This window comes from Sphingomonas sp. 35-24ZXX (genome assembly GCF_000786215.1).
Taxonomy (GTDB): domain Bacteria; phylum Pseudomonadota; class Alphaproteobacteria; order Sphingomonadales; family Sphingomonadaceae; genus Blastomonas.
Genome location: NZ_JROG01000009.1, coordinates 1 through 226,854, shown reverse-complemented (window position 1 = coordinate 226,854; position 226,854 = coordinate 1). Strand labels below are relative to the sequence as shown.

Sequence of the window (226,854 nt, the reverse complement as noted above, 5' to 3'; positions counted from 1 at the left end):
CCATACGGCAATCTTCCCAGGTGAAGTAATAGCTGTCGCCGTCGTAATCGACCTCGCGATTGTTGCTCATCGGTCGCCCGCCGATGGCCCCGCCCTCGGCATGGGTGCTCAGCATCGCGAAATCGATGTCCTGCATCGCCTTGGCGATCCGCGAAAGCGGCGTGTCGGGGTTCGTCTCGGTCATGCGATGGCTCCTGGCGGGGGTGTGCCAGGGATGCGCGCGACAGCGCAGTTGGTTCCGAGCCGCGCGATCGGGGGTCTGCCGTCTGGCGCCGGTGGCAGGTCGGCGACCGCCACCGTCCCCTTTTATCCCATCTTGTCCCACAGGATCGCCGCCCAGACCGCGAGCGTCATCGCGCCGCCGACGAACGTCGCCCGCACCGACTGGCGGAGAAGATGAGCCTGCGCGTCGATTGAGTGGATGAAGGTCGCAAACAGCCGGCGCTGGAGCTTTTCCGGGCTTTCAGCCTCCGCACCGGGGCGCAGGCTGTCCTCGAAACCGTCGGTATCGAACTCCTCCCCCAGCAGCAGCGCGCGCAGGCACAATATGCTGGAGACCACCAGGGGCGCGAGGCCGATCAGGCTAAGGATGGTCAGCACCGGCTGGCTGGCGGCATCGACGCTGAGCGGCGCGCCGGGGCTGGCGGAAATCGGGTGGGTGCCGATGGTCGTCATCAGCGCATTGAACGCCAGCATGCCGCCGATGCGGATCGACAGGTCGAGGTCGCGGTTCTCGAGGAACTCCAGCGTGGCGATGAACGCCGGGTCGGGCGCGTCGCCCAGCATCGCCTGAAACGCCCGGAGGCGGGAACGGAACAGGGGCCGGGCCATGCGCGCGCGGTCTACAGATAATATTTGATCTTCACCCGCTGACTGGTGCCTTCCCCCTGCGCGACGAACACCACCTGCGAAAAGCGCGGCGGGCCGAAGCTGAAGCTGGGGTTGCGGGAAAAGCCGATGCCTTCCTTGGGGATGCCGGCAAAGGTATCCAGCTTGTTGTTGCCGTTCTCGTCATGGACGATCGCCAGCGCATACTGGCCCGCAGGCAGGTTCTCGAAGCGGGCCATCCCGTCCTTGGCGCGGACGGTCAGCCGGTGGGCGTTCTTGTCCTTTTCGCAATCAGGAAAGCTCTTTTCGTTGGCGGTGAGGCACAGTTGCAGCAGCCCCTTGGCCGAGCGCAGATGATCGACCGTGATTTCCACCGTGCTGACCGGTGCAGCCCCGGGTAGGGCAAGCAGGCCCAGCAGCCCGAGCGTCATCGTCTTGTGCAATTTCACCCCTTCAACTCCCGGTTGTCGCCGAGCGGGTCGAATCGCCCAGCGGCGATGCTCCACGCGGTCTTGGCGTTGTGCCCTGAAAGCTACCCAGCCCCTTGTCCGTCCCGCATAGCCTGTCCCAGAACCGGAAATAAAGCCCGTAATTGCAGGTGTAGCGCGCATGGTGCAGCTGGTGATGGCTCGCGGTGATCAGCCCCTTGCCTAGCCGCCCCTGCACCAGCCAGCGCGGAAACAGCTCCCACCCCATATGGTTGGTCACGCCCATCAGCGTCATCGTCGCCAGCACCAGCCCCAGCATCGCGGCATGGATGGGGATGACGAACACCAGAACGGGGATGACGACCGCGCCGGTCAGCGCCTCGATCGGGTGAAAGCTCATCGCCGCCCAGGCGGTTGGCGGGCGGCTGTCGTGATGCACCGCATGCGCGATGCGGAACCACTTGGGCTGATGCATCCAGCGGTGGGTCCAGTAGAACCAGGTGTCGTGCGCGAACAGAAACGCGATCACCGATACCGGCAGATACCACAGCGGCCACGCGTTCCAGTCGGTGTAGATCTGCGTCCAGCCGCGATTCTGCCAGCCCCAGGCGACGATGCCGGTGGGGATGCCATAGATCGCCGCGCTGTACAGCGACCAGCGGATCTCCTGCCCGATCTGCGGCTTCAGCCCGGAATACAGGCCCGGCCGCACCTTGCTGGTCAGCCAGGCGAACAATCCGCTGGTCATCAGATAGCGCACCCCGACGATCAACGTCATGGCCAGCGCGGACAGCACGATATGGGAGGAACCCAGCATGGATGACGCCTTAGCGCGAATTTGGGGGGACTGCAAAATGTGACTGGCGCATCGCCATCCATCCGGAACGGACCATGTTCGAATTGACTCTCCCCAAACATACATGTGAGTTTCTCAAATAATAAAGGTCGCATTGCTTTATCGGGGGAAAAGCCATGGCCTATGCAAAATTTCATTTCATGTTGGTTGGCGCATTTCTTTTAAGTGGTTGCGAAAGCATATTGAATGAAGATTTGAGGCTGGCGAGTGCCGAGCCGCTTTTCGGGCGTGATCTGGACCACTGCATGGACGATCCGGAATTTGTGATCAGCCTTCTGTCTCGAAAAATTCATAACCCGGAACTGGCTGCGGCGGCCAACTCGACACTGGCCGCCGATACCGACCGCATAGGATGGAAGCGCGACAGGTCGGGAACACCCGGCCGCATCGATTGCAATCCCCTCAGAACCTTGCTGCATGACTATCTGTTTGCCAGCGAAGACAGGCAAGTGCTCAATGGCAGCCGAAGCCCTACTGAACAGAGAAACGAACTGATCCAGGCACTTGTCGGCATCTCGAACCGGAAATGCGGAAGGTATTCGGCACACATCAAGACATTCGACGGGCAAACCAATTCCTGGCTGAGCTTCCTGTCAATCGCAACCGGCGGCGTTGGCAGCATCGTTGAGGGCGCGCAGGCGGCGCGCATTCTGTCCGGCGCATCTGGCGTTGCAACGGGCACGCGCGTGGCGGTTAATGACGCTTGGTTTTCCAATCAGACTATTCAGGTGCTTGTCGCAGGTTACGAAAAGGAGCGGAATCACAAGCTGCGCGACATTCAGCTTCGTCAGAGCTGCCCGATTAATCTCTACCCGACGATGGCTGGCGTTGCCGATGCGCTGCAATATCATGCAAGCTGTTCGCTGACGACCGGTCTTGCTGCTGCAGCTCAGGCCATCGAGCGCTCGGATCAACCGGGGGTCGAGGTGATGCGGCGCCAACTCGCTGATTTGGCGGCAATCCGCACCGGGGCGAACCAGTTCGTGAACGCATCGGTGAATGGGCGACCGATTGCCGTGCAGAACCAGTTCGACAAGATTGCCTTCGCGCGACAAGAGTTGGCCAAGGCAGACGAGAGAGTCAGGGTCGCACTCAGAGACAAGCAAGAGGTCGAAGGGTCGATCAGGGCAACACTTGTAGCTGAAGCAATCGCAAAAAATTCGGTGGTGGACGATACGGCTCTGGCGGCCATCATTGCGGCCGACCCGCAGGTCCAGACCAAGGCCAAGATTCTGGAAGCTGAGCAGCGGCTGCAGGCCGAGGCGAAAACAAGTTTGACTACGGCTGATAACGCTTTGATCGAAATGGCGAAAAACCTGACCGATGAAGAAAGGCAAAGGTCACAGTTCGACGAACAATATGTCGGTCGAACATATTCGGAAGTTGTTTTCTGCCCGTTTTCAACCGATCGTCCTACTCCCGGCATATCTGCGGCTACCGCCCCAACGACCCAATAGCGATCTGCTCCGGACATATCTGCACAGGATGAATTTACTCGAAGGTCTTTCAACAGATTGATCTGCGCGCTGGTCCGCCCCCTTCCCCCCTTTCCCTAGCCGCTGCGCTCGGCTAGGGCGGAAGGAACATGAAATCCCCGCGCAATATCTCCAGCAAGACACTCAAGTGCGATGTCGCGATTCTCGGCGGGGGGCTCGCCGGTGGGCTGATCGCGCTCGCGCTGCGGCGCAAGCGGCCCGAGCTTGACGTGCTGCTGATCGAGGAAAGCGCGACGCTGGGCGGCAACCATATCTGGTCGTTCTTCGGCCCCGATGTCGCAAGCGAGCACCGCTGGCTGGTCGCTCCGCTCGTCTGCCATGGCTGGCGCGGCTATGACGTGAAATTCCCGGGGCACGAACGCGCGCTGGAAGAGAGTTATTATTCGATCCTGTCTGACCGGTTCGATGCCTATCTCCGCGAGGAACTGCCCGCGCACCACATCGTCACCGGCGTGCGCGCGCTGGCCGCCAGCCAGACCAATGTCGTGCTGGAAAACGGCGCGCGGATCGAGGCGGGCGGCGTCATCGATGCGCGCGGCGGCGGCAACGTGCGTCACCTGCGCTGCGGATGGCAGAAGTTCATGGGGCAGATGCTGCACCTGTCCGAACCGCATGGCCTGACCCGGCCGATCGTGATGGACGCGACGGTCGAACAGATGGACGGCTATCGCTTCGTCTATTGCCTGCCGATCAGCCCGATGGAGGTGTTCGTCGAGGACACCTATTACAGCGACACCTCGGACCTCGACACCCAGGCGTTGGCAGCCCGGATCAGCGCCTATGCCGATGCCAAGGGCTGGCAGGTCGAACGCGTCAGCCGCACCGAGACCGGCGCGCTGCCGGTGGTCTATGGCGGCGATTTCGGCGGATACTGGCAATCGACCGGCGGCGATGTCGCCAAGGCCGGTACGCGCGCGGCGCTGTTCCATGGCCTTACCGGCTATTCGCTGCCCGATGCGGTGCGGTTAGCCGCGCATATTGCCGAAATGCCCGACCTGTCGGGCGCAGCGCTCGCCGAGATGAGCCGCAAGACCAGCCTCGACCATTGGCAGGCAGACGGCTTCTACCGGATGCTCACCAAGATGCTGTTCAAGGCCGCCGGGCCTGATGAACGCTATCGCGTTCTCGAACGCTTCTACACGCTGCCCGATGCGCTGATCGCGCGCTTCTATGCAGGCAAATCGACCTTCATGGACAAGGCCCGCGTACTGGCCGGGCGCCCGCCGGTGCCGATCTGGCGCGCGATCCGGGGGCTGTTCAGCTAGCGCTGCAGCCTCGGGCGCATCGTCCTTCGCAACCCCCGATTGACGAGGCATCGGCCCGGTGGCCGTCATCCACACCTTGCCGCCCGTTAACCGTAAATTAGGGCGCGCGAGGGGAATGGTCAGACCATGACGGATTGTGGAGAAGATGACGTGGTCACCGATGCCGAACACGCGCGGCTTGCCACACTGGACAGGCTGCGCCTTCTCGACACGCCCCCCGAGCGCGAGTTCGATACCATCGTGCGGCTGGCCCAGCGCCTCACGGGCTACAAGATCGCGCTTGTCACCCTGGTCGACAAGGATCGCCAGTGGTTCAAGTCCAAGATTGGCCTGGATCTGCAAGAAACGCCGCGCGAGTTTGCATTCTGCGCGCATGCCATCGCGGCCGATGACGTCCTGATCGTTCCCGATGCGACCAGGGACGATCGGTTTGCCAGCAACCCGCTTGTCACCGGCGCACCCAATATCCGGTTCTACGCGGGCGTCCCGATCCATGCCGAGACGCAGCAGACCGCATCGAAGCGGGTCCCCTTGGGAACGCTGTGCGTGATCGACGACCAGCCGCGCGATGTCGATCCCGGCGACCTCGACATGCTGCTGGAGCTGGCACGGTTGGTGGAGACCCTGATCGCCGCAAGGGCTTCGGCTGCCGAGGCGGTCCGTTTCGCCGAAGAGCGCGAGCGAACCCTCCAGGCACTGGATCGCAAACACCGCCAGCTTCGTCAGGCCGAACGCATGGCGAAGATTGGATCGTGGCGCCTCACGCTCGCCGACAACAAGACCGAATGGTCCGAACAGACCTATGCGATCCATGGCGTTCCGCCGGGCGATGGCAAACCTCTCGATTCGGCATTGGATTTTTATCCCCCCAAGGCGCGCGCCATCGTCACCGAGGCGCTGGAACGCACCATGGCAACCGGCGAACCGTTCGACGTCGAGACCGATTTCACCACCGCGCAGGGTGAATTTCGGCGCGTCCGCAGCATGGGCGAGATCGAAATGGACAAGGGTCAGCCCGTTGCCCTAATCGGCGTCTTTCAGGACGTTACCGCGCGCTTCACGATGGAAGAGGCATTGCGCCAGGTTGCGCATACCGACGAGCTGACGCGTATCGCCAGCCGGGGTCGCTTCAACGAGGTCGTCGACGAAAAGATCAAGGCGACAATCGAGAACGAAGAGCGTTGCGCGCTGCTGCTGATCGATCTCGATCACTTCAAGGCGGTGAATGACCGATTTGGGCATCATGCCGGTGACGAGGTGCTTCGCGTCATGGCCGCCCGGCTCAATGCGGACTATCTGTCACACTGCTTTGCAGCCCGGCTGGGCGGCGACGAGTTTGTGCTGTTGATCTCCGACCAGGCGATCCTCAAGGATCTGACCAGCATGCTGCGCCGGCTGCTGTACGACCTGCAATACACGGTCAGCACCAACGGCGTGACGCTGAGCGTTTCCGCGACCATCGGCGCCTGCTGGCTGGGCGGTGCCGTCAAGGATCGCGGCCAGCTGCTGCGCAATGCCGATGCAGCGCTCTACGAGGCCAAGCGCAGACAGCGCGGGTCGGCGATGATTTCGGGCAGGAGCGAGCTTGTCCTTCCCGGTCAGGCCGAAACGGTGCCGCTCAAGCTGATCCAGAAATAGCCGCTGCGCGGGAGAGAGGGCGCCCCCCCGCCCGCTCAGCCTGAGCCTGTCGAAGGCCCCGCACTGACCGCCACCCCATGACGCAACCCCGGCCCGATTGCCTGCGAAGGCAGACATTCATCTCCTCCCCTCGCACCCGGCACTGCGGTCTGGAGATGCTCCCGGCCTACGCAGGGGACCGGCTACCGATGATGAATGCTGCACAGCCGCCGCCGACTTCCAGCGCCTTCCCCTTCGCGCATTCGCGTCTTCGCGTCTTCGCGTGAAATTCTACTGGTTCAGGCGAAGACGCGGAGACGCGAAGAAATGGCTCGCAGGCCGAAGTGCCCGACGACTCTTGGGGTCCGGCTTTCGCCGGAGAGCGTCCGGATATCAGGCCATGGCCAGCGCAGGGCCTTCGACAGGCTCAGGCTGAGCGGAGAGGGATTAAGCGCGGCTGGTTTTGGGATTGGCCGTTGGGGGGGCAAAGTCCGGAATTGGGTGGTTTCCTGCCATCGGCGAGTATATGTCCAGCGGCATGACCAACCAAGCCAACCTCACTGCTTTCGAAGTTGAAACGATGGGCGAAAGCAGCGGTCATTGTGATTGTTGTGGAAACGAAAGCCGCCGCGTTTGGGGTATGGTTCATCATCAAGGCGGCCCAAGCGTAGCCGCATACTGGATGAACTGGACAGCCGGACATCTCAGCGAACAGGGAGCCAATCTCGACCTTGTTATCGGTAAATGGGGCGATGGAACGGACGCACACGACCGGATTGGCGTCGCATTGGTGCATCGCCAACTGGAAGATGGCACTCCCTCCCTCATGGTCGTTGATGCGGACGGCAGGCTCAGCAATGTAGACTTGGCTGCTACGGCATTGAAGCGACGCGATGTGATAAACACGCCTTTAGCCGAGCAGGTGTTTTCAATCGTGGACGCGATCTACCTGCAGGACGCCCGCTTCTTTTGAATTGGCCGATGTCCGAAGTGGGGTCGTTTGCGGAACGGCAGCTATTTTTGCCATAGCGCGGATACCCGACGAGCGACCTGGGTGTCCGATCGGCCTCGAACAATTCGCCACATGCTTGCGCGGAGCTATGTGGCTCGGCACCCCTAGCCGATCGTCCCGATCACATCGCCGATCTTGTAGGCCTCGCCTTCCTCGCCGGTGACGCGCAATACGCCGGAATCCTGCGCCTCGATTTCGGTGGTGCTCTTGTCGGTCTCGACGGTGTAGAGCACGTCGCCCTTTTCCACCGTCTCCCCATCGCCGAACATCCATTCGACCAGAGTGACTTCGGTGACGCTCATGCCGAGCTTGGGGATGCGGATTTCTGCCGCCATCAGCGCTTCCATTCCATCGTCGTGCGGATCGCGTCGGCGATCTCTTCCTTCTTGGGGATCCAGGCCTGTTCGAGCACGCTGGCCATCGGCACCGCGGAGAATGCGCCGCCGATGCGCTGCACCGGGGCTTTCAGCTCGTTGAACAGCGCCTCATTCAGCCGCGAGGCGATTTCCGCGCCGGTGCCATAGCTGCGTACCGCTTCGTGCAGCACCACTGCGCGGCCGGTCTTGCGCACCGATGCGGTGACGGTCGCCTCATCGTACGGCGCGATGGTGCGCAGATCGATCACCTCGACAGATACGCCTTCGCCGGCCAGCGTTTCGGCCACCTCGAGCGCATCGAGCACGGTGCGGCCATAGGTGATCAGCGAGACGTCAGAGCCCTCGCGCGCCACCGCCGCCTTGCCCAAGGGCACGCGGTAGTCGGTGCCGGGGTCGTCGGACTTGAGGCCGTAGCAAAGGATGTTCTCGATGAAGATCACCGGATCGTTGCACTCGATCGCGCTGCGCATCAGCCCCTTGGCATCGGCGGCGTTCGACGGCGTGACGATCTTCAGCCCCGGCACATGCGCAAACCAGGCTTCGAGCATGTCCGAATGCTGGCCGCCAAAACCGACGCCGACGCCGGTGGTGGTGCGGATGACCATCGGCACATTGGTCTGCCCGCCGGACATGAATCGCAGTTTCGCCGCATGGTTGACGATCTGGTCCATCGCCACGGTGACGAAGTTCATCAGCATGATCTCGGCGATCGGGCGCATCCCCGCCAGCGCCGCGCCGACGCATGCGCCCATGATCGCCTGCTCCGAAATCGGCGTTGCGCGGATGCGGTGGTCGCCATATTTCTCGCTGAGCCCGGACGAAACCTTGAACACGCCGCCGCCTTGCTTGGCGCCGACATCCTCGCCGAGCAGGATGACGCCCTCGTCGGCGGCCATCGCCTCGTCGAGCGCGGCGTTCAGCGCCTGCACCATGGTGATCTGCTTCACCTTGGCCTTCTTTTCCGCCTTGGCGTCCAGCGTGGCTGCATCGCTCATGCCGCGATCTCCTCTTCGAATACGTCCTTGCGGATTTCGTCGGCGTCCGGATAGGCGCTGGCGAAGGCGAACTCGACCGCCGCTTCCAGCTCCGCCTCGAGCCCGGCGACGATCGCGTCGAGCTGGTCTTGCGGGAACTGGTGCTCGAGCATCAGCGCGTTAAGCTTGGGCAGCGGGTCTTCCGCCTTCATTTCCTCGATATGTTCGGGCGGCATGTACGAGAAGTCCGCGCCGAAGAAATGCCCCATCATCCGGTAGCACATCGCCTCGATCAGCGTCGGGCCGTCGCCGGCGCGGGCGCGATCGACCGCCTCTTTCGCCGCGGCGTACATCGCCAGCGCATCGTTGCCGTCGACCTTCACGCCCTTCATCCCGTAGGCGGCGGCGCGGGTGACGATGCTGTCGACCTTGGTGTGGTCGGCAAAGGCAGTGTGCTCGCCATAGCGGTTGTTCTGGCAGAAGAAGATCACCGGCAGCTTGTAGAGCTGCGCCATGTTCATCGCCTCGTGAAACGCGCCGATATTGGTCGCGCCATCGCCGAAGCAGGTGACGGTGACCTTGCCGTCCTTCCTGTTCTGGCTGGACAGCGCCAGGCCATTGGCGATCGGCAGGCCGGAGCCGACCACGCCGGTGGTGACCATCACCCCGGTGGCCGGATGGGTGATGTGCATCGACCCGCCCTTGCCCTTGCACGTGCCGGTGGCGCGGCCAGCAATCTCGGCGATCAGAAGGTCGAGCGGAACCCCCTTGGCGATCTGGTCATGCTGTCCGCGATAGGTGGTGACGAGATAGTCGTCCTGATTGAGTGCCGCCATCATCGCCGATGTCACCAATTCCTGCCCGCGCATCGTGTAATAGATGGTGGCCAGCTTGCCGCTCATCAGCAGCGAGCGCATCTTCTCGTCGAAGCGCGCCACCTTCATCGTGCGCGTGTAGATATCGAGCAGTTTTTCGCGATCGATCGGCGTGATGGCGGTCATGGTCAGGCGATCCCCGTCTTTTCGTTCAGGCTGGCAGCCGCGCTGGGCCGGGCGGCAACGCGCTCAGACCAGGCCTTGATATTGGACAGATCATCGGGCGTTGGCTGGCCGACCCGGTTGCCGAACTCGGTAAGGCAGTAGAGCATGATGTCCGCCAGCGTGAACCGGTCGCCCGCCAGCCAGGTCTTGCCCGCCAGCAGCGCGTCGAACGCGGCGAGACCATCGCGTGCACAGGCCTTGAGGCCATCGGCGGCCTCGGGCAGGCAGCGCAGGCGGTTCTGGAACATCGGCAGGCCTTCGGACCCCCGGAACGCGGTGGTCATGGGCGCAACGACGTCATAATCGAGGCGGCGCACCAGCATTTGGGTCACCGCGCGCTCTTCGGCGGTGCTGCCGATCAGTGCGGGCGTCGGGAACTTCTCTTCGATGTAACCGCAGATCGCGGTGCTTTCCGACAGATAGGTGCCATCGTCCATCTCGAGCAGCGGCAGCTGTCCGAAGGGGTTCTTGGCGAGGAAATCGGGGCCACGGTTTTCCCCTTTCATGATGTCGACAAAGGCGCGGTCGATGACGGCGCCCTTCTCTTCCAGGAACATCAGCACGACCCTCGGATTGGGGCCGATCGATTGGTAAAGCTTCATGGGAACAAACTCCGGATCAGAACTGGACACGCTGGGTGAAGCCGCCATCGATGACGACATTCGCCCCGGTCATATACGGGCATGCCGGGCTGGCGACGAAGACAATTGCCTTGGCCACCTCTTCGGGCTCGCCGAAGCGACCCATCGGCATCTTGGCCAGCGTGCCTTCGTACAGCGCGGGGACCACGCCCTTGATCATCTCCCAGTTGCCGCCGGGATATTCGATCGCACCCGGCGAGATGCAGTTGACGCGGATGCCCTGGCCCGCGAGCGCCTGGCTCAGCTGCGATCCATAAGTGATCAGCGCGGCCTTGAGCGCGTTGAACGCCTGCGGCGCGACGAAGGTTTCCAGCGCGGCGGTCGATGACATGAAGATGATCGATCCGGTGCCCGATTCGGTCAGCGCCGGGGTCAGCACCTCGACGCCGTGCACCGCGTTCATGATGTCCATGTCGAGACAGCGCTGCCAGTCACCGGTCGCGCCCTGGCCCGATGCGCTGGCGGTGTGGACGAAGATGTCGCAGCCGCCCAGCGCCTCGAGACAGTCGTGGAGCCAGGCCTTGTAGCCTTCCGCATCGCCGGTGATGTCGATCGCGGTGCCGTGCACCTTGCCGGGGCCGCAGGCATCGATGGCCGCGACCGCCGCCTCGACCTTGACCGGATCGCGCGACAGGAAGGCGACGTCCGCGCCTTCGGTCGCGAAGTGGCGCAGCGATGCGAGGCCGAGCCCGTGCGCGCCGCCGTTCATGATGACCTTCTTGCCTGCCAGACCCAGATCCATCGCCGCTCTCCTTGCCCGCGCTGTTGCGCCTGTTTGATGTCGCAGGCCACGCTATCGGAAAGGCCGACATGCGGTAACCAGCAAAAATGACAGCCCGGCAGCGACGGTCCTCTGAGCACGTTACGGCTCTTTACAGGCCGTTGCGGATCGAAACCGCCCGTCCCCCGTATCCCGGCCATGCTGGACAACCCCAGCACACCACCATAACACGGCTCGCAACAGCCTCTTGGGAAAGGATCGACCGCCATGACCTGGGTCATTCGCCTGCTCGTCGCCGGATTTGCCACGTTGTTCATCATCATCGGCGTGCGTGCGATGCTCGATCCGCAATCGATCATCTCCCAGTTCGAGCTGGGCCGCCAGCGCGCGACGGGGCTCAGCGCCATCCGCGCGGACATGGGCGGCTTCTTCATCAGCGGCGGGCTTGCAGCACTCGTCGGTCTGCTGCCCGGCCGCCGCGAATGGTTGCTGGGTGCGGCCGCGATGGTGGCGCTCGCCTTCACCGGGCGCGCATTCGGCCTGATGAGCGACCCGCTGACCGCCAACATCGCCCAGTCGATGATTATCGAGGCGATTGCGGTAGTGCTGCTGGTGGCCTCGTTCGCGATCCTCAATCCGCGCCGCCGCGAGGCTCTGGCAGCCGAACAGGCCGAAGCTGCCGAGCGCGAGCGGCTGGCAGCCGAGCAGAACGACATCGCACTGCAAAACGCGTCCGACGGTCAAAGGGACCGTGACTTGGCCCAGCCGATTGTCTAGGGCAATATCCATTCGATTCTGTCGCCGTTCGGGGGTTTTGCGATCTTGTCTTCGACCCGCTTCCAGCAGCTCCCCTCCCGGACTGCCTGACCCATGGCACTGCATGGCCTGATCGTTGCCTGTCCCGTGTCTGCCGATGCGGTGTTGCATTGGTGGCATGTCGAGGACAGTCATGTCGTCGCGCGCGGGCAGGATGTCTCTCCGCCCGCCCGCGCTGGCGATGCGCCCGTCATCGCGCTCGTTCCCGCCGCCGATACCGTCATTCGCACGCTCGACATGGGCGATATGAGCGCTGCGCAGGCTGAGGCTGCCGCGCGTTACCGGGCCGCGGACCTCAGCATCGGCGGTGATCTGTTCGTCGCGGTCCGTGCACTGGGCCGAACCGAGGCCGGCATGCGCGTCCGTTGCGCCACGATCGCGCGCGCAACTCTCGCCGATCACCTCGCCGAACTGGCGCTGCGCGGGCTGGACCCGGATATCATCGTCCCTGTGGGCCTGTTGCTGCCCGAAAGCGACCAGCCAGTGAGCGCCACCTTCGGCGACCTGGGAGCCGACAGGCTGGGCGATCTGGTGCTGCCGCCCGACGAGGCGCTCGGCGCGCTGCTGCTGGCTGGCGAGGCTCCGGTCGCGCTCGATCAGGACAGGCGCGACGCGGCCCTGGTGGCAGCACTGGCCGATCCGCCGCTCAACCTGCGTCAGGGCGATTTCGCCCGGCGCACGCCGCTGTTCGCGCTGGGCGCAGGTCAGGGGCGGACGCTTGCCTGGTTGCTGGGCGCCCTGGCGCTGGTCAGCCTGGCGGTCCCGCTGGCCGAAATCGGCAAGCATTATCTGGGCGCGGATCTTGCTGAACGGCGCGCGCTCGCCAGCGCGCAGAGGCTGGTGCCCGGTGCCACCGATGCGGCGCAGGCCGAGCAGCAGATTGATGCCAGGCTCGCCGCGCGGGGGGCCGGAAACATGGTCGCCAGCGTGCCGCTTGCCGGCCTGCTGTCTGCCATCCAGCCGGTACCCGGGGTCGTCATCCGCCAGGCGGACTATCGCCCCGGCGGCATCATCGCCGCGATGATCGCGGCGCCCCGCGTCGAGGACCTGAATACCGTGCTCATCGCGCTGCAGAACAATGGCTACAAGGTCACCGCCGCCAACCGCAGCGATGCGACTGGCCAGGCGGTCGCCGACATCACGGTGCTGGCGCCATGACCGAGGCGGCAAAGAACTGGTTCATCGCGCTGTCGCGCCGCGAGCAGATTCTCGTCGGCGTTGCCGGCGCGCTGGCAGCTGGCGTGATCGCCTTTTTCCTGATCTACCGGCCGATCTACGATCTGGCGACCGATGCCAAGCGCAGCTTCTATGAGGCGACGATGCAGTCCGGGCGGATCGAGGCCAAGGCGCAGGCGCTGTCGATGCCGGCAGACCGGCGGCCCGCAGCGGCGATCGCCGCACTCGATCTGCTGCTCGCCAGCGAGGCGGCCGAACGCGGCTTCACGCTCGACAGCAACACGGCGCAGGGACCAGGCCGCGCGGAAATCGCGATCGGATCGGCGCGCTCGACCGCGTTCCTCGGCTGGATTGCCGATCTCGAACGCCGCGGCGTCGTCCCGGAAACCCTGGTCATCCGGCGGATGGACAATGGCACCGTTTCGGTCTCCGCGCGGCTGATCAAGGTCGGCGGATGATCCTCCCGGTCGGAGTTGCCGCGTGAAGCGGGGCCTGCTGATCGCCTTGGCGCTGGTCGTGGCGCTGATCGTGCTGCTGCCGCTGCGCATCGTTTTCGACATGGCGGGCCTGGGCGAGCGCGGGGTCAGCGCCCGCAGCATCGAAGGCAGCATCTGGTCGGGCACGGTGCGTGATCTGAGGATCGGCAGGCTGAGCCTGGGCGATCTGGATGCAGGCCTGTCGCCCGGCGGCCTGCTGCGCGGCGAATGGGCGCTGGCGATGACCCGCGCCAGCGACGCGCCGGGGCAACCGCCCCTCGCCTTTGACCTCGCCAGCAGCGGCGACAGCATTGCGATGCGCGGCGCCAATGGCGACATCGCCACTGCCGACCTGTTCGCGCCGCTGCCGCTGCGCAGCATCAGCCTGGACGGCGTCGATATCGCGTTCACCGGCAAGCGCTGCGTCCAGGCTTCGGGGGCGGTGCGGGTCAATATCGAACAGAGCCTGTTCGGCCTGACGCTGCAGCGCGGGCTCAGCGGCAATTTGCGCTGTGACGGCAGCGACCTTCTGGTGCCGTTGAAGGGCCAGTCCGGGCTGGAGCAGATGGACATCCGCATCGCCGGCACCGGCCGCTATACCGCCGATTTCCGCCTGGGCGGGCTGGCAGCCAGCGCGGGTACCGCGCTCTCCGCCCTCGGGTTCCGCCAGCAGGGCGATGCGATGACGATCAGGATCAACGGACGATTTTGACAACGCCTCGGCGCGCGCGAAGACAACAGACAAAAACACGGAGAGAATGCCATGACCCTTGACCCCAACACCCCGGTGCTGATCGGCGTCGGTCAGGCGGTCGATCATTGGGACGGCAGCGATGCCGCCGCTGCGCCCAGCCCGCAATCACTAATGCAGCGCGCCAGCGAGGCTGCGCTCGCCGATACGGGGGCCACCGACGCCGTGCGCGCCGCGATCGACGTGATCGCGGTCGTCCGCCACTTCGCCGACAGCGCGCCGGGCATGGTGCCCGAAGGCACCGGCGGGTGCGACAAGCCGCCTCTGGGCCTTGCCCGGCGGATCGGCGCTCAGCCATCGCGCGCGATCTATTCGATAGTCGGCGGCCAGAGCCCGCAGTCGCTGGTCAACGAGTTTGCCGCTGCGATCCACGCGGGCGAGGCCAGATGCGTGCTGCTTTCGGGCTCGGAAGCCATTGCTGCGGCCAAGACTGCCGCGCGCAAGGGCGTGGCCATCGACTGGACCGAGGCGGTCGAGGGCGAGATGGAAGATCGCGGACTGGGGCCGATGCTGCTCGACCGGCATGAGCTCAGGAACGGCATCGGCGCGCCGATCCTCACCTACCCGCTGTTCGAGCACGCCTTGCGCGCGCGGCTGGGCCGCAGCCGCGCCGAGCATGTGGCGGCCATGTCCGAGCTCTGGGCCGGTTTCAGTGAGGTTGCTGCAGCCAATCCCTATGCGCAATTCCCCAAGGCGATGGACGCGCAGTATCTGGGCACGGCATCGGACAGCAACTACCCTGTCGCCGACCCCTATCTCAAATGGCACGTCGCGCAGGATGCGGTGAACCAGGGTGCAGCGCTGATCCTCACCAGCGTGGCCCAGGCCGAAGCGATGGGCGTGCCGCAATCGCAATGGGTGTTCTTGCACGGCAGCGGCGAGGCGATGGACAAGCCCGTCAGCCTGCGCGCCGACCTGTCGCGTTCGCGTGCGATCGAGGTATCGCTTGCAGGCGCGCTCGCCAGCGCAGGCAAGACCCCGGCGGACATCGCGCATTACGACATCTACAGCTGTTTTCCGGTCGCGGTGCTGCTGGCGGCCGAAGCCTTGGGCGTCGATCCGCGCACCACGCCGCTCACGCTCACCGGCGGGCTGCCTTTCTCGGGCGGTGCAGGCAACAATTACTCGATGCATGCCATCGCCGCGATGGCGCAGACTTTGCGCGCCGACCCCGGCGCGCTCGGCCTGGTGCTCGCCAATGGCGGTTTCCTGTCGAAAGAGGCGGTCGGTATCTACAGCACCGCCGCACCCGAGGGCTGGGCCCCGGTCGATCACGCCTCGATGCAGGCCGAGGTCGATGCGCAAGGCACGCCCGAGCGGCTGGAAGAGGATGCGACCGGCACGATCGAAAGCTATACCGTGGGCTATGCCAAGGGGCGGCCCGCGCGCGGTGTGGTGATCGCGCGGACGGACAAGGGCCGCATCGTCGCGCGCCCTGCGGATGCCGACAAAGAGGCTGCCCTTGCCGCGCTGATCGATCCGGCGCACGATCCCATCGGCCGCACCGTCACCATCCGCCATGCCGATGGCGTCAACGCCTTCACGGTGGACGCATGAGCCGCCCCGCTCGCCCGTCGCGCGCGCAATATCCCGCGTACACGCAGATCAGCACCCGCTGGTCGGACAATGACATCTACGGTCACGTCAACAACTCGGTCTATTATTTCTGGTTCGACACCGCGGTGAACGAATATCTGATCAAGGCGGGCGCGCTCGATATCCATGCCGGCGCGGTGATCGGATTGGTGGTGGAAACGGGCTGCGCCTATTTTGCGCCCACCGCCTTTCCCGACACGATCCATGCGGGCGTGCGCGTCGACCATATCGGCACCAGCTCGGTGCGCTATGCGGTCGGGTTGTTCGCGAATGACGAGGATGCAGCGGCGGCCGCCGGCCATTTCACCCATGTCTATGTCGACCGCGACACCCGCCGCCCGGTACCGCTGCCAGAAGACCTGCGGACCGCGCTCGAGGCGATCCGCAGCTGATCGTCAGCCGACGAACGCACGCTCCAGCACATAGGTGCCGGGGTTCGACTGCGCGCCTTCGACAAAGCCCAGGCTTTCCAGCAGCGCGCCGGTTTCCTTGATCATCGCCATGCTGCCGCACAGCATCACACGGTCGGTTTCCGGGTTCAGTGGATAGTCGCCACATTCGATGCGGGTGGTGATGCGGCGGTTCTCGCCGGTCCAGGTCGGGCACTTGGTCACCGACTGGTCATAGGTCAGCCGCGTCACTGCGAGCTCACCCACCAGAGGATCGTGCTCCATCCGCGCTTCGAGCTCTTCGCGATAGGCCAGGTCCTGGATATCGCGCACGGTGTGCTGCACCGTGATCTGTTCGTAGCGCTCATAGGCATCGGGATCGCGGATGATCGACATCCACGGCGCAAGACCAGTACCTGTGCCGATCAGGTGCAGGCGCTTGCCCGGTAGCAGCGCATCGAGCGTCAGCGTGCCGGTGGGCTTGGCGCCCAGCAGGATCTCGTCACCGGGCTTGATCTTGTACAGATGGCTGGTCAGCGGGCCATCGGGCACGATGATGCTCAAAAACTCGAGCGTTTCGTCCCATGCGGGCGAGACGATCGAATAGGCGCGCAGCAGCGGCTTGCCGTTGATCATCAGGCCCAGCATCACGAACTGGCCGCTGACGAACCGGAACGATGGCGGCCGCGACACGGTGAAGGAGAACAGGCCAGTGTTCCACTGGTGCGTCGTCAGAACCTCGACAGTCGTAATCGCCATTTTCGTCCAATCCGTAATCCGGGAATCGGCTGCCCCTAGCAGCATCCGCACGGCAGCGGGAAGTAGCATTTTTACGCCACCCCAAACCCTGGCTTGGCCCGCTCAAGACCGCGCAGGTCGGATCCGACAAGACCCGGGAACCACGCCCTGCGCGCACCGACCGCACAATCTCAGGGGAATTCTGGCGCGCCCTACAGGAGTCGAACCTGTGGCCTCAAGATTAGAAGTCTCGTGCTCTATCCAGCTGAGCTAAGGGCGCGCGGTGATTGGACGGCGGAAAGCCGTGGTTTTCGGGTAGTCTTGCCCGGTGGTGCTGTCAACGGAAACGGAACACAGCGGCAACGCGCGGCAGAGGGTGGCACAGGATTGACACAAAAGCTGACACACTGAGAACGGCCTGATCGGTTGACGCAACGAGAACACAGTGAGAACAAAGGCGCATGCCGCGCCGCCGATTCGCCATCATCACTTATGACCCAGACCGCATCGAGTAGATCAAGCCGAACGGCGACGGCCAGAGCTTTGCGTGGATCGTGCTGCGCGGGCTACAGGGGTACGATTATGCCAAGGAACGCGGCATCATCAACATTACCCTGATGGACCAGTTGCCCAAGCGGGTCAGCGCCGGAAACAATGGCATCCTAGGAAGCCAACCAGGAAAATCGCCACGTTCGCGCTGATCTTAATACATGGGAGGGTCATGACATATGGACTTTGGGTCAAATGTCGGGGACAAACTGTCCGACACCTAACCTACAACGCTTATGTAGCATAATGACAATGGCCAATCCGATTAAGATATCTTTGGTGGGCGGGCTGATAATCCTGTCACTCTTACTTTGGTTTTCATTTGTCCCCTCAGGTCCAACGCCGCTGCGAAATGATGCAGGCGCCACCTCCTCATCCGCCTATCGGGCAGGAGGCTCAAGTTGCCACCCTGAAAAATTATCCAAACTTGCTGACGATGCAGCACTTGCTGAGTTCGACCGCTGTGCAGACGCAGCAGAGGAACATCGTTTAAAAACCGAGGATCTGATCCAACAAATGCGATCCGCAGATGCAGCTGAAGCATCAGTATTGATCAGCTATGAAGTCGCCAAAATGACTTTGTTGGGATTAATAATCGGTGGCTTGACCTGCGCAGCTGCATTCGCAGCGGCTTTCTATGCAAGGCTAGCTTACAAAGAAGCAGAGAAGTCCAGAGTTCATCAAGGTACAGCGACGAAACTCCAGCTAGAACCCTTCGTTTACTGGAAAGAGACATCTATAAAAATCCACGAAATGAAGGGGAACGTTGCAATCGAAGCCGACGCTCATCTATTTAATGCTGGATCTACTCCAGCGTTTAATTTGTCATCTGATTTGAAGATATACCTCAGAAAAGGAAAAACTAAAGAACGCCTTTTAATCGAGCGGATCACCGATTGCGTGATTATACCGCCATCTGATCGACGCAGATTGCTAATATACTTTGATGTTACGGATTCCGAATGGGCTGATATCAAGGAATATAGACGCGATGTGTTGATTGAGCTGGATGCTACATTCAACTCCCAGTTCGAGGATGGCATGACGCTTTCTGAAAGGCGCGCTGGCGCCGGCACAGATCTAACTTCTGGCGAACTTTATATCGATGACCCAGATGATGGTGACCCCATGATACCAAACCTGATCGATGAGAATAGCTAGCCACCGATCAATACCCCAAATGTAGTCATTCAGATGGATGGCGCGACACTGCAAGACCACTAGTTCCTATGGCCCAAGCCTGCAGCGCGATCAGCTTGTCGATGCTGGCCTGGCCGTCGATCATTCGGGCAGCAAGGTCTTCACAATCGGCGGCACCAAAAGCTCGGCATGTGCCGTCGGGATCGCCGGGCACTGGCGCTGCTGTGCCACCACCGCCAGCGGCTTCAAGGGCGCGCGCCGTGTGGGGCGGGCAATAGCGGGCTTTGCATGGGGCTGTAAACCGCGATATGGCGAAGGACGATGCAGACGCCCTCTCCCGTGACCCCCGCCCCCGGCGCGGGCCCCTCGCCCGCCACCGGGTTCGACCCCGCCACCCACCAGTTCCGCTATTACGATTTCGTGATGGCGGCGTTCGTCACTGTGCTGCTGCTCTCGAACGTGATCGGCGCGGCCAAGCCGACGTTCATTACCATCGGCGCAGAGCAATGGGTCTATGGCGCGGGCATTCTGTTCTTCCCGCTGGGCTATGTCATCGGCGACGTGCTCACCGAGATCTACGGCTATGCCCGCGCGCGTCGGGTGATCTGGGCCGGGTTCGGCGCACTGCTGTTCATGGCATTCATGAGCTGGGTGGTGGTGAGCCTGCCGCCGGCGGAGGGTTGGGATGGCCAGGCCGCGTATGAATCGGTGTTCGGCCAGGTCCCGCGCATCGTTTTCGCGTCGATCGTCGCCTTCTGGGCGGGCGAGTTCGTCAACAGCTATGTGATGGCGCGGATGAAGCTGTGGACGCAAGGGCGGATGCTGTGGACCCGGACGATCGGCTCGACGGTGGTCGGCCAGGGCGTCGACAGCCTGATCTTCTATCCGCTCGCGTTTTACGGAGAGTGGGAGACGTCGCAGGTGATCACGGTGATGATCACCAACTGGCTGCTCAAGGTCAGCTGGGAGGTGGTGCTGACCCCGGTGACCTATGCGGTGGTCGGATGGCTGAAACGGCGCGAAGGTGTGGAGGTGTTCGATACCGCCACCGATTTCACGCCGTTCAGCACCCGGGTGTGATCAGGCATAGGCTGCATTCCCTTACCGGTCGGAGGCGACGAGGCCGATGACCAGATAGATCAGCACCGGTGCGCCAACGCCGAACAGGGCGGCGAGCACGAAGGCGATGCGGATGAAATTGGCATCCCAGTCGAAATAGTTGGCGATGCCCGAGCACACGCCCATCAGCTTGCCGTTCGACTTGTCGAGATGAAATGCGCGGTTCTTCATGATGGTTTCCCTTAAAACCCGTGGATATTCGATGCGGTGTGCGATCAGACGATCATCGCCGACATCGTGCCGATTTCTGCCGGGCCTACGCTCAGGCCGATGAAAAGTGCCGAGGTGGCAAAAGCGCAGATCGCAGCGATCAGGTTGCTGTTGAAGTTCGAGATCGAGAACATGGTTTGGGTCCTTTCAGTGTGTCTGGGTCCCTTCGGACTGTCCGTCGGGAGATGCCAGATACATTGCACGGGGCGTGCCAAACTGAAAAATGACTATATTTCAATACCCTATACACGATGACACAAATCTTGACGCTAGCTGAATGCGAAGTTTTGGGAATATTCACGATTCTTTGGCATCGCGGATTTTGCGCCTTGGCTGCGGTTTGCGATTTTGCGCGCGGCCCGTCGCGCAAGGCGCTATAGCCGCGCGCAGATGGCGCTCTCTTCCCTCTCTCTCACCCAGTTTCGCAACCACGCCGAAAGCCGCATCGTGGCGGGCGCGCGGTTCAACGTGATCTGGGGCGACAATGGCGCGGGCAAGACCAACATCCTCGAAGCGATCTCGCTGCTCGCGCCGGGCCGGGGCATGCGCCGCGCCGCGATCGAGCAGATGGCGCGCCAGCAGGGGCCCGGCGGCTTTGCCATAGCGGCGGCGCTTTGGCAAGAAGAGGTGCGGATCGGTACCGGGACCAATGCGGATGCGCCATCGCGGCGACAGGTGCGCGTCAACGGCGCTGCGGCTGCAGCAACGAGCCTCGCCGACTGGCTCGCGGTCGTCTGGCTGACCCCGGCGATGGATCGGCTGTTCCTGGAAAGCGCAGGCGGCAGGCGGCGGTTTCTCGACCGGCTGGTGCTGGCGCTCTATCCCGCGCACGCAAGCCATGCCGCGCGCTACGAGGGAGCGATGCGTGAACGCAACCGGCTGCTCAGCGCCGAGCGCCCGGTCGATCCGGGCTGGATCGACGCGCTGGAAATGCGGATGGCAGAGCATGGCGCGGCGCTCGCCGAAGCGCGCGGCGATACGCTGCTGGCGCTCGATGCGCAGATCGGCGCGCTTGATGCCGGGCCGTTCGCGCAGCCCGCGCTGGCGCTGGAACGCAAGGGGCCGACCGAGGCGGGCACGCTCGCGGGAGCGCTGAAGGCGGGCCGATCACGCGACCGGGCAGCGGGACGTGCGCTCGCAGGGCCGCACCGCGACGATCTCGTCGTGACAATGCGGCAGAAGGGCCAGGCAGCGGCTTTGTGCTCGACCGGCGAGCAGAAGGCGATGCTGATCGCGATCATCCTGGCGCATGCCGATCTGGTGGCACAGCGGCGCGGCAGCCGCCTGATTCTGCTGCTCGACGAGGTCGCAGCCCATCTAGACCCAGCGCGCCGCGCCGCGCTGTACGAGCAATTGGCCGAGCGCTCGGGCCAGGTGTGGATGACGGGGACCGATGCGAGCCTGTTCGACGCGGTGCCAACGCCGGGCCGCGCCGACTGGAGCGTGAGCGGTGGGGTGGTGAAGGCGGTTGGTGGGGAAACCTAAGGCGCGGCGCGTAGCTTCGCATCCCTCTGCAACGCCATACAGCCCTCCGCTCAGCCTGAGACTGTCGAAGGCTTCGCGCCCATGGGTCGCGATTGCCCGCCAGCGCTTTGCAGCAAAGCAGTGCTTGGTTGGATCTCGGTGGGCTTGATCGCGCCCAGGCGTGCTTGTGCTGATCTGGCCTTCTCTCAGGCCACGATCGCCAGACTGATCACTCTCGCCCCTCAGTGAATCGTCCCGATGCTCTGGTCGATCGACAGGATCACCAGCAGCCGTTCGATCTGGCGCCAGTGGCAGAAATGGATGTGGTTGCCGCGTGCCCGCGCCGCTTCTGCCCGGTCCGAGGCCTCGATGCCCGCAGTCTCGCCATAGCGCGACAGCAGCAGGCAGGCATCCTCATAGGCTTCGCGGCTTCCGATATAGGGCAGGTTCATGCGGATCGTCTGTCCTCTTGTTCTGGCCGCCATCGGAAAAGTGGCTGCTGGTCGAACCGGGATACAGGCGCGCTGTGGAGGAAGGCTCAACCGGCGTGGTAAATTTCGTGTTAGGGTTTCGCATTTGCCATGCCGCGCGATTGGCATTGGCAAAGGGCGGCCAGCCGTGGCAAGGGCCGACACATGGTCAACGACACATCTGACAGCTCTCGCCCCCCCGCCCGCGCGGGCGGCGTGTTCATGGCGCTGGGTACGCTCGGCGGCACGATCATCGGCGGATTCCTGGGCCAGCCCTCGATCGGTTTTCTGGCAGGCCTCGGCGGCGGCTTCGCGCTGCACGGCGCCTTGTGGTACATGGACCGCCGAAAACGCTGACCCGGCCTAGCGCGGTTTCTCGATCGAGCCGCAGGTAATCGCGTTCGCCGCGCTCTGACGGATGGTGCAGATCGACTGACCGCCGATCTCGATCTGCGCATCGCCCATCACCGAGATCCGCGCCGGACCATCCACGGTCATCCGCGCGCGCACCGGCCCCTCGCCGAACAGGTCGAGGCTGGCGAGGCTGAGGCCCGTCGCCTCGATCAACCCATCGCCCAGCATCACTGCGCGCGCGCTTGTCGCCATGCCGGCGGCCTTCAGGCTGCCGCTGCCACTGACGTTGAGCGCCAGCGCATCGGCCTGGACCGCGCCGATGTCGATCGAGCCGCTGCCATTCAGCGTGGCGTTGGGCTTTGCGCCGGTCAGCCGGTCGATCCGGACGCTGCCATGGCCCTGCAGCATCAGCGACTGCACCGCTCGCGCGCTCAACCGCACCAGCGGAAGCGCATCGGGCGTTGCGGACTGTTGGCGGCGCTCGGTCAGCTGGCTGGCGCGCGCACGGCGGATGGAGAGCGTGCCGCCCTGCACCCTCACCGTCAGTGCGTCGAGCGCACGCGGATCGCCGATCGCCAGCGCTGACGGCGCAGTGCCCGATACGATCTCCACCGCGACATCGCCTTCGATCCGCACCTTGTCGAAGGTCGAGAGGGTATAGCGTCGCTCGGCCGCCGATGCGCCCTGCACGCCGAGCACGGCCAGCATCAGGGCCGCAAGCGTTGCATATGTCCGGATCATGCCCGGGCCTCGCCCATTTCGATCCAGCCCAGGAAGCGCGGCGTCTTGGGGAGATAGCGGCTGTCTGTCCGGTCCACCCGGAAGCCCTGATCGGCAAAGGCCTGGGCAACCGGGCGGGTGAGATGGCAGCCCCCGGCGATCCGCTTCCACACCGGCTCGACCCGCTGCTGCCAGCGCGCCGGGGCGGCATCGGGCGCAGCGCCGTGTTCAAGGAACAGGATCGTCCCGCCCGGGACCAGCACGCGGCGCATCTCGCGCAGCACCGCCTGCGGATCGCGCACCGAACACAGGGTGAAGGTGGTCAGCACGGTATCGAACGCGGCATCGGCAAAAGGCAGGCTTTCGGCATAGCCGGCGCGGAAGTCCGCATCGAAGCCATGCGCCTGCGCCTTGCCGCGCGCGGTATCGAGCAATTGCGGCGAAGGATCGACGCCTGCCAGCGCGGTGACGCGGCTGCGATCATAATGATCGAGGTTGATGCCGCCGCCGCAGCCCAGTTCGAGCACGCGGCCATGCGCGCGCGGAACGATGCGGCTGCGCGCCTTGGCGATCGCAGGCTGGCCACAGCAGAAGGTGATCAGCCGCGGCATGATGTGCCGGTCCCAGAAATTCGGGTGGTCGGCCACAGGTTCGCCTGCCGCAAAATCGGTATCTGGCGCTGCGCTCACGTCAAACTCTCCCCCGCCCGGGCGTGGGCCGGGCGGGCTTAAGTCTCTAGCAAGGCTGGCAAAGGCGCAACCGCTTTTGCGCGGCGTGGCTTATCCGCAGGTAATGATGCCCGATCCCATCGCGCTGCTCTTGCACTTGGCGCTGCCCTTGATGGTGACGTCGCCAGAGCCCATCAGGCTGGCCTCCACCGAGCCATCGGATGCCATGGTGACATCGCCCGAACCGGCGATCGAAATGTCGACCACGGGGCTGGTAAAGCGCTCACCCATGACGCTGCCCGACCCTGCGATCGAGATATCGGCGCTGTCGGCCGAGCCCGCCAGCCGCAACGAACCACTGCCCGCGATCGCGCCGTCCAGCTTCTTCGCCGCAAGCTTCGCGACCTCGGCGTTGCCCGATCCGGCAATGCTTAGCTCGATCTCGTCGCCTTCCATCTGGTCAATCCTGGCAGAGCCAGATCCTGCCAGCGCCAGCGCGCGCAGTGCGGGGGCATTGACCGTGATCATCGCCTCGCCCTTGTCGCTGAAGCTCCAGTTCGAGGATTTGCGACGAATGCGAAGCTCGCCGTTGCGCACCTTGAACTGCAGCGCCTCGAGCGCCTTGGCATCACCGGTCGCGCTGACCGCATGCTTGCCTTCAGTGACAAAGGTCAGATTGTCGGGCCCTGCCAGCGTGATGCGGTCGAACGGCTCGCCCGACCAGCTGCTCGACCATTCGCCGGTGTCGGCGCTGTCCGAGTCGCCTTCGATCAGTCGCTCGGCGCTGTCCGCCATGCTGCAAGCACCCAGGGCGATGACGCCCGCCGAAACCACCAGTGCGCGCTTCCAAAACATCGCCATTACGACAACTCCTTCATGTGTGTTGCTGTATTAATACAGACCGGTAGCGAAAATGCAAGCACAACTAGACAAGATGCTCGACGCCACGCCGCAGACCGATTAGACCGGTGCGGGGGGCGGCGCAGTATCTGTGGGGAAAGGCGCGTACCATCAGCAAGATAGGGATGCAGGAGCTTGCAGAGCTTGCCGGGGTATCGGTGTCCACCGTATCGCGCGCGCTGGCCGGCAAGACGATCATCAACGCCAAGACCCGCGAGCGCGTGGTCGAACTGGCGCGGCTGCATGGGTTCAAACCCAATCAGGTGGCGCAGAACCTGCGTCTGCGCCGCGCGCAGGCGATCGGCGTGATCATGCCGATGGGCCACGAGGTCGATCAGCACCCCTCAGATCCATTCTTCATGACGATGCTGGGCTATCTTGCCGATGCGCTGACCGAACGCAATTTCGACCTGCTGCTTTCGCGCGTGATCCCTTCGGGCGATGCCTGGCTCGACGATCTGCTCGATTCCGGGCGGGTTGATGGCGCGATCGTCATCGGCCAGTCCGACCAGATGGCGGTGCTGGATGCTGCCGCGGCACGGCACCGCGCGCTGGTGGTGTGGGGCGCGAAGGTCGAGGGGCAGCAGCATGTCACCGTGGGATCGGACAATGTCCGCGGCGGCCTGATCGTCGGGCGGCATCTGATCGAACGCGGCAAGCGCAAGCTGCTGTTCCTGGGCAACCCGACCCCACCCGAATTCGGCAAGCGCCAGCAGGGATTTCTGCAGGCTTGCGCAGAAGCCGGGCTGTCGGACAGCGTCCACACCCTGCCGATCCACCTGACCTCGGAAGCGGCCTATAGTGCCGCGCGCGAGTTTCTGGACGCGAACCCCGGCATCGACGGAATCTTCGCCGCCTCTGACGTGGTCGCGATGAGCGCGCTGCGGGCGCTGGCCGAGCGCGGCCTGGCCGTACCGGGCGATGTCGCGGTGGTGGGATATGACGACATCATGCTCGCCGCGCATACCACGCCGCCGCTGACCACCATCCGCCAGGACCTGCAGGCGGGCGCTCGGCTGCTGGTGGACATCGTGTTTCGTCAGCTCGATGGCGAAATCTGCGAGCCGGTCCAGCTGGAGCCCGAACTGATCGTCCGCGCGAGCAGTTAGGTACGCGGCGCGTACCCGTCCTCCGCGGTCGGGTACGCGATCAGATCGTCGCGATCCGCTTTACGATGCCGTCGTGATCGCTGTCGTCACCGTCAGCGGCCTTGAGATCGGCGATATCCAGCCAGCACATGTCGTGATGGCCCAGCACCCTGCCGTCATGCGCGCGGATCGAGATGGCCTGGATCGGACGACGATCGCGCTCGTCGACCAGCACCGGATTGGAAGGCACGCCGCTTTCCCACTTTTCGCCCCATTGGCGCAGCGCGATCATGGTCGGCAGCAGGTCCATGCCCTTGTCGGTGAGCCGGTATTCGATCTTGCGGCGATCATCGACGCACGGCGCGCGCTTGAGGATGCCGCTTTCGACCAGCCGGGTCAGACGGTTCGAGAGGATGTTGCGGGCGATGCCCAGTTCCTCGAGAAATTCCTCGAAATGGTGGAGCCCGTTGAACGAGGCCCGCAGGATCATGAACGACCAACGCTCGCCCATCGTCTCCAGCGCCTGCGGCAGGCTGCAGCAGGCTGCGATCTCGGCCAGGGGTTCGCGCAATTTCGCGGGAGCGGTGTGGTTCATGGTCATCAATCCAGTTTCAGGCCGCCATCTTATCCAAAATTGCGGCCTTGCCAATGAAAATTCAGTTTCTAGTTGCAACTCGAAACCTAACTTAGTAGGTAGTGATTCGCAACCTAAATTGCACCCTCGATGTTTTGCCCCGAATGTCGTCAGAAAGGACCCGTCATGAGCCGCTTTGCCCACACCATCACCCAGATCGCCTTTGTCGCCGCCGCCTCGCTCTCCAGCCTGGTGATGATGCAGGCGAGCACCGCCAGCGCCCAGACGCCGGGCAGCAGCTATTTCACCGCGGAACTCGCCGCGCCGGTCGAAAAGACCACCAAGATTATCCAGGGCGTGGTCTGGCAGTGCGAAGGCACCGTCTGCAACGGATCGAAGGCGACCTCTCGCCCGGTCAACGCCTGCACCAGGCTCTCACGCAAGATGGGCGCGGTCACCGCCTTTTCAACCCGCAGCGAAGTGATGGCCAGCGATGACCTGGCTGCATGCAACGCCAAGGACTGACCCGCCGACCCCGCTTTTCGCCGGATGGCCGCAGCTGCGATACTCCCACATCGCCGCCCGCGACATCCGGCAAACCTCGCGCGCCTGTGCAGGCCCCTGCCCCCCGGCCCCTTGCCCCCAGGGAAACCGCGGCAAGGCCCTTCGCACAGGCGCGCTTTTTCTGTTGCTTTTGAGCGCAAAGCACCGACATTCAGCTTGTGCTGAGACAATATGAACTGGTCGAACGGGTCAAGGATTACGACCCCGATGCTGATGAGGCGCTGATCAACCGCGCCTATGTGTTTTCCGTGCAGAAGCATGGCAGCCAGAAGCGCGCGAGCGGCGACCCGTATTTCAGCCATCCCATCGAGGTCGCAGGTCTGATGACCGACCTGAAGATGGATGTCGAAACCATCATCACCGCCTTGCTGCACGACACCGTCGAGGACACGCTGACCACGATCGAGGAGATCGAGCGGATGTTCGGCCCCAAGGTGGCGCAGATGGTCGACGGTGTCACCAAGCTGTCCAAGATCGAGGCGCAGACCGAAAGCGAACGCGCCGCGGAGAACCTGCGCAAGTTCCTGCTGGCGATGTCCAACGACCTGCGCGTGCTGCTGGTCAAGCTCGCCGACCGGCTGCACAACATGCGCACGCTCCATTTCATCTCCAACCCGGTCAAGCGCAAGCGCATCGCGCGCGAGACGATGGACATTTTCGCGCCGCTGGCCGAGCGCGTCGGCATGTATGAATACATGCGCGAGATGCAGATGCTGGCGTTCCGCGAGCTGGAGCCGGAGGCCTATGCGACCATCGTCGGGCGGCTGGACCAGATCAAGGCAAGCGACGAGAACCAGGTCGATTCGATCGCGGATTCGCTGAAGAGCGAGCTTGCGACGCACGGGTTGGAAGCCGAGATCAGCGGCCGCGAAAAACACCCCTATTCGATCTGGCGCAAGATGGCCGAACGCCATGTGTCGTTCGAGCAGATGACCGACATCATCGCGTTTCGCGTGATCGTCGACAGCATCGAGGATTGCTATGCCGCGCTGGGGCATATCCACCGCAAGTGGAAGATGATCCCCGGCCGGTTCAAGGATTACATCTCCACGCCGAAGCGCAACGGCTATCGCTCGCTCCACACTGCGATCATCCATGGCCGCTCGATGCGGGTGGAGATCCAGATCCGCACGCACGAGATGCACCGGCAGAGCGAGTTCGGGCTGGCAGCGCACTGGGCCTACAAGCAGGGTGGCACCCGGCCCGACGGCCAGGCGGGATGGATCCGTGACCTCATCGAGATTCTCGACACCGCGCAGGATGCCGACGAGCTGCTCGAGCACACCCGCATGGCGATGTATCAGGACCGCATCTTCGCCTTCACCCCCAAGGGCGCGCTGCACCAGCTGCCCAAGGGCGCGACGGCGGTCGACTTTGCCTATGCGGTGCACACCAACCTGGGCAACAAGGCGGTGGGCGTGCTGATCAACGGACGCAACGTGCCGCTGCGCACCCCGCTCGCCAACGGCGACATTGTCGAAATCCTGAAATCCGAAGGGCAGGAGCCGCAGACCAGCTGGCTGGCCTTTGTCACCACCGGCAAGGCGCGCGCCGCGATCCGCCGCTATGTCCGCGACAAGGAGCGCGAGGAAACCGCCGCGATGGGCCGGGTGATCTTCGACGAGATTGCAGGACGCCTGCCGGTCAAGATCGGCAAGAAGGCGCTGAAACAGGCGATCGAGCGGCTGGATATCGCCGACGAGACCGATCTGATGATCGCCATCGGCAAGAACCAGATCACCGATGTCGCGCTGATGGACGCGCTCGTCCCCGGCAGCAGCACCGATCAGGCGGCATTGCGCGAGTTTCCGCGCCAGGACCGGGCGATCTCGATCCGCGGGCTGACCCCTGGCGTCGCCTTCCAGCTTGCCGATTGCTGCCACCCGGTGCCGGGCGACCGCATCGTCGGGCTGCGCCGCCAGGGCGAGAATATCGAAGTGCACACCATCGACTGCCTCAATCTGGTGAGCGGCGTCGATGCCGACTGGATCGACCTGTCATGGGATGGCGATTCGGAAGGCGCGACCGCGCGCATCCGCGCGATCCTCTACAACCGCCCCGGCACCCTGGCCGACATGGCGGGCATCTTCAGCCACCACAAGGCGAACATCGTCAACCTCAAGCTGACCAACCGCGACCAGCCGTTCCACACCTATGAATCCGATCTGGAGGTGCACGATGTCGCGCACCTGATGCAGATCATCATGGCGCTGCGCGCGTCGGAATCGGTGGCGCGAGTCGAGCGGATCTGAAGTCGTCGCTCCACGTCGGATAAGCCTCACGCAAGGGTGATGAAGCTGTCGATCACCCGCTTGCGGCCCGAATTCTCGAAGTCGATCTCCAGCTTGTTGCCTTCCTTCTGCGCGACCAGGCCATAGCCGAACTTCTGGTGGAAGACGCGGGTGCCGATATCGACATCGCTGCGCCCGGCATTGCCCATGCTGATCGCGCTGGTCCGCGCTTCGGCGACGCGTTGCGGCGTGGTGTTGAACCCGCCCGGGACCTGTGCCGCGCGCTGCCAGCCGGGGCCGCGCCGCGCCGCGCGCTCGGGATCGCGCGCCAGATGCGCAAACGGATCATCGCGCTCGGACAGGCCCGCCCGCCACAGCGAGGCACCACCGGTGAGCGAACTTTCCTCTTCGATATGCTCTGCCGGCAGTTCGCCGATGAAGCGAGACGGGATCGAGCTCGTCCACTGGCCGTAGATGCGCCGGTTGGCCGCGTGCATGATCGTGCAGCTGGCGCGTGCGCGGGTGATCGCGACATAGGCAAGCCGGCGCTCTTCCTCGAGGCTCGCCAGCCCGCCCTCGTCGAGCGAACGCTGCGAGGGGAACACCCCCTCCTCCCATCCGGCGAGGAAGACATGCTCGAACTCGAGCCCCTTGGCGCCGTGGATGGTCATCATCGTGACCTTGGCCTCGTCGGCGCTCGCCTCGTTGTCCATCACCAGGCTGACATGCTCGAGGAAATCGCCGAGGCTTTCGTATTCCTCCATCGCGCGCGCGAGTTCGGAAAGGTTCTCGAGCCGTCCCGAGGCCTCGACCGACTTTTCCGCCTGAAGCACGTGGGTATAGCCCGATTCATCCATGATCTGCCGCACGAGGTCCGCCGGGTTCATCGTGGTCAGAAGGTCACGCCACCGGGCGATGCCGCGCATCAGCCCGGTGAGCGCGGTGCGTGCACGCGCGGGCAGCTCATCGCTGTCGAGAATCTGGAACGCTGCGGCCGAGAGCGGCAGGCCGGTGGCGCGCGCGACGCGGTGCACCTTCTCCAGCGCCTTGTCGCCGAGGCCCCGCTTGGGGGTGTTGAAGATCCGCTCGAACGCCAGATCGTCCGCCGGCTGGTTGACGACGCGCAGATACGCCAGCGCATCGCGGATTTCGGCGCGCTCGTAGAAGCGGAAACCGCCGACGATGCGGTACGGCATGCCGATCGCGATGAACCGGTCCTCGAACTCGCGGGTCTGGAACGAGGCCCGCACCAGAATGGCGGTCTTGTCGAGACTGGTGCCCTCGCGCGTGATCCGCTCGAGCTCCTCGCCGATCCGCCGCGCCTCTTCGGGGCCGTCCCACACGCCCAGCACGCGGACCTTCTGTCCCGCATCGACCTCGGTCCAGAGCGTCTTGCCAAGGCGATCGCTGTTCGATGCGATCAGGCCCGATGCGGCGCCCAGAATGTGCGGGGTCGATCTGTAGTTCTGTTCGAGCCGGATGATCCGCGCGCCGGGAAAATCCTTCTCGAATCGCAGGATGTTCGCGACCTCCGCGCCGCGCCACGAATAGATCGACTGGTCGTCATCGCCGACGCAGCAGATGTTCTTGCGCGCCTGGGCGAGCAGCCGCAGCCACAGATACTGGCTCGAATTGGTGTCCTGATACTCGTCGACCAGGATGTACTTGAACCGCTGCTGATACTGTTCGAGCACCGCACGGTCGGTCTTGAGCAAAGTCAGCATGTGCAGCAGCAGATCGCCGAAATCGCAGGCGTTGAGCGCCTTCAGCCGGTCCTGATAGGCGGTGTAGAGCTCCTGCCCCCGCCCGTTGGCATACAGCTCGCTTTCGGCAGCGTCCAATTCGGGCGGATTGAGCCCCTTGTTCTTCCAGCGGTCGATACAGCCGGCGAGCTGGCGCGCGGGCCAGCGCTTGTCGTCGATATCGGCGGCCTGGATCAGCTGCTTGAGCAGCCGCAGCTGGTCGTCGGTGTCGATGATCGTGAAATTGCTCTGCAGCCCGACCAGCTCGGCATGGCGGCGCAGCATCTTCGCGCCGATCGAGTGGAAGGTGCCCAACCAGAGCATGCCCTCGACCGCATCGCCGATGATCCGCCCGACGCGCTCGCGCATCTCGCGCGCGGCCTTGTTGGTGAAGGTGACCGCGAGGATTTCGGACGGCCAGGCGCGCCGCGTCGCGATCAGATGCGCCAGCCGCGCGGTCAACGCCGCGGTCTTGCCGGTCCCTGCCCCTGCCAGCACCAGCACCGGACCTTCGGACGACAGCACCGCCTCGCGCTGCGGGGTGTTCAGCCCTTGCAGATAAGCGGGGTCACTGGCCGATGGCGGCGGGAATTCGGTAAGGGGGGCGAGCGTGTTCACCACGAACGTTTAGGGAACGAGGGCCGCCGGGGCAAGGGGTGAGGTGGAGCGACCCCACCCACCGCGTTTTCCATCAATTCAGGACAAACTTCTCCAGCATCTCGACATCTGCAGGCAACGCCAGCCCCGTCTTTGCGCGCGCGAACGCCTCGTGCGACATCGCGCGCGCCGCCGCGCCGAACAGCACGGGATCATGCGCCGCGAGCGACGCCAGCGCCTTTTGCAACCGGATCTGCACCTCGAGCTGCCCCGCCCCATCGCGTGCGATCCAGCGGAACGCGTCCACCACCATGTCCTCGACGCGGACCTGCGGCACGTGCAGCCGGGGGCAGGTCACGCGCGCCGCGGTCTCGCTGGCCGCGCTGCTCCACCCGGCGAGCACGCGCAGCGACGTGCCGAGCACATCGATCGCGGTCCCCGGATCATTGACCCCGGGCGACAGCGCCTTCGACGCGGTTTCGGACAGCACGATCAGGCAATAGCGGGGATCAGCCTCGAACGTGCGATCGCCGCCGATCACGAACGCCTGACGCACCGAGCGCGCGCTATCCTCGTCGAGCGGCTTCGATGTCCTGAGCAGCACGGTGGTCGAATCGACATAGGTTCCGGGGCGCACGGCCAGATAGACATCGACGTCCTGCTCGGCGCAGATCGTCGCGAACAGCGCGTCGTCGATCGCCTGGACAAAACCGAACCGCTCGGCGCGCAGCGGCACGCCATCGTCAGGCAGCGTAGTCAGCTCCACCCCGCCAAGCAGCGGCCGCCTGGCAAGCTCGGCAAAGGCCTTGTCGGCCGCATCCTCCAGCAGGTCGACCACCTCGGAGACATCGCCCAGATTGCTCAGCCGTCCGATCCAGCGGATCAGCGCATAGATGACCGAGACGATCACCAGGCACGTCGTGAGGAACAATATGACCCGCGCTGGCGCGCCGTAATAATTGGTCGACAGCCCGACGGTGCCGACAATCGCGAAGATGAAGCCGCCGATGAACACCGAGATCGCGTTCTGCGCGGTGCGATCCTGCATCAGCAGCGGCCGCGCGCGCGGCGTGGCAGCCGACGCGGCGGCCTGCAGCGACGAGACCATGATGCCCAGGGAGAAGATCGCGACCGCGAGCAGCGTGTTGGCGAGCACGCCGAGCAGGTCGTCGACGCCGTCGAGCCCGATCAGCTTGTTGAACTCGTCGGGCAGCAGCACCGCGGCTGCCGGCGCGAGCAGCAGAACCGTGACCGCCAGCACCGCATAAGCCGCAGGCGTGAACCACAAGGACCGCACCATCCGCCGGGCGAGCAGCCGCGCATAGGACAGGCTCATGACGGCCGCTCCCCGCCGAGCAGGCGCAGCGGTGGACGCTTACCCAAGCCGCGCCAGAGCCGCCGACAGCCGCTCCGCCTCGGCGGATTTCTCCGCATGATCGGCGCGCGCCTTTTCGACGGCTTCGGGCTTGGCTTTCTCGACAAACGCGGGATTGGACAGGCGACCTTCGAGCGACTTGGCTTCCTTCGAGACGGCTTCCAGCGCCTTGGCGAGCCGCGCCTTTTCGGCGGCGATGTCGATGATGCCTTCAAGCGGCAGCACGAACGTCGCCTCGTTGACCACGATCTGCAGGTTGGCGCCTTCGGGAGCGGACTCTTCCAGCGAGGCAAAGTCGATTCGTGCCAGCCTCTGCGCGCCGCTCCAAAAGCCGTTGATCCAGACCTGGGTCTGGTCATTGGCGTCCTGAACAAACGCCCTGAGCCGTGCGCCGGGCGCGATGCCGAGTTCGTTCTTGGCTGAGCGGATTTCGCGAACCAGCGCGATGCGCCATTCGGTCTCCGCCTTGGCGTCGGCATCGACGTTCGCTTCCGGCGCGGGCCAAGCTGCGAGGATCAGATCACCCGACCGGTCGCCAAGCGCGTGCCACAGCTCTTCGGTGATGAAGGGCATGAACGGGTGCAGCATCACCAGGATCTGGTCGAGCACCCATCCAGCGACCGCGCGGGTTTCCGCGGCTTCGCCCGCATTGCCCTCGGCGGAGAGGACCGGCTTGATCAGCTCCAGATACCAGTCGCAGAACTGATCCCAGACGAAGTGATAGATCGCGTTCGCCGCCGCATCGAAGCGCAGGTCCGCCAGCGCCTTGTCGAGCGCCGCGACGGTGTCCACGACTTCGCCGATGATCCAGCGGTTGACCGCCAGCGTCGCCTCAGGCGCGGCAACCGATGCACTCGCGCCGATGCCATTTGCCTGGCAGAAGCGCGAGGCGTTCCACAGCTTGGTGGCGAAGTTGCGATAGCCCTCGACCCGGCGCTCATCCATCTTGATGTCGCGGCCCTGGCTTTCCATCGCCGCCATGAAGAATCGCAGCGCGTCCGCGCCATATTGATCGATCAGGCCCAAAGGATCGACGGTATTGCCCTTGGACTTGGACATCTTCGCGCCATCGGCGGCGCGGACGAGGCCGTGCAGATACAGCTGCTTCCAGGGCGCTGCGCCCATGAAATGCGTCCCCATCATCGCCATCCGCGCATCCCAGAAGAACAGGATGTCGAAGCCCGAGATCAGCAGGTCGTTGGGATAATGCTTGGCGAGAAGCGAACCTCTCCCCTCCCGCAGGCGGGAGGGGTCGCCAAGCGGCTCTTGCCGATTGGCGGGGGTGGGCATGGCAGCCGGTGACGTCTCAGGCCCACCCCGGTTCAGCAATGCTGAACCTGCCCCTCCCGCAAGCGGGAGGGGAGAGGGCATTTCCGCATCCGGCCAACCCAGCGTCGCGAACGGCCAGAGCGCGGACGAGAACCAGGTGTCGAGCACGTCGGCATCACGTTCCAGCGTGACGCTCTCGCCTGCGAGCGCCTGCGCTTCTGCCTCGGTCTCGGCGACATAGCATTGGCCGTCAGACCCATACCAGGCCGGGATCCGGTGCCCCCACCACAATTGCCGCGACACGCACCACGGCTGGATATTGTCCATCCAGTGGAAGAACGTCTTCTCCCAGCTCTTGGGAACGATCTCGATCACGCCGGTCTTCACCGCCTCGATCGCGGGCTGCGCGAGTGTCTTGGCATCGACATACCATTGGTCGGTCAGCCAGGGTTCAATCACCACGCCGCCACGGTCGCCATAAGGCGTCTGGATGGTGCGCGGTTCGGCGTCGTGTTCGACGGTCTCGCCATCCTTGGTGGTGACGACATGCGGGACGAGACGGCCCAGCGCCTTCATCTGCTCGACGACTTGGCGACGCGCATCGAAACGGTCGACGCCGACGAACTCGGGCGGGATCAGACCATCGGCGGTCTGCACCACCTTCGCCTCGGCATCGAACATGTTGAGCATGTCCGCCGCCGCAATCCCGGCGCTGCGGCCAACCTCGAAGTCGTTGAAATCATGGCCGGGCGTGATCTTCACCGCGCCCGACCCCAGCTCGGGATCGGCATGGTCGTCAGCGACGATGGGGATGCGCCGTCCGGTGATCGGCAGCTCGACGAACTTGCCGATGACGCTGGCATAGCGCGGGTCGGCCCCGTTCACCGCGACCGCCATATCGGCAAGCATCGTCTCGGGCCGGGTGGTGGCGACCACGATATGGTCGCGGCCGTCGTCCAGCGTCACGCCGTCTGCCAGCGGATAGCGGAAGTGCCAGAAACTGCCCTGAACCTCGCGGGTTTCCACCTCGAGATCGCTGATCGCGGTCTTGAGCTTGGGGTCCCAGTTGACCAGCCGCTTGTCGCGATAGATCAGGCCCTGGTTGTACAGGTCGACGAACACCTTGAGCACCGCCTTGCTGAAATGCGGGTCCATCGTGAACTGCTCGCGCGACCAGTCCATCGAGCAACCCAGGCGGCGCAGCTGGCGGGTGATCTGCCCGCCGCTTTCTTCCTTCCACTCCCAGACCTTCTTGACGAAGTCCTCGCGGCTGTAATTGGTGCGCTTGTCCTGCTTGGCTTCAAGCTGGCGCTCGACCACCATCTGCGTCGCGATGCCGGCATGGTCGGTGCCGACCACCCACAAGGCATCCTTGCCGCGCAGCCGCTCGTAGCGGATCATGATGTCCTGCAGCGTGTTGTCGAGCGCATGCCCGATGTGCAGACTGCCCGTCACGTTTGGCGGCGGGTTGACGATAGTATAGGGCGCAGCATCGGGCCGCTCGGGGCGAAACGCGTTCGTCTCCTCCCAATGCGGATACCATTTGGCCTCGATCGCAGACGGATCGAATGTCTTCGGAAGTTCGGTCTTGTCGGTCATGGGCAGGCCATTAGCGGCAAACCGCTCTATATTCCAAGAGTTCAGTTGCGAGACATATCCAGCACCGGGATACCTGCAGCCTCAATGATCGGCGATAAATCGACAGGCAGCTTGCGCAATTTCGTCAAAGCGCCCGACGTTTTGGCTGCGGCAAGATCGGGCTCTCCGCCGGAGTTATCGAAGATATACAGGTCGTCCAGCTTCTCGTAGAATTTCGCCAGCATTTCGAAAGAGCGCTGACGCCTTGCAGCAATCTTGTCGCGCGGAACATCATGTCCGCCAGTTTGGACCCGGATAGCGACACGCTCGTACTGCGCCTCTACCGTATCCAGCACGACATAAAGCATGCGGACAATGAACCCCTTGGCGTGCGCCAGATCGACCAGCCGCAGATATTTGGGCGAAGACAGGACGGTCTCGACGCCGATGGTCTGGTAGGTGTTGATCGAGGCTTCCAACCAGGATTCGATCCGCTGAACAGCGGCGAGGTTGGCTAAGTCGATAGCCGAGCCTTCCTGCTCGACAATCTTGGCCGTCAGCAGGTCAGGGTTGATGATCCAGACCGAACCACCCCAGCCTTCGATATCGGTGCGATTGTAAAGCGAACTTTTGCCGCTGCCATTCGGCCCGGCTACTATCCACAGAACCGGACGGTCAGGCTTCCGGGGTGTCTTCACGCGCGCGCGCCTGAGCCTTTTGATCAGCCTTTATTCGCCGAACATTCGACCGGAACGCGGCAAGCAAGTCATAAGGCAGGCTGGGGCTTTCTGCTTGCACGACCTTCATCCGCACCTTGCTGCCATCGGGTGCAGTGACGGTCTTCGTTGGCAGATCGCTGGGGCGCACTCTCGGAGGCTGGCTGGCCATCATGTGACTCCTTAAGCAATCAAACTAGGCGGCCTAGCGACCGATGCCAAGCCCAACCGAGACTATTTAGCACCCTTCAGATGCCGCCCCAGCCAGTCGAACACGTTGCGATGCCATTGCACGGAGTTCTGCGCCTTCAACACCCAGTGGTTCTCGTCCGGGAAGATCAGCAGCTTCGATTCGATCCCCTGGCGCTGCAGCGCGGTGAACGCGGCGAGCGATTGCGAATAGGGGATGCGGAAGTCCTTTTCGCCATGGATCACCAACGTCGGCGTCTTCCAAGCGGTGACATGGTTGACCGGGTTCCACTTCTCCGCATCTTGGCGCTGCCACCACGGGCCGCCATGGTCCCATTCGTCGAACCACAGTTCCTCGGTCTCGAACGCCATCGCGCGCAGATCGAACACGCCCGCGTGCGTCACCAGGCACTTGAAGCCGTCGGGCCACTGACCTGCGATCCAGTTCATCATGTAACCGCCATAGCTGCCGCCGAGCGCGCAGGCGTTGCTGGTGTCGAGCGCGGCATCGATGCCGGGCAGCGCCGCCATGCCGAGCTTGAGGTCCTCGAGCGGCTTGCCGCCCCAGTCCTTGTTGATGCTGTCGGTGAATGCCTGCCCGTATCCGGTCGAGCCGTGGAAATCGATGGTGACCGCAGCATAGCCCTGCGCGGCCATCACCGCCGGGTTCCAGCGATAGGACCAGCTGTTGTTGAAGCTGCCCTGCGGCCCGCCATGCACCAGCAGAGCGACGGGAAGCTTCCCCTTGGCGCCCTGAGGCTTGACGATCTGGCCGTGGACGAGATCGCCATTCGCGCCCTGGAAGCTGAACTTTTCGTACTGCACCGGATCGAGCGCTGCGAGCTTGTCGGCATTGACGTTGGTCAGGCGGCGGGTCTGGCCGTTCTTCTCCATCAGCACCAGATCATCGGGCGCGGCGATCGAGTTGATCGTGTAGAGCATGGCGCCACCGGCGAGCGGAACGACATTGTTCACATTGCCACGCTCGGTCAGCCGGGTAACTTTGCCGCTGGGCACATCGATGCGGAACACGGGATGCTCAAGCACATCCTGCGCGGTCACCAGCAGGCTCTTCGAGTCCGCAGTCCAGGCCAGCGATCCTGCCGAGCGATCCCAGCCCTCGGTGAGCTTGGTCACCTGGCCGGTCTTCATGTCGCGCAGATGCACGACCATGCGATCGGCCTCATAGCTCGGGCGCGCCATCGCCGCCCAGGCCAGCCAGCGGCCATCAGGCGAGGCGGCAGGCAGCGAATCGGTCGCCTGGTTGGCCACTGTCAGGTTCACCGCCGCTGCACCTTCGGCGAGCGGCTGCCAGACGATATCGAGATTGGTCGATCGCGGCTCGTCGCCATCGGACTTGCGGATGGCAAAGGCGATGGCGCTGCTGTCCGCGGCCCAGGCGATTTCCTCACCGCCGCCGAACGGCTTGCTGGGTGCATCGCCCTCGATCAAACCGCTGATGCTGCGGGCGGGGCCGGCGACCTTGCCGTCGGTGCCCAAGGCATAGGCATAGATCCGCGAATAGGTGCCGGGCTCGCGCCAGCTGTCCCAGTGGCGAACGAACAGCCGGTCGTATTCGCGGCCCGTGCCCTGCGACTTGGCCTTGGCGGGGCAGGCATCGAGCGTGCAGCCTTCGGCCAGATCGGCCCAGACCGCGATGCTGTTGCCATCGGGCGAAAGGCTGAACCCGCTGATGTCGGTTGCCGCCATCGTCACCTGCATCGGCTCGCCCGTCGGCAGCGCGACGCGCCAGACCTGGGTGCTGCCCGAGCGGTTGGAGAGGAAGAACAGATGCTGGCCATCGCGCGCGAACACCGGCGCGCTTTCATTGTGCCCCGGCGAATCGGCGATCGCGATCGGCTGCGCGTCCTTGCGCGCGATATCGAGCAGATAAAGCCCGGTGCTGCGCTTGTTTGCCGCCAGATCGGTGCTGGTCAGCTGATACGCCACCCATTTGCCATCGGATGAGGCGGCGGGCGCACCGAGCCGGTTGAACGTCGCCAGATCGCTCTCGGTCATCGGCCGTGCGGCGGCGGGTGCGGTGAAGAGGAGGGGCGAGAGCGCGCTGGCCAGCAGCGCGGCGATGACGGTGGTTCTCATGGTTTCAGCTGTTACCAGCAAGCCGTGCGGCGCGCAAAGCCCTTGGCGCACCGTGCGCGCGGTTCAGCCGATCGTCAGGCGCTGGACCTCGGTGCCAATCGCGAACACATGGCGGCGCCGGCCATCGGCGACCATGCGGAACTTGTTGGCGGCGCGCGCGATCGGCACAGGCGCAAAGGTCTTGCCGCCGTCGCGCGTTTCGAACCCGCCCGCCATAGTGCCCACCCAGCCGCGCGCCTCGTCGACAAAGCCGATGCCGAACTGGCGTGCCTTGGCATTTTCCACCATCGGCAGCTCGGTCCAGCTTCTCCCGCCATCGGTCGTCTTGACGATCAGCTGCTGCGCGCGCGTCTCGTCATAGCTCTGCACCGTGGCATAGCCGACGGTGGCGCTGACGAACGAGGCCTTCCAGATCAGCTCCGCTGCCCGGCCGGAGCGATAGACGGGGGTCCAGCTGTCGCCGCCGTCGGTGGTGCGCAGGATCAGCCCTTCGGTGGTCGCAGGGTCGCGGCCGGTGGACGCGAACACGAGGCCGGTCTGTTCGTCGAAGAAGCGGATATCGAGGATCATGCCGGCATGCGCGGTCATGTCGATCACCTGCCAGCTGTGGCCACCATCGGTCGAGCGCAGCAGCCCTGCGGGACCGCCAACCCGGCCCGCTGCGTGCACCACGACGCGCGGCTGCAACTGCCCCTGATAGATGCGCCGCACGGTGAGGACATCGATCGCGCACACGCCCGCAATCGTCTTGTCGCCAAGGTCGGCGGGGGTCCAGCTCACCCCGCCATCATCGGTGCGGTAGAGCGGCACGGTATCGGCGACGCCGGGGTAGTAATCGGTGCCGACGTTGCCGATGAATCCGGTCTGCGCATCAGAAAAGCCCAGCGCGCGGATGAAGGTCCCGGGCTTGCTGGCGACCTTTGTCCAGCTTGCGCCACCGTCGGTGGTGCGGAACAGATCGCCCTTGCCGGTACCGTACCAGCCGTGCTGTGCATCGACAAAGACGATGTCATCGCGCTTGCCGGGATAGACCTCGGTCCGCAGCGTTTCCCATTGTGGTTCCGCTGGCGCCATGCCGATCAGCGGCGCAGCAACCATGGCCGCCCCTGCTGCCACGAATTCCCGGCGATTTGGCCCGGACATTCCATCCTCCCTCAGCGTGTCGCCGCGATCCGCACCGCCCGCATGGCAGCGACGAATGGACCAGGACCGCCGCGGGCGGGCGAGTCCCGATCAGCCGTGGCGGCCGGTGATCCGCCCGATTTCCTTGGCCACCAGAGCCTCGACCATGTCGGGCAGGTTCTTGTCGAGCCAGTCGGCCAGCATCGGGCGCAGCATCTCGCGCACCATGCCCTCGAGCGAGGTCTCGCCAGAGCGGACGATCTGCGGGCTGACGCCAGGCTCGGTGAGCGTTGCGAGCACCGCCAGCGATTCGCGCATCGAGCGTTCGCCCGCGCGGCTGACCAGCGGCGTTTCGTCCTGATAGGCGGGCGCTTCAGGCTCGACGCTCTCGGTGAGTTCCAGAATATCGTCGGCAGGTTTTTCCTGACGCAGCGGGGCGGACGAGCGCGCAGGCGGCGCGCGGCGCGGCTTGCGGCCATCCTCGGCGATCACTTTCTTGATAGACGCCAGGATTTCCTCAAGACTGGGCTCGCCAATGTCGCGTGTCATTCCCGTTTGCCCCTGATCCGATTCGAGCCCGTGCCCGCGTTACTGGTTGGGCGGGCCGATCAGTGCGGCATTTTGCGCCGGGCTGTCAACGGTGCGCGTCGATTGGGCGACCGGGTTCGGTTGCGAATCCCAGTCGTTGATCTTGTCGCGCACCCGCTCGTAGTTGAGCTCGGGATCGTACAGCAGGCCGCCGTCCAGGCCCAGGTCGCGCGCCTCGGCGCGGCCCATCGCGGCCAGCAGCGTGAAGCCTGCAACATAGGCATTGCGCCGCGCGGTCACCAACTGCACCTGAGCGTTCAGCAACTCGCGTTCGGCATCGAGGATGTCGAGGATGGTGCGATTGCCGACGCTGTTTTCGGCGCGCACGCCTTCCAGCGCCAGAGTGTTGGCCTCGACCGCCTTTTGCGACGAATCGATCACCTGCATCGAGGCGTTGAAGCTGGCATAGGCGGCGCGGACCTGCGCGATGATGCTGCGCTCGACCGCGATTTCCTGCTCCATCGCCTGGCCGGATACCGCCTGCGCCCGCCGGATCTGTGCGCCGGGGCGACCGCCCTGATAGACCGGCACGGTCAGCTGCACGCCGGCGGCAGCACTCGACTGCTGCTGGACGAAATTGCCCTGGATCAGCGCGCTGCCCAGGGTGCCGAGGAAGTTCTGATAGTTGCCCTGGCTGAACAGGCTGACCTGCGGCATGCGCGTGCCCCGCGCCGACCGGACGTCGAAATCAGCGGCCTTCACGCGCTCGCGCGCCGCTTCCAGATCGGGGTTGCTGTCGAGCGCGGTTGCCACCGCGACATCGGGTGCAGCGGGCAGGTTGGGCAGCGGCGGCGGCGGCTCGAGCGTGCCCGGCGCCTGACCGACCAGCTGAATATAGGTTTCCTTGCTGCGGATGAGGTTCGCCTCGGCCGTCTGCAGATCGGTCCGCGCGATTGCCAGCCGCGCTTCGGACTGGGCGACATCGGTGCGGGTCAGGTCACCGATCTCGAACCGGTCGGACGATGCCTGCAGGTTGACGTCGAGCACTTCGACATTCTGGCGCTGCAGGCCGACAATCGCCTCATCGCGAATCACGTCCATGTACGCCGCGACGACATTGCTGAACACCGTGGCTTCGGTGCCGCGCAGATCGGCCTGGCCAGCCTCGACCCGGACCTTCGAAGCGTTGATGGCATTGCGCACGCTGCCGCCGGAATAGATCGGCACCGTCAGGTTGATGGTGCCGCTGACCGACCGGTCGGGGGCGGTGAACGCGTTCGCCGGGTTGAGGAAGTTCTCCGAATATTGCGCCTGGACCTGGGAGCTGGGGCGGCCATCGGCCAGCGCAATCGGCACACCCTCGTCGGTCGCGCGCTGCTGGGCGCGCGCGGCGTTGAGCGTGGGGTTGGTCTGATAGGCGGCGATCAGCGCGTCGCGCAGCGTTTCCGCGTGCAACGGCGCACTCCCCAAAACCAGCGCCGCACCACAACCGGCCATCCAAAGCGAAGTCTTCATCAATCCGGTTCTCATCCTGTCCATCACCGATGTCGGCAGCAGTGCCGGCACCCGCAGTGGTGCGTCAGAAGCTATAGCTCTTGGGCCGGGCGAAGGCCGCGAGCGGGGCAATGTCGGTATCGGCGAACGGCACCAGGGCAAAGGCCTGACCCTGCCGCCGCCCCATGGCCAGCCGCGCCACACCCGAATCGTTCAATCCGGTCAGCAGACGTCCGCCATCGGCCAGCTGCGCCACGATCGCCTCGGGCACCTGCTCGGCTCCGCCATCGATGATAACAAGGTCATACGGCGCACCTGCGGCATGGCCCTGTGCCAGCGCCGATTCGACGATGGTGACATTGGCGACACCCGCGAGGTTGCCCTGCGCCAGTTCGACCAAGGCACGATCCTCTTCGACAGCGACCACATGCGCCACAATCCCGGCGAGCAGCGCCGCGACATAGCCGGTGCCTGCGCCGATCAGCAGGACCTTGTCGGTGCTCGACAGTTCGGCGCGTGTCAGCAGCAGGCCGGTCGACAGGGCGGGGTTCAGCACCCGGCCATTGGCGAACGGAACCGCACGGTCGATATAGGCGATCGCGCGCTGGCCTGTGGGCACGAAATCCTCGCGCGGGGTGACGGCCATCGCGGCAATCACCACGGGGTCGCTGACATCGGTGGGACGCAGCTGGCTTTCGATCATGTGCCTGCGAGCAGCGGCAAAATCTGGCGGAGCAAGAGTGTGTGTATCGGTCATGTTCAAGCGCCCTAGAATATGCAGGCAGCGATGCAAGCCCAAACGGAGCCTCAAGGCCCCGAGTTGATAGCCAGCCGGTTGCAAAACGCAATCGATATTGCTGCCGTTTTGGTTATGGCACGGCTGTATTATCATGGCAATACAGCATTTGCGCCATTATGACATCGTTCGCACGCACCGGCTGCGGGGCCTTGCCGCTTGAGGCTTGACTTTCACCCCAAAGCCGCACAATGCCGCCGTCTTCCACACCAGCGGCCCGATGGCGGAGTGGTTACGCAGAGGACTGCAAATCCTTGCACGCCGGTTCGATTCCGGCTCGGGCCTCCAGGTTTTTTCCCCCGACACCCCCTGACCGGCGCGGCAGCCGCCCGGTTGGCGCGATGCGGGCCCCATATTCCGCAACGCTGTGACTTCGCTTGATTTTCTGCAAGCGGGGCGTGATGATGACGTCCACAATGTCGGGCGCGGCCAGGCGCTGATTCAGGGATAATGGGGAAAACTATGAAGCGTGCGCCACGGCTGATCGGGCTTGCCTGCTGTTTGATGAGCGGCCACGCCGTCGTGGCGCAGGACGCCAACGAGCTGAAGACCGCTGAAGAGGCCAAGGACGCCCCGCTTCCCGAGGGGGAAGAGGCCTATTTCACATCGCTGACGTGGCGCAATATCGGCCCCGATCGCGGTGGCCGCTCGATCTCTGCCACCGGCAGCGCATCGCGCCCGAACGAATATTATTTCACGGCCGTGGGCGGCGGCCTGTGGAAGACCACTGACAGTGGCATCAGCTGGAAGCCGATGACCGACGGAAAGATCGATACCGGCGCCGTCGGCGGCGTCGCAGTGTGCGAGGCCAATCCGGACATCGTCTATCTGACCACCGGCGAAACCCAGCTGCGCGGCAACATCCTGCCCGGCAACGGCGTGTGGAAGTCGGTCGACGCCGCCAAGACCTGGACCAAGATCGGCCTCGCCGATGTGCAGAATTTCGCGCGGGTGCGGATCGATCCCAAGGATTGCGACACCGCCTATGTCGCGGGCTTCGGCCATTATGGCGAACCCAATGCCGAGCGGGGTGTGTTCAAGACCTCCGATGGCGGCAAGACGTGGCGCAAGGTGCTGTTCCGCAACGCGCAGACCGGCGCGGTCGACATCTCGATCGATCCGAAGAACCCGCGCACGCTCTATGCGGCGCTGTGGGAAGCCTGGCGCAAGCCCTGGGGGATGAGCTCGGGGGGAGCGGGCAGCGGCCTGTTCCGCAGCACCGACGGCGGCGAAAGCTGGAACGAGATCACCCGCGCGCCGGGCATGCCCAAGACCGGGCTGATCGGCAAGATCGGGGTCAGCGTCTCGCCCGTCGATGCATCGCGTGTCTATGCGATGATCGAACATGCCGAGGAAGGCGGGCTGTATGTCTCGGACGATGCCGGTGCCAGCTGGCGGCGGGCCAATGACAGCGGCGATCTGCGCCAGCGCTCTTTCTATTATTCGCGCGTGCTCGCCGATCCTGTGGTCAAGGACCGGGTCTATGTGATGAACGTCGAGTTCTTCCGCTCGGACGACGCCGGCAAGACGCTGACCAAGATCAAGACCCCGCATTCGGACAATCACGACCTGTGGATCGATCCTGCCAACAACCAGCGGATGATCGAGGCCAATGACGGCGGTGCCAATGTCAGCGTCAATGGCGGAGAGAGCTGGACGCGGCAGAATTTTGCGACCGCGCAGATGTACCGCGTGTCGATCAGCAAGCACTTCCCCTATTTCGTTTGCGGCGGTCAGCAGGACAATTCGACCATCTGCGTGCCCTCGCGCGACTGGAAGCATGTCAACGCGCTGGGCGGCGGCCAATATGGCTTTGCCGCGGGCGGCGGCGAGAGCGGCTATGTCACCAACGACCCGCTCAATCCCGAAATCTTCTACGCGGGCAGCTATGGCGGCACGCTCGATCGCTATGACCGGGCCACCGGCCAGGCGCGCGCGATCAATGTGCTGCCCGACAACCCGATGGGCTATTCGGCCAGCGAGGTTGCCGAGCGCTTCCAATGGACCTTCCCGATCGTGTTCGATCCGCACGATCCCAGGAGCCTGTACGTCACCTCGCAGCATGTCTGGCGCAGCCGCAACGAGGGACAGAGCTGGGAGAGGATCAGCCCCGACCTGACCCTGACCGATCCCAAGACGCTGGGCCCCTCGGGCGGTCCGATCACCCGCGACCAGACCGGGGTGGAAACCTATTCCACGGTCTTCGCGCTCGCCCCGTCGCGCCGCGAGCGCGGGCTGATCTGGGCGGGCTCGGACGATGGCCTGGTCCACCTCACCCGCGATGGCGGCGCAAACTGGAGCAACGTCACGACCAAGCGGCTGCCTGCCTATCTCAAGATCACCACGATCGAGGATTCACCGCATGCCGATGGCACCGCGTATCTCACCGGCCACCGGCACCTGCTCGGCGACTTTGCACCTTATGTGATGAAGACGACCGATTACGGCCGCAGCTGGACCGCGATTTCGACCGGCATTCCCGCCGACGAAATGGCACGCAGCATCCGCGAGGACCCCAAGCGTGCCGGATTGCTGTATCTGGGCACCGAACGCGGCGTGTGGGTCTCGTTCAATGCCGGCAAGAGCTGGAGCAAGCTGCAGCGCAACCTGCCCGCCGTCCAGGTGTCCGATCTGGCGGTCACCGACAACGATCTGGTGATCGCGACGCACGGCCGCTCTTTCTGGGTGCTCGACAATATCGGCGTGCTGCGCCAGCTGGGCAGCGGTGCCGATCGCAGCGAGCGGCTGTTCGCGCCCGCGCCTGCCGTCCGCGAAGTCGACGAGGGCGTCGCGATCGACTATTTCCTGCCCGCGCGTCCCCAAGCGCTTGCGCTCGATATCCTGGGCCCCGACGGCGCGTTGATCCAGAGCTTCGCCGGCAACCCTGTCGATCCCAAGAAGGACGATGACAAGAAGAAGGCAGACGAGGACGACGATGATCCGTCCAAGCACCGCCCCGTTCCGACCACGACGATGAAGCCCGGCCTCAACCGCTTCGTGTGGAAGATGCGCCATCCCGGCTTTACCGATTTCCCTGGCATGATCCTGTGGACCAGCCGCAACAACGGCATCACCGCGGTTCCGGGCCAGTATCAGGCGCGGCTGACCGTCGACGGCCAGGTCTTCACCCAGCCGTTCGAGATCCGGTCCGACCCGCGGCTGACCGGCGTCACTCAGGCCGATCTTGCCGCGCGATTCGCCTTTGCCAGCCAGGTGAGCAAGCGCGTCAGCGAGGCCAACGAGGCGGTGCTGCTGATCCGCGGGGTCAAGGAACAGACCGCTGCGGCCGCTGCCAATCCTGCCGCCGATGCCAGGGTGCGCGCCACGCTCACCGCGTTCGACACCAAGCTGAGCGCGATCGAGGGACAGCTGTATCAGGTGCGCAACCGCTCGCGTCAGGATCCGCTCAACTATCCGATCATGCTCAACGACAAGCTCGCAGGGCTGATCGGCGTGGCCGAAAGCGCCGAGGCGCGTCCGACCGACCAGAGCCTGGCGGTGTTCGCCACCCTGTCCGGCCAGCTCGATACGCAGCTGGCGGCGCTCGAATCGGCGCTGACCGACAGCCTGCCCAAGCTGAATGCCGGGCTTGCGGCAGCGGGAATCGCCGAGATCGTGCGTCGTCCGCTCAAGGTTCCGCCACCGGCCCCTGCTGCCGAGTGATACCAGGGGCGCAGGCGACTCCCTTCGCGCTGACTGGCGTCGCGCTGGCTTGCACCGCGCTGGCCAGCCCTGCGTTGGCAGCCGAGCGCAGGCCCGTGCCGATTACGGTGACCGCGCCGGCGGCACCGGACCGGGTGCTGCCGCCGCAGGAAATCATCGTGGCCGATTCGCTGGTCGACCGCCAGCCGCGCAGCCTGGCCGATGTGCTGCGCGGCCTGGCCGGCGTCACCGTGCGCGCCAATTCGCGCGGCGAGACTGTCGCGCGGATCCGCGGCGCGGAAGAACGCCAGACGCAGGTGTTTCTCGATGGTGCCCCGCTGGGCGTGCCATGGGACGGACGGGTGGACCTGGGTCTGCTGCCGGCCGGCCTGCTGGGCGAAGTGCGGGTGATCAAGGGTACCGCGCCGATCGAATATGGGGCCAATGCCGTCGCGGGTGTGGTCGATTTCCAGACTCGGCAGAGCGCGCAAGGCAGCTTTGCGCAGCTCGAAGCCGGCAGCCTGGGATCGGGAAGCGGCTCGCTGGTGCTGGCCGAACGGCTGGGCGGCATCGAGGCGACGCTGGCGGTCGGCGGGATCACCCGCGATGCCGAACCGCTGGCCGGCCCCCTGCCCTTCAGCCAGGCGCCGGGTAACCGGCGCACCAACAGCGACCTCAATGCTGGCAGCGTGTTCGGCGCGATCGGGGCCAGCATGGGCGACCTGCGCGTGCGAGCCTCGCTGCTGCATCTCGCCGCCGAACGCGGCATTGCTCCCGAATCCGATCGCCCGGCTGAAGCCGGTGCGCGCTTCTGGCGCTATCCCGACATCGCACTGACCCAGGCCACGCTGAACGCCGCGCTGACGCTGGGAGAGGATGCCGAACTGCGCGCGACGGGGTGGCGGCAGGTGTTCAGCCAGACGATCGCGCAGTATCGCAGCGTCGATTATGCCGCCTTGCGCGGCGTGCAGGACGATGCCGACAAGACCCTCGGCACACGGCTGGTGCTGGCCCATCGCGCCGGGCCGTTGCAGCTGCGCTGGGCGGCATCGGCGCAGTCGAGCACGCACCGGCAGCTGGAGACCGACTTTCCGTCTGGGACGGCTGGCCCGGCGCTCAGCTATCGACAGAATCTCTATAGGCTGGGGGTCGAGGCCGACGCGCCCTTGGCCCCGGGGCTGCGTGCGACCCTGGGCGCCGCCTATGACGCAGCGGATACGCCGCTGACCGGCGACAAGCCAGCACAGCCCTCGCGCGGGGCCGGTGCGGCGTCGGCAGCGCTCGGCATCGACATAAGCGCTTCCTCGGTGCTGACGCTGAGCGGCGGGCGGCGCACCCGCTTTGCCAGCGCGCGCGAACTGTTCGGCGAGGCGCTGGGCCGCTTTGCGATCAATCCCGATCTGCGTCCCGAACAGGCCTGGCTCGCAGATGCCGAGTGGCGCTGGGCGCGCCCGGGCTTTGCGCTGGTGCTCAATCCGTTCTTCATCCGCTCGCGCGATACGCTGGCGCAGCGCGTGCTGCCCGACGGCCGCCGCCAGCGTTTCAACCTTCCGGGTGCGACCAGCTTCGGGATAGACGCGCGGATCGCGCACGACCTTTCCGACACGCTGCGCGTCGAGCTATCGGGAACGTGGCTGCGCGCGCGCGCCGATGCGGCCAGCGCAGGCGTCCGGCAGCTGCCGCAACGGCCATCGTTCGAGACGCTCGCCGTGCTCGACTGGAATGTGCCGGGCAAGTTCGATCTGCGCGCCGAGCTGCGCGGGGTGGGCCAGGCGATCGATCTGGATGCGGCGGGCCGATCGGTGAAGCTTCCCGCTGCGGCCGAACTGGCGGCACGTGCCGCGGTGCCTGTGGCACAGCTGGGATCGCATCAGCTGCTGCTGACATTCGCCATCGACAATCTCACCGATGCGCAGATCTTTCCGCAGGCAGGGTTGCCGCTACCGGGGCGTGTCTGGCGGCTGGGTCTGCGGTTCGACTAGGACGATCCGGCAAGCGCCTTGGCGCGGCGCTTGCGCCGTTTCACCAGCATCGGCTTGACGAACATATAGGCCCCGGTGCCCCACAGCACGAGCAACGCGATCCCGGTCGGCAGCGACAGCAGATATTTGCCCCAATCGCCCAGCACGCTGAAATCGTGGAGCGTCTCTACGAAATCGGACGTGCGATAGCCGGTCTGGAGCACCTCGAGCGAGTGCAGATCGACCTGATATTCGGTGCGATCGTTGAGGATCAGCTTGGCGATTCCATCACCGGGGCGCACATCGATCCGATCCACATCTTGCCAGCGCAATGCACTGCGTCCGGGCTCGGCGGTCACCGCCGCGAGCAACCGATCGAGCCGGGTCGCAGGCAGGCCCGGGCTGGTCCCCTCAGCCGTCGGCGGCTGCAGGGCATCGAATTCCTTCTTCACCGACAGCAGCACGCCGGTGACCGCCACCATCGCCACGGTGAACAGGGTAAAGGCCGTGAGCCAGTAATGGATCAGGCGCAATGTGCGGCCCATCAGCAATCTCTCCAGGACAGGGCGATACCGGCAGCTTCGGTAGCGATCACGGACTATTCGCTGCGCAGCGCCTCGATCGGCGACAGGCGCGAGGCGCGAATGGCAGGGTAACCGCCGAATACCAGCCCGATCACGGCGGAAAAGGCAATGGCCAGCAGCGCGGTATCCCAGCCGATCGGTGCCGGAAAGTCGGCCACCTGCTGGAAGACCGCGGCCGCGACCATCGCCAGGGTCAGACCGATCGCCCCGCCGATGATGCACAGCACCGCCGCCTCGACCAGGAACTGGTTGCGAATATCGCGCCGCTTGGCCCCCAACGCCATGCGCAAGCCGATTTCGCGGGTCCGCTCGGTGACGCTGACCAGCATGATGTTCATGATGCCGATGCCGCCGACCAGCAGCGAGATCGAGGCGATGGCCACCAGCACCGCCTGGAAGATCTGCGTCACCTCCCCCGATGTCTCGGCAATCTCCTTGGTGGTGCGCACGGTAAAGGGCGTGATCTTGCCCTTCGATACCCGGTAGCGCGCGCGCAGCAGGGTCTTGATCTCGCGGTCGCCGGCGATCAGCGACTCCTCGTCTTCGAAGCCGACGAACAGCAAGGTCACATCATCGGGGCCCTGCGCGGTCGTGGTCGACAGCCGCTGGCGCAATGTCGAGATTGGCATCACGATCTGGTCGTCATTGTCGTTGCCCAGATTGCTGCCCTTGCTTTCGAGCAGGCCGATCACGGTGAACGGCACGCGGTTGATGCGCACCGTCTCGCCGATCGGGTTGATGTCGATGAACAGCTTGTCGGCGACCGTCTGGCCGATCACCACCACCCGGGTGGCAGCACCGACGTCGCTCTTGGTTAGGAAGCGGCCATCGGCGGTGTCGAGATTGGAAATGCTGGCAAAGGATTCGGTCGAACCGATCGCCTGGGTCGAGGCACTTCGGCCGCCGGTGACCATCTGCACGCTGGTGCGGATCTGCGGCGCGACCGCGATGACCCCGGGCACCTCGCGGGCGATAGCCTTGCCATCGCGTTCGGTCAGCCGCCCGCGGTCGCCGGGCCGGGGCGGGCCATTGGCGCGTTCGGGCTCGGGCACCACGATCGCCATGTTCGAGCCCAGGGTGGCGATCTGCTGCGTCACCGAAACCTGCGCACCATTGCCCACCGCGACGGCCAGGATCACCGAAAACACCCCGATCATCACGCCCAAAGTGGTCAGGATCGAGCGCAGCAGATTGGTGCGCAGCGCGGTGACCGCGATGGCGACGTTGACGCCCCATCCGGCGATGCCGCTCAGCAGATCGCTCATGCGACCACGGCCCGCCGGCGCGACTGCACCGGCGCATCCTCGATCACCTTGCCATCGCGAAACACGATGCGGCGTTCGGCATATTCGGCAATATCAGGCTCGTGGGTGACGATGACCAGGGTGATGCCATCGTCGTTGAGCTTCTGGAAGATACCCATGATGTCGAGCGAGGTCTGCGTATCAAGCGCGCCGGTCGGCTCGTCCGCCAGCAGGATCAGCGGATCGGTGACCAGTGCGCGGGCAATGGCGACACGCTGCTGCTGGCCGCCGGACAGCTTGGCCGGGGTGTTCTGCATTCGATTGGCCAGGCCCATCGCCTCGAGCTTGGCCTGGGCCTGCTCGCGCCGCTCGGCCGCGCGCACGCCGGCATAGATCAGCGGCACCGCCACATTGTCGAGCGCGCTGGTGCGGGCGAGCAGGTTGAACTGCTGGAAGACAAAGCCGATCTTGCGGTTGCGGATGTCCGCCAGCGCATCGCTGTCCAGCGTCTTGGTGTCGATGCCGTCGAGCAGCAACGTGCCCGAGGTCGGGACGTCGAGGCAGCCGATCATGTTCATGAAGGTGGACTTGCCCGAACCGCTCGCTCCCATGATCGCGACGAACTCGCCGCGCTGGATGCTCAAGGATACACGGTTGACGGCGTGCACCAGCTCGCCACCGATCACATAATTCTTGACCAGATCATGCGTTTCAAGAAGCGGCGCTGTCATCGTCTTCCGTGTCTTCGGTCTCTGCCTTGGGCTTGAGCGATTTGGTGCGGACCAGAACCGTATCCCCGGCTTTGATGCCCGACAGGATCTCGGTATATTCATCCCCCTGCAGGCCGATCCGTACCTGCTTGCGGACCGGCTTATAGGGGTCCGTGCCCGCGACATACAGGGTCTGGCGGGGCGCCTGCTGCTTGCCCGGCGCATCCTTGGGTGCCTCTTCCCGGTCCGCGACCTTCGGGCGGAAACGCAGCGCGTTGGTGGGCACGCGCAGCACATTGGGCTTCGCGCCGGTGATGATCTCGACATTGGCGGTCATGCCGGGCAGCAGCTTTCCGTCGAGATTGTCGACATCGATGATCACCAGATAGCTGACGACATTCTGCGTTTCGACCGGCGCCTTGCGGACCTGGCGCACCTTGGCGCGAAACACGTCGTCGGGATAGCTGTCGACCGTGAAGCGGACGTCCTGGCCTTCGTTGATCTGGCCGATATCGGCCTCGTCGACCGATGCCTCGACCTGCATCTTGGTGGTGTCTGCGGCGATTTCGAACAGGTTGGGCGTCTGGAAGCTGGCAGCGACCGTGGTCCCCGGTTCGACCAGCTTGTCGATGATAACCCCGCTCGCTGGCGCGATGATCACCGTGCGGTTGAGGTCCAGCCGCGCCGACGACAGTTCGGCGGTGGCCTGGCGGATCTGCGCGTTGCCGCTCTGCGTTTGCGCCAGCGCGACATCCAGCGCGTTGCGCGCGCTGTTCAGCCGGGTCTGGGCGGTATCGAGATTGGCCTTGGAGACGAAACCGCGCTCTGCCAGCGCGCGCTGCCGGGCAAAGTCGCGCTCCTGGATTTCCAGCTCGGACCGTGCCCGCGCGACATTGGCCGCGGTCTGCTGCAACCCGGCGCGCGCCAGCGCCACCTGCGCCTCGGTCTGCTGCACCCGGGCGCGCACCCGCGTCGGGTCGATCTCGGCGAGAATCTGTCCCGCCGTCACCGGCGAATTGAAATCGACATAGACCTTGGTGACCTGGCCCGACACTTCGGTGCCGACCTTGATCGTGTTGAGCGCGCGTACCTTGCCGCTGGCCGAAACGACCCGGACCACCTCGCCGCGCGCGGCGGTTTCCCCCATGTATTCATAGTCATGCGGAACAGGGCGGACGATGCGATAGACGACAAAAAGCACGACAAGGGCGATCAAAGCCGACCACAGCTTGTGGCGTTTCACCCAGGAACCCAATTTCGTCAGCATAAAGAGCCGCCCCACCTCCGACGTGTGTCGCCATGCTATATTGATCGGTTCGCAGGATAGCTAGCAGCTATGTGGTTGATTGGAGAAACAAACCCTTGAGTCCCACCATCGACGCCAGAACTGCAATGATTGATAAAAGGTCGCAATAGCGCTTTCTTTAGGAGACCGGCGATTGACGTTGCTGATGACCGCGACAGGGGTTTTTCTATCGCCGCAATACTGCGTTTCTCAGGATTTTTTGATTAGGTTGCGCGCATGTGCGGCATAGTTGGATTGATCAGCGCTGACCCTCCCCAACGGCTGGCGCGGCGCGTTGCGGCGATGAACGCGGCGATCGTGCATCGCGGGCCCGATGGCGCCGGGGTTCATCTGGCCCCTCGCCTGGCCCTCGCGATGCGCCGGCTGGCGATCATCGACCTTCACTTCGGCCAGCAGCCGATGAGTACGCCCGACGGCGTCACCATCGTCTTCAATGGCGAAATCTACAATTTCCGGGCCTTGCGCTCCGAGCTGGAGGCCAGGGGCTATGTCTTCCGGACACGGTCGGACACCGAGGTCATCCTCAACCTCTATCATGCAGAGGGTGTCGCAGCGTTCGCGCGGTTGCACGGCATGTTTGCGATCGCGATCCACGATCCGCGCAGCAACGAGCTGATCCTTGCGCGCGATCAGGTCGGCATCAAGCCGCTGTACATTGCCGAACTTGACGGCGAGCTTCTGTTTGCCAGCGAGATCAAGGCGATCCTTGCCGCGCTGCCGGGCCGCCCCGCGATCGATCCGCAGGCGCTCTGGCACTATCTCTCGATGCGCTTCATGCCGCCGGATCGCACCATCTGGGCGGGCATCGGCAAGCTTGGGCCCGGCCAGATGCTGCGGCGCACGCTTTCCGAAGACAGGCACACGGTCGAGACCTATTGGCGGGCCGATCTGACGCCCGGTCCGCACGATCCGGGGCGCGACTATGCCCGCGAATTTGCCGACCAGTTCATTGCCGCAGTCGACAGCCATATCATCGCCGCCGATGTCCCGGTGGGAGCCTTTCTTTCGGGCGGTCTCGATTCGGGGGCGATCGTGGCGGCGGCAAGCGAGCTGGGCCACCGTGATTTGCACACCTTCTCGATCAGCGGCGATGGCGCAGGGGGCGATGACGAACTGCCGCTGGCCCGCGCGGTCGCCCAACGTTTCGGCACCCGGCATCATGAAATCCGCATGGCCCGCGCCGACTATTTCGGCGCGCTGGACGATGTCGTCCACGCTTTCGACGAGCCTTATGGCGATGCGACCGGCGCGGCGCTCTACCTGTTGTCGCGCAAGGCCAGCGAACACGTCAAGGTTGCGATGTCCGGCGAGGGATCGGACGAGCTTCTGCTGGGCTATACCCGGCCCGCCGACCTTGCCACGCTCGCCAAGGTAGCGCGCCGCTATGGTCCTGTGCCAAGATCGCTGCTGGGGCTCGCTGCCAGGCTGGTCTCGCCCGAGCGGGCGTCGATCTTTCGCGCGATGGCTCAAGGCGGGCCGGGTGCGTATCGCCGGGGCATGGCCGCGCATATCGGCTGGACGATCAGCGACAGCGAAAAGGCCGCGTTCTGGCGGGGCCCGCAGATGGTGCCGACCTTTGATCTGGTGCAGGGCTGGTACAGCCTGGCCGATACCGTCCATCCGCTCGCACAGAGCCAGCAGGCCGATTTCGGAACCTGGCTGGTCGAGGATCTGCTGATGAAGGCCGACAAGATGGCAATGGCCGCATCGCTGGAGACGCGGGTCCCGTTCCTGCACCTGCCCCTGGTCGAATGGTGCCAGAGCACGCCGATGGAGGCGCGGATCGGGGCCGACGGGCAGTTCCGCACCAAGGCGGTGCTGCGCGACTTTGTCGCCACGCGGCTGCCCGATGCGGTGCTCGATGCCCCCAAAAGGGGCTTCCCCTTGCCGATCTTCCCCTGGTTTGCCGAGCGACTGCGCGAAGCGGGTGGATATGTCCCGGTGAGCCGCGAATTTCACAACTGGATTGCGCTGGATGGCCTGCAGCCCATCGTCGCGCGCGCCTGCCGCAACGAACGGCGCGCGCTCGAGCAGCTGTGGGGGATTGCCATGTTCGACCGCTGGTGCGCGGCCTATTGCGACTGAGCCAGGCGCTGTTCGAGCAGCTCTGCGATCTGCGGGTGCATCGTGAAATACTGCCGCCCATCCGCGCGCGCTTGCGGCGCAGCGGTCGGCGGCTGTCCGGATGCGACGATCGCTTCGACCACCTCCGCCAGCGCATCGATCTGCGCTGCATCCACCGCCGCGCGCAGGGATGCAACGCTGCCCAGACCCCGGCCTGCGACAGGGGCGATGCGGATGATCCGCCCGGTATCGATGCCGGGATCGATCCAGTGCACGGTGGCCCCCAGCGGACCACCCTCCCATGCCGCCCATTCGGCGACATTCATCCCGCGATAGCGCGGCAGCACCCCCATATGCGCGTTGAGCACCCCCAACCGTGGCACCGCCAGCAGCGGCGCGCGCAGGATGCCTGCGCCGGCATGGATCATCAGGTCGATCGCCTCGGCACGCAGGCGTTCGAGCGATGCCGAAGAGGTGAGGTCGGGCAGATCGAGCAGCGCAATGCCGTGCTGCGCGCCACAGCTTGCCGCATCCAGCGCGCGGTCGGATGGGGCGGATGCCTGGGGCGCCGCATCGCGCGGCAAGCCCAGCCGAGCCCGCAGCTTGTCCGCCAGCGCTCCGGGTCCGCGCTCCAGCATCAGCGCGCGCAGACGGGCCCCGGCGGGTGCGACCTGCGGCTGCTCGCAGATGATCAGCGCGATGCGGATCCCGCGCGCGGCCAGCGCCGATGCGACCGACGCGCATTTCAAGGATCGCCTGTGAGTGAGCAGCGCGATCTTCACGACCGCTGCGCGGCCACGTGCAGAAGGCTGCGCTTTTCGATCAGGCCGTCGATGAAGAACTTGGCCGCCCAGTTCGGCAGCGCCTTGGGGATATAGCTGCCCCAGACCGGATCGGACCCGCCGATGCCGCCGGCAAGCCCGGTGTTGGCATTGTCGCGCTGCTGCGCGTGCTTGACCAGATCCAGCGCCTTCAGCCCCGCATTGGCAAAGCGCCAGTCGCCTTCGTGCCGGGTCAGGTCGAACCAGATCAGCGCCATCTGGGCATTGCCGGTCAGGCATTGCGGATGTTCGACTGCGCGCCACCGCCAGTCGAGCACGCCGGGCAGCCGTCCGGACAGTTCAAGCCGGCGCATGATGCCTTCTGCCGCATGGCGCGCGGCGGCGATGCCATCGGTCCGCTGCAGCAACCGGCTGGTCGTCAGCACGCCCGCGACGGTATAGGCGATGGTGTGCGTATAGGCGGTTCGGTCGCTGTGCTGCCCGGTCGTAAATCCGGCGAGATCAAACCATCCGGTGGCCTTGTCCTGCTGCGCCAGCACCCAATCGAGATGTCGCCCGGCGCTGGCGAGCGCGGCGGTATCGCCGAACGCATCACCATATTCGGCGAGCCAGCAGCTCAGGAACGCGGAATAGGTCGCGGCGACGTCGAGATAGAAATGACGCCGGAACGCCCCGTCGGCATCCTGCATCGAGACCAGCCAGGCCGCACAGCGCGCTGCCGCCGCCCTGGCCTGCGGGTGATCGGTATGGCGGACCCAGTGGGTCAGTCCATGCAGAATCTGCGCGCTGTTGAAAGGCGAGGGCGCGGTGCGGTTTTCGAGCACCTCACCTCCGGGAAACGCGCCATCGGGCAGTTGCAGGCCGTGCAGGAAATCGACCGCCCGCGCCGCCCGCTCGTGCCATTCGGGCTCATCCCAGAGCTCTGCCAGCCTGAGCAGCGTCGGAATGAGATAGCCGGTGGTTTCGGGATAGCTCGACGACCATCCGCTGGCGAGCTTGTAGCGGCCCGAAAAGCCGCCATCGGATTGGCTGTCCTGCGCGGCAGCAAGCCAACGCGCCGCGGCCCGCATCGCCGCGTCATCCTGCGCGCCTGTGACGTCCATCGGCCCGCGTCCACTGACCTGGTGCAGCAGATAGGCGGCATGTCCGGCAGCCCATGGGCGGCAATCGAGGACATTGCGGGCAGCGGCTTTGGCGGCGGCGAGCATGCCCTCACCCATAGCTCTGGTGCCTTAAAACCATTCTAACGCACGGCAGCGGCAAGCGCGGCATCCACCGTCTGGAACTGGGTTTCGCGCAGATAGGCGTAGGTCGGCTCGTCGGGCAGATCGGGCAGACGGCCCCCATGAGCCTGTTTTTGCGCCAGCCACTGCTTCAGTTGCCGGGCGATATCGCCGGGATCGGTCAGCACCACACCGAAGCCACCCGACCGGACGATATCTGCCGCTTCTCCGGTGGCCGACCCGGTCGCCAGGATCGGGCGGCGGGCTCCGATATATTCGAACACCTTGCCCGGAATGATCGAATCTTCGGCCGGATTGTCCCAGCGGCACAGCAGCAGCGCATCAGCCTGCCGCTCGAGCTTCAGGATCTCGCGGCGCGGCACCGGGGGCAGCAGCTCGACACAATCGCTGACGCCGTATCGGGCAGCACTGGTCGCCAGCACCGATTGCTCGTCGTGAAAGAAGATCAGCCGGATGCGCGCACGCGTCTGGGCATCCAGCTTCGCCAGCGCGGCCAGCAGCATCGTCGGTTCGCGCTGGCCGGCATAGATGATCCCTGCGTGGATGATCGTCAGCCGCTCGGCATCCAGCGCGGGAACGGCTTCCAGCCCGACAAAATCATCCGCGCCAAAGCCGTTGTAGCTCAGCGTTACCGGGCGACCGAGCGCCTGGGATACCCGGCGGGCCGAGCCCCGGGTCAGCGCGACATGCCCGGTTGCATGCGCCAGGGTTCCCCAGGCATACCGCCGCAGGATCGGCTCGAACAGCGGGTGCCCCTCGTTATAGGGATTGTCCGCCCACAGATCGCGCAGCTCGGCAATCCAGGGCTGGCACAGCCGCGCCGCAAGCCGGCGCGCGACGACATGCCCCGAATGCGGCGGGCCGGTAGAATAGATGACATCGGGCTGCCAGTCCTGCGCCAGCGCCACGCCCTCGGCCACCGCCGGCCTGATCCAGCTGCGGTACCGATCCGGGAAATGCGCGACCTGGCGGTAGAGCGTGCGAAGGCTTTCCCAATGCGGCTTGAGCGGCCGCTCTGGCTTGACCAGCAGCTTCTTGACGCTGCCGGCCGCCTGATCGAGCGTGGGCGCCGCGCGCGTGAAGGGAACATAACGCACCATCTCGGGCGGAAGCACGGGTTCGAGCTGCCCGGCAACTCCCGGATTGTGCAGGGCGATGACTCGCACGTCATGGCCATGCGCACGCCACCAGCGCACGAGCATCGGCGCGCGCACCGCTCCCAGCGGGGAATAGGGTGGAAAAAATCCCGCAACGAACAAGATACGCAGCGTCATCGGCTCGCTATGGTCTCCATGATGCCCTTCCGCTCCCAGCCTGACGCCCGGGACGCGCCGAGCGCGCGGTGCGGCGCGAGATCCGGTGAGCCGCGGCAGCGGTGCCGGGCGCACCAGCTCCATCCCGCGCATCCCACTGTCGGCAAACCCCGGGTTGGTCATGTCCGCCAGCATGGCGGTTCGGCGTACTGATCGTGCATGATCAAGTCTCCCTGCTGGAAGTCCACCGTACTTCAAAGCTGGCATCAATGAATTAGAAAGCCATGCGCCGGTTCAATAGCAAATATCTATGATGAGCTGCGCCGAAGACAGCATAATTGCTCCATTGGATGCAATCAACATCGTGATGACTGAAGCAATTTATGCCAGGCGGCATTAACCATCCCGCTGACACGTATTCCGATATGGTACCCACATCGTCTATTTATTCAAATTCTGGAAGGTAACGAGGTTTGATTATTGCGCCCTCTGGTTTCGGGCGAGGGTACAGCGCGGACATTTCGTGTCGGTCAGATTTGCTGTAGGGCCGGACCCGCAGGCCCCCTGCCCCTGATGGAGTGCGACACACCGATGATGATCCTGGTCGATGCCGATGCCTGTCCGGTGAAGGACGAGATCTACCGGGTGGCCCTGCGCCATCAGGTGGCGGTGACGATCGTCAGCAACAGCCCGATCCGCGTGCCCGATCACCCGTTGATCGGGCGTATCGTGGTCGGCGATGGCTTCGATGCCGCCGACGACTGGATCGCCGAGCGCGCCGATACAAAAACCGTGGCGATCACCGCCGACATCCTGCTCGCCGACCGTTGCATCAAGCAGGGCGCGGTGGTGATATCGCCCACCGGCAAGCTGTTCACCGCCAACTCGATCGGCAGCGCGATCGCCACCCGCGCGATCATGGCCGACCTGCGCGCGGGCGGCGACATCATCGGCGGGCCCGCGCCGTTCAGCAAGGCCGACCGGTCGCGCTTCCTGCAGGCGCTCGACGAGACGCTGGTGCGGCTGGCGCGGTCGGGCTGATCAGCAGCCGATCAATGCTCGGTGCTGCCGATCGGCATGCCGGGCGGGATTGGCACCTGCGCTTGCTTGCCGGCCAGCGCTGCCTTGAGCGCATCGCGATCCTGGATCAGCCGCGCGGTGGACAAGGCCCAGGCGCGATCTGCCGGGTCGGCAAAGCGGCGCGACCGTTGCGCATCGGCCCAGTCGTGCAGCGCCTGGTCGATCCAGCTGGCGGCCTCGACCCCGCTGCCGCCATCGTGTGCGGCCATCGCGAGCGACAGGATCACCCGCGTGCCCAGCGCGCGGCGCACCGGCCCCAGCCGGGTATCGCCCGCCGAGGCATCGACCAGCGCGAGCAGCCGCTGCGCGATGACATGCGCGCCAGGGCTCGCGGGATCGGCGCGGTGCTGCTGCGTCATCCGCGCCAGCCGTTCGGGCGCGAGCAGGGCATTGAGCGTCACCTGCGCCGCGACCTCGGAAGCGGCGAGCGGATCGAACGCCGCTGCACCTGCCATCGGCATGATCTCGATCTCGGTCTGACGATCGGTATCGCCCGAGAAACCGGCGGACAGCTGCGGCACCAGCGGGGCGGGGACATCGAGGACGCCGGGCTGCAGCGTGGCGAGCAGCGAATCGAGCGCGCGCAGCTGGTCGGCGGGCGCCACGGCCTTGGCCGCAGCCTCGCCCTGCCCGGCCACGGCATAGTCCGAGTACATGCCGCCCAGCAGCTTGGCCGCCGCCTCGACCTGATAGCGATGCACCAGCCAGACCGGCACGAACTTGCGGCGCAGATGGGCGACCGGCTCGCCCGGTGCCAGCGCGGACGAGCCGAAGCGCGCCACGGCTGCCGCGCGGACCTGCATCATCCGGTCGAGCTCGGCCACCGGATCGGCGCCGTCATCCCACAGGCTGCCCCAGGGCTGGCTGGCCGAGACATTGCGCGCATTTTCGTCCGAGACGAAGCGCATCCCCTGACGCGCCGCCTCGTTCGCCTTCGCCATCGCCGCTGCATCGGGGTTGCCGCTGACCGGATCGCCATAGAGCCAGTCGATCGCGTGCACGTCCCAGCGGCCCAGACCGACGCCATAAGCATCGGACAGATCGGGCACGCCCTCCTTCAACCCGATGCGCGGGGCGGGATAATCCATCACCGAGGCGCGGTCCTGGGTGCTGCCCGCAAAATTGTGCAGCAGCCCCAGAGCATGGCCGATCTCGTGCGCGGACAGCTGGCGGATACGCGCCAGCGCCACCTGCGCAGGGTCGTTGGGTCCGCCGGTCCCGGTCTTGTCCGCGCCGACCAGCCCCTCGTAGATCAGCATATCCTGGCGCACGCGCAACGATCCCAGCAGCACCGCGCCTTTCAGGATTTCGCCGGTGCGCGGATCGGTGACCGCATAGCCATAGGACCAACCGCGCGTCGCACGGTTGACCCAGTTGACGACATTGTAGCGCATGTCGAGCGGATCGGCCCCTTCGGGCAGGATCTCGGCGCGATAGGCATCGATATAGCCTGCCGCCTCGAACGCGGTCTTCCACCACAAGGCCCCTTCGAGCAGCGCCGTACGGATCGGCTCGGGCGCGGCGTTGTCGATGTAGAACACGATCGGCTTGCGCACGCGCGAACGCGGCGCATCGGGGTCGATCCGCTCCAGCCGGAAACGGTTGGCAAGGTTCTGGACGATCTCGCCATCGAGCGGGGCGGAAAAATCGAGAATCTGCGTCGCAAAGCTGCCGCCGCGCGGATCGAAGGCGCGCGGCACATAGCCCGCCTCGGGCAGCGCGATCAGGCTGTGCCGCACGACCAGAGTCACCTGCCGGGCATCGGGCGCGATGTTGCGGACCTCGGGGCCCGGGGTATCGCTGGCATAGGTCTGGCGCGCCTCGAACTCGAGATTCATCGGGAAGGCGCGGGTCGCGGAGGGGTCGGCGGCGCTCAGCGCGTCGACCAGCTTCCAGCCCTTCTCGCCGCTGGAGTTGAGCTGACCGATGACATTGCGCGTATCGCGCGCCAGGAACGGCGCGATATCGACCAGCAGACGGCCATCGGGCGCATCGAGCGCATCGCCCATCCACAGCATCGACGTCGCAAAGGCATTGGCGGCGGCGGCCTGTTCGGAGGGCGACCCGGCGCTGGCGCGGAAGCGCGGGTTTTCGAGCTCGAACGAGACCTTCTTGCCCAGGCGGCGAACGAGCAGGATCTGCGCAGGCCCCGGCTGCGCGCGATCAAGCCCGATCGGCGCGGAGCCAAGCCCGGTGCGCAATGCCGTGGTGTAGAGCATCCGTGCAACCACGCCGTCCGCGCCTGCTGCGGGCAGCGAAAGCAGGATGCCCCCGGTCTTGCGATCGACATGCACCGGATACAGCCCGTCGAGCTTTTCCGTCCCCGCATAGGGGCCGGATGCCGCAGCGGCAGGCGGCGCGGCCCAGGCCTGCGGCGTGGAAAGAACAGCCGCAAGGCCCAGCGCAAGTGCAAGTGTTCGGTTCATCGGACCCCCAGTGTTTGATCCAAGACTAGGGGCCAATGATGCTAACGGGCAAGCGGCTTTTGGTGCCGACGTCGCCGTCGGTCGAGCACCAACCCGATCCCGGCCATGAAGCCGAGCAGCAGGACGACGAACACGCCCACCACGATATTCAGCCCGACCCGGCCAATCGGGAACAGGAAGTTCCATTTGTGGATGAAGCTGAAGATATAGCGTTCGGGCTTCTGCCAGTTCTCGGTGCGGTCGGCGAGAACGCCGGTGGCCGTATCGACGAACAGCGTCGCATTGACCGGCGTGCCGTAATCGATGCGCCACACCGGCAGGCGCTTGTTGCGGAAGTCGTAATCCGGGCCGAAACGGGTGACGATCTCCATGCCCGTGATCGCGCTGTCGGGCGCGCCGCTGAACCGTCGGCCCAGAGCTTTCGCCAGCGCCTTGTCGCCATCCGCCCAGGGCCTGCCAGTGGCAGCATCGATATAAAGCGCGGGGCCGGTAGGGGTCACGCCGTCGAAGCGTGCGTTGCGGATCGCGGTGTCGCCCATCGGCATGGCGTGCCCGGCGTGTGCGCTGTGGTCGTGCTCGCCCTTGGGCATCGCGCCCTTCGGTTGGGCCAGACCCAGCCGATAGAGCGGGCGGCCATCGGGGGCTTCGACCAGCGACAGGCCCGCGACGTCGAGCCCGGCTGCAACCTCGGCCCAGTCGCGCTCGATCGGATAGCGGGCCTGGGCCACATCGACCGGCGGCGACATGCGCATCTGGCTGGTTGGCCGCTCGAAAGCCGCCTGCACCAGATGGATGATGCCGCTGACCGAGAACATCAGCAGCGGCAGCGCGAGCACATAGCCCATCATCCGGTGCCAGCCCTTCGATCCGGCGAGCCGTTTGCCGCGGCGGATCGCGACCAGCAGAAGGATGCCGGTGACCGCCAGCGCGGCGAGGCTGCCGACCATCGCGGTGATCACCATCACCCGCAGCCATTCCAGCTGCGGCGGCACCCATTCCCAGCTGTGCAGCCAGCGGAACACCGTCTGCAGCCGCGTCTTGGTGAGGTTGTTGACCGCCGCCAGGCTGCCCGTTTCGGTGTGGACATAGGCGGTCAGCCGGTCGTCGCCGGCAAAGCGCACGCGCCAGACCGGAAGCAGCCGGTTGACCCAGGGATAGTCCGCATCGAACTGCGTCTGGTGGACGATCTCGGCGACGGCGCGCCGTTCCTTGAGATAGTGCCGCGCGATGAATTCGGCCTGGCGCGCGTCCTGGCCTTTGAGCTCGGCACCATCATCGAGCCGGAAATAGCGGCGCGGGGTCTGCGGCGTTTCGGTCACCTGCAGCAGGTTGCGATCTTCACCGACCACGACCTTGACCGCACGGGCCTTGCCGATGCCGGCGCTGGCCAGCACTTGCTCGACCGGCGCGGCACCGGCCATGTCGACGGTGCGCATCGGCGGCATGAACTCGGCCTGTTGCGGGCCGAACAGCACCATGACGATATGCGCAAGGCCCGACAGCCCCCAGATGAAGAGGCTGATGCCGCCGATCAGCGCCAGCCATTGATGCTTGCTCATCGACCAGCGTGCGAGCCTGGGACGGTTTGCCATGATGCTGTTCTCCCTTTCTCTTGCGCTCAGAACTGGGCGGTGATGCCGCCGTAGACCGCGCGACCGACACCCGGGGTGTAGATCGCGGCGCGCTCGAGCGACTGGTTGGCGTTGGTGGCGACGTTGGAGATGAACACCGTGTCGAACAGGTTCTCCACCGATCCGAACAGCCGGACTCCGGGCAGGACGTCGACACCTGCGGTCAGGCCGACCAGCTCGTAGCCAGGCGCCCGCTCGGTATTGGCAAAGTCCGCCCACGGGCCATCGAACACCCAGCGCAGATTGGCCGAGACGTACCATGAGTCCTTCTGTTCGAACCGGGCTTCAGAGACGAACAGAGTGCGCGGAACGCCCGCCAGCTGGTTGTCGCCATAGGTCGCGTCACCATCGAAGCGGAAATCGTTGAAGGTGAACGCCCCGCGCAAGGTGAACGCCTGTCCGCGTGCTGCCAGCACCTCGCGCGCGACATAGACATCGAGCCCCAGCTCCACGCCCTGGTGGATGGTCCTGTCGGCATTGGCAGTGAACGAGACGAAGCCGTTGGTGCCCGGAACGCCGAAGTCGAGGAACTCGTTTTCCACCTCGCTGCGGTAGAGCGAGATGTCCCACGCGATGAAGTCCGCCTGGCCGCGACTGCCGATCTCGAAGGTGGTCGCGCGCTGCTCCTTGAGCGGGGCGAAGGGACGCGCTCCGCCCGAGGTGAGATCGGCGAGGCTGGCCGGTTCGAAGCTGCGGTTGATGTTGCCGTACAGCTGCGCGGTATCTGACAGCTGGTAGAGCAAGCCGAAGCGAGGGCTGAACTGTTCGTATTCGCCGCGCCCCGAGACCTCGGCAAGGATGGCATCGACATCGCGGATGACCTTGACGTACTGACCCCCGACGATCGCGGTCAGGCGGCTGGTGAGACCGAGGTCGAACTGACCGAAGGCGGTGAGGTTGGTCGAATCCTGATCGGATTCATTGGTCAGCCCGGCGCGCGCGCCATTGAGGTTGCGGTGACGCCGCGCACGGTTGTCGCCCTTGGCGTAGCTGCCGCCCAGCGTCCAGCGGCTGGTGGCGTCGCCCAGCAGGGTAAATTCACCGAGCGCACGCAGCGAGACGCCGAACTCGTCCTCCTTCTGGTCGATGATCCCGGCAAAGCGGGTGATCGCATGGTCGAGCTTGCGCCGGGCGTACCAGCCGCCGATCTCGATCTTGCTGCTGCCACCCAAGGTGATCGCGGTGAGGTTGGAGAGGCGCAGGACGTCGAGGTTGCGGTCCCAGTCGTCGGCGACAGGGCCGGGGTCGAGCACCGTGACGGGCCCGCCGGGGCGGAACGGGCCAACGGTGACCGGACGGCCCGCCGCGCGCGGATTGGCGAGGGCATCGGCCAGCCGCAGCGATCCGTTCAATTCGAAGTTGTCGCTGAGCGCGGTGACATAGAAGCGCGTCTCGACGGTGTCGCTCAGCTTGAAGCCGATATTGCCATGGCCATAGAGGCTGCGGACATCGGAATGCTCGCGAAAGCCGTCATCGGTGAGGCCGGTGAGGCCGATATAGTAATCGGTGCTGCCCGACACGCCCGATGCGCTGACATTGCCGCGCAAGGTGTTGAAGCTGCCACCCTCGATCCGGCCGGCAAAGTTCGAGCGTGCGGTGCGCCCGGTGGGCGAGACGATGTTGACCGCGCCGCCCAACGAGGACGCGCCGAACTGGAGGCCGTTGCCCCCCTTGAACACCTCGAGGTAGCGGATGGTCAGCGGGTCGATTTCCTGGAACTCGGTCGATCCGCTGGCGCGGCTGATCGGCACGCCGTCGCGCAGTACGGTCAGGCCGCGCCGCTCGAAGCCCGAGTTGAGGCCCGACCCACGGATCGAGATGCGCGATTCGCGCTGCGCGCTGGTGTCGGCGAACACGCCGGGGGTGAAGATCAGGACATCGCCGATGCTCTGGGCAAAATCTTCGGCAAAGACGCTGTCCTCGACCAGCCCTACGGCGCCGGGCACCCGTTCGAGGCGCTCGCGCGCTTCTTCGACCGAAGGCGCGGTCGGTGTTCCGGTGGCGCTGGCGGTGACGACGATGACGGGATCGGTGCGCTGACCGACGCCCTGGGCAGACGCGGGAGACACGACAGCAAGCGAGGCACCGCCCAGCAGGGCGGCGCGCAGACAGATGGAATTCTTCATAAGTAAAACGTCCCTGAACGGGGAATGGGATCGACAGCACGGCGCGCCGCCCACCGGTTTGCCCGGTGCGCAGGCCGACAGCTGCCGCAGCTTCAGATGTTCAGGTGAGTGAAGGGGGCCCGGTGGCAGGCGGGGTTGCGGCATGGTGCCGCGCGCGCAGCAGGCTGTGATGCAGCGCGGGGGGAACGTCCTGCGTGATCAGCACCTGCGGCACGATCACCGGATCGGCAGGCACCGCCAGCATCGCCACCCCGGCAAAGGCGCAAGGCGGCATGGGGTTGTCGGCATCGTCGGCAGGATCGGAGTCGAGCGTGTCGCCCCGGGCGGCCGCCAGCTTGAGATAGTCGTCGTAGCGCGGATCGTCGCGCGCGATGCTGGCTGCCTTGTTGCCGAGGCCCGAGCACAGCTCGATTGTCAGGCCCTGCGGCCCCAGATGCGGCATGAACCCCTGTGGCGCCAGCGCACCGAACAGCATCGCCAGCAGCACGGCTGGCATGATACGTCCGATCAGGGTGCGAAACTGCGTCATCGCGGCCGCGGTTAGGACCGTTGCCTGCGCAATTCAAGCGCGAAACTTTGACCCTGTCGCGGCGTCGGCGCTGTCAGGACGCCAGGTTGCGCGATGCCCGGCGGTCATGCCCGCCCGATCCGCCCCATACGGACTTCACCTTGGACCACAAGGTCGGCTTGGCCTCGATCGGCAGCGATTGCCCGGTGACCTTCAACAGATATCGCGCCAGCAGCAGCGCCTGGTTTCGGGTCATCACGATATCGCGGTGCTCGATCACATCGTTCTCGAGCGCAATCCGCGAGCGTGCGCACTCGATCCTGAGGTCGATCCCGTTGGGTAGTTCGCGGTGCGTCCAGCCTATCAGCGCAATCGGCGGTAGTTCGCCTGATTTCTGTTTGGCACCAGATGGTTGCAGTTCATCGTTCATGGCCCCACTCCTGCCGGGATTAGCTAATATATGGAACGACTTGTCAAGCGTTCCGGCAATTTGAGGGTATCGGATGCGCCAAAGCGCAACGCTCGCGGAACCGCCCGGGAATGCGAGCGTAGGATGCGGTGCAGGCCCTGCGATCTCGCAAGGCCCCCCTTTCCCGTACCCGAGCAGAAGGACATGACCATGGCGACCACAGCCAAATCCAAGACCAAGCCCGATACCGTCAACACCGGCATCGAAGCCAGTGACCGCAAGGAAGTCGCCAAGGCGCTTCAGCACGGCCTGGCCGACACCTACTCGCTGTATCTCAAGACCCTCGGCGTTCACTGGAACATCGTCGGCCCGGCGTTCTACAGCGTCCACAAGCTGACCGAAGAACAGTATGAAGACCTGCACGCCGCCGCTGACGTGATTGCCGAACGCATCCGTGCGCTGGGTGAAATCGCCCCGGCATCGTTCGGCGACTACACCAAGCTGTCGGTGGTCGATTCGAGCGAGACCCCGCGCCAGGCCGATGCCATGCTGAAGGGCCTGATCGCCGACAACGAAGCCATCGCCAAGCGCATGCGCGACTTTGTCGAAATCGCAGAAGAAGCCGATGACGTGTTCACCGCCGACCTGCTGACCGCCCGCATCGGCAAGCACGAAGAAAACGCCTGGATGCTGCGTGCACTGATCAGCTGAGCAGCGCCTACCACCGTCTAAGCAGAAGGGCCGCGATCCACACCGGATCGCGGCCCTTTCCTTATGACATGAACGGCATTGTGGAGAATGGATCCGTCTTCGATGACTACGCGCGAGCAGAACAAGCGTATTGCCGGAACACGAAAAACCCGCCAGAACCTGACAAGGTCCCGGCGGGCTATGTGTTATCTGCAGGTGTTGCCGCTCAGCGTTGCGGGCCGACGTCGCCGATCTTGTCGAGCTGGCTCAGCAAATCCTCGAACTGGTCGGGCAAGGGGCTGTCGGTGACACCGTCATAGACCTGGCGCAGGCTGCGACCAATGCGGGCCTGCCGCATGGTCATGGGGTCGAAACACGTGGTAAGCATGGCACTTGCCTCCAGATGATCGGGGGAACCGGCACCGCGCACTGTCTTCACGTCCCGTCCGGCCAGGTAAGACCGTTGTCATCTGCTGGGCGCATCCACGCGCCCGGGGTTGAACATCTCCGCCGCGCCCCGGAAAGGCCGGCGATCACCGGCCGTGTGCCGGAACTGGAAATCTCACGCCGCCAGAGCGGTGACGCCCTGGCTCAGCTTATCGAGCGTGCCCAGAATGTCGCTCATCGCTTCATCCGCCGAGTTGCGCTGACGGCGCGTCCCGATCGGCGAATCGCCATCCAGCATCGCGGCAAGCGCGGTGCGGGCCCGCGACACGCGGCTCTTCATCGTGCCGACGGCGCAATCGCAAATCTCTGCGGCTTCCTCGTAAGAAAAACCGCCGGCGCCGACGAGGATGATCGCCTCGCGCTGATCGGCACCCAGCTGCATCAGCGCCATCCGCACATCTTCCAGATGCAGCGGGGCCTGCTGATCGCTGTTGGCGGTCAGGGTACGCTCGGCAACGCCCTCGTCATAGGGCGCGGTAAACTTGTTGCGGCGCATCTGCGAGATATAGCAGTTGCGCAGGATCACGAAGGTCCATGCCCGCATCGACGTATCCGGACGGAACCGCGCACGCGCTGCCCATGCCTTGAGCATCGTGTCCTGAACCAGATCGTCGGCCACATCCATCTTGCCGCACAGGCTGTAGCCAAAGGCGCGCAGATGCGGGATCGTTGCAGCGAGGCGCTGCTTGAAGGTTGCATCGTCCAAAGGCACGATCACCTCGTCCACATGTGCCTCGGTCGCTTTGCCTTCGGTCGATTGGTCCTGGTTGATCGTCATAAATCCGCCTCTCTTGAGCTGCCCCCAAAGCAGCATGGATTGGTCACTCGCCTTGACCCTTGCAGGCGTCCCTCACCGGACGCCCCACGCAAGGCCCATGCTCCAACAACCCCCCGCTACCGGGATGGTTCCAACAATCGTCACGGCAACGTTTTGCGCTGGTCGGCGTATATGAGCGGGCCAATGCCCCAAAACACGAAGAACAAAGCCTTGTTGAAGAAGGAAATCCCCATGAACCGCAACGCAACTTTCCGCATGGTCATCGCCGCTGGCCTAGTCGCTTCGCTGCTTTCGGCCTGCAACACCGTCAAGGGTGCCGGCCGCGATGTCGAATCGGTCGGCAAGGCCGCCGAACGCGCCATCGACTGATCTCGATCGGTTGCACCGGCGATACTTCGCCAAAGAAAAAGGCCCGGAGCGATCCGGGCCTTTTTTGTATCGGTAGCTGGCGCGAAAGTTACGCTCGACCACGCACCAGATGCATCACCAGGCTTGCGACCAGGAACAGCAGGAACAGGAAGAAAAGGATCTTGGCGATACCTGCCGAAGCTCCGGCAATACCGCCGAAGCCGAGGACGCCGGCGACAATCGCGACGATCAGAAAGATAAGGGCATAACGCAACATGGTTCATCTCCGCTTGGACTGAACTCCCTACGAAGCCATGGTGCCTGGGGTTCCCGCGGGCAGCGCGTTTTGTGGCTTATCCGCGCATCGACGTGCCCAGCGGCTCGCTGGTGACCGGGTATCCCAGGTCATCGGGGATGCACAGGTGCGGGGTACCGTCACGGTCCTCGATGAACGGCATGATCATCCGCGCGGAAAAACGCGACGCCTGTTCGACCGCCTCGGCATGGCTGCCGAACAGCGCCAGCCGTTCCATGTTGCGCCGGGTTGGGAAGATCAGCTTCAGCTTGCCTTCGTCGGCGAGAGCCAGCGCCTGCGCGGCGGTAGCCCAGAACAGATGCCGGTTCTCGGTCGCATCGACCTCGACAATGTGGTCGTGCACGTCGCACCGGGCGAGATAGAAGCGCGTGTCGAACACCCGGCGTTCGTTGAACGGCGGCCGCCAGCGGGTGAACGGGGTCAGCGCGGACAGATCGAATTGCCACCCCGCATCGCGGCACACTGCAGAAAAGACCGCCCCTGCATGCATTGCCGCGCGCGCTGCGGCCAGCGCCGCACGCTCGGGTGTCTCGGCAAAACCGATGCCGAGGCCGGTTTCCTCGATAGTCTCGCGGATCGCGGCGATGCGGGCTGCGGCATCCTCGAGATCCAGCCCGTGGTCGATCCGGGCAGCCAGCAGATGATCGTCGGGGTCGACCCGGCCACCGGGAAACACCACCGCACCGCCTGCGAACACCATCTGCGAGGATCGTTCGACCATCAGCAGCTCGGGCGGGCCGCCGTCTTCGGCATCGCGAAAGACGATGATCGTCGCCGCCGGTGTCGCCTCGACCAGAGGCTCCCCGGTGCGCGGATCAACGGTCTGGATGTGCGGGTCGGTGGAAAGCGAAGCAGGATCGGCCATGATGCATGTCATTGCCGATCCCGCAGAGCCTGCCAAGCGCGAAAACGCCAGGCCAGAATCCGGCAGGCTGGGATCAGTCAGGCTGGGGACCGGCAAGCCGGAACATCAATGCCGCATCAGCCGTTCGGCGATCCGTTCGGGCTCGATGCGGTATAATCCCCGGGCCGCTTCGCGGGCCAGCGAGGCATAGCGATCCGGCATCAGGCCATCATCGTCGACGTCCAGCGCCTCGCGGTCGCATGCGTCCACCAAATCGTCGAGCAGGCTGATCAGCCTGTCCCGTCCGGCCGAAGGCTGCTGAAGCGAAGACTGGGGCGCAGCACGCCCGAAAAGGCTCAAACCTTTCTGCGCCAGAATGCCGATCATGATTGCGTCTCCTTGGTCTGTCATGATGAGGATAAGGCCAAGAACGGCAGGGCTGCGCGACAATTTAGGGTTTTGCTAACCATCGCGGGAGTGTCGGCGATTTTTACAGCCGTGGCCGATGGCAAGACATCGTTAACCATCGGAATGTATGTAAATTCACGTTATTCCCCGCATGGCACAGCGCGTGCAGGGTTACGCGCACAGTCATCTTTCACTTCCGGCAGGGCGGCTCGCTTCTCAGGTCTCGCGCCGCCCTGCCATTCCCCTCACATCCTCATGCTTCGGCCTCCGCCAGCGAGCGCAGCACCTGCATGGTGTGCGCATCGGCCGGAAAGAAAGTCTCCAGCGCCAGTTCGGACAAGGTGATGTCGCGCGGCGTCCCGAAGATCGTCACCGTGGTCATGAACGACAGCCGCCCGGCCACCGTGTCGATCGTCAGCGGCAGCGCAATCGGCGCGCGCCCCGCCGGCGTGTTGTCGTTGGCAGAGCCCGGATAGGCCGCCAGCTCCTCGCGCAGCGCCGCGAGCCCCGAATCGGCGGTGAGTTCGATGTCGCGGTCGAGCCGGTGGAGAATATAGCTGCGCCATTGTTCATAGTTCACGATCTGCGGCGCCAGGCCATCGGGATGCAACGCCAGCCGCAGCACGTTGACCGGCGGGACCAGCAGGTGCGGCGCGATCTGTTCGGTGAGCAGCGCCAAAGCGCCATTGGCCGCGACCATGTTCCAGTGCCGGTCGACCGCGAGCGCGGGGAACGGCTCGTGCGCCTTGAGCAGATGCTCCACCGCGGCCAGCGCCTCGGCCATTTCGGGCGCACTGAGCCCGGTTTCCTCGAACTCGGGAGCCAGCCCCGCCGCCAGCAGGATCTGGTTGCGCGCACGCAGCGGGATATCGAGATAATCGGCGAGGCGGATGATGAGGTCACGGCTGGGCTGCGCGCGCCCGGTCTCGACAAAGCTCAGATGCCGGGTGGACATCTCGACTTCGAGCGCGAGCTGCAGCTGGCTGAGGCGGCGGCGTTCGCGCCACTGGCGCAACTGCTGCCCGGCGGGTTCCTGGGTGCGGGTCTCTGGCTTCATGCGTGCCAGACTAGCCGAGTGTCCGCACCGGGACCATTACCTGCAAGGTTATGAGATCACCCCGTCAGGCCGACCACGGCAAAGGCGGCAAAGGCCAGCAGGCCGGCGTTGCGGTTGCTGCGGAACTTGGCCAGCGGATCGGCGGGATCGTCGGGTCGCAGCGTGATGATCTGCCAGGCGAGATGCCCGGCGAGCGGCAGCAGGGCCGCAAGCGCCACCCAGTCGGGCCGCACCAGCCAGATCGCCCCACCCCATGCAACGATGGTCAGCGCATAGCACAGAGCTACGCCGCTGCGGACCGCACCGCCCAGGGCACGCGCGCTCGACCGGATACCGACCAAAGCGTCGTCCTCCACATCCTGCAGGGCGTAGATGGTGTCGTAGCCGATGACCCAGGTGATCGAGCCCCCATAGAGCAGCAGTCCGGCGAGCGGCACATGGCCTGCCACCGCCGCCCAGGCGACCAGCGCGCCCCAGCTGAACACCAGCCCCAGCCATACCTGCGGCCACCAGGTGATTCGCTTCATGAACGGATAGGCCGCGACCAGAGCCAGCGAGGCCAGGGCTATCAGCGCCGCCGGCAGGTTCAGCTCGACCAGCACCACCAGCCCGATCAGGCACAGGACCAGCAGCCAGGCCCAGGCGGCCTTGAGCCGCACTGCGCCGCTCGCCAGCGGGCGACCACGGGTGCGCGCGACCTTGGCGTCGAGATCGCGGTCGACGATATCGTTGTAGACGCAGCCTGCGCCGCGCATCGCGATCGCGCCCAGCAGCATCCAGCCCAGCAGCGGCCAGTGCGACTTCAGCCCGCCCGACAGCGCCAGCGCAAAGGCGCACGGCCAATAGAGCAGCCACCAGCCGATCGGCCGATCGAAGCGCGCCAGCAGCGCAAAGGGCCGCGCCGCTGCAGGCAGGATCGCCAGCAGACCGCGGGTTTCGGTGTCGGGAAGCGGAGCGGTGGTCATGCCTTCACTCTATAGCCGCGTCCTCAGCGACCACAATTCGGGAAAGGCGCGCTTGGACAGGGTGGTGTGCAGATAGGCCGCGCCCGCCGTGCCGCCGGTGCCGCGCTTCATGCCGATGATCCGCTCGACCGTCAGCACATGCTTGTGCCGCCACGCGGCCATCGCATCGTCGAGATCGACCAGCTTTTCGGCGAGCTGATACAGGTCCCAATAGGTCTCGGGCTGGCGATAGACCTGCAGGAAGGCATCCTCCACCGCAGCATCGGGCGTGTGCGGCTGGCTGAAATCGCGGGCCAGCAGGTGATCGGGGATGGCAAAGCCGGCGCGGGCGAGCGCGGCCACCGCATTGTCCCACAGGCTGGGGGCGGCGAGCGCTTGCGCCATCGCGGCGCGCGCTTCGGGCCTGTCCGCCTGGAACCTGAGGAACGCGCCGTCCTTCAGCCCCAGCAGATATTCCACCGTGCGGAACTGGTCTGACTGAAAGCCCGAGCTGGGGCCCAGAACGCCGCGAAAGCGGGTATAGTCGCTGGGCGTCATGGTCGACAGGATATCCCAGCTCAGCGTCATCACCGCCTGAATGCGGCTGACCCGCGCAAGGCCCTTGTAGGCCGGGATCAGCGCGCCACCAGCGATCTGCGCATTGGCCAGCTGCAGCTCGCGGATGATCTGCTTGAGCCACAGTTCCTTGGTCTGGTGGATGATGATGAACAGCATCTCGTCATCTTCGGACGAGACCGGGTGCTGGCAGTCCAGCAGCGAATCGAGCGCGAGATAGCGCGCATAGGTCATGGGGGGCGTATCGGTCATGCCGGGGTCATAGCGCCCGGCAGGGCAAAGCGGAACCGGTCAGCGCTCGCCGCCGGGAGCTGCCGCATCCTGCTGCTGCTTGGTCGCCGCGGCGGGATCGGCTTGGCGCTCGTCGAGCATTTCGGCGGCTTCATCGAGCGCGCGGGCCTCGCCCACGGTCACACCGCCTGGACCCGGATCGTTTTCCGCAGGCCCGCACGACGCAAGGCCAAATGACAAGGCCGCCAGCGCGCAAGCGCTGACGGCCCGTGTCCTACCTGTGCTTCCGAAGAAGCGAGGCATTACTTCTTGGCAGCTTCGCCAGCGGCAGCAGCAGCGTCGGTGGCAGCAGCCTTGGCTTCGCCAGCAGCAGCAGCAGCCTTGTCGGCGCCAGCTTCAGCAGCGTCTACAGCGCCTTCAGCAGCAGCTTCGGTGGCTTCGCCAGCAGCTTCGGTGGCTTCAGCAGCAGCGTCGCCAGCGGTTTCAGCAGCTTCCATGCCGGCTTCAGCGGCTTCTTCAGCGGTCGCTTCTGCGGTGGCAGCTTCTTCGGTCTTTTCTGCGCCGCAAGCAGCAAGAGCCAGCGAGATGGCGGCAACCGATGCGATCGAAAAAATGCTCTTCATCTTGAACTTCCGTCCTTGTCTAAATGGCTGATGTCAGCCCAAAAGGAGTTAAACACGTCACAAATGTGCCGACAAGCTTCAGCCAAGCCCCCGCTGTCGGACGGGCGCATCTAGCGCCCAATTTTTGTCTTTGCAATCACTTTGGTTGGGATAAGCGCCAAAGGGTGACACGGCTTTACGTTCGCACGGGCCTTGCCCCTCCCAATGCCGCCTGAGATGCGGCATTGACCACATATAAAGAATTCTTTATATGCCCCTTCCATGGACATGACACTGCTCTTCAAGGCGCTCGCGGACGACAGCCGGCTGCGCATCATGCTGCTGCTGCAGCTGATGGAGCTGTCGGTGGGCGAGCTGGCCGCTGTGCTCGACCAGAGCCAGCCGCGCGTGTCGCGCCATGTCCGTATCCTGGCCGAAGCTGGCTTGGCCGAGCGGCACAAGGAAGGCAGCTGGGTGTTCCTGCGCCCCGCATTGCCGCGCCGCGACCATCCGGCAGCGGATCTGCTCGACAGCTTCCTGCGGCGCGACGATGCGGTCGGCCCGGTCCTCGCCGCCCAGCATGACAACGACCGGCGCCAGCTGGATGCGATTCGCGCGATCCGCGATCAGCGCGCCGCCGATTTCTTCGCCCAGCACGCAGGGCAATGGGACGCCATCCGGTCGCTCTATCTGCCCGAGGCCAAGGTGGAGGCCGCGCTGGCCTCTGTCATCGGGGAGCAGCCGCTGGGCCGCCTGCTCGATATCGGCACCGGTACCGGGCGGATGATCGAGCTGTTCGGCCCGGCCGCACAGCATTGCACCGCGCTCGACCGCAGCCCCGAAATGCTGCGCCTGGCGCGGACGAAGCTGCAGCATCTGGCAACTGGAGACGTCGATCTCGTGCAGGCGGATTTCTATGCGCTGCCGCTCGCCGATGGCGGCTTCGACACCATCCTGCTGCACCAGGTGCTGCATTATGCGCAGAACCCGCAGGGCGTGATCGACGAGGCGGGCCGCGTGGCCGCCCCCGGCGCGCGCATCGCGGTCGTGGATTTCGATGCCCATGGGCTCGAGGAGCTGCGCGAACGCGACGCGCATGCGCGCCTCGGCTTTGGCGACGACCAGATCGCCGACATGCTGGGTCGCGCCGGGTTCACGCTCGATGAAACGCGCAGCCTTTCCGGCGGCACGCTGACCGTGAAGATCTGGCTGGGCCAGTATCGCGGTGAGCCGGCCCGCATCCACCCTGCCCCTCTTGATTCAGAAACGCCCAGAAAGGCTGCCGCATGACCCTGTCTCTCAAACAACTCGCCGAAGCGCGCGAAGCGCTGGGGACCCCGCTGTTCGCGGGCCTGGCCGGCGATGTCGAGGTGAGCTTCGAATTCTTCCCGCCCAAGAGCGAGAAAATGGAAGAGACCTTGTGGGACACGCTGACCACCCTGGCTCCGCTGAACCCCAAGTTCGTCTCGGTCACCTATGGTGCGGGCGGCTCGACGCGTGAACGCACGCACGCCACCGTCGCGCGTATCGCGGCGGAAACCGCGATTCCGGCCGCTGCACACCTGACCTGTGTTGACGCCACGCGCGACGAGATCGACGAAATCGCGATGAACTACTGGAACGCCGGCGTGCGGCACATCGTCGCGCTGCGCGGCGATCCGCCGCGCGCGGGCGAAAAGTTCAGCCCCCATCCGGGTGGCTATGCCAACGCGGCCGAGCTGGTCACCGGCCTCAAGCAGGTCGCGCCGTTCGAGATTTCGGTCGCCGCCTATCCCGAAACGCATCCCGATGCCGATTGTGCGCAAAGCGACATCGACAATCTGAAGCGCAAGATCGATGCGGGCGCGGACCAGGCGATCAGCCAGTTCTTCTTCTCGCCCGAAGCGTTCTTCCGCTTCCGCGATGCCTATACCAAGGCCGGAATCACCAAGCCGATCCTGCCGGGCATCCTGCCGGTCAGCAATGTCGCCACCACGCGCAAGATTGCGGGCCTGTGCGGCACCGATATTCCGCAGTGGATGAACGACCTGTTCGAAGGGCTGGACGATCACCCGACCACCCGCCAGCTGGTGGCCGCCACGGTCGCCGCCGAAATGTGCCGCCGGCTCTATTCGGGCGGCGTGCGCCACTTCCACTTCTATACCCTCAACCGCGCCGAGCTGAGCTTTGCGATCTGCCATCTGCTGGGCCTGCGTGCCCAGCCGGCCGCGATTGCTGCGCCAGTGCTTCAGGAGAATGCCGCGTGACCCCCGCCGAACACCTCAAGTCCATCGCCGCCACGCGCATCATGATGCTGGATGGCGGTTATGGAACCGCGATCCAGGCCGCCAAGCTCACCGAGCAGGATTTTCGCGGAAGCCTGGAATTCACGCACGACCAGAAGGGCAACAACGACATTCTGGCGCTGACCTGCCCCAGCGTGATCGCCGGCATCCACCGCGCCTATCTCGATTCGGGATCGGACATCATCGAGACCAACACCTTCAGCGCCAACCGGATCAGCCAGGCCGATTACGGCGCGGAACATCTGGTGCGCGAAATCAACCTCGAATCGGCCCGCGTCGCGCGCGAGGAAGCCAATGCGGCGCATGCCCGTGACGGCAAGCCGCGCTTTGTCGCAGGCGCGATCGGCCCGACCAACAAGACGCTGTCGCTTTCGCCCGACGTCAATGACCCGGGCTTTCGCGAAGTCGATTTCGATACGATGCGCGATGTCTATCGCGAACAGTGCGACGCCCTGGTCGAAGGCGGCGTGGACTTCATCCTGATCGAGACGATCTTCGACACGCTGAACGCCAAGGCCGCCGCCATGGCCGCGCGCGATGCAGCCGAAGCCGCCGGGCGCGAAGTGCCGATCATGATCTCGATGACCATCACCGACATGGCGGGGCGCAACCTGTCCGGCCACACGGTCGAGGCGTTCTGGCATGCGGTGCGGCACATCAAGCCGCTGACCATCGGCCTCAACTGCTCGTTCGGTGCCGATCTGCTGCGTCCGCATCTGGCCGCGCTCGCACGCCAGGCCGATACGCTGATCATGGCTTACCCGAATGCCGGCCTGCCCAATGACCTTGGCCAGTATGACGAATTGCCCGAGCAGACGGCAGAGCTGATCAAGCAGTGGCTGACCGACGGGCTGATCAATATTGTCGGCGGCTGCTGCGGCACCACGCCGGCGCATATCGGCGCGATCGCGCGGGCTGTCGCAGGCGCAGAGCCGCGCAGCATCCCGACCCCGCCGGTGCAGACCCGCCTCGCCGGTCTCGAGCCCTTCACGATGGCGGCCTGAACAGGACTTTTCCCCTCCCGCCTGCGGGAGGGGCAGGCCGCGCCGCAGGCGAGGCCGGGGTGGGTCTGAACCCGCCCTAAGTCTTGTAACAGCGCCCAACCCCCTGCCCTCTCCCCGCAAGCGGGAGGGAAGAGAATAGAGAAAAAATGACCCAGTCCACTGCCCAGTTCGTCAACATCGGCGAGCGCACCAACGTTACCGGTTCGGCCAAGTTCAAGAAGCTGATCATGGAAGACCGCTATGAAGAGGCGGTCGATGTCGCGCGCCAGCAGGTGGAGAACGGTGCCCAGGTCATCGACATCAACATGGACGAAGGCCTGCTCGACGCGCATGCCGCGATGACCCGCTATCTCAAGCTGATCGCCGCCGAGCCCGATATCGCGCGCGTGCCGTTCATGATCGATTCGTCGAAATGGTCGGTGATCGAGGCCGGGCTCAAGTGCGTCTCGGGCAAGCCCATCGTCAATTCGATCAGCATGAAGGAAGGCGAGGAAGAGTTCCTCAGGCACGCCCGGATCTGCCTGGACTATGGCGCAGCCGTCGTCGTCATGGCGTTCGACGAGGTCGGCCAGGCCGATACCCGCGACCGCAAAATCGAGATCTGCGAGCGCGCCTACAAGCTGCTCGTCGGCATCGGCTTTCCGCCCGAAGACATCATCTTCGACCCCAATATCTTTGCGGTCGCCACCGGCATCGACGAACATCGCCGCTATGCGATCGACTTCATCGAGGCCTGCACCGAGATCAAGAAACGCTGCCCGCACGTCCATATCTCGGGCGGAGTGTCCAACCTGTCGTTCAGCTTCCGCGGCAACGAGCCGGTGCGCCGGGCGATGCACAGCGTGTTCCTGTACCACGCCATCAAGGCGGGCATGGACATGGGCATCGTCAACGCCGGCCAGCTCGACATCTATGACGATATCAACCCCGAGCTGCGCGAAGCGTGCGAGGACGTCATCTGGGATCGCCGCGAGGATTCGACCGAGCGCCTGATCACCTTGGCGGAATCGTTCCGCGGCAAGGACGAGCGCGCCGAAAAGCAGGCCGCCGAATGGCGCGGCTGGCCCGTCGTCAAGCGGCTGGAATATGCGCTGGTCAAGGGCATCGACGCGCATATCGTCGAGGATACCGAGGAAGCGCGCCTGGCCGCCACCCGCCCGATCGAGGTGATCGAAGGCCCGCTGATGGACGGCATGAACGTGGTCGGCGACCTGTTCGGCGAGGGCAAGATGTTCCTGCCGCAGGTGGTGAAGTCCGCGCGCGTGATGAAGAAGGCGGTCGCCCACCTCTTCCCCTATATCGAGGCCGAAAAGGACCCCAATGCCAAGGGCAAGGGCCGCATCATCATGGCGACGGTGAAGGGCGATGTGCACGACATCGGCAAGAACATCGTCGGCGTGGTGCTGCAGTGCAACGGCTATGAGGTCGTCGATCTGGGCGTGATGGTGCCTTGGCACGACATCCTCAAGGCCGCGAACGACAACAAGGCCGACATCATCGGCCTGTCGGGCCTGATCACCCCCTCGCTCGACGAGATGGTGACGGTCGCCGAGGAAATGCAGAAGGCGGGCATGACCATGCCGCTGATGATCGGCGGCGCGACCACCTCCAAGGTCCACACCGCGCTCAGGATCGCACCGGCGTACGAAGGCCCGGTGATCCATGTGCTCGATGCCAGCCGCGCGGTGGGCGTCGCCTCGAACCTGGTCAGCCAGACCAACCGCGATCCCTTCGTGCTCAAGGTAGCAGAAGAATATGAGGCCGTGCGCCTTGCCCGCGCCAACAAGGGCCAGAACGAGCTCGCCCCGCTCGACGTCGCGCGCGCCAATGCCTTTGTCGCCGACATGGGCCAGAAGCCGCCTGCGCCGTTGCAGCCGGGCCTGCACGTGTTCGAGGACTGGGACCTCGCTGACCTTCGCGAATGCATCGACTGGACGCCATTCTTCCGCGCCTGGGAGCTGGCAGGCAACTACCCTGCGATCCTCACCGACGAAGTCGTCGGCGAGAGCGCGACATCGCTGTTTGCCGATGCCAATGCGATGCTCGACCAGATCATCGCCGAAAAGTGGCTGACCGCCAAGGGCGTCGCGGGTCTGTGGCCGTGCCAGCGCGATGGCGATGACGTGTTCATCCACGCCAATGGCGAGGAAATCCGCATGCCGTTCCTGCGCCAGCAGATCGCCAAGCGCGAAGGCCGGGCCAACATGTGCCTGGCGGACTTCATCGATCCCGCCGGCGACTGGATCGGCGGTTTTGCCGTCACCGCCGGCCATGGCATCGAAGAGCAGCTTGCCCGCTTCCAGGCGAACCATGACGACTACAACGACATCCTGCTGAAGGCGCTGGCCGATCGCCTGGCCGAAGCCTTTGCCGAGCGCCTTCACCAATATGTCCGCACCACTTTGTGGGGCTATGCGGCAGGCGAACAGCTGACCAACGAAGCTCTGATCAAGGAACAGTATCGCGGCATCCGCCCGGCCCCGGGCTATCCCGCCTGCCCCGATCACAGCGCCAAGCCGGCGCTGTTCGAGATGCTGAAGGCGACCGATGCCACCGGCATCACCTTGACCGAAAGCTTTGCCATGCTGCCCACTGCGGCGGTCAGCGGCTTCTACTTCGGCCATCCGGAAGCTGCCTATTTCGGCGTTGCCCGCATCGGCGAGGACCAGCTGACCGATTACGCACACCGCCGCGGAGTCGACCTCGATGTCGCTCGGCGCTGGCTGCGTCCCAATCTGGACTGACCGGCGATCATTGACTCAGGACCGGTAAACCGCAAACTCCCGTCGGGGCCGCCGCTGCGAGCGGCCCCGAGAGGGGCCCCAGGCGCGTGACACCATCGGAACTCAGCGCGTATTTTTTCGTGCAGCTGGCGCTGATCATCGCCACCTGCCGGATCATTGGCTATGCCGTGCGCCGCTGGCTGGGCCAGCCGCAGGTGGTGGGCGAGATGATCGCAGGTGTGGTGCTGGGCCCGTCGCTGTTCGGCTATGTCCTGCCCGATGTGCAGGCCGCGCTGTTTCCGCCCGAAACCAAGAACATTCTGTTCGTCTGCGCGCAGCTGGGCGTGGGGCTCTACATGTTCCTCGTGGGGCTGGGCTTCCGCTCGGATCATTTCCGCTCGCAGATGGGCAGCGCCGCTGCGGTATCGTTCACCGGCATGGCCGCGCCGTTTCTGGTCGCGGTGTTTCTTGCGCCGATGCTCCAGCGCGTGCCCGGGCTGTTCGCGACCGACGTCAACCAATTCCAGGCGACGCTGTTTCTGGGGGCGTGCATCGCGATCACCGCCTTCCCGATGCTGGCCCGCATCATCCACGAACGCGGGCTGACCGAGACCCGGCTGGGCAGCCTGACCCTGTCGGCAGGCGCGATCGACGATGCCGCAGCTTGGACCGTGCTGGCGATCGTGCTGGCCAGCTTTGGCGATGGCCCTCTGGTGGCGATCAAGGCGATCGTCGGCGGGGCGGCCTTTGCCGCCTTCATGCTGATCTTCGGCCGACGGCTGCTCGCACCGCTGGGGCGGATCGCCGAACGCGATGGCAAGGTGACGCACAGCATGCTGGCCGCGGTGCTGGTGCTGTTCATGCTCGCGGCCTTCGCGATGGACTATATCGGCATCCACGCGGTGCTCGGCGGCTTCGTGCTGGGAATCTGCATGCCGCGCGGGGTGCTCGCCAACGATACGCAGCGCCAGCTGGAGCCGGTGATCATGGTGCTGCTGATCCCGATGTTCTTTGCCTATTCGGGGCTCAACACCCAGCTCACCGTGGTCAACAATGCCGAACTGCTGGCGATCGCGATGGGTATTCTGGCGGCGTCCATCCTCGCCAAGGGGGTAGCCTGCTATGTCGCCGCCCGGCTGACCGGGCAGGACAATGCCACCGCGATGGCGATCGGCGCGCTGATGAACGCACGCGGCATGATGGAGCTGATCATCATCAACATCGGCCTGCAGCGTGGCATCATCGGCCCGGCGCTGTTCTCGATGCTGGTCATCATGGCGATCGTCACCACCTTCATGGCCTCGCCGCTGTTCGATCTGGTCTATGGCCGCAGGCGCAAGAGTCCGCCGGTAACGGACGCGCCCGGCCCTGTGCCGTGACGGGACGGCGCTTGCGTTAACCCTCTAAATCCGCGCCTTTTCGTGTCGCTGTGCTAGATTGTGCGGCATGTTGATCCTTCGCGTCATCCTGCTCGTAGCGCTGCTCGCCAGCATTGCCGTCCCGCTTTCTGCACAGAACCGGGCTTCCGAAAGACCCATGCCCTATCGCATCGCCGAGACCGGCAAGGCCTATCGCTCGCTCGCCGACGCGGTCGGAAAGATCGGGGGCGGCACCGGAACGATCGAGGTCCAGCCCGGCATCTGGCGCGACTGCGTGGTGCAGGAAGCGGGCAACATCACCTATCGCGCGGTCACGCCGGGCACCGCAATCTTCGATGGCGGCGTGTGCGAGGGCAAGGCGACCCTGGTGCTACGCGGCCGCAGCGCGCGCGTCGAGGGCCTGATCTTCCAGAACATTGCCGTGCCGGACGAGAACGGCGCTGGCATCCGGCTGGAATGGGGCGACCTGACGGTGGTCAACAGCCTGTTCCGCAACAGCCAGCAGGGCATTCTCACCGCGCAGAACCCCGGCGGCCGCATCGTCATCGACAAGAGCAGCTTTTCAGGCCTCGGCATGTGCGCATCGGATTGCGCGCACTCGCTGTACATTGGCGATTATGGCTCGCTCACCGTCACCCGCTCGCGCTTCGAACGCGGCCAGGGCGGACATTACGTCAAGAGCCGCGCGGCACGCGTGTCGATCACCGATTCGAGCTTCGACGACAGCAATGGCAACGGCAGCAACTACATGATCGACCTGCCCGGCGGCGCCAGCGGCGAGATCACCCGCAACATCTTCGTGCAGGGACAGAACAAGGAGAACTGGTCGGCGTTCATCGCGGTCGCCGCCGAGGGACGCAGCTACACCTCCGCCGGCCTCCAGATCTTCGGCAATGACGCCAGCCTGGCCCCCGGCGTGGCGCGCAACACCTGGTTCGTCGCCAACTGGAGCCGCGATTCCATCCCTATGGGCGACAATCGCCTCGGCTCGGGGCTGAGCCCCTACGACCAAAGGTAACCGGCGCCCCGTCTTCGGCGAAACTGCCCGCGAACGGCCATTGGTTTTGGCCGATAAAAGCTCTACATGGCGGCGCATGATGATGGCAATTTTCCGGGCGCTGCTGGGCGTTTTTCTGCTGGGGCTCGCCTTGCCCGCCAGCGCCCAGCCGCTGCAGCGCGGCCCCAACAACATTGCCGCATCGCTGGTCGCCGAAAGCCCCGTGCCTGCGCCGGGCAGCACTACCGACCTTGCCTTTGCGATGACCCCGAAAGCCGGCTGGCACGGCTATTGGGAAAATCCGGGCGATGCGGGGCTCGGCATGGCGCTCAGCTGGACCTTGCCCAAGGGCGTGAGCGTCGGCGCGCTTCGCTATCCGGTACCGCAGACACTGGTCATCGCCGGGCTGATGAACCATGTCTACGAAGGGCCCTATGCGCCGCTGGTGGCGCTGAAGATCGACCCTTCGCTCGCCCCGGGCACCCGCCTGCCGATTTCGGTCAAGGCCGATTGGCTGGCATGCACCGACGAAATCTGCGTGCCCGAAAGCGCGACGCTGACCACCAGCCTGACCGTCGGCGATGGCGCGGTGAGTGCAGCCGAGCGCAAGCGCTTCGACGACTGGCGCCAGCGCTTGCCTGCACCTCTGGGCTCCGAAGCGACGTTCGTGGTGGATGGCAAGATCGTGCGCATCGCTATCCCCTTCCCCGCCGCGGGTGCCATTGCAGCTCCTCATTTCTTCGCGCGCACCGAACAGGCCATCAGCTACGGCGCACCTCAGGCCTTCTACCGCGATGGCGACAGGCTGATCATCGAGACCCAGGCCAGCGGCGCTGCTCCGCAGGAGATCGGCGGCGTGCTGCGGATCGGGGCTGGTCTGGGGCTCGATCTGGTCGCAAAGCCGGGTGCGGTGGCGCCGGGCGGCACGCGGATCGACACCGCCTCCACCGCCACGCCTGAGCAGGGCGACATGCTGGCGCTGCTGGCCACCGCTCTCGGCGGCGCACTGCTGGGTGGGCTGCTGCTCAACATCATGCCCTGCGTTTTCCCGATCCTCAGCCTCAAGGCGATCAGCCTCGCCAAGGCCGGCGGCGACGAGAGTGCAGCGCGGCGCGATGCGCTGGCGTACACGGCAGGCATCGTCTCGGTGTGTCTGGCGCTCGGCGGGCTGCTGCTGGCGCTGCGCGCGGGCGGCGAGCAGATCGGCTGGGCGTTCCAGCTGCAGGACCCGCGCATCATCCTCGCGCTGCTGCTGCTGGTCACCGCGATATCGTTCAACCTCGCCGGACTGTTCGAATTCGGCACCATCTCCGCAGGCTCCGGCCTGACCGCGAAGGGCGGCGCATCGGGATCGTTCTGGACCGGCGCGCTCGCCGCCTTCGTCGCGACACCGTGCACCGCGCCGTTCATGGCGGCTGCGATGGGCAGTGCGCTGATCCTGCCGGTGCCCGCCGCGCTGCTGGTGTTCGCAGGCCTGGGGCTGGGGCTGGCCCTGCCGTTCCTCGCGATCGGCTTCGTGCCCGTTTTACGCCGGATGATGCCGCGCCCCGGCGCCTGGATGGCGACCTTCCGCCGGATCATGGCCGTGCCGATGTTCCTGACCGCGCTGGCGCTGGTGTGGCTGCTCGGCCAGCAGACGGGCAACACCGGCGTGCTCTGGGGGCTGGCCGCCGCGATGGCGCTGGCCTTGCTGCTGTGGTGGCTGGGCGCGCGGCAGGCGGGCGGCAAGAGCGGCTGGCTGCCGATCATCCCGGCGCTGGCCAGCGCGGTGGCAGCGATCGTGCTGCTGCCGATGGAGGCTGGCGCATCTCCCAAGCAGGCGTCGGCCGACGCCGCCTTGCAAACGCAGCCGTTCAGCGAGGCACGGCTCGCCGAGCTTCGTGCCGCGAAAACGCCGGTCTTTGCCTATTTCACCGCCGACTGGTGCATCACCTGCAAGGCCAATGAGGCCGCTGCGATCCAGCGCGAGGCGACCGCCGCTGCGTTCGAAAAGGCCGGCGTGGTGGTGCTGGAAGGCGACTGGACCCGGCGCGATGCCGCGATCAGCCGTTATCTGGAGGCCCAGGGCCGATCGGGGGTGCCGCTCTACGTCTGGTACAGGCCCGGTGAAGAGCCGGTGATTCTGCCGCAGGTGCTCACCGTCGACACATTGACCGCCCTGGTCAGCTGAGGCCGGTCAGCCGCCCGCGCGCGCCAGCACGCCGGGCAGATAGCTTTCGCCCAAGGTGCCGCAATTGTCGGCCAGCTCCTCCAGGTCCTTGGCCATCGCGCTGCTGTCGTCGAGCATGGCGACGGCAAACAGCTGTGCCTGCTCTTCCAGCTCGGTTTCGGCTTTCTTGCTGTTGCCCCCCGGAGCCAGCAGGACCGCGCCGGTCATGAAGGCGGTGGCAAGTTCCGTGGCTTCGCCGCTGGTCTTCTTGTCACCCTCGGTCACCGCCGCTGCCGCCGAAAAGAACGCCGCACAGCTCAGTAGCGTTTCATACCCATCCTTGTCGGACAAAGTCTGCGCGTGGGCAGGCGCAGCCAGCAGGGCAGCGCCCAGGGCACCGACGACAAGACGGGAGACAGACGGCAGGGCCATGCAGGAATTCCGATCGAAAGGCCCGGATGCGGGCACAAGAAAACACGGCGCGACCCGCTCAGTCACACCGTGGCGATATCGGATAAACTTGGCAAGCGATCAGGCGGCGCGGATGGCGTAGATGGCCGGGCGGTATTTTGGTTCGGGGATTGGATGTCCCTTATCGCGGGCATAATCCAGCCACATGCCGATCGCCACTTCAGCTTCCGAAATCGCTTCGACCGGGGTTGCGCCATGGGCGGAGCACGGCTTGAGATCTGGTACATCCGCGATCCAGCAATTGTCTTCTGAAGACCAGAAAACATTGATATGATAATGGTGCTGCATCATTCGTCCATCTCTAGGCCCGCGCTCTCGATTATATCAAGAAACTGGGCGACTTGATAGGCCTTGGCATCCTTGCCGATCGGCTGAATTATCAACGGCCGCTCAGCATGGCATGCCCATAGACATGATGGCTGCCGTTGGTGCGATGGTGACGGAAGCCGAACGCTTCCAGCAGTCGCACAAAATCGCGAAAGGAAATGACGCCTGCGCGCGAGGCCAAGAGTTGCTGGTACAGTTTGGCTGGCTTGACCATGAAGACCTCGTTGGATTGAACCCAACACTTTTAATAGGCCGAAAGCAGTCGCGGTCCAGAACCTAATCCCGACGATGATCTAAGCTAGTCCAAAACAGATAGATCAGCATGAAGATTCAAAACTTCCGCTGCGTCTTCCCGTACCGCATCTTGCGCGTGCCCGGCTTGCCTTCGGTCGCGCGGCCCTTCGGCGACGCGACGCGTTGCTCCACCGGCAGCCCAAGCTCCTCCGCCTCCAGCTTGCGGATCTCGTCGCGCAAGCGTCCGGCTTCCTCGAACTCCAGATCGGCCGCCGCAGCGCGCATCTTCTTTTCGAGCTCCTCGATATAGCCGCGCAGATTGTGGCCGACCATGTGCGGGCGGTTCTCGTCGCCGGTGTCGACCAGCACGCTGTCTTTCGAGGCCACATGCGCGATGATGTCGCCGATATTGCGCTTGATCGTCGTAGGCGTGATACCGTGCTCGGTATTGTACGCCACCTGCTTTTCGCGCCTGCGGTTGGTCTCGTTGAGCGCGCGCTCCATGCTGCCGGTGATGCGGTCGGCATAGAGGATCACGCGGCCCTCGACGTTTCGCGCGGCGCGGCCGATGGTCTGGATCAGCGAGGTTTCGCTGCGCAGGAAGCCTTCCTTGTCGGCATCGAGGATGGCGACCAGCCCGCATTCGGGAATGTCCAGGCCTTCGCGCAGCAGGTTGATGCCGATCAGCACGTCGTAGACGCCAAGCCGCAAATCCCGGATCAGTTCGATGCGCTCCAGCGTCTCGACATCGGAGTGCATGTAGCGGACCTTGATTCCCGCCTCGTGCATGTACTCGGTCAGATCCTCGGCCATCCGCTTGGTGAGCGTGGTCACCAAGGTGCGATAGCCCTGCGCCGCCACCTTCTTGGCCTCGTTGATCAGATCGTCGACCTGTTCCTCGACCGGCTTGATCTCGACCGGCGGATCGATGAGGCCGGTGGGGCGGATGACCTGCTCGGTGAACACCCCGCCGGTTTGCTCCATCTCCCAGTTGCCGGGCGTGGCAGACACGCTGACGGTCTGCGGGCGCATCGCATCCCATTCGTTGAAGCGCAGCGGCCGGTTGTCGATGCAGCTCGGTAGGCGGAAGCCATATTCGGCGAGCGTCAGCTTGCGGCGGTGGTCCCCGCGCGCCATCGCGCCGATCTGCGGCACTGTCTGGTGGCTCTCGTCGAGGAACAGCAGCGCATTTTCCGGTAGATATTCGAACAAGGTCGGCGGCGGCTCGCCCGGCAGGCGGCCAGTGAGAAAGCGCGAGTAATTCTCGATCCCGGCGCAGCTGCCTGTCGCGGCGATCATCTCGAGGTCGAAATTGGTGCGCTGCTCGAGCCGCTGCGCCTCAAGCAGCCGGCCTTCGATCTCCAGCTCCTTCAGCCGCTCGGTCAGCTCGAAGCGGATCGCGGCGGCCGCCTGCTGCATCGTCGGGCCGGGCGTGACATAGTGCGAGTTGGCATAGACACGCACCCGCTCGAGCTTGGCGCCGGGCTTGCCGGTCAGCGGATCGAATTCGCTGATCGATTCCACCTCGTCGCCAAAGAAGGAGATGCGCCAGGCGACATCCTCGTAGTGCGAAGGAAACAGCTCGAGCGTATCGCCGCGCACGCGAAAATTGCCGCGGGTGAAGCTGGCATCGTTGCGCTTGTACTGCAGCGCGACGAGCTTGCGGATCAGCTCGCGCTGGTCGACGCTTTCGCCCGCCTTGATGTCGAAGATCATCGCCGAATAGGTCTCGACCGATCCGATGCCGTAGATGCACGATACCGAGGCAACGATGATCACATCATCACGCTCGAGCAAAGATCGGGTGGCCGAGTGGCGCATCCGGTCGATCGCCTCGTTGACCGAACTTTCCTTCTCGATGTACGTGTCCGAGCGAGGCACATAGGCTTCGGGCTGGTAGTAATCGTAATAGCTGACGAAATACTCGACCGCGTTCTCGGGGAAGAAGCTCTTGAACTCGCCATAGAGCTGCGCGGCGAGGATCTTGTTCGGTGCCAGGATCAACGCCGGGCGCTGCGTCGCCTCGATGATCTTAGCCATGGTGAAAGTCTTGCCCGATCCGGTGACGCCGAGCAGCACCTGGTCGCGATCATGCTGGTTGATGCCCTCGACCAGTTCCTTGATCGCGGTCGGCTGATCGCCCGAGGGGGTGTATTCGCTGACCAGCTTGAACGCGCGCCCACCTTCGGCCTTTTCGGGCCGCTGCGGCTTGTGCGGCACGAACGTGCCATCGGTTTGCGGCTCTTCGAGCCCGCGTCGGATTACCAGTTCTGCCATGCCGCAGGATATGCGGAGGCAGGAGCGCGGGCGCAAGGGCGGTGACATGATTGCATTCGACCGGGGGCGTCTTTACGGTCGCGCGCTCAAGGACAATGCGGTCGCGCATCCCTGATCAGATTGGAGAATCACGATGAAGATGTTGCAGACTGTGTCGATCCTCGCCCTCCCCCTGCTGGCGCTGGCCGCGTGCAGCGATGGCGGTGCGGACAAGGATGGCGATGGCAAGATCAGCAAGGAAGAGGTTGCTGCCGAGGCCGAGTCGATCAAGTTCAGTGCCGGCGAATGGGAAAACAAGGTCGAGATCGTCGACGTGAAGTTCGACGAAAGCAAGCTGCCTCCCGAAGCCAAGGGCATGACCGGCGCAATCGTCAAGCAGATGGTCGGCCAGGTGCAGACCACCAAGAACTGCCTGACCGAGGAACAGGCGAAGAAGCCGGGCGCAGACTTCCTGGCTGGCGCGGAAAACGACGAGTGCACCTACAAGAAGTTCAATCTCTCGGGCGGCAAGATCGACGCCGACATCCAGTGCAAGGGCAAGGAAGCGGGCCAGGAAGGCAATATCAAGCTGGCCGGCACCTTCACCTCGTCCACCTATGACATGCAGATGGACATGGTAATGCAATCGCCGCAGACCGGATCGATGACGATCAAGGCAAAGAACAGCGCCAAGCGCATTGGCGAGTGCAAGGGCTGATTGCCGATCCCATGATGCCTGTCTCGTCACCCCCGCGCACGCGGGGGCCCCGGTTCTTGGAGCAGCTCTGGCGCAAGCGCGGGCTTCCCGCCTTCGCGGGAATGACGATGCAGGTGGCTTTGGCGATGGCGGCATTCGTCACCCCTGTCCACGCGCAAGCCGATGACAATGTCGCGATCGAGCTCAAGTTCGCCGCCGATCAGCTGGGCCGGGCCAAGGTCTCGGGTCTCGCGCACCGCCCATCGATGCGCGAGGCGACGCTCGACGATCCGGTGCGGATCGCCTCGATCTCCAAGCTTGCGGTCGGCGTTGCTGTCATGCGGCTGGTCGACAAGCAGGCGCTCGATCTCGACCGCGATGTGTCCCTCTACCTTGGCTGGCGGCTGGTGCACCCCCAGTTTCCGGCGCAGAAGATCACATTGCGGCTGTTGCTGTCGCACCAGTCGGGGCTGAAGGATGATGCGGGCTATTTCATCCCGCTCGATGCGAAACTCGCCGATCTGCTGGCCAAGCCCGAAGCCTGGGACGCCGGCCACGCCCCCGGCGCCTATTTTCGCTATGCCAATGTCAATTACCCGGTGATTGCCGCGGTGATGGAGGCGGCGACCGGACGCCGTTTCGACCGGATCATGACCGAAGAGTTGTTCGAGCCTCTCGATATCCCCGCGTGCTACAACTGGTCGGGCTGCAGGACGGGCGCGGCAAAAGACGCAATCACGCTCTACAATCCCGATGGCAGCGTCGCGCGCGACGACTGGATCGGCATGCCCGACCAGTGCGCCTATGTCGCCGCCAGCAACGGGGCGTGCGACCTGGAAGCCTATCTGCCCGGCCAGAACGGTTCGGCCTTCTCGCCGCAGGGCGGCTTGCGCATCTCGGCAGGCGGCCTCGCGCGGCTGGGACAGATGCTGCTGAGCGGCGGCGACGGGCTGCTGACGCCAGAATCCTTTGCCGAACTGATCCGCGCGCAATGGCGGTTCGATGGCAGCAATGGCGATGACGATCACGGCTATTTCACCGCCTTTGGCCTGGGCGTCCAGCGCATCGAAAAACCCGATGGCCAGGTATGGATCGGCCATCCCGGCGAGGCCTATGGCCTGCGCGCCGGGCTGTGGGTCAACCGCGCGAGCGGCGAAGGCGTGGTGCGGATCAGCACCGGACATGCCGAAGATGACCCCATAGGTCATTGTCTTGACGCATGTCCTTGATAGGTTGCATTCAGCAACCCGAATCAGCGGGCGAGCGGACAGGAGAAACGACATGATCGGCTATGTGACGGTAGGCACCAACCATCTGGACAAGGCGCGCGCCTTTTATGCCGCGCTGGTCGGCGCGCTGGGCGGCAGCGAACTGATGCGGATGGAAGAAAACGGCTTCACCCTGTTCGGAACGCAATGGGGCGTCCCCGGCATTGCGGTGACCCGGCCCTATAATGGTGAAGCGGCGACCGCCGGCAACGGCATGATGATCGCGCTGGCCATGGATACGCGGTCCAAGGTCGACATGCTGCATGCCAAGGCGCTGGAACTGGGCGGCACCTGCGAAGGCGAACCGGGCCTGCGCGGCCCCGAAGGCGACCAGGCATTTTACGGTGCCTATTTCCGCGACCTTGACGGCAACAAGCTTTGCGCGTTCAAGGTAGGACCGGCGGACTGATACCGCAGCCGCGCGGCGCAAAGGGGAAATCGATGAACAGGGCAACGGCTTGGGGCTTGATCGGCAGTGCCATGGCACTCGCGCTGGGCGCGCCTGCGCAGGCGCAGGATGCGCTCGGCAAGGCGGTGGCCAGCGATTACGACGCCAAGCTGGAAAAGCTGTTCCTCGATTTCCACGCCAATCCCGAACTGTCGTTCAAGGAAACGCGCACCGCAAAGATCATGGCGGCCGAATTGCGCGCGGCAGGGGCTGTGGTGACCGAAGGCGTCGGGGTGACCGGCGTCGTCGGCATCATGAAGAACGGCGATGGCCCGGTGATCATGGTGCGCGCCGACATGGATGGCCTGCCGCTCGCCGAGGACAGTGGTCTGGCTTATGCCTCCAAGGCGCGCCAGGTCGATATCGACGGCACCGAAAAGCCGGTGATGCACGCCTGCGGGCACGACACCCATATCACCTCGATGGTCGGCACCGCGCGGCGGCTGGCAGCGATGAAGGACCAGTGGAAGGGCACGATCGTGTTCGTCGTGCAACCGGCCGAAGAGCGCATCGGCGGCGCGGCCAAGATGATGGAGGATGGTCTCTATACCCGCTTCCCCAAGCCCGATTACGCGCTCGCCTTCCACGTTTCGGCCGGCACGCCCACCGGCAAGATCGAGATCCAGCCGGGGCTGACCGCTTCGTCGTCGGATTCGGTCGACATCACCGTGTTCGGCGTCGGCACCCACGGGGCGTATCCGCACATGGGCAAGGACCCGATCCTGATCGGCGCGGAGATCGTCGTCGCGCTGCAGACCCTGATCTCGCGCGAAATCTCGCCGCTGGAAGCCGGCGTGGTCACCGTCGGCTCGTTCCATTCGGGCTTCAAGCACAACATCATCTCGGACAAGGCCGAGCTGCAGATCACCGTGCGGTCGAACGACAATGCGGTGCGCAAGACACTGCTCGACGGGATCAAGCGGATCGCCGAGAATGTCGGGCGGATGAACGGCCTGCCCGAAGACAAGCTGCCGCAGGTCAAGGTCGGCTTCGAATCCACCCCGGTGACGGTCAACGACAAGCCGCTGACCGAACGGATCACCAAGACCTTCGCCAGGCGCTTCGGCGCGGACGCACTGCTCACCAATGAGCCGCAGACCGGCATGGGCGCAGAGGACTTCGCCTATTTCGTTGCGCCCAACACAGATGTGCCGGGCCTGTATTTCAACGTCGGCGGTACCCCGCAGGCGGATATCGATGCCGCCAGGGCGGGCAAGGGTCCGGTCTCCGCGCACCATTCGCCCTTCTTCAAGGTCGCCCCGCGCGAGACCATCACGCTGGCGACCGAGGCGATGGTGGCGGCCGTGCTCGATCTGATGGGGCCCGGCAACGGCCCGACAGCAGATTGATCGCCCGCTGATGGCAAAGCGCCGCGCCTGGGAAGACGATGAGGACGACGAAGCCGCCGCTCCGCCACCCGAGCCATGCTGGCTGTGCGGGCGCGATCTGGGCGAGCTGATCGAATGGCATCATCCGGTGCCCAAGGCCAAGGGCGGCAAGGCGCGCGTCGCCGTCCACCCGATCTGCCACCGCACCATTCACGCGCATTTCACCAATGCCGAGCTCGGCCGGATAGGCGAGAACGTCGAGATACTGCGCGAGCATCCGGAGATCGCCAAGTTCCTGACCTGGATTGCGGGCAAGCCTGCGGATTTCAACGCCCCGACGAAGAAGAAGGAGCGGTGATGACAAGCCAGCCTTCAGGAGGACGGGCATGGAACTGAACCTGTGGCTGATGTTCGTTGCCGCCTCGCTGGTGATGGCGATCATCCCGGGACCGGGCGTCGCGAGCATCATCGGCTTTGCGTTCAGCTCCGGCAGGCGCACCGCGCTCGCATCGGTCGCGGGCATGGCCGTCGGCAATGCGCTGGCCATCACCCTGTCGCTGGCCGGGGCCGGAGCGGTGCTCGCCACCTCGGCGATCGCATTCACCATCCTCAAATGGGCAGGCGCGCTCTATCTGATCACCATCGGCCTGATGGCGATCATCCGCAGCACCGATCGCAGCGGTGACGGCGCGGCCGCCAAGGCGATCAGCGCCAGGGCCGCCTTTCTCACCAACGTGGCGGTGGGCACCCTGCACCCCAAGACCATCCTGTTCTTCATGGCCTTTGCCTCGCAGTTCATCCGCGCAGACGCGCCGTATCTGCTGCAGGCGGCGGTTCTGGTGGCGACCTTCACGCTGGTGGCAGCCGCCACCGACACGCTATATGCGCTGACCGCCTCGCGGGCGTCGGGCCTGATCCGCCGTCCGGCGGTGCGCAAATGGTCGCAGCGGGCAGGCGGCGGTGCGGTGATGTCCGCAGGGATCGCGATGGCAGCCCTGCGCCGCTGACCATGGCCCCCTGACCGTGTCGGCAGGGTGATCACTCGCCGTCGCTGGGCCTGCTCACGCTCCAGTATTGCCAGGCGCAGAAACCCAGCACGACCACGCCCGACATCAGCATCTCGATGATGCCCAGGTTGTTGATGATCCAGTCCTTCATTCACGCCAGTCCTTCATTCACGCCTCCCGCCGCGCTGTCGCTCCACCTGCACCTCGTTTCTGCGGGCGGTTGGCAAGCGTATAGCGGATGATCAGGCTGACGCCGATGACGCTGGGGATCGCCCAGATCAAGGGGTTGAAGACATGGTCAGGCACCAGCCGGATCAGCCCGACAGACAGGAACGCGGTATAGGCCGAAATGCCCATGCCGAGCAGCGCGCGGAAATGTTCGGGCACATGCGCGCGCGGCGGGGCGGTGGGCCGCCAGACATAATATTGCTGGGTGGCGACTGCGGTCAGCCCGACCACGGCCAGCGCCGCCATCAAAGGCTGCCCGATGCTGAGGCCGAAATACCCACACCACGCGGCTGACGCGATCACCGCCGCGAACATGGCCTGATAGAGCGGCCCGCGAAGCGCTGCGCGGTTGGCGCGGTGGCGGACCACGGCCAGGCCATAGACCGCAAAGCCGATGGTCAGCGTGCCCAGATACAGCATCATCCAGCCGAACAGCCCGGCAAACAGAACCCGGTCGGTGATCATCGGCAGGCGCTTTTCCGGGCCGTAGAGCGACAGCAGCGCCATCAGAACCGCCAGCGTACCCGCGACGATAAAGGCGTAAGTGCCGATCCGCCCCCATTTGCGATGTGCAGGGCCACCCTTGCGCGCGGCGATCGGCACCCAGAACGCGATCAGCCCGGTTGCTCCGGCGATGACGTGGAGAACAACCAGGGCTTCAAACAGGTGCATGGGTAGGGCCAATCCAAAAAAATCCTCCCCCAACTTGCTGGGGGAGGGGGACCGCGACGCGAAGCGCCGGGGTGGAGGGATAGCGGCTGGATCGTGCCATCTCGCATCCCCTCCACCATCCTGCGGATGGTCCCCCTCCCCGAAACTAGCTCGGGGAGGATTTCATTCGTTAGTTCCCAGCGGCTGCCGCTGCAGCAGGCGCTGCTGCGGCGGCTGCCGGTCCGGTTGCAGGCGCTGCTCCCGGAACCGCAGGGACAATCGCCGGCCCGACAGTGCGGAGAGCCGGATAGTCCTTGGCCATCTGGGCACCGCCCAAAGGCTTGCGCTGCATCTGGTGGCAGGTGGCGCAATTGGTCTTGTACGGATCACCCTGCGGACCAAGCCGATTGGCCGGGAACACGCTGGCCAGGGGATGGATATATTCCTGGTTGGTGTTCTTGACCATCTGCAGACCATACCAGGCGAGCGCACGCTTGGGGCTGGACTGACCCCATTGCGCGAACGCACGGCTGTTGTGGCAATAGGTGCAGTTGACGTTCAGCGACTGCGACAGGTGCATCATGATGGCATAGTTGGCTTCTGCCGCCTTGGTGCCCTTGAGGTTGGCCGTGGTCGGGTGGATCGTTTCCGACTGCACCCGCGCTGCCTTGGCACCATTGCCGAGATACATGCCGAACGTGCTGAGCGGCAGCGATGCATAGGCGGTGGCGGAAGACGGCGTGTTCTGGCCGCGCTTGTTGCCCATCAGACGCCCGTCGGACGGCTTGGGATCGGTCCAGACATATTTCGGAACCGCAGCCCCACGGTGGCAGGTATAACAGGTCACACCGGTCTGCTTCACGTGACTGGAGTAGTTCTGGTTGATGTTCTGCGTCATCTGGATCATCCGGCGCGCGACAACCTTGGTATATTTGCTGTCGTCGGCCAGATTTTCGGCATTGTGGCAGTAGTTGCACCCGGCTTCCTCGGCAGGCGCGTCGGCCGGCACGATCCACTGGGTGATCGCCGCCATGGTGTAGTCGAACTCTTCCTGGCTGACATGGCCGAGGACCTTGACGTTCTGATACACTTCGCTGGCCTTGGGTCCGCTGGGCGGAGGCAGCTCATACGGCGGCGGAGGCGCCTTTCCGGGATCAACATAATTGTCCGGATCGGTGATCTGGGCGACGCTGGTTCCGCGGAAGCCGCCCTGTTCGGACTTTTTGGGTCCGAAGTCGCAGCCACCCAGAGACAGGCTTGCGATGGCAAGCGCGCCCACGACGGTGAGTTTCGAAAGGCTAAGCATGGCTGTCAGCTCCCTTGCGTCTGGCTGGGGGTCGCAGGCACAGCGGCCGGATCCACAACCATCTGGCTCGGCTCCGCCGGCACCGCAGCCGGTGCGACGAAGCTCGTGCTCGGATCAACAACACCGGTATCGGGATAGGCCGGAGCGAAATTGTGCTCCTGAGCCCACAGATACCAGTTATCGACAACCGTGCCGGTCAGCAGGATGCCGATACCGCCGGTAAGTGTGGTCAGCACGGCAAACCACCAGGCCCAACGATGGATCGATTCCATGGTAGCATTGAAGCCCATCGTCCAGCGCCAGAACAGGCCGGCGCGTTCGCTGGCTGTGCCGCGATCGTAGATCTGTTCGATCTCACGCTCGCCACCATAACGACCCACGGCCAGAATTGTGGCGCCGTGCATCGCAAAAAGCAAGGTCGAGCCGTACAGGAATGCAATCGAAAGCGCATGGAACGGGTTGTAGAACAGGTTGCCGTAGCGGATCGAGAAAGCAGCGGTCCAGTCGAGGTGCGGGAAGATGCCGAAGGGCACGGCTTCCGACCAGCTGCCCAGCAATGCGGGGCGGATGAAGCCGAGCACGAGGTACAGCCAGATGGCACTGGCAAAGGCCCATGCGATGTGCGTTCCCATGCCCAGCGCCTTGGCGCGGCGGTAGGTGCGCAGCCACCACAGCAAGATCGATGCCGTCAGCAGGAAGCCGGTGATGATCCACCAGCCGCCTTCGGCCAGCGGCACCATCGGCGAGAAGCCCCATTCGGGCCCGGGCGGTTCGAGCGCGAGCCAGAACAGCTCTTTCAGGAACACATTGGGGTTCCAGTTGACCGACGCCAGCATGTTGAGACCGATGATCGCGAAGGCCAGCGAGCCCATCAGCAGCGATGCGAGACCGAGCTTGCCGAGGTAGAGCGGGCCGAGCTGGGCCTGGCCGAGCTTGCCCATCCAGTAGCTGTAGGCGGTAACCGGGATGCGGGGATCACTGCCGTCCTTGTGCGGCATCCCCATTTCGGGATGCCCGCGCAACTGGACCTGGGTGAAGATGTTTTGGTAACTTGCCATGGTGAATTATCCCTCTCACATCCAGATCGGCAGGTTGAGCCACCAGCTCCACCATTCCGGCCAGCCGCGGGTCCAGAACGGGCCGGATATGATGATGCACACTGCGCTCCAGAACCCGGCGTTCAGCGCCAGCAGCAGGCCCACGCGGTGGATACCGAGCGTGCCGACCGAATAGCCGATCAGGTCGCGGAAGAAGGTGTCTTCATATTCGGGCGATTTCACTTCTTCGCCCTTGGCCGGGTTGGTGGCCGAAAGGACCAGGGCGCCGTGCATCGACAGGGCCAGGGTCGTGGTGAAGAAGAACGACACGGCGAGCATGTGCGCCGGGTTGTAGTGGAAATGGAGATACTGGTAGCCGACGTTCGACACCCAATCGAGATGGCTGAAGATGCCATAAGGGAAACCGTGTCCCCAGGCGCCCAGCAGCATCGGGCGGAACACCACCAGAGTCACATAGGCGAAGATGGCCACGCCGAAGGCGAACGGCACATGATAGCCCATGCCCAGCTTGCGGCAGATTTCCACCTCGCGCAGCGCCCAGCTGACAAAGGCGCCGATCGCGCAGACCGTGATGATCTGCCACAAACCGCCCTCCTTCATCGGCGCCAGGCCCAGACCGTATTTCAGGTCAGGCGGTGCGATGGAAATGAGCCAGGGGTTCCACGTCCCCCCTTGCGATGCGCCGTAAAAGATCAGCGCGGTGCCAAGTGAGGCAAAGAACAACGTCGTGATCCCGAAGAAGCCGACATAAAAAGGCCCGACCCAGAAATCGAACAGATCCCCGCCGACCAATGTTCCGCCTCTGACGCGATATTTTCTCTCGAAGCTCAAGAGCGCCATTGCCAGACTCCTTCGTTAGCCGCCGCGCACGCGCGCGACGAGCCTGATAGCTATCCCCGGATATGCGGGGTCTCGTTTGTCTCAAAAGCCCAGTGAAAGGGGCGGACCGGTAAGAACCAGTCACGCCGATCCGCCCTCATCGCCTGGTCAGGCGACACACTGGCTTTACCCCGGCGTCAGGGTGTGATCGCCGATGCCGCAGCCACTGCAGCAGGTGCAGCGGTCGGGTTGGGAGCCTCCAGCCAGTTGTAGCGGTTGGTGCTCAACAGGATGAAGTGGATGAGAAGTGCGAGGACGAACAGGAAGACCGCCAGGGCAGTCAGGATCTTGTTGCCATCGAATGTTTGCCACATTCTATGCATGATAAGTTTCCTTTTTTAGCTGAGCTGCACGTCGGTCACGGGGTCGAGACTCGAAGTCGCTTCGTAGCCGGGCGTGCCCGGGAACCACGGGCGCCACTGCCAGACCAGAACGTGTGCGATGATCGCGATGATCGTAAAGAAGGCAAAGCTTGCAACAAAGAGCTTGTGAAACTCCTTTGCTTCGCTTTCCGTCAGGTAGGTCGCAGGACCCATCCCTTCATCTGCCATGAGATATTCTCCTTAGCTTCCAGATTTGGAAGAACGCCAAATGAGCGCCTTCCAGGCGATTATCCGTTCGGGAAAGTCCCGTGCGGATCGTGGAGGCCCCGTCCCAAGGCCGATGACTGGGCCAGCCGCTCATGCGGGCTGACCCATATTCTGTGCGACGGCTTCCTCCACCAGCCGCACCTCGGTTACTGAATTCTCGTTCGCGCGCCGCGCGGCCCTTTCGGCCGCATCGCGCAGGTTCTTGGCCGCGGAGATCCGCACCAGGACCGGTTGCGCATCGACCAGCTGGTCGAGCCGCGCCTTGGCCTCCGGCGTCCAGTCGAGTTCCCGCTCGATTCTGGCCGGCGTCGCTGCCACCGCATCCATCTGGGTCGACAGGGGCAGGATGTGGAACAGCGCATCGAACAGCGCGTTGCACACCTCCTGCACCAGCCAGGTCGCCCCCGAATAGCCCATCACCGGCGTTCCCGTGTGGCGGCGGATGACCGCGCCGGGGAAGCTGGCCGGAATGTACATGCCGCGCGCGCCGCATTCGGCCATGTACATCCGCTCGTTATAGCTGCCGAACATCACCAGCGGCGGATTGGTGCGGATCGCCTCGCGCACCGCCTCGTTGTCGGGCTTCACCCCCGCAGTGCGGCTGAACGCAAAGTTGCACGGCAGCCCCATGTCGTGCTCGAGGAAATTGCGGATGCCGCGCGCATAGGTTTCGTTGGCATGGATGCCGAAGCTTGCCGTGCCGAAGAAATCCTGCGTAACCGAGCGCCACAGATCCCAGAGCGGCTTGATCGTCGTGTGCTTCTCGCGGTCGATGAACGGTTCGGGGTTCAGCCCGGTCAGCTCGCCCAGCTTGCGCAGGAACAGCGTCGTCGATTCAAGGCCGATTGGCGCCTGCAGATACGGCCGTTCGAGCGTTTCGCACAGGTTGCGGCCGAACTCGCGGTACATGCAGATGTTGACCTCTGCGTCCGCCAGCTTCTTCACATCGGCCAGATGGCTGCCCAGCGGGAAGACCATGTTCAATTCGCAGCCGATGCCTTCGACCAGCCGCTGGATTTCGGCCAGGTCGCTCGGCATGTTGAACGTGCCGTAGATCGGACCCAGGATGTTGACCTTGGGCTTCACCCCTTCCTTGCGGGGGGCAAGCGGCTTGACCTTCTTGGGACCGAATTCGGTCCACAGCCAGGTCAGCGCGCGATCGGCCGCCTGCCACTGGTCCTCGTCGATGGTCCGCGGCAGGAACCGGCGGATGTTGGTACCGTTGGGCGTGACGCCGCCGCCGATCATCTCGGCGATCGAACCGGTGACCACCACGGCGGGAAGGTCAGGATCGAGCGTCTGCCAGGCGCGGCGCATCGCGCCTTCGGTACCGGTCTTGCCCAGCTCCTCCTCGCCCAGGCCGGTAACGACAATGGGCAGTTCGTGCGGGGGCAGCGCATCGGTATAGTGCAGCACCGAGGTGACCGGCAGATTCTCGCAACCCACCGGGCCATCGATGATGACCTGCAGGCCCTTGATCGCGGTGAACGCATAGACTGCGCCCCAATAGCCCCCGGCCCGATCGTGATCGATAATGAGCGTCATGTGCCCACCGCCTCTTCGGACTTGTTGAGGCCGACCATGCGGGCGGCGTACTTCTTCTTGAATTCGGGCCGGTCGACCGGCGTGTCGCGCCAGATGCCGGCATTCGCGTCGGCACCGACGCCGTCGAAGAAGCTCTGCATCCGGTCGAACCGGTCCTGGTTGGCGAGCGCCGCGTTGATCACCAGCGCCAGCGAACCTGCGCCTGCCGGGCCCATCAGCGGACGTGCCGAGATGAGGTTGGTGAAATACAGCGCGGGAATGGCTTCGCTCTTGGCATGCTGCACGACCGGGGTGGTTCCGATGGCCAGATTGGGGCGGTATTCCTCCACCGCCGCGATGTCCTGTTCCAGACTGGCGCGGTACTGGATCCGCACGCCGCGTTCTTCCAGCCAGGCACGATCGGGTTCGGACCAGCGGGTCTTGGGGCAGGCGGTGCCGACATAGGGCACATCCGCGCCGCTTTCGATCAGCAGCCGCGCGACCAGCAGTTCGGAGCCTTCATAGCCCGACACGGTGATGCGGCCCTTGATCGGGTTGGCATCGAGCGCCGCGCGGATGGCGGGCAGGAACCGGTTCTTGGCGGCATCGACCAGAGATTGCCCGATGCCGCACGCAGCACCGATCGCATCGAGCCAGGCAGCCGTGCCGTCGACACCGACGGGCGCAGAGCCGACGACGGGCCGTCCAGCCGCCTCGAACTCGCGCACGCTGGCGGTGTAGAACGGATGGATCGCGGCGACCACGGCGCAATCGAGCGCGCTGTAGAGTTCGCGCCATTCGCGGGTGGGGACGACCGGGCCAGCGGCCAGGCCCAGAGGCTCGAGCAATTGCCCGATGCCGACCGGATCGGCGGGGAACATTTCACCCAGCAGGGTCACCGTGGGACGATCGGGGCGCTGGCTGGGGGCCGCAACCGGCCCTTGCGTGGCTTCCTTGCGGGCATAGGCCAGCATCGCGCCTGCGAGCACGTCCTTGGCTTCGGCGTGGGTCGGAATGCCGAAACCGGGGACATCGATGCCGATGATCCGCACGCCGTTGATCTGCTTGGGCAGATTCTGGATCGGCACGCCCGATGCGGTGGGTACGCACAGGTTGGTGACGACGATGGTGTCGTACAAAGCCGGATCGGCCATCAGATGCACCGCATCGCGAATGTCTTCGTACAGCTTGCCGGTGACCAGCGTTTCCGAGCTGAACGGCACATAGCCGACAGACCGGCGCGCGCCGTAGAAATGCGAGGTGAAGGTCAGGCCATAGACGCAGCAGGCCGATCCCGACAGGATCGTCGCGGTGCGACGCATGCGCAGGCCCACCCGGAGCGATCCGAACGCGGGGCACATGCTCTGCGGCTGATCGTGCGGGCCCTTGGGATAATCTGCCGCATAGCGCGCCAGAATCTCGCCCTTGCCGGCCTCCTCGGCCGCCGCGCGCATGGTGTCCTTTGACGAGCACCCCCCTTCGACGGGAGCGGCCGCAAGGTCGATCCGGTCAGGCGTGCGCGAGGCTGAAGAGGCGGGCTGATCGGTCATACGCTGTCGTAAACCACTTCGAGCGAAGGCTTCTGTTCGTAGGTGCCGCCGCGCATGTCGGCCTGGGTCGCGGGAACCAGCTCGACATTGCCGCCGGTGTCCTCGGGCTTGAACAGGCCGAGCAGGCCGTCCTGCGTCAGCGGACGCGGCGATGCGGGCTGCGCTTCGGCAACGTTGGTCGCCAGCTCCTCGAACAGCGACGCCCATTCGGTGTCGGGCCGCCCGATGATCTGGTAATTGGCCGACTTGCGGCGGATGTCCTCATTCGCCGGGATCGAGGCGAGGATCGGGATGCCGACTTCGGCCGCGAACGCCTGCGCCTCGCCGGTGCCGTCATCCTTGTTGATCAGTATGCCCGCCACGCCGACATTGCCGCCCATCTTGCCGAAATAATCGACCGCCTTGCAGACATTGTTGGCGACATAGAGCGACTGCAGGTCGTTCGAGGCGACGACGATGACCTTCTGGCACATGTCGCGGGCGATCGGCAGGCCGAAGCCGCCGCACACCACGTCGCCAAGGAAATCGAGCAGCACGAAATCGAAGCCCCAGTCGTGGAAGCCCAGCTTCTCGAGCAGTTCGAAACCGTGGATGATGCCGCGTCCGCCGCAGCCGCGTCCGACTTCGGGACCGCCCAGTTCCATCGCGAACACACCGTCGCGCTGGAAGCAGACATCCTCGATTCTGACCTCTTCACCGGCAAGCTTCTTGGCGCTGCTGGTTTCGATGATCGTCGGGCAGGCCTTGCCGCCGAACAGCAGGCTGGTGGTATCGGACTTGGGATCGCACCCGATCAGCAGCACGCGCTTGCCCTGCTGCGCCATCATGTAGCTGAGGTTGGACAGCGCAAAGCTCTTGCCCGATCCACCCTTGCCGTAGATCGCGATGACCTGCGTTTCCTTCGTCACCGGGCCGGTGTGCACCGGATCGGGCTCGTGCGACGCCTCGTCGCGAAGGGTGGCCGTATCAGGGCCGGAATGTTCCAACATCGTCATGCGCAAGCGCTCCAATCGAGTATCATCTTGAGACAGGCGGGGTCAGTAAAGGCGGTGGGATAGGCCTGCGGCGCGTCGGCCACCGGCTGGACATGGCTGACCAGGCCCTCCAGGCTGAGAGCACCGCTGGACACCATCGCGCGGATGGCGACCAGATCGTCCGGACCCCATTCGGCGGCGACGCGGATCCGCGCCTCGCGCATGAAGGCCGGGGGAAAGGCAAAGCTGAGCGGCTGCTGGTAGAAGCCCGCGAGCGTGATTTCACCACCCTTGGCGAGGCGGCCGATCAGCGTGTCGAGCAGCGCGCTGTCGCCGCTGACGTCGCAGATACTGCGATAGTCACGGCGCTGATCACTGTCGGGATGGATGATCGCATAGGCATGATCACCGGCGCTGCGCGTTGCATCGATCTCCCACACGGTGGGTGCGGGCGCGCCGCTGGCGATGGTCAGCCGCGCAAGCAGACGTCCCAGAATGCCGTGGCCGATGATCAGGTCGGGCGCTTCGCCGCCGGCCATCGCATGCAGCGCCGTGGCGGCCAGAGCGAACAGCACGCCGTCCGATCCCCAGGCCTCGTCGATCGGGAGAGCCCGGGCCGAGGGCACCACGAGTCGCCGCGCAGAACCGCCGAACAGGCCGCGCGCATCGGCAAAGCAGTTGGCGCCGGGCACGAACACCCATTCGCCGATCCGGCCTTGGCATTCGGCGCCCGAATCGACGATCCGGCCGACCGATTCGTACCCGGGTACCAGCGGATAACCCAGTCCGGGGAAGTTCGGCATCTTGCCGGTGAACAGCAGCTTTTCGGTCCCGGTGCTGATTCCGCTCCACATGATCTCGACGACGACGTCGCCCGATTCGGGGGCATTCAGCTCGAGGGAGCGGAGCGCGAGGCGGTGCGGCGCTTCGAAAATGACGGCCATGGCCTGCATATTGCGCTCCCCTCGTTTTGAGCCTTGAGGAGTCGCCTAAGAGACCCCTGAACAAGGTGTCATCTTAACTTAACTCCCCATAGTGTCAATGTAGGTTTACACATGCAGGTGCATTTGTTTTTGGACACTTGGACACATCGCTGGGAGACAGAACGGTCGGGCCCGGTTCAGGCCGTAGCGGCAATCACGCGCGTGACGATCGGCAGCCCGGTGGGTCGCTCGCGCCAGCTGGCAAAGCCCGCCCGGGTCAGCATGGCGCCGATTTCCTGCGCGGTGCGCGCCCGGCCGGAGCCCATGGCGAGCAGATAGAAGCCGAAATAGGCATCCGCCATGGCTTCCGCGCCGCTGGTTCCGGCCATCGGTTCGGCAATCAGCAGCGTGTCGCCGGGGCGCAGCGCCGCGCGGACCTTGATCAGCAGAGCCTGCGCCAGATCGTCGTCATGATCGTGCAGGATGCGGATCAGCGTGATCAGGTCGAAGCCTGGCGGAATCGCGTCGTTGCGAAAATCGCCGGGGTGCGGGTTAACCCTGATGCCCTGTGCGCCCAGCTGGCGCGCGCCGATCGCGGTCACCGCAGGCAGATCGAACAGCCCGAACTCCAGCGCAGGTGCAACCTTGGCCACCGCCGCGATGAACGCACCCGCGCCGCCGCCGACGTCGAGCATCCGCCGGTGCCGGTCGAAGCGCCAGGCGTGCACCACCTGATCGGCAACCATCGGCTGCGATGCCGCCATCAGCTGCGAATAGGGGGAGACCGCTGCCTGGTCCTCGCCCTCGCTGCCATCGCCCAAGGCATAAGGCCAGTATCCCGCCAGTGCCCCCGGCTCGGTGCGCTCGCCGCGCAGCAGCGACAGCGGGTCGGCGAGATCGGAATAGAGCAGATGGTGGTGGCGGATCATGGCGACCGCGCCGGGATTGCCGGTCAGCGCAACGCCCTGGTCGCCCAGCATCCACAGGTCATCGCCCACGCTTTCGATCACGCCCAAGGCCGCCGCCGCGCGCAGCAACCGGTAGGTCGCATCGTCGCCCAGCCGCGCCAGCGCGCCGAGCTCCGCCGATGTCGCAGCGCCCTGTTCGAGCCGGGCGACGATGCCGCTTTCGACACAGGCGAACAGCGTCTGCGAATAGGTGAACCCGGCGATGATATCGAACAGCCGCCGGGCGCGCACCCGCGAGACCGCGCGCGTCAGCAGCGAGCGCGAGGCCCAGGACTGGAAAGCCGGGCTGCCAATCATCCGGTTGCGCCAGCCCACCCAGCGCTGCTTGAACCCTGCCATGGGGCTCAGGCCGCCACTGCGCGCGTTTGCATGGCGAACTCGAGGATCATCGCGGCGAGCAGTTCAGGCGATTCCTCATGGGCCAGATGCCCCAGATCGGGCAGTTCGGTCAGCGTCGCGCCAGAGATCAGTGCGGCAGCGCGGTCAACCGACTCGCGCGGGATCATGCTGTCGCGGCCGCCATGCACCAGCAGCGCGGGCCCTGCGAAACTGGGGAGATCCGCGGCGAATGTTTCCAGATCCCAGTTCGCCATCATGCCGATCGCACCGGCGCAATGGTCCGAGGTGCGAAACAGCTTGTGATACAGCGCAATGCCCCGCGCATCGATCCGCGATCCCGTCGATTTCTTCATGAACCGCGCCACTTCGCCCTCGCTGCTGGCCAGCTGGGCAAAGAGCATCGCCGCGAACGGATTGACGAACAGCGCGCGCGCCATCGCCGGGAATAGCCGAGCAGCAAGGCCCGGAAACGGCATCAGCGCGGGCGTGAGGCCGACCATCATCGTGTCCAGCCCGGTGTCCATCACCATCCGCATACCGATGGCGGCCCCGGCGGAATGGCCAACGATCACCTGGGGTGCGGCATAGCCCAGCTTGCCCAGCAATTCGGCCAGCGCCTTCGCCATGCCGGGCAGGCTCTGGCCACCGGCAATCCGGCCCCGTGTAAAGCCGTGCCCAGGCATGTCCGGGGCGATCACCGTATAATGCCGGGCGAGCAGTGGCAGCAGATCGCGCCAGCTGTGGGTGGCAGCCCCGGTTCCGTGCACCAGCAGCAGCACCGGCGCATCAGCGTTCTCGGGCCCGGCCACCTGGACGTGCCAGTCGAGCATTGCGGTGCGCACAAAGCGGCTGTGCTCGCGATTGGGCCAATCCTGGCCTTCGACCTCCCAGCGTACTGAACTCATGCGCTTTTCCCGAATTGCAGCGCCGATACCGCGCGCTCCACCCCGCGCGCATCGGCACGGGGCAGCGCCAGATAGCGCGCCCGCATCGCCGCGGCAATCGCTGCTGCTTCCGGCTGCGGCCGCGCCGATATGTCGATGACCACGCCCTGCGTTCCCGATTGGGCAAACCGGCGCGCGGCGGCCAGCGCGTCCTCGCCCGCCTGGGCCCGGCCCGGCTGGCCATGCTTGTCGATATTGCCCTTGCCATCGGTGAGCACGGCAACGAACGGCGTGCGCCCACGCGCGGCCTGGGTTTCGGCCAGCTCGGCGGCTGCCGAAAGCCCCAGGGCAAGCGGCGTGCCGCCACCGCCGGGCAGCTCGCCCAGCACCTTCTTGGCGCGAGTCAGCGAGCGCGTGGGGGGCAACAGCAGATCGGCGCGGGTGCCGCGAAACGCGATCAGCGCCACCTGTGCGCGTTTGACATAGCTTTGCGCCAGCATCAGCTCGACCGCACCCTTGGCCTCGGCCAGCCGCGCCAGCGCCGACGAGCCCGATGCATCGACCGCAAAGATCGTCAGCGCCTCGGCGCGCTCCTCGAACCTGCGGATGCGCAAGTCGCCCTTGCGGATGCGCAGCCGCTTGGGCGCGTCCATGCCCTCCTGCTGGCGGCGAATTTCCTGCCAGGGCACGGCGGTGCGCAGCGTATCGATCAGCGCCAGCCGTGCGCCGCCGCGCGGCAGGCCGGGGCGTGCGCCCAGCGGCCGTCCGCGCATCTGCGAGGCGCGCTTGCGCCCCGCCCCGCCCGCGCCGGTCGCGCGCCGCGCGCTGCGCCCCTCGCCAATGCGGGCAAGCACATCCTTGGGGATCGAGGCGAGCACGGCGGCCAGGATCAGATCGTCGAGCTGATCGGGATCGTGCTGCTCCTGATCGGATTCGCTGTCACCCGGGGGCGGTTCATCCTCACCTTCGGGCGGCGGAGGTGGCGGCGGCTCCTCGGCCTGCTGCGGAATGCGCGTGGCGCGCGGACCGAGCACAGTGCGGGCGACGAACTGGATGTCGTCATCGGTGATGGTATCGCGCTCGTCGATGTGCGCGGACAGCGACAGCGCGGCCTGCGCGAAAAGCATGGCGCGCGCAGAATCGATGCCCAGCGCGAGGGTGATGTTCGCGAGGGTCTGGCGGTCAGATTGCGCGATCTCTACCCCCCCTCCCGTGTTCCCGAGCGAAGTCGAGGGACCTTTCACTACCGGTAGCGCGCGCGTCCCTCGACTTCGCTCGGGAATGCGGGGAAGGGCGGTTTCAGGGCCCGAGGATGCCGCCACCGAAAAATCGCACCAGAACGCCACCCGCTCGGTCAGCGAAACAGGCGGCACCTCCTCCTCGCCGCCATCATCGATCAGCACCAGCGCAAAGCCCGCGCCCGCATCCATCGCCTGCGCAATGCGCCCGGCGACCATGCCGCTCAGCCGTTCGGCCATCGGCACCACCAGTAACCCGCCTTCGACCTCCTGCAGCAGCCCGGCCTGTTCGATGCGACGTCCGGCGGACAGGCTGGAGGCGACATCGATGCCGCCGCACAGCCGTTCCTCGTCGATATGGACCGGCAGGCGGCGTACCGGCAGGCCTGCGAATTCTTCTGTCAGAAACGCCAGCACCGCATCTCGCTCTGCCGAGGGACCACGCAACCAGAGGCCGCCCAGCCGGGCCGGCGCAGCGGCGAGCATTTCGGCCGCCAGCAGCGCATCGCTCATCCGAACAGCTCGGTCAGTGCGCGGTCGATCCGCACGGTCGATCCGGTCTCGTCGAGCACGTCGCGGCGCAACCGATGGCGCAGCGCCATCGGCGCGACAGCGCGCAGATGCTTGCGTTCGGCCGACTTGGCGCCTTCCAGCGCCGCATAGGCGCGCGCCGCGCGCATCAGCGTGAGTTCTCCGCGAAGGCCATCCGCGCCCACCGCCATGCACAACGTGGCCGCATCGGTCAGCGTCGATTCGGGCATCGCGACATTCGGCAGCGCCTTCTTGCCCTTGGCCAGCCGCTTGACGATCTTGGCATCCGCATCGGCCCAGTCGGCCGCAAAGGCTGCGCCATTGCGCTCGAGCGCATCGCAGCGGCGCATGATCTCGATCCGCTGTTCGATATCCTGCGGCGTCTTCACCTCGACCGAAAGGCCGAACCGATCTAGCAATTGCGGGCGCAGTTCGCCCTCCTCGGGATTGCCGCTGCCGATCAGCACGAAACGCGCGGGATGGCGCACCGACAGCCCTTCGCGCTCGACCAGATTCTCGCCCGACGCCGCAACATCGAGCAGCAGGTCGACGAGATGATCCTCGAGCAGGTTGATCTCGTCGATATACAGGTAGCCGCGATGCGCCTTGGCGAGCAGCCCGGGCTCGAAGGCCTTTTCACCGCGCCCCAATGCGCGTTCGAGATCGAGCGCGCCCAGCACCCGATCCTCGGTCGCCCCCAGGGGCAGATCGACAAAGGGCACCGGCACCTTGGCGGTCTTGGCCCCCTTGGTCTCGGCGCACTTGTCAGGGCAGCGATGCGCCTCTTCCGGCGCGCAATTGTACCGGCATCCCGCAATCGCCTGCATCGGCGGCAGCAGTGCAGAGAGCGCGCGTGCAGCGGTGGACTTGCCGGTGCCGCGATCGCCGAACACCATCACCCCGCCAATCCGCGGATCGACCGCGCTGATCAGCAAGGCACGCTTCATTTCGTCCTGGCCGACGATGGCAGAAAAGGGAAAAGGCATGGCGATAGGTCTAACAGATTGAACCGCCGCGACAAGCGGGGGTGTCAGGAAAAGTTGACAGTCTGGCCAAATCCTCCCCGAGCTTGCCTCGGGGAGGATTTCAAACCTTCAATCGAAACTCCCCCGCCGCGGCCCCAGATAGCCGAAGAGATACGCCCCGACCTTGCGCATCTGGATCTCTTCGGATCCTTCGGTGATGCGGTAGCGACGGTGGTGGCGATAGATGTGTTCGAACGGGGTGTGGCGCGAATAGCCGATGCCGCCGTGCACCTGCATCGCGCGATCGGCCGCCTCGCAGCACAGCCGGTTCGCCCAGTAATTGCACATGCTGACCTTGTCCGAGATCTCGCGCTCGATCGCCTTGTGCGGCAGGCGATCCATGTCCCAGGCGGTCTTGTAGATCATCCAGCGCAGCATCTCGGCCTGCGTCGCCAACTCCACCAGCGGGAACTGGATGCCCTGGTTCTCAGCGAGCGGCCTGCCGAAAGGCTTGCGCTGCCTGGCGTATTTCACGCTTTCCTCGATGCAGAACACCGCTGCTCCAAGTGACGATGCCGCCTGGCGGATGCGGTTCTGGTGGACAAAGCTCTGCGCCAGCGCGAGGCCGCGCCCTTCCTCGCCCAGCATCGCGCTTTCTGGCACCCAGACGTTGGTGAACGACAGCCGCGGGTGATCGGTGGGCATGTTGAAGGTCCACATGTACTCCTCGATCTTCAGGCCCGGCGTATCGGTGGGCACCAGCAGGCAGGTGATGCCCTTGGCATCGCCATCCGCGCCGCCGGTGCGCACGAACAAGGCGCAGTGCGTCGCGACATGCATGCCAGTGATCCACATCTTCTCGCCATCGATCCGCCAGCCGGGCACCCCATCGCGCGTCTCGCGAACCGCGCGGGTTTCCATATGCGTCGCGTCCGATCCGTGATCGGGTTCGGTGAGGCCAAAGGCGGTGATGCGCTTGCGATCGAAGCCGCCCAGGATGAACTCCTGCTTCTGCTCCTCGGTGCCGAACTCCTCGAACATCGCGACGAACGGGAAATTGCCGACGATCGAATGCTCGTTCTGCAGGTCATTGTGCAGCCCCAGGCCCTTGGCGGCGAAATGCTCGCGGATCACCGCCATCCAAAGGTTGGAGCCATCCTTGCCGCCGTACTTCTTTGGCGCAGAGAACCGCCAGTGGCCGGCGGCATCGGCACGGCGCTGCGCCTCGCGCAGAAGCTCTTCCCAATCGTGCCGCGGAAGCCCGCCGTTGTCGAAATCGGTCCGCGCCCATTCGCGGCGATGGTCGAAAAAGCGGATGTTGTCGTCCGCCTGCTCGAGCGGCTTGATCTCGCGTTCGATGAACGCATCGAGCTCGGCCAGATAGGCGGTCAGCTCCGCCGGCAGCGTGAAATCCATGACGGCATCCTCATCTTATCGTTGGGATGCAGTATGGACAGCTTTACGCGCCCGGCAAGCGTTAAGCGGCCCCGGCAGCCTCCTCGCGCTTGCCAAGGCCCGACCAGTCGACCCGCCGCGTCACATACATCACCGCCGCCAGCGCCACGAACAGCAGCACCGATCCGATGATCAGCGAATAGGCCTCGAGGTTGAGCAGCACGTACAGCAGCGCATACAGACCCAGCAGCAGCCCGGCGATGAAGCCTGCGCGCTTCGCACTGCCCAGCACGGCGGCGCTATAGGTGCTGATCAGCCCGATGATCGCCGCCGACGCCAGCAGATAGGCGAGCGTAAAGCCGATGATCTCGGCAAAGGCGAGCAGCAGCACGAAGAACAGGATCAGCCCTGCGCCGGTCAGCAGATATTCCGCCGCCGCGACCCGCGCGCCTGCGATGATGTCGAACATCAGGAACGCGAGGAAGGTGAAGCCGATGAACAGGAAGCCATATTTCACCGCGCGGTCGACCTGGCTGTAGAGGTTGACCGGTTCGATCAGATCGATCTGTGCGCTTTGCGCACCCTGGCCGATTTGCTCGCCGGGCTGCGGCAACTGCACGATCGCGCGGCCCAATGCGAGGTTGCTGATCTTGTAGCGCGCGGTGAAGCCCTTGTCGGTCACCGATCGGCTGTTGGGCAGGAACTGCCCGGCAAAGCTGGGGTGCGGCCAGTGCGAGCTCACCGTCCAGTCGGTCGATTCGGCATCCGGAATCAGGGTGAGCTGACCATTGCCGCGCACACCGAAGCGATAGGCAACATCGAGCGGCGCGCCGCCGCCAGCGGACCAGTCGGCAAAGGCGAAGAAGCCCGACCCGTTGGTCGCGCCCAGCCCCTTGCCGGGACGCAGCGGCAGCGGCTGGCCGCCAACGCTGATGCCATTGTCGGCAAGCAGCCCGCGCGCATCGGAGATACCAACGCGGATTTCGGCGCGGTCGAGCAGCAGCTCCTCGGGCTTCACCCCGAAGCGGGCGAGGTCGGCGGGGAGCGCAAAGCGCGCACTGCCCTTGACCCGCGCCTCATAGACCACGGTCTCGTAGATCGACTTGGTCCGCCGCTCGGGCTCGACCTCGACCCTGGCGGTGTTGGTAACCGGCGCCAGGAACAGCTCTCGCTCCACGGTCACGGCGCGCGTGCTGGCCTTGCCGTTTTCGGTCACCGTCTCGACCGACTGCTGGCGATATGGGATGACCATCACCGGTCCCGCCAGCATCTGCGGCCCGCCCCAGCCCTCGGCGACGCTGGCGCGCGCGGTTTCCGACTGGCTCTGCCGGTCCCAGACCAGCGCGTAGACCATGAACAGGGGGATCGCGAGCAAGGCGCCGATCAGCACGGTCATGCCCAGCTTGAAGCCGGGGCTGCGTTCCTTGGCCATGCGAGTCGGGTCCTTCACGGTTCGTCGACAAAAAAGCACGGCTGGGCTATGCGCCTGAAGCTGAATCAGGTGTGAACTGCGTCACAGCGAATCGGTGAAGCGTGGGTTAACCCTGCTCTGGAAGCCGGATGTCCCGCCCGTTCGTTGCCCGCTAGCAATTGGGGCGTCCGGCTTCCACTAATCCCGACCACCCGGATAGCTGGGCGCGTACGTCCCTCGACTTCGCTCGAGAACGCGGAGAGGTTGAGGCGCACCGCACCCCATCCGTTTGTCCCGAGCGAAGTCGAGGGACGTACGCGCTGCCCTTTCGGCTAGCCAAGTCACCCCTGGTCATGAAGGGCCGCGATCCCCTGCCACATCCCTTTGCGCCTTCGCGTCTTCACGTGAAAAAAATTCGGTTCACGCGAAGCCCGCGAAGATGTTTGCCGCAACGCCTCCACTCCCCAGCCACCTCAGTTGGCCCCCTGCACAGGCAGGGGGCCCATCTTCTTGCTGCCGTTTGAGGTGCATAGGCAGAAGATGGATGCCTGTCTTCGCAGGCAAGCGGCAGATCGGCATCCCTAACCACCGCCGCTCATCCCTGAAACGAGGTCAGGGCAGGCTCTGAGCCGCGGGCTTCAACTCGCGCAGTCGGAGGACCCGCGCCCACGCCAACCGTATAGCGGGGCCTTCGACAGGCTCAGGCTGAGCGGGATTGGTGCTGATTTCAGCAACGGGATTTAATCTGCTGTTTTGAGCAGCAAGCCCAACCCCTCACCGCTTTTCCATCGCCAACCGGCTCATCAAGATCGCCGCCCTTTTCGCCTGGCGCTTGATGCTCGGCAGATCCACCGTTTCGCCGGGTGCATGCGCGCCGTCGCCCGCCGGCCCCATGCCGACCAGCCCGTCGACATAGCGCGCGACGAACGAGATATCGCCTGCGCCGCGCTTCAAGGGATCGAGCTCGGCCATCTGCTCGAGGCCCAGGTCCGCGTTGATGACGTTGAGCTTGCGCAGCAGGCCGCGATTGCCTTCGGTCGGGGCCATCGGGGGATAGCCCTGTTCGAAGATGATCTCGGCGCTGGTGCCGGGTAGATGCTGGGCAACGATCGCCTGCATCTTGGCCTTCACGCGTTCGGACTGTTCGTCGCTCAAGGTGCGGAAATCGCCGCGCGCCACCGCGAGCGCGGGGATGATGTTGGTCTTGCCCGCCGCCTGCGCGCGGACGAGGTCGGCATCAAGCTGCGCCACCGATCCGCCCGCGATCAGGCCGACGTTGAAGGTCAGCTTGTCCTCGGGCAGCTCGTCATGGAACTGGTCGATGATCCGCGCGAGTTCGTAGATCGCGCCATGGCCCGCGCTGGCCGAGAAGATGCCCGAGCTGTGCCCTTCCTTGCCGGTTGCGTTGACCTGCCAGCTGTAGGATGAGCGCCGCGCGATCGAGCCCATGTCCTTGCCGTCGACCTGGCTCAGCCCTTCGAAATCGAGCGCGACATCGGCCCATTGGCCCCATTTGATCAGGTCGGCGCGCGCGATGTCGATCGGGTCGCCCGCGTCTTCCTCGTCTCCGGTCAGCACGATGGTGATCGTCGCCGCCGACAGCGTACCCGCCGCCTGCATCGCTTCCAGCGCGGCGAACATGGTGATGACCCCGCCCTTGTTGTCCTCGATCCCCGGGCCTTCGAGCGTCGTTTCATTGAGCCGCTTGACCCCCTGGAACGGGGAATCGGGCTCGAACACGGTGTCGAGATGGCCGATCAGCAGCATCTTGGTGCTGCCCGGCCGCCCGGTGCGCGTGGCGATCAGGTGGCCCGAACGCTTGGCCGCGCTCTGATCAACCCACTCGACCTTGAAGCCCAGCTTCTCGAGCTCGGGCGTGACCATGTCGCCGACTTGTCTGACGCCGGCCAAGTTGCGGCTGCCGCTGTTCTGCAGCGTGATCGCCTCGAGCACGCTGATCCAGCGGTCATGGCCCTTGTCCACCGCCTCGACCATTCTGGCTTCCTGCGAAGAGAGCTTGGCATGCGCAGGAGCGGCAAAGGCCAGCAATGCGGTGGCGGCAGCGAGGCCGAACGTCTTCAATGTCATGGTGTTTCCCTGTCAACCGATATCAAGTTCGCGCACGCCGCGCCGTTGCCGGATCGCCTCGACCCGGTCGCGCAGTTCGGCGCGGATCGCGCGTGCGTCGCGCACGTTGGTCACCTCGATCATCGTGCGCGGATGCGGCGCGGCAGACGCCAGCCGGCCACTCGAATCGGAGGATGAAATCTGGATGGTGCCGTTGTCGAACATCTGCTGGATGATCGAGAACGAGACCTTCACGTCCTTGATCCGATAGAGCTCGATCTCTTCCTCGCTGCGCATCAGGATGCCGCGCCGCATGAACAGCCGCTGGTCGTCGATCCAGAACAGGCTGGTCCGGTTTTCGATGTGCGTCCAGGCGATGTACGCCCCCAGCACCACCGCCAGCACGGCGGCGGTCTGCCAGCCATAGCCAGCGTAGATGCCACCCGCCAGCACGGCGAGCGCGCCTGCGAGGATCAGCCAGCCCGTGCCCGATTGCAGCAGAAAGGCGAAGGTCGACGAGCGGAACTCGATCCGCGGCAGCCCCTCCATCCGGCGCACGCCAGAGCGGGCCTCGATCGGGCGGTGTTCGATGATGTCGTGCGGGTCCATGGTGCGGTCCTTCCCCCCAGAGACGATGGTCTTAACCGGCCTCATGGCAACGGTAAACGGGATTGATCACTTGCGCCGGCCAATTGCGTTTCGTCGAACACCAAGGTGCGCCGGTCGAAGCCGATGCGCCATCGCGGCACGGTGGCGGCACAGGGCGACTACGGATGTAGTTGATCGCCCCGGCAGCCGGGCCGCCTCCGAAAAATGCAGGGGAAATTTCGTGAAAAGCCGGTATCTGGTTTCTGCCGCGGCGCTGGCTATCGCCGCCCTGCCTGGCATCGCGCTGGCGCAGGATGCCCCTGCCAGCCCGGCCCCGAGCCCGGCGGCTGCGACCAGCACCACGCCGCTGCGCAGTTTCACGCCCGACTATTTCGATCGCTTCGCGCCACGCACCGCGCTCGACATGGTCCGCCAGATCCCCGGCTTCTCGATCGCCGAAGGCGAGGACCGTCGCGGCCTGGGCCAGGGCGGCAGCAACGTGCTGATCAACGGCGAGCGCTTTTCGGGCAAGAGCAACGATGTCGTCTCCGAGCTGGGCCGCATCGGCGCGGGCAATGTCATCCGCATCGAACTGATCGATGGCGCAACGCTGAACCTGCCCGGCCTGACGGGTCAGGTGGTCAACATCGTCAGCAAGGTCGACCAGCTGACCGGCCAGTTCCGCTGGAGCCCGCGCGTGCGCTTCCGCCGCACCGATCCGCAATATCTCGACGGCGAGGTGTCGATCAGCGGCAAGGCCGGCAAGATCGCCTATACGCTCAGCCTTTCCAACGACAGCTTCCGCAACGGCAATGCGGGGACCGAACGCGTGCTCGACGCCGCCGGCAATGTCACCGACCGGCGCTATGAGGAGCTGTACGTCAATGGCGACCAGCCGCGCCTTGCAGCCGGGATCAAGTACACCGGCGACAACGGCCAGATCGGCAATCTCAACCTCTCGTTCGAGCGCCCGTGGACCCGGATTACCGAGGATTCGGATGGCGAAGTCGTGCGCGACCGCGACTATCTGGAGACCGAGAAGGAGTATAATTACGAGATCGGCGGGGATTACCTCTTCCCCTTGTGGGGCGGCAACCTCAAGCTCATCGGGCTGCGCCGGTTCGAGCACAGCCCGTTCTTCACCCGCATCTTCCTCGACTTCGAGGACCGCCGCCCGCGCGAAGGCAACAGCCTGGCGACGGTGATCGACGAGACCGAAACCATTGCGCGCGCCGAATATGGCTGGAAGGCAGGCAGTGCCGACTGGCAGTTCAGCCTGGAAGGCGCGATCAACAAGCTCGATACCACAGCCGACCTCAAGCTGCTCGACACGACGGGCCAGTTCGTCGCGGTGCCGCTGCCCGGATCGGACGCCGTGGTCGAAGAGAAGCGCGCCGAAATCGGGCTGAGCTACGGACGCCCGCTGTCGTCGCGGCTGACGCTGCAGACCTCGCTCGGCGCGGAATATTCGCAGATCATGCAAAGCGGCGCGGGCGGCCTGACGCGCAGCTTCATCCGCCCCAAGGGCTTCGTCTCGCTGGCGTGGAAGCCGACGAAGAAGCTCGACCTCTCCTTGCGCGTGCAGCGCGATGTCGGCCAGCTCAACTTCTTCGATTTCGTGGCCTCGGCCGATCTCGGTGCGGAGAACCAGAACAGCGGCAACCCCGAACTGGTCCCGCAGCAAGGCTGGAACATCGATTTCCAGGCGACGCAGAACCTGGGGGCGCTGGGCTCGGTCAACGCCAAGGCGTTCGTCAACTTCGTCGAGGACATCGTCGACCAGGTGCCGATCGGCGCGACCGGCGAGGCCCCGGGCAATATCGACAGCGCGACGATCTGGGGATTTTCGATCGACAGCACCTTCAAGATGGATGTGATCGGCTGGACCGGGGTGCGCTTCGACATCGCCTATACCTATCGCAAGTCCAGCCTGCCCGACCCGCTCACCGGCATCCGCCGCCGCATTTCGGGCGATCTGATCCACGAGTTCAGCGCGGAGCTGCGCTATGACATCCCGGGCGGCGACTGGGCGGTGGGCGGCAATTACTTCGACTTCAGCCAGGCCGACGAGGTGCGGCTGAGCCAGCTCGCCGAGTTCCCGATCGAGGGTGGCGACCTCGGCTTCTACGTCGAGAACAAGAATGTGCGCGGGATGACCGTGCGGCTGGGCCTGTCCAACATCATCGGCACCAACGAGGCGTTCCGCCGCACCTTCTATGTCGCCAGGCGCAACGGGCCGGTGGCCTTTGTCGAGGACCGGACCCGCTTTTTCGGGCCGGTTGTCAGCCTCGACATCAACGGCAGCTTCTGATCGCCGCGGTCGTTCATCGCGGATACAGCCGCCCAAATCTACCCGATCAGGCCTGCGGCGAATCCTCGCCAACCCGCTTGATTTGCGCTTGGCGCACGGGTGCTTAGCCGATAAGGGTTGCGGCCATGAACAAGGCGATCAAACTGGCTCTGGCAAGCGCCGCTGCGCTGACCGTGCTCTCCGGCTGCGCAGGCGGCAAGGACAAGGTCAACACCAACTACATCGCGCGCGATGTCAGCACCCTCTATATGGCAGCGAAGGACCGGCTCGACCGCGGCCAGAACAAGATCGCGGCCGAGCTGTTCGACGAGGTCGAACGCCAGCACCCCTATTCGCCCTGGGCCCGCCGCGCGCAGCTGATGAGCGCGTTCAGCTATTATCTGGCGAAGGATCACAACAAGTCGATCCAGTCGGCGCAGCGCTTCCTCGCGATCCATCCGGGCAACAAGGATGCGCCGTACGCCTATTACCTGATTTCGCTCAATTATTACGAGCAGATCAGCGACGTTACCCGCGACCAGAAGATCACCCAGCAGGCGCTGGCTTCGCTGGGCGAAGTGATGCGCCGCTATCCCAACACCCGCTATGCCGCCGATGCACGGCTGAAGGTCGATCTGGTCAACGATCACCTCGCCGGCAAGGAAATGGAAATCGGCCGCTATTATCAGCGCAGCTCGAACTGGCTGGCCGCCACGCTGCGGTTCCGCGAAGTGGTCGACAAGTTCCAGACCACCAGCCACACCGCCGAGGCGCTGTATCGCCTCACCGAATGCTATCTGGCTCTCGGCATTCCGGCCGAAGCCAAGAAGTCCGCAGCGGTGCTGGGCGCGAACTATCCCGGCTCGGACTGGTACGAAAAGGCCTATGAGCTGACCGAAAAGCACAGCGATCTGATCGCCAGCTGATCGGTGCAGCCAGCACGACATGAAAAAGCCCCGGCGCGCGAAGCTCCGGGGCTTTTTATGTGCGTGTCGTTGTGGGGTGTCAGATCTGGCCGAACACCCAGCGCAAGACCGATTTCTGGGCATGCAGACGGTTTTCCGCCTCGTCCCACACCACCGATTGCGGCCCGTCGATCACGCTCGCGGTCACTTCCTCCTCGCGGTGTGCGGGCAGGCAGTGCAGGAACAGCGCGTCGGGCTTGGCGAGCGCCATCAGCGCCTCGTTGACCTGGAAAGGCATCATCGCCTGAAGCTTGGCCTCGGCATGCGCCTGGCCCATCGAGATCCAGGTGTCGGTGACGATCACGTCCGCGCCCGCTGCCGCCTGTGCAGCATCGCGGTGGAAGCTGATCGTGCCGCCTGCCGCCTGCGCGGCCGCGACGAACGCCGGATCGGGATCATAGCCTTGCGGGCAACCGATGCGCACATGAAACTTCATCAGCCCTGCGGCCTCGACGATCGAGTTGAGCACGTTGTTGCCATCGCCCAGCCAGGCGACGACCAGCCCGGGCAGCGCCTTGCGGTGCTCGATGATCGTCAAGAGGTCGGCGACGATCTGGCACGGATGCGACAAGTCGGTCAGCCCGTTGATCACCGGCACGGTCGCAAAATGCGCCATTTCCTCGATCTTGGCATGGTCGTCGGTGCGGATCATGATCGCGTCGCACATGCGCGAGAGCACGCGCGCGGTATCCGCCACCGTCTCGCCGCGGCCCAGCTGCGTGCTGCCCGCATCGAGGATCAGGCTGGTGCCGCCGAGCTGACGGATCGCCATGTCGAACGACACGCGGGTGCGGGTGGAGTTCTTCTCGAACACCATGGCCAGCGTGTGCCCCTCCAGCGGGGCGTCGGGATCGGCCTTGCCCCTGGGCCAGCCATGGCGCACCGCCTTGCGGTCGATCGCATCATTAAGCATCGCGGCGAGGGCATCGTGTCCGGCATCGGACAGGTTCAGGAAATGACGGGTCATTGTGGTCCTTCCCCCCTCTCCCTCGACAGGAGAGGGTTGCGAAGACTTGGGCTTGGCTTGCCAAGTCCTAGTCGGAGCTGGGAGAGGGCGGATGGCAACGGCCCCTCCCTCTCCAAGTTCGCCCAGGCACCCGCGGCGCCAAGGCTTCCTGTCCTCCCCCGCCAGGGGGAGGCGTGCTACGTCAAGCAGCCACCGGCATCGCAAAGTCGCGCGCGCCGGCCGACAGGCGTTCGATGAACTCGTCGACATGGCTCTGCTCGATCACCAGCGGCGGCAGAATGCGCACCACGTTCTCGCCCGCCGCCACGGTCAGCAGCCCGTGGTGGTCGCGCAGATGCGCCACGAACGCGCGGTTTTCCGCCTCGTCCTTGAGCTTCAGCCCCAGCATCAGCCCCATGCCACGCACCGAATCGAAGATCGCGTCGTGATTGGGGATCAGCTGCTCCAGCGCGCCGCGCAGACGTTCGCTCATCGTGCGCACATGGGCGAGGAACTCGGGGTTGTCGACCACATCGAGCACCGCCTCGCCGGCCGCCATGGCGAGCGGGTTGCCGCCATAGGTCGATCCATGCGTGCCGGCCACCATGCCGCGCGCCGCCTTTTCGGTGGCAAGGCACGCGCCCATCGGGAAGCCGCCGCCAATGCCCTTGGCGGTCGCCATGATGTCGGGCTCGATGCCATACTGTTCATAGGCATAGAGCGTGCCGGTGCGCGCAACGCCGCACTGGACCTCGTCGAGCACCAGCATCAGGTCGTGCTCGTCGCACAGCGCGCGCAGGCCCTTCATGAACTCAGGGGAAGCCGGGCGGACACCGCCCTCGCCCTGCACCGGCTCGACCAGAAAGCCCGCGACATCGGGGCCGATCGCGGCCTTGGCGCCTTCCAGATCGTCGAAATCGACATAGCGGAAGCCGGGAAGCAGCGGGGCGAAGCCCTTGTGCATCTTGTCCTGGTTCGACGCGCTGATCGTCGCCATCGTGCGGCCGTGGAACGCGTTCTTGAAGGTGATCAGCACGGTGCGGTTGGGATCGCCGCCTTCGGACTGGTGATAGGCACGCGCCGTCTTGATCGCGCATTCGCACGCTTCGGCGCCCGAATTGGTGAAGAATACGGTATCGGCAAAGGTCGAATCGACCAGCCGCTGCGCTAGATGCTCACCCTGCGGGCTGCCATAGAGGTTCGACACGTGCACCAGCGTCTCGGCCTGTTTCTGGATCGCCTTGGTCAGGTGCGGATGGCCATGGCCGAGCAGGTTGACCGCGATGCCGCTGGCAAAGTCCAGATATCGCTCGCCGCGCTCTCCGATCAGGTAACAGCCTTCGCCGCGCACCGGGCGCACGGCGCACCGGGGGTAAACGGGCATCAGCGGCGTGATCGTCATGGCGGCCTTGTCCTTCCTGTCTTCCGGTCCCAACATGGTGTTCCGGCAAGCGAGCGCGGCGCAGGGGACCGCCGCGCCAAACGTAAAAAGGCGACCCCATCATCAGGGCCGCCAGCTTGCAAGCCCCAGCTATAACGCCGCAAACCCCGCCGGGTCAATGTTCGCCGCACAAAGGGGCTGGCGGCGCGCGGGTGACCTTGCTAATGGCATCGCCTGTCCCAGCGCACCCGTAGCTCAGCTGGATAGAGCGCTGCCCTCCGAAGGCAGAGGCCACAGGTTCGAATCCTGTCGGGTGCACCACATTTCAACGACTTAGCTACCTCCCACGTGACCCGTACGGAATGAGTACGGAAAATAGGCTGTAAATGGTGCCATCCATTGACCGCTCAATCACCGCGCCAAGCTAGCTCCCTGAGGGTGGTCTAAAGCGACTTTTGCTTCCGGTTCGCTTTTTTCAACTTTTTATGCGCCGCCTGAAAATCGATCGCGATGGCTTGCAATTCTCCCGTCTCGTTTATGTTCCAAGGCGGGCGGTAGCACTGCCGAGGCTTCATGGAGACGATACAGGCTTCAATTCTTGCCCACCACATTAGGATATGGGCGGATTGCAGCGCTCCTTTCGCCTGCCCCCATTTTGGAGGCAAATGGATCACTTTTGCACCTGTTCGAAAGACTGCGGCCACTTGAGGGGGGTTTTCTAAAAAGTCCCGGTCGGCTGACAAAATTGCATCGCCGCCGCCTAACATAAACTCTGTAATCCAGTGAACGTCGGGCTTTCCAGCCTGCTCCGCGCTAACAACCGAATCCAGCGTCCAACCGTCCCGCAAAGCAATCTCACGGACCGCCCTGATTATCGCTTCCGCGACATGCTCATCCGCCCTGATTTTCAATTTGCCAGTTCTAGTTCGAAGCGCACAGCATTCTCAACTTGCTCGCGTGACACATTGAACCAGCGCGCCACCTTTTCAAAACTCCCATCCTCAGCTTTCCATTGGCGAAAAAGAGCGTCCGTGGGAATGCCCGCGCTGTCCACTAGTGGCTTGCCAAAAGCTCTTGCCGGGTCGAGTACAATATCGGGGTGGTCTCCGGGTCGAGGTTTCCAGCGCAAGGCTAAATGCGTTGCCGGATCAAATACCACACCTTTTGCGATCGACGCTTCGATAGCGTCCCAAATCAAATATTGGCCGGTAACAAGCTCCCAAGTGGGTTTGTCGCCCACCGCCTTGGACGCTTGCGCCATAACTTTACGCCGGTCAGTTAGGTACTTCACATCCGATAGCGCAAAAGGATGTTGCACGCTCCATTCTTGGCGCGCCAGATCGGCGGCTTTGCGTAACGTTGGCATCGATACACCTTGGCTACGAAAATACTCTATGAAGCGCAGTTCCATCAGATCCAGAAAGCTGACCGTAGCGGTTTGCTTGAAGTCACGCTCAACAATCGGTCCCGATTTGCTATTGGGCCAGCCATTGATCCAGCCGCGAAGCTTTGCGGCATGAGACACCCCCAGCAATCGGGTCGCGTCCCCGATGCTGTAAAATCCCGCAAGCAACGGGTCGCGCTCAATGGCTCTCATCATGCCCATAGACGTACCTTATCGGTCAGGACGCTCGTTGACACCCCCCTTATTTACAATGCCCAGCTATAATGATGATCCGTGGCGAATACGGACAAAGTGGCGTTCGAAGCAAACTCATGTTGCAGCCTCGCAAACGCGACAGCAGAGAACATATTATTACGTGCCGCCGTACGACCGTTCCAGCGCCTTGCGATCGACCGGCGGCACAGCTTGGAGTATCCCTTGCCCTTGGCGTTCCAGCATCATTTCATCGTCTTTCCGAGACCATTCGCATAGCTTTGCAAGGGCTTCACTGTTTCGTTCAATTATGAGATACGCTTGAGCATACGCACTCTCATCCCCAAAATCCCACTGGCAGTCTTGTGCCTTATCTTCCTCAAAATGATACAGCGCCGCGCTATCTTTCAACAGCCCATCTAAATCTGCACACCCACGATCGCGCAAATTCCGATCTACAATTTTTTGCATGATAGGGATGAGCTCTTTTTTGGCAGCCAATTCAGCCATCCTTTTTGAGCAAGTGGCAGGATAAGCCTCGGTTGGCTCAGAGTTACAGCCAGCAAGCCATATTGAAAAGACAACGATCAGCATTGTCGCTTTCATTATGTCACCATCCCTTCGAAAGCGCCGAGTATACCGCCGCCGTGCTGCAAGATCACGTCAGCAGATAGCCGCCATCGATCTTACTGTGGCTAGCGAATCACCAGCTATTCGAGGCTATTCGATGACACCAAAAATGCCAGCCGTCTAATTCGGTTGTTCATGTCCATTGCCTCACCAGACCGCGCCCCATGCTTCCAAGCATTGCGGTTGCCTTCAGGTGCCCCCGGATTGGTGCCCCCGTGCATCCTGCACCGTTTCCGCCCCTTCACTGCTGGCGATTGGCATGCCTGCCCCGAACGGGTCCACGCCAAGCATCGCGGAGCTGAGGCCAGCGCGGCCGGTTGCATGGGATTGTTCGTCGGCTTTTCCATTCGCCCCCCCTGTCTGGATGGTATCGGCAATGACGGCCTGCCCGCCCCGGTTATCGACATGAACATGGCGGATCGTCTGTTCGCCCCCGCGCCGCATGCGTGCCAACGCTTCCATTTGCCCCTGTGAGGCCCGTAGGAGCTTGCTGGCGAGGTTGCCGAGGGTTTGCAACTGCGGTGTCCATTCCGCCGCCCCCAGCATCTTGAGCGCCCGCAGGGTAGCGTCATGCGTGCAGTACATCTCGACTAGCAAGAGCGCTTCCATCTGGTTCTGCGGTGCCATGCTGTCGATGAACGATAGGGCAGCGTTGTACCGCGCATCTGTCGCCGCACCGACCGATTCCAGATAGTTGAGCAGTTCCGATGCCCGCGCATTGACCGGGTCCATGGTGTTGGCGGAAAAGGCCCGCATGATGCGCATCACGCCCTGCGTTTCGCATGCGCCATCAATCTCGATGCTGAGGCCGCCATTTGCCTTCTTGGCCAGCTTCACCTTGGCAGGCTGTCGCGCCTTGCGATGGTCCAGGAGCAATTGCGCTAGCTCGCCTTGTTCGCTCGGCACCAGCGCTTCCCAGCCGGGGATGACCTTGGCCAAGGATTCTCTGGCTTGTTCCAATGTCGCGCCATCAATCATGTCGATGGTGATTTGCTTTGGGGCCGGTTCTGGCTTCTTGGCCTGCGCGGACCGCCGCCGTTTGGGTTTTGCTGCTGTCGTCATGGCTTCGCCTTTCGTGCCTTGGGTCCGATGTTCTGAGAAATGCCGCAGCGCTTGCCGATGATAGGCCCGCCCGGTTCGTGCCGCCGTTGCATGCCATGGCTGTCTAGGATGGCCTGTGGTGCACTCTTGCAGACATAGGCCAGCGCATTGGCGAGATTGACCTCGTGCCCGGCCGGATTGATGGTTTCCATGCCAAGCCAGCCGCCTATAGGATCGCTGCGGATGACGCGCTTGCGATAGGGGTTGCCGGTGATCGATCGCAGCCAGCGCCGTTGCCGCTTGGCGATGATCGGGACCAGCTGGGGCGGGACATGGGCCAGCATATGGCAATGCCCGCCCTTGCCCGGCCCGTTCTCGTGCATCCAAAGCCATGCGGTGCATTCGCCCGGTCGCATTTGGCTGTGGCGCGCGATTGTCTTGCTGAGCATGTCCAGAAACCGCCCGGTTGCCCGCGCCATGTCGGCCAGCGCCACGCCTGCCGCTTCCCAATGCACGGTTATCATTCGGTTGAACGGCAGGCCGATCACGACGGCATGCGCGCTCCCGGCTGTCAGATTGGCGATATGGCCTGCTGTCGGATGGTAGCTAAGCCGATCGGCGCGGTTACGGGCACCGCCGCTTCCACTGCTTTCAGCGAAATATGCCCCGCAACCTTTGTCTAAGTATCTTATTGCACCATGCGTGCCATTCGGCCGGATCACCCGTTTTCCGCCGATAAGAACCGGATCGTCAACGTTTGAAACTTCACCGAAAGTTGACCCATGGTGAAGTTTCAAAACGCCGTCCGGCATGGTGCGGCCTTGCGGCTGGTGCATGCCGGACGCCATCATTTCGCCACCCAAACGATAGCCATCTTGCCGGTAGCATTTGGCCTGCGCTGCCCGCTGTCGCGGATCAAACCCTTGCGCCTCAGTTCGCTGGTGCGCGGCTGGATAGACCAGCGGTCCATGCCCAGCGTTGCAGCGAGTTCGTCGGCAGTAAGGCCAATCCATCCGGCTTCCCGGATCGCGGCTTCTGTCATACGCTGCAATCGGCCCAGCTTGGGGGCTAGGGCGTCGGCGGCCGCCATCGATGTATCGACATGGCGATGGCCCGGCGCATCTGGATAGGTGCTCATATCGCGCCCTCCCCGGCATAGGGTGGCAATCCAGCCTGTTCCAACAGGATCGCCAGCCACTTGGCTTGCCGTTCCGTCATAGGCGTAGGATCGACCGCCAGCTGGCCAAGGAAAGACCCGGCCTTGCGGCTCAAGCGATGATCGCCGGTCAACAGCGCAAGGGCTGCCGCGCGATGGCTGGGAAAGCGTTGCTTAGTCATCGCAGCGCCCCCCATAGCAGAGCCGCGCCATATCCTGCGCCATCCATGGCGAAAGGCAGAAACGGGTAGCAAGCATTTGCGCCTGCCAGTCCGTTGCGGTAGAGGAATGATGCGAACGCCGACCACAGCAATCGCGCGAAGCCCGGGGTGCCAGCCCCGGGTTTTGCATATGTGCCGCCATTGCTCATGCTCCCGCCTGAAAGGTGGGAAGGCTGGCGAGATAGGCTTCCAATTCAGCAAACGGAATCAGTGTCCGGCGACCGGCCTTATGAGCTTTAATCTTGTTCTGCTGAAGCAACTCGTAGAGTCGAGACCGCGACATTCCGGTAAGCTTTACAGCGTCGGGCAGCGTAACAGCGAGTGGACGTTCCATGTCATTTCCCTCAACGTCACACACAGGCAAGATCGCCCGGACGTTGTGGGAATTTCAATTACGCCCTTTTTCAAGCGGTATTAATCTAACGTTTTCCGGTGCCAAGACGCGCCCCGGTGAGATCATTTTTTCGGCCGTCCGGCTTTGCGGTGTATGGGATATGGCTGGCGTTCACGCCTAGCGAACATAAGTCCCTTAGTTTTGACTACGCCAAACCGTTTGGCATCCTTGGCAAATTTAGTGAACGCCCGCTCTACGAGCTTCTCGCCAACGGCGGTCCGTTTGATCGTCCACCGCCTAAAATGATCATCTTCGCTTGGTTCGCCATCTTTACCCGCTGCGACCAATGCTACAGCTTCGCGAAAGGTCTTCCCCTGCCTTGCCTGCGCATCAACTACGCGAAGGAAAAGCGAATAGTCCCGTTCCCGCAAAGTGACGTTTCGACTGGCCTTTACTCTGGCAATTCTAGCGCCCCTCATTGCCTTTGTTTCCGGCCGCTCTCTAAAAACGAGCTGGTAGGGTAACGTGGCTGATTCATCGCTGCGGAGTAACTGATTCAGGCACCAGAGCAAATCGATAGGCCGCTGAGCCCCAATCTGCTTAGCAATGCGCCTGAGAGCCCCAATGGCTTCTGTCGGTTCGCACTCAGCCTCACGAGCCTTTTTATAAAGGGCAAAGGCTTCCCGTATCGCCAGCCCGAAGTGGACTCCGGCCGCTGAGATTAAAGGATCGTCCAAGGCTCGCGAAAGTTCTATGATAACTTCGCCGTATGGGTCGCCTGGCTCATCAGGTTTGGCAGGATTGTCCGTCACAATGCCAAGGCCCCCAGAGCCTTAACGGCCGCATCACTGGCCAAATGGCCATAATGCCGTTCGATCATCTCAGCGCTAGTGCCTGAGATTTGCGCTATGGTGAGCAAGGGCAGGCCAGCCCGCACCAAGTCCGTAATGGTGCTGTGCCGCAGCGTGTATGCGGTCGCATCGCGCGGCAGCCCGGCGGCAGCCACAGCGGCTGCTATGGGCAGCTTCCAGCTATTCTTATCCCATGCCTTGCCATTCGATCGCATGAACAGCGATGCGGCCGGTAACTTGTCCTTGGCCTGTTCTGCTAGCAGTGCGGCGGCTTCTTGCGGCAACTGGATGCGTCGCGGCTTGCCAGTCTTGTCCTTGCCAACGGTGAGTTCCGATGTGCGCTTGTCAAAATCGCCAGCGGTGAGCGCAGCGAACGCCCCCGGCCGCAACGGCAACAGGCAGAGGCCGCGTACAAACGGTGCAGCCTCAGGGTTAATGTGCAGCAACAGCTTTCGCCGTTCGCCCCGGTCCAGATACAGGGTCCGCCGCCCGTTAGCGTTCTCGATCGACTTAAGCGGCTCTTGCCAAGCGGCTTCGCTGTTAGGTGCGCCCGGCGACAACACCTTGGCCAAGGCTGCCCTGAGAATTGCCATGTCACGATTGACGGTGGAAGGCGCGCGCTTGCGGTGCACTTGAGCGCCATCCTTGCGCCGCGTGACCAGCGCGGGCAGCGCTTCCAACCGTTCGCGCCATTCCCGGACATGCCGCCGCCGCAGCTTTGCCAGCTTCACCTTGGCGATGGGGTCGCCATAGACATATCGCTTGAAACGCTTTTCAGCCTCATTACGGGTTTTGGCATATTCACGGCATGCGTCGGCCACGGTTTCAATCTTGGCGCGCATTTCGCCCCCCGCTTCCACCAGATCGGCCAGCTTTTCCGCTTCCCGCTTGGCAGCCGCAAAACGTTCATTGCCTGCCAGCGCCCCAAAGTCGCCAAGGGCCTTCAGGCGATACGTCCCTGCATCCTCATCATACGCTCGCGCAATCCATGTCCCTGCCCCGCCGCGCTTGGACGGCCGGAACCCCAGGAAGCAACCCGCGCGCAGCCGCTGCCAATGCGGCTCGCGTTGCGCCTTAAGATCATTCCGTTCGCCAACCCGGCTGAGGTCTAGTTTTTTAGCGGGCTTTCGCTTGCTGCCTGTGCCGTCTGCCATGTCGATCGCCCCATTCTGGTTCGTACGGAATAAGTACGGAATACAGGATCGGATGGAATCGGACAAGACCGGATCAACAATGCCTTATTTACAGGGGTTTTATTGTCCAGCCGCATCCGGCTGCGGCGGGTAACCCTGCACTCCGAAGGCAGAGGCCACTGGTTCGAATCCAGTCGGGTGCACCATTTCTCCTGCGGCAGTGGGTTACTCCACCCCAGCATGGTCACCCCCACCAGCCCAGCAACGCGCCGATCACGGTTGCGCCGCCGATGGGGGCGACGATCATCAGCACAAGGTTGAAGGCGATCGCCTGGAGCAGCCGCTTTTCCTGATCGGCCTGCAGCCGCCGGGGCGGTGGCTCTGGCGCGCGGCGAGGCGGGTCGGGGGGCGGCCAGTCCGGATCGAAGCGAACGAACATGCCCCCTGCCCCTTACTGCTGCTGGCCGAGTTCACGGTTGAACCACAAGGCGGTCAGCGTCGCCAGCGCGCCGGAGAGCAGATAGGCGCCCGCGGCCAGCAGCCCGTATTGCGACGACAGCCACAGCGCCACCATCGGCGCAAAGCCCGCGCCGAACAGCCAGGCGAGATCGGCCGTCAGCGCCGAGCCGGTATAGCGGTGCTTCAAGGGGAAGAAGGACGAGAGCGCGCCCGACGACTGGCCGAAGGCAAGGCCCAGCAGCACAAATCCGCCGAACATGAACACCGCCTCGCCCACGCTGCCGGCATCGAGCAGCTGCGGCGCAAAGCCGCTGAACGCCGCGATCGCGACCGCAGTGGCGGCCAGCACCGTGCGGCGGCCATAGGCATCGGCAAGGCGGCCCGACATCAGGATCGCCAGAACGCCCACAGCTGCAGCGCCCGCCTCGATCAGCAGGAAGCGCACCGGCGACTCCTCGGTGAACAGGAACACCCAGCTCAACGGATAGACGGTGACCATGTGGAACATCGCAAAGCTGGCCAGCGGCGCGAACGCGCCCAGCACGATCAGCCGCCATTCGCTGCGCACCGTCGCCAGCACCGGTTCTGGCTGGAGCGTCTGGCTTTCGAACAGGTCGGTATATTCGGGCGTCACCACGATTCGCAGCCGCGCGAACAGCGCGACGACATTGATCGCAAAGGCGACGAAAAACGGATAGCGCCAGCCCCAGGCGAGGAAATCCTCTGCCGGCAGCGCGGAAATGAGGAAGGCGAACAGCAGGCTGGCCACGATGAGCCCGAACGGCGCCCCCAGCTGCGGGATCATCGCGTACCAGCCGCGCTTTTCCTTGGGCGCATTCAGCGCGAGCAGCGAGGCCAGGCCATCCCATGAACCGCCCAGCGCCACGCCCTGACCCATGCGGAACAGCGCCAGCAGTAGCGCCGAGCCGATGCCGATCGTGGCGTGGCCGGGCAGGAACGCGATCGCTGCAGTCGATCCGCCGAGCAGGAACAAGGCGATGGTCAGTTTGGCACCGCGACCATAAGCGCGGTCAACCGCGGTAAAGATCGCGGTTCCCGCCGGGCGCGCGACAAAGGCGAGCGCGAAGATCGCGAACGACCAGAGCGTGCCGGTCAGGGGATCGAGATAGGGGAAGACCAGCTTGGGAAACACCAGCACCGAGGCGATGGCGTAGACAAAGAAGTCGAAGAATTCGGACGTGCGCCCGATGACGACGCCGATCGCGATCTCGCCCGGGGCGACCGGATGGCCATCGGCGTTGATCGCGCGCGCGTCGCGTTCAGCCTCGCTCGTCGGGACGGTGGTCGTCGCCATGGTCAGGTTCCTCAGGGTCAAGAGCGCACAAATATCTGCAGCTACCTTATGCCTCTTTGATCCAGATCATTGCATTGGACAAAATGTCCAATGTCCGCGCACCCGTCTCAGGCGTAATCGGCCAGTCATGCAAAGACTCCTGTCACGCGCGCGCCCTGGCCGCTGGATCGCCACCGTCTGCCTCTTGCCGCTGCTGAGCGGATGCAACATGGTCGTGCTCGACCCTGCGGGCGATGTCGCGCAGCAGCAGGGCAATCTCGTCATCGTCTCCACCCTGCTGATGCTGATCATCATCGTGCCGGTGATGGCGCTGACCGGATGGTTCGCGTGGAAGTATCGCGCCGCCAATACGCAGGCCACCTACAAGCCCGACTGGGACCATTCGACGCAGCTGGAATTGCTGATCTGGGCGGTGCCGCTGCTGATCATCATCTGCCTGGGCGCCGTGACCTGGGTCGGCACGCATCTGCTCGATCCCTATCGCCCGCTGGCGCGCACCGCGCCGGGCCAGCCGGTGGGCGCCGAGGTCAAGCCGCTCGAGGTTCAGGTGGTGGCGCTCGACTGGAAATGGCTGTTCATATACCCCGAACAGGGCGTGGCCACCGTCAATGAGCTGGCCGTGCCCGAGGGCCGACCCCTGCGGTTCCGCATTTCGTCGTCCTCGGTGATGAACAGCTTCTACGTGCCCGCGATGGCCGGGCAGATCTATGCGATGCCGGGCATGGAGACCAAGCTGCACGCGGTGTTCAACGAGACCGGCAATTACGAAGGCTTTTCCGCCAACTATTCGGGCGCGGGCTTTTCGAACATGCGCTTTGGCGTGCGCAGCATGACGGCAGAGGGCTTCGAGCGCTGGGCCGCCAAGGCGCGCAGCGCGCAGACGACGCTTGACCGAGCCGCTTATCTGAAGCTCGAGCGGCCGAGCGAAAAGGTGCCGGTGCGCCGTTTCGCCAGCGTCGAGACCGGGCTGTTCGACCGCATCGTCAACCTGTGCGCAGAGCCGGGCAAGATGTGCATGCACGATATGATGGCGATCGACGCGCGCGGCGGCATGGGCCGCGCCGGGCTCCACAACGTCCGCCAGCTTTCGTACGACAAGTTTGCTGCGCGCGGCACCGGCGACACCGCCAGCGACCGTTATATCGCCGAAAACTGCACCAATCCCGAACTGCTCGGCGCCAGCCTCGCCCGGATCGAAGATCGCGTGATCGACCTCGCCACGCTCACCGGAGCAGGCCTGGCCCGTCCCGGCGGACCCCGCTTCCGCACCAGCTCAAACACCCCCAAGCCGGCTGAACTGTCTCAGGCCGGCAACATGGACCCCGCATCATGACCGCGAACGCCGTCGTCTCCACCTCTGCTGCTGAACCCACGATGCTGCTGGGCAAGCTTTCCTGGAACTCGCTGCCGCACGACCCCATCGTGCTGACGACGATGATCGTCGTCATCATCGGCGGCGCGGGGCTGTTTGCGCTGGTGACCCGCTACAAATTGTGGGGCTATCTGTGGAAGGAGTGGTTCACCACCGTCGATCACAAGAAGATCGGCATCATGTACATGATCCTGGGGCTGGTCATGTTCCTGCGCGGATTTGCCGATGCGATCATGATGCGCTTGCAGCAGGTGATGGCGTTCGGCGGATCCGAGGGCTATCTCAATTCGCATCACTACGACCAGATCTTCACCGCGCATGGCGTGATCATGATCTTCTTCGTCGCGATGCCGTTCATCACCGGCCTGATGAACTATGTCGTGCCGCTGCAGATCGGCGCGCGCGACGTGTCGTTCCCGTTCCTCAACAATTTCAGCTTCTGGATGACCACCTCGGGCGCGGTGCTGACGATGGCGTCGCTGTTCGTCGGCGAGTTCGCCGCGACCGGATGGCTCGCCTACCCACCGCTTTCGGGCATCTCCTACAGTCCCAGCGTCGGGGTGGATTACTATATCTGGGCGCTGCAGATCGCGGGGGTGGGCACGACCTTGTCGGGCATCAACCTGATCGTCACGATCCTCAAGATGCGCGCGCCGGGCATGGGCCTGATGAAGATGCCGATCTTCACCTGGACGAGCCTGTGCGCCAACATCCTGATCGTCGCGTCCTTCCCGGTGCTCACCGCCGTGCTCGGCCTGCTGACGCTCGACCGCTATGTCGGCACCAACTTCTTCACCAACGACTTCGGCGGCTCGTCGATGATGTACGTCAACCTTATCTGGATCTGGGGCCACCCGGAGGTGTACATCCTTATCCTGCCCTTGTTCGGCGTGTTCAGCGAAGTGACCTCGACCTTCTCGGGCAAGAAGCTCTTCGGCTATACCTCGATGGTCTATGCGACCGTCGTGATCACGATCCTGAGCTATGTCGTGTGGCTGCACCACTTCTTCACCATGGGCTCGGGCGCGTCGGTCAACAGCTTCTTCGGCATCACCACGATGGTGATATCGATCCCGACGGGCGCCAAGCTCTTCAACTGGCTGTTCACGATGTACCGTGGCCGCATCCGCTATGAACTGCCGATGATGTGGACGGTGGCGTTCATGCTCACCTTCACCATCGGCGGGATGACCGGCGTGCTGCTCGCGGTGCCGCCTGCCGACTTCGTGCTGCACAACTCGCTGTTCCTGATCGCGCACTTCCACAACGTGATCATCGGCGGCGTGCTGTTCGGCATCTTCGCGGCGATCAACTACTGGTGGCCTAAGGCGTTCGGCTTCAAGCTCAACCAGTTCTGGGGCAAGGTCAGCTTCTGGTGCTGGGTCCCCGGCTTCTGGGTGGCGTTCGCACCGCTCTATGTGCTGGGCCTGATGGGCGTGACGCGCCGCATGCGGGTGTTCGATGACCCCAGCTTGCAGATCTGGTTCGCCATCGCTGCGGTGGGCGCGTTCATGATCGCTGCCGGGATCGCCGCCATGCTCATCCAGTTTGCCGTCAGCATCTGGAAGCGCGAGGAGCTGGCCGAGACGACGGGCGATCCGTGGAACGGCCGCACGCTCGAATGGGCGACCAGCTCTCCGCCTGCGGACTATAACTTCGCCTTCACCCCGCGCATTCACGCGCTGGACGCCTGGTACGACATGAAGGCGGCAGGCGTGGAACATCCCGCCGAAGGCTACAAGGACATCCACATGCCCTCGAACACCGGCGCAGGCATCATCCTGGCGGGCATCAGCACCGTGTGCGGCTTTGCCCTGGTGTGGCATATCTGGTGGCTGGCGGGCGCAAGCTTTGCCGCGCTGATCGCCACCGCGATCATCCACACCTTCAACTACAAGCGCGATTTCCACATCCCGGCAGCCGAGGTCGCCGCGACCGAAGCGAAGCGGGCGCGCCTGCTCGCCAGCGCAGGAGCCTGAGGCCATGAGCAGCGCCACCACCACCCTGCCCGCAGGCAGCGAAGCTCCGGTCTATTACGAGATCGACGAGCATCCGCATCCCGAGGGGCACAGCACGTTGCTGGGCTTCTGGATCTACCTGATGAGCGACTGCCTCATCTTCGCGATCCTGTTTGCCTGTTATGCCGTGCTCGGCGGCAATTTCGCCGCAGGGCCGGGGCCGAAGGACTTGTTCGACCTGAACCTGATCGCGCTCAACACCGCGATGCTCCTGTTCTCGTCGATCACCTATGGCTTTGCGATGATCGCGATGCAGAACAGGAACTTGCGCCACACGCAGATGTGGCTGGCGGTCACTGGCCTGTTTGGCGCGGCGTTCCTCGCGATCGAGCTGTACGAGTTTTCGCACCTGATACACATCGGCGCGACCCCGCAGCGCAGCGCCTTCCTCTCGGCCTTCTTCACTTTGGTCGGCACGCACGGGCTCCACGTCACGTTCGGTCTGATCTGGCTGGTGACATTGATCGTGCAGCTGGGTCGCCACGGGCTCAACCCCGCCAACCAGCGCCGCGTTGCATGCCTCAGCCTGTTCTGGCACTTTCTCGACGTGATCTGGATCGGCGTGTTCACCTTTGTCTATCTGATGGGAATGCTGTGATGAGCGCCAATACGCACGCCGAACAGGTCGAGCACGACAGCCACGGCATCGAGATTCCGCACGCCAGCTACCGCGATTATGCGACCGGCTTCGTCCTTTCGGTCATCCTGACCGCAATTCCGTTCGCGCTGGTGATGACCGGGGCGCTGTCGCCGGCGATGACGGCGGTGACGATCCTGCTCTTTGCGGTGGTGCAGATCGTGGTGCACATGGTCTATTTCCTGCACATGACCCCGAAGGCCGAAGGCGGCTGGTCGATCACTTCGCTGATCTTCACGATCATCGTCGTCGGCATCATGCTGTCGGGATCGCTCTGGGTGATGAGCCACCTCAACAGCAACATGATGCCGCAGGCGCATGAAGAGATGAGCCAGTTGCCGTGACAGTCCGCAGGCCAGCCACGCGTGTCGTGCTGGCCCTCAGCCTGGTGGCGCTGGCGCTGACCGGGATTGGCCTCAGCGTCTGGCAGGTGCAGCGGCGCGCGTGGAAGCATGCGCTGATCGAGGCGGTCGAAAGCCGCAGCACCGCAGCGCCGGTGTCCGCGCCCGGCACGGACAGCTGGCCGCGGATCACCGCCGAACGCGACGCCTATCGCCGGGTCGCCCTTACCGGTCGCTTCGCGCACGACCGCGAGGTGCTGGTGCAGGCGGTGACCGAACGCGGCGGCGGCTTTTGGGTGATGACGCCACTGGTGGGAGATCGCTTCACGGTCTTGGTCAACCGCGGCTTCGTGCCGCCCGATCGGCGTGCATCCTCCACCCGCGCGGCGGGCAATTCTGAAAGCACCGTCACCGTCACGGGCCTGCTGCGGATCAGCGAGCCGGGTGGTGGTTTCCTCCGCTCCAACGATCCCAGGGCCGACCGCTGGTATTCGCGTGATGTCGCTGCCATCGCCTCGGCGCGCGCCCTCACCCGCACCGCGCCCTATTTCATCGATGCCGATGCGACTGCCAACCCCGGCGGCTATCCTGTCGGCGGACTGACCGTCGTCCGCTTCTCGGACAATCACCTTGTCTATGCGCTCACCTGGGCAGCGCTCGCCATCGGCTGTGCCTGGGGCGCAATGATGGTATGGCGCAGGGCATGATCACCGCGCCCGCCCCCCAGGTCACCGATGCCGTGCGGCGCAACATGGCCTTGCTCATCCAGCTGCGCTGGCTGGCGGTGGGCGGACAGCTGTTCACCATCCTGCTGGTGCATGGGCCGATGGACATCCCGCTGCCGCTCGCCCCGCTGCTGCTCGCGATCGCGCTGCTCGTGTTCATCAACCTCGTCACGCTGTACATCCTGCGGCGGCACACGGCCGGGCTCGAATATGCGCTGTTCACCGCGCTGATGTTCGACATCGCGGCGCTGACCTGGCAGCTGCATTTCACCGGCGGGCTCGCCAACCCCTTTGCGGCGCTGTTCCTGCTGCAGGTGGTGATCGGCGCAATGGTGCTGCGCGCGGCGGCATCCTGGGCAATGGTCGCGGCCTCGCTGGGCGCGCTTGCGGTGCTGGCGATCGATCCCGTGCCGCTGACATTGCCGCCGCATCTGCAGGACGAGGAATTCAGCCTGTATCTGCAGGGCAGCTTCGTGTGCTTCGGGCTGATCGCGGTGCTGCTGGTGGCGTTCGTCACCCGGATCGCGCGAAACCTGCGCGAACGCGATGCCGCGCTCGCCGCGATCCGCCAGCGCGCCGCCGAAGAGGATCATATCGTGCGCATGGGCCTGCTCGCCTCGGGCGCGGCGCACGAGCTGGGCACGCCGCTCGCCACCTTGTCGGTGCTGGTCAACGATTTCCGCGCGATGCCCGAGCTGAAGGCGGTGACCGACCTGTCCGCCGACCTCGACGACATGCAGGCCGCGGTGCAGCGCTGCAAGACCATCGTCAGCGGCATTTTGATGTCTGCCGGCGAGGCGCGCGGCGAAGCGCCCGAACGCACGACGATGCGCGCGTTCCTCGGCGATATCGTTGATGAATGGCGCGTCGCGCGCGGGCTGACGACGCTCGATTATGTCGACCGCTTCGGCGCGGATATCGCCATCGTCTCCGACCCCGCGCTGCGCCAGGTGATCGGCAATGTCATCGACAATGCGGTCGATGTCTCGCCCGAATGGATCGGCATCCGCGCCGCACGTCAGGGCGATGCGCTCGAGCTGACCGTGACCGACCGGGGGCCCGGCTTTGCGCAGGAAATCCTCGATGGGCTCGGCCGGCCCTATCGCTCGACCAAGGGCAAGCCCGGCGGTGGCCTCGGCCTGTTCCTGCTCGTCAACGTGCTGCGCAAGCTGGGCGGAGAGGTGCGTGCGGGCAATCGCGAGCAGGGCGGGGCGGAGGTCACCATATATCTGCCGCTGGACGCCATCGCCTATCCCGCCGGAGACCGCTCATGACCACGCCGCCCAATCTGCCGCGCCATCTGCTCATCGTCGAGGATGACGAGACCTTCGCCCGCACCCTGCGGCGATCGTTCGAACGGCGCGGCTATGCCGTCTCGTCGGCACACAGCCATGACGGGCTGATCGCGCTGCTGGGCGAGGGGCTGGTGCCGACGCATGCGGTGATCGACCTCAAGCTGGCGGGCAGCGCTTCGGGCCTCACCTGCGTCCCTGCGGTGCGCGCCGCCGCGCCCGATGCGCGGATCGTGGTGCTGACCGGCTTTGCCAGCATCGCGACGGCCGTCGAGGCGATCAAGCTGGGGGCGGACCATTATCTCGCCAAACCGTCGAACACCGACGACATCGAAGCCGCCTTCGCGCGCACCGAAGGCGATGCCGCCACCGCGGTCGACACGCGCCAGTCGTCGATCAAGACCGTGGAATGGGAGCATATTCACCAGACCCTGGTCGATACCGACTTCAACGTCTCCGAAACTGCCCGCCGGCTGGGCATGCACCGCCGTACCTTGGCACGTAAGCTGGAGAAGCGGCAGGTGCGGTAACAATAGGGCCGGTCGGTCAATGTTCGCTTGCGGCGTTCTGAGCAAAAGTTGACTTCAACAGCGGCTGTCGAGGCAGAATGCCCGCTTAACGGGCTATTTACACGGGAATGGCATCTCTGATCCTATCGGAGGGGTGTCGATGGAAACCAGTTGGGCCAAATATCTGGTGGTCGGGGTAGTCGTCTTCATGGCGACGTCTGTTCTCGTCAGCCTGGGGAACAACACTCCGCCCGACAAGCGCGGCTGGCGTCACCTCAAGCCGGGTACGTTGTACCGTGTGGCCACGACAGGTGGCACGATCTTCACCGGCTTTCTCGCCTATATCTTGCTTTTTGTCGGGTCCAGCCGGCCCGATGGCGAAAGCCAGATGCAGATCCTGTTCTGGCTGATCATGGCCTTCGGCGTCGGCACGATGATCACCCTCGTCCAGTATCGCGGAGCGCAACGCATGGCGATGCGCTGGCGCGGCAAGACCCTGGCCTGGCACGGTCGGGATGGCAGCGAACACAGTCGCCACCTCAGCGATGCCGTGGGCCTGCGCCGGAGTTGGACGGGCTGGATCTATATTGTCTTCGACGATGGTCTGGAGGCGCGGATTGACCCCTATACCAACCACGCAGCGGCCTTGATCGAGACCGTGATCAAACTGCATTCCGACGGCGACGAAGAGACAATCGCGGACCTTACGCCCTGAGCTCCACCCAGGTCGGCGCGTGGTCGCTGGCCTTTTCGCGGCCACGGTGATCCTTGTCGACGCCGATGGCGGACAGGCGGTCGGCGGCCTGGGGGCTCAGCAGCAGGTGATCGATACGAAAGCCATGGTCGCGCTGCCAGGCACCGGCCTGATAGTCCCAATAGGTCCACACACCGCCCGAAGGGCACAGGGTCCCGATCGCGTCGGTCCAGCCATCGGCAAGGATGCGGCGATACGCGGCGCGGCTTTCGGGCTGCATCAGCGCGTCATTGGCCATCGCGCGTACCGAGTAGACATCGTTGTCGCGCGGGATGACGTTATAGTCGCCCGCGAGCACCGCAGGCACCTCTTGCGCCATGATCTCGGCCGCGCGCTTGCGCAGCCGATCCATCCAGCGCAATTTGTAGTCGAACTTGGGCCCCGGCTGCGGGTTGCCATTGGGCAGGTAAATGCACGCCACGCGCACTCCGTGGACATCGACCTCGAGATAGCGCGAGTGCTCGTCCTCGGGTTCGCCCTCCAGCCCGCGGCGCACCTCGACCGGCTGCGCATCGCGCGCCAGAATGGCGACGCCGTTGAAGCCCTTCTGCCCATGCCAGATCGCGCCATAGCCCAGCTTCTCGAACTCGGATGCCGGGAAGCCCTCGTCCTGCGTCTTGATCTCCTGCAGGCAGGCGATCGCAGGCCGGGTCTCGTCCAGCCATTCGAGCAGGCGCGGCAGGCGGGCCTTGATTCCGTTGATGTTGTAAGAGGCGATACGCAGCATGACCGCCTTCTTATCGGCGACGCGCACGCTTGCCCAGCGATTTAGCCCCTGTTCATTTCGCCCCGCCTAAGCCACCATCAACCGACAAATCTGGGGAGGACATCATGCAGCGTTCGTCACGGTTCTGGATGGGACTGGCGGCCACCAGCCTTCTTGCCCTCACCCCCGCGCTGGCGCAGGACGCCGCCGATCCCAACGCGCCGAGCACGCAGGGCAATGTCTCGGTCACCGTGTATAACGGCGGCACCTCGCTGGTGCAGGACATCCGCAGGCTCGCCATCGCCAGCGGCATCAGCCGGATCGAATTTCCCGATGTCTCCGCACAGATCCAGCCCGAGACGGTCAGCTTCGCTGCCGATGGCGCAACCATCGTCGAACAGAACTTCGATTATGATCTGCTCACCCCCGGCAAGCTGATGGAAAAGGCGGTCGGCGAGACGATTACCCTGGTGCGCACCAACCCGGCGACCGGCGCGGAAACCCGCGAGCGCGCCAAGGTGCTCTCGGTCAACCAGGGCGTGGTGGTGCAGATCGGCTCCCGCATCGAGGTGCTGCGCGACGACGGGCTGCCGGTGCGCGCGATCTTCGACAAGGTGCCCGACAATCTGCGCGCGCGCCCGACGCTGTCGATCACATTGGACAGCCAGCGCGCCGGCACGCGCGATGCATCGATCCGCTACCTCACCGGGGGCCTGGGCTGGTCCGCGGACTATGTCGCGCTGTTCGACGAGGCCAAGGGCAGCATCGACGTGCAGGGCTGGGTGACGCTGTCGAACAGCTCGGGCACCACCTATCGCAACGCCGACACCTTGCTCGTCGCGGGCAATCCGCAGGGGGCTTCGGGCTTTGGCGGAGGGCGTGGCAGGAATATCCGCAGCGCGGGGACCGAGACCGCCAACCGCGAGCGGCTGGGCGATTTCTATCTCTATCCCGTCGGCCGCACGACGATTGCCGACCGCCAGACCAAGCAGATCAATTTCCTCGACGTGCAAGGCGTGCCTGCCTCGCGCGCCTATGAATATCGCGTCGGCTGGCTGGCGAGCATCACCGAACCGCGCAGCGCCGATACCGTCGTCAAATTCAGTTCGAGCCAATCGGGCGGCCTGGGTGACGCATTGCCCGCAGGCAGCGTGCGCTTCTACCAGCGCGATCAACGCGGATCGCCGCAGTTCATCGGCGAAAACGCGATCGACCACACGCCGATGGGCAGCGCGCTCGCGCTCAAGACCGGCGAGGCGTTCGACGTCAAGGTCAAGACCACGGTGGTCGAGCGCAAGCGGCTGTCCGCGACCCGCTGGCAGACCAGCATGCGCTATGAGCTGACCAACGCGCGCGACGGCGCGGTGACGGTGGACCTGATGCAATCGGGGCTCGATTTCGGCTGGTCCGATACGCGGATTGCAGCCGAGAGCCTCAAGAGCGAACGGCGCAGCAGCAATGCGGTGGTGTGGGCGGTCCCGGTGCCTGCCAACGGCAGCGCAGAGGTCACCGCGACCTTTGAGACGCGGTATTGAGGGTGGGCGGATAAGGCCAGCAACGTGACCTACTCCCACCCTCCGTCTGTCCCGAGCGAAGTCGAGGGACGTGCGCGCTACCGGCTGCGTAAGGTCCCTCGACTTCGCTCGGGAACTCGGAATGGTGTGCTTGGCGCGTTTTTTCTGGCGCTCATTACCCTCTTCTCCCCCGCCCACGCCCAAACCCGCCCCGAGATCATCTCTGCAAAACCCGACTCGGTCGCGGTGACCATCTATCGCGATCCGGCGCGCGGCAATGGCGGCGGGTTCAATCTCGACTATCTCAACGGCTTTGCGGTGGTCACCGAAAAACGCACGATCAGCGTCCCCGCAGGCCCGGCCACGATCCGTTTTGCCGGCGTCGCCGAGGGCATGGTCGCGGTCTCCGCCGTGATCCGGGGCTTGCCCGGCGGGATCATCGAGCAGAACCGCGACAAGAAACTGCTCTCGCCCGGGTCGCTGGTCGATGGCACGCTGGGCAACCGGGTGACGCTGCGCCGCACCGATCCTGCGACCGGCGAGCAGGTCGAGCAGCAGGCGGTGATCCGCAGCGGATCGCAAGGCGCGCTGGTGGTGCAGACGAACGGCGGTATCGAGGCGCTGCAATGTTCGGGCCTGCCCGAAAAGGTGATCTATCAGGACCTGCCCGGCGGACTGTTCGCAACCCCGGTGCTGTCGGTCGATACCGTCTCGCCTGAGGCTGCGACCGCTGAGGTCACGCTGACCTATCTCGCCGCCGGATTCGACTGGAACGCCGATTATGTCGTGAAACTGGGCGCGGACGGCAAGAGCCTCGACCTGTTCTCGTGGCTGACGCTCGCCAATGGCAATGCCGAGAGTTTCGCCGAGGCCGAACTGCTGGTGATCGCGGGCACGCTCAACATCCGCCGACCGATGCAGCAGATCGCCGACAAACCCCAGGCGACGCCACTCTATATCCAGTGCTGGCCGCGCGGCAGCACTGCCCGTGGCATTTTCGAACCGCCACCACCTCCGCCGCCACCGCCGCCCCCGGCATTTGCGCCAGCCATGCGCGCACGCACAGGTGCGGTACGCGGCGAAGCCGCCGAAGCGATCATGGTCACTGCGTCGCGCAATGTGGAGGCCGAGCTCGAGGCTCTGGGTGATCTCAAGCTCTACCGCGTTCCCTTCCGCTCCACGGTGGCAGCCAAGGGACAGAAGCAGGTCAAGCTGCTGTCCAAGGCCGATGTGCCCGCGCGGATGGTCTATCGCGGCAATGCAGGCGGCTATGGCGAAGAACCGGGGCCGCTGGAAATCGAAGTCCGCATGGACAACAAGACCGCGACCGGGCTCGGCCTGCCGCTACCATCGGGACGGATTTCGGTGTTCGATGGCTCCGCCGATAATGGCCTGCTGATCGGCCAGGGACGGATGCGCGATTATGCCGTGGGGCAGGAGGTGAAGTTCACCATCGGCCAGAGCGACGCGGTGCAACTGGCCTCAAAGCACACGCTGGTGGCATCGAAAGGCGGATGGGATGGCTATGCGCTCAAGCTGACCAACGCCAATCCCGAACCCGTCACCGCAGAGATCGATCTGGCGGCAGTCGCGGATAGCGACCTGCGCAAGGCCAGTGGCCGCACGATTCGCAAGGATGGCAAGCATGTCTGGCGGGTCGAGATACCGGCCAACGACAGCGTGACGCTCACTTACGAATCGCGGAGCAAATACCGCTGAGCGCCGGTTGGCGCGCCAGCACGCGCTTATTTGGGTGCCAGCACCATCAGCATCTGGCGGCCTTCCATGCGGGGATAGGCTTCGACCTTGGCGATTTCCTTGACGTCTTCCTGCACCCGCTGGAGCAGGGCCATGCCCAGCTGCTGATGCGACAATTCGCGGCCGCGGAAGCGCAACGTCATCTTGACCTTGTCGCCTTCGTCGATGAACGCGTGAACCTTCTTCATCTTGACCATATAGTCATGGTCGTCGATGTTCGGACGCATCTTGATCTCCTTGATCTCCTGCGTCTTCTGGTTCTTGCGCGCGGCGTTGGCCTTTTTCTGGGCCTCGTACTTGTACTTGCCGACGTCGAGGAACTTGGCCACCGGCGGCTCGGCGTTGGGGGAGACCTCGACAAGGTCCAGCCCGACGGCGGCAGCCCGTTCTATTGCATCTGCGGTACGCAATACGCCAAGATTTTCGCCATTCTCATCGATCACCCGAACCTGGGGTGACTGGATGAACTGATTGAAGCGCGGGCCGGATTTGGGTGGCAGAACAAGGCCGCGACGGGGGGCTGGCGGACGTATAGCGAATTCTCCTGATGTTTCTTCGAGCGCGCGATATAGGCGAAGTTGCTGAATAGATAAAGGCTTTGCTGCATCGCGCGTGCCGCAAAGGTCGCACAAGGGCCGCGCAGCGTTGCATTCGCGCAACGTTTGGGCCGGTTTGCGCCGCTGGTTGCACCAGCGGACCGCCTTCCCATATCGGTGGGATCTGCCGCAACGAAGGATTTCCGCCATGAGCGCACCTGCCGAACCCATCCGTATCGAGCACGAAACGACCGGTCACGGCGGGCGATTCGTCTATCGCGCCGAGGGCAGCGAGGCCGAGCTGACCTATGCCCATGCCCCTGCGGTCGGGGATGCAGCCCGGGTCAGCGCGGACCACACCTATGTTCCCGATTCGATGCGCGGCCAGGGCATCGCCGCGCAATTGACCAATGCGCTGATCGAAACCGCGCGGCGCGACGGCTGGAAGGTGATCCCGCGCTGCAGCTATGTCGTCGCCGCGTTCCAGCGCCATCCCGACTGGAGCGACGTTCTGGCGAATTGAGCCGGAGCACCGCCACCGCTTCGTTGCCGTTTGGGACTCGACGCGACGCCGATGGATTGGCAACAGCAGGGCAAAACCCCTGGTTGAAGGCCGATCATGACCGACCCGCTGCATATCCTCAGCCTGTCCTGCCCCGATCAGCCGGGCATCGTCAGCCGTGTTACCGGGCTGCTGTTTGCCGCAGGCGGCAACATCCGCGAGGCCGCGCAGTTCGAGGATCAGGAAACGGGGCGCTTCTTCATGCGCGTGGTCTTTTCGCTGCCCGAGCTCCGGGCGGACGATCTGTCGGCGCGCTTTGCGACATTGGCCGACGACTATGCGATGCAATGGTCGGTGCGCCGCGCAGATGTGCCGCGCAAGGTCCTGATCCTGGTTTCGAAGTTCGATCATTGCCTCGCCGACCTGCTCTATCGCTGGCGGATCGGCGAGCTGCCGATGGATGTGGTGGGCATCGTTTCAAACCATCCGGCCGAAGCCTTTGCCGGGCTCGACATGGCCGGAGTGCCCTTCCATTACCTGCCCGTCACCCGCGACACCAAGCCGCAGCAGGAAGCGCAGATCAAGGCGGTGGTCGAGCAGACCGGCGCCGAGCTGGTGGTGCTGGCGCGCTACATGCAGATCCTGTCGGATGACCTCGCGCGCTTCCTCACCGGGCGCTGCATCAACATCCACCACAGCTTTCTGCCCGGCTTCAAGGGGGCCAAGCCCTATCATCAGGCGCATGCGCGCGGGGTGAAGATGATCGGCGCGACGGCGCATTACGTGACCGCCGATCTCGACGAAGGCCCGATCATCGCGCAGGATGTCGAGCAGATCACCCATGCCGACTCGCCCGACACGCTGGTGCGCAAGGGGCGCGACATCGAACGGCGCGTACTGGCGCGCGCGGTGCGACATCACCTCGCCGACAGGGTGCTGCTCAACGGATCGAAAACGGTGGTGTTCACCGATTGAACCGTCCGGCAGGCTGACCGTATCGTTCGGGACAGGAGATTGCCGATGAAGAAATTGCTGGTGCTGTACGGATCCTACCGGTCGGACCGGGCGGGTATCCGGCTCGCCGATTATTGCGTGCGGCGCTTTGCCGAACGCGGCGTCGAGGCCGAGCTGATCGATGCCAAGGCGGTCGGCCTGCCGATGCTCGACCGGATGTACAAGGAACATGCCCCCGGAACCGCGCCCGAAGCGATGCAGGCGCTGGCCGACAAGATCAAGGCGGCAGATGCATTCCTGTTCGTCGCGGGCGAATATAACTGGGGCGTCCAGCCGGGCCTCAAGAATCTGACCGATCATTTTCTGGAGGAATGGTTCTGGCGCCCTGCAGCACTCGCCACCTACTCCGCCGGGCGCTTTGCCGGGGTGCGGGCCGGCCAGGCCTGGCACCCCACGTTGTCCGAAATGGGCATGGTGGTGATCCCCAGCATGCTTTCGGTCGGCCAGATCTCCAAGGCGCTCGATGAAAACGGCATGCCGACCGGCTCTGACGGCGAGTCGCTGGACAGGAACTTCGGGCGCTTTGCCGACGAGTTGAGTTGGTGGGCAGATGCCGCCGAGGCGCAGAAGGCCAGGGTCAAACCCCCTTATTGAGGGGGTGGCGAAATGGTGCTGCTGGGGAGGATTGAACTCCCGACCTCAGCCTTACCAAGGATGCGCTCTACCACTGAGCTACAGCAGCACACCATTTCGCTGGCCTGCAAATGCGGGGTCGCCGTGGCTGCCCGCTCGCAAGGCCTGCGCCTATGCGCAGGTGCCGATGGTTTGTCAACCCTCGCGAGCCTTGCCAAATCCGCCTTTGCGGCGATATGCAGCCGCGACCATGGTACAGCCCTCCACCCCGCCCCGGCCCAGCGCCGCAGAAGAGCGCAAGGCGCGCCTGGCCGCCAATCTGCGCGCCAATCTGAAACGTCGCAAGGCGCAGGCACGGGCGCAGGATGCGGGTAGCGAATCGCAGAGCGGCGATGCCGAGGACGATCAGCCTCTCGCGTAGAATTGCAGGTGCACCAGCCGTCCGTTGTCCGCATGGGTGCCGAATCCGTCCGCCGAATTGTGGAACAGCCAGGGGCTGAACAGGATCAGGCGGTTGAACCGCATCGGCACGCGCATCACCCGCTCCCAGCGCGCCGGCAGCAGCGTGTCGCGGTTGACCACATCCTCGACCAGGGCGTTGACGTCCGCATAGCCGCTCTGCGCCAGCGCCAGCGGGTCGCTGGTCACCTTCTCCAGCCCGGTGCGCTTGTGGCGGAAGAAATCGGTGCCGCCGCGCGCATCCTCGTCGCGGCTGAGATACAAGATGCCCGAATAGAAGCACGGGTCGATGTGCACACCGCTCACCCCGCGATCCCCCTTCAATGTCAGGCGGCAATGGCCATGCGTCGTACCCGGCTGCTGGACGACCGGTACGCCGATGATCCGCGCCACCGATTCCTCGAGGCCCGAGATGGCGAGCGGCGCGGTCGACAGCGTGCCGGGATAGTTGCCCTTGCGGGTCGCCGGGTCATAGCCGAGGCCCAACGCTGCAGCGCGCGCGGCATGCGGATCGGCCAGAAAATCATCGATGATGAGCAGCGAGGGTAACATGGCGGCGGGCGTAGCCGCTGATGCGCCTCTGCGAAAGACCGGGCAGTTGCATGGGCCGCAGGGGACGCTAGACAGACTTATGCCCCACCCCCGGACATTTCGATGCGCATCCTGATCGCCGGCGCCGGTATCGCGGGCCTTGCCGCCGCGCTCGCGCTGGCGCGCAAGGGCCATGAAGTTCAGCTCATCGAACAGGCCGCAGCGCTGGAAGAGGTGGGCGCAGGGCTGCAGCTGGGGCCTAATGCGATGCGGGTGCTCGACGCGTTGGGCGTCGGCGGTGCGGTGGCCGCAGCGGGCCAGGTCCCCGCAGCGATCACGATGCGCGACGGGCGCAGCGCGCGCGAAATCCTCAAGATCCCGCTGGGCGATGCGGCGCGCCGCCGCTGGGGCGCCGCCTATATGACCGCGCACCGCGCCGATCTGGTCGCGATCCTCGCCGATGCGCTGAAGCGCGCACAGCCCGGCAGCCTGCGCACCGGGGTGATGCTGACGACCCTCGACAACCGGCCCGATCGCGTGGCGGTCACCACGCAAACGGGCGAGACACTGGCAGCGGATCTGCTGATCGGGGCAGACGGCATCCGTTCGGTGGTCCGCCGCCAGCTTTTCGGCGAGGATGCCGCGCGCTTTACCGGCCATGTTGCCTGGCGCGCGCTGATCCGGGTCGACAAGGCCGACCCTGTCGCGCCGCCTGCGGGGGTCGGCGCCTGGATCGGCCCGCGTCGCCACGCGGTGACCTATCGCATCCGGCCTGATCTGGTGAACCTGGTTGCGGTCACCGAACAGGCCGACTGGCGCGAGGAAGGCTGGAACCTTCCCGGCGACATCGACCGCTTGCGCGCCGAATTTGCCGGCTGGGGCACGATCAGCCGGTTGCTCGATCGGGTCGAAGCACCGCTGCGCTGGGGCCTGCACGATCGCAAACCGATGCGCGCCTGGCATCGGGACCGCACCGTGCTGATCGGCGATGCCTGCCACCCGATGCTGCCGTTTCTGGCGCAAGGCGCGGCGATGGGGATCGAGGATGGCTTTGCGCTGGCGCAATTGCTGCCCCCCGATGGCGCCGATGCCGAACCGGCGCTCACCCGCTTCTTTGCGCTGCGCCAGCCGCGCACCGCGCGCGTGCAGGCGATGGCGCGGTCGAACGGGGTGGATTTTCACGAGGGCAATCCGCTCGCCAATCTGGCGATGCGTCTGCCGCTGGGCCGCGCGGCGGCCGTGCGGCCCGATGCCGTGCTGGCGCGCTGGGACTGGCTCTATGGCGGTGGGCCCTTGGCCAGCGCCAGCGGCAAACTTGCCTAGCGCGGCGCTTTACCGCATAAGCGCGGGGCTTTCCGGCATCGGGCCGGCAAACGGGATACAGCATGGCCGATCAACCGATCATTTTCGTTCTCAACGGTCCCAACCTCAACCTTCTGGGCCTGCGCGAACCGGAGATCTACGGGTCGGACACGCTCGACGATATCGCAGCTTCGCTGGAAGACCGCGGCCAGGCCCTGGGTCTGGACATCGACATGCGCCAGTCGAACCACGAGGGCCATCTGATCGACTGGCTGCACGAAGCGCAGGCGAGCGGCGCACAGGCGGTGCTGCTCAACGCCGGGGCCTATACCCACACATCGGTGGCGCTGTACGACGCGATCCGGTCGATCACCACGCCGGTGATCGAGGTGCACCTGTCCAACCCGCACGCGCGCGAGGACTTCCGGCACCTGTCCTGGGTCGGCCGGGCGGCCAAGGGCACGATCTGCGGCTTTGGCGCAGCATCTTATCTATTGGCGCTGGAGGCAGCGGCGCTGCTATGAGGTCCGGACACCTGATCGTGACGGCACCACCGCATGACCAGGACCGGGATTGAAATCAAACGTGGGAGCCGCCAAAGAGCGGCCCCCGAAAAAACAGCAAGGGCGCAGGACACATGGCATCAACAAGCAGCAAAAGCGGCAATGCAAAACAGGGAGGCGGCATGAATATCGACAGCAAACTGGTGCGTGAATTGGCAGAACTGCTGGGCGAAACGGGTTTGAGCGAAATCGAGGTGGAAGACGGTGATCGCAAGATCCGCGTTGCGCGCACGATCAGCGCCGCACCGGTCGCAACCGTTGCCGTACCCTCCGCGCCCGCACCGGTCGCTGCCGCTGCCCCCGCAGCCCCTGCCGCTGCCGCTGTGCCGGCCGAACCCGCTGGCCCGTCGATGGCCAATGCGGTCAAGTCGCCGATGGTCGGCACCACCTATCTTGCGCCCGAGCCCGGCGCTGCGCCTTTCGTCAGCGTGGGTGCTGCGGTCAAGATCGGCGATCCGCTGCTGATCATCGAGGCCATGAAGGTGATGAACCCGATCACCGCCGAGCGCGCCGGCAAGGTCACCGCGATCCTGGTGGAAGACGGGCAGCCGGTCGAATTCGACCAGCCGCTGGTCATCATCGAGTAAGCACCCCATGGCCATCAAGAAAATCCTGATCGCCAATCGCGGCGAAATCGCGCTGCGCATCCATCGTGCGGCGCACGAAATGGGCATCAAGACGGTGGCGGTGCACTCCACCGCCGATGCCGATGCGATGCATGTGCGGCTCGCGGACGAGGCGATCTGCATCGGCCCGCCCCCTGCCGGGCAGAGCTATCTCAACATCGCCAACATCATTTCGGCAGCCGAGATCAGCCAGGCGGACGCGATCCACCCCGGCTATGGCTTCCTGTCGGAAAACGCCAAGTTCGCCGAGATCGTCGAGGCGCACAAGATCATCTGGATCGGCCCCAAGCCCGAGCATATCCGCACGATGGGCGACAAGGTCGAGGCCAAGAAGACCGCCGGCGCGCTGGGCATGCCGCTGGTCCCCGGCTCCGATGGCGCGATCAAGGACATCCATGAGGCCAAGATCATCGCGGCGTCGATCGGCTATCCGGTGCTGATCAAGGCGGCATCGGGCGGCGGCGGGCGCGGCATGAAGGTCGTACCCTCCGAAGACCAGCTCGAATCGCTGATGCAGCGGGCGGGCAGCGAGGCCAAGTCGGCGTTCGGCGACGACACCGTCTATATGGAAAAGTACCTCGGCAACCCGCGCCATATCGAGTTCCAGGTGTTCGGCGACGGCAAGGGCAACGCGATCCATCTGGGTGAACGCGACTGTTCGCTGCAGCGCCGCCATCAGAAGGTGCTCGAAGAGGCCCCCTCGCCCGTCATCACCGCCGAAGAACGCGAGCGCATGGGCGGCGTCGTCACCAAGGCGATGGCCGACATGGGCTATCGCGGCGCGGGCACCATCGAATTCCTGTGGGAAAACGGCGAGTTCTACTTCATCGAGATGAACACCCGGCTGCAGGTCGAGCATCCGGTGACCGAGGCGATCACCGGGGTCGATCTGGTGCGCGAGCAGATCCGTATCGCCGAAGGCCATCCGCTGTCGGTCAAGCAGGACGAGATCGAGTTTCGCGGCCATGCCATCGAATGCCGCATCAATGCCGAAGATCCGCGCACCTTCGCGCCTTCGCCCGGCCTGGTCAGCTATTATCACCCGCCCGGCGGCATGCATGTGCGCGTCGATAGCGGGTTGTATGCCGGCTATCGCATCCCGCCCTATTACGACAGCATGATCGCCAAGGTGATCGTCTATGGCCGCACGCGTCAGGGCTGCATCATGCGGCTGAAGCGCGCGCTCGAGGAGTTCGTGGTGCAGGGCGTGAAGACCACGATCCCGTTGCATCAGGAGCTGCTCAACCAGCCCGATTTCCTGTCGGGCGACTATACCATCAAGTGGCTGGAGCAATGGCTGGCCGAACTGGAAGCGCAGGAAAAGGCGTGAGCGCAAAGGCTTATGCTGCACTGCACAAATTCTGATTGAAACCCCGCGCGGTCTTGTTCATATTGCAGGTATGGATATGAACAAGACCGTGCTTGAGGCCATTGCCCTGCGCAAATGCCTTGAAGCGACCTACAATCGCACCCGCATCCGGCTCGCGCCGCACATTCTCTACACCCGGCACGACCAGCTGTATCTCGACGGCGTGACGCTGGAGCGCGATGGCAAGCCGCCGCGCGAGATCAAGGTCGGCGCCTTCAAGCTGGACGGACTGGTCGATGTCGCGCTGACCGACCGCACGTTCGATCCGCAGCCGGTGTTCAATCCCGACGAGGAACGCTACCAGGGCAAGACGCTGTTCGCGGTCGAAATGGCCTGACCGTTACTGCTTGGCGACGCTCAGCGAGGCATCGTCGATCGTGAGGCTGAGGCGGCGCGGATCGCGCTGCAGTTCGATCAGGAACACGTGCGGCCCGCTCCCGGCAAGGATCGCATCCATCGCCCGTTCGAGCGGGATCTGCACCTTGGGAATGCGCGTGCAATCGCACGAAATCTCGACCAGATTCTTGCCCGTTCGCACCACGGTGATCGTCACGCCCGATTTGGACGAACCTCGCGCGTCGGAGATGATGTCGCCCTCATAGGTTCCGGCGACCATATCGGCGAGGTCTGGCTTGCGTTCGGGCGGCGCAGCCAGCGCCGCTGACGCAGGCACCAGGATCGCCAGCAACAGGCCGATGGCCCAACGATGCAAGACGCGCATACCTTTTCCCCTTCTGCTACCGAAGACCCCTTCTAACCCCGACCCGTCGCGGCGGATTGGACATTTGCGTCAGCGCAGCGCCGCGACCCGCTCGACCTCGGCCATCACGCGAAGCACATTGCCGCTCCAGATCTTCTCGACATCGGCCGGCGACAGCCCGCGCGCGAGCAGCGCCTGGGTGATCCTAGGGATCTGGCTGATCTGGTTGAGGCCGATCACGCCGCCGCCGCCATCCCAGTCCGCGCCAATGCCGACATGGTCGACGCCCAAGAGATCGATGCAATAGAACACCGCCTGCATGTAGCGATCGAAGTCGGTGCCCGATCGCGGCTCGGCGGCATTGGCCTCGGCCCATTGTTTCATCAGCGCCGCCCGTTCCGACGGTGGCAGGCTGGCGGCCGTTTCCATCTGCTCCCGCAGCGCATCGACGGTGGGGCGCGGGCGATCCGGCGAGAGGAACAGGCTGTTGACCTGGATCACCCCGCCCCTGGCCGCCAGCGCCTTCAACCGCGCGTCATCCAGATTGCGCGGATGGTCGTGCAGCGCCTTGGGCCCGGAGTGCGACAGGATGATCGGCGCGGCGGACAATGCGAGCATCTGGTCGAAGCTGCTGTCGGCCGCGTGGCTGGCATCGATGATGATGCCCAGCCGGTTGGCCTCCTGCACCCAGGCCCTGCCAAGGTCGCTCAGGCCGCCATGGACCGCCTCGCCATTGGTTGAATCGGCCAGCTGGTTGGTGCCATTGTGCACCGGCCCCGCCATGCGCAGGCCAAGCTGATAGAAGGCTTCCAGATTGGTGATGTCGGTGCCCAGCGGATAGCTGTTCTCCATCGAGACATAGACGATCCGCTGGCCGGCCGCCGCGATCTTCGCCGCATCCGATGCCTTGGTCGCCAGCGCGAAGCTTTGCGGATTGGCGGCGACGAAATCGTGGATCTGGTGCAGGCGCTTGAGCGCGTGCGCGAGCGCGGCGGCATAGCCGCGCGCGTCATTGGGCCCCTGGTCGGTATAGATCACCCAGAAGCCGCCATCGAGCCCGCCCTCGATCATCCGCGGCAGATCGACCTGGGTGGTATCGTGCAGCACATCGTGCCGGTCGGTGATCTTCCAGCCGGGCTGGTCGAGATTGGCCGGGCTGTCGAGATGCGTGTCGAGCGTCAGGATGCCGGCATGCACCTGCGCTGCATCGGGCGCGTTCTGCGCGGCCAGCGGACTGGCGAGGCAGGCAAGGCACGCCGTTGCCAGCAGGGAAAGATGTCGCACTGTTGTAAACCCCCTTCAGTCGGCCAGGGCCGCCGCGCGCTTGCGCCAGTCTGCCGCGAGTTGCGGCAGCTCCGCCAGCGCGCGCACCGCCTCCGGCTCTGCCTTGTATTGTCCGCCGACCAGCAGCCGGAAAACCCGGTCCACCGTCCAGGCCGCTGGTCCCGCTTCCACCAGCCGCATCACATCGCCCGCCTGCACCATCCCTGGCTCGAGCACCCGATAATAAAAGCCGCACCGCCCGGTCCGCACGATCTCTGCCATCACCGATTGCTTGCCCGATACACCGAACCGATGGTCCAGCTTCCAGCAGGGCTGCCGCCCCTTGGTCAGTTCGACCAGAGCCTCGCCCAGCCTGAAACGGTCGCCGATGCGCAGATCGCTTTCGACCAGCCCGCGTGTCGAGAGGTTCTCGCCGAAGGCCCCCGGCTTCTGCAGCAATTTGTGCGAGTCCAGCCGCTGCTGCCAATAGGCATAATGATCGAAGGGATAATGATGGATCGCCATGTCCGGACCGCCATGATGGACGGGATCTGCGACCTGATCGCCTTCCAGCCCGAGCTCGCCGAGCATCACCGGTCCTGTGACCGGCTGGCGCGCAATGGCGCTCATCGTGCCGTCCTCACGAAAGGGGCGGGGCTTGCCGGTGAGCAGCGCCATGATGCGGACTGCGTGCGAAGTCATGCAACGCACACGCTAATCTTGCGCAGCAAATCGCGCAACGCAATTCATTGCCGGAATTCACACGGCTTTACATAGCTGAACGCCAGGTCAATCGATCGGTTAAGCTGCGGGTCAGGCGGCGACGGCTAAACCGTGCCATCTACACTGTCCTGTGCCGCGTGGTTGCCGACACGATTGCCCAGGCCATCATCGAAAGGTCGATCATGGTCATGTCACCAACCTCTCCTGCGCCTCCCTCCTCGGTTCGCACCGAATACGCTCGTCCGCTGGGCCACCGACTGCAGGGCAAGTTCCACCGGATGCCGCTGATCCTCGCCTCGATTGCCGTCGCCAGCCTGTTGTGGCCGCTGGCCATCGCTGACGCTGCCGTGCTGGTGTCGCCCGCCGAGCAGGCCATCGCGATGCCCAGCGGGATCGAACCGGCGGCGCAGCAGCGTGAAGGGCGGCGCGGTGGCGGCGAATTTCGCGGCAACCGTGGCGGCGGAGGTGGCGGCCGCGAGTTTCGCGGACAGAATCGCAGCAACATCGGCACCGCCCGCATCGATACCCCGCGCGAGTTCCGCCAGGAACGCCGTGGAGACCGTCAGGACTTCCGCCAGGAACGGCGCGGCGACGTGCAGGGTTTTCGTCAGGAGCGGCGGGCCGACCAGCGCGATTTTCGCCAGGAACGCCGGGCAGATCGTCAGGATTTCCGCCAGGGTGAAGTAACCCGGCCCGAGCTCCGCGCCGACCGGCGTGACGACCGTCAGGATTTCCGCCAGGACCGGCGCGGCGACGAGCGCGCCTTCCGCCAGGACCGGCGCGGCGATGTGCGCGATTTCCGGGCCGACCGGCGCGACGATCGGCGGAATTACCGCGACAACCGGCGCGGTTGGGACGGGCGCGGCTATACCGGTCGCGGCTGGGACAATCGCGGACGGGACGGGCGCGGCTGGGATGGCCGGGGCTGGGACAATCGCGGCCGCGACTGGAACCGCGGCTGGCGCAACGACCGGCGTTACGACTGGTACGGCTATCGCAATCAGAACCGCAGTTTCTACCGCGTCGGGCGCTATTACCCGCCGGTGCGCGGCTGGAACTATCGCCGTCTCGGCATCGGGTTCACGCTGGGTGCGCCGTTCTTTGCCAGCAGCTTCTGGATCAACGACCCCTGGGCCTATCGCCTGCCGCCCGCCTACGGCCAGTATCGCTGGGTGCGCTATTACGGCGATGTCCTGCTGGTCGACATCTACACCGGCCAGGTGGTCGACGTGATCAACGATTTCTTCTGGTAACAGCGCGACCTCAAGACCCGCCGGAGCGATCCGGCGGGTCTTTTGCCGACCGGGTGGCGCATGCTTGACAGGCCTTGCCCGCGCAGCGCAACCAGTGGGTGATGATCACCGACTTTCTTCATCGCAGGCAGCTGGCGCAGATCGGGCGCGACGTGGGGGCACGGCTCGATGCGCATCCGCGCGTGCAGCAGATCGCGTTTGACGACGTCACGGTGCCGATGCAGGTCTATTGCTATCAGGATTTCATGTCGCGATCGGAATGCGCAGAGCTGATCCGCGCGATCGATGCGGACGCGGTGCCATCCGAGCTCTATCGCAGCGGCAAGGGGGACGAGAGCGAATTTCGCACCAGCTACAGCTGCAATCTCGACCGCTGGGATCCGGACGTGCTGCGCATCGACGATCGCATCTGTGCGCTGACCGGGCTCGATCCGCGCCATGGCGAAACACTGCAGGGCCAGCGCTATGCCGTGGGTCAGCAGTTCAAGCCGCACCATGACTTCTTCCACACCGACCAGCCCTATTGGCCCAAGGAGCGCAAGGCGGGCGGTCAGCGCAGTTGGACGGCGATGGTCTTTCTCAACGAGCCGGAAGGCGGCGGCGAGACCGAATTTCCGCAGCTGTCGTTCAAGATGATGCCGCGCACCGGAATGCTGCTGATCTGGAACAACATGATGCCCGACGGGCGCCCCAACCTGCATCTGCTGCACAGCGGAAACCCGGTCACCCGTGGGACCAAGTACATCATCACCAAATGGTTTCGGCGCGGCTTCTGGCTATAGCGGCGCCCTGCCTTCGCGCCGGGCACGACGGCAGGGCGCAGCATTCGTATCAGTCGTTATAGGCGAGCATCGTCACCCGGGCGACCTTGTAGCCTCGCTGGCGCATTTCCTTGACATAGTCCTTGTCCGCGTCGGCCAGCTCGACCTCATATTCCTCCCAGGCATCGGCGCGGTCCTCGCGATCGGTCGCGCGCTTGAGATCGCTGGTCAGCTCCTTCTCCGCCTCGTTGATATCGGCGACATAATTGTACCAGGACTGGTTCAGAACGCCCTGCACGGGCTCGGCGCGGACCACCGGCGCGGTCTCACCCTGCAGGGCCGGTGTCGCGTGGACGGGGAAAGCCGGGACTGCCAGCGGCAGGGTGGAGGCCAAAACAGTACGGATCAGCTTGGTCATCATGGATCTCCTTCATTGCTCCCTTCTGCGTCAACGCGCGGGGTGACATATCGGAAGGGGGCCATGATTCTGCTGGCCGCCGCAGAGGGGCGCTCCACCCTGTCGGAGGCCCCGGCGTCAGAAATTTGCAGGCCGGGTGCCATTTTTCATGAATTTTTGTGAACAAAAATCTTCATCTGGCGTTCACGCATAGCTTTGACCACTTTTCATCGGGTCCAGCACGTCTATATTGGCCTATGCTTCCAGGCGAGTGTCGCCGAGCAAAAGGAGAGTTCATGTCCAGATTGAATGCACTGCGCTTCACCGGCGCGTTTGCCGGTCTCGCGCTGCTGGCCGCCTGCTCGGGTGGCAGCGAAACGCCCAAGGCTGAAGAAGAAGCCGCCGCACCGGCCGCTGACGCCACCGCCGAAACCCCCGCCGCGACCCCGGCTGCTGCCGAAGCCCCGGCTGCCGACAACACCGACACGCTCGACGGCAAGAAGCTTGCCGATGTCACCGGCAATGCCGCCGAAGGCGAGAAGGTCTTCGTGCAGTGCAAGACCTGCCACGTGAAGGAAGCTGGCCAGAACCGTGTTGGCCCTTCGCTCGCCGGCATCGTCGGCCGTGCCGCAGGCACCGTCGAAGGCTTCAACTATTCGGCTGCCAACAAGAACAGCGGCATCACCTGGACGCCGGAAAAGCTGTTCCAGTATCTGGAAAAGCCCGCCCGCGTCGTGCCCGGCACCAAGATGGTGTTCGCTGGCCTGCCCGATGCGCAGAAGCGCGCGGACGTCATCGCCTATCTGCAGCAGCCCTGATCCCAGCGATCAAAGGCATCTGCCGAAACAAAAAGGCCGTCCCTCGCGGGGCGGCCTTTTTTTGTGCTCGGTCCTGACGGATATCAAAACAGCCGGACCTTCTTTCGTCACCCCCACAAAAGCGGGGATCCCGCTCCCCTGCACCCTCGGCGCCAAAGCGGGATTCCCGCCTTCGCGGGAATGACGATAAGGATAGCCTGCCGGATCAGGCGGCGATTGCGCGCCGCGCCAGTTCGCACTGCGACCAGATGTCGCTCAGCGCGTGGATCAGCTTGTCGATATCGCCATCGCTGTGCACCGGCGACGGCGTGATGCGCAACCGTTCGGTACCCTTGGGCACGGTGGGATAGTTGATCGGCTGCACGTAGATGCCGTGATTCTCCAGCAGCCAGTCGCTGATCCGCTTGCACTTGTGCGGATCGCCCACCATCACCGGGATGATATGGCTGGGGTTGTCGAGATGGGTGATCCCCATCAGGTCGAGCCGGCGACGAACCTTCTCGACGCGGTCCTGGTGGCGGGCGCGCTCCATCTGGCTGGACTTGAGATGACGCAGGCTGGCGGTGGCACCGGCGGCGAGCGCCGGCGGCAACGCGGTGGTGAAGATGAAGCCGCTGGCAAAGCTGCGCACGAAATCGCACAACGCTGCAGAGGCTGCGATATAGCCGCCCATCACGCCGATCGCCTTGCCGAGCGTGCCTTCGATCACCGTGATCCGGTCCATCAGCCCTTCGCGTTCGGCAATGCCGCCGCCGCGCGGGCCATAAAGGCCGACCGCATGGACTTCGTCGATATAGCTCATCGCGCCGTGCTTTTCGCACACGTCGAGAATCTCGGCGATCGGGGCGATGTCGCCATCCATCGAATAGACGCTCTCGAACGCGACCAGCTTGGGCCGCCCCGGGGCCACGCCGGCGAGCAGCCGATCGAGGTCTTCGGGGTCGTTGTGCTTGAACTTCAGGCATTCGGCGCGGCTGTGGCGGATGCCCTCGATCATCGAGGCATGGTTGCCCGCATCGGACAGGACCACGCAATTGGGCAGCTTGGCCGCCAGCGTGCCCAAAGCCGCCCAGTTCGAGACATAGCCCGAGGTGAACAGCAGGGCCGCTTCCTTGCCGTGCAGATCGGCCAGTTCAGCCTCGAGCAGAACGTGATGGTGGTTGGTGCCCGAAATGTTGCGGGTGCCGCCTGCGCCTGCGCCGCACTGATCGAGCGTGTCGTGCATCGCCTTCAGCACATCGGGATGCTGGCCCATGCCCAGATAGTCATTGGAGCACCAGACGGTGACCTCGTCGGTCCCCTCTTCGGTGTAGCGCGTGGCGTGCGGAAAGCGGCCGCGATGGCGTTCCAGTTCTGCGAAGATGCGATAGCGACCCTCATCGCGGATCGTATCGATTTCGCTCTGGAAAAAGCCCTCATAATCCATAACCACTCTCCTTCTTCTATCCTTGACGGCCACTGGGCAGGGCCCAGCGCCACAGCGCGCCGTCTCGGAACGGCAACGCCAGAAACAGATGCTCCAGCGAACCCAGCGCTGCGAGCGTGAACACCAGGGTCGCGCTGACCGCAGCGAAGCTGTCATCGGGCGCCGCGAGCGCGCGTGCGCCCAGCCACACCGACAGCGCTGCAAGCGCGGCCAGGCTGAAGGCCAGCGCGCCATGCAGGCGGCGCGGGCCGAAATAGGTTTTCAGATATTCCAGATGCCCGGGCATGATCTCGTCGCTCATGTTCGGCACACCGACAAACAGGTTGAGCTTGGCCGAAAGGCGCAGCGCGAACAGCAGGCTGAAGATCACCGCGCCGGTGGGATTGGCGCTGGCCCAGGTCAGCGACACCAGCATGACCATCACGCCGGCGATCGCGATCTCGTGATAGATCAAGGTTGCCGCAGCATCGGAAAACCGCCGCCAGCCGCGCGCCAGCGGATCGCTCACGATACGGCGGGGGCCGGCGACAATGCCGGTCAGGAAGGTCAGTTCGAGCCATCCCCAGATCACCAGCGCCGCGCCAAAGCTGATATAGGCATCCATGATCGTCGGGCCGGCCGCATCCGGGCCATGCGCCGCATAGACGATGACGCACAGGCAGATGCCTGCTGCAAAGCCCGCCCATGAAATGCTGCGGGCAAAGGTATCCTTGCCGCGATTGGCAAGCCAGGCGACCATGCCGGTGCTGCCGAACCAGGCAAGCAGCACCACCAATGCGGGCAGGAGATGGCCGTGCAGGCTCATGCGCTTACCAGGCCGGCTGCAGGCGGATGACCGAAGGCAGCGCATTGGGCTTGCCGGGCATGAAATACATCCGTGCAAAGGCGGTGCCTGCGCCGATCATGCCACCAGCGCGCTGGACGAGTCCTCCCAGGCCGCCCCTGGCCTTGCCCGCCGCGATCCGATCCGATGCCAGGCGCAGCTTTTCCATCTGCAAACGCAGCGCCGGATTGTCGGTATCGATCTCCACGGGGAAGACCTGGCGGCTGATCGCGGTGCAGATGTCGAACACCTCATAATCATAGTCGGTCGGCTTCACGCCCAGTGCCGCATGGAAGACCGGCCGACTGTGGTCACGCACATACATGGTGGCATAGACCGAAAGGATGAAGAACTTGATCCAGTAGCGGTTCATGCCCTTGAGCAGCTTGGGGTCGGCATGCAGCAGCATCGCAAAGGCCTCGCCATGGCGGAACTCGTCGTTGCACCACTGCTCGAACCAGTTGAAGATCGGGTGGAAGCGGTTTTCGGGGTGCCGCGCCAGGTGCCGGAAGATCGCGATATAGCGCGCATAGCCGATCTTCTCGGACAGATAGACCGCATAGAAAATGAACTTCGGCTTGAAGAAGGTGTACTTCTTGGTCTTGGTGAGGAAGCTGAGGTCAATGCCGATACCGGCGTCCTTGAGCACTTCGTTGATGAACCCGGCGTGGCGGCTTTCGTCACGCGCCAGCAGCTTGAACAGCTTCTTCACATCGGGGTTCTTGGTCCGCCGGGCGATTTCGGCATACAGGATGCAGCCGGAAAACTCGGACGTCAGCGAGCTGACGAGGAAATCGATGAACTCGCGGCGCAGCGCAGGCTCGAGCGATTCGATCACGCCATCGAACGATTCGCTGCGGCGGAAATGCGCCTTGTTGGGGTCGCCTTCCATATCGGCCATCAGCTGATCCCATTCGGCGCGCACCAGGCTGACATCGATCGCGTCGAGCGCATCGAAATCGGTGGTGTAGAAGCGCGGGCTCAGCACCGTCTCCTGCGTCGCCAGCTCCATGGTATCAGGAACATCCGCCAGCAATGGTGCCGGTTGGATCTTTGCCTGCATGTTCATCACACCACTCCCGTTGTCATCTGAACAGCGATCACCACCGGCTGGTGGTGAAGCTTACCTCGTATAGTTCCTTGAGCTCACCCATCGCGGTGAGCTTGGTCCATGCGCGCAGCAATGGACCTGCAGGATGGACCGTTGCCATGCGCTGGATCAAAACTGACTCGCCAAATCCGACAATGATCGGGTCACCATGCACGCGCACCTTGTCGCCCGGCTGGATCGCGACATCGCCTTCCAGTTCGACATGCGCATGGAAATGCGCCTCGCTCTGTTCCACCGCGATCCGGCACGGCGTGTCGAACGAGGGCTCGCGCAACAGGCTGATCATCTCAGCAGCCCCTCGAAGGTGCCGCGGTTGGTGGGTCCGAAGGCGCCAAGTTCGACCACCCGGTTGGTGGCGGTGTCGGTCAGCGACAGCGATCCGTCGGTCCAGTGGTTGAGCTCGTAGGGCGCATCCATCGGGATCGACCGCATATGCCGGTCGCGCCCCATGCCGCGCAGCACGCCGCGGATGAAACCGCTGCCCTGCTCGCCGAACACATGCACGGTATCGCCGGTCAGCGCGTCGCTGACGACCACGGTGCCCTTGGCGCCATCGGCAAAGCGCAGCACGCGCGATTTGACCGCAGTCGCCGCTTCAGCCGTCCGGATGTCGCTCGCGGAGGGCGACGGGGCGATCAGGCCGACCTGCGTCGCACTGGTCAGCGCCAGCGTGAACAGCACCACTCCGCATGCCATCACCAGCGCGCCCTTCGGCACGGTGTTCTCGTGGCTGTGGCCGTGGCCGTTGTGGCTGGCGGCGTGGCTGGCGGCGCTGTGCTGGACGCTGGTCATGCGATTGCTCCTTGAAGGCCGGTCGGCATGCTTTCGGCCTGGCTGCCATTGTGGGTGGCAGTGTGGCTGGTCGGCACGTCCTGCGCCCGGTCGACCGGCGCAATGGCGGCCACCGCACGGGCCAGCCGCTCGCCGACGACGGCAGCATCGGGCAGCGCGCGCAGCATCGGCTCGGGACGGCTGAGCTTCCAGGGCCGGGCATGCGGCCAGAGCACCATATAGCCAAGGTTGTGCTTGCCGATCAGCTGCAGGGCGAGGTCGCCTTCGACAGGGCCCAGCGGACGCAGATTGGCACCACCGATCTTGGCGAGCGGCAGGTTGATGCACATGTTGAGGGCAACCCCCACACGCAGCACGACGCGGCGGTTGGTCAGCGTATAGACCGTGGTGCGCGCGACGGCCCAGGCATAGAGCATCAGCAAACCGATGCCCAATGCCCCGGCAATCATCGTGGCGATGACGCCGCTGGTGCTGCCGTTGTAGATCGCCAGGACCACCAGGGCGGCGAAATACAGGCCGACGATGCGGGTGAAGAACGCGCTGCGCGCCAACAGACGCCAGTCGGGCGATCCCTGCCAGAGCAACGCTTCGCCCTCCGGCAGCTCGCCGGGGAGGCCCCGGACGGGTTCGTCGTCATATTCCGTGATCATATCAGCGGCTCCTGCCGGGCCCGGTTGGCGTAGAGATAGCCGCCACCGAAATATCCGGAGATCTTGTCTTCTTCATAGCGGCTGATCTGGCCGGGCGTTTCGACCTGCGGGCAACCGCTGAACTGCGCGGCGTTGATCGCATCCACGACGATCTGGCGCGCTGACTTGCGGACCTTGGCCATCATCATCGGGGCCAGTGCGTGCACGCCTTCGGCCGTGACGACCTCAAGATAGCGCACCTGGTGCTCCGAGCGGTCGACCCAGATTTCGCTGACCGTGCCGGCCACCGCGCCATCGGCGCCGATCACCGTCATGCCGCGCGGATCAGCGTCGCCGCGAGCGATCGAGAAGCTGGGCTCCAGCGCCATGGGAACGATGCGGTTGTTGCCGAAGGCATCGATGTCGGGCAGGCGGCTGCGCTCGGCATAAGCCGACGGGCCGATGCAGTCTGCCAGCGGGTTGCCGGTGGGGATATAGGGATCGCCTGCACCCGGGCCAGCCTTGCGCGCGGCGATGTTGAACGGCTCCTTGCCGATCGTCGGCGTATAGACCGTGCCGCGACCGAAGGGCAGCTTGAACGACTTGGGGCTGGCGTGCAGCAGCGGGCCGCCCATGCCGAGCGAGCGTCCGGTCAGCTCGTCTTCCAGCGGGAAGCCCTCTCGCCGGTCCTCTCGCCTCAGATAATAGATCAGGCCGATGAAAAAGAGCACGAACGCCCAAAAAGCGATCGATGCGACATCGATGTTGCCCACGATATTGCCGTTAAACATGGCGCTTACCTCTCTTCTTCAAAACTCTCATGTCGGAAATTCGGTGAGGCCGAACCGCGCTTGCGACGCGGTGGCATCCACCGGCTGGCCCCCGACAAGCGGACCCAGCACAATCATGGTAACCAGCAGCAGGATGATCTCGATCAGATAGACGGTGCCATAGCCCGTCGCGCGATAGGCCAGGGTGTGGCCGATCTGGTCTGCCAGCGCGAGCGCGGAGACCCCGTCGCGGATCAGCCCGCCCGCCAGAATGGCAAGGCCGCTGGCGCTCGCCTGAACCGCGCCCCAGGCGCCCAGCGCCAGGCCCGATCCCTTGTGCTGGCCGCTGCCGGCAATCGCCATGATCGCGCTCAGCGTTCCCACCGAAAACAGGCCCGATCCGATGCCGATGGTCAGCGATCCGGCAAAGACCAGCGCGCTAGTATCCAGCGGCACCGCAAACAGCAGCATCGCGAACGCCGCCATGCCGACGACCGCGCCAAAGCCTGCGAGCCGCAGCGGATCGCTGCCCGCGCTCAGACGGCGGGAGGCATAGGCAAAGCTCAGCAGCATGCCGAAGGCCCACAGCCCGGTGAGGATGGTGGTCGAACCCACCGACATGCCCAGGATCTCGCCGCCGAACGGCTCGAGCAGCACGTCCTGCATGCTGAACGCCGCGGTGCCGCAGCCGATCGCGAGCAGCAGCCGGGCATTGCGCGCTTCTGCGGTGAATTCGCGCCACACGACCGAGAATTTCGGGGTCGGACGGTCGGGCCGGGTGGTGGACGGCGCGCGCGCCTCCTGCTTCCACAGCGCGATGATGTTGAGCGCCATGGTGAACATCGCCGCGCCCTGGACGATCGCGACCAGCCGGGTGGCGGAAAAATCGGCGAGCAAGGATCCCATCACGAACGCTGCCATCATCATGCCGACCAGCAGCATCACGAACATCAGCGCGACGACACGCGGGCGGGTATCTTCAGGCGCCAGATCGGTCGCCAGCGCCAGCCCTGCGGTTTGCGTGGTGTGCATGCCCAGCCCGGTGAGCAGGAAGGCGAGCGCGCCCGCGATCAGCCCGACGGTGAAGGTGTCGCCCCGCGAAAGCAGCAGCAGCGCGAACGGCATGATCGCAAGGCCCCCGAACTGCAGCAGCGATCCGAACCAGATATAGGGGACGCGCCGCCAGCCGAGCATCGACTTGTGGTTGTCCGACTTGTGGCCGATCAGCGCGCGGAAAGGCGCGACCAGCAGCGGAATGGCGATCATCAGCGCGACCAGCCATGCCGGCGTGCCGAGCTCGACGATCATCACGCGGTTGAGCGTTCCGTTGAGCAACACCGTCGCCACGCCCACCGTGACCTGGAACAGCGACAGCCGCAGCAGGCGGCCCATCGGCAGCTCCGCACTCGCCGCATCGGCGAACGGCAGAAACTGCGTTCCAAGTCCGGCGAAGAACCGGGTCGAGGCGCCCTGAAGGCTCATCCGCGCGCAACCAGCATCGCGTGGCTGGTGTAGAACCCGCTGACAATGCGTTCGCTCGCGGCGATGCCATGGCTGGGGAGACGCTGGGCAAGCAGTCTCGTCAGCTTCGCTTCGGCCACCGGCACGATCGCAGGAGCGCGATCTGACTTGGGAAAGAGTTTCCCGGTGGCATGCATCGCCGCGAGCAGAGGTGTCCGCGGTGCGAAAGTGAAGGCGATCGACGGGGACCGCGCACCCAGCGCGGTCAGCACATCGACGATATCGCCGGTTTCATAGTGGATCAGCGAGTCCATCGCGACGACATGGTCGAACTGACCCAGCGCCGGATCGAGCATGTCGCCCACCCGCCAGTCGATATCGAGCCCCGAAGGCGCACGGTCGCGTGCCACCTCGACAAGGCCACCCGAAATGTCGATCGCGGTGACATGCGCGCCCAGCTGTGCTGCGGCAACGGCCAGCGCGCCGGTACCACAGCCCGCGTCCAGAATGCGCTTGCCCTTGAGATCATAAGGCAGCCAGTCGAGCAGCATCGCCCGCATCCGGTCGCGACCGGCGCGCACCGTGGCGCGAATGCCGCTGACCTTGGCATCCGAGGTCAGGTCGACCCAATTCTGCCGCGCGGTGCGATCGAAATAATCCTCGAGCCGCCCGCGATAGGCGTCATAGGTGGTGCGGGGCGCCTGGCTCGCCATCATTCGAAGCCTAAGAATTCGAAGATGTCGCGATCCTTCATCGGCATCGCATCGAGCGCGTCGGTGCCCTTCCACAAGGTGGCGGCCAGACGCATGTATTCGAGCTTCACCGCCTCGATCTCGGGGGTCGAATCCATTTCGAAGATGGTGCACTTCTTCAACCGGCTGCGACGGATCGCATCCAGATCGGGGAAATGCGCCAGCCGCTTGAGGCCGGTGGCTTCGTTGAAGCGGTCGATTTCGTCGGTGGCGGCAGACCGGTTGGCGATGACGCCGGCCATGCGGACCTCGTAGTTCTTCGACTTCGCCTTGATGGCGGCCACGATGCGGTTCATCGCGAAGATGCTGTCGAAATCATTGGCGGCAACGACCACCGCGCGCTCGGCATGCTGCAAGGGGGCTGCAAAGCCGCCGCACACCACGTCGCCCAGCACGTCGAAGATGACGACGTCGGTTTCCTCGAGCAAATGGTGCTGCTTGAGCAGCTTGACCGTCTGGCCGACGACATAGCCGCCGCAGCCGGTGCCCGCGGGCGGGCCGCCGGCTTCGACGCACATCACGCCGTTGAAGCCCTGGAACATGTAATCTTCTGGCCGCAGCTCTTCATGGTGGAAATCCACCGTCTCGAGCACGTCGATCACCGTTGGCATCAGCTTCTTGGTCAGCGTGAAGGTGCTGTCGTGCTTGGGATCGCAGCCGATCTGCAGCACGCGCTTGCCCATCAGCGACAGCGCGGCGGACAGATTGGAGGAGGTCGTCGACTTGCCGATGCCGCCCTTGCCATAGACGGCAAAGACCTTGGCACCGGTGATCTCGTCGCGCGGGTCGAGCGCGACCTGGGTGCTGCCTTCGCCGAAGCTCGGTGGCGCGCTGCCGTGGTCCAAAAGGCTCATATCAATACTCTCCCGTCATTCTGCTGCGATCAGGCCTTCCAGCCTGTCTTCGATATCGTCCGCAGCCGCGCGGAGCGCCGCCAGGGTTGCGGCATCCGGTTCCCAAAGCCGGCGGTCGCATGCTTCCAAAAGGCGTTCGGCCACACGGGCCGATGCCTTGGGGTTCAGCGTAGCCAACCGTGCGCGCATTGCGTCGTCGAGCACGTAGGTTTCGCTGATCTGCTGATAGACCCAGGGGGCGACCTGGCCGGTGGTGGCCGACCAGCCCATCGTCGTGGTGACATGGCCCTCGATCTGGCGCACGCCCTCGAAGCCATGCTTGAGCATGCCTTCATACCATTTCGGGTTGAGCATGCGGGTGCGCGTCTCGCGGTCGATCTGCTCGGACAGGGTGCGCACCTTGGCGGCACCTTCGGTCGCATCGACGATATAGACCGGCGCCGCCTTGCCGCCGCGCGCCTTGGTGACCGAGCGGCTGACCCCGCCCAATGCATCGACATATTGGTCGATATCGGTGACGCCGAGCTCGACCGAGTCGAGGTTCTGGTAGGTGAAATCGACCGAGGCGAGCGCGGATTCGAGCAGCTCGCGCTGCTTCATCGGCGCACCGTTGCGGCCATAGGCATAGCCCTTGTGCGTTTCGAACGCTTCGGCCAGCTCGTCGGGATCGGCCCAGGTTCCGCCGTCGATCATCATGTTGACCTGCGCGCCATAGGCGCCTTCGGCATTCGAGAACACGCGCAGTGCGGCGGTTTCCATGTCGCAATCCATCTTGGCAGCGTGGGCCAGCGAATGCTTACGGATGAAGTTGAGCGTTTCGGGTTCGTCGGCGGTCGAGGCCAGCCAGGCAGCTTCGGCAATCATCCGGGTCTGCAGCGGCAGGAGGTCGCGGAAAACGCCCGACAGGGTGGCGACGACATCGATTCGCGGACGACCAAGCTCTGCCAGCGGGATCAGCTCGGCTCCGGCCAGCCTGCCATAGGTGTCGAAGCGCGGACGCGCGCCCATCAGGTGCAGGGCCTGGGCGACCTGAGTGCCCTCGCTCTTGAGATTGTCGGTGCCCCACAGCACCATCGCAATGCTTTCGGGCACCGGCTCGCCTGCCTCGACGTGCCGGGCGAGCAGTGCCTCGGCCTGCACCGCGCCGGTGGCGCAGGCAAAGGCGCTGGGAATACGGAACGGATCGAAACCATGGGTATTGCGGCCCGTGGGCAGCACGTCGGAATTGTGCAGGATGTCGCCGCCGGGTGCGGGGCGAACATAACCGCCATCAAGCGCATGGATCAGCGCGCCAAGCTCGTCATTGGCCGACAGCTTGGCGTCGAGCTCCGCCCGGGTCGCGCCATTGTCGGCCGCGGCGAGCGCATCGAGAAACGCCTCGCGCTCGTCGCCTGCGAGCTGGTTGCCCAGCACGTGCAGACCGAACGGGATGAGCGCACGTTCGAGCTCGTACAGATTGCCCGCCAGCGCCGAAATATCGGCGGCGTCGATATCGAGCGCGGCGGCGGCATCGCGGATCATGACCTCGAGCGCGGCACGCTCGACACCTTCGCCCGCCAGCGCGCGCCAACGTTCGACCAGCGCCTTGAGGTCCGAAAAGCCCTTGTAGAGCCCGGCTTCGGCCAGCGGCGGGGTGAGATACGACACGATCGTCGCACCCGACCGGCGCTTGGCGATGATCGCTTCGGACGGATTGTTGGCAGCGTAAAGATAGAAATTGGGGATGGCACCCAGCAGCCGGTCAGGCCAGCAATCGCCCGAAAGGCCAGCCTGCTTGCCCGGCATGAACTCGAGCGCGCCGTGCGTGCCGAAGTGCAGCAGCGCATCGGCGCGGAAGTCTTCGCGGATCCAGCGATAGAAGGCGGCAAAGGCGTGGGTCGGGGCGAAATCGCCATCGAACAGCAGCCGCATAGGATCGCCCTCATAGCCGAAGCTGGGCTGGACGCCGACGAAGACATTGCCGAACTGCTTGCCGAGCACATGGATCGACCAGCCATCGCTCTGCAGCTTGCCCGGAGCCGGGCCCCACTGCTTTTCGATCGCGCGCAGATGCGGCTCGCCAGTGACATGATCGTCGGTCGAGATGCGCACCGCGACATTGGCATCGGAGCCGAAGCGTTCCGAATTGCCCTTGAGGATCGCATCGCGCAGGCCGTCCACCGTGGCGGGCGGCGAGCAGTCATAGCCCTCGGCCGCCAGCCGATGCAGCGTCGCGTTCAGCGATTCGAACACCGCAAGATGCGCCGCGCTGCCGGTGGCGCCGGCATTGGGCGGGAAGTTGAACAGGATGATCGCCAGCTTGCGCTTGGCGCGCTGCGACCGGCGCAGCATGACCAGCCGGTCGACCTTGGTGGCGAGGGCTTCGGCGCGCTCGGGGCAGCTCTGCATCGCGCGCATCGCATCGGGCGCGGTGAACAGGCAGTGACGCGCACAGCCCTCGCATGGTTCGCCAGCGCCATTGGAGCGGCCACCGAAGACATGCGGAATGACCGCGCCATCGAGCTCGGGAATCGCGACCATCATCGTCGCTTCCAGCGGCAGCAGCCCCTGGTGGCGCGAACCCCATTGCTCCAGGCTCTGGAACTCGATCGGGTGCGCGGCGATATAGGGCAGGTCCATGCCTGCCAGCGTTTCTTCCGCCGCCGCTGCATCGTTATAGGCAGGGCCGCCGACCAGCGAGAAACCGGTGAGGTTGACCACCGCATCGACCACCGGCTGGCCGTCGCGCACGAGGAACCTGGCGATCGCCGGGCGCGCATCGAGGCCGCTGGCAAAGGTCGGGATGACGTTGAGTCCACGCGCTTCGAGCGCGGCGATCATGCCGTCATAATGGCCGGCATCCTTGCCCAGCAGATACGAACGCAGCAGCAGCACGCCGACCGTGCCGGTGGCAGCGGGGTTGCGCGGCAGTTCGCTGGCATCCTCGGTCATGCGCTCGGCCAGCGCGGGGTGATACAGGCCCAGCTCTGGATATTCGCGCGGCGGCTGCGCCGGGGTCGTTCCCTTCAGCGCGGCGCGCTCGCCCGAGGCATAGCGGTCGATCAGCCCGCGGATCATCGAGACGACATTGTCGTCGCTGCCCGCCAGCCAGTATTGCAGCGTCAGGAAATAATGCCGCACGTCCTGCGCGGTGCCGGGGATGAACTTGAGGATCTTGGGCAGCCGGCGCAGCATCTTCATCTGCCCCGCACCCGAATTGCCGCCGGGCTTGGGCGATCCACGCAGCTTCTTGAGCAGCGCCAGCGGTCCGCGCGCCGGCGCATCCATCCGGTAGCCACCCATGCGGGTCAGCTTGACGACGTCGCCGGCCGACATCAGCCCCAGCATCGCATCGCACTGTTCGCGCCGCGCTTCGAGCGCGGGCAGGATGGCGCGGACATGGTCTTCAAGGAACAGCATCGTGGCGATGACGATATCGGCGCGCGCGATGTCGGCGCGGGCAGCATCGATGGTGCCGGGGTCACGGCCCCAGTCGGCCGCCGCATGGAAGCCGATCGACAGGCCGGGCAGATCCTTGACCAGCAGGGCTTCGGCGCGGTCGACCGCACCCGACAGGTGGTTGTCGAGCGTGATGAAGACCACGCGGAGCGGGGCGCTGCGGCCCCGGGCGGGCTGGGAGGGGGCTTTAGCGGGCATAATGCGCCTTCGCATCGTAGAGCGTATCGAGGGATATCGATGCGAGACCGCGCTCTTCGGCATAGCGTTCGGTGTTCCGCCGGGCCTTGCCGCGCACGAAAAAGGGAATTTTCTTCAGCTCGGTTTCGGCCTCGGCGGTCCAGCGGACCAGTTCGAGAACATCGCTGCCCTGTGCCGCGCTGTCTGGCGCGATAGGGTCCAGCCCAACCGCCATTTCGGGCTCTGCGACCGGTTCGGCAGCAGGGCTCGCCGGTGCATGCGCCGTCTTGCTGCCGTGCGACAGGTGGCTTGCGCCTGCCCCGTCATGAAATTCGAAATCGTCGCGGAACATGGTGAGCAGATGCTCTTCCAGCCCCATGACCAGCGGGTGGACCCAGCTGTCGAACAGCACGTTGGCGCCTTCGAAGCCCATTTGCGGGCTGTGCCGGGCGGGGAAATCCTGCACGTGCACCGGCGCAGAGATCACCGCGCAGGGGATCGACAGCCGCTTGGCGATATGGCGTTCCATCTGCGTGCCCAGCACCAGTTCGGGATGGGCCGCAGCGATCGCATCCTCGACCTCGAGATGATCGTCGGTGATCAGCGGCTCGACGCCATGCTCGGCGGCGGCGGCGCGCAGGTCGCGGGCGAATTCACGATTGTAGCAGCCCAGACCGCAGACCACGAAGCCCAGCTCGTCGCGCGCAACCCGGGCAGCGGCAATGGCATGCGTCGCATCGCCGAAGATGAAGACGCGCTTGCCGGTCAGATAGGTCGAATCGACCGAACGGCTCCACCATGGCATCCGCGCTTCGGCGATGTTCAGCGCCGGCGCAGGATCGACCTTGGCCAGGGTTGCGACCTCACGGATGAAGTCGATCGTGGCGTTGTGGCCGATGGGAATCGTCTTGGTGAACGGCTGCTGGAAGTTCCTTTCCAGCCAGCGCGCGGCGGTATCGGCGATTTCCGGATAGAGGACGATGTTGAAATCCGCCTCTCCGATCCGGGCTATGTCTGCCGCGCTGGCCCCCATCGGCGCGGTAACGTTAATCTCTATGCCGAGCGCAGCCAGAATCTTCGCGATCTCGACGATATCGTCGCGATGGCGAAAACCCAGTGCGCTCGGCCCAAGCAGGTTCGCTTTGGGACGCGGAGAACCTGCCTGGCACGGTACGGGGCGGGAGGAATCCCCGACCGCGAGAGTCCTGACAATCTGGTAGAAAGTCTCCGAAGCTCCCCAGTTCTCCTTGCGGGAGTAGCTGGGCAGCTCCAATGGAATGACGGGAATATCCAGACGCATCGCCTGCGCCATTCCGGCGGGGTCGTCCTGGATGAGTTCGGCGGTGCACGAGGCCCCGACCAATAATGCAGCGGGATTGAACCGCGCCACCGCATCGCGCGCGGCAGACTGGAACAGCTCGGCGGTATCCTTGCCCAGATCGCGCGCCTGGAAGGTGGTGTAGGTGACCGGCGGGCGCTTGCCGCGCCGCTCGATCATCGTGAACAGAAGATCCGCATAGGTATCGCCCTGTGGCGCGTGCAGCAGATAGTGCACATCGGTCATGCCGGTCGCGACCCGCATTGCCCCGATGTGAGGGGGCCCTTCATAGGTCCAGACCGACAGCTGCATCGTCCTATACCCTCAACACATCGCGGCGACGGATCGGCCGGGCAAAAAGCTCCGCCAGATCGCCTGCCTGATCGAAACCATGGATCGGCGAGAACACCAGTTCGATCGCCCATTTCGTCGTGAAGCCTTCGGCCTCCAGCGGGTTGGCAAGACCCAGGCCGCAAACGGTGATGTCGGGCTTCGAGGCGCGCACGCGGTCGAGCTGCCTGTCGACATCCTGGCCTTCGCTGATCACCGTCGAAGAGGGCAGCTGCGCCAGCTCCAGCGCCATGTGCTGGCGGTGCAGATAGGGCGTGCCGATCTCGATCGGGACCATGCCGAGTTCGGTGTGCAGGAAGCGCGCCAGCGGCAGTTCGAGCTGCGAATCAGGCAGGAAGAAGATGCTCTTGCCTTCCAGCTGCGCCCGGCTGTGCTCGAGCGCGCGCTTGGCGCGCTCGCGGCCCGGCGCGACCGTCGCGCGGAAATGCATTTCATCGATGCCAAAGGCCCTGGCCGCGGCATGCAGCCAGTCGGTGGTGCCTTCGGCGCCGAACGGGAAGGGCGCGGGCAGATGCACCGCACCACGATCTTCGAGCGCCTGTGCGGTATCGCCCAGGAACGGCTGCGCCAGCAGGAACCGGGTGTTCGGGCCGACAGGCGGCAGATCGCGCGATTCGCGGGCGGGCAGGCAGCCGACATTGGTGATGCCAAGCTCGCGCACGAGCCGCAGCAACTGGTCTTCGACGATATCGGGCAGCGCGCCGACAATCAGCAGCTGCTGATCGGCCTGCGCGGGCTGCGGCGGCATGAACGGCACCAGCGAAGCCAGACACGCGTCCTCGCCCTGGGTGAAGGTCGTCTCGATGCCGCTGCCCGAATAGTTGACGATCCGCACATCGGGCAGGAACGCGCCGGCAAGCCGCTGGGCGGCGCGCGACAGATCGAGCTTGATGACTTCCGACGGGCAGCTGCCGACCAGGAACAGGGTGCGGATCTCGGGGCGGCGGGCAAGCAGGCGGCGGACCACCCGGTCGAGCTCTTCGTTGGCATCGGCAAGGCCGGCCAGATCGCGTTCCTCGATGATCGCGGTGGCAAAGCGGGGCTCTGCAAAGATCATCACGCCTGCGGCCGACTGCAGCAGATGCGCGCAGGTGCGCGATCCCACCACCAGGAAGAAGGCATCGGGCATCTTGCGGTGAAGCCAGACGATGCCGGTCAGCCCGCAGAACACCTCGCGCTGGCCGCGTTCGCGCAGCACCGGCGCAGAGGCACAGCCCTGGGTGGCGGGAAGCGGTGCGGCGGCGATCATCGTGCCACCGCCAGGCGGGGCTGCGACTCGTCGGCCACGGCACCCTGCAGCCGCGCCATCCGCAGCTTCCAGAGGAACTGCGCGGCGTTGACGACATAGGCGCCATAGCCTGCCAGCGCGACGCCCATCCGCTGTTCGACGGTGCCGATCGCGGCGAGCAGCATCACCAGATACAGGGTGTGCAGCGCGAGCACGAGCATCGAGAACACGTCTTCCCAGAAGAACGCCGGGGCAAACAGCCACTTGCCGAAGACCACCTTCTCCCAGATCGAACCGGTGATCATGATGGTGTACAGGGTCAGGGTCTTGATGATGATCGAGACGTCGGCGGCAAGGGCGCCCTCACCTGTCCCGAAATAGCGCAGGACCAGTCCGAGGCTCACCAGAAAGACCAGGAACTGGACAGGTGCCAGGACACCCTGGACCAGCGTCCATACCGTCGAATCGCGCCGCTGGCGCTCTTCGGGGGTATAGAGCGCAGCACCCGCATGGCCATCCCGGCGACCTGACAGATCGCCCGCAAGCTGGCGGTTATCCGCAGTTCCAGGCTGATTTTTCAGTGCCATGAGGATGAGAGTGCCTCCCGTTTCAAGAACCGAAACTTACGCCGCCCATTCCAAAAGTGTCAAGTTAAATTGACGTATAGTTTGCTTGACAAATCTCTGGTTGTCAGGCTCACTGGACAGGCGTACGATCCGGCTATGGCGAGGATGGGCGCGCAGAAAGTTTCCCGCCATGAGGCCGATGCACGATGCGTCGACGAGACCAGGAGAGTCTGAATGGCCTCAGTTTTTGGCATCGATCTATTCCGGTCGACGACAGGACTGTTTCGCAATGCGCGTTCGCGCAAGAAAGAGTCGCCCTGGGATGGCGAGCAGGCCGGCTCCAATCGGTTCGCGCGCCAGGGACTGAGCGAAGATGTCGGTCGGCTGGTCGAGGATGAAATCATTCCCCGGCTGCTGATGGTCCATCAGGATGATCCGCGCATGATGCAGTTTCCCGCAGATTCCTCGCCCCATCTGGTGTCGTCCACCGTGACGCCGGCCAGCAAGGCTGCCGTCGAGGATTTCCGGGATACGTCCGGCACCCAGTCGAACGACAACACAGACAATGTAAATGCCGGCGATGCCGCGCCCATGCGCAAGGACACGCCAACACCCATGTTTGACGAAGCCGCGATCGCAGCCTTCGCCAATCAGGTGCTGGCTCACGAGGTCAATGAGCTGGCCGACATCATTATCCATCATCTCGACAGCGATGTGGCGCCCGAAACCCTGTTCATCGAGCTGATCGCGCCCACCGCGCGCGAGCTGGGCGAAAAATGGACTCGCGACGAATGCGATTTCGTCGATGTGACAATGGGTCTGTGGCGGCTGCAACTGCTGCTGCGCACCATTGCGGTCTGGGCACCGCCCACGCCGGGCTGGCATCTGCGCAGCAACCGCGCGCTGTTCACCACCATGCCCAACGACCAGCACAGCCTGGGCACGCTGATGATCTCCGAATGCTTTCAGCGGGCCGGCTGGGATGTCGAGGCCTTGGTCGAACCCGACCAGTCCGAAATCCTGCGCGCGCTCAGCACTTCGTCTTTCGATGTCGTCGGATTGACAGTAACCACCGACTTTTCTATCGCGGCCGTTCCCAAACTGCTGACGGCGATGAGAAGCGTGTCCTGCAATCCCAATCTGGCGATCATGATCGGCGGTCCGGCCATTGGCCATGACCCTGAACGCGCGCGTGCGCTGGGGGCGGATGGTACCGCACCCGATGCCACGGCTGCACTCGCTTTGGCCGATGAACTTGTATCTGCCGGGGTTGAGCGTATCGCTCTTTCGAATTGAAGACCGCACCCGGCGCGGCATGAACAAGGACGAGCTTTCAGCAATTGCTATGCCTTTCCGCGACCTCAAAGGCGTTGTCGGTACTCTGGAAATCGGCGCTGCACTCGCATTGGTGCTGGCCGCAGGCGATATTGCCCTGGCGCTCGATGACGATGGCGTCATCAGCGACATCTCCGTCAGTGCTGACGACATGCCCGACCTCAGCGGCTGGATAGGCCGCCGCTGGGAAGACACGGTCGCGCTCGACAGCCGTCCGAAGATCAGCGAAATGCTGTCTGCTCCGCCGTCCGAGGCCCCAGGCCGCTGGCGGCAGGTCAACCACCCGGGTCCCGAAGGCAATCTCCCGATCCATTACCGTCTGGTCGATCTGGGCGAAGGCAAGCCGCGCATGGCCATCGGCCGCGATGTGCGCGCCTGGGCCAACCTGCAGCAGCGCCTGCTCCAGACCCAGCAGTCGCTGGAGCGCGATTACCTCAAGCTGCGCCAGACCGAGGCCCGCTTCCGCCTGCTGTTCGACATGATCACCGATCCGGTGCTGGTAATCGATTCCAATACACGCCGCATCGTTGCTGCCAATCCGGCCAGCTATCGGCTGTTCGAGGCCAAGGCCGGCAGCCTCGACAACCGCGACCTCGCCAATGTCATTGGCGGCATCTCGCGCGACGAACTCATCGCCCGGCTGGGCGGCGCGACCGCGACCGGCGAGCATTGCGAAATGGATGTCAGCATCCGCGAGGGCCAGCCGCCGATGGTGCTGACCGCGATGCCGTTCCGCCAGGACAATGGCCGCCAGTTCATGATCCGCCTGTCGAGCGGCGATGCGCCATTCGATCTGACCGGTGACCGGCGCCCGATGGCCGATCTGATCGAGCGGATGCCCGATGCCTTCGTGCTCACCGACAGCAAGATGCACATTCTCACCGCCAATTCGGCCTTTGTCGATCTGGTGCATGGCAGCTCGAAGGAAGCGATCACCGGCCAGCCGCTCAGCCGTTTCATCGGTCGCCCCGGCATCGATGTCGATCTGATGCGCAAGCAGCTGGACGATCACGGCCAGGTGCGCAACGCGACCACGATCGTCCATGCCGACGATGCGATCGAGGAAGCCATCGAGGTGTCCGGCGTCAAGACCGAGGCGCAGGGCGGGCATTACGGCTTTGCCATCCGCACCGTCAGCCGCCGCGTGCGCGATCTGCCGCCGTCCGACCGCGACCTGCCGCGCTCGGTCGATCAGCTCACCGAACTGGTCGGGCGCATGCCGCTGCGCGAGATCGTGCGCGAATCGACCGATCTGATCGAGCGCATGTGCATCGAGGCAGCGCTTGCCTATACCTCGGACAACCGCGCTTCTGCCGCCGAAATCCTGGGGCTGAGCCGCCAGAGCCTGTATTCCAAGCTGCACCGTCACGGGCTTGGCAATCTCATCGGGCGCAAGGACGAGCTGAGCTGACAGCGCGCCCGCCGCGCCGTCAGCTCCCGCGTTTCCTTCAGATCTGCACCTGACTGCCGAGTTCCACCACGCGGTTGGTGGGAATGCGGAAGAATTCCATCGCGCTTTCCGAACTGCGGCTCATCCAGGCGAAAAGATGCTCGCGCCAGAGCGCCATGCCGGGCTTTTCGGCCGACGCGACCAGCTTCTGGCGACCCAGGAAGAAGCTGGTCTTCATCATGTCGAACGGCCCGCCGGGGCAATCGAGCGCAGCCAGATCGCGCGGCACGTCGACCTCGTCCATGAAGCCGTAGCGCAGGATCACCCGGTGAAAGCCCTGGCCTGCATCGCTCTGCTCCAGACGGCTGGCGGACTCGACCGTGGGCACCTCCTCGATATGCACGGTGAGGATCAGCACCCGTTCGTGCAGCACCTGGTTGTGCTTGAAATTGTGCAGCAGCGCCGCCGGAACGCCTTCCTGCGCCGCCGACATGAACACCGCGGTGTTGCGGACCCGGTGCGCGGAGGCGGCCGAACGGATGAAGACATCGAGCGGCATCGCGGCATCGTCCATCCCCCGCTGCATCAGGCGGCGGCCCTTGGCCCAGGTGGTCAGCACCGTGAACAGGACGCCCGCCACCACCAGCGGGAACCAGCCGCCGTCGGGAATCTTGGCGATGTTCGACAGGAAATAGATGCTGTCGACCAGCAGGAACGCGCCGATCGTCGCGGTGGCGAGCCAGCGGTTCCAGCCCCAGACCTTGAACAGCAGGAAGGCCAGCATCACCGCGGTGATCAGCATCGTGCCCACCACCGAAATGCCATAGGCAGACGCCAGCCGCGTCGATTCGCGAAAGCCCAGCACCAGCACCAGCACCATGATCAGCAGGCTCCAGTTGATTGCCGGAATATAGATCTGTCCCGCCGCCTTCTCGCTCGTGTGCAGGGTGCGAAGCCGCGGCAGAAAGCCGAGCTGGATCGCCTGGTGAGTCACCGAGAAGGCGCCCGAGATCACCGCCTGGCTGGCAATGATGGTCGCCGCCGTGGCGATGATGACCAGCGGCAGCCGGGCCCAGTCGGGCGCCATCAGATAGAAGGGGTTTTCGACCGCGGCCGGATTGCCCAGCAGCAGCGCGCCCTGGCCCATGTAGTTGAGTATCAGGCAGGGATAGGCCACGGTCAGCCAGCTCAGCCCCACCGCCTTGCGACCGAAATGACCCATATCGGCATAGAGCGTTTCGGCGCCGGTCACCGCCAGGAACACCGATCCCATCGCGAGAAACGCTGTGCGCGGATCATGGGCGAAGAATTCGACCGCCCAGTGCGGGCTCAGAATCCCCAGAATCTGCGGCTGCTGGACGATGTTAAAGACGCCCAGGGTCGCCAGGGTGGCGAAATAGATCAGCACCACCGGCCCGAACACCGCACCCACCCGCGCGGTGCCGCGCGACTGGATCAGGAACAGCGCGATCAGGATGACGACCGCGATCGGCACCACCAGCGGCGCCAGGTTGGATTGCACCAGGGTCAGGCCCTCGACCGCCGAGAGCACCGAGATCGCCGGTGTCAGCATGGCATCGCCATAGAACATCGATGCCGCCAGCACGCCGAGTACGACCAGAGTGCCGCCCCAGCGGTTGGCACCCATGTGCCGCGACACCAAGGCGAGCAGCGCGAACGACCCGCCCTCCCCCCGATTGTCGGCCCGCATCGCCACCAGCACATATTTGATCGTCACGATCAGCATCAGCGACCAGAAGATCAGGCTGAGCACGCCAAAGATATGCAGCCGATCGACGCTGAGCGGGTGCGGGCCGATAAAGCTCTCCTTCAGCGCGTAAAGGGGAGAGGTGCCGATATCGCCGAACACCACGCCGATGGCACCGAGCATGAGCACGGGCAATCGGTCCTTGGGACCGTTATGGGGGGCGGGCTGGGCGGGCGCGGAAGGCGCGTTCAAGATGGTTTCCATGCCCGCGATGTGGGCCCGAACCGCATAAAGATTCCATGTGGATTGATCGCCACCCTCTCGACGCGGCGGCGGCGCGCGCGCATCTAGTCGGCCATGCACAACGATCGCTATCTCCCGCTCGCCGCACCCGATCGCCCCGTCTGGCGCGCGGGCGGCACCATCGCAGCCTCGCTGCTGATTGCGCTGGCCACGCTGGCCGGGCTGTTCATCGCGCCGCGCTGGGGCGGCACCGCGGTGGCGCTGCTTTACATTCCGCCCGTGCTGGTGGCGGCGCTGTTGCTGGGTCTATGGCCCGCGCTTGTCGCCGCGACCTTGTCGACCCTCGCCTACAATTTCTATTTCACTGAGCCCTATCACACCTTCCGTATCGCCAACCCGGCCGATGTGGTGACGGTGGCGGTGCTGTTTCTGGTCGCGGCGGTCACCAGCAGACTGGCCGCCTCGATTCGCGAGCAGAGCCGCCGCGCAGACCGGTTTGCCGCGCGCAACGCCACGATCGCCGGGCTCGCGCGGCAGCTGTTGTCCTGCACCGGCCAGCAGCAGATCTGCGAGGTCGCCACGCGGCAGCTCTCTGCCCTGTTCGGCTGCCAGACGACCCTGGTGATCCGGCCCGGCACAGACGGCGCGCCGCAGACGGTTGCGGCGATGCCACCGCATGCCGTGCTGGGCCCGGGGGATCTCGCGGCTGCGGCGATCAGCCTGGATTCCGGCCGTGCCACGGGGCGCGGCCTCAGCCGGAATGCGCTGACCGACTGGCAGTTCCATCCCGTGACCTCGGACAATGGCGTGCTCGCTGTCGCCGGGCTGGCGCGCGAGGATGGCGCCCTGCCGATGACCGAGCAGCAGATGCAGCTGTTCGGCAATCTGCTCGATCAGGTCGCACTGGCGCTGGTGCGCGCGCGGCTGGAGGACGAAGCGCGCGATCTGGCCGCGCTGCGCGAGCGCGACCGGCTGCGCACCGCGCTGCTGACCTCGATCGGCGAGGACGTGAAGCCCCGGCTGAATGCGATCGCGGCGGCGGCGCGCGCGCTGCGCCGCGCTGACGGCACTGACCGGACGCTTGCCGCCACGGTCGCCAGCGAGACCGCGCATCTGGGCCGCTATGTCGATGGACTGGTCGACCTCAGCCCCGGGGCCGAGCAGGAGCCGCTGGTCATCGGCCCGCTCAGCGTCGATCTGCACCGCCGCGTCGTCGCCCGCGAGGGCACGCCCGTGCATCTGACGCCCAAGGAATATGCGGTGCTGGCCGAACTCGCCAAGCATGCCGGACGGGTGCTGTCGCACAGCCATCTGCTGCGCAGCGTGTGGGGGCCGGCGCAGCAGGACAACATCGACTATCTGCGCGTTGCTGTCCGGGCGCTGCGCCAGAAGCTGGAGCGCGACCCCGCGCATCCCGAGCTCATCCTCAACGAACCTGCGGTGGGCTACCGGCTGGTCTGCGCCGACATCTGACCCTATCGCCCGATCAGCCCGAGCGCATGGCGGATGAACGCATCGCGGTCCGTCACCCATTGCGCGTTAGGCGGCAGCTGCGGATCGACATAGGTCCAGCCCTCGGGCGAATAGACCTTGCGGACGTTGCCTTTGGTATTGAATGCCAGCGAGACCATGCGCTGCTGCGCCTTGGTCGTCAGTTCATTGCCCATGACCGTGGGGCTGCCGGGCTCCACTCCCAGGCCCTGCGGCCGCAGCGCGAAGACATAAGGTTCGGTACGGAAGCTGTCGATCATGGTGTTGTGGAACACCGACAGATAGACCTGGTCGAGAGCGGCAAGGGGCGCGGGCGGCATGCGCCAATCCGGGCTTGCCATGATGTTCCAGGGATAATGGTGCGGCGCGCCGTAGACGATCTCGGTGCGCAGATCGACCAGGGTATCGCGGACAGTCTGCGCCGAGGGCACGCGCTTGAGCTTGAGATTGTTCGCCCAGGTAAAGCCGAAGGCCGAGATGTCGACCAGCGGCATCGCCGACGGGGTGGTGGCGTTGGGCAGGTTGGCGACGGTGAGGTCCTCGTAGACACGCAGATAGGCCTTGTCCTTGAGCTGGTGACCGCTGGCGATATCCACCCAGCCTTTCTGCCCGTACCAGACCGAATTGCGGATATGCGTGACCAAGGTGCCGTTGATATAGGTGCCGTGTTCCTGATCGACATTGTCGCCGACATTGCCGCGGATCGTGCTGTCCTCGATATAGACCATCGTCTCGCCGCCCGGCACGAAGATCGCGTTCTTGCCGCCGAAGATATTGGCGCGGCGGATGACCGCGGTGATCAGGCCCGGCCGGGTGACGTCGAGCACCTCGAGATGCACCGCGCCCTTGGCCTCGCCCGCGCCGGGAAAATCGAGCGCGATGTCGCGCATCTCGAAATGGATGCGCTGCGGGCCGAGGTTGAACAGGCGCAGGTTGATCGAGGCCCAGGCGTCGCCGGTGCGGAAGGTGACAGGGACGCCCGGCACCGACGAGCGGAAGATGTATTGCGTGCCCTGTGTCGCGCCGATGATCTGCGGCATCGAGGGTGCGAACGGATAGACGCACGGCTGCCCCGCACCGTCATACGCCTCATAGATGAACTCGAAACCACCCTCGATCCGCCCCTCGAGCGCCGCCGCCGATGGCCTGTCGAGAATCTCGCGTCCCGCCGCGCGCGAGGCATCGCACCGCACCCGCAGAGTGACCGCAGGCGGGCGCAGCCCCTGCATCGGCATGTAGAAGGGATAGGCTCGGTCGCTGCGCTGCGGCTGGGCCGGCTGGCCGGGCGCGGTGACATTATCGGTCGGGATCAGCGTCTCGGTCTCCAGCCGCGCCGCAGGGGCCGTCGCCCCCCGATCGGCCGACGAGAACAGCAGCACCGGCACGAAGGCCATCAATATCGCCAATCGGTGCAGTGCCATCATTCCTCTCTCCGGCCGGACGCCCGCCTTTGCCATCCCCCCGACTTTGCCATGCCGACGCGCGGTGCATAGCCCCTTTTCCTTAAAAATCCGGCCTGAACTGCAGCATACTGGATCAGCCGGGCGCCGCGTCCGCCATCGCCCGCACATCGGCGGCCTGCAGACGCTGGCCCCCAATGGCCCAATGGCCCTGCTCGATCTCGACGATGCGAACCCAGGTCACCGGGCGAAGCGCTTCCCCCTCCACGGCCACCATCGCCTCGGTCACATTGGCGATCAACTGATGCTTCTGCTCGTCGGAAAAGACGTTCTTGATCACTTCGATGGTGACGAGGGGCATGTTCGGTCTCCTGGTACAGTGCGCCAGCGGCTGCCGGCGACCGCCAGTCAAATAGCGCCCGATCAGCGACCAAGCTTGACGATGGCGTGAATTTCCCTGACCTTTTCGTGAACTTTCCAGGAAAGGCGCGCTCTTGCCGGACTTCGGCTCGCAGATTTTCCGATTCATGGATTTCGAGCTGGATCAGGCCCGCTTCGAACTGCGGAAGAATGGCGCGCGCGTGCATGTCCAACCACAGGTGCTCTCGCTGCTGATCCTGCTGGTGGGCCACAGCGAGCGACTGGTGGGCAAGGACGAGATCATCGACAAGGTCTGGGACGGACGCATCGTGTCCGAATCGGCGGTCGCCGCGCGGATCAAGGCGGCGCGCAAGGCGATTGGCGACGACGGATCGAGCCAGACCCTGATCCGCACGATCCACGGCAAGGGTTTCCGCTTCGTCGGCGCGGTCGAACAGGGTGTGCAACCCTTCAACGCTGGTCCGGCAAGGCTGCAGCCGATTGCGCAGGCGGCGCGGCCAACAGCGCCGATCCCGCATGCCCCGCCCGACACGCGCGACGGGCGACCCTCGATTGCCGTGCTTCCCTTCGCCCTGGCAGGCGAGCCGGGAGCGCACGCCATTATCGCCGATGCCCTGTCGGCGGACATCATCATGGACCTGTCGCGACTGCCCTGGCTGTTCGTCATCGCTCGGGGGTCGAGCTTTCGGTTTCGCGACGCCGACACCGACCCGGTCGCGGTGGGCCGCGCGCTGCGCATCGGCTACTGCCTGACCGGATCGATCGAGCTGACCGATGGCAGGGCCGTGGTGAGCGCCGCGCTGGTCGATGCGCGCGACGGCGGGACGCTCTGGGCGGAAACCTATCGCGGCGCCGTGTCCGAGCTGCAGGAGATGCGGCCCGATATCGAAGCGCATGTCGTCGCTGCGCTGGAAGTCTACATTCCCCGCAACGAGGTTCGCATCGCCCGCGCGCGCCCAGCTGCGGAACTCGACGCCTGGGCCAGCTTTCACCTCGGGCTCGACCATATGTACCGCTTCACCCGCGCAGACAATGCGCGCGCCGCGCGGCTGTTCGAACAGTCGCTGGACAGCGATCCCTATTTCTCGCGCGCATTGGGCGGGCTCTCGTTCACGCATTTCCAGAATGCGTTTCTGGGCTTTACCCCCGATCCTGCGCCGGACAGGGCTGCGGCGCAGCGGCTCGCCCATCGCGCGGTCGAGGCGGACCGGACCGATCCGTTCGCCTGCTTCAATCTGGGTCGCAGCCTGTGGCTCCAGGGCCGGCTGGATGAATCGATCGGCTGGTTCGACAATTCCATGCGCCTCAGCCCCAGCTTCGCGCAAGGCATCTACAATCGCGGCCTTGTCGGCACGATGGCAGGCCACGGCGCGCGGGCCGACGCCGATCTTGCGCTGGCGCTCGAGCTGAGCCCGCTCGACCCGCTGGCCTATGCCATGGTCTCCAGCCGCGCTCTCGCTCAGGTCCAACTGCAGGATTACGAGCGGGCGGCGGATCTGGGTGCACGGGCGGCGATGATGCCAGGCGCGCACAAGCATATCGCGCTGATAGCCGCCACGACCGCGCACCTTGCAGGGCGGAAGGTCGATGCCCATCACTGGCTGGAGCAGGCCCGCCGGGCCGACCCCGCCCTCGGCGCGCAGCAGTTTTTCCGGTCGTTTCCCTTTGCGGCGACGCATGCGCGCGACGTCATCCAGCGCAGCCTGTCGACGATGGGCCTCTAGAACACCCACCGGCTGTGCGCCGTGCCCGCCGCGCCGGGCAAGGTTCGTCCTCGAGTGTCCATTCTGATTGACACATGGCACTGTCAGGCATAGCCTTGGCGCCATGGATCGCTCCACCAAGATCACCCGCCCCGTGCCGATTCCCGCTGCGCGCGACGTGCTGGAACTGTTGAAGCCGGTAACCTGGTTTCCGCCGATGTGGGCCTTTTTCTGTGGGGTGATGTCGTCAGGCGCGGGGCTGGATGGCCGCTGGTGGTTTCTGTTCGGTGGCGTACTGCTGGCAGGGCCGATGGTGTGCGGCACCAGCCAGGCGGTGAACGACTGGTTCGATCGGCATGTCGATGCGATCAACCAGCCCGAGCGTCCCATCCCTTCGGGGCGCATCGCCGGGCGCTGGGGGCTGTATGTCGCGATCGCGGGCTCTGCGCTGTCGCTGCTGCTCGGCATTGCGCTGGGCTTCTGGGTGTTCATCGCCACCATTGTCGGGCTGCTGTGCGCCTGGGGCTACAGCGCGCCGCCGTTCCGCTTCAAGATGAGCGGCTGGGTCGGCCCGGCGGTCGTCGGGCTGAGCTATGAAGGGCTGAGCTGGTTCACCGGCGCGAGCGTGATGACCGGGGGATTGCCGGACAGCCGGGTGCTGATCGTGATCCTGCTCTACAGCCTGGGCGCGCACGGCATCATGACGCTCAATGATTTCAAGGCGGTCGAAGGCGACACCGCGATGGGCGTGCGCTCGCTGCCGGTGACGCTGGGCGTTTCCAATGCGGCCAGGCTTGCCTGCGCGATCATGGCGGTGCCGCAGGTGATCGTCATCGGCTTGCTGCTGAACTGGGGTCTGGCGCTATCCGCGATCGCCGTCACCCTGCTGCTTGCGATGCAACTGGTGTTCATGCGCCGGTTGCTGACGGACCCCAACAAATATGCGCCCTGGTACAATGCCACCGGCGTCTCCTCCTATGTCTTCGGCATGCTGGCTGCAGCCCTGGGCCTGGGTGGCTGGATATGAGCGCCGGCATGACCGCCCGCGGCACCTCCCGTATCGGCTCCCCCCGTATCGGCTCCCCCCGTATCGGCTCCCCCCGTATCGGCTTGGGCTGGATCGACATCATGCGCATGGGGCTGGTGCAGGCCAGCATCGGCGCGATCGTGATGCTGGCGACCTCGCTGCTCAACCGCGTGATGGTGGTCGAATATGCGCTGCCGGCCGCCCTGCCCGCGGGCCTTGTCGCCTGGCATTATGCGGTGCAGCTTTCGCGCCCGATCTGGGGCCATGGCTCTGACAAGGGCCGCAAGCGGACCCCGTGGATCATCGGCGGCATGGGGATTCTGGCACTGGGCGGCATCGTGGCGGTCAACGCGACGATCCTGCTCCCCGTCTCGGCAGTGCCCGGCACGTTGCTGGCCATCCTGGCATTCAGCATGATCGGTGCGGGCGTGGGCGCAGCGGGCACATCGTTGCTCGCCATGCTGGCGTCGGGCGTGGTGCCCGAACGGCGTGCCGCCGCCGCTGCGATCACCTGGATCATGATGGTGGCTGGCATCGTCATCGCCGCAGCGACCGCGGGCAGCCTGATCGATCCGTTCAGCGAACAGCGGCTGGCGATCGTTTCGGGCGGCGTGGCGCTGGGTGCCTTCTGCTTGGCCTGCGTCGCGATCGCAGGCATCGAACGACGGCTGATCCCGCCTGCCCATCCCAATGCCGATGCGCCCAGCGCCAGCTTCGGCGAGGCATTGCGCGAGATCATGGGCGATGCCACCGCGCGGCGCTTCACCATCTTCGTGTTCGTCTCGATGCTCGCCTATGCGATGCAGGACCTGATCCTCGAGCCTTATGCGGGGCTTGTCTTCGGCATGAGCCCGGGCGAATCGACCAAGCTTTCCGGGCTGCAGCATGGCGGTGTGATGATCGGCATGATCGTCGCCGGGATCGGAGGCAGCGCCTTTGCCGGGCGGCGTCCGGCGGACCTGCGCTGGTGGATCCTCGCCGGATGCGGCGGCAGCGCACTGGCGCTGGCGGGACTGGCGGTGGCGGCGACCACCGGCGGCAACTGGCCGCTGTCTGCCAATGTCGCGGTGCTCGGCTTTGCCAACGGATTGTTCGCGGTCTCCGCCATCGGCGCGATGATGGGGCTGGCAGGCGCCGGCCAGCAATCGAAAGAGGGCGTCCGCATGGGCGTGTGGGGCGCGGCGCAGGCGATCGCCTTTGGCCTGGGCGGACTGACCGGGGCGCTGGGCGTCGATGCCGCGCGCGGAATCCTGCCGACCGATGGCGCCGCGTTCCAACTGATATTCGCAGGCGAGGCGGGGCTGTTCATCCTCGCCGCGCTGCTGGGGGTGCGCGTGACCATGCGCACCGCCGATCCGCTTATGGTGGCGGCACCGGCCTGAGACGGCCAAACAGGAGTAGAGACAATGGCAGATGCGGATTTCGACGTAGCAGTCATTGGCGGCGGACCCTCGGGCGCGACGGCGGCCAACGATCTGGCCAAGCGCGGGCTCAAGGTGCTGCTGCTCGACCGCGATGGCCGCATCAAGCCATGCGGCGGCGCGATCCCGCCCCGCGCGCTCAAGGATTTCGAGATTCCCGAATCCTTGCTGGTCGCCAAGGCCCGCGCGGCGCGGATGATCGCGCCCTCGGGCCGCGAGGTCGACATGCCGGTGGGCGATGGCCCCGAGGGCAAGGGCTATGTCGGCATGGTCGATCGCGATGTGTTCGACGAGTGGCTGCGCGCGCGTGCCGCGCTGAACGGTGCGCATCGGATCACCGGGACCTATGAACGGATCGACCGCGACCATGATGGCATGGCGGTGCTGGTCTATCGCCAGGAGCGCGGCGGGCCCGACCGGCGGCTGCGCGTGCGCAGCGTGATCGGCGCCGATGGCGCGCGCTCGGCGGTGGCCCGGCAGAACATCAAGGGCGCCGAGCAGGTCAAATGCGTGTTTGCCTATCACGAGATCATCAAGGCCCCCGATGCGGCCCTGGCGCAGGCCACCGATTTCGATGCGGACCGCTGCGACGTCTATTATCAGGGACATTTGTCGCCCGATTTCTACGCCTGGGTGTTCCCGCATGGCGATACCGCCAGCATCGGCCTGGGCAGCGCCAACAAGGGCTTTCCCCTGCGTGAAACGACCGCGCTGATGCGCGAGCAGATCGGCCTGGCGGGTTGCGAGACGATCCGCAAGGAAGGCGCGCCGATCCCCCTCAAGCCCCTGAAGCGCTGGGACAATGGCCGTGACCTGGTGGTGGCGGGCGATGCCGCCGGCGTGGTCGCTCCGGCCTCGGGCGAAGGGATCTATTATGCCATGGCCTGCGGACGGCTGGCGGCCGATGCGGTATTCCAGTTCCTCGTCACCGGCAAGGCATCCGCGCTCAAGCAGGCGCGCAAGGCATTCATGGCCAAGCATGGCAAGGTGTTCTGGATCCTCGGGATCATGCAGTATTTCTGGTATTCGTCGGACAAGCGGCGCGAGCGCTTCGTCAAGATGTGCGCGGACCCCGATGTCCAGTACCTCACCTGGCAGAGCTACATGCACAAGGAACTGGTCCGCCGCAAACCGGTGGCGCATGCCAAGATCTTCGTGAAGGATATGGGACATCTGCTCGGGCTGTCGCGGGCCTGACTGGACGATTACGCGATTTTTCAGCTGGGAGGCTGCGGGTTACATGCATCGTGAAGGTTTTCTCCCCGTCATCCTGGCGGCGATGGCGGCATTGATCGTGGCGTCGGGCGGCGCGACGATCACCGATCTGGGGCCGTGGTACCAGAGCCTTACCCAGCCCGCCTGGGCTCCGCCCGGCTGGCTTTACGGCGTTGCCTGGACATTGATCTTCGCGCTGGCAGCGATGGCCTCGCTCGCCGCGTGGCGTGCCGCGCCGACGCGCAACGCGCGCACCAATGTCATCGGCCTGTTCGCGTTCAACGGTTTCCTCAACGTGCTGTGGAGCCTGTTGTTCTTCCGCGTCCAGCGGCCCGACTGGGCCCTGATCGAGGTCGCCCTGCTATGGGCATCGATCGCGCTGCTGATCATCTATTGCGGGCGCTTCTCCAAGCTGACCGCCTGGCTGTTGCTGCCCTATATCGGCTGGGTCAGCGTTGCAGCGGCGCTCAACTTCGCGATCGTGCAGCTCAATGGCCCGTTCGGCTGAGATGGACGCGGTTTCGGCGCTTTTCGCCAGCGGCCATGCGGCGGACCTGATCCTGATCGTGCTGGCGGCAGAGTTGGTCTGGCTGGTGGCGCGCGGCGCCAGGGCGCTGGACGTGGCGCTCGCGCTGGGCCCGGCGGTGCTGATCGTATTCGCGCTGCGCGGCGCGCTGACCGGGGCGGACTGGCCGCTGATCGCAGTGCCGCTGACGCTGTCATTCCCGGTGCATATCGCGGATTTGAAGCGGCGCGAAATGCTGGACAAAAGGCGCTGACCGATGCCTAAGCCATGCATGTCCAAATACTGCGACAAACATCTGTCAAACTTTATGGACACCTGCTAGCATCCTGCCATGAACTGCGCTTATTCCGATGGACCGCCTTATGCGCCATGAGCCGATCATTGTGGTCGGCGCAGGCGTCGGCGGGCTGAGCGCGGCGGCGTTGCTCGCAGCGGCGGGAGAATCCGTGCTGGTGGTCGAGCGACAGCCCACCCCCGGCGGCAAGCTGCGCGAAGTGGTGGCAGCCGGGCGTCCGGTCGATGGCGGGCCCACGGTGTTCACGATGCGCTGGGTGTTCGACCGACTGTTCAACGATTGCGGCGGCAATCTCGAGACCGCGATCCCCTTGACCCCGGCCAGCCTGATCGCGCGCCATGCCTGGGGCCCCGAGGCGCCGTTCGACCTGTTTGCCGATGTCGCGCATAGCGAAGCGGCGATTGGCGACTATTTCGGCGCCAGAGACGCTGCGGGTTTCCGCACCTTCTGCGCAGAGGCCGCGCGCATCTTCAATGTGCTGCGCGAACCCTATCTGGAGGCCCCTGCCCCCACGCCCTTCTCCCTGGTGACACGCATCGGCTTCAAGCGCCTGCCCGAAACGATGGCGATCCGCCCCTATCAGGCGATGTGGAAGGCGCTGGGCCGGCATTTTGCCGACCCCCGGCTGCAACAGCTGTTCGGCCGCTATGCCACCTATTGCGGCTCGTCGCCGTTCGTCGCACCCGCCACCTTGATGCTGATCGCGCATGTCGAACAGGACGGCGTTTGGCTGGCCGACAATGGCATGCATTCGATCGCGACGGCCATCGCAGAGCTTGCGCGCAGCAATGGCGCCAAGTTCCGCTATGATGCACCGATTGCCGAGATCGTGGTCGAGCACGGCCGCGCCGCCGGTGTCCGGCTCGAATCGGGCGAGGTCATCCGCGCGCGTGCGGTCGTGTTCAACGGCGATCCGGCTGCGCTCAACATCGGGCGGCTGGGCGACAAGGTGCGCCGTGCGGTGCCGCCCGTGCCACCCAAGCAGCGCTCGCTCTCCAGCATGACCTGGCTGATGAACGCGAAGACCGCCGGTTTTCCCTTGGTCAGGCACAGCGTGTTCTTCTCGAACGATTACCGCGCCGAGTTCGATTCGATCTTCAAGCGCGGGCAGGTGCCCGATGCGCCCACCATCTACATCTGCGCGCAGGACCGCGACGACCATTCGGCGCGCGCGCCGCCGGGTCCCGAACGCTTGCAGCTTATCGTCAACGCGCCGGCCAATGGCGACACATTCCAGAATACACAGGCGGAGATCGACCAATGCGAGAGGCAAGTTTTCGGCTTCCTGGAGGATTGTGGCCTGACGATCGACCGAACGGCGGACAACTCGCATTTGGTGACGCCAGCGGATTACGAGCATTTGTTCCCGGCGACGGGCGGCGCGCTCTACGGCCGGGCGACTCATGGATGGAAGGCGGCTTTCCAGCGGCCCGGGGCAGCGAGCCGCCTGCTGGGGCTCTATTTGGCCGGGGGTGGAATTCACCCCGGCGCCGGGATCCCGATGGCGAGTCTCTCCGGCCGCTTGGCGGCAGAGCGGCTGCTTGCGGACCTGCCTTCGATGCGATCGTCCCGCCGGGTGGCTATGCCTGGTGGTACATCGACGCGCTGAGCGACGACGGCAAGCACGGCCTGACGATCATCGCCTTCATCGGCAGCGTGTTCTCGCCTTATTATCACTGGTCCGGGCGCGGCGATCCCGACAACCATATCGCGATGAACGTGGCGCTCTACGGCCCGCGCGGCGGCTGGTGCATGACCGAGCGCGGCCGCAGGCACCTGGCGCGCGATCACGACCATCTCGTCATCGGCCCCAGCTCGATGCACTGGGACGGCACCAGCCTGCGGATCGACCTGGCCGAGATTACCGCGCCATTGCCCAAGAAGGTGCGCGGCACGATCCGCGTCTTTCCCAAGGTGATGCCCCAGACGCAATGGCCGCTCGACGCCGAGGGGCATCACGCCTGGCGCCCGATCGCACCGCGCGCGGCGATCGACGTCAAGCTCGACAATCCTTCGCTCAGCTGGAAAGGCGAAGGCTATATCGACAGCAACGCCGGGATCGAACCGCTGGAGCGCGGCTTTTCCGACTGGCACTGGTCGCGCGCGCATCTCAAACGCGACTCAGTGGTGCTCTACGAAGGCCAGCGCCGCGACGCCTCGCGCTTCGGCATGGGGTTGCGCTTCGCCGACAACGGCACGATCAGCGAGGTCGAGCTGCCCCCCGAACGCGTGCTGCCCAAGACCTTGTGGCGCATGCCGCGCATCACCCGCGCCGACGCCGGTGCCCCGGTCGAAATCCGCCGCACCTGGGAGGATACGCCCTTCTATTCCCGCACCGCGCTGAAGACCCGGCTGTTCGGCGAGCAGGCCGAAGCGGTGCACGAGAGCCTGTCGCTCGACCGGCTGGAAAAGGGGATCGTGAAGCTGATGCTGCCGTTCCGGATGCCACGGCGAGGCTGACGACAGAAGGCTGCTCTCCGGTTCGAAGACCGGTGCCTTTCGGCACGGCGGCTGGGTTGCCGGGAAGCGCTGGCACAGGCAAGATGCGCCTCGGGTGCGGACATTCGGGAAGCTCGGCGGATGAGCGATAGCGAGCAGATCATCTATTTCCACGGGCTTCCGGGCAGTGCCGATGAACTGCTGGCATTTGGCCCCGACATTGCGCGCAGATCCACGGGCTTCCGGGTGATCGACCGGTCAGGCAGGCACGCGGCCCCGTCTGGAACCGACTATTTTGCGCGGCTTGCCGCTGACCTCCGCCGCGACGTCCCGGATGCGCGATTACGCTTGATCGGCTTTTCGCTGGGAGCCAGCGCTGCCTTGCGGACCGCTGCCCATCTGGGCGACCAGGTCAGCCGTATCGATCTTGTGTCTGCTGCAGCCCCGCTCGACCTCGGCACCTATCTGCCCGATATGGCAGGTGCACCCGTGTTCCGCACAGCACGCGACAACTCGCAGATGTTCCACGTCCTGACCAGAGCCCAGTCCCTGCTGGCGCGGTTCTGGCCCGGCCAGCTTCATGCCATGCTGTTTGCGACCGCCCGGGGCGATGACGGTCCCCTGGCCAGCGATCCCGAGTTCAAGGCAGCCCTGAAATCGGTGTTGCGCCAGTGCCTGGGTCCGGGGCGAGCCGGCTATCTGCAGGAAATCAGCCTTTACACGCAGGATTGGCGCGCAGAGCTGGACCGGGTCACGGCCCCCGTCTGGCTGTTCCACGGTGAGGAAGACAATTGGTCACCGGTTGCGATGGCACGGGATCTTGCACAGCGGCTCCCGCGGTGCGAGGCACTTAACCTGCTGCCCGGCGGGTCCCACTATTCGGCCCTGAAATGGTATCTGTCGAACCTGTAGCGACCCGATCCTGAACGTCAGGCGCGCGCCACCCGCCGCACCCCGGGCGCGGGCGGATCGACCGGGGCACCGGCGAAGCATTGCGCGATGGCCATCCAGGCGGTCGCATTCGGCCCCGTCACCTTGAGCGCGGTATCGGCGATGTTGCGGGTCTGCGTGACGACCTGGCAGAATTCCGCCGCCTCACCTTCGATCAGCTCGCCATCCGCCGGTTCGCCGAAGGTCCAGATCTCGCCCGAAGGCGCGGTGAGGCGCAGATGCGGGACAGGCTGCGGCGCGTCCAGTCTGCGGTTCTTGAACGTCCAGCCGTAGGTGTTGAGCCCCAGCACGCAGATATTCTTCAAGCCATCGCCGTTCTCGCGCTCGACGCCCAGCCCATCGAAGATCGCCTGCGCGTGCGCCCAGCTTTCCATCAGCCGCGCGGTGATCGAGGAGCGCGCGCTCATGCTCGGCCCGGCCCAGGGGACGCGCTGCGCCGGATCGGCGGTGGCGAAATCGGCAGCGGTGGCGCGGTAGGTTTCGGCCCAGGCCGCGACCAGCGCCTGGCCGGTCAGACCATCGAGCCAGACTCGCTCGAACGCATTCAAGTCCCCGCCCTTGGCGATGATTCCGCCCACCTGGCGCATGAAGCCCTTGAACGCGTCTTCGTCCTTGAGCGAAAGCTGCGCGGCCTGATTCCAGACGTGCAGATGGCCGATGACATCGCCGATCGTCCAGCCCTTGAACGCGGTGGGTGTCGCCAGCTGCGCCTCATCGAGCGCGGCTACCAATGCATGGATGCGGTCGCATTCGGTGAGGAAATCGCTCGCCTGCTGCATCACAGGAAGCCCTTGAGCTCGGCCATGAACTGGTCGAACTGGTCATGGTGCAGCCAGTGCCCGGCATCGGCGAACTTGGCGAGGCGTGCATTGGTGAACAGGTTCAGCCGGCCGTCTGCCTCGGGATCGGAGGCCCAGCTCTTCTCACCCCAGCACAGCAGGGTCGGGCAGGTGATGCGGCGCCATAGATCGTACATCTGGTCAGGCGTGATATCCAGGATCGGCCAGATGCGGATATGCGGGTCGAACTTCCAGCTGTACGTGCCGTTCTCGTTGCGGATCACCGCATGTTCGCACAGGTGCCGCGCCTGCTCGGCAGTCAGATAGCTGTTTTCTGCATGCATCCGCGACAGCGCTTCCTCGAAGCTGTCATATTCGCGGTGCTTGCGCGTCGCCTTGGCGCGCTTGTCGGCAAACCATTTGCGCCAATGATCGTGCAACGGTGTCTGGCGGCGCTCTTCAAGCATCCTTGGCGAGGGCCCCAGCCCTTCGATCGCGACGATCTTGCGCACCTTTTCAGGGTACAGCCCCGCATAGCGCAGCGCGGTATTGCCGCCGAGCGAGTGGGCAACGATCGTCACCTGATCATAGCCGAACTGCTCGACCTGCTGGGCCAGATCATAGACGAAGTTCATCGTTGGATAGTTGCCGTCGGCGGTCCATTGCGAATCGCCATGGCCGCGAAGGTCTGGCGCAATCACATGCCAGTCGCCCTGAAGCTCGCTCGCCACCCAGTCCCACGATCGGCAATGGTCCTCACCGCCATGCACGAGGATCAGCGGCGGGGCGTCGGCATTGCCCCAATCGGCATAATGCAGCCGCAGCCGCTGCGAGAAATAGGTCTGCGAAGAAGGTCCGGTGGCTTTCATGCCCGGACCTTAAGCGGCTTTGCGCTCAAAAGAAAAGTGGCTTTGACCGCTGGTTGCGGACCAGCGCGCAGCGACGCTACGGCCAGCGCAACTGCGCAAAACCGTCCGCCGGATAACGACCACGAAAAAGGCCGGGAAAGCGCGATGCTCTCCCGGCCTTTCAGGGCGTCGATGGATCGAGAGGATCAATCCAGACGGGCAAGTTCCTTCTTCGAAAGCGAGGTCGTGACCTTGCCTTCGCCAGCGGTGAGGGTCGAGGCGCCGATGCGCACGACCTTGCCCTTGTAGATGACCAGAGCCGAACCGTCTTCGAGAACGCGGGTCACCTTGCCGACGCGCTTGCCTTCGGCGTCGTAGATGGTCTGGTTCTTCGAGATCAGGGCATCGTCCTGCGCGAAGGCGGGAGCGGCGGTGGCGGCGAGGAGAACGGCGCCGAGCAGGGCGGAACGAAGCTTCATGGGACGATTCCTTTCAATCACGGGGGGAACGGACTGGCCCTTATTCGGGCGGGTATTCTTACGCCGTCCATTTAAGTGCGCGATTGATAGGTTTCAATAAGCAATGCTGCGTTTGCGAATGATATTTTTGCAGATTGAGTTGCATGAAACGCAATATGGATTGCGTTGATTGAAATTGCTCAATTTTTTCTCGGTCTGGCGATGTTGCATCGCAACAAAGTTGCATGGTTCGCCATCGGCTGATCGGCCAATCAGGCTTGGTCCAGCGCGCCGACCGCCGCCGGATCGAAATAGAAGGGGCGAATCTCGGTGACCAGCCCCTCCTGGATGCGGAATACCTCCGCCAGCGGCATGGCCTGCGACTTGCCCGTAATCCGCGAGGTGAGATGAAAGGTCACGAGGCTGACGACATGGCCCTCGCCTGCCGTCATGGCATGAAAATCGATCCGCGGGTCGGCCCAGTGCGCCATCACCTGGCCGTGCAGCCGCCGCAGCGCATCGCGCCCGCGAAACGTCCCCGCATACGGCAGGCCGTCCGCCTCCCAGATCACCAGATCGGGCGACAGATAGGCTTCGCACGCCGTCCAGTCGCCAGCCCCGGCATGGGCATAGACGGCCTGGACGACGGCCTTGAGCGCAGCTTCATCTGCCATCGGGCAGCCTAGAGTTTCAGCATCTGCTTGCCGCGGTTGGCGCCCGAGAACAATCGCTGCATCGTCTGCGGTGCGTTCTCGAACCCTTGCTGGATATCCTCGCGATAGGCGAGCCGCCCATCCTGCACGAAACCCGCCAGCCGCTTGCGGATCAGCGGGAATTCGGCGGCCCAGTCGAGCACGATGAACCCGGTCATCGTCGCGCGGCGGAAGATGAGGTTGAAATAGTTCTGCGGGCCGGCGGGCATCTGTCCGGTCTCATAGCGGCTGATCCCGCCGCAGATGACGACGCGCGCGTTCGTCGCGATCTGGGCCAGCATGTCATCGAGGATCGCCCCGCCGACATTGTCGAAGATGACATCGACGCCATTCGGGCAATGCTGCTTGATCGCGGCCTTCAATCCGCCCGCCTTGTAGTCGATCGCGGCGTCATAGCCGGCTTCTTCGACCAGCCAGGCGCATTTGTCCGGCCCGCCCGCGATGCCGACCACGCGGCATCCGGCGATCTTGGCCAGCTGGCCGACGATCGATCCGGTCGCCCCTGCCGCACCCGAGACCAAAACCGTATCGCCCGCCACCGGCTTGCCGATCTTGAACAGCCCGCAATAGGCGGTGAGACCCGTGGTGCCCAGCACCGACATCATTGCGGTCGGCGGCAGGTCCGGCTCGCACGGCACCAGCCCCTCGCCATCCGACAGGTGATATTCGGTCCAGCCGGTCGATCCGATCACCATCGTGCCCACGGCAAACTTGCCGCCATTCGAGTCGATGACTTCCGAAATGCCCGAGCCGCGCATCACCTCGCCGATTTCGGTCGGCGCGACATAATCGGCGATATTCTCCATCCAGCCCTTCTGCGCGGGATCGAAGCCCAGATAGTGCGTCTTGAGCAGCATCTGGCCGGGCCCTGGCGGTGCCAACTCCTTCGTCACCAGTTCGAAATCGCTGTCTTCGACAGGGCGACCGCGCGGGCGGCCTGCGATCAGCCATTGGCGGGTGGTGGTCATGGTGGTTCCTCTTCCTGTTCGCTAATTCCGGTTTGTGAGGCGCTAACCGATCTGCCGCTCGCCCTCCTGCCAGTAGAGCTTGCGCAATTCCTTCTTGAGCACCTTGCCCGAGGGGTTGCGCGGCAGTTCGGTCACGAAATCGATGCTCTTGGGGCATTTGAACCCCGCGATATGCGTGCGGGAAAAGGCGATCAGCGCTGCTTCACCGACCGCCGCGCCGTCCTTGAGCACCACGATCGCCTTCACCGCCTCGCCCCAGCGCCGATCAGGAATGCCGATCACTGCGCAGTCGCGCACCGCCGGATGATGATGCAGCGCGTTCTCGACCTCGGCGGGGTAGATATTTTCTCCGCCCGAGACGATCATGTCCTTCACCCGGTCGAACAGATAGAGATAGCCGTCAGCATCGACATACGCCGCGTCGCCGGTCCGGTACCAGCCCTCAACAAAGGCCGAGGCGTTGGCATCGGCGAGATTGTGATAGCCCGCCATGACCAGCGGCGCACGCACCCAGACCTCACCCACATCGCCGGTCGGGCGGTCCTGCCCATCCTCACCGACGATGCGCAGCTGGACATCGGGAAAGGGCTTGCCGCAGCCGGCCATGCGCGGCGTGCCTGCGACATCGTGATCCTCGGGGGGCAGATAGACGATCGTGCCGCTGGTCTCGGTGGCGCCGTACATCTGCACGAACTGCGCATTGGGAAACATCTGCATCGACCGGCTGAGCACGTCGAGCGGGATGGGCGAGGCGCCATAAGGCAGCACCCGCATCGAGGAGAAGTCCGCACCCTGGGCGTCCGGGTGGTTCAGGATCATGTTGAGCACGGCGGGCACCGCGAACATCTTGGTGATGCCATGGCGCTGCACCGCCGCGATGATCACCGCGACATCGGGCTGCGCCAGGATCACCCCGGTGCCGCCGCCGTTCAGCGTCTGCATCACCCAGGCGGTACCGCCGATATGGAACAAGGGCATCGCCACCAGCGACACATCGCTGGGGAGCCATGCCGCCCAGTCCTCGCCGATCTTCCTGCCCTGGCTCAAGGACGCGGTGAGGCTGCCATGGGTCAGCAAGGCACCCTTGGGGTGACCGGTGGTGCCAGAGGTGTAGAGCTGGACCGCAACATCGGATGGCGCAAGGTCAGCCAGCGATCGGTCGGGCGCAAAGCCCTGCACCCATTGCCGGAAGGCAGGCCGTCCCTCGAAGTCGCCATCGCCCAGCAGGATCGTGTCGAGCCCTGCCTCGGCACGCACCGCCAGCGCATTGTCCAGCACCGCGCCTTGCGTCAGCAGGAAGCGCGCGCCGGCATCCTGGATGATATAGGCGATCTCGCGCGGTACCAGCCGCCAGTTGACCGCCACCGTCACCGCGCCGATGCGCAAGGCCGCCATCAGCAGGATGACATAATCGATGGTGTTGAGCCCCAGAAACGCGACCCTGTCGCCCTTGCCGATGCCGCTGGCCTTGAGCGCAGCAACGCAGCGGCACACCAGATCGTCGAGCGCAGCATAGCTCAGCGTCTCGTCGTCCTGGATCAGCGCGGGCTTGTCGGGGGTGGCGGCGGCCCCGCGCGCCACCATCTCGGCGATCATGCTCATGGACCCTCAGTGCGCCATGGCGCGGGCATAGAGATCGCCGTCTGCGGGATAGAAATTGCAGTGGAAGCCGCTCGGCACGCGGAACGGCACCAGCACCCGTGCGATGGGGCCAGCCGCGATGTCGAGCGCGTTGAAGATCGCTAGCTCGCTGCCCGGCGCATTGGCGCGGTGAACGAGCGTCATCGCATAACCATCCGCTTCGCCCTCGGGCCCGGTCTTCGCGCCCAGCCGCGGCGCAAAGACCAATTCGCCTGCGGCTGCGCCCTTGCCGAAATGATGGATGTCTTCTGCACCGGTCACGGTGTCGAAGCGCAGCGCGGCATCCAGGCCCTCGACCCGGGCATCGCGCGATTCAAGGTTGATATTGGCAAAGGCGTGCCGCGTCTTTCGCGTCATCAGCCGGTCGTCGGGACGCGGGAACTGCAGGTCGCGTTCGTTGAGCACCTCCTCGCGGATCACATCGGTGTTGGCATCCAGATCGATCGTCCAGCGGCGCAGGCTCTGCCGGGTGCCCGCGTGCGTCGCGCGCACCCCGGTTTCGTCAGGGAACAGCGCAGTGCCGTTGGCGGCGGCGACATTCGCGATGATCTTGCCACCTTCCTCCCACACGTTCAGCTCGTGGAACATGTGGCGCGGCTCGTATTCGAACCAGCGCACATCGTCGGCGCTGCCATGGCGCGGCATTACCGCAATCTTGGACGGACGATCGTTGACCCAGGCGGTCATCGGCCCGCCGCGCATGAAGCGGCCGAGGTCCGTATCGATCGGCAGCACCGGGAAGACCACCCAGTTTTCGGTCACGAAAAACGTGTGCATCAGGCTCATGTGCGGCACGGGGATGATCTGGCTGCGGGTCAGCGCGCCGGCGCGATCGATCACGTCGTAGCGGATTTCCGCAGCCCCCATCGGACCGTTGATCATCGCGCCGATGTTGATCATCTCGCCGGTGGCATAGTCGATCTTGGGATGCGCCGAGAAGGTGGTGGAGATGGTGCCGCCGTAATGATCCTCGCCGATGGTCGAAAGGTCGCGCGGGTCCAGCACCACCGGCGGCGCGCCTTCCATCAACGCGAGCAATTTGCCGCCGTGAATGATGATGTTGGTGTTGGCGGTGTTGTAGCGCTTGCCCTGAACCGAAGGATCGGCGGTCATCGGGTTGCCGAACACCCCGAACAGCCGTTCGCCGGCGGCCTTTTCCAGCTCGAACTTCTCGGTGCGGACCCAGCGGTTGCGCATCGAGACGCGGCCGTTCTCGATGAAGAAGCCATAGACCATGCCGTCGCCATCGAACCAGTGATACTCGTCGCCGCGCGTCGGGTGCAAAGGCTCGGGCCCGTTGCGGTAGAAGACGCCTGCCAGATCGTGCGGGATCTCGCCCTCGATCACCAGATCGGGCGCATCGGCCTCAAAGCGATTGGGGGCGTGGTGCCCGTGCAGATACGGATGCGGCGGAAAGGGCTTGGCCATGGCGGAGCGTTTGCGATCCCGTGTTGTCGTTTTGGAACAACGCCCGCGCTTCCGTGTGCAACCGGAGCGCGGGCGTTGAAGGGTATCAGAATTCGAGCATCACTTCTGCGCCAAACTGGCGGGGCGGACGGACACCGGCAAAGGTGAACAGCCCGGCGACCGGCAGCGTGCTGGAAAGGCCGCGGTTGTCGAACAGGTTGCGCCCGAAGACGCTGAAGGTCGCCGCCGCACCACCGAAGTCATGCTTGTACGACAAGGTGGTATCCAGAATCTCCCGCTCGGAGGCTTCGCAGCGGCGGTCGTTGGTGATGATGCCCTGTGCCTGCAACGCAGGGTCGGTCACGATGCAGGTGGTGTATTTGTCGACATAGCGGAAGATGGTGCTCCAGCGGAGTTCGCCATCCCCCACCGGCCGGGTGTAATCGAACCCTGCGGACCACGCATATTTCGGCGCGCGGCGCAGGTTAAGATCGGAGACATCGACGCCGCCGCGCACGAAGTTCTGATAGTTGGCGTCGAGATAGGTGGCCGAGAAATTGAACGAGAGATCATCGCTCGGCAGCGCGACGATTTCCAGCTCGATCCCCTTGATCCGCGCCGATGCGGCGTTCTCGACGATGGTTTCCTGTGCCTGGATAGCGTTGAACGGTGCCACGGTGGGCCGAACCAGCTCTTCCTGCTTGTCCGAATAATCGGTCTGGAAGACCGCGATATTGGTGCGCAAGCGGCGGTCGAGCCAGTCCGCCTTCAGGCCGATTTCATAGGCATCGACGATTTCAGGCTGATACGGGCCGATGGCGGTCGGCGTGGCCGCGCGGCCGTTGAAGCCGCCCGAGCGGAAGCCGCGCGAATAGCTGGCATAGACCAGCTGGCCACCATCGAACTGGTAATCCAGGCTGGCGCGATAGGTGAACTCGCCGAAATCTTCCGCAGCGCTGCACGAGGCCAGCGTGATACCGGCAAAGCCGACCGGGCAGACGCCGGTGGGGCTGAGCGCGAAGTTGGTGGTCAGCGCCTTTTCGTCCCTGGTGTAGCGGCCGCCCACGCCGAAGGTCAGGTTGTCCGAGAGCTTGAAGCGCGCATCGGCAAAGCCGGCATAGGATTTGGAATCGCCGACAGAAAGCTGGAAGGCGCTGGCGCCTGGGCCCAGGAAGCCGAAGAACGAGGTCTGGCGCAGCGTGTAGGTGCTGTCGAAATAATAGGCGCCCAGCACGATATCCATCCAGTCGGTCACGTCGCCGGCAAAGCGGATTTCCTGGCTGAACTGCTCGTATTGCTGGATGCGCAGGGTATCGAAGAAGTTGATCGAGGCGGAGTCGAAATCCTGCCGGACGCTTTCATTGTTCTTGCGCCAGCCGGTGACCGAGGTCAGCGTGAAATCACCCAGCTCGATGTTGATCGTGCCGCTGATCGCATCGGTCTTGTTGCGCACCGGGGTCTGGATATTGCCGAACACGTCATAGAGCAGCTTGCTGTTGGTAGGCGTGCGGTTGCACTGGTTGCCCGGGATCTGGAACGCGCGGACCAGGCCGACACCGGGGACCGGGACCTGCAGACAGATCAGATCGAGATCGCTCGACACGCTGGCGGTCGCAACTTCGCCGTCCTCTTCCTGGTGCTCGTAGGTGATCACCGCCTCGATATCGTCGGTGGGCGTGATCAGCGCGGTGACGCCGGCGGTCCAGACCTCATATTCGTTGGTGCGGCGGTTGCCCTGCGTCACGTTGCGCAGATAGCCATCGGTATTGTCGTAGAAAAAAAAGCCCTTGAACGCGAGAAAGTCGCCGATCATCGGGGTGTTGACGACCAGGCGGCCGCGCACGGTGTTATATTCGGCATAGCCGATCGAGGCGCGCACGCCCCATTCGCCGGTGGGCTTGCTGCGCCGCACGTTGATCACCCCGCCAATGGTGTTGCGGCCGAACAGCGTGCCCTGCGGGCCACGCAGGATCTCGATCGATTCGAGATCGAACGCATCGAGCAGCTGGCCGGTGTTGGTGCCGATGAACACATCGTCGACCACCACGCCCACCGCCGGGTCGAACGACTTTTCGATATCCTCGAAGCTGATGCCGCGGATGGCGATGGCGGCGGCCGAAGGCCCGGCGTTGACCGGATCGACAACAAGGCCGGGCACGCGTCCGGCAAAATCGCGAAGGTCATCGACCGCGCCGGTCGCCAGCGCCTGGGCATCGATCGCGGAGACGGCAACCGGCACGGCCTGCAGCGATTCCTCGCGGCGCTGGGCGGTGACGACGATGGTACGAAGGCCCGTTTCCTGGGCGACTTCAGCCCCGTCCGATGCTGCCTGATCCTGCGCGAACACCGCCGTCGGTGCCGCGAGCATCCCCAAGCCCAAGGCATAAGCCGACGCCGACAGATAGGTTGATACCTTCATCGTAACCCTCCCCTCAATGCTGCGGCCTTTGCGGCCCGCACCTTTTTCATGTTGCGCGAAAATGACCGGGCTACCCCGTTGCCTCAAGTGTCAAAAATGACAGTCGCGGACCCTACGGCATCCGCTAGGCTGAGCGCAGTAGGCCAGGATCCGGCCGTGATGCTGCGTGCCCGCGCGCGGCCCGGAGGACCGCGCCCAAAGGGAGGGTCAAGACCATGCCGGAGCAGCGCAGCTTCTGCCGTTTCTGCCACGCCAATTGTGCAATCCTGGTGGAGACCGAAGGCGACCGGGTCGTGCGGGTGTCGGGCGATCCGGAGGACCCGGTGTTCGGCGGCTATACCTGCATCAAGGGGCGGCAGCTGCCCGAGGCGCATCATCATCCCGAACGGTTGCTGGCCTCGCAGAAAAAGCAGCCAGATGGTTTTGTCCCGATTGCCACGCAAACCGCGCTCGACGAGATTGGCGCGAAGCTCAGGGCGCTGATCGACGAGCACGGTCCGGACAGCGTCGCCATCTATACCGGCACCTATGCGTTCCAGAATTCCGCCGGCGTCGCTTCGGGGATGGCCTTTGCGCAAGGCCTGGGGACGCGGCATTTCTACACCAGCGTGACGCTCGATCAGCCTGCCAAGGTCTATACTGCCGCACAATATGGCAGCTGGTCGGGCGGCGGGCATGTCTTCGGCGAGGCCGATGTCGCGTTCTTCATCGGCAACAACCCCATCGTGTCGCATTACGGCCCGCCGGGAGGACTTCCGCCCTTCTCGCCCTCGCGGCGGCTGCGCGATGCCATCGAGGGCGGGCTCAAGCTGATTGTCGCGGATCCGAGGGAAAGCGATGTCGCGGCGCTGGCGCATATCCATCTGCCCGTCAAACCGGGTGAGGACCCCGCGCTGCTGGCGGGCATGATCCATGTGATCCTGGAAGAGCGGCTGTATGATGAGGCGTTCGTGCAGGCGCATGTCGATGGCCTGGCCGAGCTGCAACAGGCGGTAGCGGGCTTTGCCCCGCCTGTCGCGGCCGCGCGCGCAGGCGTGAGCGAGGCCGATCTGGTGGCCGCGGCACGCATGTTCGCAGGCGGCACCAAAGGCTCTGCCAGCACCGGCACCGGCCCCGAAATGGCGGGCAACGGCACGCTGACGCAATATCTGGTGAGCAGCCTCAACATCCTGTGCGGGCGCTTCTGCCGCGAGGGCGAGAAAAGCTCGATCCCGCGCATCTTCACGCCGGTGACGCCGCGCCGCGCGCAGGTCAATCCGCCGTTGAAGCTGTGGGGTGAAGGCTATCCCGCTTCGCGCTTCCGGGGCCTCACGCACCTGATGGCCGAGATGCCGTGCAACGTGCTGGCCGACGAAATCCTCACCCCCGGCCCCGGCCAGGTCAAGGCGCTGATCTCGATCGGCGGCAACCCGATGCTGGCCTTTCCCGATCAGGACAAGATGGCGCGCGCGATCGAATCGCTCGATCTGTTCGTCAGCGTCGATATCCGCAGCCAGGGCGTGTCGGCGCGCCGGTCCGACTATATCCTTGCGCCGCTGATGTGCCTCGAGCGCGACGACATCTCGTCGCTGTCCGAATGGTGGTACGAGATTCCGTACGCCCGGTACACCGACGCCATCCTGCCGCGCCCCGGCGATCTGCTCGACGAATACGAGATGCTCTGGGGCTTGGCCAAACGGCTGGGCACCGGGCTGCCGCTGGCAGGTGGCCCCTGCCCGATGGACGCCTGCCCGGACAAGCAGACCTTTCTCGACATGGCGGTGGCAGGCTGCGTCGTCCCCCCCAGCCAGGTGCGCGCCGACAGCGTCGATGGCAAGGCGGTGATCTATGACGACAGGCACCCGATCGTCGAACCGGCGGAGCCCGGCCACGAGGCGCGGTTCGATCTGGCAGGCGGCGCGATGCCCGCGCAACTCATCGCCTATGGCAGCAACGATCCTGCAGCCCAGGGCTATCCCTTCCGCCTGATCTCGCGCCGCAGCCGCCACCGGTTCAACTCGACCGGCGGGCATCTGTCCGCGCTGGCGGCCAAGCGCACCACCAATCCTGCGCATATCCATCCCGAAGACCTCGCCGGGCTGGGCGTCGCCGATGGCGAGATGATCCGCATCGCCTCGCCGCATGGCGAGGTCCATGCGCTTGCCAAGGCGTCGGGCAACCTGCGCCGCGGCGTGATCTCGATGGCGCATGGCTATGGCGATCCCGACTTCGGGCCGGACCAGGTTTCCACGCGTGGCGGATCGACCAACCGGCTGGTGTCCGAAACCAGCGGGTTCGATCCGATCACCGGCCAGGCGTTGCAAAGCGGGATTCCGGTCAAGGTGCTGCGTGTTTGAGTCAGCGCGGATGCTCGCTCAAACCAGCACAGGATTGCGGTTGCCCGCATTGTCGGTCATCACAGAGCCCATGGCCTTTACCCCTGTAACCCCATCCGATGTTGCGCCGGGCACCACCCGTTTTGCGCAGCATGAAGGTGCAGCATTTCTGATCGCGCGTGATGGCGATGGCAGCCTTCATGCCATGGACGGCCTGTGCAGCCATGCGATGCTGCCGCTTGAGGGCGCTCGGCTGCGGCGCGGGCATGTGATTTGCCCGCACCATGGCGCGCGCTTCGACATCACCAATGGCGCGGCCAAGGGTCCGCCTGCGCATTGCGGCATCAGGACCTGGCCGGTGCGGGAGAAAAACGGCATGATCGAACTGGACATGGGCACATGACATTTGCGGTGAAGGACAAGGTGGTGCTGATCACCGGCGCGGCATCGGGCATCGGCGCTGCCACCGCGCGGCTGGCGGCGGAGCGCGGCGCCAAGGTGATCGCGACCGATCTGGACGGCGAGCGGATCCAGGGTGTCGCCGCCGATTGCCAGTGCATCGGGCTGAAGCATGATGTCACCAGCGAGGACGACTGGGACAATGCCATCACCGCCGCGGTGCACCATTATGGCCGGCTCGATGCGCTGGTTTCGAACGCGGGCATCGTCAATTACGAGCCGATCATCGATCTTGATCTGGCGCGGTTCCGCAGGCTCAACCAGGTGCATGTCGAGGGCAGCTTCATCGGCCTGCAGCGAGCGGTGGCACAGATGCGCAGCCAGGCTGGCGGGCAACCGGCGACCGGCAGCATCATCCTCACCGCCTCTGTCATGGCCAATTGCGCCGCGCCCGCAATCTCGGCCTATGCCGTCGCCAAGGCGGCGATGGCCAACATGGCGCGCGCGGTCGGGGTCGAGGTCGGTCGCAAGGGCGACATGATCCGCGTCAACGCGGTGTGCCCCGGCCCCACCCGCACGCCGCTGCTCGAAGGCGCGATGCCGCCGGGTGCGATGAACGATCCCGCGCACTGGACCGACGTGCCCCTGGGCGTGCCGCAGGAGCCCGAGGACATTGCCGAGAGCATCCTGTTCCTGATCAGCGAGGAATCGTCGTTCATGACCGCCACGCAGATGGTGGTCGATGGCGGATGGAGTTTGACATGATGGCCTCGCGCACCAGAGACCCGTTTGTCCCCAGCATGTCGAGGGACATCATCGCGAACCTTGCACATACGTCCCTCGACTTTGGTCGGGACAAACGGGAGGGAGGCCTATGACGAAAACAGCCATCGTCACCGGCGCGACCTCGGGCATCGGCCGCGCCGCCGCTTTGCGCCTCGCCAGGGCCGGCTTCCACATCATCGCCACCGGCCGCAATCCGGAGCGCGGGGCAGAGACCGTGCGCCAGGTGCAGGCGGCCAGCGGCACCGCCGAGTTTCACAGCTTCGATGTCACGCGCGAGAGCGACTGGGCCGCGTTTGCCGACACTGTCACCGCCACGCACGCATCGGTCGATGCGCTGATCAATTCCGCCGGATCGTTCTTCTCCAAGCCCTTGCCCGATACCTCGCTCGAGCAGTTTCGGGCGCTGTGGACCGCAGATGTCGAAAGCGTGGTGCTGGGCACCAAATACGGCCTGCGCATGATGCGCGACACCAAGAGCGCGGGATCGATCGTCAACATCTCCTCGCTCGCCGGGCTGATCGGGCTCGACGATTGCGCCGCCTATTGTGCGGCCAAGGCGGCGGTGACGCATTTCAGCCGGGTGGCTGCGCTCGAAGGTGCGCAGATGGAGCCCAGGGTCCGCGTCAATTCGCTCAACCCCGGGGTGATCTATACCGAGATGATCACCGGCGCCTATGGCGACAGCGACGAGGTCAAGGCGTTCGTCATGGACGGCAACGCGCTCCAGCGCGTCGGCACCGCCGAAGACATTGCCAGCGCCGCCACCTTCCTCGCCAGCGCCGCCTCGCGCATGGTCACCGGCACCGCGATGCTGGTCGATGGCGGGCGCGGCGCAGACTGATCCTTCCCTTTCCCATTTTGCGGAGACTCAAACCCCATGACCAGCAACCGCCAGTTCATTCTCAAGCGCCGCCCCGATGGTGCGCCCGTCGCCGAGGATTTCGCGCTGGAGACCAGCGCGCTGCCCGCGCTCGAGGAAGGCCAGTTCCTCATCCGCAACCATTGTGCTTCGCTCGACCCCGCGCAGCGCGGGTGGATGTCCGACGCCGAAAGCTACATGCCGCCGATCCCGCTGGGCGCGCCGGTGCGCGCGACCACCATTGGCGTGGTCGAGGAAAGCCGCGCAGAGGGCTTTGCCAAGGGGCAATGGGTGCTGGGATTGAACGCGATCGAGGATTATTCGGTGGGCACCTTGGGCGGCTTTACCCAGCCGATCGATCCGAACGCGGTGCCGTCGGTCACCAACTATCTCTCGCTGTTCGGCGCGGTGGGGATGACCGCCTATTTCGGCTTCATCGACGTGTGCGAGCCGCAGGTGGGCGATGTCGTGCTGGTCACTGGTGCCGCCGGGGCCGTGGGCTCGCTGGTCGGCCAGATCGCCAAGATCCTGGGCTGCACCACCATCGGCATCGCAGGCGGCGCGGAGAAATGCGCGCGGTTGAAGGACCGCTACGGCTTTGATCATGCGATCGATTATCGCGGCAAGGACATGGCGGCGCTCGATGCCGCGATCCGGGCCGTCGCGCCCGATGGTGTCGATGTGATCTTCGAGAATGTCGGCGGCGATATTCTTGATGCGGGCCTGATGAACCTGCGCCATGGCGCGCGCATCGGGCTGTGCGGGCTGATCAGCGAGTATAACGCACCTGAGCCGGTGGGCGCGCGCAACATCTGGCAGCTGATCGTCCACCGCGCGTCGATCCGCGGACTGCTGGTCGCCGATTACGTCCCGCGCTTTGCCGAGGGCGGGGCGAAGATGGGCGAATGGGCGGCCACCGGACGGCTGGTGGTCGACGAGCATGTCGACGAGGGGCTCGAAAATGCGCTGCCGGCGTTCATGCGGCTGTTCGAGGGCTCGAACCAGGGCAAGATGATCCTCAAGATCGCCTGATCGTGCGCGACCTTCTGGTCCTGTCGGGCGGCCATCCCTATGAGGCCGAACCGTTTGCTGCGCTGCTGGCCAGCCTCACCGGGTGGCGCGTGCAGCATCTGCTGCATCCCGAGGCGGAAGCGGCGGTGGCCGACGGCGCGGCGGAAAAGGCCGATGTGCTGCTGTTCTACGACATGCCGGGCTATGTCTTTGCCGGCGGCACGGTAACCAGCCGCCCGCCGTCCACCGGTTTCGTGCAGGCGATCCAGCGGCATTTTGCTGCGGGCAAGGGCGCGGTCATGCTGCACCATGCGCTGGCAGGGTGGGCCGACTGGCCGGGCTGGAGCGAGATGCTGGGCGGCAGGTTCCTCTACCAGCCGGGCGAAGTGCGTGGCCGAGCCTGCCTTGATTCGGGCTATAAACATGACGTCGACTACGAGGCGGTGGTGGTGGCGGATCATCCTGTGACGCGAGGCCTGCCCGCTCGGTTCGCGGTCAATGACGAACTGTACCTGGCCCAGGTCTTCGAGGAGGATGTCACCCCGCTGATCCGCGCCGATACGCGCTTCGAGCGCGACTGCTTCTCCTCGGCGGCGCACGCCGTCGCCGGACGGATGTTCGACAACAGCGACTGGCCGCATCCGCCGGGCAGCAACCTGATTGGCTGGACACGCACCGTCGATGCTGCGCAGATGGTGTATCTGCAATTCGGCGATGGCACGGCCAGCTACGCCAACCCCCATGTCCGTCGCGCCATCGCCAATGCGCTGGATTTCGTGACGCACGCCGAACGCGCAAAGGAAACAACATGAGCAGACTGAACGGACGCAAGGCCCTGGTCACCGGGGCAGCATCGGGGATCGGCGCGGCGACCGTCCGCCGTCTGCTGGCCGATGGCGCAACCGTGCTGGCCTGCGACATCAGCGGAGACGGTCTGGCAGGCACGGTCAACCATGTCGCCAACCTGGCCGATCCGCAGGCGATCGCCACCCTGGCTGCGGCTGCGCAAAGCCAGCTGGGAGGGCTCGACATCCTGATCAACAACGCGGGCGTATGCCCTGTGGGGACGCTGGGCGAATTGACCGACGAGCAGTGGCAGTTCGGGCTCGACGTCAATCTGCTCGCCCCGACGCGGCTGTCCAAGGCTTGCCTTGGCCTGCTGCAGGCATCGAAGGCCGGACGCGTGATCAACACCGGGTCGATCCTGTCGCGCTATGGCGATGCGGGCCTCGGCGCCTATGCCGCGTCCAAGCACGCGATCCTGGGCTTCACCCGCTCGCTGGCGATGGAACTGGGCCCCTATGGCGTGACGGTCAACTGCGTGCAACCGGGCTGCATCGTGACAGGAATGACCCGCGGCATGCTCGAAAATGGCGAGGCGGCGGATTACTACCGCGACAAGTCCGCGCTCAAGCGGCTGGGCCAGCCCGAGGATATCGCCGATGTCATCGCGTTTCTGGCGAGCGACGACGCCCGTTTCATCACCGGCCAGGGCATCATCGCCGATGGCGGGGTGATGACGCACAGCTGATTGGGGCGGGTCAGTCGTTGTCGAAATGGGTCGCGACGTCTCGGCTGGCGTGGAGAATATTGACAACTTCCAGTCGGTTTTCGGCGTACCGGAAGAAGATGATGTAGCCATTTGCGGAGACACTTCTGAGCCCAGGGACGCATTCCGCCCGATCAGAGCCGAGTGTTCCGGGAAGCGAAGCAAGGTGCGTGCATCTGGCGCGCAATCTAGAAACAAAAGCTCTTCCCGCCGAAAGACTGGCGCTTTGGGTGGTAACGTATATCAGAATTTCAACCAGATCTTCGCTGGCCGAATCAAGATAAATGAGCTTCCTCACCTAATATCCCTGTGACATGAGCCCCTCAGCTGCTGTTTCCAGGCTCCGATCGACATCATCATCATTGTTTTCGCCGCCGCGCGCAAGCGACGCTTCGATCGTCTCGCGCAGCGCTGCAAGCTTGGCCTCGCGCTCTTCGACCAGACGCAGCCCCTCGCGTACGATCTCGCTTGCCGAACCATAGCGCCCCGTCTTGAGCAAGGCCTCGACATAGCTTTCCCAGCGTTCGCCAATCGATACGTTCATGGATCCTATCCCTTCGAATGGTTCTCTCAGGATACCGCAATAACACAAATTGTGCAATTTTCGTTATCCCTGCGCCATCACCCGGCCCTAGCATTTTCGACTATCGCCGCTCGCCGCCGCGGGCGGCTATGACAGGGGAATGACAGAACAGCATCGCGGGAGCAGGCAGTGACGGTGGCGGCAGAGCAGACAAGCTTTTTCCATCCGGATGTGCTGTCCGACCCCTTTGCCTTTTACCAGGCGACCATTCCCACCCAGCCGGTCTATTATGATGCGGCGAGCGGCCTGTATCTGGTGCTGAGCCACAAGCTCGTCAGCGAGGCGACATCGCGGACAGAGGAATTCTCGAACAATTTCCAGGCGGTGCTTTCCGGCGCGCGATCCGAAGACCCGCAGGTCAAGGCGATCCTCGAAGATGGCTGGCCGCAGGTCGACACGCTGCTGACCGCCGATCCGCCGGTGCACACGCGGTTCCGCAAGCTGGTCAATCTCGCCTTTTCCGCGCCGCGAGTGAACAAGCTCGAAGCGCATATCCGCGAGATCGCGCGCGACCTGATCGATGCCATGCTGGGCAAGGACGACATCGATTTCGTGCGCGATTTCGCCATGCCGCTGCCGATCCGGATGATCTCCGAGCAGCTGGGGCTGACGCATGAGGAGCCCGCAACGATCAAGCGCTGGACCGATGCCTTTGTCGACCGGCTGGGCGGTATGGTGCCGTTGGAGCGCGAGCTGCAATGCGCGCGCGAGGTGGTCGAGTTCCAGCACGCGATCAAGGCGCAGATGGACCTGCGGCGCGCCAACCCGACCGACGATCTGCTGTCCGACCTCGTGCATGCCGAGGTCGATGGCGAGCGCCCGCTGGACGATGGCGAGCTGCTCTCGATCGTGCAGCAGCTGCTGGTCGCGGGCAACGAGACGACCACGGCCACGCTGGCTGAGGGCATCATCCTGCTGGCGCGCAACCCGAATGAGCTCGCCAAGGCGAAGGCTGACCCGAAGATCATCCCCAATATGGTCGAGGAAATGCTGCGGCTGGCCAGCGCTTCATCGGGCATCTGGCGGGTGATGAAATCCGATGCGGAACTGGGCGGAGTCACCCTGCCCGCCGGTGCCATGGTGATGATGCGCTATGCCGCCGCCAACCGCGACCCCGAGCGCTATGAAGACCCCGACCGTTTCCTGGCCGACCGAGCCAATGCGCGCACGCACCTCGCCTTCGGACGCGGCATCCATATGTGCGTCGGCAACATGCTCAGCCGCAAGGAAATGACCGTGGCGTTCGAGGAACTGCTGCCGCGCATTGCCGGCATCACGCTGACCGACGAGAGCGCGATTGCCTATCATCCCAACATGATGCTGCGCGGACCTTCTTGCGTACCGGTGCGTTTCGAGGCCGTGCCATGAATTTCGATTATGACGAGAGCCAGCTGCTGTTCCGCGCCTCGGTCGAGCGCTTTCTCGAGGGCAGCGACATCGCTGCGCGCAAGGCGCAGCGCGCGCATCCTGGCGGGATCGACCGCACGCGCTGGCAGACGATGGCCGATCTGGGCCTCGCGGCCATGGCGCTGGGTGAAGACAGGGGCGGCCTGGGGAGCAGCCTGCTCGATCTGGTTGCCGTGGGCGAGAGCTTTGGCCAACGCATCTCTTCGGACAACTGGCTGGAAAATGCGGTGCTGCCCTTGCTGCTGGCGGGAAGCGGACTGGCCGAGGCGCATCCGCTGATTGCGGCACTGGCATCGGGCGAAGCGATCGCGGCGCTGGCGCTGTTCGAGCCCGAGGGGCGGCATGTCACCATTCCGCGCAGCACCACCGCCAAGACCAGCGCGCAGGGCTATCTGCTGAGCGGCGACAAGAGTTTCGTGCTGGGAGCCATGGCCGCCGACTGGCTGCTGGTGAGTGCGCTCAGCGACAGCGGCCCGGCCTTGTTCCTGATCGCGGCCGATGCTCCCGGGGTGTTCCGCAAAGGCTATCGCGTGATCGATGGCAACGAGGCCGCCGAAATTGCCTTGCGTCAATGCCATGTGCCCGCCGAGGCACAGCTGTCGCTCGATTGGGACGCGGTCGAGCACGCGCTGACGACCGCACGACTGGTCGCCGCTGCGGAGATGACCGGGCTGGCCCAGCGACTGTTCGACGATACTCTGGGCTATGTCCGCCAGCGCGAGCAGTTCGGCCAGCCGATCGGCCGCTTCCAGGCGATCCAGCACCGCATGGTGGAGGCCTATGCATTGGTCGATCAGGCCAAGAGCGCGCTGATCGCCGCGGTCACATCGGGGCGGGCAGACGATATTGCGGGCATGAAGGCGATCGTCGCCGAGTGCGCGCTCGGCATCGGACGCGAGGCGGTGCAGCTGCACGGCGGCATGGGCACCACCGACGAGTTGGAGATCGGCCATGCGCACAAGCGCGTGCTGTTGCTGTCGCAATGGCTGGGCGATCCCGCGAGCGGGCTGGATGCCTATGCGCGCGATGATGCGCGGGTGGCGGCATGAGCGCTGCGGTTCCTGTCGCCGAAGGGCTGTGGACCGACGAGCCGCAGCCGCGCCTGATCGGCGGGCGTCACCGCATGTCGGGCGAGATTGTCTTCCCGATGCCGCAAGGCGATGCTGCGCAGCATTTCGATGCCATAGCGCTTTCGCGCACCGGCAGCTTGTGGTCATGGACCAGCCAGGATTTTCGCCCGAAATCGCCGCCCTATGCGGGCCCTGATGCCTTCACCCCGTTCCTGATCGGCTATGTCGAGCTGCCCGGCGAGGTGATTGTCGAGACGCGGATCGAGGGCGCGGCCCTGGCCGATCTGAAGCTGGGCATGGCGATGGAGCTGGTGATCACCGAGTTCGCTCCGGGGCGGACGACCTTTGCTTTCAGGCCAGCACCATGACCCGCCCCACCCTGTCCGTTTGTCCCGAGCGAAGTCGAGGGACCTTACGCAACCCATCGGGATTACGTCCCTCGACTGCGCTCGGGACAAACGGACAGTGGCAGTGTTTGAAAGGCCTAAACGCATGACCCAGGTCCAGATCATCGGCGCAGGCATCCACCCGTTCGGGCGGACCGATAGCCGCACAGGCCGCGACCAGGGCGTGTTCGCGGTGCGGCAGGCGCTGGCGGACGCCGGGCTCGACTGGACCGACATTGAATGCGCCTATGGCGGGTCGGAAGCTGCGGGCAATGCCGATATCATGGTCAACGAGCTGGGGCTGACCGGCCTGCCGTTCATCAATGTCTCGAACGGATGTGCCACCGGCGGCAGCGCGCTGTCGTCGGCGCGCAACGCGGTGGCGTCGGGCCAGTGCGATGTCGCGCTGGCGGTGGGCTTTGACAAGCACCCGCGCGGCGCATTCAACGCCAAGCCGGGCGACTGGGGCCTGCCCGAATGGTATGGCGAGACCGGCATGATGCTGACCACGCAGTTCTTTGCGATGAAGATCCAGCGCTACATGCAACTGCACGGCATCAGCCGCCGCACCTTGGGAATGGTCGCCGAAAAGGCGTTCCGCAACGGCACCCTGTGCGAGCACGCCTGGCGGCGCTCGCCGGTCGATCTCGACACCATCCTCAATGCGCCCATGGTCAACGATCCGCTGACCAAATACATGTTCTGTTCGCCTGCCGAAGGCGCGGTCGCGCTGATCATCGCGTCGGACAGAAAGGCGCGTGAACTCGGTGCCGACGGCGTCAGGATCGCCAGCATCGCGGTGCGCACCCGTCCGCCCGGATCGTTCGAGGTGTTCGCGCCCGCGATCAGCGTCGAGCGGGGCGGCAAGCCGACCGAACTCGCGAGCCAAGCGGCGTTCGAAGCGGCGGGTATCGGCCCTGATGACATCGATGTCGCGCAGTTGCAGGACACCGAATCGGGCGCGGAAATCATGCACATGGCCGAGAACGGCTTCTGCGCGGATGGCGAGCAGGAGCAATGGCTGGCCGAAGGACGCACCGAGCTCAATGGCGCGCTGCCCGTCAACACCGATGGCGGTTGCCTGGCGTGCGGCGAACCGATCGGCGCATCGGGTCTGCGGCAGGTCTATGAGAACACCGTGCAGCTGCGCGGGCGCGGGGGCGACCGGCAGGTGCCGGGCAGTCCGAAGACCGCCTACAGCCATGTCTATGGCGCGCCCGGCCTGTCCGCCGTCGCGATACTGGAGCGTTAAGATATGGGACTGATGCAGGGCAAGGTCGCGCTGATCTCGGGCGGGGCGGAAGGGATCGGCGGGGCGACCGGACGGCGCATCGTCGCCGAGGGCGGCAGCGTGGTGCTGGGCGATATCCAGTTCGACAAGGCCAAGGCGCTGGCCTCCGAGCTCGGCGAGCACGCGATGGCGGTCTCGCTCGACGTGCGCGATCTGGCGCAATGGGAAGCGGCGGTTCAGGCCGCGCAGGCGACCTTCGGCAAGCTCACGCACCTCGTCAATGTCGCGGGCATTTCGGAGCCCGGCGCGGTGCCCGATGTCGATCTCGACAGCTGGAGCCGCACCATCGACATCAACCTGAACGGCACCTTCAACGGCTGCCGCGCGGCGATCCCCGCGATCGCGGACTCGGGCGAACCCGGCGCGATCGTCAACATCGGCTCGATGCTCGCGCTGCGCGTCGGCTCGGGCTTTGCCGCCTATTGCGCATCCAAGGCGGCGGTCACCGCGCTCACCAAGACCATCGCACTCGATTGCGCCGAAAAGGGCCTGCCCATCCGCGCCAACACCGTGCACCCCGGCGCGATCCGCACGCCGATGTTCGAACGCTATCTCGAGGCGTTGCCTGGCACCGTGCAAGAGGTCGAGGCGATGTTCGCCGCCAACCACCCGATGGGCCGCGTCGGCGAGGCGGCCGAAGTGGTCAACGCGATTCTCTTCCTGCTGTCCGATCAGGCCAGCTTTACCACCGGGGTCGATTTTACCGTCGATGGCGGTGGCCATTTCCGCAGCTGAAAGGCAGAACAAGGCATGGCTGAACGGATCGATGCGCATTTTGTCGCAGCAGGCAAATATCACGATATCGACTTTGCCCGGCTCGAGGTGCTCAAACTGCTCGCCGAGCACGACAATATCCGCACCACGGTCGCGCATGATTACAACGGCGTGGCCGAGCGCCTGCCCGCGTGCCGGTTCCTGATCACCTATACCTGCGACCTGATGCCGTCCGAGGCCGAAGCCCAGGCGATTGCCGCGTTTCTGGCAGGCGGCGGACGCTGGCTGGCGCTGCACGGCACCAACTCGATCCTGCGCTTTACCGAAGCGGGCGTCGACAGCCCCGAAGAACGCCCCGATGTCATGGAAATGCTGGGCACCCAGTTCAAGGCGCACCCGCCGATCGGCGCGCCGTTCACCGTCGAGATCGTCGATGGCGACCATGACGTGACGCGCGGGATTGCCGATTTCGACGTGGTCGACGAACTGTACCTGATGAAGCAGGTGAGCGACATTCGCACGCTGGCGCAGACGCGCTTTGCAGGCGAAGCGACCGGTTTTGTCGACGCCGACTGGCCCGAAACGGTGGTGCCGGTGATCTACACCCGCGCGATCGGCGACGGCGGCATCCTCTACAACACCCTGGGCCACTGCCGCGGGCATTACGATCTGCCGGGCATGCAGGATTTCTACCCGCATCCGGAAAAATGCGCGTGGAACTACCCCATCTATTATCAACTGTTGCGCCGCAGCATTCTCTGGGCGACCGGACATGGCGGGATTTGACGCATGGACATGGATTTCACCCCTGACGAACTGGCCTTCCAGGCCGAGGTGCGCAGTTTCCTGAAATCGCACCTCACCGACCGATTGATCGAGGGCGCGCGGCGCACGCCCGGTGTGTTCGTCGAGCCGGATATCGGTCTGGAATGGCAGCGCATATTGCATGAGAAAGGCTGGCTGGCGGTGCATTGGCCGGTCGAGGATGGCGGCACCGGCTGGACCTCGGTGCAGCGCTATATCTTCGAAAAGGAATGCGCGATCGCGGGCGCCCCGGCGCTGGCCGTGCTGGGGCTGAAGCTGGTCGGCCCGGTGATCTGCCGCTTCGGCACGCCCGAGCAGAAGGCCCGCTTCCTGCCGCGCATCCTCAGCGCCGAGGACTACTGGTGCCAGGGCTATTCCGAGCCCGGATCGGGATCGGACCTCGCCAGCCTCAAGACCCGCGCGGCACTGGAAGGCGACACCTATCGCATCAATGGCTCGAAGATCTGGACCACGCACGCGCACTACGCCAACTGGATGTTCTGCCTGGTGCGCACCGATCCGGAAGTTTCGGCGCAGCGCGGAATCACCTTCCTGCTCGTGCCGATGGACCAGCCGGGTGTCACCGTCACCCCGATCATCACCATGGCGGGCGACCACGAGGTCAACCAGGTGTTCCTGGATGACGCAAGGAGCCATGTCGGCAACCGCATCGGCGATGAGGGTCAGGGTTGGACCATCGCCAAGTTCCTGCTCGAGAACGAGCGCGGCGGATCGTGCTTCGCACCCAAGTTGCTGGTCGATATCGACCGGCTGATGATGACCGCGGGCAGCGTTGCCAGCGGCACCAATGGCGCGATTGCGCATGATCCCGTGATCGCGCGCAAGCTGGCATCGTTGCGGCTGCGCGCGCGCGCCTTCGAGATCAGCGAACTGCGCATCCTGGCGGAGATCGCCAAGGGCCGCCCGCCGGGGCCGCAGACTTCGCTGGTCAAGCTGTTCTCTGCAAACCTGCGGCAGGAGCTCGACACGCTGGCGATGGAGGTGCACGGGCTTGCCGGGCTGCAACTCCCCGCCGAGCGACCGCTCTACGGCAACGAGGCCCCCGAGCCGGTCGAGAGCGTCGAGGCGCAGATGGCGGCAGGGCGCTATCTCAACTCGCGCGCCTGGACCATCTTCGGCGGGTCGGACGAGGTGCAGAAGAACATCATCGCCAAGACCGTGCTGGGGCTTTGAACCTGAAACCTGGCGTGGCACATTCGCCAGACACCCTCCACTCAGCCTGAGCCTGTCGAAGGCCCCGCGCCCCCGCCAACCCTGTAGCGAGGCCTTCGACAAGCTCAGGCTGAGCGGATGTGGGTGCTAAAGTCAGCTATAAACAAGGAGAGAGCCCATGGACGTCACCCAGATCATGTACCGCCCCGGGCTGATGGCGGGCGAGCGCATCCTCGTGACCGGTGGCGGCACCGGGCTGGGCAAGGTGATGGCCGAGGCATTCGCCTATCTGGGGGCCGAGGTGCATATCTGCGGGCGGCGCGGCGCGGTGCTCGAGGCGACCGCAGACGAGCTGATGACGCGGCACGGCGGGACGGTCGGCGCGCATGCCTGCGATATCCGCAACCCGCAAGCGATCGACGCGATGGTCGAGCAGATCTGGAGCCAGCACGGCCCGCTGACGGGCCTCGTCAACAACGCGGCGGGCAATTTCGTCAGCCGCACCGAGGACCTCAGCGTCAACGGCTTCAACGCCATTTCGGATATCGTGTTTCGCGGTACCTTCTACATCACGCACAATATCGGCAAGCGGATGATCGCCGAGCAGATCCGCGGCAACTTCCTCGCGATCCTGACCACCTGGGTGTGGAACGGCGGGCCGTTCACCGTGCCATCGGCCATGTCGAAGGCAGGGATCAACGTGATGACGCAATCGCTCGCCACCGAATGGGGCCGCTATGGCCTGCGCTTCAACGCGATCGCGCCGGGCACCTTCCCCACCAAGGGCATGACCGAGCGGCTTTCGCCCGGCAATGCACAGGGGCTGCAGGGGCAGAATGCCGACCGCAGCAATCCCATGGGCCGGGTGGGCGAGATGCACGAGCTTGCCAACCTTGCGGTGCTGCTGATGGCGCGCGGCGCGGACTATATCAACGGCCAGACCATCGCCATCGACGGCGCGGGCTATCAGGCCAATTCGGGCAATTTCTACCAGAGCCTTTCGCGGATGGACGACCAGCAATGGGCGGACATGGCCGCCATGATTCGCGTCGCGAACGACAGGGACAAGGCAGCGCGCACCACGACATGAGCCATCGGCATTCCGACATCAACATTCCGTAGCGTTGCAACCCGGTCTGACATACGCTTCGCGGCGGAGAGCAGGATCGAATCAGAGGGAAAACCATGATCGAGACACCACGTCATTTCACCGAGAAAGCCGAGGGCCGGAACAACCCGGTCAACACGCTGGCGCAGCGCGTGACCATCCGCCGCGTGGAGGACATTCACGATGCCGCAGTGGCGCTGCACGAAATGTCGCAGACGCGCGGATTTCGCGTCGCGGCCTGCGACGACATCTCGTCCAAGGAACCGATGATCGATGCCGATGGCGCGATCATCAACGGTGAAATCTTCGGCTGGATGGCCGATGGCGAACGCTGGTGGGAGGACACCAGGCTGGCGCTCAACTCGCCGCTGCCCCGCGCCTGCCGCTACGAGAGCGAGCCGTTCTGGTGCAACGAGCACGGCATGTACGGGCGCTGGCGCAACGAATATCTCGAGGAAATGGACCTCACCGATTTCCGCAAGCGCTCGCTGGTCCATGCCGCGATCGTGGTGCCGGTGCACCTGCCGTTCGGCCAGATCGCGGCGGTCAGCTTCACCCCGCTCGATCGCGAGCTCACCGACCTGTCCGAGGCTTACGAAAAGCACGCCGACCTGATGGCAGCAATGACGCGTCGGTTCATCGCCGGCTATGTCATGGTGATGCGCACCAAGCGGCGAATCCCGGCGGACTGCATGCTCTCCAAGCGCGAGGTCGAATGCCTGCGCTGGGCAGCGATCGGCAAGACCGACAAGGAGATCAGCATGATCCTCGACCGCAGCCACGCGACGATCCGCTATCATATCCACCGCGCGGGCGAAAAGCTGGACGCGGTCAATCGCAGCCAGACGATCTTCAAGGCCGGGCAGCTGGGCTATCTGGGCGCGAGCGATTAGTCCTATAGCCCTCCCCCTCGATGGGGGAGGGTTGGGTCGGGGTGATCTCTCCGGATTGAGCAAAGTGGGCGACGACGCTCAGTCAGTAGCCAGCCGCACCACCACCCTCACCGCTGCGACTAAGGCAGCAAGCTGCCAAGTCTCGCTGCCTCTCCCATCAAGGGAGAGGCGAAACTTGGCCGCTGCGCTTGGCGCTAACCCACCCTCCGCACCGGATCGCTCCCGTCCCAGCCCTTGGCCGCATCGGCGATCATCGCAAAGAACCCTTCGCTGCCGCTCGCCGGTTGCAGGATCTCGACGATCGCACCCGCATTGGGCTGGGTCCCTGCCGGGCCGCAATCGGCATAGATCACCGCACCGTCCGCGCCCACCTTGCCCTCGACCAGAATCTGCCCGCCGCCCGCCTCCACCGCTGCGCGGGCGCCCGCGATATCGTCGGTGAGCAAGCACACATGGTGCATCGCGCCACCTGCAGGCAGATAGTCGCCGCGATAGATCGAGGGCACATCATTGTCCTGGCGGATCAGCTCGATCTGGACATCGCCCCATTGCGCCAGCGCGATGGTGAAGCGGCAGTCCGACGGCGCGCCCAGGAAGCGGCCATTTTCGAGCACGATGTTTTCCATCACAAAGAACGGGCCGACCCCCATCGCTTGCGTCCAGTGCTTGAGCGCCGCATCGAAATCCTCCGGCACGAACGCGATCTGCATCGGCTTGCCGATGGCGGAAATGCTCGAAAAGGTCATGGCGGCGGTCTCTCCACTGATTAAACCAATAGTGTCATTGGCTGCCTGCTTTCTGGCATGGTGCGCCCAATTGCCATTGACCAATTTGGGAGGGCCTTGTGGCCGAGCGCGATCCATCCGACAGCCTGACCCCAGACTGGGCGGCATCGCGCAAGCTGCGTGCACGCGAAATCCGCCGCAAGATCGTCGCGAACGTCGCTGCCAGAACCACCGACATGGCCGATGGCCCGCTGCCGCTGCACAAATCGGTGTATATCGATGAGACGCGCTTCCAGGCCGAGCGCGAACATCTGTTCCTGGGCCAGCCTCTCGTCGCAGGCCTCACCGGCGACATCCCCGAGCCCGGCGATTATCTGGTGTTCGATGCCGCCGGTCCGTCGATCCTGGTGATCCGCGGTAAAGATGGCGTGGTCCGCGCCTTCCGCAACCTGTGCACGCACAGAGGCGCAAAGCTGGTCGAGCAGGCCGAACCGTTCACAGGCAAGGCGGCGCGCATATCCTGCCCGTTCCATGCCTGGACCTTCGACAATCTGGGCAAGCTCATCGGTCAGCCGGGCAAGGCGGGCTTTGCCGACTGCGAAATCGGTGCGCGCAACCTGCTCGAACTGCCCTGCACCGAGCATCTCGGCCTGATCTTCGTGCGCGCCTCCGAGGGCGAACCGATCGATGCGGCAGCGCATCTGGGCGATTTTGCCGATCAGCTCGCCTTGATCGAGCTGCACCGCGCGGTGCCGGTGAAAAAGGGCATATTGCACGCCGAATCGAACTGGAAGTTCGCGCTCGACACCTATGGCGAGGGCTATCATTTCGCCGCCCTGCACGCTTCGACCATCGGCCAGACGCATTGCAACGACGTCTCGGTGCTCGAACGCTTCGGCCGCCACCACCGCATCAGCTTCCCCGACAAGACCATCGGCGATCTGGTCGGCAAGGACGAGGCCGAGTGGCCCGACACCGAATATGGCGGGGTGCATTATCTCTTCCCCAACACCGTGATCTTCTTCGGTGCGGTGACGCCGGGGGTCTATTTCACGCAGGTGTTCCGGCTGTTCCCCGATGGCGTCGGCAAGACCCGCTGCCAGTTCGGCGTCTATGCGCCGTTCGGGGTGATCGACGAGGCGTATCGCGGGGTCTGCGAGATGGCGTACGATGCCACCGCCGAGGTGGTGCAGAGCGAGGACTATCGCGTCGCCAGCCACGGCTATGCCAATTTGAAGACAGCGCCTGAGGATTTCCACGTTGTGCTGGGCGCAAACGAAAGCGCACCGCAGGCGGTGCACCAGCACATCGCCGAGGCGATCGGGATGCCTTTGTAGCGCAGCCCCGGAACCCACATCCGTTTGTCCCGAGCGTGTCGAGGGACCTTACGCGACCCTTTCCGATCACGTCCCTCGACTTCGCTCGGGACAAACGGGAGGGGGCAAGCAAAGAACAGAATAGCTGAGGAGAGTACCCATGGAAGACGCGAGCCGGACCTATCCTGCCGACCGCTGCCCGGCGATCACGGTCGACGAGATCCTCGACCTCGACAGCCGCGAGGTGCCGCCCGAGGTGCGCGGCGACAGCTGGCGCGATCTCGGCACCGAGCCGGTCACCGCCGAGCGCTATACCAGCGCCGCGTTCTTCGAGGCCGAAAAGAAGCTGATGTGGCCCAACGTCTGGCAGATGGCGGCGCGCGAGGACGAGCTGCTGCAGTCGGGCGATTATGTCGTCTACAACAATGTCGGCCGATCCTATCTGATCATGCGGCAGGACGACGGATCGGTGAAGGCCTTCCACAATGTCTGCCTGCACCGCGGCCGCAAGTTGCGCACCGAAAGCGGCTCTGCCGATGACCTGACCTGCCCGTTCCACGGCTTTGCCTGGAAGACCGATGGCGCGATCAAGCACATCCCGTGCGAGTGGGATTTCACCCATCTGAAAGAGCGCGACATGAGCCTGCCCGAGCTGCGCGTCGAGCGCTGGCAGGGCTTCATCTTCGTCACCGAAAGCAGCACGCAGGTGTCCCTGCGCGACTATATGGGCGCAGAAGTCTACGACCGGTTCGGTCGCTGGCGGCTCGACGAATGCTATACCGCTCTGTGGGTCGGCAAGGTGATCAACGCCAACTGGAAGGCGGTGTCCGAGGCGTTCATGGAAGCGTGGCACTCGATCGTCACCCACCCGCAGATCCTGCCGTACACGGGTGATGCCAACACCCGCTATTCGATGTGGGGCGACCATGCGAACCTCGCGCTCACCCCGTTCGGCCTGCCCAGCCCGCATCTGGCAGCGGACAACCTCAGCGAGGACGATATCATCGCCGCGTTCAGCCGCACCTCGGGCCGCTCGGCCTCGCTCGAGGGGCGCAAGCTGAATGACGGCGAGACCGCGCGCACCGCGATGGCCGAAACCAACCGCGCCAATTATCTCGACGCTCTGGGTTATGACAGCTCGGACATTTCGGACAGCGAGATGCTCGATGCATTCACCTACAACATCTTCCCCAACCTCTCGCCCTGGGGCGGGTTCGTGCCCAACATCGTCTATCGCTGGCGCCCCTGGCCCGATCAGAACGCGACGCTGATGGAGGTGCGCCTGCTGGGCCGCAAGCCCAAGCATGGCGCGATGCCCGAAGCGGCCGAAATGCGCTTCCTCACCCCCGAACAGCCCTGGGCCACCGTTACCGAATGGGGCGCGCTGGGCGAGGTGTTCGATCAGGACATGGAAAACCTTCCCTATGTGCAGGAAGGCCTGATCGCGTCGGCCAACAACCGCGTCGAGCTCGGCCGCTATCAGGAAGGCCGCATCCGCCAGTTCCACCAGACGATGGACAAGTATCTGGCAGGGCAATTGCCGTGAGCGGCTTTCGGGGGGCAACAGAAGACCAGATCGCGATCCGCGCGCTGATCGACAGCTATAGCGATGCGGTGTTTCGCCGCGACCCGCAGGACTGGGGCGCGACCTGGAGCGAGGACGCGCTATGGAACCTGATGGGCACCGACGTGCGCGGCCGGGAGGCCATTGTGGGGCTTTGGAGCCAGGCGATGGCGGGCTTCCCCTTCGTGGCCTTTTTCGCGCAGATCGGCCAGCTCGCCATTGATGGCGATCGCGCCACGGGCCGGGTCTACACCCACGAATATCTCGAACTCGCCGATGGATCGGTCAGTCGTCCGATCGGCCAGTATCGCGATGTCTACGCGCGCACCGCCGATGGCTGGCGCTTTGCCGAACGGCATTTCAGCATCCTCAAGGAGACCCAGGCCAAATGAGTATTGTCATTGCAGGCGAAGTCGATTTTCCGATCGGGAACCGCGATACCGCGCTCGCCGGCGCGCGCGACCTCATCCTGATGGCGCTCGCCGAGCCGGGCTGTCGTCATTACGCCTGGACCGCCGATCCGCACGATCCCGGCCGGGTGCATGTGTTCGAGGAATGGGACAGCGCCGATGATCTGCAATTCCATCTCGAAGGCCCCGCCTATCAGGGCATGCTGCTGCATCTGTCGCAATTCACGATCCTCAACGCCGAGACGCGCAAGTACCGGTTCGACCTGAAGGAGCCGGTCTACGGCCCCAATGGCGTGGCCACCGCGCGCTTTGCGAGCGAGGCCGCAGCATGACCGAATTTTCGGGCAAGACCGCGATCGTCATCGGCGCGGCGGGCGAGCACAACATGGGGCAGGTGATCGCGCGGGCCCTCGCCGGCGCAGGCGCGAAGGTGATCGTCTCGGGTCGCAAACGCGAACCGCTCGAAGCGCTGGCGGCAGAGATCGGCGGCGAGGCGGTGACCTGCGACCTCACCAGCCGCGCGGATGTCGATGCGCTGTTCGATGGTGCAGCCGCGCGGCATGGCAAAGTCGATATCGCGATCAACGCCACCGGCTGGGGGCTGATGAAGCCCTGGGGCGATGTCACCGACGAGGATCTCGCCGCGATGGTCGCGCTGCAGTTCACCGGCGTCCACCATATGCTCAATGCCTGCCTTCGCACGATGACGCAGGGCGGATCGGTGATCCAGATCTCGTCTGCGACCACGCAATGCCTGATCCATGATCACGCCGCCTATATCGGCACCAAGGCGGGATCAGAGGCGCTGATCCGCTGCTTTGCCAACCAGTACGGACCGCATGGCATCCGCGCCAATATCGTCTCGCCGGGGCTGACTGCAACGCCGATGGCCGCAGCCGCGGTCGCGACGCCGGGGCTCGAGGCCGCATTTGCCAGGGAATATCCGCTGGGCCGGATCGGCACGGCGGACGATATCGCACACACCGTGCTGTGGCTGTGCGACGATCGCACCTTCGTCACCGGGCAGAATATCCATGCCAATGGCGGGCTGACGCTCAGGCGCAATCCGCGGCCCGAGGAGATCGCGGCATCCGTAGGGGCAGCAATGGCGGCGATGGCGCAATGACCAAGGTTTGAGCCCAGACTGCGCATCTGCTGGCACATTGCAAACGTAACGCTATAGTGCTGCACAATCTGCCCGCGCATTCGGGTCGCAACCAGGGGCCAAGTCTCACGTGAAAAAAGCTGCTGTTATCGGGTCCGGATTCGGCGGGCTCGCACTCGCCATCCGCCTGCAATCTGCCGGAATTGCCACCACCGTGATCGAAGGCCGCGACAAACCGGGCGGCCGCGCCTATTTCTGGGAGAAGGACGGCTTCACCTTCGACGCCGGTCCGACCGTGATCACCGATCCGCCGTGCCTCGAGGAATTGTGGGCGCTGTCCGGCCATCACATCAGCGAGGATGTCGAGCTGATGCCGGTGATGCCGTTCTATCGGCTCAACTGGCCCGACGGCACCAATTTCGATTATTCGAACGACGAGGCCGGGCTTCGCGCCGAAATCGAGAAGCTCAATCCGTCCGATGTCGCAGGCTATGAAAAGTTCCTCGAATACAGCGCTGGCGTGCACGACGAGGGCTATCTCAAGCTTGGCCACAAGGCGTTTCTCGACTTTGCCAGCATGATCAAGGCTGCGCCCGCGCTGATGAAATATCAGGCCTGGCGCTCGGTCTATTCGATCGTCTCGTCGTTCGTGAAGAACGAGAAGCTGCGCGAAGCTTTGAGCTTCCACACCTTGCTCGTCGGCGGCAACCCGATGAAGACGAGCTCGATCTATGCGCTGATCCACAAGCTGGAAAAGGACGGCGGCGTGTGGTTCGCGCGAGGAGGCACCAACAAGCTGATCGCCGGGATGGTCACGCATTTTCAGCGGATCGGCGGAACCCTGCGTCTTAACGATCCGGTCACCGAGATCGAGACGATGGGCGACAAGGTCACCGGCGTGGTGACCCAGAGCGGCTGGCGCGAGACGTTCGACGCGGTCGCCAGCAATGCCGATATCGTCCACAGCTATCGCGATCTGCTGGGCAAATCGGGCCGCGGCAAGCGCGCGGCGGCCAGCCTCAAGAAGAAGAAGTTCTCGCCCTCGCTGTTCGTCGCGCATTTCGGCATCAAGGGCGACTGGCCCGGCATTCCGCACCACATGATCCTGTTCGGTCCGCGCTACAAGGGCCTGCTCGACGACATCTACGACCATGGCGTGCTGTCGAAGGACTTCTCGCTCTACCTGCACCACCCGACCGTCACCGATCCCAGCATGGCGCCTCCGGGGCACAGCACCTTCTATGTGCTCTCCCCCGTGCCGCATCAGGGCAAGCTGCCGATCGACTGGAAGGAAATGGGCCCGATCTACGAAAAGCGGATCCTCGACGAGATCGGCCACCGGCTGATCCCGGATATTCACGAGCGGATCGTCACCAGCTTCCACTATACGCCGCAGGATTTCAGCAACGATCTCAATGCCCATCTGGGCAGCGCGTTCAGCCTGGAACCCTTGCTGACGCAGAGTGCGTATTTCCGCACGCACAACCGCGATGATGCCATCCCCAACATGTATTTCGTGGGCGCGGGCACGCATCCGGGCGCGGGCATCCCCGGCGTGGTCGGCAGTGCCAAGGCGACCGCCGCGCTGATGCTCGAGGATATGCTTTAAACTTCCATCCTCCCCGCGCCTGTCCCGGGGAGGGGGACCGTTGGCGAAGCCAATGGTGGAGGGGCAACGGGCTTGAGCTTTGCCTTAACCCCCTCCGCTCAGCCTGAGCCTGTCGAAGGCCCCGCGAAGACGGCGGCGTTTGGCTTTGCCTTGACGTTCGCTTGCGGGTTATATCCTGCAGACCGAAGCGCGGGGCCTTCGACAGGCTCAGGCTGAGCGGGGTTTGAAACGGTTCCGCGCGCATATGGAGCAACCATCATGCACACCGGATCGTGCCTGTGCGGCGCTGTATCGTTCACTGTCTCCGCGCCGCTCAAGGGTCCGGACGCGTGCCATTGTTCGCAATGCCGCAAGCAGTCGGGCCATTACTGGGCCTCGACCGACGTCCAGCGCAGCGACCTTGCCATCACCGGCGAAGACAATGTTCACTGGTACCAGTCGAGCCCCAAGGTGCGGCGCGGGTTCTGCGGCACCTGCGGCAGCTTCCTGTTCTGGGACCCGCCGCACCGCGATTCGATGGCCCTCGCGATGGGCGCGTTCGATGCGCCGACCGATACGCAGCTGCACGTGCACATCTTCACTGCGCACAAGGGCGATTACTACGACATCGCCGACGGCCTGCCGCAGGAGTGACGCCTCTCAAATCCTCCCCGAGCCTGTCTCGGGGAGGATCGAACGGCCTTGCCCCTCACGTCGTTTCAGGCAATGGACCGGACACCCCACACAACAGGAATCACCATGACCGCCCCCTTCAAGCGCCTTGCCATCTATTGCGGTTCCGCCACGCCTTCCGACCCGGTGTATATCGAGAACGCCCGCATGGTCGGCGCGACATTGGCCGGGCGCGGGATCGGCGTTGTCTATGGCGGCGGCAAGCTGGGGCTGATGGGCGCGGTGGCGGATGCGGCGCTCGAGCGGGGCGGCGAAGTGATCGGCATCATCCCCGAGGCGCTCGTGCAGGCCGAAGTCGCGCACCAGGGCTGCACCGAATTGCACGTCGTGCCCGGCATGCACGCGCGCAAGCAGCGCTTCACCGACCTTGCCGACGGCTTCATCGTACTGCCCGGCGGGGTCGGCACCATGGACGAGCTGTGGGAAGCGATCAGCTGGTCGCAGCTGGGCTATCATGGCGACCCGGTGGGCCTGCTCAACATCAACGGCTTCTACGATCAGCTGATCGCGTTCAACCGCCACATGATCGAGGTCGGCTTCATCCGCCCGCAGCATGCCGATATCCTGATCGTCGATGAGACGCTCGACGGGCTGCTCGCCAAGATGGAAGCCTATCGCCCGCACCAGACGATCTTTGCGATGACGGCGGATGATCTTTGAAGGTTAGGGCGGGGCTGTGACTCCCTCCCCCACTCCAACCCCTCCCTTAAAGGCGAGGGGCTTCGAGCGCGCCTCCCTCGTCGCCTATGCCCGCGACTCCATCGCGCGCGGCTCGAAATCCTTCGCGCTCGCATCCAAGCTGTTCGATGCTGAAACCCGCGAGCGCGCCTGGCTGCTCTATGCATGGTGCCGCAAATGCGACGACCTCGCCGACGGACAGGACATGGGCCATGGCATGAGCGCGGTCACCGATGCACACGCCCGCGTCGCGTATATCCGCGAGCAGACCCGCGCCGCGCTGGCGGGCGCGCCGACCGATGACCCGGCCTTTGCCGCACTGGCGTGCGTGGCGCACGAATGCCGCCTGCCGCACCGCTATATCTACGACGTGATCGACGGCTTCGACCTTGATGCCGATGAATGGCGCCCCCGGCACGAAGGCGATCTGTATCAATATTGCTATCATGTCGCAGGCGCGGTCGGCCTGCTGATGGCGATCGTGATGGGCGTCGATCCGCAGGATGACGAGACGCTCGACCGGGCGTGCGATCTCGGCCTTGCCTTCCAGCTGGCCAATATCGCACGCGACCTGTCCGAAGACGATTCGGTGGGGCGATGCTATCTGCCGATGGAGTGGCTGGCCGAGATGGACATTCCGCCGGGCCAGCACATGAAACCCTGGCTGCGATCGCAGCTCGTGCCGCTGGCGGCGCGGCTGGCGGACCGGTCCGAAGCGCACGAGGCCTCGGCGCGTGTGGGTGCGGAAAAGCTGCCGTTCCGCGCGCGCTGGGCGGTGCTGGCGGCGGCGGGCATCTATGGCGATATTGCGCGCGAGGTGCGCAGGCGCGGTGCGCAGGCGTGGGACCACCGCGTGATCACCAGCCGGGGGCAGAAGATCGGCTGGGTGGCGCGCAGTCTGGCGCAGGCGCTGGGCGACCCGAAGCCTGCCGGCCGCAATGGACTTTGGACGCGGCCCCGGCCTGCTGACGCAGCGCGGGGTTGATCAGACGTCGGGTTGATCAGGCGGCGCGCGCCGCGCGCAGCCGTTCGGCCATCGGATAAATCTCGTCGTGCTCGCGGCCGATGCGATCGGCCAGCGCCTTGAACACCGCGGCCGATTCGCTGCGAAACCGCTCCGCCTCTGTCAGCAGCATGTCCGCGCGCTTCCAGCGATCAACAAAGTCGAGGAACGTGTCGGCAAGGCCGCCCATTTCCCGCCAGTAATGCTCGGCCGCTGTCGCGATCTTCGGGTCCTTGGCGTTGCGCAGCGCAGGATAGAGAATCTCGTCTTCCAGTGCCAGATGGATGCGCAGGATCCCGGTCAGCCGCGCCAGCATCAGCGTGATTTCCACCGCTGATGGCCGGTCCGCGATATGGGCAGAGCGCGCCTGGATATCCTCCACGATGGCAAGGCACGCTTCATGCTGGGACTGCAATTGTCCGATTCGCCAGTTCATATGGTGTTGCCCCCGCGTGCCGGTGAGTCACTGGCACGGACGACATGGCTAACCCAGGTTGCTTAACAGGCAGATAACGACACCCGGCGGGGCGCGAAATCTGCGCAGCCTGCAAAGGTTGGCGCTTGCCAGCAAAACTGGTTGCATATAGAAACCCAATATGCGCTCGGCTTCCGCTCTCGGCCTCAGGGCCATCACCTCCCTGTTTCTTGGTTGCGGAGCGCTTGCGCTGGCCGCCTGCTCGGCCGAGGGCGACACGCCTGCCCCTGTGGCGAGTGACAAGGTCTATCCCGTCACGATCGCGGTGGTGCAGCCGGCGGCGACCTCGGCAACGATCGCCGCAGCGGGAACCGTGCGGTATCGCTACGAAACGCCGCTGGGCTTTACCACCGCGGGCAAGATCGCCAGCATCCGCTTCCAGGAAGGCGACCGGGTGATGCCCGGCGCGCTGATCGCTGCACTGGACGCCACACAGGTCGGCGCTTCGCTGGAGAGCGCGCGCGCCGAGCAGCAGCGCGCGCAGTCCGAGCTCGCACGCTTCCAGCAGCTTTTCGAAAAGGGCTGGGTGACCCGCGCCCAGGTCGAGCGCGCCGAGGCGACCGCGCGCGCCGCCTCCGCCCAGGTCAGTACTGCGGGCTTTGCCAGCGGGACATCGCGCATTCTCGCACCGTCTGGCGGCATCATCCTCGCGCGCACGGCAGAACCTGGCCAGGTGGTCGCGGCCGGCACGCAGATCGTGGTGCTGGGCGAAACCAGCGGCGGCATGGTGCTGCGCGCGCCGATGATCGACAGCGACATCACACGGCTCGCGCCCGGCATGCCCGCGATGGTGCGGCTGTCTGCGCTGGGCGACGGCGTGATCGAGGGCGTGATCAGCGAGATCGATGCGCGCGCCAACCCGTCGTCGGGCGCGTTCGAGGTGACGATTGCGCTTCCCGCCAATCCGGCGCTGCGATCGGGCCAGATCGGCACCGCGGAATTTCGCGTGGCGGCCGGGCCGGGTGACACCGGCCTTGCGGTCCCGGCGAGCGCGGTGTTCAATGTCCGTGCCGACGAGGGCTTCGTCTATCTGCTCGACGCCAAGGGGAGCAAGGTCCGCGCGCGCGCGGTGCAGATCGGCAAGGTCGACGACCGGCAGCTGATCATCACCGGCGGGGTCAAGGCGGGCGACCGCATCGTCGCATCGGGCCTGGGCCTGCTCACCGATGGTGCCAGGGTCAAGCCGCTGGCGACGCGCCAGCCCAGCCGCACCCGCGCAGCGCCTGCCGCCTCCAATGCCCCCGCGCGCTAGTCGTCTGCCGGGGGCGCACGCATGAACCTGGCCGCCTTCACCATCAGCCGATGGCAGCTCAGCCTGGTGGCGTTCCTGCTGCTGGCAGCGCTGGGCCTCACCTCGCTGCTCACCATCCCGCGTTCGGTCGATCCGCACTTCCCGATCCCGGTGATCACCGTGATCATCGCGCTGCCCGGCGCAGATGCGGCCGATATCGAACAGACCATCGCCAAGCCGGTTGAGGAGGTGCTGCGCGGCATCGACGATGTCGATGAAATCCGCGCCGGGATCACCGACGGCTTTGTCACGATCACCACCGAATTCGATTGGGACGGCGATCCGGACCAGTATTTCAACGATGTCGTGCGCGAGGTCAGCGCGATCCGCAGCCAGCTGCCCGAAGGCATTACCGAGCTGCGCTATCGCAAGGCGCGCACCACCGAGGCGGCGGTGCTGCAGCTGGCGATGGTCAGCGACACCGCCAGCTGGCGGCGGATGCAGAAATATGCCGAGGATATCCGCGATACGTTTGTCCGCTATCCCGGTGTCCGCAACACCGTGATCGATGGCTTGCCGCAACCCGAGGTGCAGGTAGCGATCGACAGCCGCCGCCTGGCCGAGCTGGGGCTGGCACCGTCGGCGATTGCCGATGCGCTGCGACGCGGCGGGGCGGAGTTGCCGCCAGGCGCGGTCGAAAGCGCCGGACGCCGATTCAATGTCGAGGCCGGCGGCGCCTATCGCGACCTGGAGACCATCGCCAACCTGCCGATCCGCGCCGGCAACGGCACGATGCTGCGCGTGCGCGATGTCGCCGACGTTCGCTGGGGCGAGGCCGAACAGCTCTATATCACCCGCTACAACGGCCAGCGCGCGATCTTCCTGTCCATCCTGCAGAAGGACGGCTTCGACGTCATCCGGCTGCGCGATTCGCTGGAAGACGAGCTGAACCGCCAGCAGGCGAACTTCCCGCCCGATATCCGCCTCGAACAGATATTCGACCAGAGCCGCGACATCGAATACCGGCTGAGCGAACTGACCCGCGACTTTTCGATCGCGCTGTTCCTCGTCATCTTCACCTTGCTGCCGCTGGGGTGGCGCGCATCGGTGATCGTGATGATCTCGATCCCGCTGTCGCTCGCCTCCGGCCTGCTCGCGATCAGCGTCATGGGCTTCAATCTCAGCCAGCTCGCGGTCGCAGGATTCATCGTCGCGCTGGGCCTGCTGGTCGACGATTCGATCGTGGTGACCGAAAACATCGCGCGCCACCTGCGCATGGGCAAGCGCCGATCGATCGCCGCGATCGATGCGACGCGCGAGATCACGCCGGCAGTGCTGGGCTCGACCGGGGTGCTGATCTTCGCCTTCACGCCGCTGCTGTTCCTGCCCGAGGGCGCGGGCAAGTTCACCCAGTCGTTCATCTACACGATCATCTTCACCGTGTTTGCCTCGCTGGTGGTTTCGCTCACCATCATCCCGTTCCTCGGCAGCCGCATCCTCTCGCGCGACGAGGACCCCGAAGGCAACGCCATCCTCAAATGGCTCACCCATCAGATCGAGCGGCTCTACCGCCCGATCCTGCACACCGCGCTCGACAAGCCCAAGCGCACCTTCTGGGCCTCGATGGCGCTCACCCTGTCCGCCTTTGCGCTGATCCCGCTGCTCGGCTTCAGCCTGTTCCCCTATGCCGACACCAGCTATTTCCGAGTCACCATCGATGCCGAACAGGGCAGCAGCATCGCGACCACCGATGCCCTGGTGCGCAAGGCCGAGGCGGTGCTCGCGCAGGAACCCGATATCAAGGTGCGCGCCGCCAACACCGGCAGTTCGAACCCGCAGGTGTTCTACAACGTTTTCGCGCTCGACCAGCGGCCCAATTTCGGTGAGGTCTTCGCGGTGATGGATCGCTGGTATCCGGATCGCAGCCCACAGATGATCGCGCGGATTCGCGACCGGCTGGAGGCGATTCCCGGCGCGCGCTTCAATGTCGAGCTGTTCCAGAACGGCGCCCCGATTGCCTCGCCCGTCGCATTGCGCATCACCGGCGAGAATCTGGAAACGCTGCGCGACCTCGCCGGCAAGGTCGAAACCATCCTGCGCTCGACAGCGGGCGCACGCGACGTGATCAATCCGGTGGCCACCGACGGCATCGATCTCGATATCGGGCTCGACGAGGGCAAGGCCGCGCTGCTCAACATCGCGCCAGGCGAACCGCGCCGCGCCATCCGACTGGCACTGTCCGGCGAGGCTGCGGGCACGTTCCGCGATACCGAGGGTGACAGCTACCGCGTCGTCGTGCGCCTGCCGCTCGACACCAGCCAGCCGATCTCGTCGCTCGACAGAATCTATGTGGCCAGCCGCACCGGCGATGCCATCGCCCTGTCGCAGATCAGTTCCCCCAGGCTCGAGAGCGTGCCGCCGCAGATCCAGCGCTATCAGCTCGAACGCTCGGTGACCGTCACCGCCAATGCCCAGCCCGGCGCGCTGCCCTCGCGGATCAGCCAGCAGGCGATGGACAAGGTCGCGCAGTTGAAGCTGCCGGCGGGCTATCGCGTATCGGCGGGCGGCGAGGCCGAAGCGATCGCCACCGTATTCGGCGGGCTTGGGCCGATCATCCTGATCGCGCTGTTCGGCATCTTCGCGGTGCTGGTCGCCGAATTTGGCCGCTTTCGCGAAACCATCGTGGTCGCAGGCGTCATCCCGCTGGGCACTTTCGGCGGCTTTGTCGCGCTGTTCGTCACTGGCGCGTCGCTCAGCTACATGGCGATCATCGGCTTTGTCGCGCTGGTCGGGATCGAGATCAAGAATTCGATCCTGCTGGTCGATTTCACCACCCAGCTGCGCCGCGAGGGCATGGGGCTGCGCGCGGCGATCGAGCGCGCGGGCGAGGTCCGCTTCCTGCCGGTGCTGCTGACCTCGGTCACCGCGATCGGCGGGCTGCTGCCGCTCGCGCTGTTCGGGGGATCGCTCTATGCGCCGCTGGCCAGCGTCATCATCGGCGGGCTGATCTCGTCCACTTTGCTGTCGCGCATCGTGACCCCGGTGATGTACCTGCTGATCGCGCGCGGCGGCGAGAAGGATGACGATGCCAAGGCACCCCCGGTGCTGGCAGTCGAAGGCTGAGGTGGTTGTGCAGCGTGCAACCCGCGCTATCTATGCTCCACACTCTCTCTCCTTGCGTGAACGGCAGGGGAGATTACGGGAAGGACAAATGACATGACCCAGCAGACCGCGATCATCGCAGGAGGCTGCTTCTGGTGCACCGAGGCCGTGTTCAACGACGTCATCGGGGTAAGCAAGGTCGAAAGCGGCTATATCGGTGGCCATGCCGAGAACCCGACCTACAAGCAGGTCTGCTCGGGCAACACCGGCCATGCCGAGGCGATCCGCGTGACCTTTGATGATGAGCAGCTGAGCTATGCCGATCTGCTCGACATCTTCTTCGCGACGCACGATCCGACGCAGCTCAACCGCCAGGGCAATGACGTCGGCACGCAGTATCGTTCTGCCATCTTCCCGCTCGATGCCGCGCAGCAGGTCGAGGCCGAGGCCGCGATGAGCCGCAATCAGCCGAACTGGCCGGCGCCGATCGTGACCACGATCGAGGAAGCGACGACCTGGTATCCGGCAGAGGATTATCATCAGGAATATTGGTCGGGCGAAGGCCAGCGCAATCCCTATTGCCTGGCCGTGATCCCGCCCAAGCTGCAGAAGCTGCGCAAGAGTTTTGCAGCGCGCGTAAAGGCGTGATCATGGTCCCATAAGGTGGCGGCTTGACAGCCGGGCGGCGGGCTGCGAGGTCTGCGCCCGGCTGTCGGGGCCGCTAAAGAGGACAAGAATGAAGCCCATCCGCAAAGCAGTGTTTCCGGTTGCCGGGCTTGGCACCCGTTTCCTTCCCGCGACCAAGGCCATCCCCAAGGAGATGCTGCCGATCGTCGATCGTCCGTTGATCCAGTACGCGGTCGATGAGGCGCGCGAGGCGGGAATCGAGCAGATGATCTTCGTCACCGGGCGCGGCAAGAGCGCGATCGAAGACCATTTCGACATCGCTTTCGAGCTTGAAAAGACGATGGCAGAGCGCGGCAAGTCGCTCGAGGTGCTGGAACCCACGCGGCTGGGCCCGGGCAACTGCGCCTATGTCCGCCAGCAGGAACCTCTGGGGCTGGGCCATGCGATCTGGTGCGCACGCGCGATCGTGGGCGACGAACCGTTCGCGATCTTTCTGCCCGACGAGTTCATGGTCGGCTCGCCCGGCTGCATGAAGCAGATGGTCGAAGCCTATAACCGGTTGGGTGGCAACCTGATCAGCGTGCTCGAGGTCCCGCGCGAGACAGTGTCGAGCTATGGCGTGATCGCGCCGGGTGCGCGCGATGGCGACATCACCGAGGTCACCGGTCTGGTGGAAAAGCCCAAGGTCGAGGACGCGCCGTCGAACCTCATCATCTCCGGCCGCTACATCCTGCAGCCCGAAGTGATGCGCACGCTCGAAAGCCAGGAAAAGGGCGCGGGCGGCGAGATCCAGCTGACCGATGCGATGGCGCGGATGATCGGCACCCAGCCGTTCCACGCCGTGACCTTTGCCGGCAAGCGCTATGACTGCGGATCGAAGGCGGGCTATGTCCAGGCGAACCTGGCGATCGCGCTGGGCCGCGACGACATGGGCGCAGAAATCCGCGCCTTCGCGCTCGACCTGCTGAAATAGCAGTTCAGCATTCGCTCAGCCGGGCTATAGCAGACGCCTGAAGGGGCGCGCGATCTGGCGCGCCGGAGGGTCGTATCGATGAAGCCAGTTCTTCCGCTTGTCATTCTGGCGCCGCTGCTGCTGTCGGGCTGCATCGCCAGCGCGGTGGGTGCGGTGGTCACCGCGCCGGTCAAGATCGTCTCCAAGGGCGTGGACCTTGCCACCACCAGCCAGTCCGAGGCGGACGAGAATCGCGGCCGCGCGATGCGCAAGGCCGAAGAGCGGCTGGGCAAGCTGCAGCGCCAGCGCGACAAGGCGCTGCGCAAGTGCGATGATGGCGACGATTCGGCCTGCGCGCTGGCCCGCGAGATCCAGGACCAGATCGACGACGAGCGCGATCGCGTGATGTGATTGTCCGCGCCATCGCGGGACTGGTCACGAATCGATCCAGCCGGTAAGGGCCAGCGCACGGACCCGGCGGATCTGCGCCGGACAGCGTTGATGAAAGGCCCTGAACTGCCATGGATGGACAGCAGCTATTTTTCCTGATCGCCGCGTTGGTGATCGTCGCGATGATCGTCCTGTGGGCGCTGGTCGGGCGCAGCGGTGGCGCCGGCCATCATGATGCGGACCATGGCGATCACGATCACCACGGACACGATGATCACGGCCATGCTGCTGTCGAAGCACCGCCGGCCTTCGTTCCGACCATCGGCGGAGCGCTCGACCCGACCGTGACGACGCTCTCCACGGCGGATGTCGACGCGCAGATCGCAGCCCAGGCCGCAGAAGCCCAGGCCAGCGGCAAGCCGCGCATCGCAGCGGCGGTCGGCGAACCCGACGACCTGCGCAAGATCAAGGGCATAGGCCCCAAGCTCAACACCCTGCTGGGTGAACTCGGCATCGCGCGCTACGACCAGATTGCAGCCTGGACCCCGGCGGATGTCGCCGAGATCGACCCCTATCTCGGTACTTTCAAGGGCCGCATCGGCCGCGATGCCTGGGTCGAACAGGCCGGCTTCCTCGCACGCGGCGACATCGCCGGCTTCGAGGCGAAGTTCGGCAAGCTGTGAGCCATCGGTCTGCCTTTCTCCGTCTGCTTAAATCGGCCTCGGGCCTGGGGCTCGGACTGCTGGCCATGACTTCGTGCCCGGCTCTCGCGACGGTGAATCTGGAATGCTCGGGCCTTGGCGATACCCCGAATGTGTCCGCCTTGGTGGGCTCGACAATGGCGCTTGATCAGCTGAGCATTCGGCAGGGCAAACGCGACCTTGTCCGTTGGGGATGGCGTCAGACCATGGCCTCGCCATCTTTGGTCAGGATCGTCCTGCTCAATGCCAAGGGCAGCGAGGCAGGTCTGCTCCGCCTGCGTCCCGTGCGCGATGGTGGTGCGGGTGCGCCCGGCAACGGGCCGAGCTATGCGGGCACGCTCGTCTATGGCAAGCGCACCTACTGGCTTCGATGCACCATGTAGCACGGCCGCTGGTCGAGCAGGTCTGCGCCAGAAAGAAAAACAAAAAGGGCCGGGTCATCGCTGTGATGACCCGGCCCTTTTGTGTTTCAGCGTTGGTGCGTGATCGCGATCAGGCGAGTGCGGCCTTGAGCTTGTCGGCGAGGTCGGTCTTCTCCCAGGGGAAGAAG

General features: G+C 64.8%; 227 protein-coding genes and 5 tRNA genes (1 of these 232 only partly in view). 108 read left to right on the top strand and 124 right to left on the bottom strand.

Annotation, left to right across the window (positions count from 1 at the left end; genetic code table 11):
• The 4 genes from LI72_RS17165 to LI72_RS17150 all read right to left on the bottom strand — a co-directional run.
• Window positions 1-184, bottom strand: the beginning of a protein-coding gene (locus LI72_RS17165; protein ID WP_033927146.1) for a pyridoxamine 5'-phosphate oxidase family protein. 266 nt of this gene lie to the left of the window's left edge; the window shows 184 of its 450 coding nt (coding positions 1-184); it begins with the start codon at window positions 182-184; the stop codon falls past the left edge of the window.
• A gap of 122 nt (window positions 185-306) precedes the next feature.
• On the bottom strand, window positions 307-831 hold the full coding sequence (locus LI72_RS17160) for a hypothetical protein (RefSeq protein WP_156139675.1): 525 nt from the start codon (window positions 829-831) through the stop codon (window positions 307-309).
• 11 nt (window positions 832-842) lie between these two features.
• Complete coding sequence (locus tag LI72_RS17155) at window positions 843-1,277, bottom strand: DUF2141 domain-containing protein (RefSeq protein ID WP_052130134.1); 435 nt, start codon at window positions 1,275-1,277, stop codon at window positions 843-845.
• 4 nt (window positions 1,278-1,281) lie between these two features.
• Window positions 1,282-2,073 carry a sterol desaturase family protein gene (locus tag LI72_RS17150; protein ID WP_033927143.1) on the bottom strand — a complete coding sequence of 264 codons (792 nt, stop codon included), beginning with the start codon at window positions 2,071-2,073 and terminating at the stop codon, window positions 1,282-1,284.
• 155 nt (window positions 2,074-2,228) lie between these two features.
• On the opposite strand from LI72_RS17150, the gene LI72_RS17145 reads away from it, so the two are divergent.
• The 4 genes from LI72_RS17145 (at window position 2,229) to LI72_RS17130 (ending at window position 7,463) form a co-directional block, all read left to right on the top strand.
• Window positions 2,229-3,569 carry a hypothetical protein gene (locus tag LI72_RS17145; RefSeq protein WP_033927142.1) on the top strand — a complete coding sequence of 447 codons (1,341 nt, stop codon included), beginning with the start codon at window positions 2,229-2,231 and terminating at the stop codon, window positions 3,567-3,569.
• Between the two features lie 128 nt (window positions 3,570-3,697).
• A complete protein-coding gene (crtY, locus tag LI72_RS17140) occupies window positions 3,698-4,873 on the top strand; it encodes a lycopene beta-cyclase CrtY (protein ID WP_033927141.1) in 1,176 nt (391 codons plus the stop codon).
• A gap of 126 nt (window positions 4,874-4,999) precedes the next feature.
• Window positions 5,000-6,511, top strand: coding sequence for a diguanylate cyclase (locus LI72_RS17135; protein WP_033927140.1), 1,512 nt, complete (start codon window positions 5,000-5,002; stop codon window positions 6,509-6,511).
• Window positions 6,512-7,028: 517 nt separating this feature from the next.
• Window positions 7,029-7,463 carry a hypothetical protein gene (locus LI72_RS17130; protein ID WP_156139674.1) on the top strand — a complete coding sequence of 145 codons (435 nt, stop codon included), beginning with the start codon at window positions 7,029-7,031 and terminating at the stop codon, window positions 7,461-7,463.
• Window positions 7,464-7,606: 143 nt separating this feature from the next.
• On the opposite strand, the gene LI72_RS17125 is transcribed toward LI72_RS17130, so the two are convergent.
• Genes LI72_RS17125 through LI72_RS17105 form a run of 5 tightly spaced genes read right to left on the bottom strand, consistent with a single transcriptional unit; the run spans window position 7,607 to window position 11,276 of the window.
• Window positions 7,607-7,837, bottom strand: coding sequence for a biotin/lipoyl-containing protein (locus tag LI72_RS17125; RefSeq protein ID WP_033927228.1), 231 nt, complete (start codon window positions 7,835-7,837; stop codon window positions 7,607-7,609).
• Window positions 7,837-8,874, bottom strand: a complete 1,038-nt coding sequence (locus LI72_RS17120; RefSeq protein ID WP_081985189.1) for an alpha-ketoacid dehydrogenase subunit beta — start codon at window positions 8,872-8,874, stop codon at window positions 7,837-7,839. The genes LI72_RS17125 and LI72_RS17120 overlap by 1 nt, the downstream gene beginning before the upstream one ends.
• A complete protein-coding gene (locus LI72_RS17115) occupies window positions 8,871-9,854 on the bottom strand; it encodes a thiamine pyrophosphate-dependent dehydrogenase E1 component subunit alpha (protein ID WP_033927138.1) in 984 nt (327 codons plus the stop codon). The genes LI72_RS17120 and LI72_RS17115 overlap by 4 nt, the downstream gene beginning before the upstream one ends.
• Window positions 9,855-9,856: 2 nt before the next feature.
• Window positions 9,857-10,495, bottom strand: a complete 639-nt coding sequence (locus tag LI72_RS17110) for a glutathione S-transferase family protein (RefSeq protein ID WP_033927137.1) — start codon at window positions 10,493-10,495, stop codon at window positions 9,857-9,859.
• Window positions 10,496-10,511: 16 nt separating this feature from the next.
• The gene (locus tag LI72_RS17105) at window positions 10,512-11,276 is read right to left on the bottom strand and encodes an SDR family NAD(P)-dependent oxidoreductase (protein WP_033927136.1); all 765 of its coding nucleotides are present in this window, start codon (window positions 11,274-11,276) and stop codon (window positions 10,512-10,514) included.
• 246 nt (window positions 11,277-11,522) lie between these two features.
• Here LI72_RS17105 and LI72_RS17100 point away from each other — a divergent pair, with 246 nt between their 5' ends.
• The 6 genes from LI72_RS17100 (at window position 11,523) to LI72_RS17075 (ending at window position 16,462) form a co-directional block, all read left to right on the top strand.
• Window positions 11,523-12,032, top strand: a complete 510-nt coding sequence (locus LI72_RS17100) for a DUF4345 family protein (protein WP_033927135.1) — start codon at window positions 11,523-11,525, stop codon at window positions 12,030-12,032.
• 93 nt (window positions 12,033-12,125) lie between these two features.
• Window positions 12,126-13,229 (top strand): type II secretion system protein GspL, encoded by a 1,104-nt coding sequence (gspL, locus tag LI72_RS17095; RefSeq protein ID WP_052130130.1) that lies wholly within the window; start codon window positions 12,126-12,128, stop codon window positions 13,227-13,229.
• Window positions 13,226-13,705 carry a type II secretion system protein GspM gene (gspM, locus tag LI72_RS17090; protein WP_033927134.1) on the top strand — a complete coding sequence of 160 codons (480 nt, stop codon included), beginning with the start codon at window positions 13,226-13,228 and terminating at the stop codon, window positions 13,703-13,705. The genes gspL and gspM overlap by 4 nt, the downstream gene beginning before the upstream one ends.
• 22 nt (window positions 13,706-13,727) lie before the next feature.
• On the top strand, window positions 13,728-14,435 hold the full coding sequence (gspN, locus tag LI72_RS17085; protein WP_052130128.1) for a type II secretion system protein N: 708 nt from the start codon (window positions 13,728-13,730) through the stop codon (window positions 14,433-14,435).
• A 51-nt stretch (window positions 14,436-14,486) separates the two neighbouring features.
• A complete protein-coding gene (locus LI72_RS17080) occupies window positions 14,487-16,031 on the top strand; it encodes a hypothetical protein (protein WP_033927133.1) in 1,545 nt (514 codons plus the stop codon).
• Window positions 16,028-16,462, top strand: a complete 435-nt coding sequence (locus LI72_RS17075; RefSeq protein ID WP_033927132.1) for an acyl-CoA thioesterase — start codon at window positions 16,028-16,030, stop codon at window positions 16,460-16,462. Before LI72_RS17080 ends, LI72_RS17075 begins: the two co-directional genes overlap by 4 nt.
• Before the next feature lie 3 nt (window positions 16,463-16,465).
• Here the strand turns inward: LI72_RS17075 and LI72_RS17070 are convergent, their stop codons facing one another.
• Both LI72_RS17070 and LI72_RS17065 read right to left on the bottom strand, forming a co-directional pair.
• Entirely contained in the window at window positions 16,466-17,218 is a 753-nt protein-coding gene (locus LI72_RS17070; protein ID WP_052130126.1) for a ferredoxin--NADP reductase, read from the bottom strand.
• A gap of 182 nt (window positions 17,219-17,400) precedes the next feature.
• A tRNA-Arg gene (locus tag LI72_RS17065) sits at window positions 17,401-17,477 on the bottom strand.
• Between the two features lie 521 nt (window positions 17,478-17,998).
• Here LI72_RS17065 and LI72_RS20125 point away from each other — a divergent pair.
• Together LI72_RS20125 and LI72_RS17055 are read left to right on the top strand one after the other, a co-directional pair.
• Window positions 17,999-18,907: a hypothetical protein gene (locus LI72_RS20125; protein ID WP_156139673.1), complete on the top strand. Its 909-nt coding sequence runs from the start codon at window positions 17,999-18,001 to the stop codon at window positions 18,905-18,907.
• Window positions 18,908-19,207: 300 nt separating this feature from the next.
• Window positions 19,208-19,966, top strand: coding sequence for a queuosine precursor transporter (locus LI72_RS17055; protein ID WP_033927130.1), 759 nt, complete (start codon window positions 19,208-19,210; stop codon window positions 19,964-19,966).
• Window positions 19,967-19,987: 21 nt separating this feature from the next.
• Here the strand turns inward: LI72_RS17055 and LI72_RS17050 are convergent, their stop codons facing one another.
• Both LI72_RS17050 and LI72_RS20650 read right to left on the bottom strand, forming a co-directional pair.
• A complete protein-coding gene (locus tag LI72_RS17050) occupies window positions 19,988-20,176 on the bottom strand; it encodes a PspC domain-containing protein (RefSeq protein ID WP_033927129.1) in 189 nt (62 codons plus the stop codon).
• 44 nt (window positions 20,177-20,220) lie between these two features.
• Window positions 20,221-20,349: a hypothetical protein gene (locus LI72_RS20650; protein ID WP_269429441.1), complete on the bottom strand. Its 129-nt coding sequence runs from the start codon at window positions 20,347-20,349 to the stop codon at window positions 20,221-20,223.
• Between the two features lie 256 nt (window positions 20,350-20,605).
• Here LI72_RS20650 and recF point away from each other — a divergent pair, with 256 nt between their 5' ends.
• Window positions 20,606-21,700 (top strand): DNA replication/repair protein RecF, encoded by a 1,095-nt coding sequence (gene recF, locus LI72_RS17045; RefSeq protein WP_033927223.1) that lies wholly within the window; start codon window positions 20,606-20,608, stop codon window positions 21,698-21,700.
• A 221-nt stretch (window positions 21,701-21,921) separates the two neighbouring features.
• Here recF and LI72_RS17040 read toward each other — a convergent pair whose 3' ends face one another.
• Window positions 21,922-22,131, bottom strand: coding sequence for a hypothetical protein (locus tag LI72_RS17040; protein WP_081985187.1), 210 nt, complete (start codon window positions 22,129-22,131; stop codon window positions 21,922-21,924).
• A gap of 183 nt (window positions 22,132-22,314) precedes the next feature.
• Here LI72_RS17040 and LI72_RS17035 point away from each other — a divergent pair, with 183 nt between their 5' ends.
• Window positions 22,315-22,506, top strand: coding sequence for a hypothetical protein (locus LI72_RS17035; RefSeq protein ID WP_033927221.1), 192 nt, complete (start codon window positions 22,315-22,317; stop codon window positions 22,504-22,506).
• Window positions 22,507-22,512: 6 nt separating this feature from the next.
• Here LI72_RS17035 and LI72_RS19190 read toward each other — a convergent pair whose 3' ends face one another.
• The 3 genes from LI72_RS19190 to LI72_RS17020 form a co-directional block, all read right to left on the bottom strand.
• The gene (locus tag LI72_RS19190; protein WP_052130124.1) at window positions 22,513-23,244 is read right to left on the bottom strand and encodes a GIN domain-containing protein; all 732 of its coding nucleotides are present in this window, start codon (window positions 23,242-23,244) and stop codon (window positions 22,513-22,515) included.
• Window positions 23,241-23,912, bottom strand: coding sequence for a class I SAM-dependent methyltransferase (locus tag LI72_RS17025; RefSeq protein WP_331378808.1), 672 nt, complete (start codon window positions 23,910-23,912; stop codon window positions 23,241-23,243). Before LI72_RS17025 ends, LI72_RS19190 begins: the two co-directional genes overlap by 4 nt.
• Before the next feature lie 90 nt (window positions 23,913-24,002).
• Window positions 24,003-24,752 carry a head GIN domain-containing protein gene (locus LI72_RS17020; protein ID WP_052130123.1) on the bottom strand — a complete coding sequence of 250 codons (750 nt, stop codon included), beginning with the start codon at window positions 24,750-24,752 and terminating at the stop codon, window positions 24,003-24,005.
• A gap of 164 nt (window positions 24,753-24,916) precedes the next feature.
• Between LI72_RS17020 and LI72_RS17015 the strand changes: the two genes are divergently transcribed.
• Entirely contained in the window at window positions 24,917-25,900 is a 984-nt protein-coding gene (locus tag LI72_RS17015) for a LacI family DNA-binding transcriptional regulator (protein WP_033927128.1), read from the top strand.
• Window positions 25,901-25,940: 40 nt separating this feature from the next.
• Here the strand turns inward: LI72_RS17015 and LI72_RS17010 are convergent, their stop codons facing one another.
• Window positions 25,941-26,480, bottom strand: coding sequence for a winged helix-turn-helix transcriptional regulator (locus LI72_RS17010; RefSeq protein WP_033927127.1), 540 nt, complete (start codon window positions 26,478-26,480; stop codon window positions 25,941-25,943).
• A gap of 159 nt (window positions 26,481-26,639) precedes the next feature.
• Here LI72_RS17010 and LI72_RS17005 point away from each other — a divergent pair, with 159 nt between their 5' ends.
• Window positions 26,640-26,978: a CC_3452 family protein gene (locus tag LI72_RS17005; RefSeq protein WP_052130119.1), complete on the top strand. Its 339-nt coding sequence runs from the start codon at window positions 26,640-26,642 to the stop codon at window positions 26,976-26,978.
• 197 nt (window positions 26,979-27,175) lie between these two features.
• Entirely contained in the window at window positions 27,176-29,269 is a 2,094-nt protein-coding gene (locus tag LI72_RS17000) for a RelA/SpoT family protein (protein WP_033927126.1), read from the top strand.
• Window positions 29,270-29,295: 26 nt separating this feature from the next.
• Here the strand turns inward: LI72_RS17000 and LI72_RS16995 are convergent, their stop codons facing one another.
• The 10 genes from LI72_RS16995 to LI72_RS16955 all read right to left on the bottom strand — a co-directional run bounded on the left by LI72_RS16995 (window position 29,296) and on the right by LI72_RS16955 (window position 42,715).
• A complete protein-coding gene (locus tag LI72_RS16995) occupies window positions 29,296-31,608 on the bottom strand; it encodes an ATP-dependent helicase (RefSeq protein ID WP_033927125.1) in 2,313 nt (770 codons plus the stop codon).
• A 73-nt stretch (window positions 31,609-31,681) separates the two neighbouring features.
• A complete protein-coding gene (locus LI72_RS16990) occupies window positions 31,682-32,923 on the bottom strand; it encodes a DUF2254 domain-containing protein (protein ID WP_033927124.1) in 1,242 nt (413 codons plus the stop codon).
• 39 nt (window positions 32,924-32,962) lie between these two features.
• Window positions 32,963-35,830 (bottom strand): valine--tRNA ligase, encoded by a 2,868-nt coding sequence (locus tag LI72_RS16985; RefSeq protein WP_033927123.1) that lies wholly within the window; start codon window positions 35,828-35,830, stop codon window positions 32,963-32,965.
• A gap of 41 nt (window positions 35,831-35,871) precedes the next feature.
• Entirely contained in the window at window positions 35,872-36,507 is a 636-nt protein-coding gene (locus tag LI72_RS16980) for a zeta toxin family protein (RefSeq protein ID WP_033927122.1), read from the bottom strand.
• Window positions 36,485-36,697 carry a hypothetical protein gene (locus tag LI72_RS20120; RefSeq protein WP_156139672.1) on the bottom strand — a complete coding sequence of 71 codons (213 nt, stop codon included), beginning with the start codon at window positions 36,695-36,697 and terminating at the stop codon, window positions 36,485-36,487. Before LI72_RS20120 ends, LI72_RS16980 begins: the two co-directional genes overlap by 23 nt.
• 62 nt (window positions 36,698-36,759) lie before the next feature.
• On the bottom strand, window positions 36,760-38,814 hold the full coding sequence (locus LI72_RS16975; protein WP_033927121.1) for an alpha/beta hydrolase family protein: 2,055 nt from the start codon (window positions 38,812-38,814) through the stop codon (window positions 36,760-36,762).
• A 63-nt stretch (window positions 38,815-38,877) separates the two neighbouring features.
• A complete protein-coding gene (locus LI72_RS16970; protein ID WP_156139671.1) occupies window positions 38,878-39,957 on the bottom strand; it encodes a WD40/YVTN/BNR-like repeat-containing protein in 1,080 nt (359 codons plus the stop codon).
• A gap of 90 nt (window positions 39,958-40,047) precedes the next feature.
• Entirely contained in the window at window positions 40,048-40,485 is a 438-nt protein-coding gene (locus LI72_RS16965) for a DUF2497 domain-containing protein (protein ID WP_033927119.1), read from the bottom strand.
• 39 nt (window positions 40,486-40,524) lie between these two features.
• A complete protein-coding gene (locus LI72_RS16960; protein WP_033927118.1) occupies window positions 40,525-41,979 on the bottom strand; it encodes a TolC family outer membrane protein in 1,455 nt (484 codons plus the stop codon).
• Window positions 41,980-42,043: 64 nt separating this feature from the next.
• The gene (locus LI72_RS16955; RefSeq protein ID WP_052130117.1) at window positions 42,044-42,715 is read right to left on the bottom strand and encodes a protein-L-isoaspartate O-methyltransferase family protein; all 672 of its coding nucleotides are present in this window, start codon (window positions 42,713-42,715) and stop codon (window positions 42,044-42,046) included.
• A 253-nt stretch (window positions 42,716-42,968) separates the two neighbouring features.
• On the opposite strand from LI72_RS16955, the gene LI72_RS16950 reads away from it, so the two are divergent.
• The 3 genes from LI72_RS16950 (at window position 42,969) to LI72_RS16940 (ending at window position 48,378) form a co-directional block, all read left to right on the top strand.
• Window positions 42,969-43,042: transfer RNA gene (locus tag LI72_RS16950), tRNA-Cys, on the top strand.
• A gap of 216 nt (window positions 43,043-43,258) precedes the next feature.
• Entirely contained in the window at window positions 43,259-46,417 is a 3,159-nt protein-coding gene (locus tag LI72_RS16945) for a WD40/YVTN/BNR-like repeat-containing protein (RefSeq protein WP_052130115.1), read from the top strand.
• A 95-nt stretch (window positions 46,418-46,512) separates the two neighbouring features.
• The gene (locus tag LI72_RS16940; RefSeq protein ID WP_231562516.1) at window positions 46,513-48,378 is read left to right on the top strand and encodes a TonB-dependent receptor plug domain-containing protein; all 1,866 of its coding nucleotides are present in this window, start codon (window positions 46,513-46,515) and stop codon (window positions 48,376-48,378) included.
• Here LI72_RS16940 and LI72_RS16935 read toward each other — a convergent pair.
• Genes LI72_RS16935 through LI72_RS16920 form a run of 4 tightly spaced genes read right to left on the bottom strand, consistent with a single transcriptional unit; the run spans window position 48,375 to window position 52,162 of the window.
• Window positions 48,375-48,902, bottom strand: coding sequence for a PepSY-associated TM helix domain-containing protein (locus tag LI72_RS16935; protein ID WP_033927115.1), 528 nt, complete (start codon window positions 48,900-48,902; stop codon window positions 48,375-48,377). The two genes, LI72_RS16940 and LI72_RS16935, sit on opposite strands and share 4 nt — an antisense overlap.
• Before the next feature lie 53 nt (window positions 48,903-48,955).
• Complete coding sequence (locus LI72_RS16930; RefSeq protein ID WP_052130113.1) at window positions 48,956-50,206, bottom strand: ABC transporter permease; 1,251 nt, start codon at window positions 50,204-50,206, stop codon at window positions 48,956-48,958.
• A complete protein-coding gene (locus tag LI72_RS16925) occupies window positions 50,203-50,916 on the bottom strand; it encodes an ABC transporter ATP-binding protein (RefSeq protein ID WP_033927114.1) in 714 nt (237 codons plus the stop codon). Before LI72_RS16925 ends, LI72_RS16930 begins: the two co-directional genes overlap by 4 nt.
• A complete protein-coding gene (locus tag LI72_RS16920) occupies window positions 50,897-52,162 on the bottom strand; it encodes an efflux RND transporter periplasmic adaptor subunit (RefSeq protein ID WP_052130111.1) in 1,266 nt (421 codons plus the stop codon). Before LI72_RS16920 ends, LI72_RS16925 begins: the two co-directional genes overlap by 20 nt.
• 255 nt (window positions 52,163-52,417) lie before the next feature.
• Between LI72_RS16920 and asnB the strand changes: the two genes are divergently transcribed.
• On the top strand, window positions 52,418-54,286 hold the full coding sequence (gene asnB, locus LI72_RS16915; RefSeq protein ID WP_081985179.1) for an asparagine synthase (glutamine-hydrolyzing): 1,869 nt from the start codon (window positions 52,418-52,420) through the stop codon (window positions 54,284-54,286).
• Here asnB and LI72_RS19185 read toward each other — a convergent pair.
• Genes LI72_RS19185 through LI72_RS16900 form a run of 3 tightly spaced genes read right to left on the bottom strand, consistent with a single transcriptional unit; the run spans window position 54,274 to window position 57,739 of the window.
• On the bottom strand, window positions 54,274-55,047 hold the full coding sequence (locus LI72_RS19185; protein WP_052130109.1) for a formyltransferase family protein: 774 nt from the start codon (window positions 55,045-55,047) through the stop codon (window positions 54,274-54,276). The genes asnB and LI72_RS19185 overlap by 13 nt on opposite strands.
• Complete coding sequence (locus tag LI72_RS20115) at window positions 55,044-56,267, bottom strand: prenyltransferase/squalene oxidase repeat-containing protein (protein WP_033927113.1); 1,224 nt, start codon at window positions 56,265-56,267, stop codon at window positions 55,044-55,046. Before LI72_RS20115 ends, LI72_RS19185 begins: the two co-directional genes overlap by 4 nt.
• A 23-nt stretch (window positions 56,268-56,290) precedes the next feature.
• On the bottom strand, window positions 56,291-57,739 hold the full coding sequence (locus LI72_RS16900) for a glycosyltransferase (protein ID WP_033927112.1): 1,449 nt from the start codon (window positions 57,737-57,739) through the stop codon (window positions 56,291-56,293).
• A gap of 396 nt (window positions 57,740-58,135) precedes the next feature.
• On the opposite strand from LI72_RS16900, the gene LI72_RS16895 reads away from it, so the two are divergent.
• A complete protein-coding gene (locus LI72_RS16895; RefSeq protein ID WP_033927211.1) occupies window positions 58,136-58,585 on the top strand; it encodes a YaiI/YqxD family protein in 450 nt (149 codons plus the stop codon).
• 11 nt (window positions 58,586-58,596) lie between these two features.
• On the opposite strand, the gene LI72_RS16890 is transcribed toward LI72_RS16895, so the two are convergent.
• The 5 genes from LI72_RS16890 to LI72_RS16870 form a co-directional block, all read right to left on the bottom strand.
• Window positions 58,597-61,050, bottom strand: coding sequence for a zinc-dependent metalloprotease (locus LI72_RS16890; protein ID WP_033927111.1), 2,454 nt, complete (start codon window positions 61,048-61,050; stop codon window positions 58,597-58,599).
• Window positions 61,051-61,091: 41 nt separating this feature from the next.
• Window positions 61,092-62,642, bottom strand: coding sequence for a PepSY domain-containing protein (locus LI72_RS16885; RefSeq protein ID WP_033927110.1), 1,551 nt, complete (start codon window positions 62,640-62,642; stop codon window positions 61,092-61,094).
• 26 nt (window positions 62,643-62,668) lie between these two features.
• A complete protein-coding gene (locus LI72_RS16880) occupies window positions 62,669-64,807 on the bottom strand; it encodes a TonB-dependent receptor family protein (protein WP_033927109.1) in 2,139 nt (712 codons plus the stop codon).
• A gap of 100 nt (window positions 64,808-64,907) precedes the next feature.
• Window positions 64,908-65,336 (bottom strand): hypothetical protein, encoded by a 429-nt coding sequence (locus tag LI72_RS16875; protein WP_033927108.1) that lies wholly within the window; start codon window positions 65,334-65,336, stop codon window positions 64,908-64,910.
• Window positions 65,337-65,409: 73 nt separating this feature from the next.
• Window positions 65,410-65,745 carry a hypothetical protein gene (locus tag LI72_RS16870; protein ID WP_052130107.1) on the bottom strand — a complete coding sequence of 112 codons (336 nt, stop codon included), beginning with the start codon at window positions 65,743-65,745 and terminating at the stop codon, window positions 65,410-65,412.
• Between the two features lie 189 nt (window positions 65,746-65,934).
• On the opposite strand from LI72_RS16870, the gene LI72_RS16865 reads away from it, so the two are divergent.
• A complete protein-coding gene (locus LI72_RS16865; protein WP_033927209.1) occupies window positions 65,935-66,435 on the top strand; it encodes a Dps family protein in 501 nt (166 codons plus the stop codon).
• 205 nt (window positions 66,436-66,640) lie between these two features.
• On the opposite strand, the gene LI72_RS20110 is transcribed toward LI72_RS16865, so the two are convergent.
• Both LI72_RS20110 and LI72_RS16860 read right to left on the bottom strand, forming a co-directional pair.
• The gene (locus LI72_RS20110; RefSeq protein ID WP_231562515.1) at window positions 66,641-66,778 is read right to left on the bottom strand and encodes a NepR family anti-sigma factor; all 138 of its coding nucleotides are present in this window, start codon (window positions 66,776-66,778) and stop codon (window positions 66,641-66,643) included.
• Between the two features lie 198 nt (window positions 66,779-66,976).
• Window positions 66,977-67,639, bottom strand: coding sequence for a sigma-70 family RNA polymerase sigma factor (locus tag LI72_RS16860; protein WP_081985168.1), 663 nt, complete (start codon window positions 67,637-67,639; stop codon window positions 66,977-66,979).
• A 231-nt stretch (window positions 67,640-67,870) separates the two neighbouring features.
• On the opposite strand from LI72_RS16860, the gene LI72_RS16855 reads away from it, so the two are divergent.
• Window positions 67,871-68,008, top strand: a complete 138-nt coding sequence (locus LI72_RS16855) for an entericidin A/B family lipoprotein (protein WP_052130105.1) — start codon at window positions 67,871-67,873, stop codon at window positions 68,006-68,008.
• A gap of 88 nt (window positions 68,009-68,096) precedes the next feature.
• Here LI72_RS16855 and LI72_RS19710 read toward each other — a convergent pair whose 3' ends face one another.
• The 8 genes from LI72_RS19710 to LI72_RS16815 form a co-directional block, all read right to left on the bottom strand.
• Entirely contained in the window at window positions 68,097-68,264 is a 168-nt protein-coding gene (locus LI72_RS19710) for a DUF1328 domain-containing protein (protein WP_033927106.1), read from the bottom strand.
• 76 nt (window positions 68,265-68,340) lie between these two features.
• Entirely contained in the window at window positions 68,341-69,168 is an 828-nt protein-coding gene (locus LI72_RS16845; RefSeq protein ID WP_081985217.1) for an NUDIX domain-containing protein, read from the bottom strand.
• Between the two features lie 105 nt (window positions 69,169-69,273).
• Window positions 69,274-69,534, bottom strand: a complete 261-nt coding sequence (locus LI72_RS16840) for a hypothetical protein (RefSeq protein WP_033927105.1) — start codon at window positions 69,532-69,534, stop codon at window positions 69,274-69,276.
• A gap of 274 nt (window positions 69,535-69,808) precedes the next feature.
• Entirely contained in the window at window positions 69,809-70,612 is an 804-nt protein-coding gene (locus tag LI72_RS16835) for a helix-turn-helix transcriptional regulator (protein WP_033927104.1), read from the bottom strand.
• Between the two features lie 56 nt (window positions 70,613-70,668).
• Entirely contained in the window at window positions 70,669-71,577 is a 909-nt protein-coding gene (gene ubiA / locus LI72_RS16830) for a 4-hydroxybenzoate octaprenyltransferase (protein WP_033927103.1), read from the bottom strand.
• Between the two features lie 9 nt (window positions 71,578-71,586).
• Window positions 71,587-72,384, bottom strand: coding sequence for a tryptophan 2,3-dioxygenase (locus LI72_RS16825; protein WP_033927102.1), 798 nt, complete (start codon window positions 72,382-72,384; stop codon window positions 71,587-71,589).
• A 39-nt stretch (window positions 72,385-72,423) separates the two neighbouring features.
• Window positions 72,424-72,603: a hypothetical protein gene (locus LI72_RS16820; RefSeq protein ID WP_231562514.1), complete on the bottom strand. Its 180-nt coding sequence runs from the start codon at window positions 72,601-72,603 to the stop codon at window positions 72,424-72,426.
• Between the two features lie 62 nt (window positions 72,604-72,665).
• Window positions 72,666-72,986, bottom strand: a complete 321-nt coding sequence (locus tag LI72_RS16815; RefSeq protein ID WP_033927101.1) for a hypothetical protein — start codon at window positions 72,984-72,986, stop codon at window positions 72,666-72,668.
• Between the two features lie 261 nt (window positions 72,987-73,247).
• On the opposite strand from LI72_RS16815, the gene LI72_RS16810 reads away from it, so the two are divergent.
• The 7 genes from LI72_RS16810 to LI72_RS16780 all read left to right on the top strand — a co-directional run bounded on the left by LI72_RS16810 (window position 73,248) and on the right by LI72_RS16780 (window position 83,523).
• Entirely contained in the window at window positions 73,248-74,255 is a 1,008-nt protein-coding gene (locus LI72_RS16810; RefSeq protein ID WP_033927100.1) for an ArsR/SmtB family transcription factor, read from the top strand.
• Entirely contained in the window at window positions 74,252-75,211 is a 960-nt protein-coding gene (gene metF / locus LI72_RS16805) for a methylenetetrahydrofolate reductase [NAD(P)H] (RefSeq protein WP_033927099.1), read from the top strand. The genes LI72_RS16810 and metF overlap by 4 nt, the downstream gene beginning before the upstream one ends.
• Complete coding sequence (locus LI72_RS16800; RefSeq protein ID WP_033927098.1) at window positions 75,208-76,254, top strand: homocysteine S-methyltransferase family protein; 1,047 nt, start codon at window positions 75,208-75,210, stop codon at window positions 76,252-76,254. Before metF ends, LI72_RS16800 begins: the two co-directional genes overlap by 4 nt.
• A 146-nt stretch (window positions 76,255-76,400) precedes the next feature.
• Complete coding sequence (metH, locus tag LI72_RS16795) at window positions 76,401-78,998, top strand: methionine synthase (RefSeq protein ID WP_033927097.1); 2,598 nt, start codon at window positions 76,401-76,403, stop codon at window positions 78,996-78,998.
• A gap of 86 nt (window positions 78,999-79,084) precedes the next feature.
• Window positions 79,085-80,356: a cation:proton antiporter gene (locus LI72_RS16790; protein WP_033927096.1), complete on the top strand. Its 1,272-nt coding sequence runs from the start codon at window positions 79,085-79,087 to the stop codon at window positions 80,354-80,356.
• A 67-nt stretch (window positions 80,357-80,423) separates the two neighbouring features.
• Window positions 80,424-81,374, top strand: a complete 951-nt coding sequence (locus LI72_RS16785; RefSeq protein WP_033927095.1) for a hypothetical protein — start codon at window positions 80,424-80,426, stop codon at window positions 81,372-81,374.
• A gap of 82 nt (window positions 81,375-81,456) precedes the next feature.
• On the top strand, window positions 81,457-83,523 hold the full coding sequence (locus tag LI72_RS16780; RefSeq protein WP_033927205.1) for a protein-disulfide reductase DsbD family protein: 2,067 nt from the start codon (window positions 81,457-81,459) through the stop codon (window positions 83,521-83,523).
• A gap of 6 nt (window positions 83,524-83,529) precedes the next feature.
• On the opposite strand, the gene LI72_RS16775 is transcribed toward LI72_RS16780, so the two are convergent.
• From LI72_RS16775 to uvrB, 4 genes are all read right to left on the bottom strand, one after another.
• Window positions 83,530-83,934 carry a hypothetical protein gene (locus LI72_RS16775; protein ID WP_033927094.1) on the bottom strand — a complete coding sequence of 135 codons (405 nt, stop codon included), beginning with the start codon at window positions 83,932-83,934 and terminating at the stop codon, window positions 83,530-83,532.
• Between the two features lie 99 nt (window positions 83,935-84,033).
• Window positions 84,034-84,261 (bottom strand): type II toxin-antitoxin system HicB family antitoxin, encoded by a 228-nt coding sequence (locus LI72_RS16770; RefSeq protein ID WP_081985214.1) that lies wholly within the window; start codon window positions 84,259-84,261, stop codon window positions 84,034-84,036.
• Window positions 84,262-84,352: 91 nt separating this feature from the next.
• On the bottom strand, window positions 84,353-84,514 hold the full coding sequence (locus LI72_RS20550) for a type II toxin-antitoxin system HicA family toxin (protein WP_231562513.1): 162 nt from the start codon (window positions 84,512-84,514) through the stop codon (window positions 84,353-84,355).
• Between the two features lie 116 nt (window positions 84,515-84,630).
• Window positions 84,631-86,811: an excinuclease ABC subunit UvrB gene (uvrB, locus tag LI72_RS16760; protein WP_033927092.1), complete on the bottom strand. Its 2,181-nt coding sequence runs from the start codon at window positions 86,809-86,811 to the stop codon at window positions 84,631-84,633.
• Between the two features lie 133 nt (window positions 86,812-86,944).
• On the opposite strand from uvrB, the gene LI72_RS16755 reads away from it, so the two are divergent.
• Genes LI72_RS16755 through LI72_RS16730 form a run of 6 tightly spaced genes read left to right on the top strand, consistent with a single transcriptional unit; the run spans window position 86,945 to window position 91,538 of the window.
• Entirely contained in the window at window positions 86,945-87,508 is a 564-nt protein-coding gene (locus LI72_RS16755; protein ID WP_033927091.1) for a DUF3617 domain-containing protein, read from the top strand.
• Between the two features lie 56 nt (window positions 87,509-87,564).
• On the top strand, window positions 87,565-88,716 hold the full coding sequence (locus tag LI72_RS16750; protein WP_052130102.1) for a serine hydrolase domain-containing protein: 1,152 nt from the start codon (window positions 87,565-87,567) through the stop codon (window positions 88,714-88,716).
• A gap of 52 nt (window positions 88,717-88,768) precedes the next feature.
• The gene (locus LI72_RS16745) at window positions 88,769-89,164 is read left to right on the top strand and encodes a VOC family protein (protein WP_033927090.1); all 396 of its coding nucleotides are present in this window, start codon (window positions 88,769-88,771) and stop codon (window positions 89,162-89,164) included.
• Between the two features lie 32 nt (window positions 89,165-89,196).
• Window positions 89,197-90,552 (top strand): amidohydrolase, encoded by a 1,356-nt coding sequence (locus LI72_RS16740; RefSeq protein WP_033927089.1) that lies wholly within the window; start codon window positions 89,197-89,199, stop codon window positions 90,550-90,552.
• Between the two features lie 10 nt (window positions 90,553-90,562).
• Window positions 90,563-90,889 (top strand): hypothetical protein, encoded by a 327-nt coding sequence (locus tag LI72_RS16735; RefSeq protein ID WP_033927088.1) that lies wholly within the window; start codon window positions 90,563-90,565, stop codon window positions 90,887-90,889.
• 28 nt (window positions 90,890-90,917) lie between these two features.
• The gene (locus LI72_RS16730; protein WP_033927087.1) at window positions 90,918-91,538 is read left to right on the top strand and encodes a LysE family translocator; all 621 of its coding nucleotides are present in this window, start codon (window positions 90,918-90,920) and stop codon (window positions 91,536-91,538) included.
• A 168-nt stretch (window positions 91,539-91,706) separates the two neighbouring features.
• Here the strand turns inward: LI72_RS16730 and LI72_RS16725 are convergent, their stop codons facing one another.
• The 18 genes from LI72_RS16725 to LI72_RS16640 all read right to left on the bottom strand — a co-directional run bounded on the left by LI72_RS16725 (window position 91,707) and on the right by LI72_RS16640 (window position 111,628).
• Window positions 91,707-92,438, bottom strand: coding sequence for a hypothetical protein (locus LI72_RS16725; RefSeq protein ID WP_033927086.1), 732 nt, complete (start codon window positions 92,436-92,438; stop codon window positions 91,707-91,709).
• Window positions 92,439-92,607: 169 nt separating this feature from the next.
• Window positions 92,608-93,723, bottom strand: coding sequence for a photosynthetic reaction center cytochrome PufC (pufC, locus tag LI72_RS16720; protein WP_033927085.1), 1,116 nt, complete (start codon window positions 93,721-93,723; stop codon window positions 92,608-92,610).
• A 5-nt stretch (window positions 93,724-93,728) separates the two neighbouring features.
• Entirely contained in the window at window positions 93,729-94,781 is a 1,053-nt protein-coding gene (gene pufM, locus LI72_RS16715; RefSeq protein ID WP_033927084.1) for a photosynthetic reaction center subunit M, read from the bottom strand.
• A gap of 15 nt (window positions 94,782-94,796) precedes the next feature.
• Window positions 94,797-95,621, bottom strand: a complete 825-nt coding sequence (gene pufL / locus LI72_RS16710; RefSeq protein ID WP_033927083.1) for a photosynthetic reaction center subunit L — start codon at window positions 95,619-95,621, stop codon at window positions 94,797-94,799.
• Between the two features lie 176 nt (window positions 95,622-95,797).
• Entirely contained in the window at window positions 95,798-95,983 is a 186-nt protein-coding gene (pufA, locus tag LI72_RS16705; RefSeq protein ID WP_026091137.1) for a light-harvesting antenna LH1, alpha subunit, read from the bottom strand.
• Between the two features lie 15 nt (window positions 95,984-95,998).
• Window positions 95,999-96,211, bottom strand: coding sequence for a light-harvesting antenna LH1, beta subunit (pufB, locus tag LI72_RS16700; protein ID WP_017669604.1), 213 nt, complete (start codon window positions 96,209-96,211; stop codon window positions 95,999-96,001).
• A gap of 129 nt (window positions 96,212-96,340) precedes the next feature.
• The gene (gene bchZ / locus LI72_RS16695; RefSeq protein ID WP_033927082.1) at window positions 96,341-97,795 is read right to left on the bottom strand and encodes a chlorophyllide a reductase subunit Z; all 1,455 of its coding nucleotides are present in this window, start codon (window positions 97,793-97,795) and stop codon (window positions 96,341-96,343) included.
• A complete protein-coding gene (gene bchY / locus LI72_RS16690; protein ID WP_033927081.1) occupies window positions 97,792-99,324 on the bottom strand; it encodes a chlorophyllide a reductase subunit Y in 1,533 nt (510 codons plus the stop codon). The genes bchZ and bchY overlap by 4 nt, the downstream gene beginning before the upstream one ends.
• Entirely contained in the window at window positions 99,321-100,319 is a 999-nt protein-coding gene (locus LI72_RS16685; protein ID WP_033927080.1) for a chlorophyllide a reductase iron protein subunit X, read from the bottom strand. Before LI72_RS16685 ends, bchY begins: the two co-directional genes overlap by 4 nt.
• Window positions 100,316-101,251, bottom strand: coding sequence for a chlorophyll synthesis pathway protein BchC (gene bchC, locus LI72_RS16680; RefSeq protein WP_033927079.1), 936 nt, complete (start codon window positions 101,249-101,251; stop codon window positions 100,316-100,318). Before bchC ends, LI72_RS16685 begins: the two co-directional genes overlap by 4 nt.
• A gap of 167 nt (window positions 101,252-101,418) precedes the next feature.
• A complete protein-coding gene (locus LI72_RS16675; protein WP_033927078.1) occupies window positions 101,419-102,528 on the bottom strand; it encodes a methyltransferase in 1,110 nt (369 codons plus the stop codon).
• Between the two features lie 5 nt (window positions 102,529-102,533).
• Window positions 102,534-103,433 carry an alpha/beta fold hydrolase BchO gene (gene bchO, locus LI72_RS16670; RefSeq protein WP_033927077.1) on the bottom strand — a complete coding sequence of 300 codons (900 nt, stop codon included), beginning with the start codon at window positions 103,431-103,433 and terminating at the stop codon, window positions 102,534-102,536.
• Complete coding sequence (locus tag LI72_RS16665; protein WP_033927076.1) at window positions 103,430-105,163, bottom strand: magnesium chelatase subunit D; 1,734 nt, start codon at window positions 105,161-105,163, stop codon at window positions 103,430-103,432. Before LI72_RS16665 ends, bchO begins: the two co-directional genes overlap by 4 nt.
• Entirely contained in the window at window positions 105,160-106,167 is a 1,008-nt protein-coding gene (gene bchI / locus LI72_RS16660) for a magnesium chelatase ATPase subunit I (RefSeq protein ID WP_081985160.1), read from the bottom strand. The genes LI72_RS16665 and bchI overlap by 4 nt, the downstream gene beginning before the upstream one ends.
• A gap of 108 nt (window positions 106,168-106,275) precedes the next feature.
• Window positions 106,276-107,562, bottom strand: coding sequence for an acyl-CoA dehydrogenase family protein (locus LI72_RS16655; protein WP_033927074.1), 1,287 nt, complete (start codon window positions 107,560-107,562; stop codon window positions 106,276-106,278).
• A gap of 61 nt (window positions 107,563-107,623) precedes the next feature.
• Window positions 107,624-108,973 (bottom strand): cell envelope integrity protein CreD, encoded by a 1,350-nt coding sequence (creD, locus tag LI72_RS16650; RefSeq protein ID WP_033927073.1) that lies wholly within the window; start codon window positions 108,971-108,973, stop codon window positions 107,624-107,626.
• 753 nt (window positions 108,974-109,726) lie between these two features.
• Complete coding sequence (locus LI72_RS16645) at window positions 109,727-111,040, bottom strand: M20/M25/M40 family metallo-hydrolase (protein WP_033927072.1); 1,314 nt, start codon at window positions 111,038-111,040, stop codon at window positions 109,727-109,729.
• Between the two features lie 12 nt (window positions 111,041-111,052).
• A complete protein-coding gene (locus tag LI72_RS16640) occupies window positions 111,053-111,628 on the bottom strand; it encodes a PH domain-containing protein (protein WP_052130100.1) in 576 nt (191 codons plus the stop codon).
• Window positions 111,629-111,848: 220 nt separating this feature from the next.
• Between LI72_RS16640 and LI72_RS16635 the strand changes: the two genes are divergently transcribed.
• Window positions 111,849-113,918: a TonB-dependent receptor plug domain-containing protein gene (locus LI72_RS16635; RefSeq protein WP_052130097.1), complete on the top strand. Its 2,070-nt coding sequence runs from the start codon at window positions 111,849-111,851 to the stop codon at window positions 113,916-113,918.
• 125 nt (window positions 113,919-114,043) lie between these two features.
• Window positions 114,044-114,823, top strand: a complete 780-nt coding sequence (locus LI72_RS16630) for an outer membrane protein assembly factor BamD (protein ID WP_033927071.1) — start codon at window positions 114,044-114,046, stop codon at window positions 114,821-114,823.
• 79 nt (window positions 114,824-114,902) lie between these two features.
• Here LI72_RS16630 and argF read toward each other — a convergent pair whose 3' ends face one another.
• A complete protein-coding gene (gene argF / locus LI72_RS16625; protein ID WP_033927070.1) occupies window positions 114,903-115,829 on the bottom strand; it encodes an ornithine carbamoyltransferase in 927 nt (308 codons plus the stop codon).
• 181 nt (window positions 115,830-116,010) lie between these two features.
• Window positions 116,011-117,210: an aspartate aminotransferase family protein gene (locus LI72_RS16620; RefSeq protein WP_033927201.1), complete on the bottom strand. Its 1,200-nt coding sequence runs from the start codon at window positions 117,208-117,210 to the stop codon at window positions 116,011-116,013.
• A 223-nt stretch (window positions 117,211-117,433) separates the two neighbouring features.
• Between LI72_RS16620 and LI72_RS16615 the strand changes: the two genes are divergently transcribed.
• Window positions 117,434-117,510, top strand: a tRNA-Arg gene (locus LI72_RS16615).
• A gap of 122 nt (window positions 117,511-117,632) precedes the next feature.
• Here LI72_RS16615 and LI72_RS16610 read toward each other — a convergent pair.
• The 11 genes from LI72_RS16610 to LI72_RS16560 all read right to left on the bottom strand — a co-directional run bounded on the left by LI72_RS16610 (window position 117,633) and on the right by LI72_RS16560 (window position 124,173).
• Entirely contained in the window at window positions 117,633-118,100 is a 468-nt protein-coding gene (locus LI72_RS16610; RefSeq protein ID WP_033927069.1) for a hypothetical protein, read from the bottom strand.
• Window positions 118,097-118,789, bottom strand: a complete 693-nt coding sequence (locus LI72_RS16605; RefSeq protein WP_197051947.1) for a DUF433 domain-containing protein — start codon at window positions 118,787-118,789, stop codon at window positions 118,097-118,099. The genes LI72_RS16610 and LI72_RS16605 overlap by 4 nt, the downstream gene beginning before the upstream one ends.
• A 156-nt stretch (window positions 118,790-118,945) precedes the next feature.
• The gene (locus LI72_RS16600) at window positions 118,946-119,380 is read right to left on the bottom strand and encodes a hypothetical protein (protein WP_156139667.1); all 435 of its coding nucleotides are present in this window, start codon (window positions 119,378-119,380) and stop codon (window positions 118,946-118,948) included.
• Between the two features lie 116 nt (window positions 119,381-119,496).
• The gene (locus LI72_RS20730) at window positions 119,497-119,661 is read right to left on the bottom strand and encodes a hypothetical protein (protein WP_443018130.1); all 165 of its coding nucleotides are present in this window, start codon (window positions 119,659-119,661) and stop codon (window positions 119,497-119,499) included.
• Window positions 119,606-120,478, bottom strand: a complete 873-nt coding sequence (locus LI72_RS20105; protein WP_156139666.1) for a hypothetical protein — start codon at window positions 120,476-120,478, stop codon at window positions 119,606-119,608. Before LI72_RS20105 ends, LI72_RS20730 begins: the two co-directional genes overlap by 56 nt.
• On the bottom strand, window positions 120,475-120,981 hold the full coding sequence (locus tag LI72_RS20545; protein ID WP_231562512.1) for a hypothetical protein: 507 nt from the start codon (window positions 120,979-120,981) through the stop codon (window positions 120,475-120,477). The genes LI72_RS20105 and LI72_RS20545 overlap by 4 nt, the downstream gene beginning before the upstream one ends.
• Before the next feature lie 323 nt (window positions 120,982-121,304).
• On the bottom strand, window positions 121,305-121,595 hold the full coding sequence (locus LI72_RS16585) for a hypothetical protein (protein ID WP_033927065.1): 291 nt from the start codon (window positions 121,593-121,595) through the stop codon (window positions 121,305-121,307).
• A complete protein-coding gene (locus LI72_RS16580) occupies window positions 121,592-121,795 on the bottom strand; it encodes a hypothetical protein (RefSeq protein ID WP_033927199.1) in 204 nt (67 codons plus the stop codon). Before LI72_RS16580 ends, LI72_RS16585 begins: the two co-directional genes overlap by 4 nt.
• 184 nt (window positions 121,796-121,979) lie before the next feature.
• Complete coding sequence (locus LI72_RS16570; RefSeq protein ID WP_033927063.1) at window positions 121,980-122,168, bottom strand: helix-turn-helix domain-containing protein; 189 nt, start codon at window positions 122,166-122,168, stop codon at window positions 121,980-121,982.
• A 122-nt stretch (window positions 122,169-122,290) separates the two neighbouring features.
• Complete coding sequence (locus tag LI72_RS16565) at window positions 122,291-122,980, bottom strand: hypothetical protein (RefSeq protein ID WP_156139664.1); 690 nt, start codon at window positions 122,978-122,980, stop codon at window positions 122,291-122,293.
• Window positions 122,977-124,173, bottom strand: coding sequence for a tyrosine-type recombinase/integrase (locus tag LI72_RS16560; RefSeq protein WP_033927061.1), 1,197 nt, complete (start codon window positions 124,171-124,173; stop codon window positions 122,977-122,979). Before LI72_RS16560 ends, LI72_RS16565 begins: the two co-directional genes overlap by 4 nt.
• Before the next feature lie 112 nt (window positions 124,174-124,285).
• Between LI72_RS16560 and LI72_RS16555 the strand changes: the two genes are divergently transcribed.
• Window positions 124,286-124,358 (top strand) — tRNA-Arg (locus tag LI72_RS16555).
• A gap of 38 nt (window positions 124,359-124,396) precedes the next feature.
• On the opposite strand, the gene LI72_RS16550 is transcribed toward LI72_RS16555, so the two are convergent.
• Together LI72_RS16550 and LI72_RS16545 are read right to left on the bottom strand one after the other, a co-directional pair.
• Window positions 124,397-124,591 carry a hypothetical protein gene (locus LI72_RS16550; protein ID WP_033927060.1) on the bottom strand — a complete coding sequence of 65 codons (195 nt, stop codon included), beginning with the start codon at window positions 124,589-124,591 and terminating at the stop codon, window positions 124,397-124,399.
• 12 nt (window positions 124,592-124,603) lie between these two features.
• The gene (locus LI72_RS16545) at window positions 124,604-125,926 is read right to left on the bottom strand and encodes an MFS transporter (RefSeq protein WP_033927059.1); all 1,323 of its coding nucleotides are present in this window, start codon (window positions 125,924-125,926) and stop codon (window positions 124,604-124,606) included.
• Between the two features lie 127 nt (window positions 125,927-126,053).
• On the opposite strand from LI72_RS16545, the gene cyoA reads away from it, so the two are divergent.
• The 8 genes from cyoA (at window position 126,054) to LI72_RS16505 (ending at window position 133,535) form a co-directional block, all read left to right on the top strand.
• Window positions 126,054-127,259 (top strand): ubiquinol oxidase subunit II, encoded by a 1,206-nt coding sequence (cyoA, locus tag LI72_RS16540; protein WP_033927058.1) that lies wholly within the window; start codon window positions 126,054-126,056, stop codon window positions 127,257-127,259.
• 41 nt (window positions 127,260-127,300) lie between these two features.
• Window positions 127,301-129,277 carry a cytochrome o ubiquinol oxidase subunit I gene (cyoB, locus tag LI72_RS16535; RefSeq protein ID WP_033927198.1) on the top strand — a complete coding sequence of 659 codons (1,977 nt, stop codon included), beginning with the start codon at window positions 127,301-127,303 and terminating at the stop codon, window positions 129,275-129,277.
• 4 nt (window positions 129,278-129,281) lie between these two features.
• A complete protein-coding gene (cyoC, locus tag LI72_RS16530; protein ID WP_052130092.1) occupies window positions 129,282-129,914 on the top strand; it encodes a cytochrome o ubiquinol oxidase subunit III in 633 nt (210 codons plus the stop codon).
• Window positions 129,914-130,297 carry a cytochrome o ubiquinol oxidase subunit IV gene (gene cyoD, locus LI72_RS16525; RefSeq protein WP_033927057.1) on the top strand — a complete coding sequence of 128 codons (384 nt, stop codon included), beginning with the start codon at window positions 129,914-129,916 and terminating at the stop codon, window positions 130,295-130,297. Before cyoC ends, cyoD begins: the two co-directional genes overlap by 1 nt.
• 26 nt (window positions 130,298-130,323) lie before the next feature.
• The gene (locus LI72_RS16520) at window positions 130,324-131,001 is read left to right on the top strand and encodes an SURF1 family protein (RefSeq protein ID WP_231562511.1); all 678 of its coding nucleotides are present in this window, start codon (window positions 130,324-130,326) and stop codon (window positions 130,999-131,001) included.
• The gene (locus LI72_RS16515) at window positions 130,998-132,293 is read left to right on the top strand and encodes an ATP-binding protein (protein WP_231562510.1); all 1,296 of its coding nucleotides are present in this window, start codon (window positions 130,998-131,000) and stop codon (window positions 132,291-132,293) included. The genes LI72_RS16520 and LI72_RS16515 overlap by 4 nt, the downstream gene beginning before the upstream one ends.
• On the top strand, window positions 132,290-132,841 hold the full coding sequence (locus tag LI72_RS16510; protein ID WP_033927054.1) for a response regulator transcription factor: 552 nt from the start codon (window positions 132,290-132,292) through the stop codon (window positions 132,839-132,841). The genes LI72_RS16515 and LI72_RS16510 overlap by 4 nt, the downstream gene beginning before the upstream one ends.
• Before the next feature lie 139 nt (window positions 132,842-132,980).
• The gene (locus tag LI72_RS16505; protein WP_156139663.1) at window positions 132,981-133,535 is read left to right on the top strand and encodes a hypothetical protein; all 555 of its coding nucleotides are present in this window, start codon (window positions 132,981-132,983) and stop codon (window positions 133,533-133,535) included.
• Here the strand turns inward: LI72_RS16505 and xth are convergent.
• Entirely contained in the window at window positions 133,525-134,298 is a 774-nt protein-coding gene (gene xth, locus LI72_RS16500; protein WP_033927196.1) for an exodeoxyribonuclease III, read from the bottom strand. The genes LI72_RS16505 and xth overlap by 11 nt on opposite strands.
• Before the next feature lie 107 nt (window positions 134,299-134,405).
• Between xth and LI72_RS16495 the strand changes: the two genes are divergently transcribed.
• Together LI72_RS16495 and LI72_RS16490 are read left to right on the top strand one after the other, a co-directional pair.
• Window positions 134,406-135,815, top strand: a complete 1,410-nt coding sequence (locus LI72_RS16495) for a DUF4139 domain-containing protein (RefSeq protein WP_231562509.1) — start codon at window positions 134,406-134,408, stop codon at window positions 135,813-135,815.
• Window positions 135,816-136,040: 225 nt separating this feature from the next.
• Complete coding sequence (locus LI72_RS16490; RefSeq protein WP_156139662.1) at window positions 136,041-137,513, top strand: DUF4139 domain-containing protein; 1,473 nt, start codon at window positions 136,041-136,043, stop codon at window positions 137,511-137,513.
• Between the two features lie 26 nt (window positions 137,514-137,539).
• Here LI72_RS16490 and infC read toward each other — a convergent pair whose 3' ends face one another.
• Complete coding sequence (infC, locus tag LI72_RS16485) at window positions 137,540-138,085, bottom strand: translation initiation factor IF-3 (RefSeq protein WP_081985206.1); 546 nt, start codon at window positions 138,083-138,085, stop codon at window positions 137,540-137,542.
• Between the two features lie 211 nt (window positions 138,086-138,296).
• Here infC and LI72_RS16480 point away from each other — a divergent pair, with 211 nt between their 5' ends.
• The 3 genes from LI72_RS16480 to LI72_RS16470 all read left to right on the top strand — a co-directional run bounded on the left by LI72_RS16480 (window position 138,297) and on the right by LI72_RS16470 (window position 140,198).
• Window positions 138,297-138,611 (top strand): GNAT family N-acetyltransferase, encoded by a 315-nt coding sequence (locus LI72_RS16480; protein WP_052130083.1) that lies wholly within the window; start codon window positions 138,297-138,299, stop codon window positions 138,609-138,611.
• 96 nt (window positions 138,612-138,707) lie between these two features.
• Window positions 138,708-139,565, top strand: a complete 858-nt coding sequence (gene purU / locus LI72_RS16475) for a formyltetrahydrofolate deformylase (protein ID WP_033927051.1) — start codon at window positions 138,708-138,710, stop codon at window positions 139,563-139,565.
• A gap of 45 nt (window positions 139,566-139,610) precedes the next feature.
• Window positions 139,611-140,198 carry an NADPH-dependent FMN reductase gene (locus tag LI72_RS16470; protein WP_033927050.1) on the top strand — a complete coding sequence of 196 codons (588 nt, stop codon included), beginning with the start codon at window positions 139,611-139,613 and terminating at the stop codon, window positions 140,196-140,198.
• Window positions 140,199-140,211: 13 nt separating this feature from the next.
• Here LI72_RS16470 and LI72_RS16465 read toward each other — a convergent pair.
• Window positions 140,212-140,286, bottom strand: a tRNA-Thr gene (locus LI72_RS16465).
• Between the two features lie 141 nt (window positions 140,287-140,427).
• Between LI72_RS16465 and LI72_RS20360 the strand changes: the two genes are divergently transcribed.
• A complete protein-coding gene (locus LI72_RS20360) occupies window positions 140,428-140,598 on the top strand; it encodes a hypothetical protein (RefSeq protein ID WP_197051945.1) in 171 nt (56 codons plus the stop codon).
• Here the strand turns inward: LI72_RS20360 and LI72_RS16455 are convergent.
• Complete coding sequence (locus LI72_RS16455) at window positions 140,583-141,188, bottom strand: DUF6445 family protein (protein ID WP_033927048.1); 606 nt, start codon at window positions 141,186-141,188, stop codon at window positions 140,583-140,585. The genes LI72_RS20360 and LI72_RS16455 overlap by 16 nt on opposite strands.
• Window positions 141,189-141,290: 102 nt before the next feature.
• Between LI72_RS16455 and LI72_RS16450 the strand changes: the two genes are divergently transcribed.
• The 5 genes from LI72_RS16450 to LI72_RS16430 all read left to right on the top strand — a co-directional run bounded on the left by LI72_RS16450 (window position 141,291) and on the right by LI72_RS16430 (window position 145,364).
• Window positions 141,291-142,490 carry an FAD-dependent monooxygenase gene (locus LI72_RS16450; protein ID WP_052130080.1) on the top strand — a complete coding sequence of 400 codons (1,200 nt, stop codon included), beginning with the start codon at window positions 141,291-141,293 and terminating at the stop codon, window positions 142,488-142,490.
• 62 nt (window positions 142,491-142,552) lie between these two features.
• Window positions 142,553-142,993 carry a type II 3-dehydroquinate dehydratase gene (gene aroQ / locus LI72_RS16445; RefSeq protein ID WP_033927047.1) on the top strand — a complete coding sequence of 147 codons (441 nt, stop codon included), beginning with the start codon at window positions 142,553-142,555 and terminating at the stop codon, window positions 142,991-142,993.
• A 161-nt stretch (window positions 142,994-143,154) separates the two neighbouring features.
• Entirely contained in the window at window positions 143,155-143,619 is a 465-nt protein-coding gene (gene accB, locus LI72_RS16440) for an acetyl-CoA carboxylase biotin carboxyl carrier protein (RefSeq protein ID WP_033927046.1), read from the top strand.
• A 7-nt stretch (window positions 143,620-143,626) separates the two neighbouring features.
• Entirely contained in the window at window positions 143,627-144,988 is a 1,362-nt protein-coding gene (accC, locus tag LI72_RS16435) for an acetyl-CoA carboxylase biotin carboxylase subunit (protein ID WP_033927045.1), read from the top strand.
• Between the two features lie 70 nt (window positions 144,989-145,058).
• Window positions 145,059-145,364 carry a WYL domain-containing protein gene (locus LI72_RS16430; protein ID WP_033927044.1) on the top strand — a complete coding sequence of 102 codons (306 nt, stop codon included), beginning with the start codon at window positions 145,059-145,061 and terminating at the stop codon, window positions 145,362-145,364.
• A gap of 3 nt (window positions 145,365-145,367) precedes the next feature.
• Here LI72_RS16430 and LI72_RS16425 read toward each other — a convergent pair whose 3' ends face one another.
• From LI72_RS16425 to LI72_RS16415, 3 genes are all read right to left on the bottom strand, one after another.
• On the bottom strand, window positions 145,368-145,748 hold the full coding sequence (locus LI72_RS16425) for a hypothetical protein (RefSeq protein WP_033927043.1): 381 nt from the start codon (window positions 145,746-145,748) through the stop codon (window positions 145,368-145,370).
• A 69-nt stretch (window positions 145,749-145,817) separates the two neighbouring features.
• Window positions 145,818-147,011 carry a dipeptidase gene (locus tag LI72_RS16420; RefSeq protein WP_033927042.1) on the bottom strand — a complete coding sequence of 398 codons (1,194 nt, stop codon included), beginning with the start codon at window positions 147,009-147,011 and terminating at the stop codon, window positions 145,818-145,820.
• Between the two features lie 15 nt (window positions 147,012-147,026).
• The gene (locus LI72_RS16415; RefSeq protein ID WP_033927041.1) at window positions 147,027-147,692 is read right to left on the bottom strand and encodes an MOSC domain-containing protein; all 666 of its coding nucleotides are present in this window, start codon (window positions 147,690-147,692) and stop codon (window positions 147,027-147,029) included.
• 209 nt (window positions 147,693-147,901) lie between these two features.
• Between LI72_RS16415 and LI72_RS16410 the strand changes: the two genes are divergently transcribed.
• Together LI72_RS16410 and LI72_RS16405 are read left to right on the top strand one after the other, a co-directional pair.
• Window positions 147,902-148,966 (top strand): RcnB family protein, encoded by a 1,065-nt coding sequence (locus LI72_RS16410; RefSeq protein WP_231562508.1) that lies wholly within the window; start codon window positions 147,902-147,904, stop codon window positions 148,964-148,966.
• Window positions 148,967-149,067: 101 nt separating this feature from the next.
• Window positions 149,068-149,748, top strand: a complete 681-nt coding sequence (locus tag LI72_RS16405) for a 2OG-Fe(II) oxygenase (protein WP_033927190.1) — start codon at window positions 149,068-149,070, stop codon at window positions 149,746-149,748.
• 49 nt (window positions 149,749-149,797) lie between these two features.
• Here LI72_RS16405 and LI72_RS16400 read toward each other — a convergent pair whose 3' ends face one another.
• On the bottom strand, window positions 149,798-150,145 hold the full coding sequence (locus LI72_RS16400) for a hypothetical protein (RefSeq protein WP_156139661.1): 348 nt from the start codon (window positions 150,143-150,145) through the stop codon (window positions 149,798-149,800).
• Window positions 150,146-150,420: 275 nt separating this feature from the next.
• Between LI72_RS16400 and LI72_RS16395 the strand changes: the two genes are divergently transcribed.
• A complete protein-coding gene (locus tag LI72_RS16395) occupies window positions 150,421-150,942 on the top strand; it encodes a c-type cytochrome (RefSeq protein WP_033927040.1) in 522 nt (173 codons plus the stop codon).
• Between the two features lie 205 nt (window positions 150,943-151,147).
• On the opposite strand, the gene hemA is transcribed toward LI72_RS16395, so the two are convergent.
• Genes hemA through bchF form a run of 14 tightly spaced genes read right to left on the bottom strand, consistent with a single transcriptional unit; the run spans window position 151,148 to window position 166,659 of the window.
• Complete coding sequence (gene hemA, locus LI72_RS16390; RefSeq protein WP_033927039.1) at window positions 151,148-152,368, bottom strand: 5-aminolevulinate synthase; 1,221 nt, start codon at window positions 152,366-152,368, stop codon at window positions 151,148-151,150.
• 16 nt (window positions 152,369-152,384) lie between these two features.
• Window positions 152,385-153,173, bottom strand: coding sequence for a putative photosynthetic complex assembly protein PuhE (gene puhE / locus LI72_RS16385; RefSeq protein WP_033927038.1), 789 nt, complete (start codon window positions 153,171-153,173; stop codon window positions 152,385-152,387).
• 4 nt (window positions 153,174-153,177) lie between these two features.
• The gene (acsF, locus tag LI72_RS16380; RefSeq protein ID WP_197051944.1) at window positions 153,178-154,260 is read right to left on the bottom strand and encodes a magnesium-protoporphyrin IX monomethyl ester (oxidative) cyclase; all 1,083 of its coding nucleotides are present in this window, start codon (window positions 154,258-154,260) and stop codon (window positions 153,178-153,180) included.
• 31 nt (window positions 154,261-154,291) lie between these two features.
• On the bottom strand, window positions 154,292-154,588 hold the full coding sequence (locus LI72_RS16375; RefSeq protein ID WP_156139660.1) for a hypothetical protein: 297 nt from the start codon (window positions 154,586-154,588) through the stop codon (window positions 154,292-154,294).
• Complete coding sequence (puhC, locus tag LI72_RS16370) at window positions 154,585-155,094, bottom strand: photosynthetic complex assembly protein PuhC (RefSeq protein ID WP_081985152.1); 510 nt, start codon at window positions 155,092-155,094, stop codon at window positions 154,585-154,587. Before puhC ends, LI72_RS16375 begins: the two co-directional genes overlap by 4 nt.
• On the bottom strand, window positions 155,091-155,744 hold the full coding sequence (gene puhB, locus LI72_RS16365; RefSeq protein WP_081985150.1) for a photosynthetic complex putative assembly protein PuhB: 654 nt from the start codon (window positions 155,742-155,744) through the stop codon (window positions 155,091-155,093). The genes puhC and puhB overlap by 4 nt, the downstream gene beginning before the upstream one ends.
• On the bottom strand, window positions 155,741-156,514 hold the full coding sequence (puhA, locus tag LI72_RS16360) for a photosynthetic reaction center subunit H (RefSeq protein WP_033927037.1): 774 nt from the start codon (window positions 156,512-156,514) through the stop codon (window positions 155,741-155,743). The genes puhB and puhA overlap by 4 nt, the downstream gene beginning before the upstream one ends.
• A 27-nt stretch (window positions 156,515-156,541) precedes the next feature.
• The gene (locus tag LI72_RS16355) at window positions 156,542-157,975 is read right to left on the bottom strand and encodes a BCD family MFS transporter (RefSeq protein WP_033927036.1); all 1,434 of its coding nucleotides are present in this window, start codon (window positions 157,973-157,975) and stop codon (window positions 156,542-156,544) included.
• Window positions 157,972-158,667, bottom strand: coding sequence for a magnesium protoporphyrin IX methyltransferase (bchM, locus tag LI72_RS16350; protein WP_033927035.1), 696 nt, complete (start codon window positions 158,665-158,667; stop codon window positions 157,972-157,974). Before bchM ends, LI72_RS16355 begins: the two co-directional genes overlap by 4 nt.
• Entirely contained in the window at window positions 158,667-159,560 is an 894-nt protein-coding gene (bchL, locus tag LI72_RS16345; protein WP_033927034.1) for a ferredoxin:protochlorophyllide reductase (ATP-dependent) iron-sulfur ATP-binding protein, read from the bottom strand. Before bchL ends, bchM begins: the two co-directional genes overlap by 1 nt.
• Before the next feature lie 15 nt (window positions 159,561-159,575).
• Window positions 159,576-163,196 carry a magnesium chelatase subunit H gene (locus LI72_RS16340; protein ID WP_033927033.1) on the bottom strand — a complete coding sequence of 1,207 codons (3,621 nt, stop codon included), beginning with the start codon at window positions 163,194-163,196 and terminating at the stop codon, window positions 159,576-159,578.
• Complete coding sequence (gene bchB / locus LI72_RS16335; RefSeq protein WP_033927032.1) at window positions 163,186-164,805, bottom strand: ferredoxin:protochlorophyllide reductase (ATP-dependent) subunit B; 1,620 nt, start codon at window positions 164,803-164,805, stop codon at window positions 163,186-163,188. The genes LI72_RS16340 and bchB overlap by 11 nt, the downstream gene beginning before the upstream one ends.
• Before the next feature lie 4 nt (window positions 164,806-164,809).
• Window positions 164,810-166,093: a ferredoxin:protochlorophyllide reductase (ATP-dependent) subunit N gene (locus LI72_RS16330; RefSeq protein ID WP_033927031.1), complete on the bottom strand. Its 1,284-nt coding sequence runs from the start codon at window positions 166,091-166,093 to the stop codon at window positions 164,810-164,812.
• The gene (gene bchF, locus LI72_RS16325; protein WP_081985148.1) at window positions 166,090-166,659 is read right to left on the bottom strand and encodes a 2-vinyl bacteriochlorophyllide hydratase; all 570 of its coding nucleotides are present in this window, start codon (window positions 166,657-166,659) and stop codon (window positions 166,090-166,092) included. Before bchF ends, LI72_RS16330 begins: the two co-directional genes overlap by 4 nt.
• A 213-nt stretch (window positions 166,660-166,872) precedes the next feature.
• Between bchF and LI72_RS19180 the strand changes: the two genes are divergently transcribed.
• Entirely contained in the window at window positions 166,873-167,934 is a 1,062-nt protein-coding gene (locus LI72_RS19180; protein ID WP_052130072.1) for a cobalamin B12-binding domain-containing protein, read from the top strand.
• A gap of 19 nt (window positions 167,935-167,953) precedes the next feature.
• Window positions 167,954-169,384 carry a transcriptional regulator PpsR gene (gene ppsR, locus LI72_RS16315; protein ID WP_033927030.1) on the top strand — a complete coding sequence of 477 codons (1,431 nt, stop codon included), beginning with the start codon at window positions 167,954-167,956 and terminating at the stop codon, window positions 169,382-169,384.
• Window positions 169,385-169,421: 37 nt separating this feature from the next.
• Here the strand turns inward: ppsR and LI72_RS16310 are convergent, their stop codons facing one another.
• A complete protein-coding gene (locus tag LI72_RS16310) occupies window positions 169,422-171,335 on the bottom strand; it encodes a potassium transporter Kup (protein ID WP_156139658.1) in 1,914 nt (637 codons plus the stop codon).
• A gap of 93 nt (window positions 171,336-171,428) precedes the next feature.
• Between LI72_RS16310 and LI72_RS16305 the strand changes: the two genes are divergently transcribed.
• Complete coding sequence (locus LI72_RS16305) at window positions 171,429-172,787, top strand: DUF4118 domain-containing protein (RefSeq protein WP_052130068.1); 1,359 nt, start codon at window positions 171,429-171,431, stop codon at window positions 172,785-172,787.
• A 2-nt stretch (window positions 172,788-172,789) separates the two neighbouring features.
• On the opposite strand, the gene LI72_RS16300 is transcribed toward LI72_RS16305, so the two are convergent.
• Window positions 172,790-174,226 carry a hypothetical protein gene (locus tag LI72_RS16300; protein WP_231562507.1) on the bottom strand — a complete coding sequence of 479 codons (1,437 nt, stop codon included), beginning with the start codon at window positions 174,224-174,226 and terminating at the stop codon, window positions 172,790-172,792.
• Window positions 174,227-174,341: 115 nt separating this feature from the next.
• Window positions 174,342-174,566: a tautomerase family protein gene (locus tag LI72_RS16295; RefSeq protein WP_033927028.1), complete on the bottom strand. Its 225-nt coding sequence runs from the start codon at window positions 174,564-174,566 to the stop codon at window positions 174,342-174,344.
• 166 nt (window positions 174,567-174,732) lie between these two features.
• Here LI72_RS16295 and LI72_RS16290 point away from each other — a divergent pair, with 166 nt between their 5' ends.
• From LI72_RS16290 to LI72_RS16250, 9 genes are all read left to right on the top strand, one after another.
• Entirely contained in the window at window positions 174,733-176,310 is a 1,578-nt protein-coding gene (locus LI72_RS16290) for a winged helix-turn-helix domain-containing tetratricopeptide repeat protein (RefSeq protein ID WP_033927180.1), read from the top strand.
• A gap of 103 nt (window positions 176,311-176,413) precedes the next feature.
• Window positions 176,414-177,316: a chlorophyll synthase ChlG gene (gene chlG / locus LI72_RS16285; RefSeq protein ID WP_033927027.1), complete on the top strand. Its 903-nt coding sequence runs from the start codon at window positions 176,414-176,416 to the stop codon at window positions 177,314-177,316.
• A gap of 101 nt (window positions 177,317-177,417) precedes the next feature.
• Window positions 177,418-178,698 (top strand): BCD family MFS transporter, encoded by a 1,281-nt coding sequence (locus tag LI72_RS16280; protein WP_052130154.1) that lies wholly within the window; start codon window positions 177,418-177,420, stop codon window positions 178,696-178,698.
• Window positions 178,699-178,722: 24 nt separating this feature from the next.
• A complete protein-coding gene (locus LI72_RS16275) occupies window positions 178,723-179,934 on the top strand; it encodes a geranylgeranyl diphosphate reductase (RefSeq protein ID WP_033927026.1) in 1,212 nt (403 codons plus the stop codon).
• 43 nt (window positions 179,935-179,977) lie between these two features.
• Window positions 179,978-180,460 carry a TspO/MBR family protein gene (locus tag LI72_RS16270; protein WP_033927025.1) on the top strand — a complete coding sequence of 161 codons (483 nt, stop codon included), beginning with the start codon at window positions 179,978-179,980 and terminating at the stop codon, window positions 180,458-180,460.
• Window positions 180,444-180,731, top strand: coding sequence for a hypothetical protein (locus tag LI72_RS16265; protein WP_231562505.1), 288 nt, complete (start codon window positions 180,444-180,446; stop codon window positions 180,729-180,731). Before LI72_RS16270 ends, LI72_RS16265 begins: the two co-directional genes overlap by 17 nt.
• Window positions 180,732-180,828: 97 nt before the next feature.
• On the top strand, window positions 180,829-182,382 hold the full coding sequence (gene crtD, locus LI72_RS16260; protein WP_231562504.1) for a 1-hydroxycarotenoid 3,4-desaturase CrtD: 1,554 nt from the start codon (window positions 180,829-180,831) through the stop codon (window positions 182,380-182,382).
• A gap of 47 nt (window positions 182,383-182,429) precedes the next feature.
• Complete coding sequence (locus tag LI72_RS16255) at window positions 182,430-183,233, top strand: hydratase (RefSeq protein WP_081985145.1); 804 nt, start codon at window positions 182,430-182,432, stop codon at window positions 183,231-183,233.
• 120 nt (window positions 183,234-183,353) lie between these two features.
• The gene (locus LI72_RS16250; RefSeq protein WP_033927023.1) at window positions 183,354-184,124 is read left to right on the top strand and encodes an alpha/beta fold hydrolase; all 771 of its coding nucleotides are present in this window, start codon (window positions 183,354-183,356) and stop codon (window positions 184,122-184,124) included.
• A 17-nt stretch (window positions 184,125-184,141) separates the two neighbouring features.
• Here the strand turns inward: LI72_RS16250 and LI72_RS16245 are convergent, their stop codons facing one another.
• The 8 genes from LI72_RS16245 to LI72_RS16210 form a co-directional block, all read right to left on the bottom strand.
• A complete protein-coding gene (locus LI72_RS16245; RefSeq protein ID WP_033927022.1) occupies window positions 184,142-184,942 on the bottom strand; it encodes a TIGR03084 family metal-binding protein in 801 nt (266 codons plus the stop codon).
• Window positions 184,942-185,811, bottom strand: a complete 870-nt coding sequence (locus LI72_RS16240; protein WP_033927021.1) for an alpha/beta fold hydrolase — start codon at window positions 185,809-185,811, stop codon at window positions 184,942-184,944. Before LI72_RS16240 ends, LI72_RS16245 begins: the two co-directional genes overlap by 1 nt.
• Before the next feature lie 185 nt (window positions 185,812-185,996).
• Window positions 185,997-186,269: a hypothetical protein gene (locus tag LI72_RS16235; RefSeq protein WP_033927020.1), complete on the bottom strand. Its 273-nt coding sequence runs from the start codon at window positions 186,267-186,269 to the stop codon at window positions 185,997-185,999.
• Window positions 186,270-186,520: 251 nt separating this feature from the next.
• Window positions 186,521-186,922 (bottom strand): nuclear transport factor 2 family protein, encoded by a 402-nt coding sequence (locus LI72_RS16230; protein ID WP_033927019.1) that lies wholly within the window; start codon window positions 186,920-186,922, stop codon window positions 186,521-186,523.
• 8 nt (window positions 186,923-186,930) lie between these two features.
• The gene (locus LI72_RS16225; RefSeq protein WP_033927018.1) at window positions 186,931-187,929 is read right to left on the bottom strand and encodes an NADP-dependent oxidoreductase; all 999 of its coding nucleotides are present in this window, start codon (window positions 187,927-187,929) and stop codon (window positions 186,931-186,933) included.
• Between the two features lie 42 nt (window positions 187,930-187,971).
• The gene (locus LI72_RS16220; protein ID WP_033927017.1) at window positions 187,972-189,531 is read right to left on the bottom strand and encodes a long-chain-fatty-acid--CoA ligase; all 1,560 of its coding nucleotides are present in this window, start codon (window positions 189,529-189,531) and stop codon (window positions 187,972-187,974) included.
• A gap of 6 nt (window positions 189,532-189,537) precedes the next feature.
• Window positions 189,538-190,998, bottom strand: a complete 1,461-nt coding sequence (locus LI72_RS16215; RefSeq protein ID WP_052130065.1) for a carotenoid oxygenase family protein — start codon at window positions 190,996-190,998, stop codon at window positions 189,538-189,540.
• 85 nt (window positions 190,999-191,083) lie between these two features.
• Entirely contained in the window at window positions 191,084-193,396 is a 2,313-nt protein-coding gene (locus LI72_RS16210) for a TonB-dependent receptor (protein WP_052130063.1), read from the bottom strand.
• 215 nt (window positions 193,397-193,611) lie between these two features.
• Between LI72_RS16210 and LI72_RS16205 the strand changes: the two genes are divergently transcribed.
• The 7 genes from LI72_RS16205 to LI72_RS16175 all read left to right on the top strand — a co-directional run bounded on the left by LI72_RS16205 (window position 193,612) and on the right by LI72_RS16175 (window position 200,297).
• Window positions 193,612-195,732, top strand: coding sequence for a molybdopterin-containing oxidoreductase family protein (locus tag LI72_RS16205; RefSeq protein ID WP_033927016.1), 2,121 nt, complete (start codon window positions 193,612-193,614; stop codon window positions 195,730-195,732).
• A gap of 70 nt (window positions 195,733-195,802) precedes the next feature.
• Window positions 195,803-196,114, top strand: coding sequence for a Rieske (2Fe-2S) protein (locus LI72_RS16200; protein ID WP_033927015.1), 312 nt, complete (start codon window positions 195,803-195,805; stop codon window positions 196,112-196,114).
• The gene (locus LI72_RS16195; RefSeq protein WP_033927014.1) at window positions 196,111-196,875 is read left to right on the top strand and encodes an SDR family NAD(P)-dependent oxidoreductase; all 765 of its coding nucleotides are present in this window, start codon (window positions 196,111-196,113) and stop codon (window positions 196,873-196,875) included. The genes LI72_RS16200 and LI72_RS16195 overlap by 4 nt, the downstream gene beginning before the upstream one ends.
• Before the next feature lie 109 nt (window positions 196,876-196,984).
• The gene (locus tag LI72_RS16190) at window positions 196,985-197,737 is read left to right on the top strand and encodes an SDR family NAD(P)-dependent oxidoreductase (RefSeq protein ID WP_033927013.1); all 753 of its coding nucleotides are present in this window, start codon (window positions 196,985-196,987) and stop codon (window positions 197,735-197,737) included.
• Between the two features lie 36 nt (window positions 197,738-197,773).
• Complete coding sequence (locus LI72_RS16185) at window positions 197,774-198,787, top strand: NADP-dependent oxidoreductase (protein WP_033927012.1); 1,014 nt, start codon at window positions 197,774-197,776, stop codon at window positions 198,785-198,787.
• A gap of 2 nt (window positions 198,788-198,789) precedes the next feature.
• Window positions 198,790-199,578 carry a ThuA domain-containing protein gene (locus LI72_RS16180; protein ID WP_231562503.1) on the top strand — a complete coding sequence of 263 codons (789 nt, stop codon included), beginning with the start codon at window positions 198,790-198,792 and terminating at the stop codon, window positions 199,576-199,578.
• Window positions 199,575-200,297, top strand: a complete 723-nt coding sequence (locus LI72_RS16175; RefSeq protein WP_033927011.1) for an SDR family NAD(P)-dependent oxidoreductase — start codon at window positions 199,575-199,577, stop codon at window positions 200,295-200,297. Before LI72_RS16180 ends, LI72_RS16175 begins: the two co-directional genes overlap by 4 nt.
• 10 nt (window positions 200,298-200,307) lie before the next feature.
• On the opposite strand, the gene LI72_RS19700 is transcribed toward LI72_RS16175, so the two are convergent.
• A complete protein-coding gene (locus tag LI72_RS19700) occupies window positions 200,308-200,613 on the bottom strand; it encodes a type II toxin-antitoxin system RelE/ParE family toxin (RefSeq protein WP_081985140.1) in 306 nt (101 codons plus the stop codon).
• Complete coding sequence (locus LI72_RS16170) at window positions 200,614-200,859, bottom strand: type II toxin-antitoxin system ParD family antitoxin (protein WP_033927010.1); 246 nt, start codon at window positions 200,857-200,859, stop codon at window positions 200,614-200,616.
• A gap of 174 nt (window positions 200,860-201,033) precedes the next feature.
• Between LI72_RS16170 and LI72_RS16165 the strand changes: the two genes are divergently transcribed.
• The 9 genes from LI72_RS16165 (at window position 201,034) to LI72_RS16125 (ending at window position 209,744) form a co-directional block, all read left to right on the top strand.
• The gene (locus LI72_RS16165; protein ID WP_231562502.1) at window positions 201,034-202,266 is read left to right on the top strand and encodes a cytochrome P450; all 1,233 of its coding nucleotides are present in this window, start codon (window positions 201,034-201,036) and stop codon (window positions 202,264-202,266) included.
• Window positions 202,263-203,354, top strand: coding sequence for an acyl-CoA dehydrogenase family protein (locus LI72_RS16160; RefSeq protein WP_033927008.1), 1,092 nt, complete (start codon window positions 202,263-202,265; stop codon window positions 203,352-203,354). The genes LI72_RS16165 and LI72_RS16160 overlap by 4 nt, the downstream gene beginning before the upstream one ends.
• On the top strand, window positions 203,351-203,743 hold the full coding sequence (locus LI72_RS16155; protein ID WP_033927007.1) for a Zn-ribbon domain-containing OB-fold protein: 393 nt from the start codon (window positions 203,351-203,353) through the stop codon (window positions 203,741-203,743). The genes LI72_RS16160 and LI72_RS16155 overlap by 4 nt, the downstream gene beginning before the upstream one ends.
• 124 nt (window positions 203,744-203,867) lie before the next feature.
• Entirely contained in the window at window positions 203,868-205,013 is a 1,146-nt protein-coding gene (locus LI72_RS16150) for a thiolase family protein (protein ID WP_033927006.1), read from the top strand.
• A gap of 3 nt (window positions 205,014-205,016) precedes the next feature.
• A complete protein-coding gene (locus tag LI72_RS16145) occupies window positions 205,017-205,787 on the top strand; it encodes an SDR family NAD(P)-dependent oxidoreductase (RefSeq protein ID WP_033927005.1) in 771 nt (256 codons plus the stop codon).
• A 15-nt stretch (window positions 205,788-205,802) separates the two neighbouring features.
• On the top strand, window positions 205,803-206,552 hold the full coding sequence (locus tag LI72_RS16140) for a ThuA domain-containing protein (RefSeq protein WP_033927004.1): 750 nt from the start codon (window positions 205,803-205,805) through the stop codon (window positions 206,550-206,552).
• Window positions 206,553-206,555: 3 nt separating this feature from the next.
• Entirely contained in the window at window positions 206,556-207,764 is a 1,209-nt protein-coding gene (locus LI72_RS16135) for an acyl-CoA dehydrogenase family protein (protein ID WP_033927003.1), read from the top strand.
• Window positions 207,765-207,921: 157 nt separating this feature from the next.
• Window positions 207,922-208,833 carry an SDR family oxidoreductase gene (locus LI72_RS16130; protein ID WP_033927002.1) on the top strand — a complete coding sequence of 304 codons (912 nt, stop codon included), beginning with the start codon at window positions 207,922-207,924 and terminating at the stop codon, window positions 208,831-208,833.
• A 95-nt stretch (window positions 208,834-208,928) separates the two neighbouring features.
• On the top strand, window positions 208,929-209,744 hold the full coding sequence (locus tag LI72_RS16125) for a helix-turn-helix transcriptional regulator (RefSeq protein ID WP_052130061.1): 816 nt from the start codon (window positions 208,929-208,931) through the stop codon (window positions 209,742-209,744).
• Window positions 209,745-209,938: 194 nt separating this feature from the next.
• Here the strand turns inward: LI72_RS16125 and LI72_RS16120 are convergent, their stop codons facing one another.
• Window positions 209,939-210,490 (bottom strand): VOC family protein, encoded by a 552-nt coding sequence (locus tag LI72_RS16120; protein WP_033927001.1) that lies wholly within the window; start codon window positions 210,488-210,490, stop codon window positions 209,939-209,941.
• A gap of 98 nt (window positions 210,491-210,588) precedes the next feature.
• On the opposite strand from LI72_RS16120, the gene LI72_RS16115 reads away from it, so the two are divergent.
• The 9 genes from LI72_RS16115 (at window position 210,589) to LI72_RS16075 (ending at window position 218,808) form a co-directional block, all read left to right on the top strand.
• Complete coding sequence (locus LI72_RS16115; protein ID WP_033927000.1) at window positions 210,589-211,806, top strand: aromatic ring-hydroxylating oxygenase subunit alpha; 1,218 nt, start codon at window positions 210,589-210,591, stop codon at window positions 211,804-211,806.
• 139 nt (window positions 211,807-211,945) lie between these two features.
• Window positions 211,946-213,331 (top strand): aromatic ring-hydroxylating oxygenase subunit alpha, encoded by a 1,386-nt coding sequence (locus tag LI72_RS16110; RefSeq protein WP_033926999.1) that lies wholly within the window; start codon window positions 211,946-211,948, stop codon window positions 213,329-213,331.
• Entirely contained in the window at window positions 213,328-213,741 is a 414-nt protein-coding gene (locus LI72_RS16105) for a nuclear transport factor 2 family protein (RefSeq protein ID WP_033926998.1), read from the top strand. The genes LI72_RS16110 and LI72_RS16105 overlap by 4 nt, the downstream gene beginning before the upstream one ends.
• Window positions 213,738-214,091, top strand: a complete 354-nt coding sequence (locus LI72_RS19175) for a putative quinol monooxygenase (protein WP_052130060.1) — start codon at window positions 213,738-213,740, stop codon at window positions 214,089-214,091. The genes LI72_RS16105 and LI72_RS19175 overlap by 4 nt, the downstream gene beginning before the upstream one ends.
• Window positions 214,088-214,885, top strand: a complete 798-nt coding sequence (locus tag LI72_RS16095) for an SDR family oxidoreductase (RefSeq protein ID WP_033926997.1) — start codon at window positions 214,088-214,090, stop codon at window positions 214,883-214,885. The genes LI72_RS19175 and LI72_RS16095 overlap by 4 nt, the downstream gene beginning before the upstream one ends.
• A gap of 109 nt (window positions 214,886-214,994) precedes the next feature.
• A complete protein-coding gene (locus LI72_RS16090; protein ID WP_033926996.1) occupies window positions 214,995-216,473 on the top strand; it encodes a phytoene desaturase in 1,479 nt (492 codons plus the stop codon).
• Window positions 216,474-216,731: 258 nt separating this feature from the next.
• Complete coding sequence (locus LI72_RS16085; protein ID WP_033926995.1) at window positions 216,732-217,106, top strand: GFA family protein; 375 nt, start codon at window positions 216,732-216,734, stop codon at window positions 217,104-217,106.
• 105 nt (window positions 217,107-217,211) lie between these two features.
• Window positions 217,212-217,805 carry a TIGR00730 family Rossman fold protein gene (locus tag LI72_RS16080; protein WP_033926994.1) on the top strand — a complete coding sequence of 198 codons (594 nt, stop codon included), beginning with the start codon at window positions 217,212-217,214 and terminating at the stop codon, window positions 217,803-217,805.
• A 16-nt stretch (window positions 217,806-217,821) separates the two neighbouring features.
• On the top strand, window positions 217,822-218,808 hold the full coding sequence (locus tag LI72_RS16075; RefSeq protein WP_081985136.1) for a phytoene/squalene synthase family protein: 987 nt from the start codon (window positions 217,822-217,824) through the stop codon (window positions 218,806-218,808).
• Between the two features lie 16 nt (window positions 218,809-218,824).
• On the opposite strand, the gene LI72_RS16070 is transcribed toward LI72_RS16075, so the two are convergent.
• Complete coding sequence (locus tag LI72_RS16070; protein WP_081985134.1) at window positions 218,825-219,262, bottom strand: hemerythrin domain-containing protein; 438 nt, start codon at window positions 219,260-219,262, stop codon at window positions 218,825-218,827.
• 160 nt (window positions 219,263-219,422) lie between these two features.
• Here LI72_RS16070 and LI72_RS16065 point away from each other — a divergent pair, with 160 nt between their 5' ends.
• The 8 genes from LI72_RS16065 to LI72_RS20540 form a co-directional block, all read left to right on the top strand.
• Complete coding sequence (locus LI72_RS16065; RefSeq protein WP_033926993.1) at window positions 219,423-220,553, top strand: efflux RND transporter periplasmic adaptor subunit; 1,131 nt, start codon at window positions 219,423-219,425, stop codon at window positions 220,551-220,553.
• A 21-nt stretch (window positions 220,554-220,574) separates the two neighbouring features.
• A complete protein-coding gene (locus tag LI72_RS16060; RefSeq protein WP_033926992.1) occupies window positions 220,575-223,655 on the top strand; it encodes an efflux RND transporter permease subunit in 3,081 nt (1,026 codons plus the stop codon).
• A gap of 93 nt (window positions 223,656-223,748) precedes the next feature.
• A complete protein-coding gene (msrA, locus tag LI72_RS16055) occupies window positions 223,749-224,282 on the top strand; it encodes a peptide-methionine (S)-S-oxide reductase MsrA (protein ID WP_033926991.1) in 534 nt (177 codons plus the stop codon).
• An 88-nt stretch (window positions 224,283-224,370) separates the two neighbouring features.
• Entirely contained in the window at window positions 224,371-225,234 is an 864-nt protein-coding gene (galU, locus tag LI72_RS16050) for a UTP--glucose-1-phosphate uridylyltransferase GalU (protein WP_033926990.1), read from the top strand.
• A 78-nt stretch (window positions 225,235-225,312) separates the two neighbouring features.
• The gene (locus LI72_RS16045; protein ID WP_033926989.1) at window positions 225,313-225,624 is read left to right on the top strand and encodes a hypothetical protein; all 312 of its coding nucleotides are present in this window, start codon (window positions 225,313-225,315) and stop codon (window positions 225,622-225,624) included.
• A gap of 110 nt (window positions 225,625-225,734) precedes the next feature.
• Entirely contained in the window at window positions 225,735-226,286 is a 552-nt protein-coding gene (locus LI72_RS16040; protein ID WP_033926988.1) for a hypothetical protein, read from the top strand.
• 65 nt (window positions 226,287-226,351) lie between these two features.
• Complete coding sequence (locus LI72_RS16035; RefSeq protein ID WP_156139656.1) at window positions 226,352-226,687, top strand: hypothetical protein; 336 nt, start codon at window positions 226,352-226,354, stop codon at window positions 226,685-226,687.
• Window positions 226,675-226,854: hypothetical protein (locus tag LI72_RS20540; RefSeq protein ID WP_033926986.1), on the top strand; the 180-nt coding region annotated here is incomplete at its 3' end. The genes LI72_RS16035 and LI72_RS20540, both read left to right, overlap by 13 nt.

Coding starts and splice junctions, on each gene's coding strand:
- acsF (WP_197051944.1), bottom strand. CDS start 154,260: ATGAACATGCAGGCAAAGATCCAACCGGCACCATTGCTGGCGGATGTT.
- LI72_RS16780 (WP_033927205.1), top strand. CDS start 81,457: ATGGCAATTTTCCGGGCGCTGCTGGGCGTTTTTCTGCTGGGGCTCGCC.
- cyoD (WP_033927057.1), top strand. CDS start 129,914: ATGAGCGCCAATACGCACGCCGAACAGGTCGAGCACGACAGCCACGGC.
- LI72_RS16425 (WP_033927043.1), bottom strand. CDS start 145,748: ATGCGCGTCTTGCATCGTTGGGCCATCGGCCTGTTGCTGGCGATCCTG.
- LI72_RS16125 (WP_052130061.1), top strand. CDS start 208,929: ATGATCGAGACACCACGTCATTTCACCGAGAAAGCCGAGGGCCGGAAC.
- LI72_RS16300 (WP_231562507.1), bottom strand. CDS start 174,226: ATGGCACTGCACCGATTGGCGATATTGATGGCCTTCGTGCCGGTGCTG.
- LI72_RS19190 (WP_052130124.1), bottom strand. CDS start 23,244: ATGATCCGGACATATGCAACGCTTGCGGCCCTGATGCTGGCCGTGCTC.
- LI72_RS16495 (WP_231562509.1), top strand. CDS start 134,406: ATGCAGCGTTCGTCACGGTTCTGGATGGGACTGGCGGCCACCAGCCTT.
- LI72_RS17105 (WP_033927136.1), bottom strand. CDS start 11,276: ATGGATCTGGGTCTGGCAGGCAAGAAGGTCATCATGAACGGCGGCGCG.
- pufB (WP_017669604.1), bottom strand. CDS start 96,211: ATGGCAGATGAAGGGATGGGTCCTGCGACCTACCTGACGGAAAGCGAA.
- LI72_RS16275 (WP_033927026.1), top strand. CDS start 178,723: ATGGCAGATGCGGATTTCGACGTAGCAGTCATTGGCGGCGGACCCTCG.
- bchZ (WP_033927082.1), bottom strand. CDS start 97,795: ATGACGCTCATTATCGATCACGATCGGGCCGGGGGCTATTGGGGCGCA.
- LI72_RS16580 (WP_033927199.1), bottom strand. CDS start 121,795: ATGACTAAGCAACGCTTTCCCAGCCATCGCGCGGCAGCCCTTGCGCTG.
- LI72_RS16875 (WP_033927108.1), bottom strand. CDS start 65,336: ATGACGCAGTTTCGCACCCTGATCGGACGTATCATGCCAGCCGTGCTG.
- LI72_RS16145 (WP_033927005.1), top strand. CDS start 205,017: ATGGGACTGATGCAGGGCAAGGTCGCGCTGATCTCGGGCGGGGCGGAA.
- LI72_RS16740 (WP_033927089.1), top strand. CDS start 89,197: ATGAACAGGGCAACGGCTTGGGGCTTGATCGGCAGTGCCATGGCACTC.
- LI72_RS16070 (WP_081985134.1), bottom strand. CDS start 219,262: ATGAACTGGCGAATCGGACAATTGCAGTCCCAGCATGAAGCGTGCCTT.
- LI72_RS16080 (WP_033926994.1), top strand. CDS start 217,212: ATGACCGCCCCCTTCAAGCGCCTTGCCATCTATTGCGGTTCCGCCACG.
- LI72_RS16245 (WP_033927022.1), bottom strand. CDS start 184,942: ATGCAGCAGGCGAGCGATTTCCTCACCGAATGCGACCGCATCCATGCA.
- LI72_RS20360 (WP_197051945.1), top strand. CDS start 140,428: ATGGTACAGCCCTCCACCCCGCCCCGGCCCAGCGCCGCAGAAGAGCGC.
- gspL (WP_052130130.1), top strand. CDS start 12,126: ATGGCACTGCATGGCCTGATCGTTGCCTGTCCCGTGTCTGCCGATGCG.
- cyoA (WP_033927058.1), top strand. CDS start 126,054: ATGCAAAGACTCCTGTCACGCGCGCGCCCTGGCCGCTGGATCGCCACC.
- LI72_RS20110 (WP_231562515.1), bottom strand. CDS start 66,778: ATGACCATGCGGCAGGCCCGCATTGGTCGCAGCCTGCGCCAGGTCTAT.
- LI72_RS16355 (WP_033927036.1), bottom strand. CDS start 157,975: ATGAGCCTTCAGGGCGCCTCGACCCGGTTCTTCGCCGGACTTGGAACG.
- LI72_RS16770 (WP_081985214.1), bottom strand. CDS start 84,261: ATGCAGCACCATTATCATATCAATGTTTTCTGGTCTTCAGAAGACAAT.
- LI72_RS16785 (WP_033927095.1), top strand. CDS start 80,424: ATGTTGATCCTTCGCGTCATCCTGCTCGTAGCGCTGCTCGCCAGCATT.
- LI72_RS17005 (WP_052130119.1), top strand. CDS start 26,640: ATGAGCCGCTTTGCCCACACCATCACCCAGATCGCCTTTGTCGCCGCC.
- purU (WP_033927051.1), top strand. CDS start 138,708: ATGACCGACCCGCTGCATATCCTCAGCCTGTCCTGCCCCGATCAGCCG.
- LI72_RS16395 (WP_033927040.1), top strand. CDS start 150,421: ATGTCCAGATTGAATGCACTGCGCTTCACCGGCGCGTTTGCCGGTCTC.
- LI72_RS16130 (WP_033927002.1), top strand. CDS start 207,922: ATGGACGTCACCCAGATCATGTACCGCCCCGGGCTGATGGCGGGCGAG.
- chlG (WP_033927027.1), top strand. CDS start 176,414: ATGGATCGCTCCACCAAGATCACCCGCCCCGTGCCGATTCCCGCTGCG.
- LI72_RS16560 (WP_033927061.1), bottom strand. CDS start 124,173: ATGGCAGACGGCACAGGCAGCAAGCGAAAGCCCGCTAAAAAACTAGAC.
- LI72_RS16470 (WP_033927050.1), top strand. CDS start 139,611: ATGAAGAAATTGCTGGTGCTGTACGGATCCTACCGGTCGGACCGGGCG.
- cyoC (WP_052130092.1), top strand. CDS start 129,282: ATGAGCAGCGCCACCACCACCCTGCCCGCAGGCAGCGAAGCTCCGGTC.
- pufM (WP_033927084.1), bottom strand. CDS start 94,781: ATGGCAAGTTACCAAAACATCTTCACCCAGGTCCAGTTGCGCGGGCAT.
- LI72_RS16550 (WP_033927060.1), bottom strand. CDS start 124,591: ATGTTCGTTCGCTTCGATCCGGACTGGCCGCCCCCCGACCCGCCTCGC.
- LI72_RS17040 (WP_081985187.1), bottom strand. CDS start 22,131: ATGAACCTGCCCTATATCGGAAGCCGCGAAGCCTATGAGGATGCCTGC.
- LI72_RS16545 (WP_033927059.1), bottom strand. CDS start 125,926: ATGGCGACGACCACCGTCCCGACGAGCGAGGCTGAACGCGACGCGCGC.
- LI72_RS16405 (WP_033927190.1), top strand. CDS start 149,068: ATGATCACCGACTTTCTTCATCGCAGGCAGCTGGCGCAGATCGGGCGC.
- LI72_RS16930 (WP_052130113.1), bottom strand. CDS start 50,206: ATGAGCGATCTGCTGAGCGGCATCGCCGGATGGGGCGTCAACGTCGCC.
- crtD (WP_231562504.1), top strand. CDS start 180,829: ATGGACCGCCTTATGCGCCATGAGCCGATCATTGTGGTCGGCGCAGGC.
- LI72_RS16860 (WP_081985168.1), bottom strand. CDS start 67,639: ATGACGATCAACCAGGACCAATCGACCGAAGGCAAAGCGACCGAGGCA.
- LI72_RS16885 (WP_033927110.1), bottom strand. CDS start 62,642: ATGGCAAACCGTCCCAGGCTCGCACGCTGGTCGATGAGCAAGCATCAA.
- LI72_RS17015 (WP_033927128.1), top strand. CDS start 24,917: ATGCAGGAGCTTGCAGAGCTTGCCGGGGTATCGGTGTCCACCGTATCG.
- LI72_RS19710 (WP_033927106.1), bottom strand. CDS start 68,264: ATGTTGCGTTATGCCCTTATCTTTCTGATCGTCGCGATTGTCGCCGGC.
- LI72_RS16190 (WP_033927013.1), top strand. CDS start 196,985: ATGACGAAAACAGCCATCGTCACCGGCGCGACCTCGGGCATCGGCCGC.
- LI72_RS16745 (WP_033927090.1), top strand. CDS start 88,769: ATGATCGGCTATGTGACGGTAGGCACCAACCATCTGGACAAGGCGCGC.
- recF (WP_033927223.1), top strand. CDS start 20,606: ATGGCGCTCTCTTCCCTCTCTCTCACCCAGTTTCGCAACCACGCCGAA.
- LI72_RS16480 (WP_052130083.1), top strand. CDS start 138,297: ATGAGCGCACCTGCCGAACCCATCCGTATCGAGCACGAAACGACCGGT.
- LI72_RS16640 (WP_052130100.1), bottom strand. CDS start 111,628: ATGGACCCGCACGACATCATCGAACACCGCCCGATCGAGGCCCGCTCT.
- LI72_RS16985 (WP_033927123.1), bottom strand. CDS start 35,830: ATGACCGACAAGACCGAACTTCCGAAGACATTCGATCCGTCTGCGATC.
- LI72_RS16630 (WP_033927071.1), top strand. CDS start 114,044: ATGAACAAGGCGATCAAACTGGCTCTGGCAAGCGCCGCTGCGCTGACC.
- ubiA (WP_033927103.1), bottom strand. CDS start 71,577: ATGACCACCGCTCCGCTTCCCGACACCGAAACCCGCGGTCTGCTGGCG.
- LI72_RS16140 (WP_033927004.1), top strand. CDS start 205,803: ATGGCTGAACGGATCGATGCGCATTTTGTCGCAGCAGGCAAATATCAC.
- LI72_RS16935 (WP_033927115.1), bottom strand. CDS start 48,902: ATGGGCCGCACATTGCGCCTGATCCATTACTGGCTCACGGCCTTTACC.
- LI72_RS16195 (WP_033927014.1), top strand. CDS start 196,111: ATGACATTTGCGGTGAAGGACAAGGTGGTGCTGATCACCGGCGCGGCA.
- LI72_RS16295 (WP_033927028.1), bottom strand. CDS start 174,566: ATGCCCCTCGTCACCATCGAAGTGATCAAGAACGTCTTTTCCGACGAG.
- LI72_RS20120 (WP_156139672.1), bottom strand. CDS start 36,697: ATGGCCAGCCAGCCTCCGAGAGTGCGCCCCAGCGATCTGCCAACGAAG.
- LI72_RS16230 (WP_033927019.1), bottom strand. CDS start 186,922: ATGGCAGATGAAGCTGCGCTCAAGGCCGTCGTCCAGGCCGTCTATGCC.
- LI72_RS16755 (WP_033927091.1), top strand. CDS start 86,945: ATGAAGATGTTGCAGACTGTGTCGATCCTCGCCCTCCCCCTGCTGGCG.
- LI72_RS16110 (WP_033926999.1), top strand. CDS start 211,946: ATGGAAGACGCGAGCCGGACCTATCCTGCCGACCGCTGCCCGGCGATC.
- LI72_RS16330 (WP_033927031.1), bottom strand. CDS start 166,093: ATGATCGCCGCCGCACCGCTTCCCGCCACCCAGGGCTGTGCCTCTGCG.
- hemA (WP_033927039.1), bottom strand. CDS start 152,368: ATGGATTATGAGGGCTTTTTCCAGAGCGAAATCGATACGATCCGCGAT.
- LI72_RS16085 (WP_033926995.1), top strand. CDS start 216,732: ATGCACACCGGATCGTGCCTGTGCGGCGCTGTATCGTTCACTGTCTCC.
- msrA (WP_033926991.1), top strand. CDS start 223,749: ATGACCCAGCAGACCGCGATCATCGCAGGAGGCTGCTTCTGGTGCACC.
- LI72_RS16895 (WP_033927211.1), top strand. CDS start 58,136: ATGATGATCCTGGTCGATGCCGATGCCTGTCCGGTGAAGGACGAGATC.
- LI72_RS16170 (WP_033927010.1), bottom strand. CDS start 200,859: ATGAACGTATCGATTGGCGAACGCTGGGAAAGCTATGTCGAGGCCTTG.
- LI72_RS16410 (WP_231562508.1), top strand. CDS start 147,902: ATGTCACCAACCTCTCCTGCGCCTCCCTCCTCGGTTCGCACCGAATAC.
- LI72_RS17115 (WP_033927138.1), bottom strand. CDS start 9,854: ATGACCGCCATCACGCCGATCGATCGCGAAAAACTGCTCGATATCTAC.
- LI72_RS16965 (WP_033927119.1), bottom strand. CDS start 40,485: ATGACACGCGACATTGGCGAGCCCAGTCTTGAGGAAATCCTGGCGTCT.
- LI72_RS17145 (WP_033927142.1), top strand. CDS start 2,229: ATGGCCTATGCAAAATTTCATTTCATGTTGGTTGGCGCATTTCTTTTA.
- LI72_RS17100 (WP_033927135.1), top strand. CDS start 11,523: ATGACCTGGGTCATTCGCCTGCTCGTCGCCGGATTTGCCACGTTGTTC.
- LI72_RS16825 (WP_033927102.1), bottom strand. CDS start 72,384: ATGACCGATACGCCCCCCATGACCTATGCGCGCTATCTCGCGCTCGAT.
- LI72_RS16810 (WP_033927100.1), top strand. CDS start 73,248: ATGGACATGACACTGCTCTTCAAGGCGCTCGCGGACGACAGCCGGCTG.
- puhC (WP_081985152.1), bottom strand. CDS start 155,094: ATGACCAGCGTCCAGCACAGCGCCGCCAGCCACGCCGCCAGCCACAAC.
- LI72_RS16235 (WP_033927020.1), bottom strand. CDS start 186,269: ATGAAGCTTCGTTCCGCCCTGCTCGGCGCCGTTCTCCTCGCCGCCACC.
- LI72_RS16855 (WP_052130105.1), top strand. CDS start 67,871: ATGAACCGCAACGCAACTTTCCGCATGGTCATCGCCGCTGGCCTAGTC.
- LI72_RS16840 (WP_033927105.1), bottom strand. CDS start 69,534: ATGATCGGCATTCTGGCGCAGAAAGGTTTGAGCCTTTTCGGGCGTGCT.
- LI72_RS16310 (WP_156139658.1), bottom strand. CDS start 171,335: ATGGAAACCATCTTGAACGCGCCTTCCGCGCCCGCCCAGCCCGCCCCC.
- LI72_RS16605 (WP_197051947.1), bottom strand. CDS start 118,789: ATGATGAGAGCCATTGAGCGCGACCCGTTGCTTGCGGGATTTTACAGC.
- pufA (WP_026091137.1), bottom strand. CDS start 95,983: ATGCATAGAATGTGGCAAACATTCGATGGCAACAAGATCCTGACTGCC.
- bchO (WP_033927077.1), bottom strand. CDS start 103,433: ATGAGTTCAGTACGCTGGGAGGTCGAAGGCCAGGATTGGCCCAATCGC.
- LI72_RS20125 (WP_156139673.1), top strand. CDS start 17,999: ATGGCCAATCCGATTAAGATATCTTTGGTGGGCGGGCTGATAATCCTG.
- LI72_RS16730 (WP_033927087.1), top strand. CDS start 90,918: ATGGAACTGAACCTGTGGCTGATGTTCGTTGCCGCCTCGCTGGTGATG.
- LI72_RS16150 (WP_033927006.1), top strand. CDS start 203,868: ATGACCCAGGTCCAGATCATCGGCGCAGGCATCCACCCGTTCGGGCGG.
- LI72_RS16725 (WP_033927086.1), bottom strand. CDS start 92,438: ATGCACCTGTTTGAAGCCCTGGTTGTTCTCCACGTCATCGCCGGAGCA.
- bchC (WP_033927079.1), bottom strand. CDS start 101,251: ATGCAGGCCATGGCCGTCATTTTCGAAGCGCCGCACCGCCTCGCGCTC.
- LI72_RS16155 (WP_033927007.1), top strand. CDS start 203,351: ATGAGCGCTGCGGTTCCTGTCGCCGAAGGGCTGTGGACCGACGAGCCG.
- LI72_RS16225 (WP_033927018.1), bottom strand. CDS start 187,929: ATGACCACCACCCGCCAATGGCTGATCGCAGGCCGCCCGCGCGGTCGC.
- LI72_RS16570 (WP_033927063.1), bottom strand. CDS start 122,168: ATGGAACGTCCACTCGCTGTTACGCTGCCCGACGCTGTAAAGCTTACC.
- puhA (WP_033927037.1), bottom strand. CDS start 156,514: ATGTTTAACGGCAATATCGTGGGCAACATCGATGTCGCATCGATCGCT.
- LI72_RS16065 (WP_033926993.1), top strand. CDS start 219,423: ATGCGCTCGGCTTCCGCTCTCGGCCTCAGGGCCATCACCTCCCTGTTT.
- LI72_RS16265 (WP_231562505.1), top strand. CDS start 180,444: ATGGCCCGTTCGGCTGAGATGGACGCGGTTTCGGCGCTTTTCGCCAGC.
- LI72_RS16600 (WP_156139667.1), bottom strand. CDS start 119,380: ATGCTGATCGTTGTCTTTTCAATATGGCTTGCTGGCTGTAACTCTGAG.
- LI72_RS16865 (WP_033927209.1), top strand. CDS start 65,935: ATGGCGACCACAGCCAAATCCAAGACCAAGCCCGATACCGTCAACACC.
- LI72_RS19180 (WP_052130072.1), top strand. CDS start 166,873: ATGGCCTCAGTTTTTGGCATCGATCTATTCCGGTCGACGACAGGACTG.
- LI72_RS16920 (WP_052130111.1), bottom strand. CDS start 52,162: ATGCTGACGAAATTGGGTTCCTGGGTGAAACGCCACAAGCTGTGGTCG.
- LI72_RS16290 (WP_033927180.1), top strand. CDS start 174,733: ATGGATTTCGAGCTGGATCAGGCCCGCTTCGAACTGCGGAAGAATGGC.
- crtY (WP_033927141.1), top strand. CDS start 3,698: ATGAAATCCCCGCGCAATATCTCCAGCAAGACACTCAAGTGCGATGTC.
- bchY (WP_033927081.1), bottom strand. CDS start 99,324: ATGACCGATCAGCCCGCCTCTTCAGCCTCGCGCACGCCTGACCGGATC.
- LI72_RS16890 (WP_033927111.1), bottom strand. CDS start 61,050: ATGAACCGAACACTTGCACTTGCGCTGGGCCTTGCGGCTGTTCTTTCC.
- LI72_RS16095 (WP_033926997.1), top strand. CDS start 214,088: ATGACCGAATTTTCGGGCAAGACCGCGATCGTCATCGGCGCGGCGGGC.
- pufL (WP_033927083.1), bottom strand. CDS start 95,621: ATGGCGCTCTTGAGCTTCGAGAGAAAATATCGCGTCAGAGGCGGAACA.
- LI72_RS20115 (WP_033927113.1), bottom strand. CDS start 56,267: ATGGGTGAGGGCATGCTCGCCGCCGCCAAAGCCGCTGCCCGCAATGTC.
- LI72_RS16960 (WP_033927118.1), bottom strand. CDS start 41,979: ATGAAGACTTCGCTTTGGATGGCCGGTTGTGGTGCGGCGCTGGTTTTG.
- LI72_RS16735 (WP_033927088.1), top strand. CDS start 90,563: ATGGCAAAGCGCCGCGCCTGGGAAGACGATGAGGACGACGAAGCCGCC.
- LI72_RS16135 (WP_033927003.1), top strand. CDS start 206,556: ATGGACATGGATTTCACCCCTGACGAACTGGCCTTCCAGGCCGAGGTG.
- LI72_RS17075 (WP_033927132.1), top strand. CDS start 16,028: ATGAGCCGCCCCGCTCGCCCGTCGCGCGCGCAATATCCCGCGTACACG.
- LI72_RS16665 (WP_033927076.1), bottom strand. CDS start 105,163: ATGAGCGATGCGCTGCTGGCGGCCGAAATGCTCGCCGCTGCGCCGGCC.
- metF (WP_033927099.1), top strand. CDS start 74,252: ATGACCCTGTCTCTCAAACAACTCGCCGAAGCGCGCGAAGCGCTGGGG.
- LI72_RS16210 (WP_052130063.1), bottom strand. CDS start 193,396: ATGAAGGTATCAACCTATCTGTCGGCGTCGGCTTATGCCTTGGGCTTG.
- aroQ (WP_033927047.1), top strand. CDS start 142,553: ATGGCCGATCAACCGATCATTTTCGTTCTCAACGGTCCCAACCTCAAC.
- LI72_RS16620 (WP_033927201.1), bottom strand. CDS start 117,210: ATGACGATCACGCCGCTGATGCCCGTTTACCCCCGGTGCGCCGTGCGC.
- creD (WP_033927073.1), bottom strand. CDS start 108,973: ATGGCCAAGGAACGCAGCCCCGGCTTCAAGCTGGGCATGACCGTGCTG.
- galU (WP_033926990.1), top strand. CDS start 224,371: ATGAAGCCCATCCGCAAAGCAGTGTTTCCGGTTGCCGGGCTTGGCACC.
- LI72_RS16655 (WP_033927074.1), bottom strand. CDS start 107,562: ATGGATTTCACGCTGCCGGCGGAGCTGACCGCCTATCTGGCCGAGCTC.
- LI72_RS17135 (WP_033927140.1), top strand. CDS start 5,000: ATGACGGATTGTGGAGAAGATGACGTGGTCACCGATGCCGAACACGCG.
- LI72_RS17125 (WP_033927228.1), bottom strand. CDS start 7,837: ATGGCGGCAGAAATCCGCATCCCCAAGCTCGGCATGAGCGTCACCGAA.
- LI72_RS16685 (WP_033927080.1), bottom strand. CDS start 100,319: ATGACGATGTTGGAACATTCCGGCCCTGATACGGCCACCCTTCGCGAC.
- LI72_RS17080 (WP_033927133.1), top strand. CDS start 14,487: ATGACCCTTGACCCCAACACCCCGGTGCTGATCGGCGTCGGTCAGGCG.
- LI72_RS17050 (WP_033927129.1), bottom strand. CDS start 20,176: ATGAAGAACCGCGCATTTCATCTCGACAAGTCGAACGGCAAGCTGATG.
- LI72_RS16045 (WP_033926989.1), top strand. CDS start 225,313: ATGAAGCCAGTTCTTCCGCTTGTCATTCTGGCGCCGCTGCTGCTGTCG.
- LI72_RS16510 (WP_033927054.1), top strand. CDS start 132,290: ATGACCACGCCGCCCAATCTGCCGCGCCATCTGCTCATCGTCGAGGAT.
- uvrB (WP_033927092.1), bottom strand. CDS start 86,811: ATGGCAGAACTGGTAATCCGACGCGGGCTCGAAGAGCCGCAAACCGAT.
- bchB (WP_033927032.1), bottom strand. CDS start 164,805: ATGCAGCTGTCGGTCTGGACCTATGAAGGGCCCCCTCACATCGGGGCA.
- LI72_RS16175 (WP_033927011.1), top strand. CDS start 199,575: ATGAGCAGACTGAACGGACGCAAGGCCCTGGTCACCGGGGCAGCATCG.
- LI72_RS16280 (WP_052130154.1), top strand. CDS start 177,418: ATGCGCATGGGGCTGGTGCAGGCCAGCATCGGCGCGATCGTGATGCTG.
- LI72_RS16815 (WP_033927101.1), bottom strand. CDS start 72,986: ATGAAGAGCATTTTTTCGATCGCATCGGTTGCCGCCATCTCGCTGGCT.
- bchF (WP_081985148.1), bottom strand. CDS start 166,659: ATGGCACTGAAAAATCAGCCTGGAACTGCGGATAACCGCCAGCTTGCG.
- LI72_RS17120 (WP_081985189.1), bottom strand. CDS start 8,874: ATGAGCGATGCAGCCACGCTGGACGCCAAGGCGGAAAAGAAGGCCAAG.
- LI72_RS16455 (WP_033927048.1), bottom strand. CDS start 141,188: ATGTTACCCTCGCTGCTCATCATCGATGATTTTCTGGCCGATCCGCAT.
- gspM (WP_033927134.1), top strand. CDS start 13,226: ATGACCGAGGCGGCAAAGAACTGGTTCATCGCGCTGTCGCGCCGCGAG.
- LI72_RS16775 (WP_033927094.1), bottom strand. CDS start 83,934: ATGGCCCTGCCGTCTGTCTCCCGTCTTGTCGTCGGTGCCCTGGGCGCT.
- LI72_RS16675 (WP_033927078.1), bottom strand. CDS start 102,528: ATGGCAGGGTTCAAGCAGCGCTGGGTGGGCTGGCGCAACCGGATGATT.
- LI72_RS20650 (WP_269429441.1), bottom strand. CDS start 20,349: ATGTTCTCGATCTCGAACTTCAACAGCAACCTGATCGCTGCGATCTGC.
- LI72_RS16870 (WP_052130107.1), bottom strand. CDS start 65,745: ATGAACGATGAACTGCAACCATCTGGTGCCAAACAGAAATCAGGCGAA.
- LI72_RS16945 (WP_052130115.1), top strand. CDS start 43,259: ATGAGCGGCCACGCCGTCGTGGCGCAGGACGCCAACGAGCTGAAGACC.
- LI72_RS16215 (WP_052130065.1), bottom strand. CDS start 190,998: ATGGCCAAGCCCTTTCCGCCGCATCCGTATCTGCACGGGCACCACGCC.
- puhB (WP_081985150.1), bottom strand. CDS start 155,744: ATGATCACGGAATATGACGACGAACCCGTCCGGGGCCTCCCCGGCGAG.
- LI72_RS16035 (WP_156139656.1), top strand. CDS start 226,352: ATGACTTCGTGCCCGGCTCTCGCGACGGTGAATCTGGAATGCTCGGGC.
- LI72_RS16400 (WP_156139661.1), bottom strand. CDS start 150,145: ATGACCAAGCTGATCCGTACTGTTTTGGCCTCCACCCTGCCGCTGGCA.
- LI72_RS16060 (WP_033926992.1), top strand. CDS start 220,575: ATGAACCTGGCCGCCTTCACCATCAGCCGATGGCAGCTCAGCCTGGTG.
- LI72_RS20545 (WP_231562512.1), bottom strand. CDS start 120,981: ATGATAACCGTGCATTGGGAAGCGGCAGGCGTGGCGCTGGCCGACATG.
- LI72_RS16970 (WP_156139671.1), bottom strand. CDS start 39,957: ATGTCCGGGCCAAATCGCCGGGAATTCGTGGCAGCAGGGGCGGCCATG.
- LI72_RS16160 (WP_033927008.1), top strand. CDS start 202,263: ATGAATTTCGATTATGACGAGAGCCAGCTGCTGTTCCGCGCCTCGGTC.
- puhE (WP_033927038.1), bottom strand. CDS start 153,173: ATGAGCCTGCACGGCCATCTCCTGCCCGCATTGGTGGTGCTGCTTGCC.
- LI72_RS16835 (WP_033927104.1), bottom strand. CDS start 70,612: ATGAAGCCAGAGACCCGCACCCAGGAACCCGCCGGGCAGCAGTTGCGC.
- accC (WP_033927045.1), top strand. CDS start 143,627: ATGGCCATCAAGAAAATCCTGATCGCCAATCGCGGCGAAATCGCGCTG.
- LI72_RS16990 (WP_033927124.1), bottom strand. CDS start 32,923: ATGAGCCTGTCCTATGCGCGGCTGCTCGCCCGGCGGATGGTGCGGTCC.
- LI72_RS16515 (WP_231562510.1), top strand. CDS start 130,998: ATGATCACCGCGCCCGCCCCCCAGGTCACCGATGCCGTGCGGCGCAAC.
- asnB (WP_081985179.1), top strand. CDS start 52,418: ATGTGCGGCATAGTTGGATTGATCAGCGCTGACCCTCCCCAACGGCTG.
- LI72_RS17035 (WP_033927221.1), top strand. CDS start 22,315: ATGGTCAACGACACATCTGACAGCTCTCGCCCCCCCGCCCGCGCGGGC.
- LI72_RS16505 (WP_156139663.1), top strand. CDS start 132,981: ATGGAAACCAGTTGGGCCAAATATCTGGTGGTCGGGGTAGTCGTCTTC.
- LI72_RS16205 (WP_033927016.1), top strand. CDS start 193,612: ATGCCGGAGCAGCGCAGCTTCTGCCGTTTCTGCCACGCCAATTGTGCA.
- LI72_RS16880 (WP_033927109.1), bottom strand. CDS start 64,807: ATGAAGAATTCCATCTGTCTGCGCGCCGCCCTGCTGGGCGGTGCCTCG.
- LI72_RS16200 (WP_033927015.1), top strand. CDS start 195,803: ATGGCCTTTACCCCTGTAACCCCATCCGATGTTGCGCCGGGCACCACC.
- LI72_RS16250 (WP_033927023.1), top strand. CDS start 183,354: ATGAGCGATAGCGAGCAGATCATCTATTTCCACGGGCTTCCGGGCAGT.
- LI72_RS19175 (WP_052130060.1), top strand. CDS start 213,738: ATGAGTATTGTCATTGCAGGCGAAGTCGATTTTCCGATCGGGAACCGC.
- LI72_RS16120 (WP_033927001.1), bottom strand. CDS start 210,490: ATGACCTTTTCGAGCATTTCCGCCATCGGCAAGCCGATGCAGATCGCG.
- LI72_RS16450 (WP_052130080.1), top strand. CDS start 141,291: ATGCGCATCCTGATCGCCGGCGCCGGTATCGCGGGCCTTGCCGCCGCG.
- LI72_RS20105 (WP_156139666.1), bottom strand. CDS start 120,478: ATGACGACAGCAGCAAAACCCAAACGGCGGCGGTCCGCGCAGGCCAAG.
- LI72_RS16955 (WP_052130117.1), bottom strand. CDS start 42,715: ATGACCGATACACACACTCTTGCTCCGCCAGATTTTGCCGCTGCTCGC.
- argF (WP_033927070.1), bottom strand. CDS start 115,829: ATGACCCGTCATTTCCTGAACCTGTCCGATGCCGGACACGATGCCCTC.
- LI72_RS17110 (WP_033927137.1), bottom strand. CDS start 10,495: ATGAAGCTTTACCAATCGATCGGCCCCAATCCGAGGGTCGTGCTGATG.
- LI72_RS16975 (WP_033927121.1), bottom strand. CDS start 38,814: ATGAGAACCACCGTCATCGCCGCGCTGCTGGCCAGCGCGCTCTCGCCC.
- LI72_RS16415 (WP_033927041.1), bottom strand. CDS start 147,692: ATGACTTCGCACGCAGTCCGCATCATGGCGCTGCTCACCGGCAAGCCC.
- LI72_RS16220 (WP_033927017.1), bottom strand. CDS start 189,531: ATGAGCATGATCGCCGAGATGGTGGCGCGCGGGGCCGCCGCCACCCCC.
- ppsR (WP_033927030.1), top strand. CDS start 167,954: ATGAACAAGGACGAGCTTTCAGCAATTGCTATGCCTTTCCGCGACCTC.
- LI72_RS16900 (WP_033927112.1), bottom strand. CDS start 57,739: ATGCTGGCGGACATGACCAACCCGGGGTTTGCCGACAGTGGGATGCGC.
- LI72_RS17150 (WP_033927143.1), bottom strand. CDS start 2,073: ATGCTGGGTTCCTCCCATATCGTGCTGTCCGCGCTGGCCATGACGTTG.
- accB (WP_033927046.1), top strand. CDS start 143,155: ATGAATATCGACAGCAAACTGGTGCGTGAATTGGCAGAACTGCTGGGC.
- LI72_RS16340 (WP_033927033.1), bottom strand. CDS start 163,196: ATGCCCGCTAAAGCCCCCTCCCAGCCCGCCCGGGGCCGCAGCGCCCCG.
- LI72_RS16645 (WP_033927072.1), bottom strand. CDS start 111,040: ATGACATTGAAGACGTTCGGCCTCGCTGCCGCCACCGCATTGCTGGCC.
- metH (WP_033927097.1), top strand. CDS start 76,401: ATGACCCAGTCCACTGCCCAGTTCGTCAACATCGGCGAGCGCACCAAC.
- LI72_RS17070 (WP_052130126.1), bottom strand. CDS start 17,218: ATGGCGATTACGACTGTCGAGGTTCTGACGACGCACCAGTGGAACACT.
- bchI (WP_081985160.1), bottom strand. CDS start 106,167: ATGCCTTTTCCCTTTTCTGCCATCGTCGGCCAGGACGAAATGAAGCGT.
- LI72_RS17020 (WP_052130123.1), bottom strand. CDS start 24,752: ATGGCGATGTTTTGGAAGCGCGCACTGGTGGTTTCGGCGGGCGTCATC.
- bchL (WP_033927034.1), bottom strand. CDS start 159,560: ATGAGCCTTTTGGACCACGGCAGCGCGCCACCGAGCTTCGGCGAAGGC.
- LI72_RS17010 (WP_033927127.1), bottom strand. CDS start 26,480: ATGACCATGAACCACACCGCTCCCGCGAAATTGCGCGAACCCCTGGCC.
- LI72_RS16585 (WP_033927065.1), bottom strand. CDS start 121,595: ATGAGCACCTATCCAGATGCGCCGGGCCATCGCCATGTCGATACATCG.
- LI72_RS16845 (WP_081985217.1), bottom strand. CDS start 69,168: ATGGCCGATCCTGCTTCGCTTTCCACCGACCCGCACATCCAGACCGTT.
- LI72_RS16375 (WP_156139660.1), bottom strand. CDS start 154,588: ATGATCAGCCTGTTGCGCGAGCCCTCGTTCGACACGCCGTGCCGGATC.
- LI72_RS16430 (WP_033927044.1), top strand. CDS start 145,059: ATGGATATGAACAAGACCGTGCTTGAGGCCATTGCCCTGCGCAAATGC.
- bchM (WP_033927035.1), bottom strand. CDS start 158,667: ATGGCGAGCCAGGCGCCCCGCACCACCTATGACGCCTATCGCGGGCGG.
- LI72_RS16040 (WP_033926988.1), top strand. CDS start 225,735: ATGGATGGACAGCAGCTATTTTTCCTGATCGCCGCGTTGGTGATCGTC.
- LI72_RS17160 (WP_156139675.1), bottom strand. CDS start 831: ATGGCCCGGCCCCTGTTCCGTTCCCGCCTCCGGGCGTTTCAGGCGATG.
- LI72_RS20550 (WP_231562513.1), bottom strand. CDS start 84,514: ATGGTCAAGCCAGCCAAACTGTACCAGCAACTCTTGGCCTCGCGCGCA.
- pufC (WP_033927085.1), bottom strand. CDS start 93,723: ATGCTTAGCCTTTCGAAACTCACCGTCGTGGGCGCGCTTGCCATCGCA.
- LI72_RS17130 (WP_156139674.1), top strand. CDS start 7,029: ATGACCAACCAAGCCAACCTCACTGCTTTCGAAGTTGAAACGATGGGC.
- LI72_RS16185 (WP_033927012.1), top strand. CDS start 197,774: ATGACCAGCAACCGCCAGTTCATTCTCAAGCGCCGCCCCGATGGTGCG.
- LI72_RS16925 (WP_033927114.1), bottom strand. CDS start 50,916: ATGACAGCGCCGCTTCTTGAAACGCATGATCTGGTCAAGAATTATGTG.
- LI72_RS17055 (WP_033927130.1), top strand. CDS start 19,208: ATGCAGACGCCCTCTCCCGTGACCCCCGCCCCCGGCGCGGGCCCCTCG.
- LI72_RS16305 (WP_052130068.1), top strand. CDS start 171,429: ATGCACAACGATCGCTATCTCCCGCTCGCCGCACCCGATCGCCCCGTC.
- cyoB (WP_033927198.1), top strand. CDS start 127,301: ATGCTGCTGGGCAAGCTTTCCTGGAACTCGCTGCCGCACGACCCCATC.
- LI72_RS16270 (WP_033927025.1), top strand. CDS start 179,978: ATGCATCGTGAAGGTTTTCTCCCCGTCATCCTGGCGGCGATGGCGGCA.
- LI72_RS16240 (WP_033927021.1), bottom strand. CDS start 185,811: ATGAAAGCCACCGGACCTTCTTCGCAGACCTATTTCTCGCAGCGGCTG.